General features: G+C 62.4%; 130 protein-coding genes and 1 pseudogene (2 of these 131 only partly in view). 67 read left to right on the forward strand and 64 right to left on the reverse strand.

The window, feature by feature from the left end; all coding sequences use genetic code 11:
- A protein-coding gene (locus NWV16_RS11450) for an NAD(P)H-dependent oxidoreductase (protein ID WP_260523096.1) crosses the window boundary here: on the reverse strand, positions 1-102 show its 5' end (the start). Its footprint begins 675 nt before the window's first position; 102 of the gene's 777 nt are visible here — the first part of the coding sequence; its start codon is at positions 100-102; its stop codon lies beyond the left edge, outside the window.
- An 84-nt stretch (positions 103-186) separates the two neighbouring features.
- Between NWV16_RS11450 and NWV16_RS11455 the strand changes: the two genes are divergently transcribed.
- Complete coding sequence (locus NWV16_RS11455; RefSeq protein ID WP_260523097.1) at positions 187-1,080, forward strand: LysR family transcriptional regulator; 894 nt, start codon at positions 187-189, stop codon at positions 1,078-1,080.
- Positions 1,081-1,328: 248 nt separating this feature from the next.
- Positions 1,329-2,114 (forward strand): DeoR/GlpR family DNA-binding transcription regulator, encoded by a 786-nt coding sequence (locus NWV16_RS11460; RefSeq protein WP_260523098.1) that lies wholly within the window; start codon positions 1,329-1,331, stop codon positions 2,112-2,114.
- A gap of 162 nt (positions 2,115-2,276) precedes the next feature.
- Here the strand turns inward: NWV16_RS11460 and NWV16_RS11465 are convergent, their stop codons facing one another.
- The 7 genes from NWV16_RS11465 to NWV16_RS11495 all read right to left on the reverse strand — a co-directional run bounded on the left by NWV16_RS11465 (position 2,277) and on the right by NWV16_RS11495 (position 8,557).
- A complete protein-coding gene (locus NWV16_RS11465; RefSeq protein WP_260523099.1) occupies positions 2,277-3,560 on the reverse strand; it encodes an NAD(P)/FAD-dependent oxidoreductase in 1,284 nt (427 codons plus the stop codon).
- Positions 3,561-3,646: 86 nt separating this feature from the next.
- The gene (locus NWV16_RS11470) at positions 3,647-5,011 is read right to left on the reverse strand and encodes a glutamine synthetase family protein (RefSeq protein WP_260523100.1); all 1,365 of its coding nucleotides are present in this window, start codon (positions 5,009-5,011) and stop codon (positions 3,647-3,649) included.
- Between the two features lie 500 nt (positions 5,012-5,511).
- On the reverse strand, positions 5,512-5,973 hold the full coding sequence (moaE, locus tag NWV16_RS11475) for a molybdopterin synthase catalytic subunit MoaE (RefSeq protein WP_260523101.1): 462 nt from the start codon (positions 5,971-5,973) through the stop codon (positions 5,512-5,514).
- Positions 5,974-5,976: 3 nt separating this feature from the next.
- Entirely contained in the window at positions 5,977-6,228 is a 252-nt protein-coding gene (locus tag NWV16_RS11480) for a MoaD/ThiS family protein (RefSeq protein WP_260523102.1), read from the reverse strand.
- A complete protein-coding gene (gene moaC, locus NWV16_RS11485; RefSeq protein ID WP_260523103.1) occupies positions 6,225-6,710 on the reverse strand; it encodes a cyclic pyranopterin monophosphate synthase MoaC in 486 nt (161 codons plus the stop codon). Before moaC ends, NWV16_RS11480 begins: the two co-directional genes overlap by 4 nt.
- A complete protein-coding gene (gene fdhD, locus NWV16_RS11490; protein ID WP_260523104.1) occupies positions 6,707-7,549 on the reverse strand; it encodes a formate dehydrogenase accessory sulfurtransferase FdhD in 843 nt (280 codons plus the stop codon). The genes moaC and fdhD overlap by 4 nt, the downstream gene beginning before the upstream one ends.
- A gap of 108 nt (positions 7,550-7,657) precedes the next feature.
- Positions 7,658-8,557, reverse strand: coding sequence for a LysR family transcriptional regulator (locus NWV16_RS11495; RefSeq protein WP_260523105.1), 900 nt, complete (start codon positions 8,555-8,557; stop codon positions 7,658-7,660).
- 298 nt (positions 8,558-8,855) lie between these two features.
- On the opposite strand from NWV16_RS11495, the gene moaB reads away from it, so the two are divergent.
- Positions 8,856-9,395 (forward strand): molybdenum cofactor biosynthesis protein B, encoded by a 540-nt coding sequence (gene moaB, locus NWV16_RS11500; RefSeq protein ID WP_065260324.1) that lies wholly within the window; start codon positions 8,856-8,858, stop codon positions 9,393-9,395.
- Positions 9,392-10,597 carry a gephyrin-like molybdotransferase Glp gene (gene glp / locus NWV16_RS11505; protein WP_260523106.1) on the forward strand — a complete coding sequence of 402 codons (1,206 nt, stop codon included), beginning with the start codon at positions 9,392-9,394 and terminating at the stop codon, positions 10,595-10,597. The genes moaB and glp overlap by 4 nt, the downstream gene beginning before the upstream one ends.
- 6 nt (positions 10,598-10,603) lie before the next feature.
- Here the strand turns inward: glp and NWV16_RS11510 are convergent, their stop codons facing one another.
- From NWV16_RS11510 to NWV16_RS11525, 4 genes are all read right to left on the reverse strand, one after another.
- Positions 10,604-11,401, reverse strand: coding sequence for a MipA/OmpV family protein (locus NWV16_RS11510; RefSeq protein ID WP_260523107.1), 798 nt, complete (start codon positions 11,399-11,401; stop codon positions 10,604-10,606).
- Between the two features lie 100 nt (positions 11,402-11,501).
- A complete protein-coding gene (locus tag NWV16_RS11515; RefSeq protein ID WP_260523108.1) occupies positions 11,502-11,990 on the reverse strand; it encodes a GFA family protein in 489 nt (162 codons plus the stop codon).
- Between the two features lie 76 nt (positions 11,991-12,066).
- Positions 12,067-12,684, reverse strand: a complete 618-nt coding sequence (locus tag NWV16_RS11520) for a DNA-3-methyladenine glycosylase family protein (protein WP_260523109.1) — start codon at positions 12,682-12,684, stop codon at positions 12,067-12,069.
- Positions 12,685-12,700: 16 nt separating this feature from the next.
- The gene (locus NWV16_RS11525) at positions 12,701-13,783 is read right to left on the reverse strand and encodes a bifunctional transcriptional activator/DNA repair enzyme AdaA (protein ID WP_260523110.1); all 1,083 of its coding nucleotides are present in this window, start codon (positions 13,781-13,783) and stop codon (positions 12,701-12,703) included.
- Positions 13,784-13,892: 109 nt separating this feature from the next.
- On the opposite strand from NWV16_RS11525, the gene NWV16_RS11530 reads away from it, so the two are divergent.
- Positions 13,893-14,306: a VOC family protein gene (locus NWV16_RS11530; protein WP_260523111.1), complete on the forward strand. Its 414-nt coding sequence runs from the start codon at positions 13,893-13,895 to the stop codon at positions 14,304-14,306.
- Here NWV16_RS11530 and NWV16_RS11535 read toward each other — a convergent pair.
- A complete protein-coding gene (locus NWV16_RS11535) occupies positions 14,303-14,923 on the reverse strand; it encodes a LysE family translocator (protein ID WP_260523112.1) in 621 nt (206 codons plus the stop codon). The genes NWV16_RS11530 and NWV16_RS11535 overlap by 4 nt on opposite strands.
- Positions 14,924-15,182: 259 nt before the next feature.
- On the opposite strand from NWV16_RS11535, the gene NWV16_RS11540 reads away from it, so the two are divergent.
- Positions 15,183-15,788 (forward strand): biliverdin-producing heme oxygenase, encoded by a 606-nt coding sequence (locus tag NWV16_RS11540; protein WP_260523113.1) that lies wholly within the window; start codon positions 15,183-15,185, stop codon positions 15,786-15,788.
- Complete coding sequence (locus NWV16_RS11545; RefSeq protein ID WP_260523114.1) at positions 15,785-18,022, forward strand: ATP-binding protein; 2,238 nt, start codon at positions 15,785-15,787, stop codon at positions 18,020-18,022. Before NWV16_RS11540 ends, NWV16_RS11545 begins: the two co-directional genes overlap by 4 nt.
- On the opposite strand, the gene NWV16_RS11550 is transcribed toward NWV16_RS11545, so the two are convergent.
- The gene (locus NWV16_RS11550) at positions 18,000-18,785 is read right to left on the reverse strand and encodes a type 1 glutamine amidotransferase domain-containing protein (protein ID WP_260523115.1); all 786 of its coding nucleotides are present in this window, start codon (positions 18,783-18,785) and stop codon (positions 18,000-18,002) included. The genes NWV16_RS11545 and NWV16_RS11550 overlap by 23 nt on opposite strands.
- A gap of 141 nt (positions 18,786-18,926) precedes the next feature.
- Between NWV16_RS11550 and NWV16_RS11555 the strand changes: the two genes are divergently transcribed.
- A complete protein-coding gene (locus NWV16_RS11555) occupies positions 18,927-19,514 on the forward strand; it encodes a LysE family translocator (protein WP_260523116.1) in 588 nt (195 codons plus the stop codon).
- 358 nt (positions 19,515-19,872) lie between these two features.
- Positions 19,873-20,244, forward strand: a complete 372-nt coding sequence (locus tag NWV16_RS11560; RefSeq protein ID WP_260523117.1) for a DUF6124 family protein — start codon at positions 19,873-19,875, stop codon at positions 20,242-20,244.
- A gap of 234 nt (positions 20,245-20,478) precedes the next feature.
- On the opposite strand, the gene NWV16_RS11565 is transcribed toward NWV16_RS11560, so the two are convergent.
- The 4 genes from NWV16_RS11565 to NWV16_RS11580 form a co-directional block, all read right to left on the reverse strand.
- Complete coding sequence (locus NWV16_RS11565) at positions 20,479-21,312, reverse strand: AraC family transcriptional regulator (protein ID WP_260523118.1); 834 nt, start codon at positions 21,310-21,312, stop codon at positions 20,479-20,481.
- 35 nt (positions 21,313-21,347) lie between these two features.
- Positions 21,348-21,851: a VOC family protein gene (locus NWV16_RS11570; protein ID WP_260523119.1), complete on the reverse strand. Its 504-nt coding sequence runs from the start codon at positions 21,849-21,851 to the stop codon at positions 21,348-21,350.
- 80 nt (positions 21,852-21,931) lie between these two features.
- Positions 21,932-22,627 (reverse strand): class I SAM-dependent methyltransferase, encoded by a 696-nt coding sequence (locus tag NWV16_RS11575; RefSeq protein WP_260523120.1) that lies wholly within the window; start codon positions 22,625-22,627, stop codon positions 21,932-21,934.
- A gap of 37 nt (positions 22,628-22,664) precedes the next feature.
- Entirely contained in the window at positions 22,665-23,813 is a 1,149-nt protein-coding gene (locus NWV16_RS11580; protein ID WP_260523121.1) for a GGDEF domain-containing protein, read from the reverse strand.
- Positions 23,814-23,922: 109 nt separating this feature from the next.
- On the opposite strand from NWV16_RS11580, the gene NWV16_RS11585 reads away from it, so the two are divergent.
- Positions 23,923-24,315 (forward strand): GFA family protein, encoded by a 393-nt coding sequence (locus NWV16_RS11585; RefSeq protein ID WP_260523122.1) that lies wholly within the window; start codon positions 23,923-23,925, stop codon positions 24,313-24,315.
- 36 nt (positions 24,316-24,351) lie between these two features.
- On the opposite strand, the gene NWV16_RS11590 is transcribed toward NWV16_RS11585, so the two are convergent.
- Positions 24,352-25,182, reverse strand: a complete 831-nt coding sequence (locus tag NWV16_RS11590; protein WP_065260303.1) for an alpha/beta fold hydrolase — start codon at positions 25,180-25,182, stop codon at positions 24,352-24,354.
- 225 nt (positions 25,183-25,407) lie between these two features.
- On the opposite strand from NWV16_RS11590, the gene NWV16_RS11595 reads away from it, so the two are divergent.
- The 5 genes from NWV16_RS11595 (at position 25,408) to NWV16_RS11615 (ending at position 30,679) form a co-directional block, all read left to right on the forward strand.
- Complete coding sequence (locus tag NWV16_RS11595; protein ID WP_260523123.1) at positions 25,408-26,307, forward strand: acetoacetate decarboxylase family protein; 900 nt, start codon at positions 25,408-25,410, stop codon at positions 26,305-26,307.
- 129 nt (positions 26,308-26,436) lie between these two features.
- The gene (locus NWV16_RS11600) at positions 26,437-26,892 is read left to right on the forward strand and encodes a (2Fe-2S)-binding protein (protein ID WP_085708608.1); all 456 of its coding nucleotides are present in this window, start codon (positions 26,437-26,439) and stop codon (positions 26,890-26,892) included.
- A 17-nt stretch (positions 26,893-26,909) separates the two neighbouring features.
- Positions 26,910-29,072, forward strand: coding sequence for a xanthine dehydrogenase family protein molybdopterin-binding subunit (locus tag NWV16_RS11605; RefSeq protein WP_260523124.1), 2,163 nt, complete (start codon positions 26,910-26,912; stop codon positions 29,070-29,072).
- A gap of 1 nt (position 29,073) precedes the next feature.
- On the forward strand, positions 29,074-29,652 hold the full coding sequence (locus NWV16_RS11610) for a hypothetical protein (RefSeq protein WP_260523125.1): 579 nt from the start codon (positions 29,074-29,076) through the stop codon (positions 29,650-29,652).
- Between the two features lie 61 nt (positions 29,653-29,713).
- Positions 29,714-30,679: a sensor domain-containing diguanylate cyclase gene (locus NWV16_RS11615; RefSeq protein WP_260523126.1), complete on the forward strand. Its 966-nt coding sequence runs from the start codon at positions 29,714-29,716 to the stop codon at positions 30,677-30,679.
- Between the two features lie 99 nt (positions 30,680-30,778).
- Here the strand turns inward: NWV16_RS11615 and NWV16_RS11620 are convergent, their stop codons facing one another.
- Positions 30,779-31,204, reverse strand: a complete 426-nt coding sequence (locus NWV16_RS11620) for a VOC family protein (RefSeq protein ID WP_260523127.1) — start codon at positions 31,202-31,204, stop codon at positions 30,779-30,781.
- A gap of 112 nt (positions 31,205-31,316) precedes the next feature.
- On the opposite strand from NWV16_RS11620, the gene NWV16_RS11625 reads away from it, so the two are divergent.
- Positions 31,317-32,180: a LysR family transcriptional regulator gene (locus tag NWV16_RS11625; protein ID WP_260523128.1), complete on the forward strand. Its 864-nt coding sequence runs from the start codon at positions 31,317-31,319 to the stop codon at positions 32,178-32,180.
- Positions 32,181-32,225: 45 nt separating this feature from the next.
- Here the strand turns inward: NWV16_RS11625 and fabI are convergent, their stop codons facing one another.
- The 8 genes from fabI to gloB all read right to left on the reverse strand — a co-directional run bounded on the left by fabI (position 32,226) and on the right by gloB (position 42,921).
- On the reverse strand, positions 32,226-33,020 hold the full coding sequence (gene fabI, locus NWV16_RS11630; RefSeq protein WP_065260297.1) for an enoyl-ACP reductase FabI: 795 nt from the start codon (positions 33,018-33,020) through the stop codon (positions 32,226-32,228).
- A gap of 19 nt (positions 33,021-33,039) precedes the next feature.
- The gene (locus NWV16_RS11635; RefSeq protein WP_260523129.1) at positions 33,040-34,650 is read right to left on the reverse strand and encodes an ABC transporter ATP-binding protein; all 1,611 of its coding nucleotides are present in this window, start codon (positions 34,648-34,650) and stop codon (positions 33,040-33,042) included.
- Position 34,651: 1 nt separating this feature from the next.
- Positions 34,652-35,671: an ABC transporter permease gene (locus NWV16_RS11640; RefSeq protein ID WP_260523130.1), complete on the reverse strand. Its 1,020-nt coding sequence runs from the start codon at positions 35,669-35,671 to the stop codon at positions 34,652-34,654.
- A gap of 1 nt (position 35,672) precedes the next feature.
- The gene (locus tag NWV16_RS11645) at positions 35,673-36,746 is read right to left on the reverse strand and encodes a microcin C ABC transporter permease YejB (RefSeq protein WP_260523131.1); all 1,074 of its coding nucleotides are present in this window, start codon (positions 36,744-36,746) and stop codon (positions 35,673-35,675) included.
- Positions 36,747-36,750: 4 nt separating this feature from the next.
- The gene (locus tag NWV16_RS11650) at positions 36,751-38,592 is read right to left on the reverse strand and encodes an extracellular solute-binding protein (protein ID WP_260523132.1); all 1,842 of its coding nucleotides are present in this window, start codon (positions 38,590-38,592) and stop codon (positions 36,751-36,753) included.
- Entirely contained in the window at positions 38,589-40,421 is a 1,833-nt protein-coding gene (locus NWV16_RS11655) for an extracellular solute-binding protein (RefSeq protein ID WP_260523133.1), read from the reverse strand. Before NWV16_RS11655 ends, NWV16_RS11650 begins: the two co-directional genes overlap by 4 nt.
- A 166-nt stretch (positions 40,422-40,587) precedes the next feature.
- Positions 40,588-42,054: a transglycosylase SLT domain-containing protein gene (locus NWV16_RS11660; RefSeq protein ID WP_260523134.1), complete on the reverse strand. Its 1,467-nt coding sequence runs from the start codon at positions 42,052-42,054 to the stop codon at positions 40,588-40,590.
- A gap of 99 nt (positions 42,055-42,153) precedes the next feature.
- A complete protein-coding gene (gloB, locus tag NWV16_RS11665) occupies positions 42,154-42,921 on the reverse strand; it encodes a hydroxyacylglutathione hydrolase (RefSeq protein WP_260523135.1) in 768 nt (255 codons plus the stop codon).
- 65 nt (positions 42,922-42,986) lie between these two features.
- Between gloB and NWV16_RS11670 the strand changes: the two genes are divergently transcribed.
- On the forward strand, positions 42,987-43,745 hold the full coding sequence (locus NWV16_RS11670) for a methyltransferase domain-containing protein (RefSeq protein WP_085708596.1): 759 nt from the start codon (positions 42,987-42,989) through the stop codon (positions 43,743-43,745).
- Positions 43,746-43,836: 91 nt separating this feature from the next.
- A complete protein-coding gene (gene rnhA, locus NWV16_RS11675; RefSeq protein ID WP_065261110.1) occupies positions 43,837-44,298 on the forward strand; it encodes a ribonuclease HI in 462 nt (153 codons plus the stop codon).
- On the opposite strand, the gene NWV16_RS11680 is transcribed toward rnhA, so the two are convergent.
- Entirely contained in the window at positions 44,299-44,604 is a 306-nt protein-coding gene (locus NWV16_RS11680) for a DUF2388 domain-containing protein (protein WP_260523136.1), read from the reverse strand.
- Positions 44,605-44,791: 187 nt separating this feature from the next.
- On the opposite strand from NWV16_RS11680, the gene dnaQ reads away from it, so the two are divergent.
- The 3 genes from dnaQ to NWV16_RS11695 all read left to right on the forward strand — a co-directional run bounded on the left by dnaQ (position 44,792) and on the right by NWV16_RS11695 (position 48,584).
- Positions 44,792-45,544 (forward strand): DNA polymerase III subunit epsilon, encoded by a 753-nt coding sequence (gene dnaQ, locus NWV16_RS11685; RefSeq protein WP_065261112.1) that lies wholly within the window; start codon positions 44,792-44,794, stop codon positions 45,542-45,544.
- A 155-nt stretch (positions 45,545-45,699) separates the two neighbouring features.
- Positions 45,700-47,955, forward strand: coding sequence for an Orn/Lys/Arg decarboxylase N-terminal domain-containing protein (locus tag NWV16_RS11690; protein ID WP_260523137.1), 2,256 nt, complete (start codon positions 45,700-45,702; stop codon positions 47,953-47,955).
- A 14-nt stretch (positions 47,956-47,969) separates the two neighbouring features.
- A complete protein-coding gene (locus NWV16_RS11695) occupies positions 47,970-48,584 on the forward strand; it encodes a GNAT family N-acetyltransferase (RefSeq protein ID WP_260523138.1) in 615 nt (204 codons plus the stop codon).
- Here the strand turns inward: NWV16_RS11695 and NWV16_RS11700 are convergent.
- Both NWV16_RS11700 and NWV16_RS11705 read right to left on the reverse strand, forming a co-directional pair.
- Positions 48,550-49,443 carry a LysR substrate-binding domain-containing protein gene (locus NWV16_RS11700; protein WP_260523139.1) on the reverse strand — a complete coding sequence of 298 codons (894 nt, stop codon included), beginning with the start codon at positions 49,441-49,443 and terminating at the stop codon, positions 48,550-48,552. The genes NWV16_RS11695 and NWV16_RS11700 overlap by 35 nt on opposite strands.
- An 85-nt stretch (positions 49,444-49,528) precedes the next feature.
- Positions 49,529-49,765, reverse strand: coding sequence for a hypothetical protein (locus NWV16_RS11705; RefSeq protein WP_065261116.1), 237 nt, complete (start codon positions 49,763-49,765; stop codon positions 49,529-49,531).
- Positions 49,766-49,950: 185 nt separating this feature from the next.
- Here NWV16_RS11705 and NWV16_RS11710 point away from each other — a divergent pair, with 185 nt between their 5' ends.
- Positions 49,951-50,508, forward strand: a complete 558-nt coding sequence (locus NWV16_RS11710) for an NADPH-dependent FMN reductase (RefSeq protein WP_260523140.1) — start codon at positions 49,951-49,953, stop codon at positions 50,506-50,508.
- Positions 50,509-50,608: 100 nt separating this feature from the next.
- Complete coding sequence (locus tag NWV16_RS11715; protein ID WP_260523141.1) at positions 50,609-51,892, forward strand: arsenic transporter; 1,284 nt, start codon at positions 50,609-50,611, stop codon at positions 51,890-51,892.
- 126 nt (positions 51,893-52,018) lie between these two features.
- Here the strand turns inward: NWV16_RS11715 and NWV16_RS11720 are convergent, their stop codons facing one another.
- Positions 52,019-52,969, reverse strand: coding sequence for a DUF1853 family protein (locus NWV16_RS11720; RefSeq protein ID WP_260523142.1), 951 nt, complete (start codon positions 52,967-52,969; stop codon positions 52,019-52,021).
- A gap of 114 nt (positions 52,970-53,083) precedes the next feature.
- On the opposite strand from NWV16_RS11720, the gene NWV16_RS11725 reads away from it, so the two are divergent.
- From NWV16_RS11725 to pepN, 6 genes are read left to right on the forward strand one after another with little or no spacing between them, the layout of a single operon-like run.
- A complete protein-coding gene (locus NWV16_RS11725; protein WP_065261120.1) occupies positions 53,084-53,974 on the forward strand; it encodes an NAD(+) kinase in 891 nt (296 codons plus the stop codon).
- Entirely contained in the window at positions 53,974-54,945 is a 972-nt protein-coding gene (locus NWV16_RS11730) for a metallophosphoesterase (protein WP_260523143.1), read from the forward strand. Before NWV16_RS11725 ends, NWV16_RS11730 begins: the two co-directional genes overlap by 1 nt.
- Positions 54,942-55,811, forward strand: coding sequence for a rhomboid family intramembrane serine protease (locus tag NWV16_RS11735; protein ID WP_065261122.1), 870 nt, complete (start codon positions 54,942-54,944; stop codon positions 55,809-55,811). Before NWV16_RS11730 ends, NWV16_RS11735 begins: the two co-directional genes overlap by 4 nt.
- 29 nt (positions 55,812-55,840) lie before the next feature.
- A complete protein-coding gene (locus tag NWV16_RS11740; RefSeq protein ID WP_085698878.1) occupies positions 55,841-56,101 on the forward strand; it encodes a YeaC family protein in 261 nt (86 codons plus the stop codon).
- Complete coding sequence (locus tag NWV16_RS11745) at positions 56,098-56,928, forward strand: DUF2797 domain-containing protein (protein ID WP_260523144.1); 831 nt, start codon at positions 56,098-56,100, stop codon at positions 56,926-56,928. The genes NWV16_RS11740 and NWV16_RS11745 overlap by 4 nt, the downstream gene beginning before the upstream one ends.
- A gap of 10 nt (positions 56,929-56,938) precedes the next feature.
- Positions 56,939-59,596 (forward strand): aminopeptidase N, encoded by a 2,658-nt coding sequence (gene pepN / locus NWV16_RS11750; RefSeq protein WP_260523145.1) that lies wholly within the window; start codon positions 56,939-56,941, stop codon positions 59,594-59,596.
- A gap of 129 nt (positions 59,597-59,725) precedes the next feature.
- On the opposite strand, the gene katG is transcribed toward pepN, so the two are convergent.
- Positions 59,726-61,996 (reverse strand): catalase/peroxidase HPI, encoded by a 2,271-nt coding sequence (gene katG, locus NWV16_RS11755; protein WP_260523146.1) that lies wholly within the window; start codon positions 61,994-61,996, stop codon positions 59,726-59,728.
- A 361-nt stretch (positions 61,997-62,357) separates the two neighbouring features.
- On the opposite strand from katG, the gene NWV16_RS11760 reads away from it, so the two are divergent.
- A complete protein-coding gene (locus NWV16_RS11760; RefSeq protein ID WP_260523147.1) occupies positions 62,358-64,388 on the forward strand; it encodes a TonB-dependent receptor in 2,031 nt (676 codons plus the stop codon).
- A 49-nt stretch (positions 64,389-64,437) separates the two neighbouring features.
- Here NWV16_RS11760 and NWV16_RS11765 read toward each other — a convergent pair whose 3' ends face one another.
- The 5 genes from NWV16_RS11765 to NWV16_RS11785 form a co-directional block, all read right to left on the reverse strand.
- Positions 64,438-66,648 (reverse strand): LTA synthase family protein, encoded by a 2,211-nt coding sequence (locus NWV16_RS11765; protein WP_260523148.1) that lies wholly within the window; start codon positions 66,646-66,648, stop codon positions 64,438-64,440.
- 322 nt (positions 66,649-66,970) lie between these two features.
- Entirely contained in the window at positions 66,971-67,450 is a 480-nt protein-coding gene (locus NWV16_RS11770; protein ID WP_260523149.1) for a copper chaperone PCu(A)C, read from the reverse strand.
- Positions 67,450-68,055: an SCO family protein gene (locus NWV16_RS11775; protein WP_065261130.1), complete on the reverse strand. Its 606-nt coding sequence runs from the start codon at positions 68,053-68,055 to the stop codon at positions 67,450-67,452. The genes NWV16_RS11770 and NWV16_RS11775 overlap by 1 nt, the downstream gene beginning before the upstream one ends.
- Before the next feature lie 155 nt (positions 68,056-68,210).
- Complete coding sequence (gene adeC, locus NWV16_RS11780) at positions 68,211-69,623, reverse strand: AdeC/AdeK/OprM family multidrug efflux complex outer membrane factor (protein ID WP_260523150.1); 1,413 nt, start codon at positions 69,621-69,623, stop codon at positions 68,211-68,213.
- Between the two features lie 59 nt (positions 69,624-69,682).
- The gene (locus tag NWV16_RS11785; protein ID WP_260523151.1) at positions 69,683-70,477 is read right to left on the reverse strand and encodes a helix-turn-helix transcriptional regulator; all 795 of its coding nucleotides are present in this window, start codon (positions 70,475-70,477) and stop codon (positions 69,683-69,685) included.
- Between the two features lie 490 nt (positions 70,478-70,967).
- On the opposite strand from NWV16_RS11785, the gene NWV16_RS11790 reads away from it, so the two are divergent.
- The 5 genes from NWV16_RS11790 to NWV16_RS11810 all read left to right on the forward strand — a co-directional run bounded on the left by NWV16_RS11790 (position 70,968) and on the right by NWV16_RS11810 (position 111,652).
- Positions 70,968-77,378 (forward strand): non-ribosomal peptide synthetase, encoded by a 6,411-nt coding sequence (locus tag NWV16_RS11790; RefSeq protein ID WP_260523152.1) that lies wholly within the window; start codon positions 70,968-70,970, stop codon positions 77,376-77,378.
- A 185-nt stretch (positions 77,379-77,563) separates the two neighbouring features.
- On the forward strand, positions 77,564-93,832 hold the full coding sequence (locus NWV16_RS11795) for a non-ribosomal peptide synthetase (protein WP_260523153.1): 16,269 nt from the start codon (positions 77,564-77,566) through the stop codon (positions 93,830-93,832).
- Positions 93,829-108,477, forward strand: coding sequence for a non-ribosomal peptide synthetase (locus tag NWV16_RS11800; protein ID WP_260523154.1), 14,649 nt, complete (start codon positions 93,829-93,831; stop codon positions 108,475-108,477). Before NWV16_RS11795 ends, NWV16_RS11800 begins: the two co-directional genes overlap by 4 nt.
- A gap of 65 nt (positions 108,478-108,542) precedes the next feature.
- Positions 108,543-109,691 carry a macrolide transporter subunit MacA gene (gene macA, locus NWV16_RS11805; RefSeq protein WP_260523155.1) on the forward strand — a complete coding sequence of 383 codons (1,149 nt, stop codon included), beginning with the start codon at positions 108,543-108,545 and terminating at the stop codon, positions 109,689-109,691.
- Positions 109,692-109,693: 2 nt separating this feature from the next.
- A complete protein-coding gene (locus NWV16_RS11810) occupies positions 109,694-111,652 on the forward strand; it encodes a MacB family efflux pump subunit (protein WP_260523156.1) in 1,959 nt (652 codons plus the stop codon).
- Between the two features lie 57 nt (positions 111,653-111,709).
- Here the strand turns inward: NWV16_RS11810 and NWV16_RS11815 are convergent, their stop codons facing one another.
- From NWV16_RS11815 to NWV16_RS11845, 7 genes are all read right to left on the reverse strand, one after another.
- Positions 111,710-112,483, reverse strand: coding sequence for a helix-turn-helix transcriptional regulator (locus NWV16_RS11815; protein ID WP_260523157.1), 774 nt, complete (start codon positions 112,481-112,483; stop codon positions 111,710-111,712).
- Positions 112,484-113,396: 913 nt separating this feature from the next.
- On the reverse strand, positions 113,397-114,629 hold the full coding sequence (glcF, locus tag NWV16_RS11820) for a glycolate oxidase subunit GlcF (protein WP_260523158.1): 1,233 nt from the start codon (positions 114,627-114,629) through the stop codon (positions 113,397-113,399).
- 3 nt (positions 114,630-114,632) lie between these two features.
- Positions 114,633-115,697: a glycolate oxidase subunit GlcE gene (gene glcE / locus NWV16_RS11825; RefSeq protein ID WP_260523159.1), complete on the reverse strand. Its 1,065-nt coding sequence runs from the start codon at positions 115,695-115,697 to the stop codon at positions 114,633-114,635.
- Positions 115,697-117,196, reverse strand: coding sequence for a glycolate oxidase subunit GlcD (gene glcD / locus NWV16_RS11830; RefSeq protein ID WP_260523160.1), 1,500 nt, complete (start codon positions 117,194-117,196; stop codon positions 115,697-115,699). The genes glcE and glcD overlap by 1 nt, the downstream gene beginning before the upstream one ends.
- 37 nt (positions 117,197-117,233) lie before the next feature.
- Positions 117,234-118,073, reverse strand: coding sequence for a glutathione-dependent disulfide-bond oxidoreductase (yghU, locus tag NWV16_RS11835; protein WP_260523161.1), 840 nt, complete (start codon positions 118,071-118,073; stop codon positions 117,234-117,236).
- 128 nt (positions 118,074-118,201) lie between these two features.
- Positions 118,202-119,701: a glycine betaine/L-proline transporter ProP gene (gene proP / locus NWV16_RS11840; RefSeq protein WP_260523162.1), complete on the reverse strand. Its 1,500-nt coding sequence runs from the start codon at positions 119,699-119,701 to the stop codon at positions 118,202-118,204.
- Between the two features lie 141 nt (positions 119,702-119,842).
- Positions 119,843-120,682, reverse strand: coding sequence for an AraC family transcriptional regulator (locus NWV16_RS11845; protein WP_260523163.1), 840 nt, complete (start codon positions 120,680-120,682; stop codon positions 119,843-119,845).
- Between the two features lie 96 nt (positions 120,683-120,778).
- Between NWV16_RS11845 and NWV16_RS11850 the strand changes: the two genes are divergently transcribed.
- The 3 genes from NWV16_RS11850 (at position 120,779) to NWV16_RS11860 (ending at position 125,112) form a co-directional block, all read left to right on the forward strand.
- Positions 120,779-121,741, forward strand: a complete 963-nt coding sequence (locus tag NWV16_RS11850) for a threonine dehydratase (protein ID WP_260523164.1) — start codon at positions 120,779-120,781, stop codon at positions 121,739-121,741.
- 95 nt (positions 121,742-121,836) lie between these two features.
- Positions 121,837-123,381 (forward strand): class I SAM-dependent methyltransferase, encoded by a 1,545-nt coding sequence (locus NWV16_RS11855; protein WP_260523165.1) that lies wholly within the window; start codon positions 121,837-121,839, stop codon positions 123,379-123,381.
- Between the two features lie 195 nt (positions 123,382-123,576).
- Positions 123,577-125,112, forward strand: coding sequence for a diguanylate cyclase (locus tag NWV16_RS11860; RefSeq protein ID WP_260523166.1), 1,536 nt, complete (start codon positions 123,577-123,579; stop codon positions 125,110-125,112).
- A 62-nt stretch (positions 125,113-125,174) separates the two neighbouring features.
- Here the strand turns inward: NWV16_RS11860 and NWV16_RS11865 are convergent, their stop codons facing one another.
- The gene (locus NWV16_RS11865) at positions 125,175-125,852 is read right to left on the reverse strand and encodes a type 1 glutamine amidotransferase domain-containing protein (RefSeq protein WP_260523167.1); all 678 of its coding nucleotides are present in this window, start codon (positions 125,850-125,852) and stop codon (positions 125,175-125,177) included.
- 210 nt (positions 125,853-126,062) lie between these two features.
- Between NWV16_RS11865 and NWV16_RS11870 the strand changes: the two genes are divergently transcribed.
- Positions 126,063-126,647 carry a TetR/AcrR family transcriptional regulator gene (locus NWV16_RS11870; protein WP_260523168.1) on the forward strand — a complete coding sequence of 195 codons (585 nt, stop codon included), beginning with the start codon at positions 126,063-126,065 and terminating at the stop codon, positions 126,645-126,647.
- A gap of 4 nt (positions 126,648-126,651) precedes the next feature.
- On the opposite strand, the gene NWV16_RS11875 is transcribed toward NWV16_RS11870, so the two are convergent.
- Positions 126,652-127,908, reverse strand: coding sequence for a PucR family transcriptional regulator (locus NWV16_RS11875; RefSeq protein WP_260523169.1), 1,257 nt, complete (start codon positions 127,906-127,908; stop codon positions 126,652-126,654).
- 200 nt (positions 127,909-128,108) lie between these two features.
- Here NWV16_RS11875 and NWV16_RS11880 point away from each other — a divergent pair, with 200 nt between their 5' ends.
- From NWV16_RS11880 to NWV16_RS11890, 3 genes are read left to right on the forward strand one after another with little or no spacing between them, the layout of a single operon-like run.
- Positions 128,109-128,426: a YtcA family lipoprotein gene (locus tag NWV16_RS11880; protein ID WP_260523170.1), complete on the forward strand. Its 318-nt coding sequence runs from the start codon at positions 128,109-128,111 to the stop codon at positions 128,424-128,426.
- 9 nt (positions 128,427-128,435) lie between these two features.
- Entirely contained in the window at positions 128,436-129,488 is a 1,053-nt protein-coding gene (gene mdtN, locus NWV16_RS11885; RefSeq protein WP_260523171.1) for a multidrug transporter subunit MdtN, read from the forward strand.
- Entirely contained in the window at positions 129,485-131,494 is a 2,010-nt protein-coding gene (locus NWV16_RS11890; RefSeq protein ID WP_260523172.1) for an FUSC family protein, read from the forward strand. The genes mdtN and NWV16_RS11890 overlap by 4 nt, the downstream gene beginning before the upstream one ends.
- Here NWV16_RS11890 and NWV16_RS11895 read toward each other — a convergent pair.
- Positions 131,491-132,429, reverse strand: a complete 939-nt coding sequence (locus NWV16_RS11895) for an AraC family transcriptional regulator (protein ID WP_260523173.1) — start codon at positions 132,427-132,429, stop codon at positions 131,491-131,493. The genes NWV16_RS11890 and NWV16_RS11895 overlap by 4 nt on opposite strands.
- Before the next feature lie 21 nt (positions 132,430-132,450).
- Positions 132,451-133,284, reverse strand: a complete 834-nt coding sequence (locus NWV16_RS11900; RefSeq protein ID WP_260523174.1) for an oxidoreductase — start codon at positions 133,282-133,284, stop codon at positions 132,451-132,453.
- A 189-nt stretch (positions 133,285-133,473) separates the two neighbouring features.
- On the opposite strand from NWV16_RS11900, the gene tspO reads away from it, so the two are divergent.
- The 5 genes from tspO to NWV16_RS11925 all read left to right on the forward strand — a co-directional run bounded on the left by tspO (position 133,474) and on the right by NWV16_RS11925 (position 136,875).
- Positions 133,474-133,917, forward strand: coding sequence for a tryptophan-rich sensory protein TspO (gene tspO, locus NWV16_RS11905; protein WP_260523175.1), 444 nt, complete (start codon positions 133,474-133,476; stop codon positions 133,915-133,917).
- Between the two features lie 10 nt (positions 133,918-133,927).
- Positions 133,928-134,896, forward strand: coding sequence for an alpha/beta hydrolase (locus NWV16_RS11910; RefSeq protein ID WP_260523176.1), 969 nt, complete (start codon positions 133,928-133,930; stop codon positions 134,894-134,896).
- A gap of 241 nt (positions 134,897-135,137) precedes the next feature.
- Positions 135,138-135,515 carry a Ypar14, super integron cassette gene (locus NWV16_RS11915; protein ID WP_260523177.1) on the forward strand — a complete coding sequence of 126 codons (378 nt, stop codon included), beginning with the start codon at positions 135,138-135,140 and terminating at the stop codon, positions 135,513-135,515.
- Positions 135,516-135,615: 100 nt separating this feature from the next.
- Positions 135,616-136,029, forward strand: coding sequence for a hypothetical protein (locus tag NWV16_RS11920; protein ID WP_260523178.1), 414 nt, complete (start codon positions 135,616-135,618; stop codon positions 136,027-136,029).
- Positions 136,030-136,512: 483 nt separating this feature from the next.
- Positions 136,513-136,875, forward strand: coding sequence for a DUF6124 family protein (locus NWV16_RS11925; protein ID WP_260523179.1), 363 nt, complete (start codon positions 136,513-136,515; stop codon positions 136,873-136,875).
- Positions 136,876-137,014: 139 nt separating this feature from the next.
- Here the strand turns inward: NWV16_RS11925 and NWV16_RS11930 are convergent, their stop codons facing one another.
- A complete protein-coding gene (locus NWV16_RS11930) occupies positions 137,015-137,971 on the reverse strand; it encodes a GlxA family transcriptional regulator (RefSeq protein WP_260523509.1) in 957 nt (318 codons plus the stop codon).
- A 106-nt stretch (positions 137,972-138,077) separates the two neighbouring features.
- Here NWV16_RS11930 and NWV16_RS11935 point away from each other — a divergent pair, with 106 nt between their 5' ends.
- Entirely contained in the window at positions 138,078-138,872 is a 795-nt protein-coding gene (locus NWV16_RS11935; protein ID WP_260523180.1) for an SDR family NAD(P)-dependent oxidoreductase, read from the forward strand.
- Between the two features lie 188 nt (positions 138,873-139,060).
- Positions 139,061-141,943, forward strand: coding sequence for a helix-turn-helix transcriptional regulator (locus NWV16_RS11940; RefSeq protein ID WP_260523181.1), 2,883 nt, complete (start codon positions 139,061-139,063; stop codon positions 141,941-141,943).
- Here NWV16_RS11940 and NWV16_RS11945 read toward each other — a convergent pair.
- The 3 genes from NWV16_RS11945 to NWV16_RS11955 all read right to left on the reverse strand — a co-directional run bounded on the left by NWV16_RS11945 (position 141,930) and on the right by NWV16_RS11955 (position 144,594).
- Complete coding sequence (locus NWV16_RS11945; protein ID WP_260523182.1) at positions 141,930-142,544, reverse strand: response regulator transcription factor; 615 nt, start codon at positions 142,542-142,544, stop codon at positions 141,930-141,932. The genes NWV16_RS11940 and NWV16_RS11945 overlap by 14 nt on opposite strands.
- A gap of 77 nt (positions 142,545-142,621) precedes the next feature.
- Complete coding sequence (locus NWV16_RS11950) at positions 142,622-142,993, reverse strand: response regulator (protein WP_065260078.1); 372 nt, start codon at positions 142,991-142,993, stop codon at positions 142,622-142,624.
- A complete protein-coding gene (locus NWV16_RS11955) occupies positions 142,993-144,594 on the reverse strand; it encodes a PAS domain-containing sensor histidine kinase (RefSeq protein ID WP_260523183.1) in 1,602 nt (533 codons plus the stop codon). The genes NWV16_RS11950 and NWV16_RS11955 overlap by 1 nt, the downstream gene beginning before the upstream one ends.
- A gap of 337 nt (positions 144,595-144,931) precedes the next feature.
- Between NWV16_RS11955 and NWV16_RS11960 the strand changes: the two genes are divergently transcribed.
- Positions 144,932-145,897, forward strand: a complete 966-nt coding sequence (locus tag NWV16_RS11960) for a quinone oxidoreductase (RefSeq protein WP_260523184.1) — start codon at positions 144,932-144,934, stop codon at positions 145,895-145,897.
- Here NWV16_RS11960 and NWV16_RS11965 read toward each other — a convergent pair.
- The gene (locus tag NWV16_RS11965; RefSeq protein ID WP_260523185.1) at positions 145,884-147,113 is read right to left on the reverse strand and encodes an MFS transporter; all 1,230 of its coding nucleotides are present in this window, start codon (positions 147,111-147,113) and stop codon (positions 145,884-145,886) included. The genes NWV16_RS11960 and NWV16_RS11965 overlap by 14 nt on opposite strands.
- A 203-nt stretch (positions 147,114-147,316) precedes the next feature.
- On the opposite strand from NWV16_RS11965, the gene NWV16_RS11970 reads away from it, so the two are divergent.
- The 4 genes from NWV16_RS11970 to NWV16_RS11985 all read left to right on the forward strand — a co-directional run bounded on the left by NWV16_RS11970 (position 147,317) and on the right by NWV16_RS11985 (position 151,126).
- Positions 147,317-148,663 (forward strand): epoxide hydrolase family protein, encoded by a 1,347-nt coding sequence (locus NWV16_RS11970; protein WP_260523186.1) that lies wholly within the window; start codon positions 147,317-147,319, stop codon positions 148,661-148,663.
- Between the two features lie 85 nt (positions 148,664-148,748).
- Complete coding sequence (locus tag NWV16_RS11975) at positions 148,749-149,792, forward strand: alpha/beta fold hydrolase (protein WP_260523187.1); 1,044 nt, start codon at positions 148,749-148,751, stop codon at positions 149,790-149,792.
- Between the two features lie 24 nt (positions 149,793-149,816).
- Positions 149,817-150,326, forward strand: a complete 510-nt coding sequence (locus NWV16_RS11980) for a cytochrome P460 family protein (protein ID WP_260523188.1) — start codon at positions 149,817-149,819, stop codon at positions 150,324-150,326.
- A gap of 23 nt (positions 150,327-150,349) precedes the next feature.
- Entirely contained in the window at positions 150,350-151,126 is a 777-nt protein-coding gene (locus NWV16_RS11985; protein WP_065260071.1) for an alpha/beta fold hydrolase, read from the forward strand.
- A gap of 42 nt (positions 151,127-151,168) precedes the next feature.
- Here the strand turns inward: NWV16_RS11985 and NWV16_RS11990 are convergent, their stop codons facing one another.
- A complete protein-coding gene (locus NWV16_RS11990) occupies positions 151,169-152,383 on the reverse strand; it encodes a CynX/NimT family MFS transporter (protein WP_260523189.1) in 1,215 nt (404 codons plus the stop codon).
- Positions 152,384-152,516: 133 nt separating this feature from the next.
- Between NWV16_RS11990 and NWV16_RS11995 the strand changes: the two genes are divergently transcribed.
- The 3 genes from NWV16_RS11995 to NWV16_RS12005 all read left to right on the forward strand — a co-directional run bounded on the left by NWV16_RS11995 (position 152,517) and on the right by NWV16_RS12005 (position 155,700).
- The gene (locus NWV16_RS11995; RefSeq protein ID WP_260523190.1) at positions 152,517-153,332 is read left to right on the forward strand and encodes a helix-turn-helix transcriptional regulator; all 816 of its coding nucleotides are present in this window, start codon (positions 152,517-152,519) and stop codon (positions 153,330-153,332) included.
- Between the two features lie 133 nt (positions 153,333-153,465).
- Positions 153,466-154,215, forward strand: a complete 750-nt coding sequence (locus NWV16_RS12000; protein WP_260523191.1) for a creatininase family protein — start codon at positions 153,466-153,468, stop codon at positions 154,213-154,215.
- 66 nt (positions 154,216-154,281) lie between these two features.
- Complete coding sequence (locus NWV16_RS12005) at positions 154,282-155,700, forward strand: aldehyde dehydrogenase family protein (RefSeq protein ID WP_260523192.1); 1,419 nt, start codon at positions 154,282-154,284, stop codon at positions 155,698-155,700.
- 57 nt (positions 155,701-155,757) lie between these two features.
- Here the strand turns inward: NWV16_RS12005 and NWV16_RS12010 are convergent, their stop codons facing one another.
- The 3 genes from NWV16_RS12010 to NWV16_RS12020 all read right to left on the reverse strand — a co-directional run bounded on the left by NWV16_RS12010 (position 155,758) and on the right by NWV16_RS12020 (position 158,172).
- Entirely contained in the window at positions 155,758-157,191 is a 1,434-nt protein-coding gene (locus NWV16_RS12010) for a catalase (RefSeq protein ID WP_260523193.1), read from the reverse strand.
- A 117-nt stretch (positions 157,192-157,308) separates the two neighbouring features.
- Positions 157,309-157,725: an organic hydroperoxide resistance protein gene (locus tag NWV16_RS12015; RefSeq protein WP_065260065.1), complete on the reverse strand. Its 417-nt coding sequence runs from the start codon at positions 157,723-157,725 to the stop codon at positions 157,309-157,311.
- A 21-nt stretch (positions 157,726-157,746) separates the two neighbouring features.
- Positions 157,747-158,172, reverse strand: a complete 426-nt coding sequence (locus tag NWV16_RS12020) for a hypothetical protein (protein ID WP_260523194.1) — start codon at positions 158,170-158,172, stop codon at positions 157,747-157,749.
- A gap of 298 nt (positions 158,173-158,470) precedes the next feature.
- Between NWV16_RS12020 and NWV16_RS12025 the strand changes: the two genes are divergently transcribed.
- From NWV16_RS12025 to NWV16_RS12055, 7 genes are all read left to right on the forward strand, one after another.
- On the forward strand, positions 158,471-158,881 hold the full coding sequence (locus NWV16_RS12025; RefSeq protein ID WP_260523195.1) for a hypothetical protein: 411 nt from the start codon (positions 158,471-158,473) through the stop codon (positions 158,879-158,881).
- Between the two features lie 104 nt (positions 158,882-158,985).
- On the forward strand, positions 158,986-167,994 hold the full coding sequence (locus NWV16_RS12030; protein ID WP_260523196.1) for a non-ribosomal peptide synthetase: 9,009 nt from the start codon (positions 158,986-158,988) through the stop codon (positions 167,992-167,994).
- Positions 167,991-172,103 (forward strand): amino acid adenylation domain-containing protein, encoded by a 4,113-nt coding sequence (locus NWV16_RS12035; protein WP_260523197.1) that lies wholly within the window; start codon positions 167,991-167,993, stop codon positions 172,101-172,103. Before NWV16_RS12030 ends, NWV16_RS12035 begins: the two co-directional genes overlap by 4 nt.
- Positions 172,100-181,204 carry a non-ribosomal peptide synthetase gene (locus NWV16_RS12040; RefSeq protein WP_260523198.1) on the forward strand — a complete coding sequence of 3,035 codons (9,105 nt, stop codon included), beginning with the start codon at positions 172,100-172,102 and terminating at the stop codon, positions 181,202-181,204. The genes NWV16_RS12035 and NWV16_RS12040 overlap by 4 nt, the downstream gene beginning before the upstream one ends.
- Positions 181,192-181,875, forward strand: coding sequence for a hypothetical protein (locus NWV16_RS12045; protein ID WP_260523199.1), 684 nt, complete (start codon positions 181,192-181,194; stop codon positions 181,873-181,875). The genes NWV16_RS12040 and NWV16_RS12045 overlap by 13 nt, the downstream gene beginning before the upstream one ends.
- A complete protein-coding gene (locus NWV16_RS12050; RefSeq protein WP_260523200.1) occupies positions 181,872-182,087 on the forward strand; it encodes an MbtH family NRPS accessory protein in 216 nt (71 codons plus the stop codon). Before NWV16_RS12045 ends, NWV16_RS12050 begins: the two co-directional genes overlap by 4 nt.
- A gap of 16 nt (positions 182,088-182,103) precedes the next feature.
- On the forward strand, positions 182,104-182,973 hold the full coding sequence (locus tag NWV16_RS12055; RefSeq protein WP_260523201.1) for a TauD/TfdA dioxygenase family protein: 870 nt from the start codon (positions 182,104-182,106) through the stop codon (positions 182,971-182,973).
- 34 nt (positions 182,974-183,007) lie between these two features.
- Here the strand turns inward: NWV16_RS12055 and NWV16_RS12060 are convergent, their stop codons facing one another.
- The 6 genes and pseudogenes from NWV16_RS12060 to NWV16_RS12085 all read right to left on the reverse strand — a co-directional run bounded on the left by NWV16_RS12060 (position 183,008) and on the right by NWV16_RS12085 (position 189,035).
- Complete coding sequence (locus NWV16_RS12060) at positions 183,008-183,697, reverse strand: hypothetical protein (protein ID WP_260523202.1); 690 nt, start codon at positions 183,695-183,697, stop codon at positions 183,008-183,010.
- Positions 183,666-184,700, reverse strand: coding sequence for a GSCFA domain-containing protein (locus tag NWV16_RS12065; protein WP_260523203.1), 1,035 nt, complete (start codon positions 184,698-184,700; stop codon positions 183,666-183,668). The genes NWV16_RS12060 and NWV16_RS12065 overlap by 32 nt, the downstream gene beginning before the upstream one ends.
- A gap of 38 nt (positions 184,701-184,738) precedes the next feature.
- The gene (locus NWV16_RS12070; protein WP_260523204.1) at positions 184,739-185,254 is read right to left on the reverse strand and encodes a GNAT family N-acetyltransferase; all 516 of its coding nucleotides are present in this window, start codon (positions 185,252-185,254) and stop codon (positions 184,739-184,741) included.
- Between the two features lie 159 nt (positions 185,255-185,413).
- A pseudogene (locus NWV16_RS12075) lies at positions 185,414-185,874 on the reverse strand (alcohol dehydrogenase catalytic domain-containing protein); the annotation flags it as partial.
- A gap of 202 nt (positions 185,875-186,076) precedes the next feature.
- On the reverse strand, positions 186,077-186,931 hold the full coding sequence (locus NWV16_RS12080) for a GyrI-like domain-containing protein (RefSeq protein ID WP_260523510.1): 855 nt from the start codon (positions 186,929-186,931) through the stop codon (positions 186,077-186,079).
- Between the two features lie 136 nt (positions 186,932-187,067).
- Complete coding sequence (locus NWV16_RS12085; protein WP_260523205.1) at positions 187,068-189,035, reverse strand: alkyl/aryl-sulfatase; 1,968 nt, start codon at positions 189,033-189,035, stop codon at positions 187,068-187,070.
- Positions 189,036-189,121: 86 nt separating this feature from the next.
- Here NWV16_RS12085 and NWV16_RS12090 point away from each other — a divergent pair, with 86 nt between their 5' ends.
- The 3 genes from NWV16_RS12090 to NWV16_RS12100 form a co-directional block, all read left to right on the forward strand.
- On the forward strand, positions 189,122-190,051 hold the full coding sequence (locus tag NWV16_RS12090; RefSeq protein ID WP_260523206.1) for a LysR family transcriptional regulator: 930 nt from the start codon (positions 189,122-189,124) through the stop codon (positions 190,049-190,051).
- A gap of 104 nt (positions 190,052-190,155) precedes the next feature.
- On the forward strand, positions 190,156-192,354 hold the full coding sequence (locus tag NWV16_RS12095) for an OsmC domain/YcaO domain-containing protein (RefSeq protein ID WP_260523207.1): 2,199 nt from the start codon (positions 190,156-190,158) through the stop codon (positions 192,352-192,354).
- Positions 192,355-192,393: 39 nt separating this feature from the next.
- Positions 192,394-192,408, forward strand: the 5' portion of a protein-coding gene (locus NWV16_RS12100; RefSeq protein WP_409519358.1) for a hypothetical protein. 183 nt of this gene lie beyond the right edge of the window; only the first 15 of its 198 coding nucleotides appear in the window; the start codon lies at positions 192,394-192,396; its stop codon lies beyond the right edge, outside the window.

Here is a 192,408-nt window from a genome sequence, read left to right on the forward strand (position 1 = left end):
CACGCTGTGGCCGGCGGCTTCCAGACGCTGGACGGTGAAGTCTTTCAACGCGCCGTTTAGCGATTGCGGTTCGGGGTGGGCGTAGACCAGTAGCACATTCATGGTGAAACTCCGTTGCTGAGTGACAGCAGGATCGGTATCCGGCAGGTATATTGGAAATGAATGTCTGATATATCTGGTATAGCCATGAATAATTTACGTCGCCTGGATATCAACCTGCTGCTGACCCTCGACGTGCTGCTGTCGGAGCACAACGTCACCCGCGCCGCGCAGCGGCTGAACCTGTCGCAGCCGTCGGTCAGTGTGCATCTGGCCAAGTTACGCGACATCTTTGGCGATCCGCTGCTGCTGCCCGGCCCACGGGGCATGCGCCCGACAGCACGGGCCGATGAATTGCGCGAGCCGTTGCGCGAGGCACTGGAAGCGCTGGAGCGGGCGGTGGCGCCGGCCAGTGCGTTCGACCCGGCACAGGCAACGAATACCTGGAAAGTTGCGGCATCGGACTACGGCGAATCGACCGTAATCCTGTCGGCGCTGGTCGGATTACGCACCCAGGCGCCGGGCTCGCGCCTGGCGGTGCTCGACCTGTCGCCGCAACATCTGGTGAAGCAGGCGGAGCAGGGCGTGATCGATCTGGCTCTGCACACCAGCGAAGATGCGCCATTGGAGCTGCATCGACGGGCGTTGTTTACCGAGCGCTACGTGCTGGCGGGGCGCGCAGGGCATCCGAAACTGCAATGCAAGCCGACGCGCGAGCAATTTTGCGAGCTTGAGCATGTGCTGGTGTCGCCGGAGGGCGGAGGTTTTTTCGGGGTGACGGACAAGGCGTTGGCGGAGGCGGGGCTGAGCAGGAAAGTTGTGCTGTCGGTGCCGCACTTTCTGTTGCTGATGTCAGTGCTGGCGAGTACCGATCTGGTGGCGATGCTGCCGTCGCGGCTGGTGCGCGACCGTTTAGCGTTGCAGGTGGTTGAACCGCCGCTGGCGGTGCCGGGTTACGAGATGGCGATGCTCTGGGCCGAGCGCTCGCATCGTGATCCGGCTCACAAGTGGTTTCGCGAGCATCTGGCGGCGTCCGTGTGAATCATGCATGCCCCAGGGCAATCGCGAACGACACGACGATCATGCAAGCAAACGCAAAATTGAGATTCATGAGCTGTTCATCCTGAGCCTTGTTGAAGTGGTGCCATTGTGAACAGGCTGAAAGCAAAGAAAAAATTCGGCTTCATGATTTCAAAGATCGAAACAATTGATACCGGCCGGTTTGTGTTTGGCAAAGGCTTTGGTTAGGCTCGCCAAACCTGCAACTACAAGCACAAACAGGCAAAACCATGCACGATCATTCCGCATCCGAGCTGCCCTCCCTGCGTCGGCAGAAAATCCTGCTGATCCTCGAACGAGACGGCAAGGTCATGGCCTCCGAGTTGAGCCAGCATTTTTCGGTGTCCGAAGACACCATTCGCCGGGATCTGGCGGAACTGGACAATGCCGGTCTGGTGCAACGAGTGCACGGCGGGGCGCTGCCGCGGCCGAAGGACACCGGCAAGGATTACTTCACGCGGGTCAGTGAGACCGACGAGGTGAAAACCAGCCTTGCGCAGCTCGCGGCCGCAAGGGTGAAGGACGGGCAGATCGTGCTGTTCGATTCCGGCACCACCACGTTGCAGATCGCCCGTTCGTTGCCTTCCGATATTTCGATCACCGCCGTGACCACGTCACCGATGACAGCGATCACCCTGGCCGAATACAAGGGGATCAAGGTGATTCTGGCGGGCGGGCAACTGAATCTGGCGACGATGTCGGTCAGTGGCCACGAAACCGTGCGACTGCTGCAAAGCATCAAGGCTGACATATTGTTTACCGGGGTGTGCGCGATTCATCCGGAGGTGGGGCTGAGTTCGCTGTATTTCGATGAAGTGCCGGTGAAACAGGCGTTGTTCGACAGTGCGGCGCAGGTGATTGCCGTGACCACGGCGGACAAGCTGGGGGCGGTGGAGCCGTTTGTGGTGGCGCCGTGCAGCCGGGTGCAGACGTTGATCACCGAGCGGCATCTGGCGTCGGGCAATGCAGAGGATTATCGGCGGTTGGGGATTGAGGTGGAGCAGTTGCCCGACTGAAATTTGTGGTGATGCTGATGCCCCTGTCGCTGGCAAGCCAGCTCCCACAGGTTCGGGAATGTACATGGATATTGCGTACACCACGGACTTTGTGGGAGCTGGCTTGCCAGCGATGAGGCCAGTCGACTCAATGCATAAGCCGGTATGCAGTCAAAAGATCAATCAGCGCAATTTTTCCAGCATCTGGTAGTACCACATCCCCGCCGCCAGCATCGGATTCCCCAGCAGATCCCCCATCGGCACTCGAATGTGCGAGCACGCGGCAAACGTGTCGAACTGCTGCATCTGACCGGTGATCGCCCGGCTCATGATTTCGCCCATGATGTGGGTCGTGGCGATGCCGTGGCCGGAGTAGCCCTGGCAATACCAGACGTTGTCCGAGAGCTTGCCCAGTTGCGGGATGCGGTTGATAACGATGCCCATCGCGCAGCTCCACTGATAGTCGATCTTCACCCCTTTGAGCGCCGGGAAGGTCTGTTCGATGCACGGTCGCAGTTCGCCGGCGATGTCCCGTGAGTCCTTGCCGCTGTAGTTGGCGCCGCCGCCGAACAGCAGGCGACCGTCGGCGGTGAGGCGGTAGTAGTCGAGGACGAAGCGGCAGTCGTAAACGGCCAGGTCTTCGGGGTTGATCTGCCGGGCCAGCGCCCCCAGCGGCTCGGTGGTGACAATGCCGCCCATGGCCGGGAAGATCTTGCCCTTGAGCTGGCCCGGTTCGAGTCTGTGATAGACATCGCCGGCGAGCAGCACCTGATTGGCGTCGATCCGGCCATGGGCCGTGCGAACGCCCGGGCTATCGCCGTGGATGATCTCCAACACTTCGCTGTTTTCGAAGATCAGCGCGCCAAGGCTTTCCGCCGCCCGCGCTTCACCGATGCACAGGTTGAGCGGGTGCAGGTGCATGTTGCGGGTGTTCTTGATTGCGCCGTGATAGAGGTCGCTTTGCAGCAGGTCACGCACCTGGCTGCGGTCGAGCAGACTGACCTCATCACCCATGCCGCGACGCACGGCTTCGTCGTAATCACTGCGCAAGCCGTCCATGTGGCTCGGCTTGTACGCCGCATGCAAATGACCGTGCTTGAGGTCGCAATCGATGCCGTATTTCTCGACCCGTTGCTGGATGATTTCGTGGCCTCGCCAGCGCAGGTGCCAGATGAAATCGTCGACCTCATCGCCCAAGGTGTTGCGCATCTGCTTGCGCATCGCGCCGTCGCCGGACAGGCTGCCGGTGACTTGACCGCCATTGCGCCCGGTGGCGCCCCAGCCGATTTTGTGGCTTTCGACGATGGCGACTTTCAAGCCTTTTTCCGCCAGTTCGACGGCGGTGGCGACCCCGGTGAAGCCGCCGCCGATGATTACCACATCGACCTTGTGCCGGCCTTGCAGGGTCGGGTAGTCGGTGTCGCGGTTGAGGGTGGCGGTGTAATAGGAATTGCTGCGTTCAGTCATGTCAGTGTCCACAAAAAATTCGGGAGGCAGAGTGCAATCCTTGTGGGAGCTGGCAAGCCAGCTCCCACAGGTTCAGTGTCTGATCATCAGGCTTCGGTCAGATACCAGCGCCAGTCCTGCTCACCCACTTCGGCCATGAACTGCCGGTATTCCGCACGCTTCACCGCCAGATACACCCCGAGAAATTCCTGTCCCAGCGCCTCCCGTGCCCACGCCGAGTTTTCCAGCGCCGTGAGCGAGGTCAGCCAGTCGGTCGGCAGCAACTCCTTCGCCTGCGCATAACCGTTGCCTTGCACCGGTTCGCCCGGGTCGATGTCTTCTTTTATCCCGCGATGAATGCCCGCCAGGATCGCCGCTGCCGCCAGATACGGGTTGGCATCGGCGCCACAGATGCGGTGCTCGATGTGCCGGGTGTTGGCCGGGCCGCCGGGTACGCGCAGGCTGACGGTGCGGTTGTCGACGCCCCAGGTCGGTGCCAGCGGCGCGTAGCTGTTGGCCTGGAAGCGACGGTAGGAGTTGGCGTTGGGGCAGAACAGCAGCAGCGAATCGAGCAACGACGCGAGCATCCCGCCAATCGCCGTGCGCAACAGCGGCGTGCCCGCCGGGTCTTCGGAGGCAAACAGATTGCGCCCCTGTGCATCGGCGAGGCTGACGTGCATGTGCATGCCGGTGCCTGCCAGATCATCGAAGGGCTTGGCCATGAACGTCGCCTGCATCCCGTGCTTGTGCGCTACGGCTTTGACCAGCCGTTTGTAGCGCACGGCCTGATCCATCGCCTCCAGCGCATCGCCGTGTTCGAGGGTGATTTCCACCTGGCCCGGCGCGTATTCCGAGATCGCGGTACGGGCCGGAATGCCGTGCAGTTTGCAGGCGCTGTAGAGGTCGGCGAGGAAAGGCTCGATCTGCTCCAGCTCACGCAAACCGTAGACCTGGGTATGCCTCGGTCGACCACCGTCGGCATCCAGCGCCGGTTGCGGGCGGCCATTGTGATCGCGTTTGGCGTCGAGCAGATAGAACTCCAGCTCACAGGCCATTACCGGGTGAAAACCCTCGGCCTTGAGGGCGTCGATGACTTTGATCAGCAGGTGACGCGGGTCGGCGATGCTCGCCGGCAGGCCTTGTTCCGGGTGCATGCTGACCTGCACCGCAGCGGTGGGAATCTGCCGCCACGGCAGGCGCACCAGACTGCCCTCCAGCGGGTAGGCGCGGCAGTCGATGTCGCCGACATCCCACACCAGACCGGAGTTCTCCACGTCTTCGCCGTGCACGGTCAGACCGAGGATGGTGCTCGGCAGCGGGCGGCCGCTTTCGTACACGGCGAGCAGTTCTTCGCGGTGCAACAGCTTGCCGCGTGGCACGCCGTTGGCGTCGAGGATGAACAGCTCGATCATGTCGATGTCGGGGTTCTGTTCGAGAAAGCGACGGGCGTCTTCAATGGCTGCGAATTTCATGATCAATCACTCACGATGGCGCCGCACAGGCGCGCAGATTCGGGCCGGACGCAGCTCAGCAAAAGGCGCGGGCGTCCTGGCAGGGATATCGAAAAAGAATTCAGGCGTGTGGCGAGGGAGCTTGCTCCCGCTGGACTGCGCAGCAGTCATTTCTGTTCCGGGGACACTGCGTGTCCCGGCGGGAGCAAGCTCCCTCGCCGCAGGATCAGCGGATATCCGGCGGGCGTGCGGAGTGACGCAGCTTGGAGCGGCTCAGGGCCATGGGGAGATTGACGATGCGATTCATGCACGGCCCCTGTGAAGGAGGGCGCACAGTGCAGAGACGTTCAACGATTCTGATTGTTGTAGTGACGTGCTCATGACGCGTGTTTCCGTTGGCGGAAAACGTCGGCGGCGGGTGTGTCCCGCCATGCCGGTGTGGCTGGATAGTAAGGGGGAAGTCCGGGAGAAGTAAACGCCTGATTCCGATGTCAGGCTTTGCTGCAGCCGACAGTGCCGTGTCAGGCGTGCGCCAGGCTCCAGCGAAACGCCGCATTCCGATCACTCTCTCGAGCCTCGACCCAATGCGAGCCCTCTGGCGTTGTCTCTCGCTTCCAGAACGGCGCACGGGTCTTCAGTACATCCATGATGAAGGCACAGGCTTCGAACGCTGCATGCCGGTGTTTGCTGCTGACACCGACGAACACGATCGGCTCGGCCACCGACAGCGCACCGACCCGATGCACGATCTCCACCGCCAGCAGCGGCCAGCGCTCACGAGCCTGTTCGGCGATCTGCTCCAGGGCCTTCTCGGTCATGCCCGGATAGTGCTCCAGAAACAGCTCGGTCACCGACTGCCCGACGTTCAGATCCCGCACATAACCAATGAAATTCACCACCGCGCCCACCCGCGGGTTGCGCGCATGCAGATCGGCAATCAGCTGACCGGCATCGAAACTTTTTCGCTGGACTCGAACGCCCATGACTCAACCCCCCGTGACCGGTGGGAAAAAAGCGATCTCGTCGAAATCCTCGATGGCCTGATCCGGCTGACACAACTCCTGATTCACCGCACACATCAGGTTGCCGGCCCCCAACACTTCGCGCCACAGATCGCCCCGGGCCATGAGCATTTGCCGCACGTCCTCGACACAGGTGAGGGTGGCGGTTGCGGGAATCTTTTCCCCGCCCAGATTGAGCCGGTCACGGTAGCTGGCGAAGTAATTGATCAGAATCATTGCGGGTTCTCCCATTGAAAGTGGCCGGAGCGGCCGCCCTGTTTGCTCAGCAGACGGATGTCGCCGATGACCATCGCCCGGTCCACCGCTTTGCACATGTCATAGATCGTCAGCGCGGCGACGCTGGCGGCGGTCAGGGCTTCGAGTTCGACCCCGGTCTGGCCGGTGAGTCGGCAGGTGCTGGTGATCTGCACGCGGTCCGGTTCGCAGGCCTTGAGTTCGACGTGGATCGAACTGAGCAGCAGCGAATGACACAACGGAATCAGTTCGTGAGTGCGCTTGGCCGCCTGAATCCCGGCGATCCGCGCCACGGCAAACACGTCGCCCTTGGGGTGACCGTTGGACTGGATCATTTGCAGCGTTTGCGGACGCATTTGTACCCAGGCCTGTGCGGTGGCTTCGCGGCGGGTAGCGGCTTTGTCGCCGACATCGACCATGTTGGCGCGGCCCTGATCGTCGAGGTGGGTGAGGGTGTCGCTCATGGGGTGGGCTCCTGGATCGGGCTGTAGATTCGCGGGGCGTTGCGGTGCGGAACATGGATCAGGTTCAAGCGGTGCCTGAGGGCCCAGCGCACCGTCAGTGCAGTCGGGGCGGACAGACTGACGAGCGTGCCGAGGCGGGCACGTACGGCTTTGTGAATCAGTTCGAGGCTGCAGCGGCTGGTGACCACGACGAAGCCCTGACGCGCATCGAGGCGTCCGAATTGCAGGGCGCCGATCAGCTTGTCGAGGGCGTTGTGGCGGCCGATGTCTTCGCGGCACAGCAGCGCTTCGCCGTCGGCGTCGAAATACAACGCCGCGTGCAGGGCGCCGCTGCTGCGGGCCAGTTGCTGGGCCTGTTCGATGCGTAGGCGAATGCCGTCGAAGTGCGCGGCGGGCGGCAACGGTGCCGGCGTCAGGATTTGCAGTGGCGGCAGCGCCTGCTCAAGGGCTTCCACACCGCAAAGGCCACATCCGCTGGTGCCCGCCATCTGCCGGCGATGATCCTTCAGGGCCCAGAACGCCCGGCTGGAAATCTGCACCTCGGCCTGACAGGCCTGATCGAAATGGGTCAGCCGGATGTCATGGATATCGTCAAGACTGCCGACGATGGCATTGCTCAGGCTGAAGCCGCGAATGAAATCTTCGATGTTGCCCGGCGAAACCATCATCACGGCCTGGTTCAGGCCGTTGTAGCTGATGGCCAGCGCGATCTCCGCTGCCAGCGCCGCGTGGGACACCGGCGCGTCGTCGAGGTATTCGCGGTAGGCCACCTGCGAAGGTTGTGGCGCGGGGGCGTTGGCATCGCCCGTTTCGATGGTTGGTTGAACCTGGCACAGCATCTTGAAAGTCCCCGAAGCGCTGAAGTGGGTTCAGGCTACGGGGCGGGGAAAAGTGCGTCCAATCGCTTGTTCCGATGCCGTGATTGGATTGGTCGATCACTGAAGGCGTTAAACGGCAGGCGCCTCGATCCCGAACATCTTGCGCGCCTCGGCAAAACACTTCTCGGCAATCGCCGAGCGTGGTTCGGTCTTGCGCATCACCAGCCCCAGCGGCGCGAGCACGCTGGCGTCCGGCAGATTGATGAAGGCCAGGTGCTCGATCGGTTCTTCAAGGCCGCTGTCCAGCGGCATGATCGAGCAGCAGAAACCCTGGTGAATCGCCTGCAGCAACTGATAGGTCGAATCGCTTTCCATGATCGGCTGCGGGTTGAGTCCGCGACTGCGGAAACTCAGGTCGATGGATTTTCGGTAATGCATGCCGGTGGTGATCATCCCCAGCGGCAGTTCGGCGGCCTCTTCCCAGCTCATTTCCGGGCCCTCGAAATGGAAATGACGGGTGTCGTAGAGCAGGCCGACGCGGGTTTCGCCAATCTCGAAAAACTCGAAATAGTTCGGGTTGACGTGGTCCAGGTAACACACGCCAAGGTCCAGCTGATTGTTGCCCAGCCCTTCGATGATCTCGTCCGAGCTGAGCGACGACAGGCTGTATTTCAGCTCGGGAAATATCCCCGACAAACCCTGAATGTAATTCACCGCATTGAAGTTGCTCAGCGGCACCAGCCCCAGACGCAGGCTGCCGACCAGTTGCCCACGGCAGGCGGCAGCCTCGGCGAACAGTCCGTCGTGAGCGGCCAGCAGGGTGCGAGCCCAGGCCAGAACCCGTTCCCCGGCCTGGGTGAAACCTTCGAAACGCTGACCGCGATTGACCAGCACCAGATCCAGCTCGTCTTCCAGATTGCGCAGGCGCATCGACAGGGTCGGCTGGGTGATGTGGCAGCGCGCGGCGGCCTGGCCGAAGTGGCGGGTTTCGTCCAGCGCGATCAGGAACTTGAGTTGTTTGATGTCCACGATGGCACCTGCTCGAATGGGAAATTTGATTGAGTATTGACGCAGATGCGTACGGCGCACGAAAAGCGCAGGCGGCGACGATCCCACTGATCGGCGTTTTCGTCCAATCGGAAGCGTTGAAGAGATTATCGAGGGATTCAATCATGGCCGGTTTCATTGGCTGGATCTGTGTTTTCGGTCCACTGAAAAAACGCCGATAGAGCGGGTCGATAAAGCGGTTGGCGAGAGTGATTAGACAGTCTCGACAAGTGGCACTTAGGCTCTGGCCCAATTGAATTGGCGAAGGCCGGAGAGTGCCATGAGTGTTAAAGCGGATGCCCTGTTTGTTCCCTTGAATATTGCCGTGCTGACGGTCAGCGATACCCGTGATTACGCCAGCGATACCTCCGGCCAGTTGCTGGTCAGCCGTCTGCTCGAAGCGGGTCACACCTTGAGTGAACGCAACCTGCTCAAGGACGACTTGTACAAGATCCGCGCCCAGGTCGCGCACTGGATCGCCGACGACAACATTCAGGTCGTGCTGATCACCGGCGGTACCGGTTTCACCGGACGCGACAGCACCCCGGAAGCGGTGGCCTGCCTGCTGGACAAGCAGATCGACGGTTTTGGTGAACTGTTCCGCGCCATCTCGATTCTCGACATCGGCACCTCCACCGTTCAAAGCCGCGCACTGGCGGGGCTGTCCAACGGCACGCTGGTGTGCTGCCTGCCGGGCTCCACCGGCGCATGCCGCACCGCATGGGAAGGCATCCTCGCCGAGCAACTGGATAACCGTCACCGCCCGTGCAACTTCGTCCCGCACCTCAAACCGGTGCAAGCCTGCGGGCCACGCGGATGAGCAAGCCGGGGTTGATGCCGGTCGAGGACGCACTCGACCAGTTGCTGGCGATGGCCAACGAACAACGCCTGCCGGACAGTGAATCGGTGCCGCTCAATGAGGCGCGCGGTCGAGTGCTGGCCAGCGATCTGGTCGCCACCCTCGATCTGCCGCCATGGCCGAACAGCGCCATGGACGGTTACGCCTTGAACCTGGCCGATCTGCATCGCCAGCCGTTGAGGGTGTCGCAGCGGGTCTACGCCGGGCTGGCGCCGGACGCCTTGCTGCCCGGCACCTGCGCGCGGATCTTCACCGGCGCGCCGTTGCCACTGGGGGCCAACTGCGTGGAAATGCAGGAAAACACCGAAGTGCAGGAGGACGGCCGCGTGCGTTTTCTGCAACCGCTGAAAGTGGGCCAGAACATCCGCGCCCAGGGGCAGGAGAACCGCGTCGGCGACACACTGCTGCGAGCCGGCAAACGCCTCGGTCCGTTCGAACTGGCAGTGGCCGCCGGGCAGGGCATGACTCACCTGCCGGTGGTGCGTCGTCCGCGTGTGGCATTGCTGTCGACCGGTGACGAACTGGTGGAACCGGGCCAGCCGCTGCGTCCCGGCAGCATCTACAACAGTAACCGCACCTTGCTCGATCATTGGCTGCGCGAACTGGGTTGCGAGGTGATCGACGCCGGAATTCTTCCGGATCGCCCGGCGCAAACCCGGCTCAAGCTCGAGCAGTTGCAGGTAGCCGCCGACCTGATTCTGACCACCGGCGGCGTCTCTGCCGGTGACGCCGATTGCCTCGGCCAGGTGCTGCGTGACAACGGCAAACCGCTGCTGTGGAAGCTCGCGATCAAGCCCGGCAAACCGCTGACAGTCGGCCATTTCGGCACGGTGCCGGTGATCGGCCTGCCAGGTAACCCGACCTCGGCGCTGGTGACCTTCGGCCTGCTGGCGCGCCCGTACCTGCTGCGTATTCAAGGCGTGGAAGAGGTGCTGCCGCTGAGCTTCACCGTCAACGCCGGGTTCGACTGGCCGAAACTCGGCAGCCGACGCGAATACTTGCGGGTGCGTCTGGAAGGTGGGCAGGCAGCGCTGTATGCGAACCAGAGTTCCGGCGTGCTGCTTGGCGCGACCTGGGCCGACGGGCTGGTGGAAATCCCGGAGAACGGCACGTTGCGAATGGGTGATCCGCTGCGTTTCATTCCGTTCAGCGAGCTGTTTTAAGCGTGTTCAAAAAGTGTAGATCACTTGCCCGGCAAGAGACGTCTGCATCCTGCGCTCGACAATCGGGCTGTCGGCCGCTTCGTGGTTCAGGTACTGCACCGCCAGCACTGTCGAGACGCTCCATTGTTTGTCCAGCGGCAATGACCACGTCAGGTCTGCGCCACGGCTGATCAACCCGGCCCGGGCCTTGTAGGCCTGGAACTGGCTGCGGGAGGCCTGGGCATCGCTGACGCCGTACCAGGTTCGCATGAAGTTGCTGTCGCCGAACTGGCTGTTGAGGCCGCCGGTCACCTTGCCGAACCGTCCTTCGTAGAGCGGCGCGCTGATGCTGAGCTTGAGGCGGTTCCAGGATGAGCCGGTGTCGTGGTCATCGTCGTCCTTTTCCAGCGCATGTTCGAAACTGGCGCCGAGAATGAGCGGGCCCAAGTGATACGTCCCGTCGAGCCCGATCACCGGGCGCGACTTGATCGAGCCCATGCCGTTGAGTTCGTCCGAGCCCTTGTAGCCGGTCTTGCGATCCTTGCGCACGTCGCTGGCGCCGATGTACACGCTGAGGCCGAAATCCTCTTCATCGAAACTCCAGCCCAGACCTCGGCTGCTGTCGAGGAACACGCCGTAGGGGCTGACGATTTCAACACCTGCCAATGGCGCTACCGACCGCTCGTCACTGCCGCTGTAGCGCGGTGCACTGGCGGCCCCGACACGTAATGTGGTGTGCCAGTCCTCGGCACGCAGAGTGACACCCGGCAGCAGCAGGCAAAGGGAGGTCAGGGACAGCGAGAATGTACGTAGCGAAACCGGCATGGGGCACCCGATGAGGAATATGGATGCGCCATGCTAGGCGTAGGGGCAGCGGCAATCTTTGGCAGCTTTGTCGGGAAACTGTCAAAGACTGTGAAGGTGGCTACCGGGTCAATTTCAGCCGTTCGTGCCATTGCGCGATGGACTCTTCGGGGTAAACCTCGAATTGTTGATCCTTCGCGCTCGCCTGCACTTCGACCCACGGCGCTTTCGAGCCGAGCATCAGGTGGGTGTGTTCCGGTGGCACCGGCAACGGTGTGTCGATGGCCGAGGCGAACGGGTGGATCAACTCCGGCCATTGCGGGCTGAATAGCCACAGACCGCTGCCGCACAACGAGCAGAAGTGCCGCTCGGCGCTGCTGCGGTGGGCGCGTTTGTCGCCATCGCCTTTCATTTTCGCGTGGTAGATCGTGATGTGTTTGCGCCCGCGCACCTTGAGGCTGGCCGCATCGCCGCCGAGGTTGATCGCGTAGCCGCCACCGCCCTGGGTCTTGCGGCAGATCGAGCAGTAGCAACGCTGATAAGGGTAGGGGTGGGCGCTGTCGAGGGTGAATGAAACCGCGCCGCAGTGGCAGGAGCCTTCAAGGTGCATGGTGGCCTCCGATGGGGCTTTGTCGATGCGGTTCAGCCTAGAAGAGATGTGTCTTCTGTGCCGCCGCCATCGCGGTCTACGGCTTGGCCACCCGCCACAAATACCAGGCCGCCACGGTGCGAAACGGACTCCACTCCAACCCGATCTCAATCATCTGCTTGCGCGTCGGCTGCACCTCCAACCCCTTCAACCGCCGATATCCTTCGCGCACGCCAAAGTCATCAGCCGGCAGAATATCCGGGCGCTCCAGGCTGTAGATCAACAGCATCTCCACTGTCCAGCGCCCGACGCCGCGCAGGCTGACCAGACGCTCGATCAGCGCTTCATCCTCCATCGCCTGCGCAGTTGAGTAATCCGGCACCACTCCGTCGAGAGTGGCCCGGGCAATCCCCTGAATCGTCGCAATCTTGCTCGCTGAAAAGCCGCAACTGCGCAAGCGGTCGAAATCCGTCGCCAGAATCTGTTCGGGGCGCGGAAACGCTTGTTGGGGAAACAACCCCACCAGTCGCCCGACAATCGCATCGCCTGCTTTGGCGTGCAGTTGCTGATAGGCAATCGCCCGTACCAGCGATTCATAAGGATCCCGCGCCGGATGCGGTTGATGCAGACATGGGCCGACCGCCGCGATGTGGCGCTGCCAGTCGGCGTCGAGGCTGGCCAGAAACTCGCTGGCCGGTTGATATGGATCAGGCATGTTTATGGTCGGTTTGTCAGAAAGCCAGCGGTTGCGTGAGCTGCACGGCGGCATTTTCCAGCCTGAGCAAAAACGCCTTGCGCGGTTGCCCGCCACCATAGCCGGTCAGCGAACCGTCTGCACCGATCACCCGGTGGCATGGCACCACGATCGCCAGCCGATTTTGCCCGTTGGCCAGCCCCACGGCGCGACTGGCGCCGGGTTTGCCCAGCCGTGTGGCGATGCTGCCATAGGTGCTGGTGTGGCCGTAGGGGATCTGCTGCAGTTCGGCCCAGACCTGGCGGGCAAACTCGCTGCCGGGCAGGTGCAACGGCACGCTGAATTCGCTCAGCTGGCCGGCGAAGTACAGCGCCAGTTCGTGTTCAATTTGCTGCAAATGCGCGTTGTGTCCCGGTGCAACGACATAGTGGTAACGCTGTTGCAGCTCTTCGACTTCCCGGGTCAGCGCCGGGCGATCGAGAAACTCCAGCAACACCAGGCCGCGTCGCTCGGCCATGGCAATCATCGGTCCCAACGGCGTGGTCAGGCGGGTGAACAGCAGCGGTTCGCTGGTCGCTGCGCGTCCGGGCGTGATGTGGAATGACTTCTGGAATGCATCGCGAAAACCGCTGAGAGATTCATACCCGGAATCGAATGCCGCATGGTCGATGGACGTGCCTTGCTTGATCCCGCCCAACGCCACGCCAAGCCGGCGGGTGCGTAGCCACGCATGGAAGGTCATGCCGAAATGCTGTTTGAACCAGCGCCGCAGCTTCAGGGGTTCGATACCCTCGGCGAGCAATTGCGCATCGCTCCAGCGCACCTCCGGATCGGCGTCCACGGCCTTGAGCAGCCGCTGCACCCAGTCCGGGGCAATGGCGGCAGCGTCCAGCGGCTTGCAGCGCAGGCAGGCGCGGTAACCGGCGGACAGGCAGTCGTCGGCGTGGGCGAAGAACTCGACGTTTTCCGGTTTCGGCTTGCGCGCCGTGCAAGTCGGGCGGCAGAAGATCCCGGTGGTTTTCACCGCCGTGAAGAACACGCCTTCATAGGCAGTGTCGCTGGCGAGCATGGCGCGAACCATTTCGGCGTGAGGGGGCAGGACAGCAGTCTGTATGTTCATGGGCCGAGGATAAAACCAGTTATTCGATGGCTCCACCGAAAAATCGACAGTGAATTTTCCGGTTGCTGCACTACAGTGACCGGGTCGTTACAACTCGGGAGTTACCTGTATGCCACCGTTCACGATTCACCACATCGATCACATCGTGCTGCGCGTTGCCGACCTGCAACGCAGCATCGATTTCTACGACCGGGTCTTTGGCGCCGAAGTGGTCAAGCACAACGAAAAACTCGGCCTGGTGCACCTGCGGGCCGGCACGTCGATGATCGACCTGGTCGATCTTGAAGGGGAAATCGGCCGCAAGGGCGGCGCCGCTGCCGGCAGCGAGCGGCGCAATGTCGATCACTTCTGCCTGCGCATCGAGCCGTTCGATGAAGCGGCGCTGGTCAGCCATTTGCAATCCTGCGGCCTGAGCGTGGAAAAGGCCGAGACCCGTTTCGGCGCCGAGGGCAACGGCCTGTCGCTGTACTGCTTCGACCCCGACGGCAATCAGGTCGAACTCAAAGGCCCGTCCGAGGCCTAGGCCCTTTTGGCCATCAGCAACACCGAAGCTGCCGCTGACAGCAGCCCCGCGCAGCAGCGATTGAAAATCCGCTTGCCGCGCGGCTCGGCGAACCAGCGGCGCATGTGCAGGCCCATCCAGGCGTAGGCGCTGATGGCGATCCATTCCAGCAGCAGGAACAGCACCCCCAGCAACATGAATTGCGGGGTGATGGCGTGGTTCGGGTCGACGAACTGCGGCAGGAAGGCAGTGAAGATGAGGATTGCCTTGGGATTTCCTGCGGCCACCAAAAACTCCTGACGTGCCAAGGCCAGAAGTCCACTGGTCGGCGCGGTAACGGTGTCTTCTGCAGCAGGGTTGGCCCGCCACAGCTGCCACGCCAGATACAGCAGGTACCCCGCGCCGACAATCTTGATCCCGTAAAACAGCCATTCGGATGTCTGCAGTACCACCGCCAGCCCTGCCGCCGCGAGGGCGATCATCCCGGCGAACGCCAGCAACCGTCCGGTTCCCGCCAGGCAGGCGCGCCGATAGCCATAACGGGAGGCGTTGCTGACCGACAGCAGATTGTTCGGGCCGGGCGCCATGTTCAAGGCGAAACAGGCGGGCAGAAACAGCGAGAGGGTGGCGAGATCCATGGCGCGGGCTCCGGTGACGGGAGCGTCATTTTTATCATGGGATCATGCGAGCCGAACCGTACAGTCGAGTTGCAGAGTCACAGTACAGCGTTTGCGGGAAGAAATGACTTCGAACTTTCTCCCGTTGCGTCAACTCTCAACTTCTTGCAGGGAGGCGGAATCGGCTGAAAACCGAATCAATCGGTCAGAAAGCGTCATAGCCGTGTAAGCTTGTTTCCATTCCCCCATGGCCCCGACGGCCCACTGCACGAGCGACTACATGCAAGCAAAGGCCCGCGAGGTTCATGTACCACCGGTGTTGCAGGATCTGCGCGCCGGCACGGCCGAACTGCACATTGCACTGGAAAAGCGCCTTCCTTTCTTCTCCGACGCCCTTGATCTGCGCGCTTTCGAGCGATTGATGCGCGCCTATTACGGCTTTTATCAACCTCTCGAAGCCGCGTTGCGGGACAGCGGTGCGCTCCCGGCCGATTTCGATCTGGATACGCGCCTCAAGGCACCGACCCTGCAACGGGATCTGCAAGCGCTGGGCGCCAACGGTACGGACTTGTCCGACTGCCGGCAGTTACCCGTCATCGACTCCACCGCCGCAGCGCTGGGCGTTTTATATGTGCTGGAGGGCGCGACCCTCGGCGGTCAGATCCTGCGCCGGGAAATCGCCGCACGACTGGGCCTTGGCGCAGACAACGGCGCAGCGTTCCTGGACATCTACGGTGCTGCCACCGGCCGACGCTGGCGCGACTTCATCGAATACCTGGGCTGCCGCCCGATGGACACCGACGAGCGTGAAGCCGTCGTGGCGGCCGCCCACACCACATTCAGCTGTTTCGAGCGCTGGCTCGAGAGCCAGGAGGTTCTGGTATGACACCGCAAGACAAAGAAGCCTTTGAAGAGTTGCTGGCCAACTGTGCCGACGAGCCGATCCGTTTTCCCGGCGCGATCCAGCCGCACGGTCTGCTGTTGACCCTGAGCGAGCCGGAGCTTTCGATCATCCAGATCAGCGCCAACGTCGAGACGTTGCTCGCGCGCCCGGCTCAGGAACTGATCGGCCAGCCACTGCAAAGCCTGATCGGCGATGCCCATGCCGAACAGGTTCGCGAAGCCTTGCAGCAGCCGATCCTCTCCGACGCGCCGCCGCTGCATTTTCGCCTCAACGGCACGGCGTTCGAAGGTTTGCTGCATCGCCATCAGGATGTGTTGATCCTGGAGCTGGAAATCCACGTCGAAAACTTCCAGCCGCGTAACGTCGCCGGCACCGAAACCCACCTGGGGCGGATGCTCGCGCGCCTGCAAAAGGCCCAGAGCCTGCAAGCGCTGTACGACATCAGCGTCAAGGAAATCCAGGCCATGACCGGTTACGACCGGGTGCTGATCTATCGTTTCGAAGAAGAGGGCCATGGCCAGGTCATCGCCGAAGCGTCCGACCCGTCGATGGAAGTGTTCAACGGCTTGTTCTTCCCGGCATCCGATATCCCTGAGCAGGCCCGGGAGCTGTACCGCACCAACTGGTTGCGGATCATTCCGAACGCCGACTACCAGCCAGTGCCGCTGGTGCCCAAGCTGCGCCCGGACACCCAGACCCCGCTGGACCTGAGTTTCGCCACCTTGCGCAGCGTCTCGCCGATCCACTGCCAGTACATGAAGAACATGGGCGTGTTGTCGTCGATGAGCATTTCCCTGCTCAAGGGCGACAAGCTTTGGGGCCTGATCAGTTGCGGCAACCGCCAGCCGCTGCACGTGCCGCACGAATTGCGCACGGCGTGCCAGACCATCGGCCAGGTGCTGTCGTTGCAGATCAGCGCGATGGAAGCACTGGAAGTCAGCCGCCAGCGTGAGGAAAAGGTCGAAGCGCTGGCACTGCTCAATCGGGCGATGATCGACTCGCCGCAAAACGTCTTCGACGGCCTGGCCAACCAGCCACAGGTGCTGATGGCGCTGACCAATGCCGGCGGTATCGCGATCATCGAGGACAAGCAATTGCACCGTTACGGCAATTGCCCGGAGCCGGAGGAGATTCGTGCCCTGCACAAGTGGTTGCAGGAGCGTGGCGAGCCGGTGTTCGCCAGTCATCACCTGGCCAGCGTCTACCCGCCGGCCGCGCAGTATCAGCAGGTCGCCAGCGGCGTGCTCGCCATGAGCCTGCCCAAACCGGTGGACAACGGCGTGCTGTGGTTCCGCCCCGAAGTCAAAGAGAACATCAACTGGAGTGGCGATCCGCGCAAGCCGCTGGATCTGGAGAACTCCGACGCCGGCCTGCGCCTGCGGCCGCGTACTTCGTTCGAGATCTGGAAAGTCGAGATGGCCGGGATTTCCACCAAGTGGAGCCACGGCGACCTGTTTGCCGCCAACGACCTGCGCCGCTCGGCACTGGAAAACGACCTGGCACGCCAGGTGCGCCGCGAGCAGGAAGCGGTGCGCGCCCGCGATGAGCTGGTGGCGGTGGTTTCCCATGACCTGCGCAACCCGATGACCGTCATTTCGATGCTGTGCGGCATGATGCAGAAGGCTTTCAGCTCCGACGGACCGCATACCTCGCGGCGCATTTCCACGGCCATCGACACCATGCAGCAAGCCGCCGGGCGCATGAACACGTTGCTGGAAGACTTGCTCGACACCTCGAAAATCGACGCCGGGCGCTACACCATCGCGCCACAGAAACTCGATGTCGCGCAGATGTTCGAAGAGGCGCAATCACTGCTGGCGCCGCTGGCGCTGGACAAGGACATCAGCATCTCGTTCGAGGCCGATCCGGATCTGAGCATCCATGCCGACCCCGAGCGGCTGTTTCAGGTGCTGTCGAATCTGGTCGGCAACGCGATCAAGTTCACGCCACGCCTGGGCACGGTCGATGTGGTGGCCAGGTCGGTGGGTGATGACATCGTCTTCACCGTGCGTGACAGCGGTGAAGGCATTCCCAAGGATCACCTGCCGCATGTGTTCGACCGCTACTGGACGGTAAAGGAAGGCAACCCGAACGGCACCGGGCTGGGCCTGTACATCACGCAGGGCATCGTTGAGGCCCACGGCGGGCGGATCGTTGCCGAGAGTGAGCCGGGGCAGGGCAGCGAGTTCCGCTTTACCGTGCCGCGTCTGGACTGAGCAGCGGATCGCGCCGGGTGGCTTGCAACATGGCCACCCATTCGGCGGCGAAGCGATGGCAGTCGCCGGGCCAGCGTGCGGTGAGCAGTTGACCGTCGCGCACCGCAAATCCGGCTTGAGGTTTCTGCGCGCAATCGCGTTTGGCGATCAGCGGCCCGCGTACAAAGTCGGCCTTGCTGGCCAGTGCGGTTTTCACTTCTGCCTCGACCGTCTGTTTGTAGGTGCGGTAGTAGCGTCCCAGCCACGCAGCGGTCATCAGCCACGCCGGCAGTTCCATGGTTGCCGCGAGCAACGTCGTGACTTTGCGCCCGAACAACACCGAACGCCCGGTGTCCGGATCGAGGGTGCGGGCCAGCAACAGCACGCCGTGACACACCGCTGCCACGGGTTTTCCGGCCTTGAAAAATTGCAGGGCGATCTGCCGGGCCTGCGTGGACTCCAACAGTGTGCGCATCCCCTTGGCATGACCGCCGGGGATCAGTAAACCGTCAAACGGCGTCGTGTCGACATCGGCATACGCCAGCGGCTGCCTGAACGCCTCGGACTCGATCATCTGCGTGTAACTGTGAAGGTCGGCTTTGCGCGTCATCAGCATCGAACTCAGCAAGCCGAAGCCGATATCCACCAATCGTGGATCAGCGTGGGCGGGCAAGCCCTGCGGCGTGGCAAAGCGCACTTCGATGCCCGCATTACGCATCGCCTGCCAGGGCACGCTGCTTTCGGTGGGATCGTAATCGGCGGCTGGCAACAGCATCAGAATCATGGAGGCGACGTCCTGGTCGAGAGTGGTCACTGAGGTAGAGCGTAGTGGGTCTGCGCGTGCGGGGGGTAATTTCCTTCAATACTGCCCGGTGTGCGCTGGCTACTGTGCTCGCCTTGTTCCTCGATTTGAAGCAGGTGTGCGATGAGTCTGATTGTGTCGATGGCGGCGTTTGCCCTGGCTGCGTCCATTACCCCGGGGCCGGTGAATATCGTGGCGTTGAGTTCGGGGGCGCAATTCGGCTTTCGCGCCAGTCAGCGGCACGTGGCCGGGGCGACGCTGGGGTTCGTGTTGTTGCTGGTGCTGATGGGACTGGGGCTTCACGAAGTATTGAAACAGTGGCCGTCGCTGACCCGCGTGGTGCAACTGGCCGGGGTGGCGTTTCTGCTGTTCATGGCCTGGAAACTGGCCACCGATGATGGGCAGTTGAATACGGGAGAATCGGGCAGGGCGCCGTCGATGCTCTATGGTGCGGTCATGCAATGGCTCAACCCCAAGGCGTGGCTGGCTTGCGTGGCGGGGATGGGCGCGTTTGTCGCCGATGGCGAGGCGCGGCTGGTGTGGCAGTTTGCGGCGGTGTATCTGGTGATCTGCTATCTGTCGGTGGGGTGCTGGGTGTATGCCGGGACGTTTTTGCGTGGCTATCTCGGGAATCCGGCGGGAATGCGCTTGTTCAATCGGGTGATGGCGTTGCTGTTGGCAGTGAGTGCGGGGTATTTGCTGTTGCCGTAAGCGCGGCGGGCCTTGGGTTTAAAGGTGTTTAAGGATGCTTCCGGCAAGCCACAACACCTTGCGCCATTGCCTACGCATCCGCCAGAATCCGCCGGCTTGTGGGCCTTGGGGCCGGGTTTTATCGTGTGCCGGTCGCTGACGAATCAGCGACCGGGTTTCGCAGCCCGGATCAATCAAGGCGCCCAGAGCGTCGTTTCCGTTCAGCTTTTTTTGGCTGATCGCGTAATGGCGGTTGTGCGCGGGATACCTTCGGGTATGCCGGGTTCCTTGATTCCCGGTCTGCGAACCCGCGTACAGCTGCCACCTCCATTCGTTTCGCAGCGAACCGTGGCAGCTCCATAAATCAGGGAGCTTCACAATGATCAAACCAACGCCAAACCCGCCTGAAACCGATACCACCTCGCCCTACGAAACCCTCGACTCGAAGAAATTCCACGAAGCCGCCGAGCGCGCCCTCGATCACTACCTCAATCCGTTCCAACCCAGAAAACCGCTGCTCAAACCCGGCACCCGCTACCTCATCGCCCCCGGCATCGCGAACGAAGAACTGCTGGCCGACGCCTGCGAGACCCTGACCTCAGCCAAAACCATGGCCAGCGATTTCGCCGGGATGATCGATGCGCCGCAGCGGCATGTGCTGTTGGGCATCGGGCAGCTGATCATGCTGGCGGAACTGGCGGTGAATCGGGTGCTGGATAATCTGGAACTGAAGGCTGATTCAAACCTGTAGCCAGGTGAGCGATTGTGGCGAGGGAGCTTGCTCCCGCCGGTTTGCGAAGCAGCTCCCGAAAAGTATTGCGAGCGCTTCGCACTCGAGCGGGAGCAAGCTCCCTCGCCACAGATTTCGCCAGACAAAAATCGGAAAACAAACGAAGGGGACGCATTTATTTACCTGCGGCAAAGTCATGACCAATGACTTCACCCGCTACCCCCACGGCTCGCAGCAACGCGGGCCGTTTTGTTGTTATCCCCGATACTGCCCCGGCGTCGCCGCCAGATGCTGCTTGAACGCCCGCTGGAAATGCGCCTGGTCAGCAAACCCCGCCTCCAGTGCCACATCCGCAATCAACCGCCCGCGACGCAGACACTCCCGGGCAAACTGAATACGCTGGTTGACCAAAAACGCATGAGGCGTCATGCCGAAGTGCTGTTTGAAGGCGCGGATCAGATAGGACGGCGACAGTTCGGCAGCGGCGCAGATGTCGTCGAGGCTGAGCAGTTCCGTGCAGTGCTGGCGAATGAAATCGGCGGCGCGTTCGAGTTTGAAGTTGGGTTCGCGAAGCGGTTGCTCGATGGGGTTCAGGCGCCGTTGCAGGTCGCTGAAGAATTCTACGCAGGCGCTCTGTTTGCGCAGCAGGTCTTGCTGATCGTCGACCAATACCGCGTACAACGCATTCAAATCGCGAAACAGGCGGGCGTCATTCAAATGGGTATCGGAAAACCGCCGGAACTCAAGCGCCGCACTGAACCCCAATTGATGCTGCAGATCCGTCAGCCACGGCGTTTCCACGTACAGCATCAGATACGACCACGGCTGATCGTCGATGGGGTTGCACGCGTGGACATCCCCCGGATTCATCAACACCACCGTGCCGGCCGCCACTTCGAATGAGGATTGCTCATGCACATAGGTGCTTCGGCCGGCGGTGATTGCGCCGATGGAGAAGTGCGCGTGGGAGTGCCGTGAATAGCAGACTTCGCGGCCATCGGCGATGGCCCGCGCTTCGATGAAGGGCAGGGCGTCGTCGCGCCAGAAGCGTGGGGCTTGTTCGGTTTTTTTGGCGGCAGCGTGTTTCATCGTTATGGTTCTCGGCAGGCCTGTGCCTGAGTGTATTAGCTCTGGCCGGCGAAGGCTCGCTCGAGTTCGGCGATGTCGAGTTTTTTCATCCCGAGCATGGCCTGCATGGCGCGTTGGGTTTTGGCGGTGTCAGGGTCGGTCATCATGTGCATGAACGCCACCGGGACGATCTGCCAGGACACGCCGAACTTGTCCTTGAGCCAGCCGCATTGCTGCGCTTGCACCGGCCCGCCGGCACTGAGGTTGCCCCAGAAATGGTCGACTTCTTCCTGGTTCTGGCAATTGACCTGAAACGAAATCGCCTCATTGAACTTGAACAGCGGCCCGCCATTGAGCCCGGTGAATGTATGGCCGTCGAGTTCAAAACTGACGGTCATCACCGAGCCTTCGGGGCGTCCGTGAAACTCCTGGCCGGCCTTGCCGTAGTGAGTGACGGCGGTGATTTTCGAGTGGTCGAAGATCGAGCAGTAAAACTTCGCCGCCGCTTCGGCCTGATCGTCGAACCACAGGCACGGTGTGATTTTCTGGAAACGTTGCATGGCAGTCATCCTCGGCAGGTTGGACACGCTGGATTGACAGTCTAGTCCGCTTGGCCGCCATGGGATGGCGGTTCCCGTGTTCAGCTCAGGCCCGGGGCCGACGATGCGTCTCTTCGCTCGGCCACCAGCAACAAGGATTGCGGCGCAGGGCTTTGCGGATGCTGCGGCTCGCGCAGGCTGCTCAACTGAAAGCCGGCCATGTCCAGCGCATTGAGCCAACTGGACAGGGTGCGGAAATACCATGGCATCGGCTGCCACTGGCCCTTGAAGCCGTCGAAGGTTTCCTCCCGCCAGCCATCCTGATAATCACCGGCGGCCACCGACCACGGATGCAGCGTCTGGATCACCAGCGCACCGCCAGGCACGAGCAGGGCGTTCATGGCGGCAAGCAGCGGGATGATGTCCTGATGCAGCAGGGAAAAATTGGCGCAGATCAGGTCGTAATCGCGGCCGATGTCGACTTTCGCTTCTGCCAGCTCTTCATAGCTGGCGACGTACACAGGAGACGATCCCGCCGCTTGTGCCGCCTCGACCAGCGTGGCATCACCGTCCACGCCGACGGTGTCGATCCCTCGCTCGACAAGTGCCCGCAACAGCCAGCCTTCGCCGCATCCCAGATCGAGTACGCGCTCCGGCTGGCGCCCCGTCACTGCCAACAGAATCGCCTGATCGGTGACTTGTTGGCGGCTTTCGATGGCGCCGCTGCGGATGGCTTGCGTCCAGGCCTGAGCGTTGTGGCTCCAGCTCTGGAGGAGGGTGGATTCAGGCGAGGACATGGCGAACTCCGAGGATGCGGATACAGGCAAGGATAGGTCAGGTGCCCTCCGCCAGACGAATCCGGTTGCGTCCGCCGCGCTTGGATTCGTAGAGCGCGCTGTCGCCCTGTTCGATCAATGCCGCGAGGCTGGCCGGCGGTTGGTCGAAGACTTTGGCGCCAATGCTCAGGGTGACGGCCTGCGGTGTGCTGTAGGTCTCTGAGGTCAGTGCCTGAAACTGTTCGCGCAGCCCACTGCCCAGCAGCATGATCTGTTCGTGAGCGGCATCGCCCAGCAACATGACGAATTCGTCACCGCCCAGCCTTGCCGCCAGCGCGCCCTGGGGCAGCTGTGAACGGATCATTTCGCTGAGCGAGATCAGCAGGCGGTCGCCGGCGGTGTGGCCATACAGATCGTTGATCAGTTTGAAGTTGTCGATGTCGATCAGCAGCAGGGCGCCGGGGCGATCGCTGGACACTTGATCGAACAGGCGCGGGGCGCGGACTTCGAGGGCGCGGCGGTTGTACAGCGCGGTCAGCGGGTCCCGGGCGGCCAGTTCGGCGATCTGTTTTTCCCGGCGGTAGCGCTCGGTGCCGGTCATCGACAGTGCAATCAGCATGATCGCCATGGCGCCTTCGACCAGGGAAATCTGAATGATCGTGCCGCGAAACGCCGTCAGATCAATCAGCGTACCCGGTACCACCGCCGTGATTGCCTTGGCGAAATAGAACACTCCGTGAAGCAACAGCACATAGCGCAGTTGCACGGCGCCGATGCTCAGCGAACGGCCGTGAGGGCGCAGCAACAGGCTGGCCCGCAGCATCAACGCGGCCACCAGCAGCGAGTTGGCCATCAGCATGATCTTCGACCACGACGGGTCATCCGGTAACAGCAGCAACGCCAGCCAGAGCAGGAAGATCAAGTACCAGGCTCGCGTTAACGAGCGCTGGGTAAACCGCGCAACACCCAGCAGGAACAACCAGTGAGCGACCACCAGCAGGCCGTTGGCGAACCAGATGCCGAGCAGCGGAAAACCGTTGGCGCGCAAGAGGGCCAGGCTCGAGCCGACGGTGATGGTGGCGAAACCGGCGCTCCAGAACAGCAACGAGGTTTCGCGGATGCTGCGCCATTCGACCGCCAGGTACAGGGCGGCTGCCGCTGCCAGGGCGACGGAAAGGGTGAGCATCGTAAGGGGGTCGAGCGCCATGAAGGGAAGGGTCTGTCTGAGTAGTGTTAATGGGCCACGATTGTAAGCGTTCCCCCGGAGGGCTGCTATTTTCACTCACCGGATATTCCATTTTCAGACGAGGTGTCCCATGGACCGATTGACCGGTGGTTGTCTGTGCGGCGAGGTGCGTATCGAGGCGTCAGGACGACCCTGGCGGGTTGGTGTCTGTCACTGTCTTGATTGCCGCAAACACCATGGTGCGCTGTTTGCGTCGGCGGCGATTTTTCCGGCGGACGCGGTGACCATTACGGGCGAAACCCGAGACTATGCCGGACGGTTTTTCTGCCCGCGCTGTGGATCGTCGGTGTTCGGCCGCAGTGGTGATGAAATCGAGATCAGTCTGGGCGCGCTGGATGCGCCCGATCAATTGAAGCCGACTTATGAACTCTGGACCGTGCGTCGCGAGTCGTGGCTGCCAGCCTTTCCCGTGGCCAGACATTACGTGCGTGATCGTGAAGGTTGCGGACGAACCGAAGAATAGCCGGGGCCAGAGAGCGGCTGACCCCGGCCAACGGGATCAGCCGCGAATGAAGGCCAGCAGATCCGCGTTGATGGTGGGCGCCTCGGTGGTCGGCATGCCGTGAGGGAAGCCCGGATAAATCTTCAGCGTGCTGTTTTTCAGCAATTTGGCCGACAGCACGCCGGCGTTTTCGTACGGCACGATCTGGTCGTCATCGCCGTGCATCACCAGCACCGGAATCGAAATGCCTTTCAGGTCTTCGGTGAAGTCGGTCTGCGAGAAGGCGACAATCCCGTCGTAATGCGCCTTGGCGCCGCCCATCATGCCCTGACGCCACCAATTGAGCACGACCGGCTCCGAAGGCTTCGCTCCCGGCCGGTTGTAGCCATAGAACGGTCCGGCCGGCACATCGTGATAGAACTGCGCGCGATTGGCCGCCAATTGGGCTTGAAGATCGTCGAACACCGACTTCGGCAGACCACCCGGATTGCTTTCGGTCTTCACCATCAGTGGCGGTACGGCGCTGATGATTGCGGCTTTGGAGACCCGATCCTCGCCATGCCGGGCGATGTAATGGATGACTTCACCGCCACCAGTGGAGTGGCCGACGTGCACGGCTTTCTGCGTCCCCAGATGATTGACCACCGCCGCCACGTCGTCGGCGTAGTGATCCATGTCGTGGCCGTCCCAGACCTGGCTCGAGCGACCGTGACCGCGTCGGTCGTGGGCCACCACCCGGAAGCCCTGAGCGAGGAAGAACAGCATCTGCGCATCCCAGTCGTCCGCGCTCAGCGGCCAGCCGTGGTGGAAGTGAATCACCGGGGCGTCTTTCGGGCCCCAGTCCTTGTAGAAGATTTCGACGCCGTCTTTCGTTGTGACATAGCCCATGTTTGCTACTCCTGAAAATGCGGAACGAAAACGTGAAGGGGTGAAGACAAGCGCTATGAACTCTAGGATTGAATTGAACTTGAAGGTCAAGCAAGTTCCGAACGGTCATCGCTGGCGTGAATGGTGCGCCATAGCCGCAGTGCGCTTGACCTTAAAGTTCGGTTGAACCTTAGAGTCTTGTTCACCGGCCCTCCGCCGGAGCATTCAGCGAGAAGGTCAGCGGACATGAACAAGCGCTTTAGAGAGGTGGAATTCGGATCGCACAAGGTCGAGGTGCTGGAGGGCGGTTATTACGACCGTTTCCGTATGAACCCCAACCTCGACGAAGTGGCCCGGGACAAGGCTGCCGGCAACATTGATTTCTTTCGGCGCATTCCCAAGCAGCAGGTGGTGTCCAGAGTCGGGCCGACCTGGGCGCCAAACTTCTATTACCGTTCCGGCAGCGTGCAGTTGTTGTTCCTCGCACCGCTGGACCGCTTGCGCGCTACGTTGCCGGCACCGCTTGAACCGCTGCGGGCGTTTCCCGGCTACGGGCTGGTGGCGCTGACGTTTTTTTCCTACTCGGTTTGCGACAACGATCCGTACGACGAGGTCTCCGTGGCGATTGTCGTGCGTCGCCCCGGTGCCCGAGGCTCCCACGCGCTGGAACTGATGGACGCCATGCGCCGGCGCAACTTCACCGCCCATGTGCTGGCGCTGCCGGTGAACACGGACATTGCCCGGGTGCGCGGCGTGCACGGCTATCAACTGCCCAAGTGGCGCGCCGATATCAACGTGAACATCGGCAACAGCATCAGCGCCCGCATTGACGGGCCCAAAGGCCTGCCGGATCTGATCCTGAAAGCGCCGCTGCCGACCCTGAAAAACGTCACACCGCAATCACGCATGAGCACCGCGACCATGATTCATCACGTCGATGGTCTGTGGCATCAGAGCGTGGTGCAGAGCAACACATTGTCCTTTGCCCAGCGTCTGTTTCCGCGCGATGTGCAGCTGGATCGCAACGGTGGCCCGCTGAGCCAGTTGCTCGATGGCCTCGGGGCTTCGCGGATCCTGCGCCTGGACGTGATCAAGGACGCCCAGATCGTGCTTCATCTGCCGGTACCGCTGACGACGCAGCCATGACCGGTGGTCGCAGCGGCTGGTCGTTGGATGAAAATGCGCTTAGCTGAAAGGGATAAGCCGAGGCGGGCACAGCATTGACGGCTGTAGCCGCGCCCCCTTCAGAACACCGTGAGTCTGAGGAAATCCCCGATGCTGACCTTGAACATCAATGGCAAGGATCAGGAGCTCGATGTCCCCGCGGACATGCCGTTGCTCTGGGTTCTGCGCGATGTCGCGCACCTGACCGGCACCAAGTTCGGTTGCGGCATGGCCCAGTGCGGGGCCTGCACCGTGCATGTCGATGGCGCGCCGCTGCGCTCCTGCATTACGCCGGCAACCGCCGTCGCCCATGGCCAGAAAATTCTCACCATCGAAGGTCTGTCGACCGATGGTTCGCACCCGGTGCAACAGGCCTGGGCGGAGCTGGACGTGGTGCAGTGCGGCTACTGCCAGTCCGGGCAGATCATGTCCGCCGCCGCGTTGCTGGCGAAGATCCCCAAACCCACCGACAGCGACATCGATCAGGCGCTCTCCGGCAATATCTGCCGCTGCGGCACGTATCCAAGAATCCGCGCCGCGGTCAAACGTGCTGCCGACATCGGCTGAGCGAGGGGAGGTGAGCGATGAACAGTCCTGTATCCCGTCGCGGATTTCTCAAGGGCAGCGCCGTGTTGGGCGGTGGTCTTGTCGTGGCCTTCATGGTGCCCGGCGCCAACCGGTTTGCCACGGCGGCGGAAAATGAAGGCAAGGTATTTGCGCCGAACGCGTTTCTGCGCATTGCGGCGGACAACAGCGTCACCGTGCTGCTCGGGCATTCGGAAATGGGCCAGGGCATCTGGACCGGCCTGACCATGCTGATCGCCGAAGAGCTGGATGCCGACTGGTCGAAGATCCGTGTCGAGCATTCGCCGGCCTCGGCTGCCGACTACGGCATGCCGGCGTTTGGCGGAATGCAGATCACCGGCGGTTCGACCTCGACCTGGATGGAGTTCGACCGCTACCGACTTGCGGGCGCTACGGCGAGGCACATGTTGATCGAGGCGGCGGCCAAGCGTTTCAACGTGGCACCTTCGACGATTCGCACCGAATCCGGCGTGGTGATTGCCGGTGACAAGCGCGCCACCTACGGCGAACTGGCGGACGCCGCCGGGCAACTGCCGGTGCCGGATCCGAAGTCGATCACTTTCAAACAGGCCAAGGACTGGAAAGTCATCGGCAAACCCACCAGACGTCTCGACACCCCGGAGAAAATCACCGGTCGTGCCAGGTTCGGCATGGACGTGCAGTTCGACGGCTTGATGACGGCCATGGTCGCTCGGGCGCCGGTGTTCGGGGCCAGCGTCAAATCCTTCGAAGGTGCGCAGGCGCTGGCCATTCCCGGCGTGCGCAAAGTGGTGCAGGTGCCGACCGGGGTGGCGGTGATTGCCGATCATTACTGGGCGGCGAAGCTCGGTCGTGATGCATTGAAAGTCGATTGGGATCTGGGGCCGCACGCGGATCTGAGTAGCGAAAAGCTGCTGGCGAGTTTCCGCAAACTCGCCGCCACACCGGGCATTCCCGCCAGTCAGGCTGGCGACGCCAAGGGCAGTTTTGGCAAGGCTGCGAAGAAAATCGATGTCGAGTACAGCGTGCCGTATCTGGCTCATGCGCCGATGGAACCGCTCAATTGCACGGTGAAAATCACCGCCGACAAATGCGAGATCTGGACCGGTACTCAATTCCAAACGCTCGATCAAATGGTTGCCGGCAAGATCACCGGGCTGAAACCGGAGCAGGTGGAAATCCACACTGAATTCCTCGGCGGCGGCTTCGGGCGCAGGGCCAACCCGACGTCGGACTTTGTCGCCGAAGCGGTGCAAGTGGCGAAGGCTGCCGCGATGCCGGTGAAAACCGTGTGGTCGCGGGAGGACGACATTCGCGGCGGCTACTACCGCTCGATGTTCCTGCATCAGGCGCGAATCGGCCTCGGCGCCGACGGCATGCCGCTGGCGTGGCAGCACGTGCTGGTCGGGCAGTCGATCATGGCCGGCACCATGCTGGAACAAACCATGGTCAAGAACGGCGTCGACCAGACCTCGGTCGAGGGTGTGGCCGACAGTCCGTACATTCAGGGACTGGCGGATCATCAAGTCGATCTGCATTCGCCGGCCACCGGGATCAACGTGCTGTGGTTGCGTTCGGTGGGCCATAGCCACAGCGCGTTTGTCATGGAGTCGCTGATCGATGAGATGGCCACGGCGGCCGGCAAGGATCCGGTGGAGTACCGTCGAGCGCTGCTCAAGGACCATGCCCGGCACCTCGGCGTGTTGAATCTGGCGGTGGAGAAGGCCGACTGGAAAGCGCCGTTGCCGGATGGGCATGCGCTAGGCGTGGCGGTACACGAATCTTTTGGCAGTTACGTGGCGCAAGTGGCCGAGGTGTCCCAGGACAATCTGAAGATCCGAGTGCACCGGGTGGTGTGCGCGGTGGATTGCGGGATCGCGGTCAATCCGCAGAGCATCGCGGCGCAGATGGAGTCGTGCATCACTTTCGGTCTGGGCATGGCGCTGCACAGCAAGCTGACGCTCAAGGATGGCCAGGTCGTGCAATCCAACTATCACGACTATCAAGTGTTGCGGCTGAACGAGATGCCGGTGGTCGAGGTGCATATCGTGCCGAGCACCGACAAGCCCGGCGGCATCGGCGAGGCCGGTGTGCCTCCCACGGCGCCGGCGGTGGCCAACGCAGTGTTCGCCCTGACCGGGCAGCGTCTGCGGGAACTGCCGCTGCAACTGTCGGGGGTGTGAGATGAAACGTCATTTGCTGTTGGGCACCGTGATCCTGGTCGGTCTGGGCGGTTACGCCTCGGATCTGTTCGCTGACGATCAGGAAGCCTTGAAAGCCTTCGGCACAGTGCAAAAGGTCTTCCAGAGCCCGCGTTGCCAGAACTGCCATATCCCCGGGGATTCACCGTTGCAGTTCGACGCCGGCACGCCTCACGGGATGAACGTGGTACGCGGCATGGACGGCAAGGGCGCCGCCGGTTTGCCTTGCGCCACCTGCCACGCGCAAAGCAATCCACCGGCCAGCTACGGCCCCCATGCACCGCCCGGTGCGCCGCACTGGAGCCTGCCGCCGGCCTCGCACAAGATGGCCTGGATCGGCCTGCCGCCGGATCGCTTGTGCGCGATGATCAAGGACCGCAGCAGTAACGGAGACCGGGATTTCGCCGCGCTGATCAAGCACGTCAGCGAGGACAAACTGGTGCTCTGGGGCTGGAACCCCGGTGCAGGGCGACAACCGGTGCCGGTGCCCCACGATATCTTCGTGACCCAGTTCAAGCTTTGGGCGGATGCGGGCGGCCCATGCCCGGTCGCGGGGGGATGAGGGTTTGAGTCGCCAGGGAATCGAGCTACGCTGAAGGTCTCTGACAACAAGGGAAACTGTGATGCTGGTCCCAGGCAAACCCGTTAATGAAGCAGCACGTATACAGGCGTTGCACGGATTGAATCTTCTGGACACCGCCCCTGAAGAGCGTTTCGATCGCCTGACCCGTCTGGCCAGGCGCCTGTTCAATGTACCGATCGCGCTGGTCACGCTGGTGGACAAGGAGCGGCAATGGTTCAAGTCCTGCGTGGGCCTGGACACCACCGAAACGCCGCGCTCGGTTTCATTCTGCGGTCATGCGATTCTCAAGGATGAACTCCTGCTGGTGCCTGACGCCCGAGAGGACGAGCGTTTTCATGACAACCCGCTGGTGACGGGGGAGCCGAAGATCCGTTTCTATGCCGGTTACCCGCTGACCGTGCCCGACGGCAACAAGATGGGCACCTTGTGCCTGATCGACACCAAACCCCGCGATCTTGACGATGAAGAACGCGCCTTGTTGCGCGATCTGGCCGGCATGGCCGAGCAGGAACTGATGGCCGTGCAGATGGCGAGCATGGACGAACTGACACTGCTGTCCAACCGTCGTGGCTTCAAGATGCTGGCCCAGCATGCGCTGGACGCCTGTGCACGCATGGAAAAACCGGCGACGCTGCTGTTTTTCGATCTGAATGATTTCAAGCAGATCAACGATCTTTATGGGCATGCCGAGGGCGACAGTGCACTCAAGACGTTCGCCGATGTACTGCGCATTGCCTTTCGCGAGAGCGATGTGGTGGGGCGGCTGGGTGGCGATGAGTTCGTGGCCTTGCTGACCGGCTCAAGTCACGTGGAAACCACCCGAATCATGGTGCGACTCAAGGAAATTCTCGAAGAGCGCAATGCCACGTTGCACCGGGGTTACGCGATCCGCTTCAGTGTCGGACAGATCGAATACGACCCGCGACGGCATGCAACGGTGGACAAACTGCTGGTGGATGCAGATGCGGCGATGTATGAGCACAAACAGGCGCTGAAGCGTTGTTAGTGCCGACCTCATCGCTGGCAAGCCAGCTCCCACAGGGCATGCATTTCAAACTGTGGGAGCTGGCTTGCCAGCGATGGCGCCCGGATGAACGCCGCAAAGTCACTTGGCAAACAACTGCCCGATATCCTTGAACGCTTTGAACTCCAGCGCATTGCCGCACGGGTCGAACAAAAACATCGTCGCCTGTTCGCCCACCAGGCCCTGAAAGCGAATCCCCGGCTCGATCACAAACCGCGTGCCCAGCGATTTCAGGCGCTCGGCCAAGGCGTGCCATTCCTCCATCCCCAGCACCACACCGAAATGCGGCACCGGCACGTCATGCCCGTCCACGGCATTGGTGTGGGCCGCTTCCTGCGAGGCGTTCTTCGGCGCCAGGTGAATCACCAGTTGATGACCAAAGAAATTGAAGTCGACCCAGTGATCGCTGGAACGACCCTCTTCGAGGCCGAACACTTCACGGTAAAAATGCCGGGCGGCGGCGAGGTTGTATACGGGAATGGCCAGATGGAAAGGGCTGAGTGACATGGGGCGGTCTCTACCAACGGTTGGGAAGAACTGAGTCTAGCGCTGTGCTTTTCGATTGAAAGACGATAATTTTTGCGCCGAGCTCAAATTATTTCGATCAATCGAGGTGCCCATGCTGCGTGAACTCAAAACTTTTCTGGCGGTGGCGCAGCACGGCACCTTTGCCGCGGCGGGCCTGCATGTCGGCCTGACGCAATCGGCGGTCAGCGCGCAGATCCGCAATCTGGAACAGACCCTGGGCACAAGACTGTTCGATCGCACCGGGCGGCAGGCGATCCTCAATCCGGCAGGGCAGCGCGCGGTGCCGATGGCGCAGGAAATGCTCGCCACTTTCAGCCGCATGGCGATCAGTGAAGACGCCAGCGAGTTTCGCGGCGAGCTGAGAATCGGCGCCGTGGCCACCGCACAGACCGGACTGTTGCCTCAGGCCTTGCTTCGCTTGCGGCAACAGGCGCCGGGCGTGGAGCCGAAACTCGTGCCGGGTGTGTCGCTGAATCTGTTGAGCCAGGTGGATGCCGGGGAAGTCGATCTGGCGATCATGATCAAGCCACCGTTCGAATTGCCCAAGGAGCTGTCGGCGCAGGTGATACGGCGCGAGCCGTTCGTGCTGATCGTGCCGCCCGACGTCGAAGGTGACGATCCGCTGCAATTGCTGGCCGAGCATCCTCACGTGCGCTACGACCGCAATTCGTTTGGCGGACGGCTGGTGACGCGGTTTCTGCGTGAGCAGCGGCTAGACGTCCACGTAGCGCTGGAGCTGGATGAGCTGGAAGCGATCGTGAAGATGGTCGAATTCGGGCTTGGCGTTTCATTGCTGCCCAGGGCCGGGCTGTGGCTGGAGCATCCGTTGAAGGTAAGGGTGATCGAACTGGGTGAGCTGACGTTCTATCGCGAAATGGTGCTGTTGCAGCGCTACAGCCAGCGCAGTCAGCCGATTCAGCGGTTGTTCGCTCATTGCCTGGAATTGCAGGCATGAAAAAGCCCGCCGGTTCTGGCGGGCTTTTTATCGGCAGTCCGAAGATTACTCTTCGATGTTGCCCATGGCGGTGGTGTTGAAGCCGCCGTCCACGTAGGTGATTTCACCGCTGATGCCGGACGCCAGGTCCGAGCACAGGAAGGCGCCGACGTTGCCGACTTCTTCGATGGTGACGTTGCGACGCAGCGGGGTCTGCGCTTCGTTGGCGGCCAGCATCTTGCGGAAGCTCTTGATGCCGGAAGCGGCCAGGGTGCGGATCGGGCCGGCCGATACGCAGTTGACGCGGGTGCCTTCCGGGCCCAGGGAACCGGCCAGGTAACGTACGCCGGCTTCCAGCGAAGCCTTGGCCATGCCCATGACGTTGTAGTTCGGCATGGTGCGTTCGGCGCCCAGGTAGGACAGGGTCAGCAGGCTGCCATTGCGGCCCTTCATCATTTCGCGACCGGCCTTGGCCAGGGCGACGAAGCTGTAGGCGCTGATGTCGTGGGAGATGCGGTAGCCTTCACGGGTGGTGACTTCGGTGAAGTCGCCGTCCAGCTGGTCGCCCGGTGCGAAGCCGACGGAGTGCACGATGCAGTCCAGGCCGTCCCACTTCTTGCTCAGTTCTTCGAAGACCTTGGCGATTTCCGCATCGCTGGCCACGTCGCACGGGAAGCACAGTTCCGCACTGGAACCCCAGCCTGCTGCGAACTCTTCGACACGACCTTTCAGTTTTTCGTTCTGATAAGTGAAGGCAAGCTCAGCGCCCTCGCGATGCATGGCGGCAGCGATGCCGGATGCGATGGACAGCTTGCTGGCGACACCGACGATCAGTACGCGCTTACCGGCGAGAAAACCCATGTGTTGCTCCTCTTTCAGGTTATTGCGCAGTGGCTGGTGCCAGAAAAGCGGCTTCCAGCAACTGCTGTGTATACGGATGTTGGGGGGCGGCAAAAATACTTTGCGCGTCTCCCTGTTCGACCACTTGGCCATGCTTGACCACCATCAATTGGTGGCTCAGCGCTTTCACAACAGCCAGATCATGACTGATGAACAAATACGTCAGGTTGTACTTGGCTTGCAGTGAACGCAACAGCTCCACCACTTGCCGCTGCACCGTCCGGTCGAGGGCCGAAGTCGGCTCGTCCAGAAGGATCAGCGCCGGCTTGAGCACCAGGGCCCGGGCAATGGCGATACGCTGCCGTTGCCCACCGGAAAATTCGTGGGGGTAGCGGTGCCGGGTTTCCGGATCCAGACCTACCTCCTTCAATGCCGCAATGATTGCCGCTTCCTGTTCGGCGGCGGTGCCCATCCTGTGGATCCGCAAACCTTCGCCAACGATGTCGCTCACGCACATCCGCGGACTCAGGCTGCCGAACGGGTCCTGAAACACCACCTGCATCTCCCGACGCAACGGACGAACCTCGTTCTGCGTCAGGCAGTCTAGCTGCTTGCCTTCAAAACGGATCGCGCCCTGGCTGCCGATCAACCGCAAAATGGCCAGACCGAGGGTGGACTTGCCCGAACCGCTTTCTCCCACGATGCCCAGAGTCTGACCCTGAGGCAGGCTGAAGTTGATGCCGTCCACGGCCTTGACGTGATCCACCGTGCGCTTGAACAGGCCTTTCTTGATCGGGAACCAGACTTTCAAATCCTCGACCTGCAACAGCGGCGCGCCGATTTCATTGCTCGCCGGGCCTCCGCTGGGCTCCGCCGCCAGCAGCTCCCGGGTGTACGGATGCTGCGGAGAACGGAACAGTTCTGCGCACGATGCCTGTTCGACGATGCAACCGCGCTGCATGACACATACGCGATGCGCAATTCTTCGCACCAGGTTCAAATCGTGGCTGATCAGTAGCAGCGCCATGCCCAATCGGGCCTGCAATTGCTTGAGCAGGTCGAGGATTTTCAGCTGAACGGTCACGTCCAGCGCGGTGGTCGGTTCGTCGGCGATCAGCAGTTCCGGCTCGTTGGCCAGCGCCATGGCAATCATCACCCGTTGGCGCTGGCCGCCGGACAACTCGTGAGGCAGGGCCTTGAGCCGTTTGTGCGGCTCGGGGATGCCGACCATTTCCAGCAGCTCCAGTGTGCGCCTGGTCGCGACCTTGCCGGTCAGGCCTTTGTGGATGCCGAGCACTTCATTGATCTGTTTTTCGATGGAGTGCAGCGGGTTGAGCGAGGTCATCGGCTCCTGGAAGATCATCGCGATCCGGTTGCCTCGGATGTGACGAATGGTCTTTTCGCTCAGCTCCAGCAGGTTCTGCCCGGAGTAGGAGATGCTGCCGGCAGGGTGGCGAGCCAGCGGGTAGGGCAGCAGGCGCAGGATCGAGTGCGCCGTCACCGATTTGCCCGAGCCGGATTCGCCCACCAGCGCCAGGGTCTCGCCACGCTTGATGTCAAAACTCACACCCTCGACCACCCGGTGCGTGCGATCACCCGTACCGAACTCGACGGCGAGATCGCGGACTTCGATCAGATTGTCCTGATTCATTTCACTTCCTCGGGTCGAAGGCATCGCGAGCGGACTCGCCGATAAACACCAGCAGGCTCAGCATCAGCGCCAGCACTGCAAACGCGCTCATGCCCAGCCACGGCGCCTGCAGGTTGGATTTGCCCTGGGCCACCAGTTCACCCAGCGACGGACTGCCGGCCGGGAGGCCGAAACCGAGGAAATCCAGGGCGGTGAGGGTGCCGATGGCGCCGGTCAGGATGAATGGCATGAAGGTCATGGTCGAGACCATGGCGTTGGGCAGAATGTGACGGAACATGATCGCGCCGTTCTGCATCCCCAGCGCCCGGGCCGCCCGCACGTATTCGAGGTTACGCCCGCGCAGGAACTCGGCGCGCACCACGTCCACCAGGCTCATCCACGAGAACAGCAGCATGATCCCCAGCAGCCACCAGAAATTCGGCTGGACGAAACTGGCTAGGATGATCAGCAGGTACAGCACCGGCAAACCCGACCAGATCTCCAGAAAGCGCTGGCCGGCCAGGTCGACCCAGCCGCCATAGAAGCCTTGCAAGGCACCGGCGATCACGCCGATGATCGAGCTGAGTACGGTCAACGTCAGGGCGAACAGCACGGAGATACGGAAGCCGTAGATCACCCGCGCCAGCACATCGCGGCCCTGATCGTCGGTACCCAGCAGGTTGACCGACGAGGGCGGGGCGGGGGCCGGGACTTTCAAATCGTAGTTGATGCTCTGGTAACTGAATGGAATCGGCGCCCACAGCACCCACGCGTCCTTGGCCTTGAGCAGTTCCTGGATGTACGGGCTCTTGTAATTGGCTTCCAGCGGGAATTCGCCGCCGAAGGTGGTCTCCGGGTAGCGCTTGATCGCCGGGAAGTACCAGTTGTTGTCGTAGTGCACCACCAGCGGCTTGTCGTTGGCGATCAGCTCGGCGCCGAGGCTCAGGCCGAACAGCATCAGGAACAGCCACAGCGACCACCAGCCACGCTTGTTGGCCTTGAACAGCTCGAAGCGCCGGCGGTTGAGAGGGGACAGGTTCATCTCAATGCTCCCGGCTGGCGAAGTCGATGCGCGGATCGACGAGGGTATAGGTGAGGTCGCCGATCAGTTTCACCACCAGACCCAGCAGGGTGAAGATGAACAGGGTGCCGAACACCACCGGGTAATCGCGGTTGATCGCCGCTTCGAAACTCATCAGGCCGAGACCGTCGAGGGAGAAGATCACTTCCACCAGCAGGGAGCCGGTGAAGAAAATGCCGATGAATGCCGACGGGAAACCGGCGATCACCAGCAGCATCGCGTTGCGGAACACGTGGCCATAGAGCACGCGATTGCGCGTCAGCCCCTTGGCCTTGGCGGTGACCACGTACTGTTTGTTGATTTCGTCGAGGAAGCTGTTCTTGGTCAGCAGCGTCATGGTGGCGAAGTTGCCGATCACCAGCGCCGTCACCGGCAGCGCCAGGTGCCAGAAGTAATCGAGGACCTTGCCGCCCAGGCTCAGCTCATCGAAGTTGTTGGAGGTCAGGCCGCGCAGCGGGAACCAGTCCAGATAACTGCCGCCGGCGAACACCACGATCAACAGGATGGCGAACAGGAACGCCGGGATCGCGTAGCCGACGATGATCGCCGAACTGGTCCAGACGTCGAAATGGCTGCCGTGCCGCGTGGCCTTGGCGATCCCCAGCGGGATCGACACCAGGTACATGATCAGCGTGCTCCACAGCCCCAGCGAGATCGACACCGGCATCTTTTCCTTGATCAGGTCGATGACCTTGGCGTCGCGGAAAAAGCTGTCGCCGAAATCCAGCCGCGCGTAGTTCTTGACCATGATCCACAGCCGTTCCGGCGCCGACTTGTCGAAGCCGTACATGTGCTCGATTTCCTTGATCAGCGCCGGGTCCAGACCTTGCGCGCCGCGATAGGCGGAGCCGGCCACCGACACTTCGGCACCGCCGCCGGCAATGCGGCTGGTGGCGCCTTCGAAGCCTTCGAGCTTGGCGATCATCTGTTCCACCGGCCCGCCGGGGGCGGCCTGGATGATCACGAAGTTGATCAGCAGAATGCCGAACAGGGTCGGGATGATCAGCAACAGTCGCCGAAAAATATACGCCAGCATCTGATTACTCCGTGCCCACAGGGTCGGCTTGCAGTTGGGTTTGCACTTCTACCGCCGGCTTCGTGTCGGGTTTGATCCACCAGGTATTAATGCCGATGTCGTACTTGGGGGAGACTTTCGGATGGCCGATGTGGTTCCAGTACGCCACGCGCCAGCTCTTGATGTGCCAGTTCGGTATCACGTAGTAACCCCATTGCAGCACGCGATCCAGCGCCCGGGCGTGGGCCACCAGGCTTTTGCGTGAGTCGGCGTTGATCAGACTCTCCACCAGGTGATCGACGATCGGGTCTTTCAGGCCCATGGAGTTGCGGCTGCTGGGCTTGTCGGCGGCAGCGCTCATCCAGAACTCCCGTTGTTCGTTACCCGGTGAATTGGACTGCGGGAAGCTGCCGACGATCATGTCGAAATCCCGCGAACGCACACGGTTGACGTATTGCGAGACGTCGACGCGGCGGATCACCAGGTCGATGCCAAGGTCTGCGAGGTTGCGCTTGAACGGCAGCAACACCCGCTCGAATTCGGTCTGGGCCAGCAGGAACTCGATGACCACCGGTTTGCCGCGGGTGTCGACCATTTTGTCGTCGACGATCTTCCAGCCGGCCTCTTGCAGCAGCTGATAAGCCTCGCGTTGCTGCAGGCGGATCATGCCGCTGCCATCGGTTTTCGGGTTTTCGAAGGCTTCGCTGAACACCTGCGCCGGGAGCTGACGGCGGAACGGGTCGAGGATCGCCAGTTGATCGGCGTCCGGCAGGCCGGTGGCGGCCATTTCCGAGTTTTCGAAATAACTTCGGGTGCGCACATAGGCGCTGTTGAACAATTGCTTGTTGGTCCATTCGAAGTCGAGCAACAGGCCCAGTGCCTGACGCACCCGGACGTCCTGAAACAGCGGACGGCGCAGGTTGAAGACGAAGCCCTGCATGCCGGTCGGGTTGCCGTTGGGGATCAGTTCCTTGACCAGACGGCCCTCGGTGACGGCCGGGATGTTGTAGGCGTTGGCCCAGTTCTTTGCGGTCATTTCCAGCCAGTAGTCGAACTGCCCGGCCTTCAGCGCTTCCAGGGCGACGGTGTTGTCGCGGAAGTAGTCGGTGGTCATCACGTCGAAATTGTAGAACCCGCGATTGACCGGCAGGTCCTTGCCCCAGTAATCCTTGACCCGCTCGTAACGCACCGATCGCCCGGCCTTCACTTCGGCGACCCTGTACGGGCCGCTGCCCAGCGGGATTTCCAGATTGCCCTTGTTGAAATCGCGGCTGGCCCACCAGTGCTTCGGCAGCACCGGCAACTGGCCGAGAATCAGCGGCAGTTCGCGATTGTTGTTGTGCTTGAACTTGAACAGCACCGTCAGCGGATCTTCGGCGACGGCTTCCTCGACATCGCTGTAGTAGCCGCGAAACATCGGTGAGCCTTCTTTCGTCAGGGTCTCGAAGCTGAACACCACGTCTTCGGCGCGTACCGGGTGGCCGTCATGGAAGCGTGCCTCCGGGCGCAGGTAGAAACGCACCCAGCTGTTGTCCGGAGCCTTTTCGATCCTGCCGGCGATCAGGCCGTATTCGGTGAACGGCTCATCGAGGCTGTGCCGGGTCAGGGTGTCGTAGATCTGCCCGACGTCATCGGCCGGCACGCCTTTGCTGATGAACGGGTTCAGGCTGTCGAAACCGCCGAAGCCGGCCTGACGGAAGATCCCGCCCTTGGGGGCATCGGGGTCGACGTAATCGAAATGCTTGAAGTCCGCCGGGTATTTCGGCGGCTCGTTGTACAGCGTCACGGCGTGCTGCGGGGCGGCGCAGGCCAGCCCGGCGAACAACAGGCCGCAAGCCTGCACGAGCAGGGTACGGATGGCGTTCATTGATCTTTCTCCGAAGATTTCAGCCACCACGCGCTCAGGCCCAGGGTATAGGGCGGCGTAGTGACGAAAGCGAACCGGTTGCGGTACGCCAGACGGTGATAATTGAGGTACCAGTTGGGAATGCTGTAGTGCTGCCAGAGCAGTACGCGGTCCAGGGCCTTGCCCGCAGCGACCTGTTCATCGCGGGTGCGGGCGGCGAGCAACTGCTCGAGCAGGTGGTCGACCACCGGGTTGGCGATACCCGCGTAATTCTTGCTGCCCTTGATCCCGACCTGACTGGAGTGGAAGTACTGCCACTGCTCCAGTCCCGGGCTGAGGGTCTGGTTGAGGGTCATCAGGATCATGTCGAAATCGAACTGATCCAGGCGTTGCTTGTACTGGGCGCGATCCACCGTGCGCAAGCGCGCGTCGATGCCGATGCTGTTGAGGTTCTCGATGTACGGCTGGAGGATGCGCTCCAGGTTCGGGTTGACCAGCAGCAGTTCGAAACTCAGCGGCTGGCCCGCAGCGTTCTGCAGGCGCTGACCATTGAGCTTCCAGCCGGCCTCGGCCAGCAGGGCCAGGGCCTTGCGCATGGTTTCCCGGGGAATGCCGCGCCCGTCGGTCTTTGGCAACGTGAACGGCTCGGTGAACAGCCGCGCCGGCAGTTGATCCTTGTAGGGTTTGAGCATCAGCCATTCGTGGCCGACGGGCAGGCCGCCGGCGCTGAATTCGCTGTTCGGGTAGTAGCTGGTGGTGCGCTGGTAGGCATCGCTGAACAGCGCGCGGTTGGTCCACTCGAAGTCGAACATCAGGCCCAGGGCTTCACGGGTCTTGACGTCCGCGAAGGTGGCTCGCCGGGTGTTCATGAACAGGCCCTGGCTCTGGGTCGGGATCTGATGCGGGATCTGCGCCTTGATCACATCGCCACGGCGTACCGCAGGAAAGTTATAACCGTTGGCCCAGTTCTTCGCCTGATGCTCGATATAGATGTCGAACTCGCCGGCCTTGAACGCTTCGAAGGCCACGTCGCTGTCGCGGTAGAACTCGACTTCCATGCGATCGAAGTTGTACTTGCCGCGATTGACCGGCAAGTCCTTGCCCCAGTAATCCTTGACCCGCTCGAAAATCAGCTGGCGCCCCGGCGTCACCGAGGTGATGCGGTACGGCCCGCTGCCGAGCGGCGGTTCGAAGGTGGTCGCCTTGAAGTCGCGCCCCTTCCAGTAATGCTGGGGCAGCACCGGCAACTCGCCCAGGCGCAGGATCAGCAACGGATTGCCTGAACGCTTCATGATGAACCGGATGCGCTGCGGGTTGAGGATGTCGACCCGAGACACTTCCTGCAGCGCCGTGCGGTACAGCGGATGACCTTCCTTGAGCAGCGTCCGATAGGAGAACGCCACGTCATAGGCGGTGATCGGCGTGCCATCGTGGAAGCGTGCTTCCGGACGCAGGTTGAACACCACCCAGCTGCGATCTTCGCTGTATTCCACCGATTGCGCGATCAGGCCATAGCTCGACGCCGGCTCATCGCCGGACGGCGAGTACTGGCCGGTGCCGACCATCAGCGGTTCGTTCAGCTCGTTGATGCCGTACTGCAGGAAATTCGGGGTGGTGACCGGGCTGGTGCCCTTGAAGGTGTAGGGGTTGAGCGTATCGAAGGTGCCAAACGCCATCACCCGCAATGTGCCGCCCTTGGGCGCTTGCGGGTTGACCCAGTCAAAGTGGGTAAATCTGGCCGGGTACTTGAGCGTGCCGAACTGCGCATAACCGTGGCTTTCGGTGATCGTCGCGCTGACGGGGGAGCTCAAGGCCAGGCTGATCAGGAGCAGGAGGAGGGGACGCTTCAAGTCAGATCCGATCCAGGCGGCTTGGGCTTTGTGGGCCGTACAGTAACAGCTTGTATGGACAGGAAAAAGACAGGGGCCTGATGTGCGGTCAATTGTGGAAGTCGCCTGCCTCGACAGCAAAAAATGACAGACGAAAAAAAGCCCCTGAAATTCAGGGGCTCTTTTGTCAGTGCGGCTGGTAGACAGTGAGCATCTGCCCAGGCTTGAGCGCTTTGCCGGCGCCCGGGTTCCAGCGCTTGAGATGCTGCATCTCGACGTTGAAGCGCTTGGCCACCACGTACAGCGTATCGCCGCGCTGGACCTTGTACTGGGTCTGCTGCTTGCTGTCGTCCTTGCCTTTGGCCTTGGTGTTGGCCGCGATCACGGTGTTGATGCGACCGCCGGTCTTGCGCACCGGGGTGCGTTTGGTGGTGTCCTGCATGACCAGGGTCTGACCGACCTTGAGGTGCTTGCCGTTCAGCTTGTTCCAGCGTTGCAGGTCCTTGACCTCGACCTTGTTGGCCTTGGCGATGGAACCGAGGTTGTCGCCACGCTTGACCCGGTAGGCACGTTTGAGCTGGGCGACTTCCGTCGGATCTGCGCCTTCGAACACCGGCTTCAGCGAGCGGGGACTGATCAGCTCTTCAGGACGCATGGTCTGCAGGCTGGCAGTCAGCAGTTGCGCCTTCGAGGTCGGCACCAACAGATGCTGCGGGCCGTCGATGGTGGTGCGCTGCTTGAACGCCGGATTGAGCTGGAACAGCTCGTCTTCGTCGATGTTGGCCACCGCCGCGACCTTGGACAGGTCCATGCGCTGGTTGATTTCGACGACCTGGAAGTAAGGTTCGTTGGCGATCGGGTTGAGGTTGACCCCGTAGGCCTCAGGCGCCAGCACCACTTGCGAGAGAGCCAGCAGTTTCGGCACATAGGCCTGGGTTTCCGCCGGCAGCGGCAGGTTCCAGTAGTCGGTCGGCAAGCCCAGTCGTTCGTTGCGTTCGATGGCGCGGCTGACCGTGCCTTCGCCGGCGTTGTAAGCGGCCAGGGCCAGCAGCCAGTCGCCGTTGAACATGTCGTGCAGGCGGGTCAGGTAGTCCATCGCCGCGGTGGTCGAGGCGGTAATGTCGCGACGGCCATCGTAGAACCGGGTCTGACGCAGATTGAAAGATCGCCCGGTAGACGGGATGAACTGCCACAGACCCACCGCATCGGCGCGGGAATAGGCCATCGGGTTGTAGGCGCTCTCGATGACCGGCAGCAGCGCCAGTTCCAGCGGCATGTTGCGTTCTTCAAGGCGCTCGACGATGTAATGAATGTAGAGACTGCCGCGTTCGCCGGCGTTTTCGAGAAAGGATGGATTGCTGGCGAACCACAGGCGCTGTTGCTCGATGCGCGGGTTCACGCCCAGACCTTCCTGCAGCTGGAAACCGTTGCGCATGCGGGCCCAGATGTCCTGGGGCACCTGCGGGCTGGGCTTTTCGGACAACCAGATGGGTTTCTGCTTGGCTCGCGCAGCCATGTTCGGCGTATGGGTCGCTTCAGTCTGCGGAGCATGGCTTGAACAGCCCGCCAGCGTGGCGGACACAGCCACCGCGATGGCTTGCGCCAGGCGGGTCAATGCGTCTGAATTGACGGACTTACGTATGGATGACGACATTGGCTGGAAGTAAGTTCCGGGCAAAAATGTCGGGCGATTCTAGAAAGCGCACCCCCTGCGGTCAACCGTTCAAGGTTTTTGTACCAGGTAGTGAACGGCTTAGAACTTATCTTTCCAGGCTCGCAGCGCCGCAAAAACCTCACTCGGCGCCCGGTTTTGAGCGCCGTTCCGTTCGTCCACTTTTTGTGTAACTAATGTTTCACCGGTACGCAGGAACGGGTTTGTGAGCTTTTCCAGGGCAATGGTCGAGGGCAGGGTCATGACGCCGTTCTGCCGCTGATGACTGACTTTTTCCAGACGGGCGGCAATGTCCGGGTTGCCCGGCTCCACGGCGGCGGCAAATTTCAGGTTGCTCAGGGTGTACTCGTGAGTGCAGTAGACCAGCGTGTCTTCCGGCAGGGCTGCCAGGCGACCGAGCGAGCGGTGCATTTGTTCCGGCGTGCCTTCGAACAAGCGGCCACAGCCGGCGGCGAACAGGGTGTCGCCGCAGAACAGCAGCCCGTGATGGTAATAGGCAATGTGCCCCAGGGTATGGCCGGGAACGGCGTAGACATCGAAATCCCAGCCGAGCACGCGGACCTTGTCGTTGTCCTTGAGCGCGACGTCCCGCCCCGGAATGCTTTCACTGGCCGGCCCGTAGACCGTCGCTCCCGTGGCTTTCTTGAGCGCCTCGACGCCGCCGACATGGTCGTGATGATGATGGGTGATCAGGATGTCGCCCAGCACCCCGCCCGGATGCGCGGTAAGCCACGCCTGCACGGGTGTGGCATCCCCCGGATCGACCACGGCGCAGCGCTGGGTGGCATGATCCTGTAACAACCAGATGTAGTTGTCGGTGAAGGCGGGCAGGGCACTGATCTGTATCATCTTCGGATTCGCCAAGCGGGTAACATTGGCGCATCTTAGAGGTTCCTGGCGTGTTGGAGAATGCAATGATCGATAAAGCGTTCGCTCAGGCCGATCCTGACTGGCTTGCACTGATCGGGGCGGCCCGGGAATGGTTGTCCGGCCCCCTCGGGCAATTTCTGCTGGATGAAGAGCGGCGCATGCTCGAAGACGAGCTCGGCCGTTTTTTCGGTGGCTATCTGGTGCATTACGGTCCTTCCGCCGAAACACCGCCGTCGGCACCGCAAGTGCAGCGCAACGTTCGCCTCGGTGCACCGTTGCCGGGGGTGGAGATTGTCTGCGAAGAGCAGGCCTGGCCCTTGAGCGAACACGCCGCCGACGTCGTGGTGTTGCAGCATGGTCTGGACTTCTGCCTGTCGCCCCACGGCCTGCTGCGTGAAGCAGCCAGCAGCGTGCGCCCCGGCGGGCATCTGTTGATTGTCGGGATCAACCCCTGGAGCACCTGGGGCTTGCGTCATGTCTTCGCTCATGATGCCTTGCATCAGGCCCGTTGCATCTCGCCATCAAGGGTCGCCGACTGGCTCAACCTGCTGGGCTTCGCGCTGGAGAAACGCCGCTTCGGGTGCTATCGTCCGCCGCTCGCGTCACCCAAGTGGCAGGCCCGTCTGGCCGGCTGGGAACGCAAGGCCGGCGACTGGCAACTGGCGGGCGGCGGTTTCTACCTGCTGGTCGCGCGCAAGATCGTGGTCGGCCTGCGCCCTGTACGCCAGGAGCGTCGCGAGCCGATGGGCAAGCTGATTCCACTGCCGATGGCCAAGGTCAATCGTCGCCGTATCGAACCGTAAACCTTCTTTTTATAGCGGCCGGGTCCGTCCCGGCCCCGGTCGTCGTCGATCCTTGATCGGCGAGACCACGCATTTTTCTGGATGGATTGGCATGAGCGAAAGCCTCGATAGCGTAGAACTGTTCACCGACGGCGCCTGCAAGGGCAACCCCGGCCCAGGTGGCTGGGGCGCCTTGCTGGTGTGCAAGGGCGTCGAAAAGGAACTGTGGGGCGGCGAAGCCAATACCACCAACAACCGCATGGAACTGCTCGGCGCGATCCGCGGCCTGGAAGCCCTCAAGCGTCCATGCGAAGTGCTGCTGGTGACCGACTCGCAATATGTGATGAAAGGCATCAACGAATGGATGGCCAACTGGAAGAAGCGCGGCTGGAAAACCGCCGCCAAGGAGCCGGTCAAGAACGCCGACCTGTGGAAGGAGCTGGACGAGCAGGTCAATCGCCACAAGGTCACCTGGAAGTGGGTCCGCGGCCACATCGGCCACCACGGCAACGAGCGGGCCGACCAGCTGGCCAATCGCGGGGTGGATGAAGTGCGCGGTTTGAAGCAGGGCTGATTACAGCATCAGTATGGCCTCCGCCAGCTGCAGGTCAGTGGCGGAAAGCTCCGGAAACAGGCTGCGAATCCGCTGGAGTGCCGCTTCCATCTGTGCGCCACGAATGTCCCCGTCGCTGCCAACGAAGGCCGCCGCATCGTCCCTGGCGGCCAGCACGATCTTGTCATCCTTGAACGAACCGCTGGTGCCTTTGCTGGCGCTGAGTGTCAGGCTCAGGGTGATGTCGGTGCTGACGACGAAACTGGTGGCGTATGCTTGAGTCATCAGCAGGCAGCCGCCGAGCAATAGAAACCGTGCAGTCTTCATGAGGTGTCCGAGTCCGTGATAAACAGGCCGCGCACGCTAACAAGCCGGTCTGCCCCAGACTTTATGAAGATTGCTAATGATTGTTAAAAACTGCATGAGCGCCGATCACCCGGCGGGACGCGACGCGCGCCGCCGGCGTGTTAACATCGCCGCTTTTGCACGATTGACCGTTGAGAGCTGAACACTGATGGCCACCAGATCCGTTGTACTCGATACCGAAACCACCGGCATGCCGGTGACCGATGGTCACCGGATCATTGAAATCGGTTGCGTCGAGCTGATCGGTCGACGCCTGACGGGCCGGCACTTTCACGTCTACCTGCAACCGGATCGCGAAAGTGACGAGGGCGCGATCGGCGTCCACGGCATCACCAACGAATTCCTTGTCGGCAAACCACGTTTCGCCGAAGTGGCCGACGAGTTCTTCGAATTCATCAACGGCGCGCAACTGATCATCCATAACGCGGCGTTCGACGTTGGCTTCATCAACAACGAATTCGCCCTGATGGGGCAGCACGATCGTGCCGACATCACGCAGCACTGCACGATCCTCGACACCCTGATGATGGCCCGGGAACGTCACCCGGGTCAGCGCAACAGCCTCGATGCCTTGTGCAAACGCTATGGCGTCGACAACTCCGGCCGTGAGCTGCACGGCGCATTGCTCGACTCGGAGATTCTCGCCGACGTCTACCTGACCATGACCGGCGGCCAGACCAGCCTCTCGCTGGCGGGCAATGCCACTGACGGTGCGGGCGAGGGCGCGGACAACTCGGCCACCGAAATCCGTCGTCTGCCGGCGGATCGCAAGCCGGGGCGGATCATTCGCGCCACCGAAGCCGAACTGGCGGAGCATCAGGTGCGGCTGGAAATCATCGCCAAGTCCGCTGGCGCACCGGCCTTGTGGACGCAATTGCTGGAAGCCGAATCCCAGGCTTGAAGATCACAGGATCGTCCGGCGGTGTTGAGCGCCTTCGGACGATCCTTTTGTTTTTGGCAGTACTGACAACTGGCCACTCTCGCCACATCCGCTTCGACCTTCTACCCTGAGGACATTGGCAGACCACTCTCCGCCGCCTCAGGACGCCGTGCCCCATGTACAAAGATCTGAAATTTCCGGTGTTGATCGTTCATCGCGACATCAAGGCTGACACGGTTGCCGGCGAGCGCATTCGTGGTATCGCCCATGAACTGGAGCAGGAAGGTTTCAGCGTCGTTTCGGCCACGGACTACGCCGAGGGCAGGCTGGTCGCATCGACCCATCATGGTCTGGCGTGCATGTTGATCGCCGCCGAAGACGCGAGCGCCCATTCCCATCTGCTGCAGAACATGGCCGAACTGATCGGTCTGGCCCGTGTACGGGCGCCGGATCTGCCGATCTTTGCGCTGGGTGAGCAGGTCACGCTGGAGAACGCCCCGGCCGATGCCATGGCCGAGCTCAATCAGTTGCGCGGCATTCTCTATCTGTTCGAAGACACCGTGCCGTTTCTCGCCCGGCAGGTGGCGCGGGCAGCGCGCAAGTATCTGGACGGGTTGCTGCCGCCGTTCTTCAGGGCGCTGGTGCAGCACACGGCCGATTCCAACTACTCCTGGCACACCCCGGGCCATGGTGGTGGGGTGGCGTATCACAAGAGCCCGGTGGGGCAGGCGTTTCACCAGTTTTTCGGGGAGAACACCCTGCGCTCGGACTTGTCGGTGTCGGTGCCGGAGCTGGGTTCGCTGCTCGATCACACCGGGCCACTGGCCGAGGCCGAAGCGAGAGCCGCGCGCAATTTCGGCGCCGATCACACCTTTTTCGTGATCAATGGCACCTCGACCGCCAACAAGATCGTCTGGCACTCCATGGTCGGGCGCGATGATCTGGTGCTGGTGGATCGCAACTGTCACAAGTCGGTGCTGCACGCGATCATCATGACCGGCGCGATCCCGCTGTACCTGTGCCCGGAACGCAACGAACTGGGGATCATCGGGCCTATTCCGCTGAGCGAATTCAGTCGCGAATCGATTCAGGCCAAGATCGATGCGAGTCCGTTGACCCAGGGCCGCGAGCCGAAAGTCAAACTCGCGGTGGTCACCAACTCCACTTACGACGGCCTGTGTTACAACGCCGAACTGATCAAGCAGAACCTGGGCAACAGCGTCGAGGTGCTGCATTTCGATGAAGCCTGGTACGCCTACGCGGCGTTTCACGAATTCTTTGCCGGGCGCTATGGCATGGCCACCTCGCGCAGCGCCGACAGTCCGCTGGTGTTCACCACCCATTCCACCCATAAATTGCTGGCGGCGTTCAGTCAGGCCTCGATGATTCATGTGCAGGACGGCGGAGCCCGGCAACTGGACCGAGACCGGTTCAACGAAGCATTCATGATGCACATCTCGACGTCGCCGCAGTACAGCATCATTGCGTCACTGGATGTGGCCTCGGCCATGATGGAAGGCCCGGCCGGGCGTTCGCTGTTGCAGGAAACCTTCGATGAGGCCCTGAGCTTTCGCCGGGCGCTGGCCAACCTTCGTGGACACATCGACGCCAGTGACTGGTGGTTCTCGATCTGGCAGCCGCCCGGGGTCGAGGGCATCGACCGGGTGCAGACCGACAACTGGCTGCTGAAGCCGGAGGCGGACTGGCATGGTTTTGGCGAGGTCAGCGACGACTACGTGCTGCTCGATCCGATCAAGGTCACGTTGGTGATGCCTGGCCTGACCGCTGGCGGCGCATTGAGCGACAGGGGTATTCCGGCAGCGGTGGTCAGTCGTTTTCTGTGGGAACGCGGGCTGGTGGTGGAGAAAACCGGGCTGTACTCGTTCCTGGTGCTGTTCTCCATGGGCATCACCAAGGGTAAGTGGAGCACGCTGTTGACCGAGCTTCTGGAGTTCAAGCGCAGCTACGACGCCAATGTCAGGCTCGACACCTGCCTGAAGTGTGTCGCCCAGGAGGATCCGGCGCGCTATCGCGGCATGGGCCTGCGCGATCTGTGCGACCAGCTCCACGCCTGTTATCGCAGCAATGCCACCGCCAGGCACCTCAAACGCATGTACACCGTGCTGCCGGAGATCGCCATGAAGCCGGCCCATGCCTACGATCAACTGGTGCGCGGTGAAGTCGAGGCGGTACCGATCGATGAGCTGGAAGGACGGGTGGCAGCGGTGATGCTGGTGCCTTACCCGCCTGGAATCCCGCTCATCATGCCCGGCGAGCGTTTTACCGAAGCCACCCGGTCGATCATCGATTACCTGAAATTTGCCCGCACGTTCGATGCGAGCTTTCCGGGGTTCGTGGTCGATGTGCACGGACTGCAACACGAAGACGAGGGCAATGGACGGCACTACACCGTCGATTGCGTCAAGGAATGAGGGCCTTTACCAACATGCAACCGGTCATGAATCCAAAATCCCCGGGGCTGTCAGTGCGTGTCGCCGATGACGGCTTTGCCGCCTATATCTGGGGCAGCGACTTCAGTTTCGAGGTCGCCGCCTATGGTGCGGCCGAAATCGGCAAGCCCGTCGCGCAGTGGCGCGTGACGCCGATCGTGCCGTATCGCAAGTGCTACGGCATCGACCCTGAAGAATTCAGCAGTTTCCGCGATGCGATCGACAGTGCGATTTTCATGGCTTATCTGGAAGACCAGCCGGTGGGGCATCTGGTCATCAGTACCAACTGGAACGGCTTTGCCCATATCGATGAACTGGCGGTGCATGCGTCGGCACGTCGGCATGGCGTGGCGAAAGCCTTGCTGGACGTGGCGCAGTTCTGGAGCCGCAAGAAAAAGCTGCCGGGGATCATGCTCGAAACCCAGAACAACAACCTCGGTGCCTGTCGCTTGTATGAGCGTTGTGGTTACGTGATCGGCGGCATCGACCATCTGCGTTATCGCGGCATCGACCCGAACACCGCCGAAGTGGCGTTGTTCTGGTATCGACTGTTCGACAATCCGCTGGAACACCCGATCAGCTCGCCAGCATCGCCGTGGCTTGTTCCGTGACGATGCCGAGCAGGGTCTGAATGGATGATGGCGGTGTCGCGTGCTTGAAGGTCAGCGCATGAAGGCTGACCGGCACCGCCGGTGACAACGGGCAGGTATCGAGTCCGCTGGTTCGCGCGCCCAGCGCAGTGAACGGATCGACGATGGCCAGGCCTTCACCGGCCTCGACCATGCTGCGCATCATCTGGTGGGTCTGCACCCGGGTGTGGATGCTCGGCGCCGGGCGCAGCGCCTGGAGTTTATGCTCCAGCGCCGGGCTCAACGGGTCCTGGCCTTCGAGGCCGACCATCGCCTGACCCGCCAGATCCTGCAGCGAAATGTACTTCTGCTTCGGTTGCAGCCAGCCGTGGGGCGCCAGCAATTGCAGCTTGCCCTGGGCCAGGACCTGGCAATGGATATCAGGGTGTTCCGGGTCGTGCAGGCTCAGTCCCAGATCGCTCTCGCGCAGCAACAGACTGCGAACGATGTGGCGGGTAGGTTCGCTGAGCAGGGTGCAAGGGACGTCCGGCAGACGTCGACGCAATGCCGCGAGACTTTGCGGCAACAGCTGTTGGGCCAGCGGCGGGGTGCCGATGATGCGCAGTGGCGGGGCCAGGTATTGCTTCAGGCTGCTGGCCAGTCGTTGCACCGGCTCCAGCGCGTCATAGATGCGGGCGATCTCGACTTGCAGCGCACGGGCTTCGGCGGTGGCCTGAAGGCGTCCGCGCACGCTGGCGAACAGCATGAACCCGAGCTGGCTTTCGGCTTCGCGCAACCGCGCTTCGACATCGCCCGTCGGCAATTGCAGCCATTCGGCGGCGGTGCCCACGTGCCCGGTCTGCAAAAGCGCCTGAATCACCTCGATATGACGTAAACGCATGCGTGAAGTCCATGTCCGGCCGTTGGGGTCAGTGGCTGAATCCTACCCCAACTCGGCGCGGATGACTTCTGCTCATAGCGATCGGTTATGAAGCGATCGACGGCTCAGGCTCGCGGATCAGCGTGATCCCCGATTGCACCAGCAGAAACTCGTTGTCGTCGACTTTATTGACCCGATCGCCAATCGCCAGTTTGTAGGTGGTAACAGGCTCCATGCCGGTAAATCCGTCTGCCGACGGGTTGGACTCCTGGAACTCATGCACGGAATAAACGCGGCCTTCCGCATCTCTTGCATGGAACTGACCGACGAGTACTGCTGCCATCTGCTTAGAACCTCTGGAGATAAAACGCTGGATTTGCGGCTTGGTAGACCGCCATCAAGCTCGGTAAGTTTTCCTACAGGAAAAAAATAATCCAGACGCGGGAAATATCTTTCGGCGTCTGGTTGAATCATCGTCGGATCATCTATAACTACAGGCTCCTCCCACGGACAGTCGAGAGTCTTCCCATGAGCAATGTCTATAACGTCGCGGTAGTGGTTGGCAGCCTGCGTAAAGCTTCGATCAATCGCAAGGTCGCGCTGGCGCTGGCGGAGCTGGCACCGGCCAACCTCAAGCTGAACATTGTGGAAATTGGCGATCTGCCCCTTTATAACGAAGACATCGACGGCGATGCACCGCCGGCAGCCTACAGCACTTTTCGCCAGCAAGTGGCGTCATCCGACGCGGTGCTGTTTGTCACTCCGGAGTACAACCGTTCGGTGCCGGCGCCGCTGAAAAACGCCATTGACGTCGGCTCTCGGCCTTATGGCAAGAGTGTCTGGGGCGGCAAGCCGGGTGCGGTGATCAGTGTCTCGCCGGGTGCCATCGGCGGTTTCGGCGCCAACCAGCATTTGCGCCAGTCCTTCGTTTTTCTCAACGTGCCCTGCATGCAGCAGCCGGAAGCCTACCTGGGCGGCGCCGGTACGGCGTTCGATGAGTCAGGCAAACTGAACGAGTCGGTCAAACCGTTCCTGCAAAACTTCATCAATGCCTATGGCGAGTGGGTTGTGCAACACAAGAAGTGAAGCGGCAACATTTCTGACACGATAACGAACCTGTGGGGGGATGGCTCTCACAGGTTTTTTTGTGGTCTGATTCTTTCCCTTTTATTGAAGGCTGTCGCGAATGCTTGCTGCGTCACTGATTTTCCTGCTGACCATTACCCTGGTGATCTGGCAACCCAAAGGCCTCGGGGTCGGTTGGAGTGCAACCTTCGGAGCGATTCTGGCGCTGATTTTCGGCGTGGTGCACCTGAGCGACATTCCGCTGGTGTGGCAGATCATCTGGAACGCCACTGGCACTTTCGTGGCGCTGATCATCATCAGTCTGTTGCTCGATGAGGCGGGCTTCTTTGCCTGGGCCGCGTTGCACGTGGCGCGATGGGGGCGGGGCAGCGGGCGCAAGCTGTTTGCCTTCATGGTGTTGCTCGGTGCGCTGGTGTCGGCGTTATTCGCCAACGACGGCGCGGCGCTGATCCTCACGCCCATCGTGATTTCCATGTTGCTGGCCCTGCGTTTTTCCCCGGCGGCGACTCTGGCGTTCGTCATGGGCGCGGGGTTCATCGCTGATACCGCGAGCCTGCCGCTGGTGGTGTCGAACCTGGTCAACATCGTCTCGGCCGATTTTTTCCACATCGGTTTCAACCGCTATGCGGCGGTGATGATTCCGGTCAACTTTGTCAGCGTCGCGGCCACGCTGGCGGTGTTGTTGTGGTTCTTTCGCCGTGACATTCCCGGGACTTACGACCCTGAACAGCTCGAACATCCAGAAACGGCCATTCACGACAAGGCCACGTTCTACGCCGGCTGGGCGGTGTTGCTGATTCTGCTGGTCGGTTGTTTTGCCCTGGAGCCGCTGGGCATTCCGATCAGCGCCATTTCGGCCGTGTGCGCGGCGTTGCTGCTGGGTATCGCCGCCCGCGGGCACAGGATTTCCACGCGCAAGGTCATGAAAGAGGCACCGTGGCAGATCGTGATTTTCTCCCTGGGCATGTATCTGGTGGTCTACGGTCTGCGTAATGCCGGGCTTACAGATCACTTGGCCGGTTGGCTGGATGCCTTCGCCGAGTACGGCGTGTGGGGCGCAGCCATGGGGACCGGCGTGCTGACGGCGTTGCTGTCGTCGATCATGAACAATCTGCCGACGGTGCTGATCGGCTTGCTCTCGATCGATGCGAGTCAGGCGACCGGTGTGGTGAAGGAAGCGATGATCTACGCCAACGTGATCGGCAGCGACCTGGGGCCCAAGATCACCCCGATCGGCAGTCTCGCGACCTTGCTCTGGCTGCATGTGCTGGAGCGCAAGGACATCCGGATTGGCTGGGGTTACTACTTCAAGGTCGGGATTGTACTGACGGTGCCAGTTCTTTTGGTTACGTTGGCGGCACTCGCCGTGCGGTTATCCTTTTAGAGCAAGTTGGCTTCAATCGCTGCGATGCGGCGGGCCGACAAGCCAGCTCCCACAGGTTATGCGGTGAACACTGGACCTGTGGGAGCGAGCTTGCTCGCGAAGGGGCCGGATCAGGCGGCACAGAAATCAGGATTGGCCGGGCACGTTCGGCCAAAGGTCTGACACCAGAAACAGCCGCTCGGCCTCTTCCCATTCGCCCCGGGCATTTTCGGTGAGGCGCACCATCAACTGTGCCGGGGCCAGCGGTTCCAGTGCAGCGAGCCAGGCCCGCAACTGCTCGTGGCTCCAGGCCTGATCTGCCGGGTAGTGCGCCGGTGCCAGCCACGCATGGCGGGGCAGGGGTTGCCAGCGACCGCCCGGGCGCTGGGCAACAAACGCCGGCCAATCCTTTTGATGCAGCCAGCTGCCGCGCAGATGCTGCGGATGCGCGCCGCTCGGGGGGGCCGATTGCCCGGGCCACGGATACAGCAGATAACCGCCCAGCCACAATTGCGCACTGAATGATTCGATATCCAGCGCCGCCAGGGCCTCACGGCTTTCCGGGCGGGCGGAAATCGGCAGCTGGTGTTGGCTCAGATGGGCCAGTTTGCGGTCCAGTCGATCATGGCAGCCGGGGCCAAGCCATCGCGCCGGGTCATGCCCGTTGCCGTCCTGCGGACCGAGGTAGAGTTTGATCGCCAGTTCCAGATGATGCACCCCGTCGCGGTCACGCAGCAGCATGTCGAGTTCGCCGAGGGTGTGACCTTCGCGGCGGATCGGCAGGTTGGCGGCGATCAGTTCGATCCCGGGCGCCTGCTCCACGGCGAATTGCCAGAGCCGTTCGTAATACAGGCCCAGGCGCCGGGTGCGGGCCTGGGACAGCCATTGCAGCAGACCGTAGCTGTCCCGGTCGAGACGATGCAGCCAGTGCGCCAGTCGCTCAGGGTCGTGCACCCAGTCGCTGCCCGCCAGCGGATGACGTTGCGGCCACGGCGTGGCAGCGAGCATCGGCGGGGCGAGGATGACCCACGCCAGATCGCGCACTTCAGGGTGGCGCAACTGGTGGGGCAACTGGAGTAAATCGGGAAACAGGATCATCTTGCGAGCATAGCCTTAAACGCAGGCGCACTCTTGGGCTGAAAGGGTTTTGTCTATCCGGCGCTTTCGCCCATAATCGTCGTTTTCGCCGCCGCAGCCCCTCGCAGGAGTCCCATGGAGCAATTTCGTAATATCGGCATCATCGGTCGCCTGGGCAGTTCCCAGGTGCTGGATACCGTCCGCCGACTGAAACGCTTTCTGCTCGACCGTCACCTGCATGTGATCCTCGAAGACACCATCGCCGAAGTCCTGCCCGGTCATGGCCTGCAAACCTCCTCGCGCAAGATGCTCGGCGAAGTCTGCGACATGGTCATCGTCGTCGGCGGTGACGGCAGCCTGCTCGGCGCGGCCCGGGCACTGGCCAGACACAATATCCCGGTACTCGGGATCAACCGTGGCAGTCTCGGCTTTCTCACCGACATTCGTCCCGACGAGCTGGAAATCAAGGTCGCCGAAGTGCTGGACGGCCACTATCTGGTGGAAAACCGTTTCCTGCTGCAGGCCGAAGTCCGTCGTCACGCCGAGGCTATCGGCCAGGGCGATGCGCTGAACGACGTGGTGCTGCACCCCGGCAAATCGACGCGGATGATCGAGTTCGAGCTGTACATCGACGGCCAGTTCGTCTGCAGCCAGAAGGCCGACGGCCTGATCGTCGCCACGCCGACCGGTTCCACCGCGTACGCGCTGTCCGCCGGCGGCCCGATCATGCATCCCAAGCTCGACGCTATTGTGATTGTGCCGATGTACCCCCATACCTTGTCGGGCAGACCGATCGTGGTCGATGGCAACAGTGAGCTGAAAATCGTCGTGTCCAAAGATATGCAGATCTACCCGCAGGTCTCCTGCGACGGGCAAAACCACTTCACCTGCGCGCCGGGCGACACCATCACCGTCAGCAAGAAAGCGCAGAAGCTGCGGCTGATCCATCCGCTCGACCACAACTATTACGAAGTCTGCCGCACCAAGCTCGGCTGGGGCAGCCGGTTGGGTGGTGGAGGCGACTGATGCTCGATCCTGCGCGCAGTTATGACCTGATCGGTGACGTGCACGGATGCGCCCTGACCCTGGAACACCTGCTGGACCGTCTCGGTTTCCACAAGCAGGGCGGGGTCTGGCGGCATCCATCGCGCATGGCCGTGTTCGTCGGCGACATCATCGACCGTGGCCCACGGATTCGCGAGGCGCTGCACATCGTCCACGACATGGTCGAGGCCGGTCAGGCCTTGTGCATCATGGGCAACCACGAATTCAACGCGCTGGGCTGGAGCACACCGGCACCGCCCGGCAGCGGCAAGCAGTTCGTGCGCGAGCACACGCCGCGCCATGCCCGGCTGCTGCATGAAACCCTGACCCAATTCGAACAGCATCCCGGTGACTGGCACGACTTCCAGCGCTGGTTCTATGAACTGCCGCTGTTCGTCGATGCCGGTCGCTTCCGGGTGGTGCATGCCTGTTGGGATGCCGGCCTGATCGAGCCGTTGCGCGCATTGTTTCCTGATGGCTGCGTCGACGAGCACTTTCTCCAGGCATCGGCGGTGCCGGGCAGTTTCGCCTGTACCGTGTTCGATCGCCTGCTGCGCGGCACCGACATGCGCCTGCCGGATGGTTTGACCATGACCAGTGGCGACGGTCTGGTGCGTTCGTTCTTCCGCACCAAATTCTGGGAAGACGATCCGCAGACCTACGGCGACATCGTGTTCCAGCCCGATGCACTGCCGGAACCGGTGGCGCAGAAGCCGCTGACCTCCAGTGAAAAAAATTCTCTGCTGCGCTACGGCGTCGATGAGCCGTTACTGTTCGTCGGCCACTACTGGCGCAGCGGCAAACCGGCACCGATCCGCCCGAACCTCGCATGTCTGGATTACAGTGCGGTGCTCTACGGCAAACTGGTGGCCTATCGTCTGGATCAGGAGACGCGCCTGGATCCGCATAAATTTGTCTGGGTCGATGTCGAGCGGCCGGAGGTGCTGCGATGAGCGCGGTAGCGGTATTGCGTCTGCCACTGGCGGTGGACCTGAGCGGGTTCGTCAAACTGCTGCAACGCATGCAGGTGCCGCATCGCGTGAGCGAAGAGTCGGGCGAGCAGGTGCTGTGGGTGCCGTCGGAAATCAGCGAAGACGTGCGCTCGCTGTATGAGCGCTTTCCGGCAGGTGACCCGGATCAGCAACTGGATATTCCGGCAGCGCCGACCTTCAAGCGGCCGAGCTTCGCCGAGCAACTGAAACACGCCAGGGCGACCGGCTTCATCCTGTTGCTGAGCCTGCTGGTCGGCGGTCTGACGTACCTGGGCGACAACCTCGACACGATGCGCTGGCTGACCTTTCTCGATTTCCGGGTGATCGGCGACTACATCCATTTCACGTCACTGGCCGACAGCCTGGCGGCAGGGCAGTGGTGGCGCCTGTTCACGCCGATGCTGATCCATTTCGGCATCCTGCACCTGGCCATGAACGGCATGTGGTACTGGGAGCTGGGACGGCGCATCGAGTCGCGCCAGGGCAGCATCAACCTGATCGGTCTGACGCTGCTGTTCAGCCTCGTGTCCAACTATGCGCAATTTGTCTGGAGCGGCCCGAGCCTGTTCGGCGGTCTGTCCGGTGTGCTTTACGGGTTGCTCGGCCACTGCTGGATCTTCCAGCTGCTGGCGCCGAACCCGGCCTATCGCCTGCCGCGAGGCGTGCTGGTGATGATGCTGGTGTGGTTGCTGGTGTGCATGTCCGGGCTGATCTCGGCCATCGGCTTCGGCCAGATCGCCAATGCCGCCCACGTCGGCGGGTTACTCATCGGATGCTTCACCGGTTTGTTGGGTGGTTTGTACAACCGCCGTAAACTGGCCGCCTGAATTTTTGAATAAAGAGCACGGAGACCCTGATGTCCTCTTTTAACGACCTGATCAAGAACATCACCCCGGATATCTACCAGAGCCTGAAACTGGCCGTGGAAATCGGCAAATGGTCCGACGGTGGCAAACTCACCGCCGAACAGCGCGAGCTGTCGCTGCAGGCGATGATCGCCTGGGAAATACAGAACCTGCCCGAAGAAGAGCGCACCGGTTACATGGGCCCGCAGGAGTGTGCGTCGAAGTCGATCGAGGTGCCGAACATCCTGTTCAAGTCGGACGCCATCCATTGATCGAGATTGGCCGCGGTGCAATCAGCAAAATGTCGGCGCGCCTGGACGGGCTGAACGTGCAATACGCGTTTCGTCTGGATGACGTCGAGGTGCCGGTCAACCCGTTGATCGGCACGACGGTGCGTCTGGAGTATCTGGGGGCGATTCACTGTACCCATTGTGGGCGCAAGACCAAGACCAGTTTCAGTCAGGGTTACTGCTACCCATGCATGACCAAACTGGCCCAGTGCGACGTGTGCATCATGAGCCCGGAACGCTGCCACTTTGAGGCGGGCACCTGCCGGGAGCCGGAGTGGGGCGAGAAGTTCTGCATGACCGACCACGTCGTCTATCTCGCCAATTCGTCGGGGATCAAGGTCGGCATAACCCGCGCGACCCAACTGCCGACCCGCTGGCTCGATCAGGGCGCCAGCCAGGCGCTGCCGATCATGCGCGTTTCCACGCGCCAGCAATCGGGCTTCGTCGAAGACCTGTTCCGCAGTCAGGTGGCGGACAAGACCAACTGGCGCGCCTTGCTCAAGGGCGACGCAGCGGCGGTGGATCTGGCACAGGTGCGCGATCAACTGTTCGACAGCTGCGCCGAAGGCCTGCGAGGTTTGCAGGAACGTTTCGGTTTGCAGGCGATTCAGCCGGTCACCGGTGTCGAGCCGCTGGAAATCCGTTACCCGGTCGAGCAGTACCCGGCCAAGATCGTCAGCTTCAACCTGGACAAGAACCCGATTGCCGAAGGCACGCTGCTGGGGATCAAGGGCCAGTACCTGATCTTCGACACCGGCGTGATCAACATTCGCAAGTACACGGCCTATCAGCTCGCCGTGCATCAATAAGGACTTCAGCATGCGCACCGAACAACCGAAGATGATTTACCTGAAGGACTATCAGGCGCCCGAGTACCTGATCGATGAAACGCACCTGACCTTCGAGTTGTTCGAGGACCACAGCCTGGTCCACGCGCAACTGGTGATGCGCCGCAACCCGGCCCGTGGCCCGGGCCTGCCGCCGCTGGTGCTCGATGGCCAGCAACTGGAATTGCTGTCGGTGAGCCTGGCGGATCAGGCACTGAGCGCTGCCGACTACCAGTTGACCGAGAATCACCTGACGCTGCAGCCGAAGAGTGAAACCTTCACGGTCGACACCAGCGTCCGCATCCACCCGGAAACCAACACCGCGCTGGAAGGCCTGTACAAGTCCGGCAAGATGTTCTGCACCCAGTGCGAGGCCGAAGGTTTCCGCAAGATCACCTATTACCTCGACCGCCCGGACGTGATGAGCAAGTTCACCACCACGGTGGTCGCCGAGCAGCACAGCTATCCGGTGCTGCTGTCCAACGGCAACCCGATCGCCAGCGGCCCCGGCGAAGACGGCCGGCACTGGGCGACCTGGGAAGACCCGTTCATGAAACCGGCGTACCTGTTCGCACTGGTGGCCGGTGACTTGTGGTGCGTCGAAGACTCCTTCACCACCATGACCAACCGCAACGTGGCGCTGCGCATTTATGTCGAGCCGGAAAACATCGACAAGTGCCAGCACGCGATGAACAGCCTGAAGAAGTCGATGCGCTGGGACGAGGAGGTCTACGGTCGCGAGTACGATCTGGACATCTTCATGATCGTCGCCGTGAATGATTTCAATATGGGCGCCATGGAGAACAAGGGCCTCAACATCTTCAACTCCAGCGCCGTGCTGGCCCGGGCCGAAACCGCCACCGACGCCGCGCACCAGCGGGTCGAGGCGATCGTTGCCCACGAGTATTTCCACAACTGGTCGGGCAACCGCGTGACCTGCCGTGACTGGTTCCAGCTGTCGCTGAAGGAAGGCTTCACCGTATTCCGCGACGCTGGCTTCTCCTCCGACATGAACTCGGCCACGGTCAAGCGCATTCAGGACGTGGCGTACCTGCGTACCCACCAGTTCGCCGAAGATGCAGGCCCCATGGCCCACGCCGTGCGCCCGGACAGCTTCATCGAGATTTCCAACTTCTACACCCTGACCGTGTACGAAAAGGGTTCGGAAGTGGTCGGCATGATCCACACCCTGCTGGGCGCCGAAGGCTTCCGCAAGGGCAGCGATCTGTACTTTGAACGCCACGACGGCCAGGCCGTGACCTGCGACGATTTCGTCAAGGCCATGGAAGATGCCAACGGTGTCGACCTGACTCAGTTCAAGCGCTGGTACAGCCAGGCCGGTACTCCGCGTCTGGCAGTCAGCGAGTCTTACGATGCCGCCGCGAAAACCTACAGCCTGACCTTCCGCCAGAGCTGCCCGGAAACGCCGGACAAGGTTGAAAAGCTGCCGTTCGTGATTCCGGTGGCACTGGGCCTGCTGGATAGCAAGGGCAACGAAATCGCCCTGCGTCTGGCCGGTGAAGCCTCGGCTCAGGGGACCTCGCGGGTGATCTCGGTCACCGAAGCCGAGCAGACCTTCACCTTCGTCGACATCGCCGAACAGCCGCTGCCGTCCTTGCTGCGTGGCTTCTCGGCGCCGGTCAAACTGAGCTTCCCGTACAACCGCGATCAACTGATGTTCCTGATGCAGCACGACAGCGACGGTTTCAATCGCTGGGACGCCGGTCAGCAACTGTCGGTGCAGGTGCTGCAGGAACTGATCGGCCAGCATCAGAAGGGCGAAAGCCTGGTGCTCGATCCGCGTCTGATTTCAGCCCTGCGCACGGTGCTGGCCGATCAGACCCTGGATCAGGCGATGGTGGCGGAGATGCTTTCGCTGCCAAGCGAAGCCTACCTGACCGAAATCAGCGAAACCGCCGACGTCGAAGCGATCCACACCGCCCGTGAATTTGCCCGTCAGCAACTGGCGGACAACCTGTTCGAAGCCTTGTGGCTGCGTTATCAGGCCAACCGCGATCTGTCGAAAAACACCCCGTATGTGGCCGAAGCCGAGCATTTCGCCCGTCGCGCGCTGCAGAACATTGCGTTGTCGTACCTGATGCTCAGCGGCAAGCCTGAAGTGCTGGCGGCAACGCTGGAGCAGTTCGAGACCTGTGACAACATGACCGAACGCCTCACCGCGCTGGCGGTGCTGGTCAACTCGTCGTTCGAGGACGAGAAGGCCAAGGCCCTGGCCAGTTTCGCCGAGCACTTCAAGGACAATCCGCTGGTCATGGACCAGTGGTTCAGCGTGCAGGCCGGCAGCACCTTGCCGGGCGGTCTGGACCGTGTGAAAGCCCTGATGCAGCACCCGGCGTTCAACATCAAGAACCCGAACAAGGTGCGTGCACTGGTCGGTGCGTTCGCCGGGCAGAACCTGATCAACTTCCACGCGGCAGACGGTTCCGGTTATCGCTTCCTCGCCGATCTGGTGATCGAGCTGAACGGCTTCAACCCGCAGATCGCCTCGCGTCAACTGGCGCCGCTGACTCGCTGGCGCAAGTACGACAGCGCTCGTCAGGGGTTGATGAAGGCGGAACTGGAGCGGATTCTTGCTTCGGGTCAGCTGTCCAGTGATGTGTATGAAGTGGTCAGCAAAAGCCTGGCGTAAGCTGAATTCAAAACAATCCCTGTGGGAGCGGGCTTGCCAGCGATAGCGATAGATCAGTCAACATTTATGTTGGATCTGATGCCGCCATCGCGGGCAAGCCCGCTCCCACAGTTTTTTGCGTCTCTTCAGTTACTTCAGATCGAACCGGTCCAGATCCATCACCTTCGCCCACGCGGCAACGAAGTCGTTGACGAACTGCTCCTTCGCATCGGAACTGGCATACACCTCGGCCAGCGCCCGCAGTATCGCGTTGGAACCGAACACCAGATCGACCCGCGTCCCCGTCCATTTCACATTGCCGGTCTTGCGATCACGACCTTCGAACTCATCCGCCGCCTTGGACGTCGGTTTCCATTCCACGCCCATGTCCAGCAGGTTGCGGAAGAAGTCGTTGGTCAGGGTGCCGGGCTTGTCGGTGAACACGCCGTGCTTCGTTTTGCCGACATTGGTGTCCAGCACCCGCAGGCCGCCGATCAGCACGGTCATTTCCGGTGCCGAAAGGGTCAGCAATTGCGCCTTGTCGATCAGCAATGCCTCGGCGGGCACACGATAGGTGCTGGCGGCGTAGTTGCGGAAACCATCGGTGTGCGGTTCAAGGAAACCGAACGATTCGACGTCGGTCTGCTCCTGACTCGCATCCGTCCGTCCCGGATTGAACGGCACGGTCACCGTGTGTCCGGCGTTTTTCGCCGCCTGTTCGACCCCGGCGTTACCGGCCAGTACGATCAGATCCGCCAGCGAGACGGATTTGCCCGAAGGGCCGCCATTGAACTCGTTCTGAATGCCTTCGAGGACTTTCAGCACCTTGTCCAGTTGCTCGGGCTGGTTGGCCTGCCAGAACCGCTGGGGTGCCAGACGCAGACGTCCGCCGTTGGCGCCGCCGCGTTTGTCCGAACCCCGGAACGTCGAGGCAGCGGCCCAGGCAGTGGAGACCAGTTCCGAAACGGACAGCCCCGACGCCAGCACTCGGCCTTTGAGTGCCCTGATATCGCTGTCGTCGATCAGCGGATGGCTGGCCTCGGGAATCGGGTCTTGCCACAGCAGTTCCTCTTGCGGCATTTCCGGGCCGAGATAGCGTGACAGCGGGCCCATGTCCCGATGAATCAACTTGTACCAGGCCCGGGCAAAGGCGTCGGCCAGTTGATCGGGATTGGCCAGAAAACGCCGCGAAATTTTCTCGTAGGCCGGGTCGAAACGCAGGGCCAGGTCGGAGGTGAGCATCCTCGGGTCGATGCGCTTGTTCGGGTCGTGGGCATGGGGAATGGTGCCGGCCCCGGCGCCGTTTTTCGGTTTCCACTGATGGGCGCCCGCCGGGCTCTTGGTCAGCTCCCACTCGAAGCCGAACAGGTTTTCCAGGTAGTTGTTGCTCCATTGGGTTGGCGTAGTGGTCCAGGTCACTTCCAGACCGCTGGTGATGGTGTCGGCCCCTTTGCCGCTGCCGAAGCTGTTTTTCCAGCCCAGGCCCTGAAGTTCAAGGCCGGCGGCTTCCGGTTCCGGGCCCACGTTATCGGCCGGACCGGCGCCGTGGGTCTTGCCGAAAGCGTGACCGCCGGCAATCAGCGCCACGGTTTCCTCGTCGTTCATGGCCATGCGGCCAAAGGTTTCACGGATGTCCCGTGCCGAGGCTACCGGGTCGGGATTGCCCTCGGGGCCTTCGGGGTTCACGTAGATCAGGCCCATCTGCACGGCGGCCAGCGGGTTTTCCAGATTGCGCTCGCCCTGATTGGTGCGACTCTGTTCATGGCCGTGCTCGGCCGGTTCGGCCACCAGCGTGCCATCGCCCGGTTCCTGCATGGCTTCGGGGTGCTTTCCGTAACGGGTGTCACCGCCCAGCCAAGTGGTTTCCGAACCCCAGTACACGTCTTCGTCCGGCTCCCAGACATCGGGACGTCCGCCGGAGAATCCGAAGGTCTTGAAGCCCATGGATTCCAGCGCGACGTTGCCGGTGAGGACGATCAGGTCGGCCCAGGAAATGTTGCGGCCGTATTTCTGCTTGATCGGCCACAGCAGGCGCCGGGCCTTGTCGAGACTGACGTTGTCCGGCCAGCTGTTGAGCGGGGCAAAGCGTTGCTGGCCGGAGCCCGCGCCACCCCGGCCATCAGCGGTGCGATAGGTGCCGGCGCTGTGCCAGGCCATGCGGATGAAAAGCGGGCCGTAGTGGCCGAAGTCGGCGGGCCACCAGTCCTGGGAGTCGGTCATCAGTGCCGTCAGGTCGCGCTTCAGGGCCTGGAAGTCCAGGCTCTTGAAGGCCTTGGCGTAGTCGAAGTCCTGGCCCAGCGGATTGGAGGCGGGCGAGTGCTGGCTCAGGATTTTCAGGTTCAGTTGATTCGGCCACCAATCGCGGTTCGTCGTGCCACCGCCGGCGGCGTGATTGAACGGGCATTTCGATTCATTTGCCATGTTCGGGTCCTTATCAGGTCTGCTGCGGCCGGCTCGTGCCGACTTCGGATTAGTAAGGCTAGACCCGACTCGGAAGGTCGGCTAATAGGCCGACTATTGGTGGCTGATAGGCATAGTCTTTTAGCGCTTTTCTGCATTGTTTTTTTCGGGGAATGCACAGACAGCTCGTTGCCGAACGGCGGGGTTGAGTGTTGAGAATCCCGTTCTTGAGCGGTTGCTGTAAGCATCGAGGCAAGAATCATGATGGCCATTGTAAATGTTATTGTATAACATAAAAATGATTTCATCTGATCGATGTCACTGACCTGTCTGTGTGGCGGTGGCCGCGATCCCTACCTTTCTGCCTTACGGAACTCTCGAAATGTCTCCCCGTTTTCCCTCCTTCCAGCCGAGCCTTCTGGCTTCTGCGCTGCTGATCGCATCCCCGGCGTTCGCCGGCGAACCCCTTGAACTGCAACCCCAGGTCATCACGGCCAACCCGTTGGGCAGTCAGACCCTCGCGTCACCCTCGACCGTGTTGAGCGGCGATGATCTGACGCTGCAGCAGAAAGGCAGCTTGGGCGAAACCCTGAACAAACAGCCAGGCGTGTCGTCGTCCTACTTCGGGCCGGGTGCGAGTCGCCCGATCATTCGCGGACAGGATGGTGATCGCATCCGTATTCTGCGCAACGGCGTCGGCGCACTGGACGCTTCTTCGCTGTCCTACGACCACGCTGTGCCACTGGACCCGATCAACGTCGAACGCATCGAGATCGTTCGCGGCCCGGCGGCGTTGCTGTACGGCGGCAGCGCCATCGGCGGGGTGGTCAACACCTTCGACAACCGCATCCCGACCGAGGCCATCGACGGCATTCACGGAGCCGGTGAACTGCGTTACGGCGGCGCCGACACCACCCGCAGCAGCGCGGGGAAACTCGAGGCCGGCAATGGCCAGTTCGCCTTGCACCTGGACGCCAGCGCTCGTGAGTTCAATGATCTGAAAATCCCCGGTTACGCAAAAAGCAGCCGGGAACGTGCGGGGGATGACGGCGACTCCCGCAAGCATCGCCTGGCCAACAGCGACGGTCGTCAGGACGGCGGAGCAGTCGGCGGTTCCTACACCTGGGATGACGGTTATGCGGGGCTGTCGTACAGCAATTACGACTCCAATTACGGCTCGCCGGCCGAAGACGACGTGCGGATTCGCATGCAGCAGGAGCACTACGCGTTCGCCTCGGAAATCCGCAACCTCGACGGTCCGTTCAGCTCGGTCAAGTTCGACGCCGGTTACACCGATTACCAACACCGCGAAATCGAGGATGGCGAGGTCGGCACCACGTTCAAGAACAAGGGTTACGAAGCGCGAGTCGAAGCCCGGCACCATCCGTTGGGACCGTTCAACGGGGTGATCGGCGCGCAGGTCAGCCGTAATGAGTTTTCGGCACTGGGCGAAGAAGCCTTTGTGCCGCACACCGATACCCATGCCGGTGCACTGTTCGTGCTGGAAGAACTGCAAGCCACGGATCGCCTGTTGTTCACCCTCGGCGGTCGTCTGGAACACACCACGGTCGACCCGGACGCCAAAGGCAACGAGCGCTTCGCCAATGCCGACCGCTCCAGCAGCTTCACCGCCGGCAGCCTGTCGTCTGGCGCGGTGTACACGCTGACACCGGTCTGGTCGGTTGCCGCCACGCTGGGCTACACCGAGCGGGCGCCGACGTTCTATGAGCTGTACGCCAACGGTGCCCACGTCGCGACCGGCACGTATGAAGTCGGGGATGCGGGTCTGTCAAAAGAGAAGGCCGTCTCCAGCGATCTGGCCCTGCGTTTTGACAATGGCACGCACAAGGGCAGCGTGGGCGTGTTCTACAGCCACTTCTCCAATTACATCGGTCTGCTCGGCACCGGGCGCACGCTCAATGACGAAGGTGAAGAGGACGCCGCCGGCATTCCCGAATATGCCTACTCGGGTGTCCGCGCACGCTTCAGCGGTATCGAAGCCCAGGATCGCTGGAAACTCGGCGAAACGGCCTACGGCAAGTTTGCGCTGGAACTGTCGGGCGACTACACCCGGGCCAAGAACCTCGACAACGGTCAGGACCTGCCGCGCATCGCGCCGTTGCGCTTGAACACCGGGTTGCTGTGGGAACTGGATCGCTGGCAGGCACGAATCGATGTGGAACACGCCAGTTCCCAGCATCGGGTACCGGACAACGAAAGCAGCACGGATGGCTACACCACGCTGGGTGCGAATGTGGGGTATCACTTTGACGTGGGCCAGAGCAAATGGCTGGCCTTCGTCAATGCCGAGAACCTGACCAACCAGACCGTGCGCTACGCCAGCTCGATCCTGCGCGACATTGCGCCGGCAGAAGGGCGGAGCATTCAGGTGGGATTGCGCACTACCTTCTGATCATTCCCCGCGCCAGCGTCCCGCGAACCGCGTGACGCTGGCGTCGGCATCAGCTCGACTGGGCGGTGTCGTCTTCCGGGATTTCCTCCCGCAGATCCTGTTGCCCCGGCAGCTCGGTGATCACGCTGAAATCCGTGACTTCCACCGAACCCAGCCCGTACCCCAGCAAGTGGAACGAGAAGGCCTTGCGCGGTTGCGGATTGTCGAAGCTGAAGTCCATTTCCAGCGGCTGATCCGCCGTGGCGACCATTTCCGATGGCAGGCCCAGTTGCACATCCTGTTCGAACTCCTTGGCCTTGAGCTGGATGTACGCCGCCTGTTGCGGGTCCATCGAGCGTACGGTCAGGCGCACGCGAGTGTGTGAGCCCTTGGGCATTTCCAGGTATTGCGCGCCGATCAGGTTGTCGGCCCAGTCATCCTTGATTTGCGCTTGCAGCGGGATGACGTTGTCGCTGCCGAACTGGTAGCGCTGGTTCAGCGGAGTGCGCAGCAGCGACAGGTCCAGCGCATCGGCGCGGGCCGCAATCTGCCGCGCATTCTGGCCGCTGGCATTGCCCTTGAATGTGGCGCTCTCGGCAATGAAGCCTTCACTGGCGTAGGCGCGGCAGCGGCGTGGCATGTCGCATTCGGTCAGGATGCCGTGGCCGTCGTGGTAGCGCAATTTGCCGTTGGTGAACGACATGATTTCGCGACCGGTATCGTAGTCGCGAAACAGCGAACGCCCGCTGAGTGCCGCCGGCACCGGCAGATCGAAGTAGTCGAGGATCGATGCACTCAGATCGACATGCCCGTAGGTCCCGACGTTCAGGTGCGGCAATTGTGCCTGCTCGGGTGCGAGGGTCAGGTTGAAACCCCAGGATGACGCCAGCCGTACCCCATCGATGCCATGGGATTCGTCCGAGGTGATCACCACCAGCGTGTCTTTCAGTACTCCCTGACGCTCCAGGCCGCTGAGGAACTGATCCAGGGCATCGTCCAGATAACCGACGGCCGCCTGTTTCGGCGTGTCGTAACGTTGCAGGTAGTCTTCCGGCGCGGAGTAGGGTTGATGGGTGCCGACGGTCAGCAGGGTCAGCATCCACGGTTTTTTCTGTTTCTTCAGTTGGCCGACGTAACCCAGCGCGCCTTCGAAGAAGGCCTTGTCGTCCTTGCCCCACGGGAATTCCAGGTAATTGGCATTCGTGAACCATTCCAGGCCGTGGGTCGCATCGAAGCCGATGTGCGGCATGATCTTGTCTTTGGCCATGAAGCGCAGCCCGGCGCCCTGCAGGTAATGCGTGGTGAAGCCGTTCTGACGCAACTGGGCCGGCAAGCAGGCCTGATTGCGTTCGTTCTGGGTCAGCATTTCCACGCCTTTGGGCGTGCCGTTGTTCAACTTGTCGTAATCGCCACAGAGCATCGCATACAGGCCGCGAATGGTCTGGTGCGTGTGCAGGACGTAATCCGGTGTGTTCATGCCGCGTTCGGCCCAGCGGCTGAGCTTGGGCATCAGGTCTTCCTGATAATGGCTGCCGATGGCCTCGCGATTGGCGCGGATGTAGGCGCCGGGAATGCCTTCGACAGCCACGATCAGCACGTTGCGCGCCTGACCTTTTGTGGCCAGCAGCGAACGGCCGTTCAGGTCCAGATCCGTGAGTCCGGCCATCGATGGTGCGGGCGCTTCACGACCCCCTTCCAGCCATTCCTCGGTTTGCATCTGCAGATCGGCCAACTGCGCGGCGAGCAGTTGGTGAGGCAGGTTGTACAGACGCCATGGGTCGGCGTCGCTCGGCGAAAGATTCTGTGCGCCCCAATGGGTGGCGAACAGCAACACCGGTGCCGACCATACGGCGCGGGGCAGGGCCGGGGCAGGTGTTCTGCGGTTTGCCCACTGCGTCGCCAGCCACAGCAAAAGCGCCAGCAGCAATGCGCCGGCCACCGCCGGATGGGCGAAACCGCCGCCAGTGGAGTTCTCGACGAATTGCGGGTCGATCAGATAATGCAGGTCCTGAGGATTGGGCAGGCGTCCGACTGCACTGACGAGTTCTGCCGTCGCCACCGTCAGCAACCCCCAGAACACCAGCACCGGCAGGCCCAGCCACCACGGCCGGCGATGCAACAGAACCACCAGCAGGCTGCCGATGGCCAGGTCCGACAGATAGCCGAACAGACTCGACCAGCCGAGTGCCGCCCGCAGGCACACCGGTACGATCAGTACCAGAAAAGCCAGAGAGAGAAGACGGGCGTCGGCGTGCCGAAGCCGTTGAAAAAAAGCGCTCACAAAAAAGACCTTCCAGCCATCAAACCGTCATAAAAGTGTGCGCGATGATAACAAGGGAGGGCTGTCTGATCGCCCTTTTAAACGTGAGTCTGATCCGTTGTCGAAAGCCTGTACGACCTGTATGGATCGCGGAAGGCCTTGGCCGGCAATCCTGTCAGCGGCAGGGGCCGCATTTTTCCGGCGTACAGCAGGACGAAATTAATTGTTTCAGGCTGTTTATCCGGGGCCGGGGTGGCCAGTTTTTGCGAAGGTACATACACAAACGGGGCGGCATGATCGTCGATCACGCCGCCCCGTTTGTTCTTTCAATAAGTCCTTCGGATCAATGCATCTTGCTGTGATCGTGGCCTTCCATGTTGGTCAGCGAGCGTACCGGCGCCTGGACTTCGATGGCTTGTTTCTCGCCCTTGGCGTTTTCCACGGTCAGGGTCAGCGGCACGGTTTCGCCTTCCTTCAGTTGACCGTTCAGGCCCATCAGCATCACGTGGTAGCCGTTCGGATCGAACTTCACAGCCTTGCCCGCCGGCAGGTCGACCGAATTGACCGGGCCCATGCTCATCACATCGTTCTTCATGGTCATTTCGTGAATCTGCACGTCCTTGGCCACCGGCGAAGCAACGCTGAGCAGCTTGCTGTCGCTGTCGGCGGTGACGGTCATGAACGCGCCGCTGGCCGACTGGCTTGGCACGGTCGCACGGACCCAGGCGTCGTCGACCCGGGTCTGCGCCGAAACCTGGAAAGCCAGGCCCAACAAGGACAGGCCCAGTGCGGCACGTTTGATGTTGTTCAGGAAAGGGTTCATCAGCAGACCTCCATGACGGTTTGCAAATCTTCCGTACACTCTTGTGCAGAAAGCGATTGGGACAGACCCACGCGCAGGTTGCCGCGGGTGTCGTAGACATAACTGGTGGACGTGTGCGACAGGGTGTAAGTGTCGCCGGCAGGGACTTTTTCGTAGAAGACGTCGAATTCCTTGGCGGTGGCTTTGGTTTCCTCGAGGGTGCCGTACAGGGCGACGAAGCTCGGGTCGAAGGTCTTGACGTAGGCGTCGAGGATTTCGGGTGTGTCGCGTTCCGGGTCGAGGGTGATGAACACCACTTGCAGGATGTCGCCATCCTTGCCCAGCAGCTTCTTGATTTTTGCCGCGCGGGCCAGGGTCGTCGGGCAGACGGCCGGGCACTGGGTGAAACCGAAGAAAATCATCGGCATCAGGCCGCGAAAGCTCGACAGCGTCACGGTGTTGCCTTCGGTGTCCTTGAGCTTGAAGGTGCGTCCGAGGATCTTGTCGCTCAGATCCTTGCCGTACTTGTACGACAGTTGGCCGCGGGTGTCGCAGCCGGCGAGCAGGCCCAGACCGAGCACGCCCATTCCCGCAAGCACCTTGCGGCGAGTCAACAAAGCCGTCATCTAATACCGCCCTTTGCAGCCCGCCGGTCGCAGGACGGGCGGGGGGTTAACCGTAAAAGCGGCGCATGATACCAAAATGAACCGGCAGGTCGGTTTTTGATCACCGACGGATGTCAGATCGGGCGACAAAAGGTGTAAGAAAACATGACCTGCGGTTATCGCGGCGACGACTCGGCCGGGCTCCAGCTACCGCCCAGCGCGGTGTACAGGTTCACCTGCGCCACCAGTTGCGCCAACCGGTCGGAGATCAGACCCTGCTGGGAACTGAACAGCGAACGCTGGGCATCGAGAAACGTCAGACTGCTGTCGACCCCGGTCCGGTAGCGGTGCTGCGCCATGTCGTAATAGTCCTGAGTGGCCTGCACCAGATCGCGCTGGGCCTGGAGCTGCTGCTGATAAGTCTCCCGCGCGGCCAGGCCGTCGGACACTTCCTGGAAAGCGGTCTGAATGGTCTTCTCGTATTCGGCGACGGTGATGTCTTTCTGCAACTTCGCGTAATCCAGGCTGGCGCGCAGGCTGCCGGCATTGAAGATTGGCAGGGTGATCTGCGGCTGGAAGGTCCAGGCACCGGAGCCGCCCTTGAACAGCCCCGACAGGTCCCGACTCGATGTGCCGGCATTGGCGGTCAGGCTGACACTCGGGAAAAACGCCGCCCGGGCCGCGCCGATATTGGCGTTGGCGGCTTTGAGCTTGTATTCGGCCTGGAGAATGTCCGGCCGGCGTTGCAGCAGATCCGACGGCAACCCGGCCGGCACCTGCGCCACCAGGTCACTGTCCAGCGGACGAGCCGGCAGGGATTCGGGTACCGGCGCACCCACCAGCAGGGTCAGGCTGTTCAGGTCCTGGGCCACTTGCCGCTGATAGCGGGCGAGGCTGGCACGGGTGCTGTCGACGCTGGTCTGCGCCTGGATCTGATCCAGCGCCGAAGACTTGCCCGCTTCGCGGTTGCGCGTAGTGAGGCGCAGGCTTTGCTCGTCGGCGGCCAGGGTTTCCTGCGCCAGTGCCAGCAATTCCTGGTCGGCGCGCCAGGTCAAGTAGGCGTTGGCGACGTTGGCCACCAGACTCAGTTGCGCACTGCGTCGGGCTTCTTCGGTGGCCAGCCAGCTCATCAGGGCCTGTTCACTGAGGCTGCGGACCCGGCCGAAAAAATCCAGTTCGTAGGCACTGATGCCGAGGTTCACGGAATAGGTGGAGGTGATCGCGGCTTTGGTCCGGGTCACGCTCGCCGGTATTCGCTGGCGCAGCTCGCTGGCATTGGCCGACACCGCCGGCAGCAAATCTGCGCGCTGAATCCGGTATTGCGCCTGGAAGGCTTCGACGTTCAGCGCCGCCACGCGCAGGTCGCGGTTGTTGACCAGCGCGCTTTCGATCAACTGTTGCAGCGCCGGGTCATTGAACAGTCCCCGCCAGTCTTCGACCGCCACGGTGGGCGTGCCGGACGTTGCGTAGGCGGGACCTTGCGGATACTGCGCCGCACTGGGTGAAGCGGGGCGCCGGTAATCGGGAATCAGCGAGCAACCGCCCATCAGCAACGCCATGGACAGCAGAGAAATCGACAATCTGGACATCAAACGCTCTCGTTCATTTATAGGCGCATGGGCGCCGGACACCCGGCATCGAAGCCGGATCAGGCACCGGCCATCCATTTCGCCAGGCCATGGCGACCACTGACACCGAGTTTGGCGGCGGCACGCTTGAGGTAGGTCTCGATCGAGCTGTTCTTGACCCGCAAGCGTTCGGCCATTTGCGGCACGGTGCCACCGGTCAGCAGGCCCAGGCAGACTTCTTTCTCGCGCACCGACAAGGTGATGTCGCCCAGCGCCAGACGTTCGTCGAACACCTGCTGCAACGGTGCCTGTTCTTCATCGGTCTGGGGCAGGCGAGGTTGCCGGGCGAGGATCTGTCGGCAAATCTGCGCGTGCCGTTCGATCAGGGGCAGCAGGGTGTCGGACAGGCTTTTGAGGAACGACAGCTCCGGCAACGAAAACACCCGATGCGTATGAGGGCGACAGAACGAAATGACGCAGCGGCGGTTGGAGGTGCGTGACACCAGATTGCACTGATGGACGCTGCGGTGCGGGTTTCGATCCTGCAGTGAAGCCTTGAGTTGAATCAGCAGCGAATCGTTCATCTCGATCATCTGTTGCAGCAGCGGATGATCGTCCTGGCACGATGGGGAGGCCGGGGGAGGGAACGTATCCGGCAAACCTGCGCTACCCAACGCCTTGATCTCGACCACGCTGGCCTCGCGTTCGTCCAGCGTCCACTCGCTGAGCTCGACACGGTTGACCGGCACCAGCGTGTCGACCAGTTGAAACATGTTCGTGGCGAATCGCTCGTGTCCCGTGCTGGCGATCAGTTCTCCCAGTTGCCAATAGAAGTGCGGATTTTCCGAATTGCGAAGACTGCCGGTCAGATTCATGTCTTTGTCATCCTTGATTTAGAGCCCTTGCCGATCGTCAGCCGTACATACACCCATGAAGCCGCCACGCAGTCATTTCTCCCTGAAATCGATCTGGAGCGGGATTTAAGCCTATGCATTTGTCCTACGTCTGTAGGGGAAAACCGGGACACAAAATGCCACTATTTCCGAATTAATGGCGCCACATTTCTGTCAGTCCTGGGCTGTCACGCTTGTAAGCAATGGCTGCGCGGTCCGATGGAACCCCGACAGATCAGACAGGTGGCCGCCAGAGCTGCCAGTACGGGCGTCGGAATCAGCCTGAATGAATGGCGATTGTCCTACAGGATTTTCCGCCATATGCCTGCGAACTTATGCGGGTATGAACCATGCGGTCTGACCTGTCAGGCCCGAAGGCCGGCAAAGAGGGAGAGGTTGTCCGGGTTTCACGTGTCATGCCGGTTTCGGGGCCGATGCTTGAATACGCGCCAAATCACATGAGACGGATCTTATGAACCAATTTGCTGCCGACGCGGCGGACGGTCTGTCCGCGACTTCCGAGACTTTTCCGCTGACCGCTGCCCAGCGTGACATCTGGCTGGACCAGGTGCGTCAGGGGGATTCGCCGGTGTACAACATCGGGGGTTATGTCGAGATGACGGGCGCGCTGGACCCGGCGCTGATGCAAGCGGCCCTCGAAGGCCTCGTGGCCCGGCATGACGCCATGCGCACCAGTCTGCTGCCGGGGGCCGGCGAGCAGGGTCTGCCATTGCAGCGTTTTGTGCCTTCGATGCCGGTGCCGATGCCGTTCCATGATTTCAGCGCCCATCCCCAGCCTCAGGCGGCTGCGCGTCGGTTGACTCAGGAACGCATCGAACAGCCGTTCAAGCTGGATGGCGGGCCGTTGTTCCGTTTCTGTCTCATCCGTCTCGATGAACGCTGTCATTGGTTTTCGCTCCAGGCCCATCACCTGATCGTCGATGGCTGGGGCTTCGGAGAAATGCTCAAGTCCCTCGGCGACATCTACAACGCCCTGGCGCTGGGGCAGGTGCCGCCGGATTCGGCGCCGTCCTATGTCGACTTCATTCATGACGACGCACGGTATTACCAGTCCGACCGCTATGCGCGTGATCGAGCGTACTGGCTGGACAAATACCGGCATCTTCCCGAACCGCTGTTGTTGCCGCGCTATCAGGAGCGCTTCGCCGGCGCGACGGCACCCACGCGGATGTTTTCGCAGCGCTTTCCGGCACGGCTCCATGAGCGCATGAAACAAGTGGCCCTTGAGTACGGGGCTTCGGCGCTGCACTTTCTGCTGGCGGCGATGCACGTGTATTTCAGCCGAACCGGCCAGCGTGATGAGTGGGTGGTGGGCTTGCCGTTGCTCAATCGTTCCGGCGCTCGCTTCAAGTCCACCCTCGGGCTGTTCACCCAGGTCAGCGCCGTGCGCATGGGGTTCGGTCGCGAGCTGGCGTTCAGTGCGCTGGTGAAAGCCGTTCGCGATGAGCTGAAACAGGATTTTCGCCATCAGCGTTTTCCCCTCAGTGAAATGAACCGTGCACTCGGTCTGCTGCGCGAGGACCGCTCGCAGTTGTTCGAGGTGACCGTGTCCTACGAGCGCGACGCCCATGAGTACCGTTATGGAGAGGCCCGGGGGCGGGTGGTCAAAGTGTCGAACCACGAAGAGGGCACGCCGCTGTCCGTTCACCTGCTGAGCAGTCGCGGCGACGACGAGGACAGTCTGTATCTGGTGTACAACGAGGCCTATTTCGATGCTGACGAGATCGAGGCACTGTCTGCCCGGCTGTTGTGGGTGCTGGAGCAGGGACTTGAAAACAGCGCATTGGCGACAGGCGATTTCAGCCTGAGCCTGCCGGCTGAAACCGCGTTGCTGCAGCAGTGGAACGACACGCGTGCGGTCTACCCGGAAGGCCAGACCCTCCACCAGCGCATCGAGGCGCAAACGGCAGCGCAGCCCGGGGTTATCGCCGCAGCGTTTCAGGGGCAGCGGCTGACTTACGCCGAACTGAACCGGCAGGCCAACGCCCTGGCCCATCACTTGATCGGACTCGGCGTACAACCCGACGACCGAGTGGCGCTGGTCGCCCGCCGAGGACTGGACACGCTGGTCGCGCTGCTGGCGATCCTCAAGTCCGGCGCCGGTTACGTGCCGGTCGATCCGGCGCATCCTGCGGAACGTTTGACCTATTTATTGAGCGACAGCGCGCCGGTCGTGGTCCTGACCCAGCACCATCTGCGTGACCGGTTGCCGCTGCTGAACGTACCGGTGATCGATATCGACACGCGTGCCTGGCCGATCAACGATCTCAACCCCGACGTCCCGGGCCTGACTGCCGAGCATCTGGTCTATGTGATCTACACCTCCGGCTCCACCGGCCAGCCCAAAGGCGTGATGGTCGAACATCGGACCCTGTCGAATCTGGTGGATTGGCATTGCTCAGCCTTCGAGCTATGCGCCGGTCGCCACACCTCGAGCCTCGCCGGTTTCGGTTTCGACGCCATGGCCTGGGAAGTCTGGCCGGCATTGTGTGCCGGCGCGACCCTGCACCTGGCACCTTCTCGCGACGGCGGCGAAGACATTGACGCGCTGCTCGAATGGTGGCGTGCGCAACCGCTGGATGTGAGCTTTCTGCCGACCCCGATTGCCGAATACGCCTTCACTCGCCACCTCGAACACCCGACTTTGCGCACGCTGCTGATCGGTGGTGATCGCCTGCGTCAGTTCAATCGCGAGCAGACGTTCGAGGTGATCAACAACTACGGCCCTACCGAGGCCACGGTGGTCGCCACCTCGGGCCGGATCGAACCGGGCCGGACGCTGCACATCGGTCAACCGGTGAGCAATACCACGATTTACCTGCTGGATGACCGACAGCGACCGGTGCCGATCGGTGTGCCCGGTGAGTTGTACGTCGGTGGCGCCGGCGTGGCGCGGGGTTATTTCAACCGTCCGCAACTGACCGCCGAACGCTTTCTCGACGATCCCTTCAGCACCCGGCCCAATGCCCGGATGTACCGCACCGGCGACCTCGCGCGCTGGCGCCCGGACGGCAACATCGAGTATCTGGGCCGCAACGACGATCAGGTGAAAATTCGCGGCGTGCGCATCGAGCCCGGCGAAATCGAAGCGGCGTTGAGCAGCCATGAATCGGTGCGCGATGCGGTGGTGCTGGTGCGCGACGGGCAGTTGCTGGCCTGGTTCACCGAACGCCAACCGCTGGACATCACGCAGCTGCATGCCCATCTGCAAACCCGTCTGCCGAGTGCAATGCTGCCATCGGCCTACGTGCGGTTGACCGCGTTGCCCCTGACCGCCAACGGCAAACTGGATCGCCAGGCGCTGCCGGCGCCGGGGCCGGAAGCCTTGATCCGCCGCGAATACGAAGCCCCGCAAGGCGACGTCGAAATCCTCCTGGCGCAAATCTGGGCCGAGGTGCTGCAAGTCGAACGGGTAGGGCGTCACGATCACTTCTTCGAACTGGGCGGGCATTCGCTGCTGGCGGTCAACCTGATCGAGCGTATGCGCCAGCTCGGCATGAGCAGCGACGTGCGCGTGCTGTTCGGCCAGCCGACCCTGGCTGCGCTCGCTGCGTCGGTGGGCACTGGCCGTGAAGTTGAAGTGCCGGCCAACCGCATTCCGGCAGACTGCACGCACGTCACCCCGGACCTGTTGCCGTTGGTGGAGCTGGATCAGGCGACCCTCGACCGGATCATCGCCACCGTGCCGGGCGGGGCGGCCAACGTGCAGGACATTTATCCGCTGGCACCGCTGCAGGAAGGCATCCTCTATCACCACATCACCGCCGCGCAGGGCGACCCGTACCTGCTGCAATCGCAACTGGCGTTCGACAGCGTCGAGCGGCTCGAGGCTTATGCGAGTGCGCTGCGTCAGGTCATGGCGCGCCACGATATCCTGCGCACCGCGGTGGTCTGGGAAGGCTTGAACACACCGGTGCAGGTGGTCTGGCGCCAGGCTGAATTGCCGGTGCAGGAAATCACGCTCGACCCGGCCGAGGGCGACGTCCTCGCGCAGTTGCACGAGCGCTTCGACGCCCGGCGATATCGCCTCGACGTCAGTCAGGCACCGCTGATCCGGCTGATGTATGCCCGCGATCCGGCCCATGGGCGGATCGTGGCCATTCTGTTGTTCCATCACCTGGCGCTGGATCACATCGCCCTGGAAGTCCTGCGCCATGAAATGCGCGCCAACCTGCTGGGGCACGGCGAGCCATTGCCGCCGGCGGTGCCGTATCGCAATTACGTGGCCCAGACCCGACTGGGTGTCAGCGAGCAGGAACATGAAGCGTTCTTCCGCGAGATGCTCGCCGATATCGACGAGCCGACCCTGCCGTTCGGTTTACAGGACGTGCAGGGCGACGGTCGCGGCATCGACGAAGCCGTGCGGACGCTTGCGCCTCAACTGGACCGCCGCCTGCGCCTGCAAGCGCGGCAGGCAGGTGTCAGTGTGGCCAGTCTGATTCATCTGGCCTGGGCGCAGGTGCTGGCAGCCACTTCGGGGCGCGAACATGTGGTGTTCGGCAGCGTTTTCATGGGCCGCATGCAGGGCGGCGAGGGCGCTGACCGGGCACTCGGGGTGTTCATCAACACCTTGCCGTTGCGCGTGGACATGGACTGCGCCGTGCGCGAAGCGGTGCTGCTCACCCACGCCCGCCTGACCGACCTGCTCGGGCATGAGCATGCATCACTGGCGCTGGCCCAGCGTTGCAGCGGGGTCGCATCACCGGCGCCGCTGTTCAGTGCGCTGCTCAACTATCGGCACACTGATCTGCAAGCGCAGGAGTCGGACTCCGATCACGCCTGGCAAGGTATCCAGACGCTGAATAACGAAGAACGCACCAACTACCCGTTGACCCTGAGCGTCGATGACCTGGGCAGCGCCTTGCAGATCACCACGCGAACCCTGATCAGCATCGGCGCCCGGCGTATTGGCGACTACGTGCAAACCGCATTGCAGGCGCTGGTGGATGCGCTGGAGCAGACACCGCAACACCCGCTGAATCGCTTGCCGATCGTGCCGCAGGCGGAGCTTGAACAAGTGCTGGTCGAGTTCAATGCCACTGAAGTCGATTGTCCGCTCGATCAGCCGCTTCAGGCGCTGTTCGAGTTGCAGGTGCAACGCCGACCCGACGCCATCGCGCTGCAGGCCGGTGAGCAGCAACTGACGTATCGCCAACTGAATGAGCAGGCCAATCGCCTGGCGCATCATCTGCGCGAACAGGGTGTGCAGCCCGACGCTCGGGTGGCGATCTGCGTCGAGCGCAGCCTGGATCTGATAGTTGGCCTGCTCGGAATTCTCAAGGCAGGCGGTGCCTATGTACCGCTGGATCCCGACTATCCGCTGGAACGCCTGCACTACATGTTGCAGGACAGCGCCCCGGTGGCGGTGCTGGTGCACGGGACCACCCGCAATCTGCTGGGTGATGCGGACGTGCCGGTCATCGATCTCGACCGATGCACCTGGCAGCACGCCTCCACCGACAACCCGCATGTACCCGGTTTGAGCGCGTCGAACCTGGCCTACATGATCTACACCTCGGGCTCCACCGGCACGCCGAAGGGCGTGATGATCGAGCATCGAAGCGCCTGCAACATGGTGCACTGGGGCTCGCAGATCAGCCCGCCGACCGGGCACGGCGCACTGTTGCAGAAGGCGCCGTTCAGCTTCGACAGTTCGGTGTGGGAAATTTTCTGGCCGCTGTGTTCCGGCCTGCGACTGGTGCTGGCGCGCCCGGACGGCAACCGTGATTCAGCGTATGTGACCCAGGTGATTCGCGAACGGCAGATCACCGTGGTCAAGTTCGTGCCGGCACTGCTGCAACAGTTCATCGAGCAGGACGATGTCAGCCAGTGCACCAGCCTGACCGACGTGCTCAACGGTGGCGGTGAGCTGACTGCCGCTCTGGCCTGGCGCGTGCGCGAGCGCTTGCCGTGGGTGCGTCTGCACAACGTTTACGGGCCGACCGAAACCACGGTCGACAGCACCGGCTGGACACTGGAGCCGGATCAACCGGTGCCGGAGGCCGTGGTGCCAATTGGCAAGGCCCTGAGCAATACCCGGCTCTATGTACTCGACGCCCGCGATCAACCCGTGCCATTCGGCGTCAGTGGTCACCTGCACATCGGTGGGGTCGGGGTTGCCCGGGGTTATCTTGGACTGCCGGACATGCAGGCCGAGCGCTTCATCGACAGCCCGTTCGTGGCCGGTGACCGCCTGTACCGCACGGGCGATCTGGTGCGCTACCGGGCGGACGGCAACCTTGAATTCCTCGGGCGCAACGACTTCCAGATCAAGCTGCGCGGCCTGCGTCTGGAACCGGGGGAAATCGAGGCGCGGCTGATCGAGCATCCGGCGGTGCGTGAAGCCGTGGTGCTGGTCCGTGACGAACGACTGGTGGCCTATTTCACCGTGCGCGAAGGCTGCGACGCGCCCGCCATCGAAGCCCTGCGTGCCCATGTCCTGGAGCGCTTGCCGGAGTACATGGCGCCGGGCGCCTACGTGAAACTCGACGCATTGCCCCTGACCCCCAACGACAAGGTCGACCGCAAGGCCTTGCCGGCACCGGGGGCGGAAGCGGTGCTGACTCGCCGCTACGAGGCGCCCGAGGGCGACGTCGAAATCCGGCTGGCGCAGATCTGGGCCGAGGTGCTGCAACTGGAGCAGGTGGGGCGCAACGACCACTTCTTCGAACTCGGCGGGCATTCGTTGCTGGCGGTCAGTCTGGTGGCGCGCATGCGTCAGGCCGGGCTGCATGTCGATGCGCGCACACTGTTCAGTCAGCCGACCCTGGCCGCACTGGCGGCCCGGACATCGGCGCAGGCCAGACAGGTGGAAGTCCCGCAAACCACCATTCCGACGCTCAACCGCAAACGCCGGCTCTGACGCGACAACGACGTCGATTCGCGGTTCCCGCGGATCGACGTCATGACTGGCCAGTCACAGTCCTTGTCCCCGCTTCCCATGTCAGACACCCAAGCCCCGATGTTTTAGCTTTTCCGGGCTGCGCGTGGCCGCACGGACTCGCCGCTGCGCGCTCCTTTTTCCCGAATTTACAGCAGGTTACCCCCATGCAATTTCGCGAGCTGATGGCTGTTATTTCCACCCATGCGATCCGCCTTCAACAGGACGATGAAGACCTGGTCATTCTGGGCGACGACGAAGCGCTGGACGATGCGTTGTGGGACAGCCTCGCCAAGCACAAGGCGCAGTTGCTGGAGCTGGTGGCGAGCCACGGCGGCGACTGGTCGAGCCCGGCGCTGCGCATCACCCCGGACATGCTGCCGCTGGTGCAACTGGATCAGCCGGCCATCGACCGTATCGTCGCCACGGTGCCGGGCGGCGTGGCGAATGTGCAGGACATCTATCCGCTGGCGCCGTTGCAGGAAGGCATGCTGTATCTGCACCTCGCGGCCGGCGAAGGCGATCTGTATGTGCAACAGGCGCAGTTCACGTTCGACAGTCACGAGCGCCTCGACGCGTTTGCCCAGGCCTTGCAATGGGTGATCGACCGTCACGACATTCTGCGCACCTCGTTTGTCTGGGAGCGCCTGGACGAGCCGGTGCAAGTGGTCTGGCGTCAGGCAGCGCTGGTCTGCGATGAGGTGGCAGTCGATACGTCAACGGATGTGTTCAGTCAGTTGCAGGCGCGCTACGACGCCCGCCATTTGCGCCTCGATCTGCAACAGGCGCCGTTGCTGCGGCTGGTGTATGCGAGGGATCCGGCGCAGGGCCGGATTGTCGCGTTGCTGCTGTTCCATCACATGATCATCGACCACGTTGCACTGGACGTGGTGCGCCGGGAAATCCAGGCGTGGCTGCAAGGGCAGAGCGAACACGTCGCGCCGGCGGTGCCGTTTCGCAACCACCTGGCGCGGGCACGCATGGCGCTCGATGAGCAGGCCCACGAAACGTTCTTTCGCGAGATGCTCGGCGATATCGACGAGCCGACATTGCCTTGGGGCCTGCAGGATATTCAGGGCGGCGGGCACGATTTCGAAGACGCACAGCTCAGACTCACTGACGAAGTGAACCTGCGACTGCGCACGCAGGCGCGGCAACTCGGCGTGAGCGTGGCGAGCCTGATGCACCTGGCGCTGGCGCGGGTATTGGGCCAGTTGTCCGGGCGCACCTCGGTGGTGTTCGGCACCGTGCTGCTGGGGCGCATGGAGGCGGGCGACGGCGGCGAGCAGGCGCTGGGCATGTTCATCAATACCTTGCCATTGCGGGTCGATGTCGGCGCGCAAAGCGTCCACGACGGCGTGCTCGCCACGCATCGTCGATTGAGCGCCTTGCTCGCCCATGAACAGGCTTCGCTGGCATTGGCCCAGCGCTGCAGCGCGTTGAATGCGCAGACACCGTTGTTCAGCACCATGCTCAACTATCGCCACAGCGCTGTCGGTGACGTTGCCGAGGTGATCGAACTGGCCCCCGGCGTTCAGGTCCTGAGTGGCAAGGAGCCGACCAACTACCCGCTGACCCTGAGCGTCGATGACCTGGGCAGTGGTTTCCGACTGTCCGCCATCGCCCCGGTCGGTATCGGTGCCGAACGGGTCTGCGCCTATGTGCAGACTGCACTGGACGCCTTGCTCGATGCCCTGGAGCAATCGCCCCAGACGCCGATCAACCAGTTACCGATTTTGCCGCAGCAGGAGCGGCAGCAATTGCTGGTGGGCTTCAATGACAGTCGCGTCGAGCTCGATCTGCAACAGACCGTTCATGGCCTGTTCGAGGCTCAGGTCCTGCGTTCGCCGCAGGCCAGTGCATTGCAGGCCGGTGCGCAATCGCTGACATATGTTGAACTCAATGCCCGGGCCAATCGCCTGGCACACCGGTTGTGTGAGCTGGGTGTCGGGCCGGATACGCCGGTGGCGATCTGCGTCGAACGCGGGCCTGAGCTGGTGATCGGCCTGCTGGGCATCCTCAAGGCCGGCGGCGCGTATGTGCCGCTGGACCCGGCGTACCCGGCGGAACGCCTGAGCTACATGCTCGACGACAGCGCGCCGATGGCGCTGCTGGTGCACGGCGCGACCCGGGCGTTGTTCGAAACGGGCGGCGTGCCGCTGCTCGATTTCGATCAGGATCACTGGCAGGACTACCCCGATCAGAATCCTCAGGTGCCGGGCTTGAATGCCTCGAATCTGGCCTACGTGATCTACACCTCCGGTTCCACCGGCACGCCGAAAGGGGTAATGGTCGAGCACCGAGGCCTGGGCAATCTGCTTCATTGGAGCTCGCAGTTGTGCCCGCCCGTGGCAGACGGCGCCCTGTTGCAGAAAACCCCTTACAGTTTCGACGCCTCGGTCTGGGAGCTGTTCTGGCCGCTGACATCGGGTCTGCGTCTGGTACTGGCGCGCCCCGACGCACATTTCGAACCGGCGTACCTGACGCAAGTGGTGCGCGAACAGCGCATCAGCGTGATCCAGTTCGTCCCGGCTCTGTTGCAACAGTTCCTCGACGTGGCAGACGTCAGCCAGTGCACCAGCCTCACGGACGTGTTCTGTGGTGGCGGTGAACTGACGCCAGCGTTGGCCCGTCAAGTCCGCGAGCGTCTGCCGCAGGTGCGTTTGCATAACGTCTACGGCCCGACCGAAACCACGGTGGACAGCACGGTGTGGACGCTGGAGCCGGCGCTGCCGGTGCCAGACGCACAGTTGCCCATCGGCCGGCCCGTAAGCAACACCCGTTTGTACATTCTCGATGAGCAGTTGCAGCCGCTGCCGTTGGGCGTGGCCGGCGAGCTGTACATCGGCGGGGTGCAAGTGGCGCGGGGGTACTTGAACCTTGCATCGCTCACCGCCGAGCGTTTCCTCGACGATCCGTTCAGCGACCAGCCCCATGCGCGGCTGTACCGCACCGGTGATCTGTGCCGCTATCGGGCCGACGGTAACCTCGAATACCTCGGTCGCAACGACGATCAGGTGAAGCTTCGCGGCTTGCGTATCGAACTCGGGGAAATCCGGGCGCGGCTGATTCAACTCGACACCGTGCTCGCCGCCGAAGTGCTGGTGCGCGAAGACGTGGCCGGCGATCCACGGCTGGTGGCGTACTACACCGGCGAAGCGCTGGACGTCAGTGAACTGCGCAGCCATCTGCTGGAGCAGTTGCCGGATTACATGGTGCCGACGGCATTCGTCCATCTCGACGCGATGCCCCTGAGCCCCAACGGCAAGCTTGATCGCAAGGCCTTGCCGGCTCCGGATCAAAGTGGCCCATTGCTTGGCGGGTACGAGGCACCGGTCGGCGATGTGGAATGCCGCATCGCCGAGATCTGGCAGGCCCTGCTGAACGTCGAGCAGGTCGGGCGCCATGACAATTTCTTCGAACTGGGCGGCCACTCCTTGCTGGCGGTGAAACTGGTCGAGCGCATGCGTCAGCAGGCGTTGAGCTGCGACGTACGGGTGCTGTTCGGCCGACCGACCGTGGCGGGTCTGGCGGCAACCCTTGGCGTGAAACCGGCCTTGCAGGTGCCGGCCAATCGGATTACCCCCGATTGCCAGCGCATCACACCCGACATGCTGCCCCTGGCCACTCTGGATCAGGCCGGCATCGACCGGATCGTGGAAAGCGTCCCCGGCGGCGTCGCCAACGTGCAGGACATCTACGCCCTGGCGCCGTTGCAGGCGGGAATTCTGTATCACCATATGGCGGCGACTGCCGGCGACCCTTACGTTTTGCAGGCGCAGTTCGTGTTTGACGGGATCAAGTCGATCAAGGCATTTGTCCGCGCCGTCAACGTGGTGATCGCACGTCACGACATCCTGCGCTCCAGCGTGGTCCGGGAAGGCCTCGAAGAGCCGGTGCAAGTGGTCTGGCGGGCGGCGCCACTGGCGCTTGAGCGAGTGGATGCCGACCCGCAGGACGGCGACGTGCTGCAACAGATGCAGGCACGTTTCGACCCGCGTCACTACCGTCTGAATCTGGGCCGCGCGCCGATGATGCGCTTCGCCTACACCGAGGACCCACAGCACAAGCGCTGGGTCGGCATCCTGCTGATGCATCACCTGATGCTCGATCACACCGCACTGGAAGTGCTGGTGAGCGAGATGAACAGCGTGCTGCACGGTCACGCGGCCGAGCTGGCGACGCCGGTGCAGTATCGCAATTATGTCGCACAGGCCAGGCTCGGCGCGGATGCTGAAGCACACGAAGGTTTCTTCCGCGACATGCTCGGCGACATCGACGAGCCGACCCTGGCGTTCGGCGTACAGGACGTGCATGGCGACGGCAGTGCAGTGATCGACAGCCAACTTACGCTGGACACCGCGCTGGCCATGCGTCTGCGCGAGCAGGCGCGGCGGCTCGGCATCAGCGTGGCGAGTCTGGCGCACCAGGCCTGGGCCCAGGTTCTGGCGCAGATTTGCGGTCGGGACGAGGTGGTGTTCGGCACGGTGCTGCTGGGCCGGATGCAGGGTGGCGAGGGTGTCGACCGGGCCCTGGGCCTGTTCATCAATACCTTGCCGCTGCGCGTCAACGTCACCGCCACGGCGGTGCGCGATAGCGTGCTCGCCACCCATGAACGGCTGGCGCAATTGCTCGTGCATGAACAGGCGTCACTGGCGTTGGCTCAGCGTTGCAGCGGGGTTTCCGGTTCGCTGCCGCTGTTCGGCACGTTGCTCAACTATCGCCACAGCGCACCGCAGGCGGCGGGCCTGACCCTCGATGGCATTGAATTGCTCAGCTCCCGCGAGCGCAGCAACTATCCGCTGGTGGTCAGCGTCGATGACCTTGGCGAAGGCTTGCGTCTGAGTGTGCAGGCAGTGCCGGGTATCGAGGGTGCGCGGATCTGCGAGTACCTCAACATTGCCTTCGACAGTCTGGTGCAGGCGCTGGAGCAGACGCCGCAATTGGGCGTCGATCAACTGTCGATCCTGCCGCCGGATGAGCGGCGGGAATTGTTGGTCGGGTTCAACGCCACTCAACGGGATTATCCGGCGGGTTCGACGGTTCACGGTCTGTTCGAACAGCAAGTGCAACTGCATCCGCAAGCCGTTGCAGCGGTGCATGGCCGCGCGGCGTTGACCTATGAAGAGCTGAATCAACGGGCCAACCGCCTGGCCCATCACCTGATCGCGCAGGGCGTGCAGCCGGGCGACCACGTGGCGATCCTGCTGCCGCGCTCGCTGGATCTGCTGGTGGCGCAACTGGCCATCGGCAAATGCGCGGCGGCCTATGTGCCGCTGGACATCAACGCCCCGACCGAACGGCAGGCGTTCATGGTCGAGGATTGCAGGGCGACAGCGCTGCTGACCTTGAGCACCGAGACGGTCGACTACAGCGTGCGCCGGATCGATCTGGATGCGCTGAAACTCGACGCGCAACCGACGCACAACCCGGGCTTGCCGCAGTCTTCGGAATCGTTGGCGTACATCATGTACACCTCCGGCTCCACCGGCACGCCGAAAGGGGTGATGGTGCCGCACCGGGCCATCGGCCGGCTGGTGATCAACAACGGTTATGCCGATTTCAACCCGCAGGACCGTGTGGCGTTCGCTTCCAACCCGGCGTTCGACGCCAGCACCATGGACGTCTGGGGGCCGCTGCTCAACGGCGGGCGCGTGGTGGTCATCGATCACGACACCTTGCTTGATCCAGACCTGTTCGGTCAGGCGCTGGCCAGCTCCGGCGTCACGATCCTGTTCGTCACCACCGCACTGTTCAACCAGTACGTGCAGCTGATTCCCGAGGCCCTCAAGGGCCTGCGCATGGTGCTCTGCGGCGGTGAACGCGCCGACCCGGCGGCCTTCCGCCGTCTGCTGGCCGAAGCGCCGGACCTGCGCATCGTCCACTGCTACGGCCCGACCGAAACCACCACCTACGCCACAACCTTTGAAGTGCGCGAAGTGGCGGAAGACGCCGACAGCGTGCCGATTGGCGGGCCGATCTCCAACACCCAGGTCTATGTACTCGACGCCCGTCAGCAACCGGTGCCGATGGGCGTGACCGGCGAGCTGTACATCGGTGGGCAAGGTGTGGCGCTGGGTTATCTCAATCGCCCGGACCTGACTGCGGAGAAGTTCCTGCAAGATCCGTTCAGCGATCAACCGGGCGCGCTGTTGTACCGCACCGGCGACCTCGCACGCTGGCTCGCCCCGGGACAACTGGAATGCCTCGGTCGCAACGACGATCAGGTGAAGATTCGTGGTTTCCGTATCGAACTGGGGGAAATCGAAAACCGCCTGCTGAGTTGCGAAGGGGTCAGGGAAGCCATCGTGCTGGCCCGTCGCGACGGCGAGGAGGCGCTGCGTCTGGTGGCGTATTTCACCGCTGAAGAGGGCGTGGACAGCACCCGCCTGCGCAGCCAGTTGCAGGCGCGCCTGCCGGATTACATGGTGCCGTCGGCCTGGGTGCAGCTCGACGCCTTGCCGCTGAACAACAACGGCAAGGTGGACCGCAAAGCCTTGCCGATGCCGGATCCGGGCGCCTGGCTCAGCCAGGCCTACGAAGCCCCGCAAGGCCCGGTGGAAACTGCACTGGCGCAGATCTGGGCCGACGTCCTGAAGCTGGAAAAAGTCGGTCGCCACGACAACTTCTTCGAACTGGGTGGTCATTCATTGCTGGCCGTGAGCCTGATCGAACGCCTGCGCCGGATCGGCCTGAGCACCGATGTGCGCGTACTGTTCAGCCAGCCAACCCTGGCCGCGCTGGCAGCGGCGGTGGGCAGCGGCCGCGAAATCGAAGTGCCGGCCAACCGCATTCCCCCTGGCTGCACCCGCATCACCCCGGACCTGCTGAGCCTGACCGAACTGGATCAGGCCGGCATCGACCGGATCGTCGCCACCGTGCCGGGCGGCGCCGCCAACGTGCAGGATATTTACCCGCTGGCGCCGCTGCAGGAAGGCATCCTTTATCACCACTTGAGCGCGGAGCAGGGCGACCCGTACTTGCTGCAGTCGCGTCTGGCCTTCGACAGTATCGAGCGTCTGCGCACCTTCACCGACACCTTGCGGCAGGTCATCGCTCGCCACGACATCCTGCGTACCAGTGTTGTCCACGAAGGCCTGGCGACGCCTCATCAAGTGGTGTGGCGCCACGCCGAACTGGTGGTACAGCATGTCGCGCCGGATTCAGCAAACGGCGACATCCTTGAACAATTGCACGAGCGCTTCGATGCCCGTCATTACCGCCTCGACATCAGCCAGGCGCCGCTGCTGCGCATGGTGTATGCCGAAGATCCGGAGCAGCAGCGGGTGGTGGCGATCCTGCTGTCCCATCACCTGATCCTCGATCACACCGCGCTGGAAGTGATCGTCGAGGAAATGCGCGGTGTCATGTTCGGTGAGATCGACAGCCTTTCGGCGCCGATCCCCTATCGCAACTACGTGGCCCAGGCGCGCCTTGGGCTCGGCGAGCAGGAACACGAAGCGTTCTTCCGCGAGATGCTCGGCGACGTCGACGAGCCGACGCTGCCGCTGGGACTGCGGGATGTGCAGGGTGACGGTCACGGGATCGAGGAAGCCTTGCTACCGGTGGCAGCCGGACTCAACGGACGTCTGCGCGAGCAGGCACGGCAACTGGGCGTGAGTGCCGCCAGCCTTATGCACCTGGCCTGGGCGCAAGTGCTGGGCGTGTTGTCGAACCGGCGCGACGTGGTTTTCGGCACGGTGATGATGGGACGGATGCAGGGCGGCGATGGCGCCGACCGGGCGCTGGGGGTCTTCATCAACACCTTGCCGCTGCGCATTGATATCGGTGTTGGTGCGCGGGACGGCGTCAAGGCAACCCACGCACGGCTGACCGCATTGCTGGGGCATGAACACGCCTCGCTGGCGCTGGCCCAGCGTTGCAGTGGTGTCGCGGCGTCGTCGCCGTTGTTCAGTGCCTTGTTCAACTACCGTCACAGCGCCCCCACGCAACAGTCGCAGAGCGGACAGAGTGTCTGGGAGGGCGTGCAGAAGCTCGGTGGTGAAGAGCGCACCAACTATCCGCTGACCCTGAGCGTGGACGATCTGGGCCAAGGGTTTGCGTTGTCGGTCCTGGCGGTCAGCCAGATCGGTGCGCAACGGATCTGCAACTACATGCACACCGCGCTGGAGCAACTGGTGCAGGCGCTGGAGCAGACGCCGCAAAAACCGTTGAACCGCTTGCCGATCCTTTCGACCGCCGAACTGCAGCATCTGGTCGAAGACTTCAATCCACCGGTCACGGCCTATCCCCGTGGCGCGACGATTCACGCACTGATCGAGGTTCAGGCCGAGCGCGATCCACATGCCCTCGCGATGATTCAAGGCGAGCAACAGCTGACCTACGGACAACTCAATCAGCGCGCCAACCAACTGGCCCATCACCTGATCGGTCTTGGTGTGCAACCCGATGACCGCGTTGCACTCTGTGTGCGTCGCGGCCCGCAGATGCTGGTCGGGCTGCTGGCGATTCTCAAGGCCGGTGCCGGTTATGTGCCGGTGGATCCCGCGCATCCAGCGGAGCGCATGGCCTACCTGTTGCAGGACAGCGATCCGGTGGCGGTGCTGGTCCAGGCTTCGACCCGGGATCTGCCGGGCATGATGCCGGTGATCGATCTGGACAGCACCGCCTGGCAACACCTGCCCGACAGCAACCCGAAACTGCCGTACCTGACCCCGGCAAACCTCGCGTACGTGATCTACACCTCGGGCTCCACCGGCCAGCCGAAAGGCGTGATGGTCGAGCACGCGACCCTGGAAAACCTCGTGCACTGGCATGCCGAAGCTTTTGACCTGCACGCCGGCAGCCACACCGCCAGCGTGGCCGGTTTCGGTTTCGATGCGATGGCCTGGGAAGTCTGGCCGGCACTGTGCGTCGGCGCGACCCTGCACCTGCCGCCGGAATCGGTGAGCAACGAGCATCTGGACGAACTGCTGGACTGGTGGCGGGCGCAGCCGTTGCAGGTGAGCTTTCTGCCGACTCCGGTGGCCGAATATGCGTTCAGCCGCAAGCTGCAACACCCGACCCTGCGCACCTTGCTGATCGGTGGCGACAAACTGCGCCAGTTCAATCGGGAACAGACTTTCGCGGTGATCAACAACTACGGCCCGACTGAAGCCACGGTGGTCGCCACCTCCGGCCCCGTCGAAGTCGGTCAGCCGCTGCACATCGGCCGGCCGATAGCCAACGCCCGAATCTATCTGCTCGACGATCAGCAACGTCCGGTGCCGGTCGGGGTGACGGGCGAGTTGTATGTCGCCGGCGCCGGTGTGGCGCGGGGTTATCTGAATCGTCCGGAAATGACCGCCGAACGCTTCCTGGCCGACCCGTTCAGCGACCAGCCGCAGGCGCGGATGTACCGCACCGGCGACCTCGCACGCTGGCTGGCGGACGGCAACATCGAGTATCTGGGCCGCAACGACGATCAGGTCAAACTGCGTGGCGTGCGGGTCGAGCTGGGGGAAATCGAAGCGGCCCTGAGCATCCATCCGGCGGTGCAGGACGCGGTAGCGCTGGTGCGCGACGGGCAGTTGCTGGTGTGGTTCACCGAACGTACACCGACCAACATCGAAAGCCTGCGCAATCATCTGCAAGGGCTTCTGCCGCAAGCCCTGATCCCGGCGGCGTATGTGCGACTCGACAATTTGCCGCTGACCACCAACGGCAAACTCGACCGCAAGGCCTTGCCGGAGCCGGATCAGCACGCCTGGCTCAGTCGTGAGTACGAAGCCCCGCAAGGCCCGGTGGAAACCGCGCTGGCGCAGATCTGGGCCGATGTGTTGAAACTGGAGCAGGTCGGTCGCCACGACAACTTCTTCGAACTGGGCGGTCATTCATTGCTGGCGGTCAGCCTGATCGAGCGTTTGCGGCAAATCGGCCTGAACACCGACGTGCGTGTGCTGTTCAGCCAGCCGACCCTGGCAGCCCTGGCCGCGGCGGTGGGCAGCGGGCGCGAAATCGAAGTGCCGGCCAATCGCATTCCTGCCGATTGCACGCGTATCACTCCAGATTTGTTGAGCCTGACCGAGCTGGATCAGCCAAGCATTGACCGTATCGTTGCCACGGTGCCCGGCGGCGCCGCCAACGTGCAGGACATTTATCCGCTGGCGCCTTTGCAGGAAGGCATTCTTTACCACCACTTGAGCGCGGAGCAGGGCGATCCGTACCTGCTGCAATCGCGACTGGTCTTCGACAGCGTCGAGCGGGTCGACAGCTTCGCGGCGGCGTTGCGTCAGGTTATTGCACGTCACGACATCCTGCGCACGGCCGTGGTCTGGCAGACACTGGCCGAGCCGATGCAAGTGGTGTGGCGTCACGTTGAGCTGCCGGTGCAGGAGGTCGTGCTGGATGCGGCGGATGGCGACGTCCTTGAGCAATTGCATGGGCGTTTCGATGCCCGTCACTTGCGTCTCGACATCAGTCAGGCACCGCTGCTGCGTCTGGTGTACGCCCGGGATCCGGCTCACGACCGGGTGGTGGCGATGTTGCTGTTCCACCATGTGGTGCTCGATCACACCGCGCTGGACGTGGTGCAGCACGAAATGCTCGCCTGCCTGCAAGGGCGCGAAGCCTCGCTGGGCGCAGCGGTGCCTTACCGTAACTACGTGGCGCAGGCGCGGCTGGGTGTCAGCGAACGGGAGCACGAAACGTTCTTCCGCGACATGCTCGGCGACATCGACGAGCCGACCCTGCCGTTCGGCTTGCAGGATGTGCAAGGTGACGGTCGTGATATCGAAGAAACCCGACAGGTCCTGACGGCTGCCACCGGCCAGCGCCTGCGCAGCCTGGCCCGACAACTGGGCATCAGCGTGGCCAGCCTGTTCCACCTTGCGTGGGCGCAGGTGCTGGCGGCGACGTCCGGGCAGGAGCGGGTGGTGTTCGGCACGGTGCTGATGGGCCGGATGCAGGGCGGCGACGGGGCCGACCGGGCGCTGGGGATGTTCATCAACACCTTGCCGCTGCGGGTCGACCTCGGTGAAACCCCGGTGCGCGAAGGGGCACGGGCGACGCATGCGCAGCTCAGTGCGCTGCTTGGTCATGAACACGCCGCCCTGGCGCTGGCTCAGCGTTGCAGCGGTGTGGCCGCACCGGCGCCGCTGTTCAGCTCGATGCTCAACTACCGGCACAGCGCCGACGAGGCGCAGCAGCAAAACATCCGTCTGGCCTGGCAAGGCATCGAGACCCTGAGCAGCGAGGAACGCACCAACTATCCGCTGAGCCTGGGCGTCGATGATCTGGGGGATGGCTTCGTCCTCACCGCCATGACCCCGGCGAGTATTGGTTCGCAGCGGATCTGTGACTACATGCAGACCGCGCTGGCGACTCTGGCGCAGGCTCTGGAGCAGGCACCGGATCAGCCGCTGAACCGCTTGCCGATCCTTGACGGTGCAGAGCGTCAGCGGGTGCTTTACGACCTTAATGTCACCGAAACCGCAGACGATCTGCAGCAAACCGTTCACGGGCTGTTTGAGAGGCAGGTACAACGCACGCCACAAGCCATCGCATTGCAGGCTGGTGAGCAGCAGCTGACCTACGCCGAACTCAACGCACAGGCCAACCGCCTGGCCCATCACCTGCGCGAACTGGGCGTGGGGCCGGATTCGCGGGTGGCGATCTGTGTCGAGCGCGGGCCGGCGCTGATGGTCGGTCTGCTCGGCATCCTCAAGGCGGGTGGTGCCTATGTGCCGCTGGATCCTGCGTACCCGGCGGAACGTCTGGATTATATGCTCAAGGACAGTACCCCGGTGGCGGTGCTGGTTCACGGTGCGACTCGCGCATTGCTTGACGAAAGCACTGCGCTGGTGATCGACCTGGATCAGGATCACTGGCGATTCAATCCGGATGCCAATCCGCAGGTCCCGGGCCTGAGCGCTTCGAACCTGGCCTACGTGATCTACACCTCCGGCTCTACCGGCGCGCCGAAAGGCGTGATGGTCGAGCATCGCGGCGTGGGCAATCTGCTGCACTGGAGTTCGCAACTGTGTCCGGCCGTGACGGACGGTGCGCTGTTGCAGAAAACCCCGTTCAGTTTCGATGCCTCGGTCTGGGAGCTGTTCTGGCCGTTGAGCGCGGGGCTGCGTCTGGTGCTGGCGCGGCCCGACGGACACCGCGAGCCGAAGTATCTGGCGCAGCTGATTCGCGAGCAGCGGATCAGCGTGATCCAGTTCGTGCCGGTGCTGTTGCAACAGTTCCTCGAACTGGACGAGGTCAGTCAGTGCACCAGCCTCACCGACGTGTTCTGCGGCGGTGGCGATCTGACACCGGCGCTGGCGCGTCGTGTGCGTGAGCGTTTGCCGCAGGTTCGTTTGCACAACGTCTACGGCCCGACTGAGGCGACGGTCGACAGCACGGTGTGGACGCTTGAACCGTCGATGCCAGTGCCGGACAGCGCCTTGCCGATCGGACGGCCGATCAACAACACCCGTCTGTATGTACTCGATGCTGCCGGGCGCCCGGTGCCGATGGGCGTCATCGGTCAGTTGTTCATTGGCGGTGCCGGTGTCGCGCGGGGCTATCTGGGCCTGCCGCAGTTGATGGCGGAACGGTTCATCAACAGTCCTTTCGTCGCCGGCGATCGGCTGTACGCCACGGGCGACCGGGTGCGCTACCGCGCCGACGGTCAGCTCGAATTCATCGGTCGCAATGACTTCCAGGTCAAGTTGCGCGGCCTGCGTCTGGAGCCGGGTGAAATCGAAGCGCAGCTGCTCAGCCATCCAGCCTTGCGCGAGGCTGTGGTGCTGGTGCGTGAAGAACATCTGGTGGCGTACTTCACCTGGCGCGCCGAGGCAGGGCAACCGGGGATCGAGGCGTTGCGCGAACACCTGCTCGCACGTCTGCCGGACTACATGGTGCCGTCGGCCTTCGTCGCGCTCGACAGCCTGCCACTGAGCCCCAACGGCAAGGTGGATCGCAAGGCATTGCCGGCTCCTGGTGCCGAGTCGGTGCTGGTGCGCGAGTACGAGGCTCCGCTCGGCGAGACCGAAATCGCCCTGGCCCGACTGTGGGGTGAGGTGCTGAACGTCGAACGGGTCGGGCGTCACGATCACTTCTTCGAACTGGGCGGGCATTCACTGCTGGCGGTGAGCCTGATCGAGCGCATGCGCCAGATCGGCCTGAGCACTGACGTGCGTGTGCTGTTCAGTCAGCCGACCCTGGCCGCGCTTGCCGCCGCCATGGGCAGCGGGCGCGAAATCGAAGTGCCGGCCAATCGCATCGCGGCCGATTGCACTCGCATCACTCCGGATATGCTGACGCTGGTCACGCTGGATCAAGCCGCCATCGACCGTGTGGTGTCCAACGTGCCGGGCGGTGCGGCCAACGTGCAGGACATCTATCCGCTGGCGCCGTTGCAGGAAGGCATTCTTTATCACCACTTGAGCGCGGGCGAAGGCGATCCCTACCTGCTGCAATCGCGTATCGCGTTCGACAGTCTTGAACGTGTGCAGCGTTTCAGTGCCGCGCTGCAACGGGTCATCGACCGCCATGACGTGCTGCGCACGGGCGTGGTGTGGGAAGGCTTGAGCGTGCCGGTGCAGGTCGTGTGGCGCCGGGCCGAACTGGTGGTGCAGGAGGTCATGCTCGACCCTGCGGCGGGCGACACTCTTGAGCAGCTGCACGCCCGCTTCGATGCCCGGCATTACCGCCTCGACATCGCCCGGGCGCCGTTGCTGCGTCTGGTGTATGCCCGGGATCCGGCCCGTGGGCGGGTGGTGGCGATGCTGCTGTTCCATCACATTGTGCTCGATCACACCGCACTGGAAGTGGTGCGTCACGAAATGCAGGCGTACTTGCGCGGTTCCGGCGAGCCGTTGCCGGCGGCGGTGCCGTATCGCAATTACGTGGCGCAGGCGCGTCTGGGTGTTTCGGAGTTGGAACATGAAGCGTTTTTCCGCGACATGCTCGGCGACATCGACGAGCCGACCCTGCCGTTCAGCCTGCGTGATGTGCGCGGCGACGGACGCGGCATCGAGGAAGTACAGCAGGCGCTCGACAACAGCCTGAACCTGCGCCTGCGCAGTCAGGCGCGGCAGTCGGGCATCAGCGTGGCCAGCCTGTTCCACCTGGCGTGGGCCCAAGTGTTGGCGGCGACCTCCGGGCAGGACAATGTGGTGTTCGGCACCGTATTGATGGGCCGGATGCAAGGCGGTCAGGGCGCCGACCGTGCGCTGGGCATGTTCATCAACACCTTGCCGTTGCGGGTCGATCTGGGCGAGACCCCGGTGCGCGAAGCGGTCAAGGCGACTCACCAGCGTCTCACCGCCTTGCTGGGGCATGAACATGCTTCGCTGGCGCTGGCCCAGCGTTGCAGCGGGATTGCAGCGCCTTCGCCGTTGTTCAGCGCGATGCTCAACTATCGACACAGCCACGGATCAGAGCATGCGGACAGCGTGGTCCAGGCCTGGCAAGGCATCGAGACCCTGAGCAGCGAAGAGCGCACCAACTACCCGCTGAGCCTGAACGTCGATGACCTGGGCAACGGTTTCTCGATGATTGCCATGGTGCCGGCGGACATTGGCGCGCAACGGATTTGCGGCTATATGCAGACGGCGTTGATGGCGTTGGTGGACGCGCTGGAGCAGGCTCCGACCCAGGCGATGAACCGGCTGCGGGTTCTTGAAGGGGCAGAGCGGCAGCGACTGTTGTTCGACTTCAACGCCACTGACGTTGATTACAACCTTCAGCAGAGCATCCACGGTCTGTTCGAGGCGCAGGTCTTGCGCACGCCGCAGGCGGTGGCGGTGCTTTCCGGTGAGCAGCGACTGAGTTATGCCGAGCTGAATGCTCGGGCCAACCGCCTGGCCCATCACTTGCGCGGGTTGGGCGTTGGTCCTGATGCACGAGTGGCGATCTGCGTCGAGCGCGGGCTGGAGATGGTGGTCGGCCTGCTGGCGATTCTGAAGGCCGGCGGCGGTTACGTGCCGCTGGATCCGGCGTATCCGCTGGAGCGTCTGGCCTACATGCTGGAGGACAGCGCACCGTCGGCACTGCTGGTGCAGGGCTCGACTCGCAAGCTGCTGGGTGAGGTGGCGGTACCGGTGGTCGATCTGGATCACGACACCTGGCAATCGCTGTCGACCGAAAACCCGTCGGTCGACGGACTGACCCCGCAGCACACGGCCTACGTGATCTACACCTCCGGTTCCACCGGGCAGCCGAAAGGCGTGATCAACGAGCATTCCGGGGTGGTCAACCGCTTGCTGTGGATGCAGGACGCTTATCGCCTGACGGCTGAAGATACGGTGCTGCAAAAGACACCGTTCAGCTTCGACGTGTCGGTGTGGGAGTTCTTCTGGCCGCTGATGACCGGTGCGCGACTGGTCATGGCCCGTCCGGGCGGGCACAAGGATCCGCTGTACCTGAGTGACGTGATCGAGCGCGAACGCATCACCACGCTGCATTTTGTGCCGTCGATGCTCGACGTGTTCCTCGCCCATGGCGACACGAGCCGTTGCAACGGTTTGCGCCAGGTGATGTGCAGTGGTGAAGCGTTGCCGGGCAGTCTGGTGCGGCGCTTCAAGCAGCAATTGCCGGGCACCGGATTGCATAACCTGTACGGTCCGACCGAAGCGGCGGTGGACGTTACCGCCTGGGATTGTGCGGGGCCGCTTGAACAGACGCCGGACAACACGCCGATCGGCAAACCGATCGCCAACACCCGGATGTACATCCTCGATGCTCAGCAACAACCGGTGCCGCAAGGTGTGGTCGGCGAGCTGTACATCGGTGGCGTGCAAGTGGCGCGGGGTTACCTGAACCGTCCGGAACTGAACGCCGAACGCTTCCTGAAGGATCCGTTCCAGCCGAACGGCCGCCTGTACCGCACCGGCGACGTCGCCCGTTATCTGGCCGACGGCAACATCGAATACCTGGGCCGTAACGACGATCAGGTGAAGATCCGTGGTCTGCGCATCGAACTGGGTGAAATCCAGTCCCGCCTGACCGATATCGACGGTGTGCAGGAAGCGGCGGTACTGGCCCGCGAAGACGTGCCGGGGGACAAACGCCTGGTCGCTTATTACACCGGCACCCGGCTGGACATCGACGTGCTGCGCAGTCACCTGCTGGAACACCTGCCGGATTACATGGTGCCGGCGGTGTTCGTGCACCTCGATGCGCTGCCGCTGAGTCCCAACGGCAAGCTCGACCGCAAGGCGTTGCCGGTGCCGGATCAGGCCTCGGTGATCACCCGTGAATACGAAGCGCCGGTCGGCGAGGTGGAAATTCTGCTGGCCGGGCTGTGGGCCGAACTGCTCAACGTGGAGCGGGTAGGGCGCCACGACAACTTTTTTGAACTGGGCGGGCACTCATTGCTGGCGGTCAGTCTGATCAGCCGTTTACGTCAGGAAGGCATGGAAGCCGAAGTCAGGGCGTTGTTCGAACAACCGACCCTGGCCGGTTACGCCGCAATTACCGAAAGAATGGAGATCGTCCTGTGAACGTGATCGAACTGTTGGCATCACTTAAAGCGAAAGACATCCAGTTGGCGGTCACCGACGACCAGTTGCGCGTACAGGGCAACAAACAGGCGCTGAGCGATCCGACGGTGCTGGCGCTGTTGCGCGAGCACAAACCGGCGCTGATCGAGTTGATCAAGACCGGGCAATATTCAGCGACCAAAAGCGGTCAGGTCGACGTGCCGGCCAATGGCATTGCACCCGGTACCACGCATATCACCCCGGGGATGCTGACCCTGGCCGAACTCGATCAGGCAACCATCGAACGTCTGGTCGCCGACGTGCCGGGCGGGGCCGCCAACGTGCAGGACATCTACCCGCTGGCGCCGTTGCAGGAAGGCATTCTTTACCACCATGTCAGCGCCATCCAGGGCGATCCCTATGTGATGCAGGCGCATTTCGCCTTTGCCGATCGCGGGCGCTTGAACGCGTTCGTCGAGGCGTTGCAGGCGGTCATCGATCGCCACGACATTCTCCGTACGGCGGTGGAGTGGGAAGGGTTGGATACGCCGCAGCAAGTGGTCTGGCGTCACGCCGAACTGCCGGTGGAAGAGATCGACGCCGAAGGTGATGCGCTGGCGTACCTGCACAAGCGTTTCGATGCCCGGGCATTTCGCATGGACGTGAGCCGTGCACCCATGATGCGTCTGGCCCATGCGTGGGATGACGCCGGGCAACGGGTGGTGGCAACGCTGCTGTTTCACCATATGGCGCTGGATCACTCGGCGCTCGATGTGGTGCGCCATGAGATGCGTGCGTTCCTCACGGGGCAGGGCAATCTGCTGGGGCGGCCTGTCGCGTTTCGTGATTACGTGGCGCAGGCACGGCTGGGTGTCAGCGAAACCGAGCACGAGGCGTTCTTCCGCGACATGCTCGGTGACATCGACGAGCCGACCTTGCCGTTCGGCCTGCAGGATGTGCAGGGCGACGGACACGGCATCACCGAACTGAGCGTGCCGGTCGAACCGGCCTTGGGCCAACGCCTGCGGGGGCAGGCGCGGCAGCTCGGGGTCAGCGCGGCCAGTCTGTTCCACCTGGCCTGGGCGCAGGTGCTGGCCACGCTTGCCGGCAAGCAACGGGTGGTGTTCGGCACGGTGCTGATGGGGCGTCTACAAGGCGCCGAAGCCACCGACCGGGCGCTGGGCATTTTCATCAACACCTTGCCGGTGCGGGTGGACGTCGATGCTCAGAGCGTGCGCAGCGCCGTGCAGGCAACCCACGCACGCCTGACAACCTTGATGCGTCATGAACACGCGCCGCTGGCGCTGGCACAGCGCTGCAGCAGCGTGGCCGCACCGACGCCGCTGTTCAGCGCCTTGCTCAACTACCGTCACAGCCATGGCGCCGCATCGGCCAGCGCACAAACCCTGTCGGCATGGGAAGGCATTACCACCCTGCATTCGGAAGAGCGCACTAACTATCCGCTGACTCTGAGTATCGATGATCTGGGCGACGCCTTCAGCCTGACCCTGCTTGCCACCACTGAAGTCGACCCGCAACGGGTGTGCGACTACATGCTCGGTGCCCTGAACGGTCTGGTGTCCGCGCTGGAGCAGGCACCGGATTCACCGGTCAGCCAAGTTTCGATCCTCCCGGACACTGAGCGCGAGCAGATCCTGCGCGGCTTCAACGCCACCCGGGCCGACTATCCGCAAGGGTTGACGATTCATCAGCGTTTCGAAGCGCAAGTCATCGAACGGCCGGAGGCGGTGGCGGCGGTGTTCCTTGGTGAACAAGTGACCTACGCCGAGCTGAACCTGCACGCCAATGCCCTCGCCCATCACCTGATCAGCCTGGGCGTTCGCCCCGATGATCGCGTCGCCATCGTTGCGCGCCGAGGGCTCGATACGCTGGCCGGGCTGCTGGCGATTCTCAAGGCCGGGGCCGGTTATGTGCCGGTCGATCCGGCGCATCCGTCCGAGCGCCTGAGCTACCTGCTCAGCGACAGCGCCCCGGCAGTAGTGCTGACCCAGAGCGATCTGCGTGATCGGTTGCCGACTCTGGACGTCCCGGTGATCGACCTCGACCGCCGCACCTGGCCACTGAGCCTGGCCCATGATCCGCAGGTGCCGGGCCTGACCGCCGAGCATCTGGCCTACGTGATCTACACCTCGGGCTCGACCGGTCTGCCCAAGGGCGTGATGGTCGAACACCGCACACTGTCCAACCTTGTTGATTGGCACTGCGGCGCGTTCGATCTGTGCGCGGGTCGTCACACGTCAAGCCTTGCCGGGTTCGGCTTCGACGCCATGGCCTGGGAAGTCTGGCCCGCCCTGTGTGCCGGCGCGACGCTGCACCTGGCCCCGGCCCGCGACGGCAACGAAGACATCGACGCCTTGCTCGACTGGTGGCGCGCGCAACCGTTGGACGTGAGCTTCCTGCCGACCCCGGTGGCCGAATATGCCTTCAGTCAAAACCTCGAACACCCGACCTTGCGCACGCTGCTGATCGGCGGCGATCGCCTGCGGCAGTTCAGCCGTCACCGGCATTACGATGTCATCAACAACTACGGCCCGACCGAAACCACAGTGGTGGCGACCTCGGGCAAGGTCGACGCCGAGCAGACGCTGCATATCGGTCGCCCGGTAAGCAATGCCACGGTGTATCTGCTGGATGAGCAGCGACGCCCGGTGCCCATCGGCGTGGCGGGGGAGCTGTATGTCGGTGGCGCCGGGGTTGCCCGGGGCTATCTGAATCGTCCGGAGCTGACGGCCGAGCGCTTTCTCGACGATCCGTTCAACGGTGGACGCATGTATCGCACCGGTGACCTGGCGCGCTGGCAGGACGACGGCACCCTGGAGTACCTGGGGCGCAATGACGATCAGGTGAAGATTCGCGGCGTGCGCATCGAGCTGGGCGAGATTGAAACCCGTCTCAACCGGCTCCCCGGCATTCAGGAAGCGGTATTGCTGGCTCGCGAAGACGAACCCGGTCAGCCGCGTCTGGTGGCGTATTACACCGAACAGGCTCAGGTCGAGCCGCAACCGGTGGCCGAGCTGCGTGCCTGCCTGCTGGCGCAATTGCCCGAGTACATGGTGCCAGCGGCCTTTGTCCGGCTGGACGTGTTGCCGCTGACCGCCAACGGCAAGGTCGACCGCAAGGCGTTGCCGGCGCCGGATCGCGCGGCCTTGTTCACTCGCGAGTACGAGGCACCCCACGGCGAGCTGGAAATTGCGCTGGCACGGATCTGGGGTGAAGTGCTGCAGGTCGAACGGGTCGGGCGCCGGGATCACTTCTTCGAACTGGGTGGCCACTCGCTGCTGGCGATGCGCATGGTGTCCCAGGTTCGCCAGCGGCTGGGTGTCGAACTGGCCCTGAGCGAGTTGTTTGCCAATGCCGAGCTGGCAGCGGTCGCCGAGGTGCTGGCCCAGGCCGGGCGCAGCGCGCAGCCGGCCATGCTGCCGGTACCACGCGACGGCGCGCTGCCGCTGTCGTTCGCCCAGCAGCGGCTGTGGTTTCTGGCCCGCATGGAAGGGGTCAGTACCGCCTACAACATCCCGCTGGGCCTGCGCTTGCGCGGTCATCTCGATGAGGCGGCGCTGCAACGGGCAATGGCCCGGATCGTCGAGCGCCACGAAACCCTGCGCAGCCGCTTTATCCCGCACAACGATGACGTGCAGGTGATGATTGCGGCCGCCGACAGCGGCGTGCTGCTGCGGGTCGAGGATCTGCGTCAGCATCCAAATGCCGACGAAATCCTGCAGGCGCTGGTCGATGAACAGGCCTCGACACCGTTCGACTTGCAGAACGATCCGTTGATTCGCGGGCGACTGGTGCGGCTGGCCGACGATCACCATGTGTTGCTGTTGACCCTGCACCACATCATCTCCGATGGCTGGTCGATGGGCGTGCTGACCCGTGAACTGATGGCGCTGTATCAAGCATTCAGTCAGGGGGAGGCCGATCCGCTGCCGCCACTGGCACTGCAATACGCCGACTACGCGATCTGGCAACGCCGCTGGTTGAGCGGCGAAGTACTGCAGCGGCAGAGCGATTACTGGCAGCAGACCCTGGCCGGGGCTCCGACCTTGCTGGTGCTGCCGACCGACCGTGCGCGTCCGGCGCAGCAGGATTACACCGGCAGCAGTGTCGATTTCCGGCTGGACGAGCCCCTGAGCGAAGGACTCAAGGCGCTGAGCCAGCGTCATGGCGTGACGCTCTACATGACGATGATGAGCGCCTGGGCGCTGTTGCTCAGTCGTTTGTCCGGCCAATCCGACGTGGTGGTGGGTTCGCCGATTGCCAACCGTGGCCGGGCGGAAATCGAAGGATTGATCGGGCTGTTCGTCAACACCCTGGCCTTGCGTATCGACACCTCCGGCGAGCTCAGCGTCGAGGCGCTGCTGGCCCGGGTCAAGACGCTGACGCTGCAGGCTCAGGCCCATCAGGACCTGCCGTTCGAGCAGGTGGTGGAAGTCACCCGGCCGGCGCGCAGTCTGTCCCACAGTCCGCTGTTCCAGACCACCCTGAGCTGGGAGAACAGCGTCGGACCGGCGCTGGAACTGGGTGAGCTGGCACTGGAAAGCGTGGCCGGTCCGACCCGCTTCGCCAAGTTCGACCTGTCGCTGACCCTGGGCGAAACCCGCGATGGCATTCGCGGCGTGCTGGAATACGCCACGGCGCTGTTCGATGAGTCGACGATCCAGCGATATGTCGGCTACTTCGAGCAATTGCTGCACGCGATGGTCGCCAACGATCAGGCGCAGCTGGAACAGCTCGAGATGGTGCAGGGCCACGAGCGTGAACAGTTACTGGTGACATTCAACGACACGCATGCGGAGTTTGTCTCGGGGCTGACCATTGCACAGCGATTCGAAACACAAGTGATCGAGCGGCCCGAGGCGGTCGCGGCGGTCTGTCAGGGGCAGGCGGTGACCTTTGCCGAGCTGAACCGGCAGGCCAACATGCTGGCCCACCACTTGATCGGGCTGGGTGTCCGTCCTGATGATCGCGTGGCCATCGTCGCCCGGCGTGGTCTGGATACGCTGGTCGGGCTGGTGGCCATTCTCAAGGCCGGCGCCGGTTATGTGCCGGTGGATCCGGCGCACCCGGCACAGCGGCTGAACTATCTGTTGAGCGACAGCGCCCCGGTGGCGGTGCTGTGCCTGAGTGATCTGCGTGAACGACTGCCGGCGCTGAAAGTGCCGGTGATCGACCTCGATTTGCAGGCCTGGCCGGACACCGAAACCGGCAATCCGCAGGTGCCGGGCATGACCAGCGAACACCTGGCCTACGTCATCTACACCTCGGGTTCCACCGGTCTGCCCAAGGGCGTGATGGTCGAACACCACACGTTGAGCAACCTCGTCGACTGGCACTGCAAAACGTTCGACCTGTGCGCCGGTCGCCACACGTCGAGCCTTGCCGGATTCGGTTTCGATGCCATGGCGTGGGAAGTCTGGCCGGCCCTGTGTGCCGGTGCGACCCTGCACCTGGCCCCGTCCCGCGATGGCAGCGAGGACGTCGACGCGCTGCTCGAATGGTGGTGCGCGCAGCCGCTGGACGTGAGTTTCCTGCCCACGCCAGTGGCCGAGTACGCCTTCAGCCAGAACCTCGAACACCCCACCCTGCGCACCTTGCTGATCGGCGGTGACCGTCTGCGTCAGTTCAATCGCAAGCAAACGTTCGACGTGGTCAACAACTACGGCCCGACCGAGGCCACGGTGGTTGCCACTTCGGGCATTGTGGAAGCGGGGCAGGCGCTGCACATCGGCAAACCGATCGCCAACGGCACGGTGTATCTGCTCGATGAGCAGCAGCGGCCCGTGCCTGTCGGCGTGGCCGGGGAACTTTATGTGGGGTGCGCCGGTGTGGCCCGGGGTTATCTGAATCGTCCGGACCTGACTGAAGAGCGCTTCCTGCGCGACCCGTTCAACAGTGGGCGCATGTATCGCACCGGTGACCTGGCGCGCTGGCGGGCTGACGGCTCCATCGAGTATCTGGGGCGCAATGACGATCAGGTGAAAATCCGTGGCGTGCGTGTCGAACTGGGTGAAATCGAAACCCGCCTCAACCAGTTGCTCGGCATCCAGGAAGCGGTGCTGGTGGCCCGCGAAGACGAGCCCGGCCAGGTGCGGCTGGTGGCTTACTTCACCGAACAGCCACAGGTCGAGCCGCTGGCCGTGGCCGAACTGCGGGCGCACCTGCTGACCCAACTGCCGGAGTACATGGTGCCGGCGGCCTTCGTCAGACTCGACGTACTGCCGCTGACCGCCAACGGCAAGGTCGACCGCAAGGCCTTGCCGGTGCCGGATCGCAGCGCGTTGTTCACCCGCGACTATCAGGCACCGCAAGGTGAACTCGAAACCACCCTGGCGCAGATCTGGGCCGAAGTGCTGCAGGTCGGACAGGTCGGGCGTCAGGATCATTTCTTTGAACTGGGCGGTCACTCGTTGCTGGCGATGCGCATGCTGTCCCAGGTTCGCCAGCGGCTGGGGGTGGAACTGACCCTTGCCGAGCTGTTCGCCAATGCCGAACTGGCAGCGGTCGCCGAAGTGCTGGCCCGGGCCGGACGCTGTACGCAACCGGCGATCATGCCGGTGCCGCGTGAGGGCGCGCTGCCGTTGTCGTTCGCCCAGCAACGACTGTGGTTCATGGCGCAACTGGAAGGGGCGAACACGGCCTACAACATTCCCCTCGGCCTGCGCCTGCGCGGGCGCCTCGATGAGGCCGCCCTGCAACGGGCATTGGCGCGGATCGTCGAGCGTCACGAAACCCTGCGCAGCCGTTTCGCACAGTACAACGAAGAAGCTCAGGTGCTGATCGCGCCACTCGACAGCGCCGTGCTGCTGCGGGTCGAAGACTTGCGCCGGCACCCGCAGGCCGACGACGCCTTGCTCGCACTGATTCAGGGTGAAGCCTCGGGGCCGTTCGATTTGCAGGACGATCCGTTGATTCGCGGGCGTCTGGTGCGGCTGGCCGATGATCATCATGTGTTGCTGCTGACCCTGCACCACATCGTCTCCGACGGCTGGTCGATGGGCGTGCTGACTCGCGAACTGATGGCGCTGTACCAGGCGTTCAGCCACGGCGAGGCCGATCCGCTGCCGCCGTTGGCATTGCAATACACCGATTACGCCGTGTGGCAGCGCCGCTGGTTGAGTGGCGAAGTCTTGCAACGCCAGAGCGACTACTGGCGGCAGACCCTGGCCGGGGCGCCGGCCTTGCTGATGCTGCCGACCGATCGGCCACGTCCGGCCTTGCAGGATTACGCCGGCAGCAGTGTCGATGTACGGCTGGACGAACGCTTGAGCGCAGGTCTCAAGGCGCTGTGCCAACGCCACGGTGTGACGCCGTACATGGCGGTAATGAGTGCCTGGGCGATGTTGCTCGGTCGCTTGTCCGGGCAGACGGACGTGGTGATCGGCTCACCGGTCGCCAATCGCAACCGGGCGGAGATCGAAGGGCTGATCGGGTTGTTCGTCAACACGCTGGCCGTGCGCATTGACACCTCTGGCGCGCTCAGCGTCGAGACGTTGCTGGCCCGGGTAAAGGCTCGCACCCTTGAGGCGCAGGCCCATCAGGATCTGCCGTTCGAACAGGTGGTGGAAATCACCCGGCCGGTGCGCAGCCTGTCCCACAGTCCGTTGTTCCAGACATTGCTGAGCTGGGACAGCGGCAGCGGTGCGACCCTGGCTCTCGGTGATCTGACACTTGAGGGCGTGGCCGAGCCGAGCCACTTTGCCAAGTTCGATCTGTCGCTGACCCTTGGCGAAGCCGAGGGCGTGATCCGGGGTTCGCTGGAATACGCCACGGCGCTGTTCGATGAATCGACGATCCAGCGTTATACCGGCTACTTGCAGCAATTGTTGCAAGCCATGGTCAGCAACGATCAGGCATTGCTGGAGCAGGTAGATTTGCTGGCGGAGGATGAGCGTCGGCATTTGCTGGATGATTTCAATGCCACTGACGTTGATTACAACCTTCAGCAGAGCATCCACGGTCTGTTCGAGGCGCAGGTCTTGCGCTCGCCGCAGGCGGTGGCGGTTCAGGTCGAAGGGCAGCGCTTGAGCTATGCCGAGCTTAACCAACAGGCCAACCGCCTGGCCCATCATTTGCGCGGCTTGGGCGTTGGCCCGGATGCGCGAGTGGCGATCTGCGTCGAGCGCGGGTTGGAAATGGTGGTCGGCCTGTTGGCGATTCTGAAGGCCGGTGGCGGTTATGTGCCGCTGGACCCGGCGTATCCGCCGGAGCGTCTGGCCTACATGCTGGAAGACAGCGCACCGTCGGCACTGCTGGTGCAGGGCTCGACTCGCAAGCTGCTGGGTGAGGTGGCGGTACCGGTGGTCGATCTGGATCACGACACCTGGCAATCGCTGTCGACCGAAAATCCGTCGGTCGACGGACTGACCCCGCAGCACACGGCCTACGTGATCTACACCTCCGGTTCCACCGGGCAGCCGAAAGGCGTGATCAACGAGCACAGCGGGGTGGTCAACCGCTTGCTGTGGATGCAGGACACCTATCGCCTGAACTCCGAAGACTCGGTGCTGCAGAAAACCCCGTTCAGCTTCGACGTGTCGGTGTGGGAGTTCTTCTGGCCGCTGATGACCGGTGCGCGACTGGTCATGGCCCGTCCGGGCGGGCACAAGGATCCGCTGTACCTGAGTGACGTGATCGAGCGCGAACGCATCACCACGCTGCACTTCGTGCCGTCGATGCTCGACGTGTTCCTCGCCCATGGCGACACGAGCCGTTGCAACGGTTTGCGCCAGGTTATGTGCAGTGGTGAAGCGTTGCCGGGCAGTCTGGTGCGGCGCTTCAAGCAGCAATTGCCGGGCGCTGGATTGCACAACCTGTACGGCCCGACCGAAGCGGCGGTGGACGTCACCGCCTGGGATTGTGTCGGGTCCATCGACACCACACCGGACAACACGCCGATCGGCAAACCGATCGCCAACACCCGGATGTACATCCTCGATGCTCAGCAACAACCGGTGCCGCAAGGTGTGGTCGGCGAGCTGTACATCGGTGGCGTGCAAGTCGCTCGCGGTTACCTGAACCGTCCGGAACTGAACGCCGAACGCTTCCTGAAGGATCCATTCCAGCCGAACGGCCGCCTGTACCGCACCGGCGACGTCGCCCGTTACCTGGCCGACGGCAACATCGAATACCTGGGCCGCAACGACGATCAGGTGAAGATCCGAGGTCTGCGCATCGAACTGGGTGAAATCCAGTCCCGCCTGACCGATATCGACGGTGTGCAGGAAGCGGCGGTGCTGGCCCGCGAAGACGTGCCGGGGGACAAACGCCTGGTCGCTTATTACACCGGCACCCGGCTGGACATCGACGTGCTGCGCAGTCACCTGCTGGAACACCTGCCGGATTACATGGTGCCGGCGGTGTTCGTGCACCTCGATGCGCTGCCGCTGAGTCCCAACGGCAAGCTCGACCGCAAGGCGTTGCCGGTGCCGGATCAGGCCTCGGTGATCACCCGTGAATACGAAGCGCCGGTCGGCGAGGTGGAAATTCTGCTGGCCGGGCTGTGGGCCGAACTGCTCAACGTGGAGCGGGTAGGGCGCCACGACAACTTTTTTGAACTGGGCGGGCACTCATTGCTGGCGGTCAGTCTGGTGGCGCGGATGCGGCACGTCGGGCTGACGGCCGATGTCCGTGTGCTGTTCAATCAACCGACGCTTGCCGCGCTGGCGGCTGCGGTCGGTGATGAGACGGAAGCCGAGATCCCGGCCAACCGGATTGCGCCGGACTGCAAACACATCACCCCGGACATGTTGCCGCTGGTTGCACTGGATCAGCCCGCCATCGACCGAATCGTCGCCAGCATTCCCGGCGGCGCAGCGAACGTACAGGACATCTACCCGCTGGCGCCATTGCAGGCGGGCATTCTGTTCCATCACTTGTCGGCACCTCAGGGCGATCCGTATGTGTTGCAGGCGCAGTTCGCGTTTGCCGATGAATCCCGTCTGCGGGTGTTTGCCGAAGCCTTGCAGGCCGTGATCGAGCGCCATGACATTCTGCGCACGTCGCTGTTCTGGGACGGACTGGCAGAACCGGTGCAAGTGGTCTGGCGCCAGGCTTCGCTGGTGTGTGAAACGGTGGAGCTGGATGACAGTGAAACGGATGCACTGAGCCAACTGCGCAGCCGGTTCGATGCACAGCAATACCGCATGGCCGTCGCGCAGGCGCCATTGATGCGGGTCGTGCATGGTTGGGATGCGGTCAATCGGCGCGTGGTGGCGCTGCTGCTGTTCCATCACCTGGTGATGGATCACATTGCCTTGGACGTGCTGCGTCTCGAAATGCAGTCGGTCTTGCTCGGGCAGATACGACAACTGGCCGAACCGGTGCCGTATCGCACTTATGTCGCCCGCACACGATCGGGGTTGAGCGAGCAGGAACATGAAACGTTCTTCCGCGAGATGCTCGGCGATATCGACGAGCCGACCCTGCCGTATGGTCAGGGCACGGTCGCGGACAGCGGCAACGGGCATGCGCAACGGTTGCTGGACACCGCGTTGAGCCAGCGGGTCAGGGCCAGGGCCAGGCGTTTGGGCATCAGCGCCGCGAGCTTGATGCACCTGGCCTGGGCCAGCGTGCTGGGGCAGTTGTCGGGGCGTGAAAACGTGGTGTTCGGCACGGTGATGCTGGGCCGACTGCACGGTGGTGAAGGTGCCGAGCGGGCGCTGGGCGTGTTCATCAACACGCTGCCGCTGCGCATCGATCTGAGCGGACACTCAGTGAAGGAAGCCGTACTGGCGACCCATCAGCGCTTGAACCGTTTGTTGCACCACGAACACGCGCCGCTGGCACTGGTGCAGCGTTGCAGCGCCATGGCGCCGGGCTCGCCGCTGTTCAATGCGTTGTTCAATTATCGCCACAGCGGTGGTGGAGGTACGCCGTCCGACGAGGTCGTGGCGGCATGGCAGGGCATGCAGTTGCTCGATGCCGAAGAACGCAGCAATTACCGCCTGAGCCTGAGCGTCGATGATCTGGGCGAAGACTTCAGCCTGACCGCGTTGACCACGGCCGGGATCGATGCCGGGCGGATCTGCGACTACATGGCGCTTGTGGTCGAGAGCCTGTTGCAGGCGCTGGAGCAGACGCCGCAATTGGGCGTCGATCAACTGTCGATCCTGCCGCCGGATGAGCGGCGGGAATTGTTGGTCGGGTTCAACGCCACTCAACGGGATTATCCGGCGGGTTCGACGGTTCACGGTCTGTTCGAACAGCAAGTGCAACTGCATCCGCAAGCCGTTGCAGCGGTGCATGGCCGCGCGGCGTTGACCTATGAAGAGCTGAATCAACGGGCCAACCGCCTGGCCCATCACCTGATCGCGCAGGGCGTGCAGCCGGGCGACCACGTGGCGATCCTGCTGCCGCGCTCGCTGGATCTGCTGGTGGCGCAACTGGCCATCGGCAAATGCGCGGCGGCCTATGTGCCGCTGGACATCAACGCCCCGACCGAACGGCAGGCGTTCATGGTCGAGGATTGCAGGGCGACAGCGCTGCTGACCTTGAGCACCGAGACGGTCGACTACAGCGTGCGCCGGATCGATCTGGATGCGCTGAAACTCGACGCGCAACCGACGCACAACCCGGGCTTGCCGCAGTCTTCGGAATCGTTGGCGTACATCATGTACACCTCCGGCTCCACCGGCACGCCGAAAGGGGTGATGGTGCCGCACCGGGCCATCGGCCGGCTGGTGATCAACAACGGTTATGCCGATTTCAACCCGCAGGACCGTGTGGCGTTCGCTTCCAACCCGGCGTTCGACGCCAGCACCATGGACGTCTGGGGGCCGCTGCTCAACGGCGGGCGCGTGGTGGTCATCGATCACGACACCTTGCTTGATCCAGACCTGTTCGGTCAGGCGCTGGCCAGCTCCGGCGTCACGATCCTGTTCGTCACCACCGCACTGTTCAACCAGTACGTGCAGCTGATTCCCGAGGCCCTCAAGGGCCTGCGCATGGTGCTCTGCGGCGGTGAACGCGCCGACCCGGCGGCCTTCCGCCGTCTGCTGGCCGAAGCGCCGGACCTGCGCATCGTCCACTGCTACGGCCCGACCGAAACCACCACCTACGCCACAACCTTTGAAGTGCGCGAAGTGGCGGAAGACGCCGACAGCGTGCCGATTGGCGGGCCGATCTCCAACACCCAGGTCTATGTACTCGACGCCCGTCAGCAACCGGTGCCGATGGGCGTGACCGGCGAGCTGTACATCGGTGGGCAAGGTGTGGCGCTGGGTTATCTCAATCGCCCGGACCTGACTGCGGAGAAGTTCCTGCAAGATCCGTTCAGCGATCAACCGGGCGCGCTGTTGTACCGCACCGGCGACCTCGCACGCTGGCTCGCCCCGGGACAACTGGAATGCCTCGGTCGCAACGACGATCAGGTGAAGATTCGTGGTTTCCGTATCGAACTGGGGGAAATCGAAAACCGCCTGCTGAGTTGCGAAGGGGTCAGGGAAGCCATCGTGCTGGCCCGTCGCGACGGCGAGGAGGCGCTGCGTCTGGTGGCGTATTTCACCGCTGAAGAGGGCGTGGACAGCACCCGCCTGCGCAGCCAGTTGCAGGCGCGCCTGCCGGATTACATGGTGCCGTCGGCCTGGGTGCAGCTCGACGCCTTGCCGCTGAACAACAACGGCAAGGTGGACCGCAAGGCGTTGCCGATCCCTGCGCAGGACGCGCTGCTCAGCCGCGCCTATGCAGCCCCGGCCAATTCGCTGGAGGAGACCCTCGCTCAGTTGTGGGCCGAAGTGTTGCAGGTCGAGCAGGTGGGGCGTCACGACAACTTCTTCGAACTGGGCGGGCACTCGTTGCTGGCGATTCGTCTGGTCAACCTGATGCAACAGAACGGGCTGGAGGTCACCCTGGCCGAGTTGTTCCAGCATGCCAGCATCGAGTCGCTCGGTACCTTGCTCAGCCAGTGTACCGGGGCTGAGCCACAGAATGACGGGCTGGTCGTGGTGCGGGCCGGTGGTGCCGACATACCGCTGTTCCTGGTGCATGAGTTCAGCGGGCTGGACGCCTACTTCCCGGCACTCGGGCTGCATATCGAAGGCGATTTCCCGATCTATGGCCTGCCGGGTATTCCGTTCGGCGAAGCGCCGCTGCGCACCATGGAATGCCTGGCGGCGCGCATGGTGGGAATCATCCGTTCGGTGCAGCCGCAAGGGCCCTATCGCCTGGCCGGCTGGTCGTTCGGTGGGGTGCTGGCGTATGAAGTGGCGATGCAGTTGCTGGGCATGGATGAGGACGTGGCGTTTGTCGGTCTGATCGACAGTTTCGTGCCGCGCCTGACCGATCAGGGCAAGGCGCGCTGGGGCGACGAGCATTCGCACAAGCGCCAGCTGTTGCAGCATTGCACGTTGTACTGGGCTGCTCGCGGCGAAGCGGGACAGGCTGCGCTGGCGCATCTGGCGCTGTTGCAGGCCGAACTCGAGCAAATCGACTTCCAGCCGTTGTTGCGGCGTTGCCGGGAAGAACAACTGCTGCACCCGGACATGGCTGCCGCTGCACCGGAGGATCTGTGGCATTACCTCGATCGTGAAGTGGCCCACGGGCATGCACTGGCTCATTACCGGATCAATCCGCTCGGACTGCCGGTGCATCTGTTCAGGGCGCAGGAACATCCGACGGAGCTGTCGCGGCGTCATCCGACCCTCGGTTGGTCGGACGAGGTACCGGCCACGCTGCTGCGCTGCTTCGATGTGCCAGGCGATCACCAGAGCATGATGCAGTCGCCCCATGTGCAAGTGCTCGGACAGGCGATCAGTCAGGCATTGCACACGTCGGCAGTCATCGAACCCCGCGCGTACCAGCCGCTGTTGACGATCCAGACCGGCCACACCGGGCATGCCCCGATTTTCTGTGTGCCGGGCGCCGGAGACAGTGTCACCGGTTTCATCCATCTGACCGAGGCGTTGGGGCCGGAGTGGCCGATTTACGGACTGCAACCCCGAGGCCTGGACGGTGTGACGGTGCCCCACAGCCGGGTCGAAAGTGCTGCCGATTTCTACCTGCGGGCGCTGGAGCAGTTGTATCCCCATGGGCCGGTGCATCTGATCGGGCATTCGTTCGGTGGCTGGGTGGCGTACGCCATGGCGGCGCAGTTGCAAGCGGCGGGGCGCGAAGTGGCGTCCCTGACGCTGATCGACAGCGAATCGCCGGGCGGCAACAGCGTTGTGGGCAAGCCGTACACCACAACGGCGGCGTTGTTGCGGCTGGTCGAGTCGTTGCAACTGTCCAGTGGCAAGTCATTGGGGATCGATGCACTGACCTTCGCTGAAGCCGATGACGCTACGCAAATGCGCCTGCTGCATGAGGGGATGGTTCATGCGGGCGTGCTGTCCGATCGCTCCTCTGCCGATGCGATGCGGGGCCCGGTGCGAACCTTCGCCACGGCGCTGCGCACGGTTTATCGGCCGGCTCTGGCCTACACCGGACCGGTGCGCCTGGCGCTCGTGGACGACCCGACACTGGACGCCCTCGGCAATCAGCGTGAACAGGCGGCCATGCTCGAGGGCTGGCAGCGTGAAGCCAGGGATCTGACGGTGTGGTACGGCCCCGGCAACCACTTCACGATCCTCAAGGCGCCCAACGTCTTCAGTCTTGCGGCGTGGTGGCATGACGGGCTGACCGTGGCGGCCGGGCAAGTAGTGTCCTGATCGATTTTTTAACCTGGAGCCCGGCCACTGGCCGGGCTCAACCCTGAACGGAATTGTGGTCATTTATGGAACAGTCGAAGTTGCGCAAAGTCGGTCTGGGGATCGCGTTGACACTGGTGGCCGGGTTGGTGTTCTACACGGTGCAGGCGCCGGCCGAAGCGCCGCAATACCTGACCGCCACGGTCGAACGAGGCGACATTGAAAACGCGGTGCTGGCCACCGGTCTGCTGGAAGGCATCAAGCAGGTGGACGTCGGTGCCCAGGTCTCGGGACAGTTGAAGTCGCTCAAGGTCAAGGTCGGCGACAAGGTCAAGAAGGGCCAGTGGCTGGCGGAAATCGACCCGCTGGTGTTGCAGAACACGCTGCGTCAGGCGCAGGTCGACGAAGAAAACCTGCAAGCCCAGCGTCGGGCGACCCAGGCTCAGTTGAAGCAGACCAAGGCCATCTACGAGCGCTATCAGAACCTGCAGGAGGACGCCTCGATCTCGCGGCAGGATTTCGAAACCGCGCAATCGAACTACGAAGTGCAGCAGGCCAATCTGTTGTCGCTGGATGCGCAGATCAAGAGTGCGCATATCCAGATCGACACCGCCAAGGTCAACCTGGCTTACACGCGGATCGTCGCGCCCATCGACGGCGACGTGGTGGGCATCGTCACCCAGGAAGGCCAGACCGTGATTGCCAACCAGTTGGCGCCGGTCCTGCTGAAACTGGCGGATCTGGACACCATGACCGTCAAGGCTCAGGTGTCGGAGGCTGACGTCATTCATATCGCACCGGGGCAGGAGGTGTACTTCACCATTCTCGGCGAGGACAAGCGTTACTACGGCAAGCTGCGCGGTACCGAGCCCGCACCGCAGAACTTCCTGGAAACCCAGCCCGCCGGTACGCCGAAGCAAAACACGGCGGTGTTCTACAACGCGCTGTTCGAGGTGCCCAACCCGGATCATCGCCTGCGTATTTCCATGACGGCGCAGGTGCGCGTGGTGCTCGACACCGCCAAATCGGTGCTGACGATTCCGGTGGCGGCGCTGGGCCCGCGCAACAATGACGGCAGCTTCCCGGTGCGGGTGCTGGACGCCAAGGGCCAGGCGCAGACGCGCAACGTTCATACCGGGATCAACAACAACGTCAAGGTGCAGGTCAACGAAGGGCTGGCCGAAGGTGACCGGGTGGTGATCGGTGATCCGGTGGCGAAAGTGGCGGGGGCATGAGCATGACCGAACCCCTGTTGCAACTGAGCGGCATCAGCCGCAGTTTCACCGCGGGCGACCGTGAGTTTCTGGCGCTGAAGCATATCGATCTGACGATCAATGCCGGGGAAATGGTGGCGATCATCGGTGCGTCGGGCTCCGGTAAATCCACGCTGATGAACATCCTCGGCTGCCTCGACTACGCCACCGCCGGCAGCTACAGGATCAACGGTCGGGAAACCCGGGACCTGGACAATCAGGCGCTGGCCGAGCTGCGTCGCGATTATTTCGGTTTCATCTTCCAGCGCTATCACTTGTTGCCGCATCTGAGTGCGATGCACAACGTCGAAATGCCGGCGATCTACGCCGGCACGCCGGAACCGCAGCGTCATGCCCGAGCCCGTGAACTGTTGGCGCGCCTCGGGCTCAAAGGGCACCTGACGCATCGTCCCAGTCAACTGTCCGGCGGTCAGCAACAGCGGGTGAGTATCGCCCGGGCCTTGATGAACGGCGGTGAAGTGATCCTCGCCGACGAACCGACCGGCGCGCTCGATACCACCAGCGGCAAGGAGGTGATGCGCATTCTGCTGGAGCTGCACGCCGCAGGGCACACGGTGATTCTGGTGACTCACGACCCCAAGGTCGCCGCCAACGCCGAGCGCATCATTGAGGTCAGCGACGGCGAAATCCTCAGCGACCGCCGCAACGAGCGCGACACCACGGCATTGAGCAGCGAGGATGCCGTGCCACCCAAGTCCACGACAGTGCGGCGTCTGGTGGCCAGCCTCGGGTTGTTCAAGGAAGCGTTCAACATGGCCTGGGTCGCGCTGATCTCCCACCGGATGCGCACCTTGTTGACCATGCTCGGGATCGTCATCGGCATCACCTCGGTGGTGTCGATCTCGGCCATCGGCGAAGGGGCCAAGCGTTATGTACTCAAGGACATTCAGGCCATCGGCAGCAACACCATCGATATCTATTCCGGCACCAGTTTCGGTGACAGTCGTTCGGCGGCCATCGAAACCCTGGTGCCCGCCGACGTGACCGCACTCAATCAACTCTACTACGTCGACAGCGCCACGCCGGTGGTCGGGCGTAACCTGTTGCTGCGCTATCGCAACATCGACCTGGATGCGCAGGTCAACGGTGTCAGCGATCTGTATTTCCAGGTTCGCGGGATCAAGATGGAGTCGGGCATTGCGTTCAGCGAAAGCGACGCCCGGCGTCAGGCGCAGGTGGCGGTGATCGATCACAACACCCGAAACCGATTGTTCGGCGAAGGCGTCGATCCGCTGGGGCAGGTGATCCTGATCGGCAACTTGCCGTGCACGGTGATCGGTGTGGCGGCGGAGAACAAAAACATCTTCTCGTCGAGCAAGTCGCTCAACGTCTGGGTGCCCTATGAAACCGCAGCGGGCCGGTTGCTGGGCCAGCGCTATCTGGACAGCATCAGCGTGCGGATCAAGGACGGCCAGCCGAGCAAAGTGGTGGAGGAACACGTCAACAAACTGATGCTGCAGCGCCACGGCACCAAGGACTTCTTCACCAACAACCTCGACAGCGTGATGCAGACCGTGCAGAAAACCAGCCGCTCACTGGCATTGCTGCTGTCGCTGATTGCGGTGATTTCGCTGGTGGTGGGCGGTATTGGCGTGATGAACATCATGCTGGTGTCGGTCACCGAACGGACCCGTGAGATCGGTATTCGCATGGCGGTCGGTGCGCGGCAATCGGATATCCGTCAGCAATTTCTGGTGGAAGCGGTGATGGTCTGTCTGCTGGGTGGCGCCATCGGTATCTCGCTGTCCTACGCCATCGGTCATCTGTTTTCATTGTTCATCAAAGAGTGGGAAATGGTGTTCTCGCTGACTTCGGTGCTCACCGCCGTAATCTGCTCGACCCTGATCGGCATCGTGTTCGGCTTCGTACCGGCGCGCAATGCGTCGCGCCTCGACCCCATCGAGGCGTTGGCCCGGGATTGACGACGGCGTGAAAAGACCGCCCTCCTTTGCAGGAGGGCGGTCCTTTTCACGACGATATCAGGCTGCGTTCGACGGACCGCAGGCCGCCGGGCAATCCTTTGGCGAATACATCCAGCGCATCAGCGAATGACGCCCGCTGATACCGAGTTTGATGGCGGCACGCTTGAGATAGCTTTCAACGGTATTGACCTTCAATTGCAACTGTTCGGCCAGTTCCGGCGCGGTGCGTCCGGCGAGCAGGCCGACACACACTTCCATTTCGCGGTTCGACAGGCTCAGTCCCAGTTGCTCCACGCGCTCGCAAAAGCGCAGGCGCAGGGTTTCCAGGCCTTGCAGGGCCGATTCCGATTGTTCCTGGGTCTGTCCTTGTGCATCAACGCTGGCCGGTTGCAGGGCATTGATGTGTTTTTCCACCATCGGCAACAGCACCGGGGAAATATCCTGCAACAGGCTGCGCTCCTGAGCGGAAAAACGTTTTGACGGGCCGCAGCGATAGACCGAGATCACATAGCGGTAACCGTCGTTGCGCCGGGTCAGATGCAATTGGGAGGCATCGGTGACGGTCGAGGGTTCCGGGACGGGCAAGTCATTGGCGCTGGGCAGGGTGCTCAGTTCGGAATAGACCGTTTCGGTCAGCAGGGCGGCTTCCTTGACGCATTCGGGCTCGCTGCGTGGCTGCGTACGCCCGAGCGGCTCCACGCGCATCTGCCGGATGTGTGTGGCGTCCACCGCAAGTTGAGTCAGGATCAGGTCATGCAGCATCCGTGGGAAATGCCGGCTGCCAGTGCTGGCGATGACTTTGCCGATGTGAGGAAACAGCTGTGAGTTCATGTCGTTCATCCATGAGTTGCAGTGTGGTACTCGTGTTCCTGAACCACCGGAGAACAGCTCCATGCCCGGCGACAGCGCAACAGGAAATTGGATCCTATCTTAGTACAACGATTCAGCGACGATTTAATGAAGGGGCTATTAGCTAATAACCGACGGTGAAGGAGACATGGGGATGACGGATGTCAGCGAAATCTCTTACGGCTGAACAGGATCAAATTTGTGAAAGTCATACAAATGACAGTATTTGAGGACAAAAAAGCCCGTTTCAGCCGAAGCTGAAACGGGCTTTTTCCCGCATCGACAACCGTTACTTCAGGTTGTCAAAATGGTCTCGCAGGAACTCGTAAAAGCGAAACGCCTGAAACGATCTCCATACGAGGCTCAGCGCACGCAGCAAAAGCTTCATACGTTTTGGCCTCCAGGTCGGGGGCCAGACCTCCAGCGCACTTACCGGACCATGTGTGCCTTCGGACATAAACGTCAGTTCTGTCCATGAGGTGGCCGGTTGTGATCCCTCTGAGCCATCATTCCGGCACGGGTGCAAAACCGTGTCGAAGGGCATGAAACCGTTATGGTTCCAGCCAAACCTTATGGACATACTGGCGAATGAGCGCTGGCATATTCACCTGTCTTATGGCGGGATTTTGAGGATCATGGATAAAGGTTTTATATGTTTTGTAATTCGTTATTTCTGTCAGCGTGTTTTGGGGTGGTTAACGTCCGTCAGCATCTTCCTTGACTTCGTGTAGCACGCAAAATAACGTTGCAACGAAGACCAAAGATTAATAGTATTCCGGCACGTCAGTTCTGTCCGTGAGACAAAACAGGCCCCAGCCGCAAACTGAGGCCTACCGAAAAACCGCCCCGCAAAGGCGGTTTTTTTTCGCCCATCGATTGACCACCGCCAGCAATCCTACGCCTCGCTCACCAATGGCAACGCGGCATCCACCAGCTCGATCCAGTGCCTGACCGGCGTGCGCCCGGCGCCGTCAAGGTGGGCCTGGCAACCGATATTTGCGGTGACGATGACTTCCGGATGGCCGCTTTCCAGAGCATTCAGCTTCTGGTCGCGCAGTTGCCGGGCCAGTTCCGGTTGAGTGATCGAATAGGTCCCCGCCGAGCCGCAGCACAAATGGGCGTCCGGCACGCTCGTGAGGCTGAAGCCCAGCCGGCTCAGCACAGACTCCACCGCGCCACCGAGTTTCTGCGCATGTTGCAAGGTGCAAGGGCAGTGAAAGGCAAGGCGTTGATCGGCATGAATGCCAAGGGACTCGAGCGGCTCCTCGCGCAATACTTCGACCAGATCTTTCGCCAGCGCACTCACGGTTTTCGCCTTCTCGGCGTAGGTCGGATCAGTGCAAAGCAAGTGTCCGTAATCCTTGATGAACGCACCGCAACCGCTGGCGGTCTGTACGATCGCCTCGGCGCCTTGTTCGATGGCCGGCCACCAGGCGTCGATGTTCTTGCGGGCCCGCTCAAGTCCTTTGGCCTGGGCATCGAGGTGATAGTCCACGGCGCCGCAGCAACCGGCATTTCGCGCTGGAGCCATGCTGATTCCCAGTCGATCCAGCACCCGTGCCGCCGCCATATTGGTGTTGGGCGACAGACCCGGTTGCACGCAACCTTCGAGCATCAGCACTTGACGGGCATGTCGGGTTTCCGGGCGGCGCTCGGTTGCAGAGGTGTCGCGTGGCAGTTTGGCTTGCAGAGTCTCGGGCAACAGCACGCGGAAGATCCGGCCAGCACCGAGCAACCCCTTGAACCGAGAGGCATCGGGCGTGACTGCGCGCAAACCTTCGCGCAACAAGCGTTGGCCCATGGGCCGCGGCACCGCCGCATCTACCACAGCCCGGCCGATATCCAGCAGGTTGTGATAGTCCACACCGGACGGGCAGGTGGTTTCGCAATTGCGGCAGGACAGGCAGCGATCCAGGTGCAGTTGGGTCTTGCGGCTGACTTCGTTGCCTTCGAGCACCTGCTTGATCAGGTAAATGCGGCCTCGAGGGCCGTCGAGTTCATCGCCGAGCAACTGATAGGTCGGGCAGGTCGCGTTACAGAAACCGCAGTGAACGCAGGTGCGCAGGATGCGCTCGGCTTCTTCGGCACGGGGCAGTTGTCGGGCCTTTTCGCTGAGAGTGGTCTGCATGGTTCAAAGCTCCGCGTACAGGCGACCGGGGTTGAAGATGCCCTGAGGATCGAGCTGTTGCTTGAGGCGGCGGTGATAATGCAAGAGGGTGGGCGACAGTGGATGGAAGGGCGCATCGATCAAACCATGGCTGTAGCAGGTCGCATGCCCGCCAGCCTTCGAAACCGCCTGGCGGATCAACACCGCTTCCTCCCCTGACTTGAGCCACTGCTGGGCGCCGCCCCAGTCAAGCAACCGGGTGCCGTTCACGTCCAGTGGCGGTGCGTTGTTCGGCACCGAAAGGCGCCACAGCGGCATGTCTTCATCGAAGAAGGCCAGGCGCTGTTCATTCAAGTCCGCCCAATAGGAACCGTCGAGTATTTCACCACCGAGACGGTCCCGGGCAGCGGCCACCGAACCATCGCCTCCTTCCAGCCGCAAATGCAGCCGCTGGCCGTCGTGGCAGGCGGCGCTGATCGGCAACGGTTGTTGGCCCCATTCCACCAGGCGCTGCAAGGCTCGCTGGCTGTCCATCTCCAGGCTGATGCTCAGGCACTGACGCGGCCTGGGCAGGACTTTGAGCGAAACTTCGGTGATGACCCCGAGCGTGCCGTAGCTGCCGGCCATCAGCCGGGAAAGGTCATAACCGGCGACGTTCTTCATGACCTCACCGCCGAACCGCAGGTGCTTGCCATGACCGGTGATGATGCGGGTGCCGAGCACGAAATCCCGCACCGCCCCTGACCATGGCCGTCGCGGGCCCGACAGACCGCTGGCGACCATCCCGCCCACCGTTGCGTCGTCGGCGAAGACCGGAGGCTCGCACGGCAGCATTTGTTGTGAAGCGTCCAGCACCGCCAGCAGTTCGGCCAGCGGTGTGCCGCAACGTGCGGTGATCACCAATTCGGTCGGGTCGTAGTGGACGATGCCGCGATGGGTGCGGGTGTCGAGGATTTCTCCGGCAACGATTCGCCCCAGAAAGGCCTTGCTGTTGGCGCCCTGAATCCGTAACGGCATTGCAGCGTGCAACGCCTGATTGACCTGCTCAAGCAGCGCGGCGCTGTCATCGACGTCCTTGCCATGATTCATCAGAAACGCTCCAGCTCGGGGAAGGGCAGCTGTCCTGCGTGGATATGCATGGCGCCGAATTCGGCGCAGCGGTGCAGGGTCGGGATGTTCTTGCCCGGGTTGAGCAGACCGCCGGGGTCGAACGCGGCTTTGACGGCATGGAACAGGGTCAGCTCATCGCTGTTGAACTGTGCGCACATCTGGTTGATTTTCTCCCGACCCACGCCGTGTTCGCCGGTGATGCTGCCGCCGACCTTTACACACAGTTCAAGAATTTTACCTCCCAGGGTTTCGGCGCGCTCCAGCTCTCCGGGCCGGTTGGCATCGAACAGAATCAACGGATGCATGTTGCCGTCACCCGCGTGGAACACGTTGGCCACCCGCAGGCCATGTTCGGCGGACAACTGCGCAATGGCTTGCAGGACGCCGGGCAGTTCGCGGCGCGGGATGGTGCCATCCATGCAGTAGTAATCCGGTGACAGACGACCCACGGCAGGAAAGGCATTCTTGCGCCCGGCCCAGAAGCGCACGCGCTCGGCCTCGTCCCTGGCCTGACGCACTTCGCTGGCGCCGGCGTTCTCCAGCACCTGGCGTACGCGGATGCAGTCATCGTGGACGTCGGCTTCAACGCCATCGAGTTCACACAGCAAGATGGCCTCGGCGTCCACCGGGTAGCCGGCGTGGATGAAATCCTCGGCGGCGCGGATCGCCAGGTTGTCCATCATTTCCAGGCCGCCGGGGATGATGCCGGCGGCGATGATGTCAGCCACGGCACGGCCGGCGTTTTCCACGGAGTCGAAGGCGGCCAGCAGGACTTTCGCGGTCTGCGGCCTGGGCAGCAGCTTGACCGTGATTTCGGTGATCACACCCAGCAGGCCTTCGGAGCCGGTGAACAGCGCCAGCAGATCGAAACCGGGAGAATCGAGTGCGTCGGAGCCGAGCGTGAGGTGTTCGCCGTCTACGGTGAGAATGTCGACCTTGAGCAGGTTGTGCACGGTCAGGCCGTATTTCAGGCAATGCACGCCACCGGCGTTTTCCGCGACGTTGCCACCGATGGAACAGGCAATCTGCGAGGACGGGTCCGGCGCGTAATACAGACCAAACGGTGCGGCAGCCTGGGAGATCGCCAGATTGCGTACTCCCGGCTGAACCCGTGCGGTGCGAGCGGCCGGGTCGATGTGCAGGATGTTGTTGAAGCGCGCCATCACCAGCAGCACGCCTTTTTCCAGCGGCAGCGCCCCACCGGACAAACCGGTGCCGGCACCCCGGGCCACCACCGGCACGTTCATCTCATGACAGATTCGCAAGATGCCCTGCACTTCATCCAGATGCCGTGGCAGAACCACCAGCAGCGGTGTGGTGCGATAGGCGGACAACCCGTCGCATTCGTACGGGGCGAGATCCTCGCGCTGGTGCAGGATTTCCAGTGCCGGCCACCGGGTTTGCAACGCCTGCAACAGCGCGGTTTTATCGACGTCCGGCAGGGCGCCGTCGACCTGTTCGTCGTAAAGAATGTTCATGCGGGCGCCCCTTGTTTTTATTATCGGCTGCAAGCGATTACTTCAGATCAGCCGCCTCATGTCTTTCGGGTACCTGGCTCGCTTCGTCGCCCCAGGTGCGGTTGACACGCTGCCCACGGATGACCGCCGGCCGTCTGGCGATGTCCTCAGCCCAGCGCTGCACATGGGTGTATTCGTGAGCCGACAGGAACTCGGCCGCGCCGTACACGTTGTTGCGCACCAGTTGCCCGTACCACGGCCAGACCGCGATGTCGGCGATGGTGTAGTGGTCGCCGGCAAGATAAGGGCTTTCGGCAAGACGCCGGTCGAGCACATCCAACTGACGCTTGGCTTCCATGGTGAAGCGGTTGATCGGGTATTCAAACTTTTCCGGCGCGTAGGCATAAAAATGCCCGAAACCGCCGCCCAGGTAGGGCGCCGAGCCCATTTGCCAGAACAGCCAGTTCAGGGTTTCGGTGCGGCCGGCGAGGTCGGTGGGCAGGAAGGCGCCGAACTTTTCGGCCAGGTAAAGCAGGATCGAGCCGGATTCGAATACGCGGATTGCTGGCTCCACGCTGCGGTCCAGCAGTGCCGGGATCTTTGAGTTCGGGTTGACCCCGACAAAGCCGCTGGAGAACTGATCGCCCTCGCCGATGCGGATCAGCCAGGCGTCGTATTCGGCACCGGCATGACCCAGAGCCAGCAACTCTTCCAGCAGGATGGTGACTTTCACCCCGTTGGGTGTGGCCAGCGAGTACAGCTGCAACGGATGCTTGCCGACGGGCAGTTGCTTGTCATGGGTCGGCCCGGCAATCGGGCGATTGATGTTGGCGAAGTGGCCGCCGGACGGAGCGCTGTGTTTCCAGACCTTGGGTGGTACGTAAGGCGCCTTGCTCATGAACGAACCTCATCGTCAGCTGCTGAAATGTGGTGAGCCGGCAGAAAAAACCACCGGCTCCTGACGAACAGAACACCACAGAACGGCATTTGAATGCCACCCTGTTGTCCCATCAACTCCTTATATGGTTATTCGATTCGCGGGTGCTGTTGCGCCAGATGATCGCGTTTGGCTTGCAGCTCGGCGATCTCGGCGTCGATGTCTTCGATTTTCTGTTCGATGTTGTCGTGGTGCTCCTGCAACAGCTCCCGCGCTTCAGCAATATCGGAAGCTGCCGGCGCGGCCCCGCGTAGCGGTTTGTTGGCGGTTTCTCTCATGGTCACACCGGTAATCAACCCGACGACGGCGGTCACCATCAGGTAATAGGCCGGCATGTACAGGTTCTGGGTGCTTTCCACCAGCCACGCTGCGACGGTCGGTGTCACCCCGGCGATCAGCACCGAGACGTTGAACGCACTGGCCAGCGCGCTGTAGCGGATATGGGTCGGAAACATCGCCGGCAGCGTAGAGGCCATGACACCGATGAAGAAGTTGAGCACCACGGCCAGTATCAACAAGCCTGAGAAGATCAGGCCGATCTTGCCGCTGTTGATCAGCATGAAGGCGGGAATCGCCAGAATGAACAGAGCGATGCTGCCGAAGATGATGAAGGGACGGCGGCCGATCTTGTCGCTGATAAAACCGATGGCAGGTTGTACGAACAGCATGCCGACCATGATTGCGATGATGATCAACACCCCGCGGTTCTCGCTGTAATGCAGGTTGTGCGACAGATAGCTCGGCATGTAGGTCAGCAGCATGTAATAAGTGACGTTGGTCGCCGCCACCACGCCGATGCAGGTCATCAGGCTGCGCCAGTGTTTGGTCGCGACTTCCTTGAACGACACTTTCGGGCCGCCGGCCAGGCCTTCGCGGTCACCTTGCTCAAGCTTGTCGACATGTTGCTGGAAGGCCGGTGTCTCTTCGAGCGCATGACGCAGGTAGAGACCGATCATGCCCAGCGGCAGGGCGAGGAAGAACGGCAGGCGCCAGCCCCAGTCCTGGAATTTCTCTTCGCCGATGATTGCGGTAATCAGCACCACCACGCCGGCACCCAGGACGAAACCGGCGATGGAACCGAAGTCCAGCCAGCTGCCGAGAAAGCCGCGTTTGCGATCCGGCGCATATTCGGCGACGAAAATCGAAGCACCGGTGTACTCGCCCCCGACAGAAAAGCCCTGGGCCATTTTCGCCAGCAACAGAAGGATCGGCGCCCAGATGCCGATCGAGGCATAGGAGGGGATCAGCCCAATGGCGAACGTACTGAGTGACATGATGACGATGGTTGCCGCGAGGACTTTCTGGCGTCCGTACTTGTCCCCCAGCGCACCGAAGAACAGCCCGCCCAGCGGCCGGATCAGGAACGGTACCGAGAACGTTGCCAGTGCCGCGATCATTTGCACGCCGGGATCGGCCCCGGGGAAAAATACCTTGCCCAGCACGTAGGCCACGAAGCCGTAGACGCCGAAATCGAACCACTCCATCGCGTTGCCCAGCGCCGCAGCGGTGATGGCCTTGCGCATCTTGGCGTCGTCGACAATGGTGATGTCTTTCAACCCGATCGGGCTGACGCTTTCCTTTGATTCCATGGGATTCACTCTGCATCGGATCTGTTTTTGTGCAAACCGGCAAGCCCCGAGAGGCTGGGCCAGAGCGGTTCGCCGTGGCCAATGCCATCTCCTTGATGGCACGGCTTCTTCCAGATCAGATACAAGCGGACACGAAAAAATTCACCACTCACCCGGTTTTTTGCCGATGACGCCATCGTGGCGCGATCCTGCGCGCAATTGCGCCGGACTCACGCCCAGTCGTTGGGTGAACGCACGGGTCATGTGTGCCTGAGAATTGAAACCGCAAGCGAGGGCGATCTCCGAAAGGCCGGCGCGGGCGTCGTGCATCAGCGCCCGGGCGCGGGCCAGGCGTCGGTCGATCAGATAACTATGGGGGCTTTTGCCGGTGGTCTGTTTGAAGGCGCGGTTGAAATAGCCTTCGGACAAATCCAGCAATTTCGCCATGGCCTGGACACCCAGCGGACCGTCGAGGCCGGCGTTGATGAATTCGTCGAGCAGGCGCATGCGACGGTCGGTGAGGGCGCCTTGAGGCGATGGAAGGCATCGACCCTGGGCTCGCTCTGCCAGTTCGAGGGCCCAGGTTTCCCATTCATCGTCCACCGAAGCCCTCAGCATCGCGCTGCGCATGCGCGATGCAAGGCGAATGGCCGGCGGATCGATGTGGTTGTTGAAGGCCCGATCACCCACCAGCGCCACGCCGTCCGTGCGAATCACCCGCAGGTATTCACCGCCCGTGGGGGACTCGGACATCACGTCACAGCCAGCCGGGACGAACGCCAGACCATTGGGCAGCGCGTCGAAGGGGCGGATCCGGTCACTGCCGATGGCGTGCACGCCGCGCTGGCTGTCGAAGGCGAAGCCAATCGCCGATTGAGTCGCGACATAACGGGTTGCGTAGGCGGCACCGGTCAACAATTCGATCGTCCACGGGCCGGCCTCGATACGACGGACCGGTTCGGGGACGACGGGTGACGGCGGGCGATGGCTCATGACCGCCATGGTAGTGAAGAACCGAGGCAAAAGTCAGGTCAGTTTTTTGAAAGCCGACGTGATGTGCCTGTGCCTAGACTGGGGGCCACGCACAAGGAGATTCCCATGCATTCACTCACTCGGCAAGACATCGAACAGGCTGCCCGTCAGGTTTACCAGGTGATGCCGGCCACCGCTCAATATCGCTGGCCGTTGCTGGCCGAGCGACTGGGTTGCACGGTATGGGTCAAGCACGAAAATCACACGCCGACCGGCGCTTTCAAAGTGCGCGGTGGCATCACCTTCATGCACTGGCTTCGGCGTGAACACCCGAACGTCAAAGGCATTGTCTCCGCCACGCGCGGCAATCACGGGCAAAGCCTGGCGCTGGCAGCGCGAGAAGCAGGGCTGAAAGCATTGATTGTGGTGCCGCAGGGCAACTCGCTGGAAAAAAACAACGCCATGCGCGGCTTCGGTGGCGAGGTGGTCGAGTTCGGGCGGGATTTCGATGAGGCTCGCGAGGAAGCGGCGCGGTTGGCGCAGGCGCACGGGCTCTTTCTGGTGCCACCGTTTCACACCGAACTGGTCAAGGGCGTGGCGACCTATGCGCTGGAGCTGTTCAGTGCGGCACCCGATCTGCACACCGTTTACGTGCCCATCGGTTGCGGCTCCGGCATTTGTGGCGTGATCGCCGCTCGGGATGCGCTGGGTCTGGAGACCCAGGTGGTGGGCGTGGTGTCCACAGAAGCGGCCGCTGCCAAGCTGTCCTTCGAGGCGAAAACCCTGTGCGAGACCGCCTCCGCCAATACCTTTGCCGACGGCCTGGCCGTACGCAAGCCGATTGCCGAGGCGTTCGATGTCTACGGAGCTGGCGCTGCACGTATCGTCTCCGTCAGCGAGGAGGAAATCGCCGAAGCCGTGCGCGTGTATTACACCGACACCCACAACCTCGCCGAAGGCGCCGGCGCTGCGGCACTGGCGGCGTTGATGCAGGAGCGGGACAAGATGCAGGGTCGACGAGTGGGGGTGATTCTGTCCGGCGGGAACATTGACCGATCGGTGTATGCGCAGGTGATTGGCCGAGGATGAGCCCATCGCAACAGGGTCAGGGCTTTTTGCGCTTGTGAATCGCCCTGAGTACCCCTATAAGTGCCGTTCCCACTACCAAAATAAAGGGTGCGCGCATGAGCAATGCCTGGAACGAAGGTTATTTCACGGACGAAGGCTACACCTACGGGTACAGCCGGGAAATCAATCCGGTTTTCCAGCGTTATTGTTTGTTGCTTCGCGGTTTTGCCACGCTTGAGGGCAGCGACGGTTATCACTGCGAACTGGGCTTTGGCCAGGGCGTGTCGATCAATATCCATGCCGCCGGTAATCCGGGGACTTACGTCGGTACCGATTTCCATCCGGGCCAGGCCGCCCATGCGATCGGACTGGCGAATGACTGGGGCAGCGATGCGCGCCTGTATGACGACAGTTTCGAGCAACTGCTGGCCCGCCATGACCTGCCGCAGTTCGACAGCATCAGCCTGCACGGTATCTGGACCTGGGTCAGCCGGGACAATCACAAGCTGATCGTCGAATTCGTCCGCCGCCACCTCAAGCCGGGCGGTCATGTGTACATCAGCTACAACTGCTTCCCGGGCTGGTCGCCCATGGCCCCGTTGCGCCAGTTGTTCAGCCTGCATGACCGCTTCGCCGCGCAAGCGTCTGCACGGCCGGACCAGCGTATCGACGCTGCGCTGCAATTCTCCGAGGCGCTGCTGGCGGCCAATCCCAACTATGCCGACTCGGTGCCGGGGCTGGACGCCAAGTTGCAAAGCATCAAAGGCCAGAACCGTCAGTACGTGGCTCACGAATACTTCAACCGCGACTGGAACTGCATGTACTTCACCGATGTGGTCCAGGCCATGGCCCCGGCCAAGCTCGACTACGCCACCACGGCTGTCCCGCTGGATTCGGTGGACCCGCTCAACCTGAGCGCCGAAGGCATGGACTTTCTGGAAGGCATCGAGCATCCGGTCATGCGCGAGCAGGCGCGTGATTACTTCGTCAATCAGAACTTCCGTCGCGATCTCTACGTCCGTGGCGCCACCCGGCTGTCCGCCTCCGAGCACCGTGAACGGATGCTCGGCACCCGCTTCGTTCTGATGCAACTGGCGGACAGTGTTGCGGGCAGCGTCACCGGACCGGCGGGTTCGGCGACCTTGCAGGCGGAAATTTACGGTCCGGTGCTGGAGGCGCTGGCGGACGACGCCTATGTGCCGAAAACCCTGCGCCACTTGCTGGAAGCTACGCAGTCGTTGAGTTATGGCGATGTGGAACAGGCGCTTAATGTGTTGATCGGGATGGGCGCCGTGGCACCGTGCCAGAGTGAAGCGGCCGAGGCGCAGGTGCAGGCGCGCTGCAGCACCCTCAATCTGCAACTGTGCAGACGCTCGCTGTTCGACCACAGGATTCAGGTACTGGCCAGCCCGGTCACCGGCGGTGGCGTGACGGTCAGCCGCTTCCAGCAGTTGTTCCTGATTTCGATCAAGCAAGGCAAAACCCGTCCGGCCGACTGGGCACTGCTGGCCTGGGGCATCATCGGCGGTCAGGGTGAAGGCTTGCTCAAGGACGGCAAGGCACTGACCACCGCCGAAGAAAACCTTGCCGAACTGACCGAGCAAGCCGAGGCATTCGCCGAGCGTTCGCTGGTCGTTCTCAAGGCACTGAAAGTCGTTTAGCGGCAATACGTCTTTCGGGATTGGGGTTTTTATCGAACCGGGCGATCAGCGAACAGTTCATCGAGGCGCCGACACGCCGTTGCTGCGCCGTCGATGGACTGCTTGTATCCTGCGCGGCCCCGAACAGACGGTCGCCGATATTGCCCCGGTCCGACAACGGCCATGAGGGAAACGGACTTTCCAAAAGGTACTGATGTGAAGCGTGATACCCACCTCGTGATGCTGTTGCTGTTGATGATCGGCTGCTCCCTGGCGTCGCTGACCATCTGGAAGGTGCTGAGCTCTCGGGAACAGGCGCTGGACGAAGTGAACGTCCACGGGCTGAACCTGACCCAGGCGCTCGCGACTTATTCCGAAGGCATCGTCCGGCAGAGCTCGCTGCTGTTGCTCGGCCTCGTCGAGCGTCTGGAAACCGAGGGCAGCGGCCCCGCGCAGATCGAACGCTTGAGTGCCCTGGTCAAACGTCAACAGCCGCTGATGCCGCAGCTCAGTGGCGTTGCCGTCTACGATAAACGCGGCCGCTGGCTGATGTCCTCCAACCGACCGATTCCGGCGGGGGCCAACAGCAGTGACCGGGCCTACTTCATCCATCACCGTGACGATCCCTCCCGCGAGCCCTTCATCGGCCCGCCCATCCGTAGCCGCTCGAATCAGGAGTGGGTGATAACCGTGAGTCGCCGCTTCAATGACGCGCATGGAGATTTTGCCGGTGTGGTGGCGGTCACCCTGGGCGTCGAGAACTTCCTGCGACTGTTCGGCAAGCTCGACGTCGGGCAGGAGGGGGCCATCGGTCTGTCCTATACCGACGGTACGCTGCTGGTGCGTTATCCCTTCCGTGAACAGGACATGGGGCGCAATTTCTCCAAGTCACCCATCTATGCGAAGTACCTGGTGGACCAGTCGGTGGGCACCGCATCTTTCACATCCAGCCTTGACGGGGTGGAGCGGCTCTACGCGTTTCGCAAGAGTGAAAAGCTGCCGCTGATTACCACGGTCGCGCTCGGCAAGCGCGAAGCTTTGGCGGCGTGGCGACTGGAGGCGCTTTTGTCGCTGGTGGTGGTTGCCTCGTTGCTGGCGCTCACGGGCGTGATCGGCTGGTTTCTCATTGTCGATATACGTCGGCGGACCCAGGTGGAAGGGGAGTTGCGGCTCACCCAACAGCAGTTGCTCGGTTCCAATCGGCAGCTGGAATTGCTGGCGAGGAAAGATGCGCTGACCGGCCTCGCCAATCGCCGCTGTTTCGATGAAACCCTGGCCATGGAAGCGCGCCGGGCACAAAGGGACGGGGCGACACTGGCCCTGCTGATGATCGATATCGACTACTTCAAGCTGTTCAACGATTCCCAGGGGCATGTGGCCGGCGACGCCTGCCTGCAACGGGTGGGGAAGGTGCTTGAGGCCTGTGTGCGGCGACCGTCGGACCTGGTGGCGCGCTATGGCGGGGAAGAGATCGCGATCATCATGCCCGACACCGATGGCGAGGGAGCGACGGTCGTGGCGCAACTGATTCTGGAGCGACTGTCGCAAGCCTCCATTGCTCATCCGGCGAGCCCGTTCGGCAAGGTGACGGTCAGTATCGGCGTTACCGCGGCGACCGGTCCGCAGCTTGCAGAGGTGCAGGCGCTGATCGAGGCGGCCGATCAGGCGCTGTACCAGGCGAAGTCCACAGGGCGGAACCGGATGGCAAGGGGTGCTCCCGGCGAAAGTGCCCATTCAGCACAACCCGTGTGAGCCTGCTGAACGGGCCGATAGTGCGCGACGCGCGGCCTCCGGATGGATGACCGCTGAAAACGTCAGCCGAGCAACGTCAACAGCTTTTCGGCAACAGCGGCGGAACTGGCGGGGTTCTGGCCGGTGACCAGTTTCCCGTCGGTCACGACGTGCACCTGCCAGTCGGCGGCTTTGGAATACCGTGCGCCGAGGCGCTGGAACTCGTCCTCGACCAGAAACGGCACCACATCCGTCAGGCCGACCGCCGCCTCTTCGGAGTTGGTGAACCCCGTCACTTCACGTTCCCGGACCAGCGGCTTGCCGTCGGCACCGAGCACATGCCGCAGCACACCTGGCGCATGGCAGACGAAACCATGGGGTTTGTCGCTGCGGGCGAAGGCTTCGATCAGGGCGATGGAGTGCTTGTCCTCGGCCAGGTCCCAGAGCGGGCCATGACCGCCCGGATAGAACACGGCATCGAAATCTTCGGCACGGACATCGGCCAGGCGTCCGGTATTTGCCAGCGCTTGTTGCGCCGCCGGATCCTTGCGGAAGCGGTCGGTCTCGGCGCTCTGGGCGTCAGGTTCGTCGCTTTTCGGATCCAGCGGTGGCTGGCCGCCGGCGGGCGAAACCAGCGTGATATCGGCGCCGGCATCCTTGAAGGCGTAATAGGGCGCGGCGAACTCTTCGAGCCAGAAGCCGGTTTTCTTGCCGGTGTTGCCGAGTTGATCGTGGGAGGTCAGAACCATCAAGATTTTCATAGAGCACCTTGGGTGGGTCGGCAGTCGTGGCTGTGCGAGGGATTCACACAGGACCGACACCGGGGAAAAGGTTATCGGGGCGCAGCTTAGTTTCCAATTAGACCAGTCGTCTAGTTGTTTTTTATCCGCATGTTTTTCATGGACCGGTGTGGCAAACTCCCGTTCCTTCGCATTAAACGACTGGTCTATTGCCTGGTAATCCGCGCCCCGATGAAACCGACCTACGACGACACCCGCCAACACCTGCTCGACACCGGCCACCGGATGATGGCCGAGAAAGGCTTCACCAGTGTCGGTCTGAACGAGATCCTGCAGACCGCCGGCGTGCCCAAGGGCTCGTTCTATCACTACTTCAAATCCAAGGAGCTGTACGGCCAGGCGCTGCTCGAGGACTACTTTGTCGGTTACCTCGCCGAGATGGAGCGGCGCCTGACGCTGCCCGGCCTGAATGCCCGCGAGCGTCTGATGGATTACTGGCAGGGCTGGCTGGATCGCTGCACGCTGGAAGGGCACGGCGACGAGTGCCTGGTGGTGAAGCTCAGTGCCGAGGTGGCCGATCTGTCCGAAGCCATGCGCCTGACCTTGCGTGATGGCGCCGAGCGCGTGGTGGCGCGCATCACCGCTTGCATCGAGCAGGGCCAGAGCGAAAACAGCCTGCCCGACGGCGATGCCCGGCAACTGGCGGAGACCTTGTATCAGCTGTGGCTGGGGGCCAGTCTGTTGAACAAGTTGCAACGGACCGGGCAACCGCTGAGCACGTCGATGGCGACCACCCGGCGACTTTTGGGCGCTTGAGCGTCTAGCGCTCCTGGCTCTTGCTGATCGAGTGCCGGCGCAGTTTCAGGGCCGTATCCAGCCGGCTGATCCAGTTGATGTCGTTGAGATCCGCTCCCAGGAGGGTTTCGATCCGGGCGGTGCGGTAATTGAGGGTGTTCGGGTGGATGCCGAGGGTCTTGGCGGTCTGGGCGCGGTGACGGCCGCTTGAGAAAAACGCTTCCAGTGTCAGCAGCAGGTCGGGTTCATGACTGAGCTGTTCGATCAGCGACATCAGGTATCGGAGGGTGTTGTCGTGGCTGCGCACGCTGTCTTCGATCAGCACGCTGGAGTAGCGTCGGACCCGTGCGTCGGCCCCGTCGACAGGAAACAGATCGATGGCCTTGATCGCTTCTTGCGCCGTGCCGATCCAGCCGGCGATCCCCTGATTCAGCAGACCAATGCCGATGCCACGCAACGACGGCAGCAACGCCGGCAGTGACGCGGCGCTGTCGCTCATGCGCTGGTCGCATTGCGTGAGGGTTTCGCCTTTGATGCCCGGCAGCCAGATCACCAGTTTGTCCCGATACCAGACACGAATGAGTTCCTTGACCGGGATCTTCAGGTGTCGGGCAACCTGCAGGGTCAGGCGGTCGAATTCGTCTTCGCGCTGCAACGGCTGGACAGGACGCAACGGCAGTTCCAGTGCGAGGGCCACCCGGGGCGTGCTGGCATCCAGGCCGAGTGCCGACAGGGTGTCTTCGAATCCTTCGGTATCGTGCGGGGAGTGCAGCAGCAAGTGATAAAGCCGCTGGTGCAGGTGTTCCCGCCAGCGAACTTTCTGAATCTGTTCTTCCAGATAGGCCTGGACCACCTCTTCGGCAAGATCGTCGAAGAAGTCGAACATGTAGCCGGAAATCTGCGACAGCAACTCTTTGCTTAATGCATCGTCGTCTCTGGCGAGCTCCAGATAGCCGCTCCAGATCCCGCGAACACCCAGACTGAAACCGCGCATCAACGATTGCAGAGGCACGCCCTGATGGACGCGCCGGCAACCGATTTCCCGCAGCGCACGGCGAGTGTCCGGTGACAACCCCTCGCCGGTCAGCAGCGTTTCGCACCACAGGCGCGCGGTGTAGCTGAGGGAGCTTTCCAGATCCTTGCGGGCTTCGGGTGTGAGGTCCTTGTAGCCTGCCATCCCGATGAGCTGGCTGTTGATCTTTGCCGTGAGCAGGGAAGGGGTGTCCGCAAACTCGCGGGTGATCGTCGCAAGGCGAGCGCTGAGGGTGGGAATGGGCGTCATGGCGTTCACCTTTTTGCGCCTGGAAGGGTCGGTTTGACTCGTTGGCGAGTGTCTGTGCGCGCTCTATGTTCTTACGTTCAACAGGCCGGTTCAACAACGCTTTCAGCCCGGTTTTCCGGTTGTTTCCTGTCACAACGAAGTTGTGTTTTTTTCCAATATCGGGACCGTGGACGGATCGGTAAGGTGCGCAGGTCAATTCCTTGCCCAGAGGTTCCGGTTTGCGTCAGTCGTCATTTGCGAAGGTCGGCATGCCTTCATTCGATCCCGTCAGGCTGGCACTGATCCTCGTCGTTCTACTGCTCAGCGGATGCTCCACATCCCCCTCGCTTGTACTGTTCGGTGCGGCATTTCCCGACTGGTTGTTCTGCATGGTCGGCGGCGTTGTGGCGATCACGGCGATCCACGTGACCCTGGGCAAATACTCGCTACGCGAACGCATTGCGCCTCTGGCTCTGAGCTACCCGGCGCTGACCGGACTCCTGGCGATGCTGTTGTGGCTCGTCGTCTTCCACGGATGAGTGCCCGCCATGAATAAAACCGACGCAAAACCGCGTGCAAGCCGTTTACCGGCGCTGCTGATCGTTCTGGCAGCGCTCCTGCTGCTGGGTTATGTGCTCTGGCAAACCGAAACCCGGCCGAGTACCGATGACGCGTATGTGTACGCCGATACCATCGATGTCGTTCCGGAGGTCAACGGCCGGATCGTCGAAATGCCGGTGCGCGACAACCAGTGGGTCAAGCAGGGCGATCTGTTGATCCGCATCGATGCCCGCCCGTATCAGGACGCGCTGGATCAGGCCCGGGCGCGGCTGGTGACCCTCAACCATCAGATCGGTTTGACTCAACGCAGCGTGAACGCCCAGCAATACGAGGCCGCATCGGCGGTGGCGTCGGTCGAACGGGCGAGGGCGCAGGCCACGCAGTCCAACGAGACCCTTCAGCGATTGGAGAAGTTGCTCGCCAAAGGCTATGTGTCCGTGGAGGCCGTGGATCAGGCGCGCACGGCGCAACGCTCGACAGCCGCCGAACTCAACGCCTCCCGATTGCAGGCCCAACGAGCCTCGGCTGCCGTCAGCGGCGTGGATGCGCTGGTGGCGCAGCGGGCCGAGGTCGAGGCGCAGATATCCCTGGCCGAGCTGAACCTGGAATTCACCGAAGTGCGCGCGCCTTTCGACGGACGAATCGCGTCTTTGCGCACCACCGTCGGCCAGTTTGCCTCGGCCTACAAACCAATTTTTACACTGATCGATACGCGCCATTGGTACGTGGTGGCGAACTTTCGCGAGACCGATCTGAAAGGCATCAAGGCGGGCACGTCCGCGACGCTTTACCTGCTGGGCGACACCGGCAAGCGCTTTCAGGGGCGGGTCGACTCGCTCAGTTTCGGCGTGCTGCCGGATGACGGCGGAACCGTGATCGAAGGCCTGCCACGTGTGCAGCGCACCATCAACTGGGTCAGGGTTTCGCAGCGGTTTCCGGTGAAGATCTCGGTGCGCGATCCCGACCCGGAGCTGTTCCGCATCGGCGCCTCCGCCGTCGCCGTGTTGCGCCCTGACGAAGCGGCCAAGAACGGCCAATGAAATATTCGGCGCAAGACTTGAACCGGGGCGGTCTGGAGCGCCTGTACCGGTTTCTGGTCGATGAACTTCAGCCGTACCCTGGTCGTATGAACCTGTTGCTGCGCACGCTGCTGGGCAGTGCGCTGGTGATCATCATCTCGATGACCCTGCAGGTGCCGTTGCTGGCGCTTTCGTTGATCGTGGTCTTCTACGTGACGCAGACCAACGTGGTGCTGACCCGTATGGTCGGGATGCTGTTTCTGGTCGGCGCGACACTGGCCATCGGCTTGACCATCCTGCTGCTGAAATTCACCTACGGCTATCCGCTGCTGCGCATTCTCGGTGCTTGCGCGCTGTTTTTCTGCAGTGCGTATTTGATCCGGGTGACCCGGATCGGCGTGGTATTTTTCGTGGTGGGCATTGTGGTGATCTATGCCCAGACCTTCGTCGACCTGACCGATCAGGCCGAGGCGGTTTTGCGTCTGGTGCTCTGGGTGTGGGTGGCGGTCAGTTACGCCATCGGCCTGACGCTGCTGGTCAACACGCTGTTGTTGCCGGCGGAGCCTGTCCGGCAACTGGAAAATCATCTGCGCTCGCAGTTACTCACGGTTGCCCGATGTCTGAGCGGTGAGCAGAGCGGGGCGGCGTTGGGTGCCGCCGCGATTCAGCGCAGCGTGTTGGCGTCGCAACAACTGTTGCGGTTCGCCTGTATGCGCGACGTTGATTTTCGCAGTCAGCAGACTGCGCATCTGGCACGCATCAGCAGTATTTCCCGGCTGTTGACGCTGGCCGCTCAACTGCCAGCGCCAACAGCCAATGCCTTGGCGAACGAATTGTTGCGCCAGGCCGTGCTTGATCTGGAGGCTGCTCTGGAAACGGGCCAAGCGCCTGAAGGATTGTCTGCGCTTGATCAAATCGATACGACCGGTCTGCCCGGCGTATACGAGCAAATGCGCCTGGAATTGTTGTCTTTTCTCAATGTGCAGGCGGCTGAAAGCCCCTCGGAAACCAAGCCGAAGAGCGCCCCGATGTGGGTGCCGGATGCCTTCGAAAACCCTGTGTACACGCAGTTTGCCGTCAAGACGTTGTTGGCCGCGTCGTTGTGTTACCTGTTCTACATGGGCACGGACTGGCAAGGCATCCACACCATCATGCTGACTTGCCTGATCGTCGCTCAACCCAGCCTCGGCGCGACCGGGATGCGCGCGACGTTGCGTGTCGGCGGTGCGCTGGTGGGCAGCGCTTTGGCATTGGCGATGGTGATCCTGGTGGTGCCGCACATCGACGGAATCGTCGGCCTGTTGTTCATGTCGTTGCCGGTGATTGCGCTCGGCTCCTGGATCGCCGCCGGCTCCGAGCGAATCAGCTACGCCGGTGTGCAGATCGTGTTCACCTTTGCGTTGGCGTTGCTGGAACAATTCGAGCCCAGCACCAACCTGACGGAGATTCGTGATCGCATTATCGGTGTGCTCTTGGGTGTCGGGATTTCCCTGTTGATTCACGCCTTTTTGTGGCCCGAGGCAGAAGGTGAAACGCTGCGTCAACGATTGGCAACGTTGGTAAACCAGCTCGCGAACTCACTGAACACGAGACGAAAAGCCGACGACTCGCCCCGTGACTTGCGCGTATGGAACGAGTTGGCCGACTGCCAGGCGATGGTGGCCCGAGTGGCGCTGGAGCCCGGTTGGCAGGTCGCCGAGAGTCATCAGGAAGTGTTGGTCTTGCGCATGCAGGAATTGCTGGTGCGACTCAGAACCATCGCCATGGCAATCGATGCGCTGCAAGTGGAACTGGCTCACGGTCAGTCCCAAGGCGAGGCCTGGCTGGCATCCCTTGAACTCTGCAACGAAACGGCGACCGTGCTGGATGACTACGCGCAGCAACTGAAGGGACAGCAGGGCTTTGCGGTCGCGAGCGGGGCCCTGGAACGCTTGCGGGAATACGCCAGCGCAAGGCTGGAGGACGATGAACTGAAAGCGCGTTTTCTTCAGTTGCTGGCAAGCGTGGAAAACCTGCCTGCCCGTTAATGCGACGAAACATACTCCGAGGGCGAAGTCGGCGCAGGCAAGGCATACGTCGCCTTCATCCATTCAATCTCCGCCTGCGGCGTTCTGCCAAAGAAGCGTTTGAACTCACGACTGAATTGCGAGGCGCTTTCATAACCCACGTTGAACGCCGCTGCCGAAGCGGTCATGGCATTGCGCAGCATCAACAGCCGCGCCTGATGCAGACGTGTCGACTTCAGGTATTGCATGGGTGAGGTGTCCGTCACGCCGCGAAAGTGCAGGTGAAAATTCGGCACGCTCATGCTGGCTTCGTGGGCGAGTTGCTCGACGTCGAGGCGCTCCTGATAGCAACTGTGGATCTTGCGGATCGCCCGGGTCACCTTGCCGAAGTGCCCCTGTCGGTTGAGCGCGGCACGCATCGATCCGCCTTGTTCGCCGGTCAGAATGCGGTAGTAGATTTCCCGCAGCAGCGATGGCCCCAGTATCTGCGCGTCACCCGGGATGCTCATGGCTTCAAGAAAGCGCAATGTCGAAGCGCGGAGCTTGTCGTCCATCGGTGAGGCGTACATGCCCTTGGGTTGCGCATCGCTCGGGCCGTGCAGGTCATCCACTTGCTGCATCAACTCGCTGGCCAGGTGGAAGTCGAGGTGCATGTAGATCGCGAGCATCGGCTCGGCCTCGGTGGCATCGGTCTCCATGGTGAACGGGATGGGCACGGACACCACCAGATAATGCTGGGCGTCGTAAACATAAACGTCTTCGCCCAGATACCCGCGTTTGCGTCCCTGACAAAGGATCACGATGCCCGGGTCGTACAGCACCGGTGTGCGGTTGAGTGGCTGGTTGGAGCGCAGGAAGCGGACACTTTCAAGCGCACTCAGGTTGTAGCCCTCGACCGGTGTGAGGGTTTCCATGAGTTGCACCATGCGCGAGGTGCCTGGGTCGGCCTGCTTCATTGCGTTCTCTCTATTGGCCACTCAATGGTCGGTGGAGCGGGTCAACGCTTCCCACTGATCGATCTCGCTGGCTGCCTGTTGGAGCTTTTCACGCACCAGGCGCAGCGCGTCACTGCCCAGGAGCAGGTGTGCCGGTGGTGTCGGGCTGGCGATGATCTGCAACATCGCCCGGGCGGCTTTTTGCGGGTCGCCGAGTTGCTTGCCGCTCTTTTCTTCACGGGCCTTGCGCACCGGATCGAAACTGGCGTCGTAGTCGGCAATGCTGCGCGGCGTGCGCTGCATCGAACGACCGGCCCAGTCGGTGCGAAATGAACCCGGCGCGACGGCGGTCACGAAGATGTTGAACGGCGCCAGCTCCTTGCTCAGCGTATCGGAGATGCCTTCGAGCGCAAACTTGCTGCCGCAGTAGTAGGCGATCCCCGGCATTGTGATCGTGCCGCCCATCGACGTGATATTGATGATGTGGCCCGTACGCCGCTTGCGAAAGAAGGGCAGAAATGCCTTGATCATGGCGACCGCGCCGAACACGTTCACGTCGAACTGACGGCGCATCTCTTGCAGCGGCGACTCTTCGAAGATGCCTTCGTGGCCGTAACCGGCGTTATTGATCAGCACATCGACCGGGCCATGAGTCGCTTCAACTTCGGCAATGACGCCATCGATCCGGTCGAAATCCGTGACATCCAGCATCACCCCGTAAGCGTTATCCACGGAGAGCGCTTGAAAGGCGTGCAAGTCGGCTTCCTTGCGCACGGTCCCGATGACACGGTGGCCGGCCGCGAGTGCTTCTTTGGCCAGCGCATGGCCGAAGCCGCTGCTGACGCCAGTGATGAAAAGGGTCTTGGTGGTGGACATGACGGGCTCCGGTGAATGGGGTTTCAGCTCATGGTAGCCATCGAAGAAACGCCCACCTATGTCGGTTTGTCTTTGAGCATTGCCTATTTCTATCAACGAGGCGAGATAACGGCCGATGAACTTTTTGCATGGCTTCAGGCATCCAAGCAGAACCAGACTCAACGGGCTGATATCAGCCAAGGACAGACGATGACCTTTCTAATTTTCCTGTTGGCCTGCGGTGCGGCGGCGAGCACCGGGATGATTTTCCAGCCGGGCCCGTGGTACCAATCGCTGGCCAAACCACGCTTCACACCGCCCAACTGGGTGTTTCCCGTTGCCTGGACCACGATCTACCTCTTGCTCGCGTGGGTCGGCTATCGCCTGACCCTGACACCCGGCAGCGAAACGGTCCTCGCCTTGTGGGCAGCGCAAATAGCATTGAACACCTTGTGGACACCGGTATTCTTCGGCGCCCATCGCCTCTTCGCCGGCATGCTGATCATCACGCTGCTGTGGCTGGTGGTCGCCGCGATGGTGGTGTTGGCCTTGCGCCTGGATGTGATCACCGGTTTGATCCTGTTCCCTTACCTGGCATGGCTGTGTGTCGCGGCGGCGTTGAATTTCTCCATTCTGCGTAACAATCGCGGATAAAAAGGACGAAATGAAGACATCAATGGACTGGCCCGCCGATGAAAACGAGCTGGCGCAATTACGCGCCTTCAACAAGAAGCTCGCCCGGCTGCCGCGCTTTCGCATCCGCAATCGCATCACGCCACGGGTGATTCAAATGCTGCTTCGCCTCAGCCAATTGGGCGGCGCGAGAAAGTTGCGCAAACACGGGCTCGAGGCCGAACGCAAAGTGGTGGGCGTCGACGGCAATTCCGTCTCAGTGCGGATCATCCGACCCAAGACAAAAGCCAAAGGCGTGGTGCTGGATTTTCATGGCGGCGGCTGGGTCATCGGCAATGCGCAGATGAACGATCACCTCAACATCGGCATGGTGAAAGCCTGCGACGTAGCCGTGGTCTCGGTCGATTATCGGCTTGTAGTCTCGACCCCGATCGAAGGCGTCATGCAGGACTGCCTCACGGCAGCCCGCTGGCTGCTGAGCGATGACTGTCACGAATTTGCGAACCTGCCCGTCATCGTCGTGGGCGAATCCGCCGGCGGCCACCTCGCCGCCGCAACCCTGCTGCAACTCAAACAATGGCCGGACATGCTCAAACGGGTGAGCGGGGCGCTGCTGTACTACGGCGTCTACGACCTGACCGGAACCCCCAGCGTACGCAACGCCGGGCCCGATACCTTGCTGCTGGATGGGCCGGGGATGGTTGAAGCGCTGCAAATGCTCACGCCGGGATTGAGCGATGAAGAACGCCGGCAGCCGCCGTTGTCTCCGTTGTACGGCGACTTCACCGGGTTTCCGCCGGCGTTGATGTTTGCTGCGGAGCTGGATCCACTCAGGGATGACACGCTTGAGTTGGCTGAGCGTTGGGGGAGGGTGGCGGACGTGGAGGTGCATTTGTTGCCGGAAACGGCGCATGGGGTGATTCATTTTCCGCTGGGGTTGGCGGGGAGGGTGGTTGGGTATGGTCGGGCTTGGGTTATGGGGCGGGTTGGTGAAGGGTGAGTGTTTTAGGTAGGGGCGATTTAGGCGGCCACGAATGTCCGCTTTCGGCCAGAAGCGGACGTTCGTAAATGTCCGTTTTCGACCCAGAGAGGACATCGCTTTGCGAAGCTGAGGAGTAGTATCACCCGAGCGTAAATGTCATGTGTTGCGGCGACTTCGCCTGGGGATGATCAGCAAGGAAGGAATGATTCACAAACGGTCATAGCTAAGATACATGGCCATATCTGGCAAAGGAGACGGTATGCCACAGCTCACATGGGATCCTTTTGATCTGGTCGCCGTACTCGGCGTCGGTCCTTCTCACGATGAATTTGATACGTCGCATCGGTATTTGATTGAACAAGGCTCCCTCAGGCTGGAACTGACAATCTGGCAATATGATTCTGATGTAGAAATTCAGATGTGGGAGACGTCATTACCCAAACCCATCATCAGGTACAAGTTGCTCGGATGCCCTGGTATCCGCGTTGTTGACGATAAGCGCGGCACATTTGTGGAGTTCGCTGCATCGAATACTTTCACCGGACGATATGACGGATATTCGGTAATTCCGTACGGCCTAAGGCTTTGGGTCGATCCGCAATTTTTTCTAGAGCCGTTTAGCTATGGGGCTGCTTAGGGGCAAGTCTGGGAAATCACGAATGCTCGCTAATGGCTGTGGATTCAACCGGTCGATGCCGTACGATACGCGCCTGCCGTTAGATCATTAGGGATTACCCATGCAATTTCATGGTTTCGAATTCGGGCATATTGAGGTTGAAATTCAAAATCGTGCGTATGACCTTCATAACTTCTACCACGCCAGCACCATTAATTACGACATCGTGGATAGGTCGGCTGTACTCATCTTTACTCGACGGACTGAAGCCTGGGTGCCGACCGAAGAAGCACACAAGATTACTATCAGCTTCCATGAGGTCGATTATTTTTCATCAAGTGGGCGGGATGATTACCCAATCGATGGCGACGATAGTGTTATTCATTCGATCGGAGCCGTGGAGTCCAACGCAGAGACACAGGCTTTTTACCTGACAGATCACATCCAGCCAGATCATCATCTTGTCATGTGCTTCGAGTCTGGTCTTACATTACGAATACAGGCCGCTGAAGCACGATGCAAAATCGATTGTTAAACGGCAAAAAAATTTTTGGTGTTCGACGTCTGCTTTGGGTCGAAAGCGGACATTTACGAACGTCCGCTTCTGGCCGAAAGCGGCCGCTCAAAAAACAAAGAGTGAGACCACTCTTGATCCACCCGTTTAACCCTCCAAAAATCCCCGTTTAAAAGACACCATCCGTTACGCCCTCAAGGCTACATCACCTTGCGTCATTGCCTACGGCTGCGCCAGAATCCGCCGGCTTGTGCGTCTGGGATGCGGGTTTTATCGTTTTCGGGTCACTGAAAAACAGTGATCGGGTTTGGTAGCCCGAGTTAACTAGTCGCATAGCGCATCGTTCGCAGATCTCTTCGGGTCTCTGCTTAATGGTGGCCATGCGCAGGGCACCTTCGGGTGCGCCGGGTTCCTAGTTACCGGTCTACCAACCCGCGTATTGGCCGCCACCCTTCGTTTGGTAGCGAGGGTGAAGGCTCCTTATCAATAATTAGGAGTTTCACCATGATCAAACCAACACCCAACCCACCCGAAACCGATCCAGTCTCCCCCTACCAATTCCCCGATTCCCGAACCCTCAACGAAGCCGCCGAACGCGCCCTCGATCATTACCTCACTCCGCAACAACGCATCATGGGCAGTCACACCACACACGACCCCATGTTCCTGGCCAACCCCGCCTACAGCAGCGAATCCCTCCTGGCCAATGCCTGTGAATCCCTCGATTCCGCCAGCGAAATGCTCAGCAACTTCGCCGCGATCCTGGAACCCGGCCACCGCAAAACGGCGTTGGGCATTGCGCAAGTGGTGATGGTCGCGGGGCTGGCGGTGAATCAGGCGCTGGATCATGTCGAGGTGAAGACGTGATCGGTTGATGGCTGTCGCTCAATAGCCGGAAAGAAAATGGCCGAGGTTGTCAGGTGTCACTGACGACCTCGGCCATTTTTCTTTTTTCTTGCACCGCTCAACGCTCCAACAAAGGGAACGCCTCGTCAGTCCGCGATATCTACACTTTCCCCACCACTTGCCGCGCATCCCGCCGCACCGCCTGCGGAGGCACGCCGAAGCCTCGAATGAACGCTTCACGCATATGCCGCCGATCGCGAAAGCCGGATTCGCTGGCGACCACATCAAGAGAGTGTCGGCTCTGTTCGATCATCAATCGAGCGGCCTCCAGGCGCAGGCCTTCGATGGCTTTGGCGGGGGATTGGCCGGTTTCTGCGCTGAATATGCGGGTGAACTGGCGAGGGCTCAGGTGCGCCACGCCGGCCAGTTCTTCGACGCTGAGCGGTCGACTCAAATGCTGCCGTGCATAGTTCAGCGCGTTTTGGATGCGGTCGGACTTGGGTGCGAGGTCGAGCATTTCCGAATGCTGCGACTGGCCGCCGGAGCGGTGCTGGTGCATCACCAGTTTGTGCGCCACCGAACGGGCGACATCGGCGCCCAGATCTTTCTCCACCATGCCGACGGCGAGGTCGAGGCCGGCAGTCATGCCCGCCGACGTCCAGAAGGGGCCGTCGACGATATAGATGCGGTCGACGTCGACGCTGATTTCAGGATGGCGCTTCTGCAAGGCCTGCGCGTAGGCCCAGTGGGTTGTGGCGCGGCGTCCGGTCAGCAGGCCGGCTTCGGCGAGGATGAAGCCGCCGGTGCAGATGCCGACCGTGCGCCGCGCCTGGTTGCCGGCCAGGCGCACGAAATCGAGCACAGCAGAGGCCGTTTCGGTTTTTACCGGATCGTTGACCCCGACCACGATCCAGGTGTCGGCCAGTCCGGGCGCTTCAAGCGGGCGGGTTTCCATGGCCAGCCCCAGCGAGGAACGCACCGTGCCGCCGTCCGGCGAGAAGTTTTCGATGCTGTAGAAGGGGGCTTCGGCGATCTGATTGGCGAATTCGAATACGGCTTGAGTTGCCAGGGAGAGCACCTGAAAACCGTCAGTGAGCAAGTAGCCGATGCGATGCATGGTGATTTCTCGAATGTCCTGAATCACTACCTTATACGTCATTTGAGATATGGCCAAGCCGTCGCATTCTGTTCTCCAGTACTTCCCACCACCCTGGAGACTCGACATGACTCAATCCCGCCTCGGCACCGCCCTGATCACCGGCGCTTCGTCCGGTATCGGTGCCATTTACGCTGAACGCCTGGCCCGCCGTGGACATGACCTGATTCTGGTCGCACGAAACCGCGACCGCCTGAATGTCCTGGCCAAACGCTTGAGTGAAGAAACCGGCCGTCACGTTGAAGTCCTGGCGGCCGATCTCTCCGACCGGGCCGATCTGGCACGCGTCGAAGCGCGGCTCAAAACGGACAGCAACATTTCTGTGCTGGTGAACAATGCCGGGGTTGGCGCGACTCAGCCCTTGCTGGAGTCGGACGTCGACAAGCTCGACGACTTGCTGACGCTCAACGTGAACGTGCTGATGCGCCTGACGTATGCGGCGGTCCCGGCTTTCGTTGCCCGTGGCGGCGGCACGTTGATCAACATCGCCTCGATCGTGGCCATCGCCCCGGAGGTGTTGAACGGTGTTTACGGCGGCTCCAAGGCGTTCGTCCTGGCGTTCAGCCAATCCTTGCGGCATGAATTGGCGGACAAAAATGTCCGGGTCCAGGTGGTGCTGCCGGGCGCGACGGCCACCGAATTCTGGAGCGTGGCCGGCACGCCGCTGGAGCATCTGCCGGAGGCCATTGTGATGCGGGCGGACGACATGGTCGACGCGGCACTGTCCGGCCTCGACCAGGGTGAGTTCGTCACCATTCCGGCACTTCCCGAGCTCGCCGACTGGAGTGCCTACGAGGCGGCGCGCCAGAAGCTCATGCCTGACCTGTCGCGCAGTGCGCCGGCTGCACGCTATCGCGACTGACGTTCGACGCAGGCATCGATTGGCGAACGAAGGGGGCTACAAACATAGGGGCAAAATTACGGGGTGAAGTTCTCACTCCGCACGCGTCAGGCTTGAACGATCGTGCAGAACTCCTATGATGCAAAAGGCTTGCGCCTGCGCCTTGCAAACGGCGACGCCCCCAACGTTTCCCGGAGAGATCGCCCCTCGTGGAGCCCATTCCAGACGCCTTGCATGAGTCCCTCACGATCCGGTTCGTTTTTGGTCCGTTCTGCGTCGTTCCTGGTAAACGGCTGCTGACCCGCAACGGTGTTCCGGTGGAGATCGGCGGTCGGGCGCTGGATCTGCTGATCGCCTTGCTGGAGCAGCCGGGGCGCGTGTTGTCCAAGTACGATCTGATCGAAAAGGTCTGGCCCGACAGCGTGGTCGCCGAAGGCAGTCTGCGCTTTCACATGACGGGCCTGCGGCGGATTCTCGGGGATGGCGAAGAGCAGGCACGTTACATCACGACCCAGGTGGGAGTGGGCTACGCCTTTGTGGCGCCGCTGGAAAGGCAATTGTCCGAGGATCAGCCGGCATCCACCCCGACCAACCGTGACCGAAACGTATGCCACCTGCCACCACGGGCGAAGCTGATCGGTCGCGAAACCGATCTGCAACTGGTCGTCGATCACCTGCAGCAACCCAGGTTGTTCACCCTCGTCGGCCCCGGTGGTGTCGGCAAGACCAGCCTGGCTATCGAAGTGGCGCATCGCATCGCGGCCCAGGGTTACGAACGCGTGTGCTTCGTCGACCTGGCTCAGATTGAAGACAGCACGCTGGTGACGTCGGCATTGGCCAGATCGCTGGGCATTGCGGTGCAGGCTGAAGACCCGCTGTTTGTGCTGCTCGCGCATCTGCGTGAACAGCGGCTGATGCTGGTGATCGACAATTGCGAACACCTGATCGACGCCGTTTCGACCCTCCTGGAACAAATCAGCGACAGCGCGCCGGATGTGAGCATTCTGGCGACCAGTCGCGAGCCATTGCGCGTGCGCGGTGAATACGTTCACTGGCTCAATCCGCTGGAATTTCCTCGCGAGTCCCGGCACCTTTCCACTCAGGAACTGCTGGCATTCGCTGCGATCAGGCTGTTTGTCGAGCGCGCTTCGTCGAGCAATGCGGCGTTGCTGCTGGAGGCGGAGGGCGGGCAGATGATCGCGGACATCTGCCAACGCCTGGAGGGCATGGCGCTGCCGATCGAACTGGCGGCGATGCGAGTCGCCAGCCACGGCCTGAAGGCCACGCATGCCTTGCTCGGCGAACGCTTTTCACTGGGCTGGTCGGGGCGCCGGACGGCGGTGCCGCGGCATCAGACGCTGCGCGCCATGCTCGACTGGAGTTACGACCTGTTGTCGCCGCCGGAGCGTCTGGCGCTGGAGCGGTTGTCGGTGTTTGTCGGGCCGTTCTCTCAAGAGGCGGCGTCCCAGGTGGTGGCCGAGTCTCAGTCCGATGGCCCGGCGGTGGCCGCAATCCTCGATGATCTGGTGTGCAAGGGGCTGGTCACGGTCGATCACAGTGATTCGACGGACTCCTATCGGCTGCTGGAGATGACACGCGCCTATGCCCGGGAAAAACTGACGGCCCGGGGCGATGCCGAAGTCAACTCGCTGGCCTTCCGGCATGCGGCGTATTACATGGATCTGCTGGGTCACCCCGGTACCTCGCCCGATGAGTTTTTCCGCTACTTCGGGCGCCTTGCCACTCAGTTGGGCAACGTACGCAGCGCGCTGGAGTGGAGCTTCGGCCCCCATGGCGACCCGGGCCTGGCATTGCCCCTGGCGGCGGCGAGCGCCCCGTTGTTTTTGCATTTTTCGCTGTTGGTCGAGTGCCGGACCTGGTGTTCCCGGGCCGCGGAACTGCTCGAGCTGGGGTACTACGGCACATCGACCGAAATGGAATTGCAGGCGGCCCTCGGGCTGGTGCTGATGTTCACTCAGGGCAACAGCGAAGCGGCCGAAAAGGCCTTGCTCCGGGCGCTGGACATCGCCGTTGCGCTGGCGGATCACGGGTCACAGCTGAGGCTGCTGGGGCGCTTGCAGATTTTCTACGAGCGCATTGGCGATTTCCGCTCTTCGCTGGCATGGGCAGAGCAGGCCGCCGTGGTCGGCAATGTGCTGAATCAGCCGGCAGCCATTGCGATTGCTTCATCGCTGACCGGCATCTCCCATCATCTGTTGGGCAATCAGCGTCTGGCCCGACAGGAGCTGGAGCGCTCGCTGCGCAACAGCTTGCCGTCCCACCCCGGCAACACGATCTACTACGGCTTCGATCATCGCAATCGTACCGGGCTGGCACTGGCCCGTTCGCTGTGGTTGCAGGGTTTTCCCGATCAGGCCCGGCACTGGGCCGAACTGATCGAAGCCGAAGCGTCGGCGCTGCAGCATCCGGTCACCTACTGCATCGCGATGGTCTGGATTCTGTGCATCTATATCTGGACCGGCGATCTGGAGAAGGCACTCGCCAGTCTGGAGCGATTCAGTGCGGTTGCCGAAACCAATGCGCTGGGCCCGTACATGGCTGCCGCCCATGGCTTGTCAGCGGCGATTGCGATCCGCGCCGAACAGCCTGGTGATGCGGTGCCGCTGCTGGAGGAGAGCCTGGCGCGGTTGCGTGGCATGCGCTACGAACTGCTCACGACATCCTTTGAAATCGCATTGGCCGAGGGCCTGATGCTGGGCGGGCAACACGATAAGGCGCTGGCGCTGGTCGAAGGCACCATCGATCACTGTCGTCAGAGCGGCGACGCTTTCGCATTGCCGGAACTGCTGCGGATCAAGGCCGGTATTCTCAAGTTGATCGACGGCGAGAATGTTCAGGCCATCACGACCCTGCTTGAGGCGTCCATCGCGCTGAGCCGCGATCAGGGAGCCTGGGCATGGGAGTTGAGGACTTCGATGGATCTGGCCAGGCTCTGGCTGGAACAGGGAGGGGCGGAGCAGGCCAGGGCGTTGCTCGGCGTTTGTCGCGAGCGGGTTTCGGAGGGCTTCGACACCCTTGATCTGCGCCGGCTGGAATCCCTCTGGCAAAGCCTTTGCGTCACACGCGAGTGATCAGCGCCGCCATTTTCACCAGATCCGCCAGCGAACGGGCTTTCATCTTGCGCATGACCTTGCCCCGGTGGGCCTTCACTGTGATTTCGCTGATATCGAGGTCAGCGGCGATCAGCTTGTTCAGACGACCGCTGACCACCGCGGCCATGATTTCCTGTTCGCGGGGCGTCAGGGTTTTGTAGGCCTCAAGCACGGATAGCACGGCTTTTTCTTCCTCCAGCGCCGCGCGGCTGCCTTCGAGCGCCTCGCTCATGGCCGTGAGAAGCACGTCATCGTTGAACGGTTTGGTCAGAAACTCCACTGCGCCGGCTTTCAACGCTCGCACCGTGCGCGGAATGTCGCCGTACCCGGTGATGAAAATGATCGGCATGTTGTAGCGCTCGTCTGCCAGGGACGTCTGCAAATCCAGACCATTCAGGTCCGGCAGGTTGATATCCAGCACCAGACAACTGGGAACCCGCGCCCGAGGCTCGGCGAGAAAAGCCTGCGCGGACTCGAAGAGTCGTGGCTGCCAGCCGGCGCAGCGGATCAGCAGTTCCAGCGACTCGCGCACGGAGACGTCGTCATCCACAACGAAAACCACAGGCGTGACGTCACTCATCGGAGAAGCTCCGTGGCCGGGGGACACTGTGCGATTGCTGTTCAACATGACGATTCCTTTTCTTTGCCGCTTCGCGCTCAGTCGAGGGGCAGGGCGGCGCTCAGGGCCTTGAGCAGTTGCGCTTCACTGAAAGGCTTGAACAGGCACTCCACCGCGCCAGTGTTCATCAGCTTCGCCTGTTGGCTGGCGTCGGCGTGAGCGGTGATGAAAATCACCGGGATGCGATAGCCGCGACGCAGCAGTTCCCGATGCAGATCCTGCCCGGACATGCCCGGCATGGCCACATCGAGAATCAGGCAATCGGTCAGGCCGAGATAAGGCGACGCCAGAAACGCCTGGGCCGAGGCGAACGCCTGGACAGCGAACCCGAACTCCCTGATCAGGTCAGGCAGCGATTCGCGAACCGACTCGTCATCATCGACAACCGATACGAGCAAGTACTTACCCATCAGTGATTCTCCATGACGCGACCGGAGACATCGCGGTTGTCGGTTGGCGCAGACTCGTCCGCACACGGAATTGAAAAGGTGAACGTCGTACCCGGTCCGTCGTGGACCGTGGCCCGGAGCTGCCCGTCGTGGTGTTCGATGATGGAGCGACTGATCGACAGACCGACCCCCATGCCCGAGCTTTTGGTGGTGTAGAAGGCATTGAAAATACGTTCCATGTCCTGTGGATCGACGCCGGTGCCGCTGTCCTTCACCGCCAGATAAACGCTCTGGTGTTCCTGGCCGGTGCTGACGAAAAGTTCTCTGGAGCGACCGGTGATCGTCGTCATGGCCTCTACGGCGTTCATGATCAGGTTGAGGATCACCTGTTGAAGCTGCACCCGGTCGCCCTTGACCGGTGGCAGGGCCTCGGCGAATCGGGTATGCAGCACCACGTCGTTGCGTTGCAGCTCGCCCAGCAGCATGGCGATGACTTCTCGCGCTGCGTCATTGAGGTCGACGTTTTCAGTGGTGATGCTTTTTTTCGAGAACAACGCCCGCAAGCGGTTGATCACGTCAGCGGCCCGATTGCCGTCGCGAATGGTGCGGCGTGCGGTTTCCAGGGCACCGTCGACATTCGGAGGGTCGGCGCCAAGCATCCGCAGGCAGGTACTGGCATTGGTGATGATGCCGGCCAGCGGCTGATTGACCTCATGGGCAATCGATGCGGTGACTGCGCCCAGGCTGGCGACTCTGGCCAGATGCGTCAGTTCGGAACGGGCCTTGGCCAGAAAGGCTTCCGCCTGTTTGCGGTCTTCGATGTCGGTGTTTTCGCCATACCAGCACACGATCCGGCCCGCCTCGTCGCGCTGGGGTACGGCGCGGATCAGAAACCAGCGGTAAATGCCGTCGAAGCGTTTCAGGCGAGCCTCGTACTCACCGGCATCGCCCGAATGCAGAAGCGCTTGCCAATAAGCACCGAGCCCCGGGGCGTCGTCGGGGTGGATCGAGGCCGTCCAGCCGTTTCCGCACGCCTCTTCGAGCGACATGCCGGTGTAGTCGCACCAGCGTCGGTTGACGAAACCCACGCTGCCTTCGGGCGAAGCGCTCCAGACGAACCCGGGAACGGCATCGATGATGCCGCGCAGGCGCTCCTCCGAGCGGCTGACGTCTGCGAGGGCCTTGGCGATCAAGACCTTGTCCCGTCGGCGCTCATCGATATCGACCTGCAACACGCACCAGCGAGTGATGGTGCCCTCGCTGTTCCTGACCGGCAGGCCGCGCACATGAAACCAGCGATAGACCCCGTCGGCGCGACGAATGCGATGCTCGACGTCATAGGGCGTGCCGGTGCCGACCGAATGCATCCACGCCGCAGTGACCGATGGCAGATCGTCCGGGTGCACGGTGTCGCTGGCCTGCCAGTTTTTCAGTTCATCGAACGGGATGCCGATGTAGTCGAGGATTTGCCGGTTGACCTGCTCCAGTTCACCGGACGGCGTCATGAAGGCGACCATGGCCGGAATGCTGTCGATGATCGAATCGACCTCGGACATTGGCAGCTTCCTGTCATTGACGTGACCCGGCCCGTCTTCGATGACGCGCTCGTGCTCATTCGCCATATCGATTCTCATTGTGCAGTCACCGTTGAACAAAGATGCGCCTTCTGATGGCACCCGCCCATCATACTTTGGTGTCGCTTGTCGCGAATATCGGCCGCCATCGCACATTGCGGAGGGCATCACGATGCTGCTTTTGTAAGGCACTGTATCTACGACCCCTCCAGCCATACAAGCATGCAAAGCGCCCGCTTCGCGAAACCGCGTGGATACATTCGCCGCGCAGTCTTGGCCCTGGTTTCAACGTCCTCCGACGATTGAATGAAGGCAACGTGACGTCCGCGCTCCTGCCGCCGCCAAGGTAGCAGGACAGGTCGTCCCTGTGACAAGGCAGAATCTTATGAAAGCAGTGGTCATCCAGGCCTTTGGCGGGCCCGAAGTCTTGACGGTGCAAGACATTCAACTGGCAGAACCGGGCCCCGGACAAGTCCTGGTCAAGGTCATGGCGGCGGGTATCAATTTCATGGACACCGGTGTCCGGCGCGGGCTCGGCGCTGCCTGGGAACTGCCGCTGACACCGGGGGCGGAAGGCGCCGGTATCGTCCTGGCCACCGGCCCGCAGGTGACGGAGTTCAGTGTCGGTGACCGCGTGGCCTGGCATTACGTGCCGGGCAGCTACGCCGAACAGGTCATCGCGCCGGTCAGCCAGTTGGTGCCGTTGCCGGATGAGATCGACTTCGTCACCGCCGCCAGCCTGATGATGCAAGGCCTGACCGCCGCCAATCTGGTGGACAAGGTGCATGCGATCCAGCCAAGTGACTTGGCCTTCGTGCACGCGGCGGCCGGTGGTGTGGGGCTGATGCTGACCCAGTTGATCAAGCTGCATGGCGGCAAGGTCATTGGCCGGGTATCTCACGCCGACAAGGTGGAGGCCGTGCTCGCGGCAGGTGCCGATTACGCAGTGATCGGGCGGGCGCACAACATTGCCGGACAGGTCATGCGCCTGACGGAGGGAAAACGCGTGAATGTGGTGTACGACGGCACTGGCGCGGAAGGTTTTGCCGACTCGCTGGAGATGCTGGATGACTTCGGCACCCTGGCTTTGTACGGACCGTTCATGGATCCGATACCGCCGATCGATATCTTCAGCGTGCCGCGCAGCATCAAGCTGACGTATCCCTCGGTCATGCACTACGTTCGCGATCGCAAGGTGCTGCTGGAAAAAGCCCGGCAACTGTTCGCGTGGGTCAGTGCCGGCAAGCTGAAGACCTTCATCGGCAATCGTTATTCGCTGGACGAAGCACAACAGGCCCATATTGATATCGAGTCGCGCAACACGACGGGCAAGTTGATCATCGTCCCTTAGTGCCACGCCAGATCAGCAGGGCCGCCAAGACCTGGCTCACGGAAAAAAACGTGAACAGGTGTTGTGCGGTCCATTCGGCATCCAGCAGAAAACCGGCGACCACCGGCGAAATGATCGCCCCCAGACGCCCCATCGCCAGTACCAGGCCGACACCGGTCGTGCGAACCGACGTGCAGAACGCCTGAGGGGCCAGGACATACAAGGCAGCCACCGCACCATTGAGCATCAGGCCAAGGGTGACGGCCACGAGTGCCGCCAGGCCGGGTATGTGCGAGGCCGGCACGATCAATGGCAGCAGGACAGCATTGAGCAGCAGGAAACCCGTTAACAGACGTTGGCAGCCGAAACGATTGGCCGCGAGGCCCAGAAGCAGGGCACCGAGCATGCCCCCGAACGCCAACAGCACCCCGATCCGGGCGCCTTGTCGGTCGGTAAAGCCGTTATGGACCAGCAGGCTCGGGGTCCAGCTCATCACGAAGTAAAAGCAGAACATCAACAGAAAGAGTGCCAGCGCCAGCGACGTGGTCTGTTGCCACTGACCGGGCGCAAACGGTCGGCGGGCGTTGTCGGGCGACGCTGGAGCGCCAGGCACGCGGTGTTCGAGTGCCAGAAACGACGGCGACTCTCGTAGCCAATGGACGCCGGCCAACGCCGCCGCCAGCGTGATGCAACCACCGGCAAGAAAGACATACCGCCAGCCCACCCAATCATTCAGTACATGCGCCAGTACCCCGCCCAGGCTGGCGCCCATGGCGAAGGCGAGGGATTGCAGTGCGATGGCCAGATTGCGCCGGTGCGCGCTGGCGTGTTCGAACGTCAGCACGTTCGCCCCCACCAGCACCGCCCCCGTGCCGATGCCGGTCAGCAAGCGCAGGAACATCAGCACGTGATGGTCCGGACTCCAGAACGACAGCAACATGCTCAGGCCGCCGAGCAGCAGACCGGCGAGCAACAACGGCCTGCGACCGAAGCGGTCGGCCCTGGGCGCGGCCAGCAGCGAACCGAGCGCCATCCCGACCAGGCTGGCGCTCAACAACAGGCCCAGTTGCGCGCCGCTCAACGCCCACTCCGCAGAAACGCGGCTGGCGGTGAAGGCCATGGCCATCACATCCAGTCCGTCGATCACGTTGAACAGCATGCACAGCCCGATCACCCACCACTGCGAAGTGGTCGATGGCGTACTGCTCAGGCGTTCGAGCGCTGTGTCCCCACGCATCCGCAATCCTTGTTCCGCTCTGTCAATTAAATGGGCCGTGTCCCCGCCGCATTCTGCCCGTTAACCGCTGCTGATTTCGAGCGCGATTTTGCGCGTCATACCAAGGTATCGACCGACACCAACGTGTAATCGCGGCGAGGGTGTCAGGGTGGTCTGATCCGAATGGCGATGCCTTTCGAATAATGACTACAAGGAGATCCATCATGGTTGCGGTTATGTGCGGTTCCACATGGCGCCATTGCCTGGCGTCAGCCATCAGAAGAGGGGCCCTGGGCCTTGCCGTGCTCGCAGGCAGCAGCGCGACCTGGGCCAGCAGCACGACCACCGATCCGTCGCAAGCGATTCGTCCGTACCACGTCCATGTGGATGAAGCGAAATTGACTGACCTGCGCAAACGCATTGCCGACACCCGCTGGCCCGACAAGGAAACGGTCAACGACGTGTCCCAGGGTGTGCAGCTGGCGCAGGTCGAGGCCCTGGTGAAGTATTGGGGCAGCGGTTATGACTGGCGCAAGGCCGAGGCGAAACTCAATGCCTTGCCGGAGTTTGTGACCACGATCGATGGTGTCGACATTCAGTTCATCCACGTGCGTTCACGCAACCCCAATGCGATGCCGCTGATCCTCACCCATGGCTGGCCGGGTTCGCAATTCGAGTTCCTCAAGACCATCGGCCCGCTGACTGACCCCGTGGCATATGGCGGCAAGGTGGAGGACTCGTTCGATGTGGTGATCCCGTCGATTCCCGGTCACGGTTTTTCCGGCAAGCCGACCGAACTCGGCTGGGGTCCGGATCGGGTCGCAAAGGCCTGGGATGTGCTGATGAAACGTCTGGGTTATACCCATTACGTGTCTCAGGGCGGCGACCACGGTTCGGTGATCTCTGATGCATTGGGTCGTCTGGCGCCGCCCGGCCTGCTGGGCATTCACTTGAACATGCCGGCCACCGTGCCACCGGAACTGGTCAAGCCGATCAATGGTGGAGACCCAGCTCCGGCCGGGCTGAGCGGCCCGGAACTGACGGCGTTCAACTCGCTCAGCCAGTTCTTCGGGCGCAACGCGGCCTATGGCGCCATGATGGTGACCCGACCACAGACCATCGGTTATCTGCTGGCCGATTCGCCTGCCGGCACGGCGGCGTGGATGTATGAAAAGTTCGCCGCGTGGACCGACAGTGACGGTCAGCCCGAGAAAGTCCTGAGCCGCGATGAAATGCTCGATGACATCAGCCTTTACTGGCTGACCGACAGCGGCGCCTCGTCCTCCCGTTTCTATTGGGAGAACAACAACAATAACTTCAGTGCCGCCGCGCAGAAGACCGCCGACATCAAGGTGCCTGTCGCGATCACCGTGTTCCCTCACGAAATCTACCGCGCGCCGAAAGTCTGGTCGCAACGCGCCTATCCGTCGCTGGCCTACTTCAGCGAGGTCAGCAAGGGCGGTCACTTCGCGGCCTGGGAGCAACCGCAATTGTTCAGCGAAGAACTGCGCGAAGCCTTCCGGCCACTGCGTGCCGCCGCGCAGAAAACCACGGCTCAGGCAGCCCGCTGACCTTTTGATCCGCAAGCCTTTCAACCCCAAGCCCTTCAACCAAAGCCCGGAACCGCCGCCCGGCGGTTCACGGTGGAGACTCGGCATGACTGACTCTGACGCTGTAATCCAATCCCGGCGCGTGCTCGCCGGTTCGATGCTGGCGATTGCCCTGGCTGTCGTCGCGACATACGCCGGCGCCACTGAAGTGCCTGCAGGCAAGATCGACGCCATTACCGCTGGCAGCAACGTTTCATTCGGCGCGCTGAAACACGTCAAGGCCGGACTGCTGGACGTGTCGTACGCCGAAGTCGGCCCCGCCGACGGCCCGGTGGTGATCCTGCTGCACGGCTGGCCCTACGACATTCACAGCTACACCGACGTGGCCCCGGCACTGGCGCAGAAGGGCTATCGGGTACTGATTCCCTATGCGCGCGGTTATGGCGATACGCGCTTTTTGTCAGCCAAAACCGTGCGCAACGGACAACCCTCGGCGCTGGCCAAGGATCTGATCGACTTCATGGATGCCCTGAAGATCAAGCAAGCCGTGCTCGGCGGTTACGACTGGGGTGCACGCACCGCCGATATCGTCGCCGCGCTCTGGCCGGAACGGGTCAAAGCGCTGGTGGCGGTGAGCGGTTACCTGATCGGCAGCCAGGACGCCGGCAAGGCGCCGTTGCCTCCCGCCGCCGAGTTGCAGTGGTGGTATCAGTTCTACTTTGCGACCGAGCGCGGTCGTCTGGGTTACGAGAAAAACACCCATGACTTCGCGAAACTGATCTGGCAATTGGCGTCGCCGAAATGGAACTTCGACGATGCGACCTACGACCGCAGCGCCGCCGCGTTGCAGAATCCCGATCATGTCGCCGTGTCGATCTTCAACTACCGCTGGCGTCTGCGGCTGATCAAAGGGGAAGCGCAATACGATCCGCTGGAGAAAAAACTGGCGGCGTTCCCTTCGATCAACGTGCCGACCATCACCCTGGAAGGTGATGCCAATGGTGCGCCGCACCCACCGGCCGAGGCGTATGCCAAACGCTTTACCGGCAAATACGAATACCGGCTGATCAGCGGTGGCATCGGCCACAACCTGCCGCAAGAAGCGCCGCAGGCCTTCGCTCAGGCAGTGATCGATGCCGATCATCTCTGATAGCCGGCCTGAGGGAATCCGACGATGAAACTCAACCATTGGGCCGTGTTGCCAGCGGCCATTGCGCTCGCGGCACTGGCAGCCACGGGCGTCGCTCTGGGCGAAGCCGATGACGGTGATGCTTCGCCGATCTACGGCGTGAAGCTGCCGAAAAACTATCGTCAGTGGGCGCTGATTGCCCCGGCCCAGGAAGCCGCGCCGCTGGATGAATTGCGCGCGGTGCTGGGCAATGACCGGGCGATCAAGGCTTACCAGAGCAAGACGCTGCCGTTCCCCGACGGCACGGTGCTGGTCAAGCTGGCGTGGAAACACGTGCAGTCCCCGGAGTTCGAACCCGCCTCGATTCCGGGGGCGGCCACCACCGTTCAGGTGATGGTCAAGGACTCGCGACGATACGCCTCGACCGGCGGCTGGGGATTTGGCCGCTTCATCAATGGCAAGCCTGCCGATGAAGCCCAGCACCAGACCTGTTTCGCCTGCCATCAGGCGCGGGTGCAGAACCACGATTTTGTCTTCACCCGATACGCCCCCTGATCCATCACACAAGGAGTTGTCACATGAAAAGAACATTGACTGCACTGACCCTCGCGGCCGGCCTGTGCCTGGGCGTGAGTGCCTTCGCCCAATCCGCCAAACCGACCGTGGTACTGGTGCATGGCGCCTTCGCCGATGCGTCGAGCTGGAACGGCGTGGCGAAAATTCTCGAGAAGGATGGCTACACGGTGATCGCCGCCGCCAACCCGTTGCGCGGCGTCAAGAGCGATGGCGCAGCGGTATCGGCGTTGCTGAGCAGCATCCAGTCGCCGGTGGTGCTGGTCGGTCACTCCTATGGCGGCAACGTCATCAGTGAGGCGGCCAACGATCATGCCAATGTCAAGGCGCTGGTGTATGTCAGTGCCTTTGCCCCCGAGGCCGGTGAAACTGTTGCCGGGCTCGCCGGCAAGTTTCCCGGCAGTACCCTCGGGCCAACGCTGGCGCCACCCGTTGCGCTGGCCGATGGCGGCAAGGACTTGTACATCCAGCAGAGCAAGTTCCACGATCAGTTCGCGGCTGACGTCCCTGCTGCTCAAGCGGCACTGATGGCGGCCACCCAGCGGCCCGTCACGGAAGCGGCGCTCAACGAGCAGGCCGGGGCGCCTGCCTGGAAGCACATTGCGTCCTGGTACATCTACGGCGACAAGGACAGGAACATACCGCCCCAGGCGATGGCGTTCATGGCCAAACGTGCGGATGCCAAGGCGGTCGAGGTGGTGAAGGGCGGCTCTCACGTGGTGATGGTGTCGAACCCGGCACCGGTGGCCCGGCTGATCGAGAAAGCGGCGACGGCCCTCTGAACTTCGGCGGTGCACCCGGGTGCACCGCCGTTTTTTATCGGTTCAGGCAGCGGATATCTGCGGCGACTTCATCGGGGCCAGTCTGAGCAGGGGCGTGATGCCGAGCATCAACAGCAGTACCGCGAACATCGATGCGTACGCCGGGCCGAAGTGTCCGGTGTATTCGCGCAAGGCACCGAACAGCAGCGGCCCGAGCGCGGCGATCAGGTAACCGATGAACAGCATGAACACCGTCCATAACCCCGCCTGTTCGCTGGTGCTGGCGTGATCCAGCGGCAAGGTCATGGCCACGGTGAAACCCATGCCCAGACCGATGGCTGCGAGCACCACGTAGAGCATCGGCCAGTACGCCGGCAGGAACGCCATGCCGCCAACTCCCATCAGTGCCAGCAACGCCGACAATCCCAACAGGCCGCGCCGGTCGTGGGCCTTGCCTCGAATCAGCCCCGCACCCACGCTGGCAACGGCGAATACCGCGGTAAAAATGCCCAGCAGAACGCCCGGGGAAACACTCGACGTGGCCGCTTCCACCGACGCAGGCGCCATCCAGGCGAAGAGGGCGTAGACCACGAATTGACCGGCACCGAAATTCAACGCGATCAGCCACGCCTGCAGATTGACCCATGGCAGACGTTTGCTCGGGTTCGACGGCGATTTCACCGCTGGCGCCGGTGTCGCAAAACGCCGTGCCATCCACACCCAGCTGGCGATGGCGGTGAGGCACAGCACGCTCCAGCTGCCGGCGCTGACCCGCCAGTCCTGCGCCAGCTCGGCAATCGGCGCGCTGAACACTGCCGCGAGGGTCGCGCCCAGGCTCAGTCCGCCGGCATAGATGCCCATGAACAGCGCCGGTCGTTGCGCAAAGTGAGTCTTGATCCATGCACCGGTCATGGCGCCAGCGACCGCGATGCCGATGCTGGCAAGGAACGTGCTGCCGAGCAGAAAAAAAGCATTCGGCGAGATTGCCCGCAGCAACGTGGACGCGCCCAACAATGTCAGGGCGACCACCACACTGCGATCGATCCCGAAGCGCCTGGCCAGGCTCGGCACCACCAGCGCGAACACGCCCATGCAGACGTCGGGGATGGAAGTCAGCAACGCAGCCTGGGTGTAGCTCAATTGGAAGTGTTGCTGGATCAGCGTCAGGATCGGTCCCACCGAGATGATCGGCGGACGCAACGCGATGGACAGAATCAGCAGGCCGATCACCGCCGTGACGCTTTGTGGGGGAGCGGAGAGATTACGCGTGTTTGCCATGGAAAAAGCCTCATTGCTCAAGAATGAGCGCAAGGCTAACAATGGGCTCGCAATGGCAAATGCCAGAATTTGTCGCCAAAGTGACAATCACTGAATGAGGCGATCAAGGTCCGTTTTCAGGAGAGTCCACTTGATGAAACGAGAGGTGCGCAAGCTCATCGCCAGAGCTGAGTCCGCGCCGCGCAGCGAACGTTATCCCGACTACCGGGATGTGCCACGGGTGATGACCGTGCTGGTGCGCGATCAGGCCACTGGCGAGTACAACGAACCGCATGTGCATCGTCATGGGCAGTTGCTGTACGCCTCAAGCGGCGTGATGCGGGTGGCCACTGAACGCGGATTGTGGATCCTGCCGCCGAAGCGGGCGTTATGGATTCCGCCAGGGGTGACCCACGATCAGTTGATGCTGAGCGCGGTCAAGATGCGCTCGATCTACATCGAGCCGCAGGCCTGCGCCGGGCTGGGCCCTGACTGCAAAGTGCTGGAAATCCCCGGACTGTTGCGCGAGTTGATTCTGGCCCTGGCCGAGCAGCCGATCGAATACCCGCAGGAGGGGCGCAACGCGCACATCGTGGCGTTGATACTCAGCGAACTGCAGGGGGCGCGGACCTTGCCGATCGAAGTGCCGTGGCCGCTCGACAGGCGACTGGTCACGGTGTGCGAGGCAATTCTGCAGGACCCCGGACAAGACCATTCGATCGGCTATTGGGCAGACCGGGTCGGCGCCAGTCCGCGCACGCTGATTCGCCTGTTCGTCAATGAAACCGGCCTGAATTTCCGTCATTGGTTGCAGCAGGTGCGGCTGGCGACTGCCATCGACCGTCTCGACAAAGGACAGTCCGTCAGCGTGATTGCCCGGGACCTGGGTTACGCCAGCCAGAGCGCCTTCAGTGCGATGTTCAGACGAGTGATGGGCGAATCGCCCCGTGCGTTTCTCGTGCGCGATTAGCGCCGTCCGGCGTTTCCGATACCTTTGTATTCTGTCGTCGAAGGGAGTCGGGTGTTATCAATGCTTCTGCAATGCAGGTAATTGAAAACCCGCCCGTCGTTCCGCAAGGAACCTTCGAAGAGAGAGAAGCCTGATGCTTTTATACCTGTCGACCTGGTCCGAAATCGCGCAATTCCTCGAACGCAGCCGCACTATCGTCATCCCGATCGGTTCCAACGAACAGCACGGGCCCACCGGCCTGCTGGGCACCGACTGGATGTGCCCGGAAATCATCGCCCATGAAGCGCAGAAGAACGCCGACATCCTGATCGCCCCGACCTTCAACATCGGCATGGCGCAGCATCACCTGGGTTTTCCCGGCACCATTTCGCTCAGGCCTTCGACCTTCATCGCTGCCATCGCCGACTGGACCCGTTCGCTGGTCGCCCATGGCTTTGAAAAGATCCTTTTCCTCAATGGCCACGGCGGCAACATCGCGTCAATCGAAGCCGCGTTTTCGGAGCTGTACGCTGAAGCGAGTTTCGCCCGCCGCAAAGCCGGGTTCGCTTTGAAACTGTGCAACTGGTGGGACCTGGAAGGGGTGAACGAGCTCGCCCGAGACCAGTTCCCGACCGGCCACGGCATTCATGCCACGCCTTCGGAAATCGCCGTGACCCAATGGGCGTACCCCGATTCCATCAAGTCGGCGGACTACTCGCCACAAATCGCCAATTGGGGGCCGATCCGTGAAGCGGCGGACTTCCGTGCCCGTCACCCGGACGGCCGCATGGGCTCGGACCCGGCCCAGGCTTCACCGGAAAAGGGCCGGCAACTGGTGGAAATGGCCGCTCGCGGCCTGGTGCAGGAGGTGCAGGCCTTCAGCCGTGAATCATTGCCCGACTGAGCCGTCGCCCTGACCAACGCCCGGATTTTCCGGGCGTTGCTGTTTCAACCCTTTGGGAGTATCGACATGTGGACTATCAAGCACAGCTACATCGATGGCGCATTCGTGCCCGTTCAGGGCCGCGAAACGATCGAATGCATCAACCCGGCGACGGAAGCAGTCATCGGCACCGTCACCCTGGCCAACCGCGACGATGCCAGACAAGCCATCGCCGCTGCCCGGCGTGCACAGATCACGATGGGCGGCACCTCGAAAGCCGAGCGTATCGACATGCTCAAGCGCCTTCAGGCGGCGGTGCTGGAGAGCACCGACGAAATACGCGACACCGCCATCGAGGAATACGGCGCACCGTTGGCTCGTGCGCAATGGGTCAGCCAGTACGCGTCGCAGTCCTTCGCCAACGCAGCGCAGGTGCTGGAGCGCTACGAGCTGGTCCGGTCTGTGGGCCATGCAAGGGTGATCATGGAGCCGGTCGGGGTGTCGGCGTTGTTCGCCCCCTGGAACAGCACCGCCGGTACGGTATGCAGCAAACTGGCGGCGGCGATTGCCGGCGGTTGTGCCACGGTCATCAAGCCGAGTGAGCTGAGCCCGTTGCAGACCCGGGTGCTCGCGCTCGCCCTGCAACGTGCGCAACTGCCCGACGGGGTGATCAACATTGTCTTGGGCCGCGGGAGCGATGTGGGCGACGAAATCAGCACCAGCCCGCACATCGCGAAGATCTCGTTTACCGGCTCCACCGCCACCGGAAAACTCATCGCCCGCGCCGGCATCGAGACGATGAAACGGGTGAGCCTGTCGCTCACCGGCAAGTCGGCGTCCATCCTGCTGGACGACGCGGATCTCGAAACGGCCATCCCCATGGCGCTGAATGGCGCTTTCATGAACAACGGTCAGGCCTGTGTCGCCGGTACGCGGCTGTTGGTCCCGCGCACGAACTTGCCGCAGGTGATCGAGCGGGTGAAAACCCTGGTCGACGCCATAGTGGTCGGTAATCCTCGTGATCCGGCGACCGCCATCGGCCCGATGGTCAACCAGGCGCAGTTTGATCGCGTGCAGGGTTTTATCCGGCGCGGGCTGGAGCAGGGCGCCCGGTTGGTCGTCGGCGGGGAGGGCCGGCCTGCCGGGCTGAGCCAGGGCTATTTCGTGAAACCCACGGTGTTTGCCGACGTCAGCAACGACATGGACATCGCCCGGGAAGAGATTTTCGGCCCGGTGCTGTCGATCATTGCCTATGACGATGAAGAGGACGCGGTCCGCATTGCCAATGCCAGCGTCTACGGTTTGCAGGCCTATGTGTTCACCCGCGAGGTGGAACGTGGCCGACGCATCGCTACGCGTCTGGAGGCCGGTTCGGTGTTGATCAACCGGATTGCACCGGAGCTGCTTGCGCCGTTTGGCGGGGTCAAGCAGTCGGGGATTGGCAGGGAGTTCGGGGTGTCGGGGCTGGAAGCGTTTCTTGAAGCGAAAAGCATCGTAGAGGACTGACAACGACAGCAGGGCCGGCAGGATCAATCCTGCTGGACCTGCTTGCATCATTGCGGATCAGCCCAGTGCTTCGATGGCCTGCGCAACGCCTGCACCATACGCCGGATCGGCGCGGGTGCAGTTATCGATGTGGCGTTGTCGGGTCTGGGCGCTGGCGCCATGGATCGAGCGTGCCGTGTTCTCGAACAAGGCCTGTTGCTGGGCGGGCGACATGGCGCGGAACAGTGCACCGGGTTGCGAGAAGTAATCGTCGTCCTCGCGGTGATTCCAGTGTCCGGCGCTGCCTTTGAGGGCCAGCGGTGGCTCACTGAAATCCGGTTGCTCGGCCCACTGGCCATGGCTGTTGGGCTCGTAGCCGATTGTGCTGCCCGCATTCGAATCGGTGCGCATCTGACCGTCCCGGTGATAGCTGTTGACCGGGCAGCGCGGCGCATTCACCGGGATCTGATGATGATTGACGCCCACGCGATAGCGCTGTGCATCGCCGTAGGAGAACAGTCGCGCCTGGAGCATTTTGTCCGGTGAGAAGCTGATGCCGGGCACCACGTTGGCCGGGTTGAAGGCCGCCTGTTCGACGTCGGCGAAGTAGTTGTCGGGATTGCGGTTGAGTTCGAGCACACCGACTTCGATCAGCGGGTAGTCCTTGTGAGGCCAGACCTTGGTCAGGTCGAAGGGGTTGAACGGGCAGGTGTCGGCGTCCACCTCGGGCATGATCTGCACAAAAAGCTTCCATCGCGGGAAGCGGCCTTCCTCGATGGCGGTGTACAGGTCGCGCTGGGCACTTTCGCGATCATCGCCGATCAATGTCGCGGCTTGTTGGTCGGTCAGGTTCTCGATGCCTTGCTCGGTTTTCCAGGTGAACTTCACCCAGAAACGCTCGTTCGCCGGGCTGATGAAACTGAACGTATGGCTGCCGAAACCATGCATGTGCCGGTAAGTGCGCGGCAATCCGCGATCACTCATGACAATCGTCACTTGATGCAGCGCCTCGGGCAGTAGCGTCCAGAAATCCCAATTGTTGCGGGCGCTGCGCAGGTTGGTTCGAGGGTCGCGTTTGACCGCGTGGTTGAGGTCGGGGAATTTCAACGGGTCACGAAGAAAGAACACGGGTGTGTTGTTGCCCACCAGATCCCAGTTGCCTTGCTCGGTATAGAACTTGATGGCGAATCCGCGAATGTCACGTTCGGCATCGGCGGCGCCACGCTCGCCGGCCACGGTGGAAAAACGCACGAAGATATCGGTGGTTTTACCCACGCCGGAGAACAGCGCTGCCTTGGTATATCGACTGATATCGCGGGTGACGGTAAAGGTGCCGAATGCCCCTGAACCCTTGGCGTGCATGCGTCGTTCGGGAATGACCTCACGATCGAAATGCGCCAGTTTTTCCAGCAGCCATACGTCTTGCAACAGCACCGGGCCTCGGGGGCCGGCGGTCTGCGAGTTGTTGTTATCCACCACTGGCGCGCCGGCGGCGGTCGTCAGCTTGTTCATGCGCTACTCCTGGCTTTTGTTGGTTTGCCGCCATCACATCAAAAGCCTCGGGGTGCCCTCTATTGCACCTTGGTGTCGCTGCAGGAAAGGGGGGAATGGCCGGACATTGCAGTGTGATCAGGCGAGGGTGATGCTGACATTGACGTTGTTGCGCGTGGCTTTGGAATAAGGGCAATTCTGGTGCGCCGCTTCGATCAGCTGCTGTGCCAGTTCCGGCTCGATTTCCGGCAACGATACAGCCAGACGTGCCTGCAGGAAGAACCCGTGCTCTGCGTGTACGAGGTCGACATGAGCCTCAACCCCGGCGTTTGCCGGGAAGCCGATCCTGCGGGCGTTGCAGGCGTGGCGCAGGGAACCGAGAAAACAGGCTGACCAGCACACCGCGAACAACTGCTCGGGATTGGTTCCGGTTCCGGGTGCGCCCGGAGGAGAGAGCCTGAGATCCAGTCGACCGTCGTGACTGCGTGCGGTCCCTTCACGGCCTCCTGTGGTGCAGGTGTGAGCGGTGTAGAGCGTTTTCTCGATGTTGATCATGGGCATTCCCTGGTGAAGATTTCACTGCGTCGAACGATCTTTGCAGGCTGCGCGCGCAGTGCCGGTGCGTTCCGTTGGCGACACGCACGCCAGCGGTGGGGAAGCGGCTGTCGTGGCCATGTCCCGCTTGCCCAGCTTGATGAGCAGCGTGGATCTTGCAATCTCGATCAGCCAGGCCCGAAACGGAAAGTCGGGGTCGTGCCGGGCCTGTTCCAGATAAAGCATCTTGAAGGCTTGCTGAACGAGGTTGCCGGTGTCCTCGCGGCTGATCCGCCCGGCCTGGACCTGGCCCTCGTAAAAGGCGATGAGCAACGGCGTCACGGTCGCGAACAGCTGTTGTGATTCAACCCTGTCATGCCGGACGGCGCCGGTGACCAGGGCATACAGTTCGTCGTTGCCGAGCCGGTCGGCCTCGCACAGGCACTGTTGGCGATAACCTTCAGCCATGATCGGATCCCTCGCAAAACCATCATTCGACCGAGCGAAGCGAGCGAAAAGATTCGCAGGGAGCCTCGCGCTCGGCGGTGAGATTCAAGCCTGCCTTCACCGCTCCATGACTGCCAGTTATGCGTTGTTAGCGCTTGTTAGCAACTGGCTGTGGCAGCACGTTGCAGGGTGATTTTTTTGCTGGCTGGCCAAGACGCTGCGCGGGTTTTCGATGGCCTTTGCCTGGAGAAACGGCGGGGAGGTGTTCGGGCATTTTTGACATCCCTGTCTCTTTGCCATCGTCACGATGACGTAGGAAATGTCTGATATTTATTTCGCAGAATTCCTACATTTTGTTTGCCTCACCGGCAAAAAACGTGGTTATTATCCGCCGGCGCTCCGGGTCACAAACCCGGCGCCAGAAGATTGCCGTGCGTCTACAGGCCCGGCAGTCGCAGCCGATCGGGACCACCCTGGCGCTGTCACCCACCGCGCAGGTTGTTCCTCGTCGTTGACCCTCAAATGGAAGTCGAGGTTTCAATTGAGCACGCGGTTTGCAATTGACGATGCAATGGACAAGGCGATCGATCTCGCCATCGGTCCTGGCAATTCTCCAGCTGTTCACGCTGATCGCGCCGCGGTGTTCTTCGCCAGCCTTTCTCCCCCCGGTTTCCTGTGTGTGCCTGCGTGCGACGCGAGTCTGCATGCGCGTGCCGCGCCATCTTCCTGAATTCGAATGACCGAACCGGCACTTGATGCCGGGGCCTGACTGGCGGGGTGCGTACTGCCCCTGCCTGATCACAACAACAAAGCAGTCATGGACGGTAGCCTCCGATGTTCGACAACACTTCCTTGCGTGGGACGAATCCTGCGCAGCCCGACGTTTCATCCTCGATTCCGTTCGATACCGATCTGTGTGTGCACGGTCTGTTCGAAGCGCAGGTGCTGCGTACCCCCGAGGCGATTGCCGTACGTTGGCAGGATGAGGCGCTCAGCTACCGCGAGCTCAACCGCCGGGCCAATCGCCTGGCTCATTACCTGCGCCGTTTCGGGGTCGGACCGGACGTGCGGGTCGGACTCTGTCTGGAGCGTTCGCCGCAAATGCTGGTGAGTGTGCTCGCGGTGCTCAAGGCCGGCGGCGCCTACGTGCCGCTGGACCCGGCGTATCCGCAGGCGCGGCTGGCACACATGCTGGCCGACAGCGCACCGCCGGTGGTGCTGACCGACGGTCAGGCGCGACAAGTCCTGATGGCTGCGCTCGAACAGGCGACGCTTGCGCCGACAGTGCTCGATCCGTGCGATTCGATACATTGGGCTTCGCTGTCACCGGACAATCCCGATCCTTACGCGACAGGCCTGACATCCCGGCACCTGGCCTACGTGATCTACACCTCGGGCTCCACCGGCAAGCCGAAAGGCGTGATGGTCGAGCATCGCGGGCTGATCGCCGTGAGCGCCGCCTGGGCGCAGCTCTATGCCTTGGGCGAGCCGGTCAATCACTTGCAAATGGCCGGGTTTTCCTTCGATGTGTTCAGCGCCGACCTGATCCGGGCGCTGGGGTTCGGCGGCACGCTGGTGCTGTGCCCACGAGACACCTTGATGGACCCGCCGGCCCTGTATCGTTTGATGCGAGACGCGCAGATCGGCTTTGCCGACTTCGTGCCGGCGCTGCTCAATCCCTTGCTGGCGTGGGTCGAAGAGAGCGGTCATGACCTGTCGTTCCTTAGCACCGTGGTCTGCGGCTCGGACATCTGGACCGCCCACAGCGCCCGGCAACTGCGCAGGTTGTGCGGCGACAAGGTGCAAATCGTCCAGGCCTATGGCGTGACCGAGGCAAGCATCGACAGCACCTGTTTCGAGTTCACCGAAAACAGCCGCACCGACGGCGTCCTGCCGATTGGCCGGGCGCTGCCCAACACCCGGATCTACCTGCTCGACGAACAGGGCGAGCCTGTTACCGAGGGGGCTGCGGGTGAGCTGTACATCGGTGGTGTCGGCGTGGCGCGGGGTTATCTGAACCTGCCGCAGCTCACTGCCGAGCGCTTTATCGACAACCCGTTCGTAGCGGGCGAACGCCTTTACCGCAGCGGTGATCTGGCGCGCTATCGGGTCGACGGCCTACTGGAGTTTCTGGGACGCAACGATTCCCAGGCCAAGTTGCGTGGTCTGCGTCTGGAGCTGGGAGAAATCGAAACCCGGCTGGCGGACATTGCAGGTGTGCGCGAAAGCGTGGTGCTGCTGCGTCAGGACGGCCCCGGTGAACCGCGACTGGTCGGCTACTACTGCGAAAAACCAGGCTCGACGCTGAGCCCGGGTGCCCTGCGTGAACAGCTGCAAAACAGTCTGCCGGATTACATGGTGCCGACTGCATTCGTGCGACTGGAGGCGTTGCCGCTGACGGCCAACGGCAAGGTTGATCGACCGAGTCTGCCGGCGCCTGACGTCGACGCCTTCGACCAGCAGGATTACCAGCCTGCGCAAGGCTCGCTGGAAACCGCGCTCGCCGCGATCTGGGCCGACGTGCTCGGTGTCGAGCGCGTGGGGCGTGAGGATCAGTTCTTTGCGCTGGGCGGTCATTCGCTGTTGGTGATGCGCGTGCTGGCGCAGGTTCGGCATGCGCTGGGGCTCGAAGTCGCGCCTTCGACGCTGTTTGCCGCCCCCGTTCTGAAGCAGTTCGCCGAACGGCTGCAAGCCAGTCAGGCTGCGGCTCGCCCGGCGATCAGGGCCCTTGAACGAACGGGCGCGCAAACGTTGTCGTCTGCCCAGCAGCGCCTGTGGTTCATCGCACAAATGGAGGGTGGCAACGCGGCGTATCACATGCCGCTGAACCTGCGCTTGCGCGGTGCTCTGAACGTGGCGGCGCTCGAACGCAGCTTCAATCAACTGGTGGCACGCCATGGGGCGCTGCGCACCACGTTCATCACCGTTGAAGGGGAAGGGCGGCAACAGATTTCACCGCCTGCGCACAGCCTTCGACTGACCGTAACCGATCTGCAAGGGCCTGATGCTCAAGAGCGTCTTGCCCGGTTGATCGACGAGGAGGGTGCCCGGCCTTTCGACCTGAGCCGCGGTCCGCTGATGCGCGTAAGTCTGGCGCGACTGGCGGCGGACGATCATGTGCTGATGCTGACTCAGCACCACATCATCTCCGATGGCTGGTCGATGGGCGTGCTCACCCGCGAATTGGGGCAACTGTACGAAGCCGCGCTACAGGATCGCGACGATCCGCTGCCGCCATTGCCCGTGCAGTATGTGGATTACGCCGTGTGGCAGAAGCAATGGCTGACCGGCGACGTGCTGGAACAGCAAAACCGCTATTGGCGTGAAACCCTCACGGGCGCCCCGGTGTTGCTGGAGTTGCCGACCGATCACAAGCGTCCGCCCGTGCAGGATTACCTCGGCGGATTTGTGCCGCTGGTCTTCGACCCAACCCTGACCGCAGGCCTGAAAGCCTTGAGCATGCGGCATGGCACTACGCTGTTCATGACCTTGCTGGCCGGTTTCTCGCTGCTGTTGTCGCGCCTGTCAGGGCAGGACGATGTGGTGATCGGCGTGCCGTCGGCCAACCGTCCGCAACAGGAGCTGGAAGGGCTGATCGGTTTCTTCGTCAACACCCTGGCCCTGCGCATGACCCGGTCCGGCACACCCTCGGTGGCGCAATGGCTGCAACAGGCGCGGCAGGTTGCACTGGGCGCTCAGGAACATCAGGAACTGCCGTTCGAGCAAGTGGTGGAGTTGCTCAACCCGCCCCGCAGCCTGGCCCACAGTCCGTTGTTTCAGGTGCTGTTTGCGTGGGAGCAGGATCAGGATTCCGATCTGTTGTTGAGCGGGCTTGACGTCACCCCGGTAGCGAGCAGTCATCACGTGGCCAAGTTCGATCTGCAACTGGCGTTGCATGAGCGTGACGGGCAGATCGTCGGTGGTCTGGAATACGCCTCGGGCCTGTTCGAGCGCGAAACCGTCGAGCAGTTTGGCGAGTACCTGCGTCGGGTGCTGACGCAGATGGTCGAGGACAGCGAGCAGTCGCTGGCCGGGATCAAACTGCTCAGCGCCGAGCAACACCAGCAGATCGTACATGACTGGAATCGCACCTCACGCGATACATCTTCACTGCCCGATTGCATGGCGCGATTCGAGACCCTTGCCCGGCAAACGCCCGATGCCGTGGCGCTGCTCGCCGACCGTGAGCAACTGAGCTACGGCGAACTGAATCGCGCTGCCAACCGACTCGCGCATTACCTGATCGAACAGGGCGTCGGCCCCGAACATCGCGTCGGCCTGTGCCTGGAGCGTTCGCCGCAGATGGTCATCGGCCTGTTGGCGATTCTCAAGGCCGGCGCGGCGTACGTGCCGTTCGACCCGGCCTATCCGGGCGAGCGCCTGGCGTTCATGTTCAGCGATGCCGCGCCGACCTTGCTGCTGACGCAATCGAGCCTGATGGCCGGGCTGCCATTCAACGAGGCGAAGATCTGCTGCCTGGACACTGATGCAGCGCAATGGGCCCAACACTCGGCGGATGATCCGCACGTTGCGGTGAGCCGGGAACACCTCGGCTACGTGCTCTACACCTCGGGCTCCACCGGACGCCCCAAAGGCGTGGCCCACAACCGTCGCGCGCTGGATAACCTGATCACCTGGCAGCTCGATCAAGCCATAACACCGAAGCGCGTCCTGCAGTTCGCCTCGCTGAACTTCGACGTCTCTTTTCAGGAAATCTGCAGCACCCTTTGCCAGGGCGGCAGCCTGTTGCTGATGACCGAGGACAGCCGCAAGGACCTCGCCGCGCTGCGTCCGACCCTGGTGGCCGAAGGCGTGCAGCGGGCGTTCCTGCCATTTGCCGTGTTGCAGCAACTCGCCGGCCTGACCGAAGCCGATGCGCCTGTGCCGGCCGGTGGCTGCGAAATCATCACCGCCGGCGAAGCCCTGCAGATCAATGACGAGCTGCGCGGGTTTGTCCGTGGGCTCGGCGGCGCGCAGTTACATAACCAGTACGGGCCGACCGAAACCCATGTGGTCAGCCAGTACAGCCTGGACTGCGGCGATGCCGAGGCCTGGCCGGACAGGCCGCCCATTGGCCGGCCCATCGCCAATGCGCGGATATATGTGCTGGACGAGCATCTGAATCCGGTGCCGGTCGGCGTGGCGGGCGAGTTGTACATCGCGGGTGCGTGCCTGGCCCGAGGTTACCTGAACCGCCCGGACCTGACCGCCGAACGCTTCTTGCCGGACCCGTTCAGCGACGAACCGGGTGCGCGGATGTACCGCAGCGGCGACCTTGCGAAACTCCAGGCTGATGGCAACGTGCAATACCTGGGACGCATCGATCATCAGGTGAAATTGCGCGGCTTCCGCGTCGAGCTCGGCGAGATCGACAGCCTGTTGCAGCAACAGCCCGGCGTTCAGGAAGCCGCCGTGTTGATGCGTGAGGACGTGGCCGGGGACAAGCGTCTGGTGGCCTATGTGGTCGGCACCGCGACCAGCGAATTTTTGCGTGCCGAACTGCAACGCCAGTTACCCGAACACATGATCCCGAGTGCCTGGGTCCGGCTTTCGCAATTGCCGCTGACCCGCAACGGCAAGCTCGACCGACAGGCGCTGCCGGCGCCGGAGCGCAGCGCCGGGGCGACTTACGAGGCGCCGCGCAACGACATCGAACGGCAAATGGCCGATATCTGGGCCGAAGTGCTCAAGTGCGAGCGGGTCGGCATCCACGACAACTTCTTCGATCTCGGCGGCCATTCGTTGCTGGCGACGCGGATGATCTACGCGATCAACCAGCGCATGGGCGCGCAACTGTCGTTGAGCAGCCTGTTCCAGACGCCTGTGTTGATGGATCTGGCGGCGCAGGTCTCGCGTGATGATCAGAGCATCGAACCGGGGTTCATCCAGATCGAGCCGGATCGCACTCATCGACATCAACCGTTCCCCCTGACCGATATTCAGCAGGCCTACTGGTTCGGTCGCGAAGCCACGGTCAGCCTCGGCGGCGTCAGTGCCCACGGCTATGAAGAACTGCGTATTCCCGACTTCGACGCCGAGCGTTTCGAGCTGGCGTTGAATCGCATGATCCAGCGCCACGACATGCTGCGTGTGATCTTCCTCAGCGACGGCACGCAACAGGTGCTGGCACAGGTGCCGACCTATCGCATGCCCCGCAACGACCTGCGCGGCCTGCCCGGCGAAGAGGCGCAACGCCTGCTTCAAGCGATCCGTGAACGCCAGTCCCATCAGGTGCTGGACGCCAGTCGCTGGCCGCTGTTCGAGTTCAGCCTGTCGCTGCTCGATGACGGCATCACGCATCTGCACATCAGCCTCGATGCGTTGATCGTCGATGCGGCGAGTACGCAGATTCTGGCGCGCGAACTGATGGCGTTCTATGTCGACCCGACCCTGGTACTGGTGGAACCGGGCCTGACTTTCCGCGACTACGTACTGGCCGAACAGCAACTGCGCAACGGCCGCCGTTACGAGCAGGCGCTGGGCTACTGGCGCGAGCGGGTGACCACTCTGGCCCCGGCGCCGGACCTGCCGCTGGTGCGCCAGCCCGAGAGCATTGCCAACCCGCACTTCACCCGTCGCGACCGCGACATGTCGGCGGCGCAGTGGGCGCAGCTCAAGGCCGTGGCCAAGCAGTTTGCGGTGACGCCGTCAGTGATGCTGTTGACCGCGTTCAGCGAAGTGCTGGCGCTGTGGAGCCGCACGCCGCGATTCACCCTGAGCCTGCCGCTGTTCAACCGCATGCCGCTGCACCCGGATGTCGACGAAATCATCGGCGACTTCACCTCGCTGGTGCTGCTGGAAATCGGCATCGACGGCACGCGGAGCTTCACTGACAAGGCCCGTGCCGTGCAGGCGCAACTGTGGCGCGACATCGACCATTCGGTGGTCAGCGGTGTGCGGGTGCTGCGTGAATTGTCCCAGGCCCGGGGCGTGCAGCAGACAGCGATGCCGATCGTGTTCAACAGCACGCTGTCGGAAGCCGCGCCGGAACTGGCCGAGTTCAACCTGGCCGACGCATTGAACGCCCGACACATGCACAGCATCACCCAGACGCCGCAGGTGTGGCTCGACCACACCTTGCTGGAGCTGGACGGACGGTTGTTGTTCAACTGGGACAGCATCGACGAACTGTTCCCGCAAGGCCTGATCGAGCAGATGTTCGCCGCCTATAACACGCTGCTCGACAGCCTCTGCGAGCCGGCGGCCTGGAGCGCGAATACACCTCGACTGCTGCCGCGAGCGCAATTGCCGGCACCGGTCGACAATCAACAAACGCTGCCATTGATGCACGAACTGTTCGAACGCCAGGCTCTGGCCACGCCGGACGCACTGGCGGTGATCGGAGCGCGACAGCTGACCTACGCCCAGTTGCGCAATGAGGCCCGACAACTCGGCGCCCGCCTGCAAGCGCAGGGCGTGGTGCCGAACCGGTTGGTCGCGGTGGTGATGGAGCGCGGCTGGGAGCAAGTGGTCGCGACCCTGGCGATTCTGTATGCCGGCGGCGCTTACCTGCCGATTGAACCGACTCAGCCAGCCGAACGGCTGCAACATATTCTGGATCGCGCCGAGGCGAGTCTGGCCCTGACCCAACCGGCATGGCTCGACAGGATCGAATGGCCGACGCAGGTCACGGCCATGGCGGTGACCGATGAAGTCCTGAACGAAGTCCTGCCACTGCAACCGGTGCAGGTCAACGAAAGCGATCTCGCCTACGTGATCTACACCTCCGGCTCCACCGGCCAGCCGAAAGGCGTGGTGATCGATCATCGCGGTGCGGTCAACACGCTGCTCGACATCAACCGGCGTTTTGCCGTCGGCCCGAATGACCGGGTGTTGGCGATTTCCTCGCTGAGTTTCGACCTGTCGGTCTATGACTTCTTCGGCACGCTGGCGGTGGGCGCGGCAGTGGTCATCCTCGACCCGCAACTGACTCTCGATCCGGCGCACTGGCTTGAATTGATCAAGCGTCATCAGGTCAGCCTGTGGAATTCGGTGCCGGCGCTGCTGGGCATGCTGGTCGAGTACGTGGAGGGCGAGGGCGGTGCATTGCCCGCCAGCCTGCGAGTGGCGATGTTGTCGGGCGACTGGATTCCCCTGACCTTGCCCGAGCGGGCCTGGGTGTTGCAGCCGGGCTTGCAACTGATCAGCCTGGGCGGCGCCACCGAGGCGTCGATCTGGTCGATCTGTTATCCGGTGACGCACGTCGATCCGGCCTGGCGCAGCATTCCCTACGGCAAGGCTCTCGATCATCAGCGCTTCTACGTGCTGGACGAAGCATTACAGGTTCGTCCGACCTGGGTCGCGGGTCAGCTGTACATCGGCGGCATCGGTCTGGCCAAGGGTTACTGGCGTGACGAGAAACTCAGCGCCGGCAGTTTCTTCGATCACCCGCTGACGGGTGAGCGGCTGTATCGCACCGGTGACCTTGGTCGCTTGCTGCCTGACGGCAACATCGAATTCCTCGGTCGCGAAGACAATCAGGTCAAGGTCCAGGGCTATCGCATCGAGCTGGGCGAAATCGAAGCCGCGCTCAATCGCCATCCCGGCGTGCAGAGTGCGGTGGTGCGGATTCTGGGCAGCACGCTGGGCGAGAAGCGTCTGGCAGGTTATGTGCTCAAGGCCGACCCGGCGTTGCAGGCCGGTGACTTCATCGACTACCTGACAGACAAGCTGCCGGCCTACATGATTCCGTCGTCGTTCACCTTCGTCGAAGCCTGGCCGTTGTCCTCGAACGGCAAGGTCGACAAGAAGCGCCTGCCGGAACCGGCACAAGCGCAAGAACAAGGGCCTGCATTGCAAGTCGAGGGCCTGCAGGAACAGCAACTGGTGGACATCGTGAAGGGTGTGCTCAAGTGCGAATCCATTGCCGCCAATGCCAACCTGCTGAACCTCGGCGCGACCTCGATCGATATCGTCAGGATCAGCAACGCCTTGTCCGGCGCCTTGCAGTTCCGCCCGCACGTGGCGCAACTGCTGGCCCAGCCGACGTTGCTGCATCTGCTTGGCATGTATCGCCAGCACCGGGCGCGGCAGGATCTGCTCGGCAATGTTCAGCAGATCTGCGAGACCCCGCAGGACATCATCGAAGATCCACAACAGCGGGCGCAGTTCAAGGCTGAGCAACGTGGTCGCCGGGCCTTCGCTCAAGCCTTGCCGGAGGTGGCACTGGACTTGCCGCAGGACCCGGCTTTCGCAAGGCGTCTGAGCGATTACCGCTCGGTGCGGCAATACGATCCGCAACCGATCGCCACCCAGGCTTTTGCGCATCTGCTGGCCGCACTGGCGCAGGGGCAACTCGACGGGGAGGTGAAATACCAGTTCCCGTCGGCGGGCGGGTTGTACCCGATTCAAGCCTACCTCTACGTGAAGCCGGATCGCGTGCTCGGCGTGCCCGGTGGCGCCTATTACTACGACCCTCGCCAGCACCGTTTGCTGGCCCTCCAGAGCGGATGGCTCGACCCGGACACCTACGACTATTTCGTCAATCGTCCGGTGTACGAGAACGCCGCGTTCTCGCTGTTCTTCATCGCCGACATGGCAGCGATCCGCCCGCTGTATGGCGAGCGTAGCCGCGACTTCTGCCACATCGAAAGCGGCGCCATGGCGCAGTTGCTGAGCATGACCGCCGTCGAACACGGCCTCGGCCTGTGCGGTATCGGCTCGGTCGAGGAACAGCCACTGAAAACGCTGTTCGACCTCGGGCCGAGTCATGCATTGATCTACTCGATGATCGGCGGACGGCGCACGGCCGATGAGCAGTACCGCGCAACGGTCGAGGCCTTTGCCATCGAGCCTGCGACTGCAAGCCTGGACGACGAAGACATGGAGGAGTTCGAAGTATGAATGCCGATCAATTGCTGGCGTTGTTCGCTCGCCATGGTGTGGTGCTCGAGGTGGATGGCGACAAGTTGCGCTGCAAGGCGCCTCGCGGGTTTCTCACCGAAGAGCTGACCCAGGCGCTCAAGCGTCACAAGCAGGCACTGATTGCCTTGCTCGGTGGCGGGGATGACATGGCGATTCCTCGTCGTGCCGGCGAGCACGCGGACTGGCCATTGTCGTTTTCGCAACGGCAACTGTGGTTTCTCGATCAACTGGAGCCCGGCAACCCGTTCTACAACGTGCCCACGGCGGTGACGCTGAAGGGGCGGCTGGACGTGGCGCTGCTGGAGCGGGCGCTGAATGCACTGGTTGCCCGCCACGAAATCTTGCGCACGACGTTTTGCAGCGTCGAGGGGGAGCCGCGTCAGGTGGTGCATCCGTCGATGCCGCTGTCGTTGTCGGTGACGGATCTGCGCCCGTTGCCCGTCAACGAGCGTGAGCAGCAAGTGCGAGTCGCCGTCGAGCAGGACGCCCGGGCGCCGTTCGATCTGGCCATCGGGCCATTGCTGCGGGCGTCTTTGTTGCGTGTGGCGGACGACGAATACCTGTGGCTGTACAGCGTGCATCACATCATTGCCGACGGCTGGTCGATGGGTGTGATCCTGCAGGAAGTCGCCATGCTCTATGGCGACTTCCTGCGCGGTGAGACCCCGAGCCTGGCGCCGTTGCCGGTGCAATACGCCGATTACGCCTGCTGGCAGCAGCAACGCGTGGGTGGCGCAGCGCTGGATGCTCAGCTCGAATACTGGCGACGCACCCTGGACGACGCGCCGCTGTTGTCGACCCTGCCCGCCGACCGGCCGCGACCGCGGGTGCAGCGTTACGTCGGCGCCACGTTTAGTGCTTGCGTTGATGGCGGCACCCTGCGCCAGCTGACGGCGCTGGCCCGGCAGACCCAGGGCACGCTGTTCAATGTGTTGCTGGGCGCTTTGGCGGTGCTGCTGTGGCGTCATAACGGGCAGCAGGATCTGTGCATCGGCACGCCGTTCGCCAACCGCAACCGTCCGGAAGTCGAGCCGCTGATCGGCCATTTCGTCAACACGCTGGTGCTGCGCCAGCACTTGAATCCGCAGCAGACCTTTGCCGAGCTGCTGCGCGACTTACGCGGCCAGATGCTCGATGTCCACGCTCATCAGGACGTGCCGTTCGACCGTGTGGTCGAGGCCGTCAACCCGCAGCGCGATCCCGGCCATTCGCCGCTGTTCCAGGTGATGCTGGTGTTGCAGAACACCCCCGGCAGCGGCGTGCAGATGCCCGGTCTGGCGCTGGCGCCGTACAGCACCAGCAGCGCCACGGCCAAGTTCGACCTGGCGTTCGAGTGGTTCGAGCGGGAAGGCCGGCTCGACCTGTTGGTGGAATACAACACCGACCTCTATGACGTCGCGACCATCGAACGCCTGAGCGGGCACTACCGTCATCTGCTGGAACAGATCGCCGCCGACGCCAAGCAGCCGATCAATGCCTTGCCCTTGATGAACGAGGCCGAACGTCAGCGGGTGCTGGTCGACTTCAACCGCACCGAGCCGCTGATGCAACCGGCGCCATGCGTGCATCAACTGGTCGAAACGCAGGTCGCGAGCAATCCTCAGGCTTGCGCAGTGGTATTCGAGGGCCAATCTCTGAGCTACGCCGAACTCAATGCCCGGGCCAATCGTCTGGCCCGGCATTTGCGCACTCTGGGTGTCGGCCCGGATGTGCCCGTGGCGGTGTGCATCGAGCGTTCGCTGGAGCTGCCGGTGGCGCTGCTGGCGGTGCTCAAGGCCGGCGGCGCCTATGTGCCGCTGGACCCGGACTATCCACTCGGGCGCCTGAGCCACATGCTCGGCGACAGCACACCAGCGGTGCTGCTGACCCTCGGCTCGGCGTACGGAATATTGCGTCAGGCCATACAAGGTTCGACCTGGGAAGCGCCGATTCTCGATCTGGAAAAAGATGCCGCGAGCTGGGCATCGCTGCCTGCGGACAACCTCGATCCGCGCAGTGTCGGCGTCACTCCCGACCATCTCGCCTACGTGATCTACACCTCCGGCACCACCGGTCTGCCGAAGGGGGCGATGGTCGCTCACCGGGGCCTGAGCAATCTGCTGCTGTGGTGCTTGCAGGTCTGCGGTGAAGCAGGGGCGATGCTGCACAAAATCCCGTTCGGTTTCGATGCCTCGGCCTGGGAGACATTCTGGCCACTGGCAACCGGTGGACGGCTGGTGATTGCGCGGCCCGGCGGCCATTACGAACCGGCCTATCTGGCGCGTGAAGTGCGTGAGCAAAAGGTCACGGCGCTGGTGTTCGTGCCGGCCATGCTGCAGCTGTTTCTGGAGGTCGACGAGGTCAGCCAGTGCACGACGCTGACCGATGTGTTCAGCGGTGGCGGTGAACTGCCGCCCGCCCTGGCCCGACGTTTTCAGGAACGTCTGCCCCATGCACGGCTGCACAACGTTTACGGCCCGACCGAAACCACGGTGATCAACAGCGTCTGGACGCTGGAGCCCGGCGCCGAAGTCCCGGCCCGGCAACTGCCGATTGGTCGGCCGATTGCCAACAACCGTTTTTATGTCCTCGACGAGCGCGATGAGCCGGTGCCGGTGGGCGTTACCGGGCAGTTGCACATCGGTGGTGTCGGTGTTGCCCGGGGTTACCTGGGGCTGGCGCAGCTCAGTGCCGAGCGCTTTATCGACAATCCGTTCGTGGCAGGTGATCGCCTCTATCGCAGCGGAGATCTGGCGCGCTATCGCCCGGACGGCCAACTGGAGTTCCTCGGGCGCAACGACTTCCAGGTCAAGTTGCGCGGTGTGCGTCTGGAACTGGGCGAGATCGAAGCCCGGCTCGAGGCATTTCCCGGCATTCGCAGTGCCGTGGTGCTGATGGTTGGCGAAGCGGCGCAGGATCAGCGACTGGTGGCCTGTTGTGTGGTCGCCGAAACCATGGATGAGATGGCGGTACAGGCTCATCTGGCGCAGACGTTGCCGCGCGCGGTTGTCCCCGGCAATTACCTGTGGCTCGATGCCTTGCCGCTGACCGCCAATGGCAAGGTCGATCGTGCCGCGCTGGTGGCGCTGGCGGATGAAGACAGGGTCAACCGTCAGGTCAACCTCAGCAGCCCGCGCGACCACATCGAACTGACGCTGTACCAGATCTGGAAACGCCTGCTGCTGGTGCCGCAGATCGGCATTCGCGACAACTTCTTCAATGTCGGCGGCACCTCCATCGCCGCTATCAAGATGGCCCACGAAATCAGCCAGGTGTTTGCGGTGCAAATGCCGGTGCGCGTGGTGCTCAGCTACCCGACCATCGAGGCGCTGGGCGGCTGGTTGCGGGTCGGGGCGAACCCGGCCGTGGCGCAGGGCAACCTGATCGAGTTCCGTCGTGGTGCGGGACAGCGCAATGTGGTGTGCATTCACCCGGCAGGCGGCACGGCGTTCTGTTACCTGTCGCTGGCCAAGGTTCTGCCCGATGAGGCCGGCGTTTACGGGGTGCAATCACCGGGACTGAATCCGGGGGAGAGCACCGAACCGACGGTTGAAGCGATGGCCGAAGCCTATCTGAGACTGATCGAACCGCTGGCGGCGCAACCGCTGATTCTCACCGGCCTGTCGTTCGGAGGATTGGTGGCGTATGGAATGGCGCGACGATTGACGGCCGCCGGACATCGACAGGTGACCGTGGTGCTGCTCGACACCCAGGGCAGCGACGATCCGGGTTTCCGCGAGCAGATCGGCACCGTGGACATGGCCGAGTTCCGCGACAAGCTGGTGCGTTTCAACGGCATGTACCCCGGCATCGAAGACGCCCAGGTCGAGCGTTATTTCCACATCTACAACCACAACCGTCTGGCCATGGCCGCCTATGAGTGCGCGCCACGCGCCGGTCGTGTGGTGTTGATTCAGGCTCGGGAAGACTTCAGCCGCCATCAGTTGCATGAGCTGCGCGGTTTCTGGCGGCGTCGAGCCGGCAGCGGCTATCTGGCGAAACTGGTCAGCGGCGGGCACTGGGACATGCTCGAAAGTGCGGAAATCCATCGGGTCTCGCAGATCATTCGGTATGAGCTGCAACGCTTCGACGCGCAGGAGGCGAAATGATGAATGCAGCCAAAGAGATGCCATTGCTCGCGCGTTTTGCTGAACAAGTGCAACGTAATCCGCACGCCCCGGCCACTATCGACGGGGTACTGACCCTGACTTACGCGGAACTGGCCAGCGCCAGCGAGCGCATTGCCCGAGGCTTGCGCACACGCGGCGTCGAGCCCGGCCAGTCACTGGCGTTGTGCATGCCGCGCTGCTGGCAATGGCTGGCGGCAATCCTGGGTGCGTTGAAGGCGGGCGCGGTGGTCGTGCCGCTGGACCGCGCCAGTCCGCGCAAACGCCGGGAGCTGATGCTGGCGGATGCGGCGTGTGTGGGATTGATGACCCTGGAGGAAGAACCTCAATGGTCGCCTGCAATGTGGCAATCCGGCGTCGAGGCCTTGCTCGACCAGCCGGACTGTCCGCCGCAAGCATTGGCGGACGAGTTCGCCGAGGTGATGTTCCTGTTCTACACCTCGGGCACCACTGGCATTCCCAAGGCGGTGGAAGTTGGCGAGCGTGGCCTGCTGCGCCTGGCACACACCACGGGTTATATCGAGATTCGCCCGACAGACCGGTTCGCCTGCCTGTCCAACCCGGCGTTCGACGCGTGCAGTTTCGAGCTGTGGGCACCGCTGCTCAACGGTGGCTGCTGCGTGATGATCGCCGACGAAGACGTGCTGGATGCCCGCCGACTGGCCGAGGTGCTGGAGCGCACGCAAGTCGACAACCTGTTCATGACGGTGTCGTTGTTCAACACCCTGATTGCTGAATGGCCGTCGTGCTTTTCCAGCGTGCGTCAGGTATTGATCGGCGGCGAGCAGATCAGCGCCGCCGCTGTCCGTGCCTGGTACCGGGCGAATCCCGAAAGCCGATGCCGGATCCACAACGTCTATGGCCCTACCGAATGCACCACGTTTGCCTTGTGCTGGCCGATCGAGCGCGACTTTGCCGGCAACCTGGCGCCCATCGGCCGACCGCTGCCGGACACGGGGGTGTGGGTGCTGGATGAGCAGCAGCGACCGGTGCCAGTGGGGGAGGTGGGCGAGTTGTATCTGAGTGGCAGCGGCGTCGCCCGTGGCTACCGCAACCGGCCCGAAGAAACGGCCCGCCAGTTCGTCCGGTTGCCCGGCCTCGACCATGGCGCGCAAGTGCATTACCGCACCGGCGATCTGGTGCGGCGCAATGCCGAAGGTCTGATCGAGTACCTGGGCCGGATCGACCGTCAGGTGAAGATTCGTGGTTTTCGCATCGAGCCGGGGGAGGTGGAGCAACGGATCCTGGAGCATCCGGGCGTAGCGCAGGTCTACGTCTGCACCCGGCGTCAGGCGGCGGAAGATCATCAGTTGCTGGCATTCATCGTGCCGCGCGGGGAGCTGGACTATCACACCTTCGAAATTCATTTGCGGGCACAACTGGCGCCGTACATGCGGCCCCATCAGTTGTTCCTGCTGGAGCGTCTGCCGCTGACGGCCAATGGCAAGATCGATCGTGACGCCTTGTTGGCTCAGCCATTGAGACCATGGCACCCGGTGGTAACCACCCTGGAAAACGATCATGCTTCGCCAGCGCTGGCCTGGCTGCTGAATCAGGTCCGCTCGCTGCTCGGTCAACCGAACCTGAGCGCACAGGACGACTGGCTGGGCAGTGGCGGCGATTCGCTCAAGGCCATGCGCCTGCGGTCGGCGATTCGCAACCGTTGGCAGTGCGAGATGGCCCTCGACACACTGCTCAACGCGTCTTTCTCATCATTGGCCGAACGACTGGTCGCCGAGACGCATCGCGATTCGATCTATCCACCTGCACCCTCGATCAGTGGCGCCCGCCGCTTGCCCGCCACCGCTGAACAGCGGCGCTTGTGGCTGTTGCAGCAACGTTCGCCGACCTCGACCGCTTACAGCGTGCCTCTGATTCTGCATCTGGCGGTCGGCGTCGACGTCGCGGCACTGGGCGAGGCCGTGGACCGCCTGGTGAAGCGCCATCCGGGCTTGCGCACGGCGTTCGCATCGGGTGCCGATGGTCTTGATCAGGTGATTGCCGAGCAGGGGCCGGTCTGTCGCACCTTTGCGCTCGGGCACTTTACCCAAGCCAACTGGAAGGCCTTTGCGGAGCTGGTCTTTGCTGCGCCGTTCGACCTGACCACACCGAACCTGTTTCAGGCCTGGCTGTTGCCGTTCGCCGATGGCAGTTGTCGGTTGTTGCTGAACCTGCATCACATCATCGTCGATGGCTGGTCGGTCAACGTGTTGTTCGACGATTTGATGCGGCTCTACGCGGACGTGGTGCAAGGTCGCGACAGCCCGGAGCCGTCGACACGCCTGACGACGCTGGAGTTCGCTCAGTGGCAGCGGCAGTGGAGTGTAGAACCGCATTACCGCGACCAGCGTCGTGCCCTGGCCGAGTTGCACCGTCAACGGGAAGAGCCGTCCCCCGCGTTGATGCCGATGCGCGCACTCAGCCCGGACGCAAGATTGCACCGCGAACCCCTTGGGGCGGTGCGCAGTGCGGCCCTTGAACGGTTCTGCACGCAACAGCGACTGACCCGTTTCGAGGTGCTGTTCAGTGTCTTCGCCTGGAGCCTGTACGCCCTGACCGGAGGCGAGCGGCTGCGGATCGCCAGCCCGGTGGCCAATCGGCCGCTGGCGGAGTTCGAGGACAGCGTCGGCATGTTTGCCAACACCGTGCTGATTCCCACCGCCTTAGACCACGCACTGCCCCTGGGCGAACAGTTGCAGCGCCAGACCGGTGTCGTGCGCGAGGTGCTGGCACTGCAGGACGTGGCACTGGCGGATCTGGTCGAAGACCTGCGGCTGTCTTCCAGCGCCGCGCTGTTCGATTTCATGTTTGTGCTGGAAAACACCGATTACGCTGCCCTGGCCGATTCGAACCTGCACGCCACGCTGGAATTCAACGAGCATCTGCACGCCAAGTGCCCGCTCACGTTGTTGATGGTGGGCAGCGGTTCGCAGCTGGAATGCTGGTGGGAATATCAGTGCAGCCATTTCGATGCCGAGCAGATGAACACGGTGAATGCGTTGTTCCGTCGGGGGCTGGATCTGTTGCTGGAAAGTCCCACGGCGACTCTCGACAGTCTGGTGGGGCCTTATCGACGCGGCCTGCCGGCAGCCAGTGAAGGGCCGATAGCCGAGCTGCCGTTCAACACCCTCGCAGACTGGTTCGAGCACCAGGTGCATTGCACACCGGACGCCACTGCGCTGGTTCAAGGTCAACGCCATCTCACTTATCTTGAGTTGAATGCGCTGGCCGATTCCCTGGCCGCCGCATTGATCGAGCGTCATCCGTTGCCGGCCGCAAGCGCGCCGCTGCACGTGGTGCTGTTTCTCGATGCCTCGGTGGAACACATCGTCGCCTTGCTGGCGCTGGCCAAACTCAACCTGACCGCCGTGCCGCTGGATCCCGCTTACCCGGCGGCGATCCAGCGTCAGGTGCTGGAGCAGGCGCAGCCGCATTGCCTGTTGTTCAACGAGGCGACCGCCGCAGTGCTGGAGGGGCTGAACGCGGGACGGTTCCCCGTGCACCGGGTCGATCTGCACGCCGATGCCGGACCGTTCGAGCGCCCGCGTCATGCCGGCGAACGACCGCTGTACACGCTGTTTACCTCCGGCTCGACCGGCACGCCCAAGGGGGTGCAAGTGTCGGAGCGTACCCTGTGCAATCTGTTGCAATGGCAGCGCAACGAAGGGCAGTTGCCGGCGAAGTCGGTGACCCTGCAGTTCTCCATGCTGTCGTTCGATGTGTCGTTTCAGGAGATTTTCAGCACCCTGTGCGGGGGCGGTTGCTATCACCTGATCACGCCGCGTTGGCGTCAGGATGCCGAGGCGTTGCTGGATTACATGGTCGAGGCGCGGATCGAACGGTTGTTCCTGCCTTGCGTGGCGTTGCAGCATCTGGCGCAAACCGCCGTGGCCCGTGGCATTTACCCGTCGGCATTGCGCGAAGTGATCACCGCCGGGGAGCAGTTGCTGTGTACCGACGCGCTTCGCCACTGGTTCGGTGCAATGCCGCACGCTTCGCTGTTCAATCACTACGGCCCGACCGAGACCCATGTGATCAGCGCCTTGCGCTTGCCTGCGGTGCCCCGTGACTGGCCGTTGCGTGCCCCGATCGGCCACGCTGTCGGCAATGCCCGGATGGTGTTGGTCGATGAGTTTGATCGCCCGGTGCCCAATGGCTGTCGTGGTTATCTGCTGGTGGCGGGACCGATGGTTGCCCGTTGTTATCTGGCCGATCCTGCGCTGAATGCCTCGCGGTTTGTCGAGCTGCAAGAGGGGGGCTTGCATTACCGCACCGGCGATCTGGCGTGGGCCGATGCCCGAGGCTGTCTGCACTATCTGGGCCGCGATGACCAGCAGATCAAACTCAGCGGTCATCGTCTGGAACTGGGGCAGATCGAAGCGGCGCTGATGCAGGTGCCGCAAGTGGTCAATGCGGTGGTGGCGGTTCAGGCCGAACCTGCGCGCCTGATCGCGTGGCTGCAGCTCGACGGCGAACCTGCGACAGCGCAACAACTCGATCGTCAGGTTGCGCAGAGTCTGCCGGCCCATGTGCGGATCGATGAATACCGAAGGCTCGACGTCTGGCCGCGCACCCCAAGCGGCAAGATTGACCGCAAGGCCTTGCCGGCGCTGGGAGAGGCACTGGAGCGGCGCAGCACGCCACAGTTGCCTGTGCAATTGACGGCACTGGAAGGGCAATTGAGCGAGTTGTTCCGCGAGGTGATCGGTCGTGACATCGAGCCGGAACAGACCTTCTTCGAGGCCGGCGCCACCAGCCTCGGCCTGATGCGTTTGCATGGCCGTTACGCCGACGAGCTGCCGCACAAGGTGACGATGGCCGATCTGTTCGAACACGTCACGGTACGGCGGCTGGCGGCGCATCTGTCGACGGCTTCGGGGGCAGCGGTGGAGCGTGTCCGGCAAACCGATGCAGGTCACCAGCCGATGGCAATCATCGGCATGTCGGTCAATGTAGCCGGGGCGCAAAACCTTTCCGAGTTCTGGGCGATGGTGCAGGGCAACGGGCTGGGCATCGAACGTTTCGCCGCCGAAGAAGGTCTGGTCGGCGCCCGCAGCCAACTGGCCGGAATGCTTGACTTCGATCCCGAATATTTCGGCATCAGCCGTCAGGAAGCGCGGCTGATGGATCCGCAACAGCGGCATCTGTTGATGGGCTGTGTGCAGGCCCTGCAACATGCGGCGATTGTCCCGTCGGCGGACGGACCGCGCATCGGTCTGATCGCCAGTTGCGGCGAAACCACGTACTTCCAGCAGATGTTGCGCGAGACCCGCGAAGGCGATTTGCCGGACGGTTTCCAGATGGCGCTGCATCACGACAAGGATTTTCTGGCAACCAAGGCCGCGTATCACCTGGACCTCAACGGTCCGGCCCTGAGCGTGCAGGCGGCCTGCGGCAGTTCGCTGATCGCCGTACACATGGCCAGTTCGATGCTGCGCCAGGGCGACAGTGACGTGATGCTGGCCGCCGGGGTGTTGATCGATCCGACCCTGAGCGATGGCTATCGTCATCGCTCGCAGCACATCTTTTCCGCCGACGGTTTGTGCCGTCCGTTCAGCGACGATGCCAGCGGTACCATCGGCGCCAGCGGTTATGGCGTGGTGGTGCTCAAGCCATTGGCCAGGGCGCGGGCGGAGGGTGACCGGATCTACGCGGTGCTCGAAGGCTCGGCGCTGAACAACGATGGCCGGGCCAAGATGAGCTACACCGCACCGTCGGTAGCCGGACAGAGTGCGGTCATCAGCGAGGCCTTGAGCCGCGCCGGGTTGACCGGTGCAGACATCGGCTACATCGAAGCCCACGGCACCGGCACGCTGCTCGGGGACCCGATCGAAGTCGCGGCGTTGACCAAGGCCTTTGGCGACGCACCGTCCGACCATTGCGCGCTGGCCTCGGTGAAAAGCCAGATCGGCCATCTGGGAGCGGCGGCGGGGGTGGTCGGACTGATTCGCGCCAGCCTTGCGGTGTTCCATGGCGTGCTGCCGCCAAACCTCGGGTTTGCACGGATCAACCCGCAGATCGATCTGGAGCATTCGCCGTTCTACGTACCGACCACGTCGCGGCCCTGGCCGAAAGGGCGGCGGCGTCTGGCGGGTGTCAGCAGTTTCGGAATTGGTGGCACCAATGCCCATGTGATTGTCGGTGCTGCACCCAAGGTGCAGGACGTGACCGAGCAAACGCTGCCTCTGCTGATGATCTCGGCCCATAGCCGAGCGCAACTGCTACGCGATATCGCGGTGATCAGAACGTATCTGCAAGCGCATCCGCAACAGCAGACCGCATTGTTACGACACTTGCAGTCAGGTCGCCGGCAACTGCGCTGGCGCTTCGCAATGGTCTGCCAACCGGGTGACGAAATTCCCTTGCAGCCGACAACGATCAAGGAAATCACTGCGCCGGGTGGACAACTGATCGTCCGTGATCACTCAGCGCAGGCATTGCTGCAGGCCTGGTACGAGGGCGCCCATATCCAGTGGCCGCAGCGCTCGGCGCCGCCGCCCTGGGATTTGTCGCCATCGTCTTTTGATCTCCAGACCTACCGGTTTCAATCCGCTGACGAAATCGTTGTCCCCGTTTCGGCAGGCATCGAGCGGCTGCCGCTGGCGCAGTGGTTCCACCAGCGGCAGTGGGTGCGCGTCCGGCGCCTGAGCGTGAAGGCATCGGATGCCAAGCGAGAAACGCTGATTCTTTGCAGCCATGAAGCCCCCGGCGCGGCATTGCTGGAGCCCCTGCGAGGGGTTTATCGACGTGTGATTCAAGTGCGTCCGGGCAATGGTTTCAAGCACCTCGGCGCAGATCGTTTCGAACTGGATCCGTTGGACACCGAAGCCTTGGGCCGTTTGCTCAGCGAGGTCACAGCGTCTGAAACCGACGAGCTGGACTGGCTCCACACCCTGCCGCTGGCGGTATCCGGCGCGGTCAACGAGCCGTCACTGGATCTGGCGCAGTGGGCCTGTCTGGACACGGTCAGTGCGCTGATGCAGGCGTGGGGGCAAACCGCACGGACGACCCGGCTGCGGTTGTGGTTGATGTCGTGGCAGGCCTGCCCGGTGGACGGCGAGGTCCGACGCCCAGAGCTGGCAGCGCTGGCCGGGATTACCGAAGTGGTGCCCCAGGAATACCCGGTGCGTTGTCACTGGCTGGACTGGCCGTCGCCGCACCTTGGTGAGCAGGCCGGGGTTTTGGCCAATTTGCTCGGAAACCCGGCGACGCTGCCTCGGCGGATGGCGGTGCGCGACGGTTTCTTGTGGCAGCCACGCTTGATCGCTCATCCATTGCCGAGTGCGACGACCTCCAGCCTGTTGCCGGAGGACGGCACGTTTCTGGTGCTGGGTGGTACTGGCGGGATCGGTCGAACCCTTTGCGAACATCTGTTGCAGGCCCCTGCGCGGCGCGTGGTGCTGCTCTCCCGCCAAGGTGAATTGCCTGCAAATCTGGCGGCATACATCTCGCGAATCGACTGCCTTCAGGCGGATATCGCCGATCTGTCGCGCTGGCCGCAGGTACTCGATCAACTGGCCCGACGTTACGGCCAACTGACCGGGGTGATTCATGCGGCAGGTGTCGGCGCGGGCAGTCTGATTCGCCATCGCGACCCCCGGCAGATGGCCGAAGCGATGGCCGCCAAGACCCGCGGCATGCTCGCGGTCGAAAGCTTGATCGAGCAGCTCGCGCCGGGCTTCGTTGTGTATTGCTCGTCGATGTCGGCGCTGTTCGGCGGTGCGGGGCATCTGGATTATTCGGCGGCCAGCGGTGTGCTCGACGGCTTTGCACATTACCGTCCGGACACGGCCAATGCTTGCCTGCGCCTGGGCATCAACTGGGACATCTGGCGCGACATCGGCATGGCCACGACCAGCAACGGCGGGGACGCTGCGCATCAGGAGCATCTGAAGGTCGGCATGTCCGCCGAAGAGGGGGGCCGGGTGTTCGATCTGGCGATGACGGCGCAGTTGCCGCAATTGCTGGTGTCCACCACCGGTATCGACCAGTCGCGGCGCTTTTATCCGGTTCGCCATGGCGCCGTGGCCCCGCCGGTCGAAGTACCGGGAGGCGAGGATCTTTCCGTGCGCCTGCGTGAATGCCTGTGCAAATGGCTCGGGGTGGCTGAGCTTGAGGACGACGATTCACTGTATGAGCTGGGTGCGGATTCGCTGACGCTGCTGGACCTGATCGACGAGCTGCAAGCGGCCACCGGCGAGGTGTTCCAGTTGTCGCAGTTCAGTCACAAGGTCAGCCTGAGTGAAGTGCTGGGGCTGGTGGCCGCCTGCACGGTGGAGGCTTTGGCGACCACGCAGCCGGACTGGAACGGTGCAGTCCGGGTGGATCAGTGGCACACCGGTGCCGGCCGCGAGTGGTTGTACCTGATCCACCCGGTGGGTGGCGATGTTCAGGCTTACCGGGAACTGGTTTCGGCGCTGCCGGCGGGTCTTGGCGTGTGTGTGATCGCCGATCCTGCGTTGCGTATGCCGGAGCTTGCGGACATCAGCATCGCCGAGCGGGCGCGCCTGTATCTGGAGGCCATCAAGGCGCACCTTCCGGACGGCTGCGCCTGGCGTCTGGCGGGTTGGTCGTTCGGAGCCTGGGTGGCGCAGGCGCTGTGTCATCAGGCCCAGGCAGACGGTTTCAGGCAACCGTTGTTGTACCTGATCGATCCACCTGCGCCGGATGCCGGAGCGGAACTGGCCGATATCGATGAGCAGACCATCGAGCAGGTGTTCCAGCGTGAGTTCGCCCAGCGCTGGCCCGATGGCGAAGGGCAGGCGATGTCCGAAGAACGTCAGGCTTATCTGCAGCGGCTGACGGTGTGCTGCCGCAACAATATGCGCAGCATGGTCGACTTCGTGCCGCCGGCATTGACGATCACAACCGTGCGGATGTTCATCGCCGGACATGCCAATCCCTATGGTCTGGGCAATGCCTGGCACATGGATGACCTGCAACGCCGCTGGCAGGCATTGTTGCCGCAATTGCAGAGCTGGCAGCGGCTGGATACCGATCACTACGGCATCGTGGCGGGCCGCTGGGCGCGGATGCTGGCCGAGATGATCGGTGCCGATGAGGCGTCGATATGGATGAAGTGACTTCGATGCCTCGCTGGTTGCCGATCGTGATGCAGGTGCTGTGCGAAGACCGGCCCGAAGCCCAACGCGAGCGGATGTGCGGCTTCGACGAAACGCCTTCGCTCCGGCAGGTTCATCGTTGGCAGACCGAAGTGGTCTTGCCGATGGTGTGTGAGTCCTTGCCGGAGCATCGGCCAGCGTTGCTCGCTTTGCAAAGCCTGCATCAACGGGCGGCGCTCGGCTTGTCCGGGCGCCAGGGTGAATGGCGGGCCGCGCTCAAACCGGTGTGGCTGGCGCTGTATCGACGGGCCTATGCCTACGACGCGGCTTACGCCCAGGCCCACGCCAGTGCGATGACGTACGGCCTCGCACCGGCCAATACGGCCATGATCGCCGAGCACTTTGGCGATGCCGAGGCGTTCGCGACGTACTACGCGCAATTGAATACCGAGGCCAGTGCTACGGCGTTCGCTCAGGCCCATGCCGCAGCGAATGCCGAGGTTTCGGCCCGGGCCTTCGCGGCTGACGATGCTGCCGCCTACGCGCAGGTTTGCGCCGCGTCGGTGCGGGTCTGTGTGTGGGCCTGTGCGCAGGCCGACGATCAGCGGCGCAGGCTGTTCAACCATCTCGCAGAAGGCCTGGTCCGGCACCTAGCCCCGCTGCAATCGCGCTCGACAGGAGAAACGACATGAATGATGCACAGCAGCAATTCGATGTGGTGATCAACGCTCAGGGGCAGTATTCCCTGTGGCCGACGGACAAACCGATGGCCAGCGGCTGGAGCGCGGCGGGCATGCGTGGCGAGCGTCAGGTCTGCCTGGACTACATCAATCGACACTGGGTCGACATGCGCCCGCGCTCTTTGCGCGAAAGCCTGTCGCCGTCCACTGTGTCGTTCCAATAAAAAAGGGTGAGGGAACATGGATCAGTTGGCACTCAAGGCAATCGAGCGCATCGCCGCCGAAAAGCGCGCGCCGTACCAGCGCATCACAGTCGACCGGATCACGCCGATCATCGGTGCCGAAATCGGTGGCGTTGACCTTTCGCAACCGCTGGATGACGAACAGCTCGCGGAGATCCGCCGGGCCTTTCTGGAAAACCATGTGCTGGTGTTCCGCGATCAGCATCTGACGGTGGAGGAACACAAGGCGTTTGGCCGGTTGTTCGGCGAGCTGCGGGCTTTACCGGTGGAGGATATCGACGGCGACGATCCGGAGCTGGTGGTGATCCGCGCCAATGCGCAATCGCGCTACGTCGCCGGAGAAACCTGGCACACCGACGGTACGGCGGACCTGGCGCCGTCCATGGGTTCGATGCTGTACGTCAAGGAAACCCCGGCCATCGGTACGGGCGGCGATACGCTGTTCGCCAACATGCACCTGGCGATCGAAATGCTCTCGCCGGCGATGCAGCAGTTCCTCGGCGAACTGACTGCGATTCACGACGGTGCGATTCCGTGGAAAGGCTATGAGGCGCCGGCCAATCTGCCCAGGACTGAACACCCGGTGGTGGTGCGTCACCCGGAAACCGGGCGCAAATCCTTGTTCGTCAACTCCGGGTTCACGTCGCACATCGTGCAGTTGTCCGGTGGCGAAAGTCAGGTGCTGCTGAACATGCTGTTCGACCTGGTGGCACGGGAGCCGGTACTCAGTTGCCGCGTTCGCTGGGCGCCGAACACGCTGGTGTTCTGGGATAACCGCTGCACCCAGCACCATGCGGTGTGGGATTACTTCCCGCACTCGCGCTATGGCGAGCGGGTGACGATTCTCGGGACGCAGCCCAAGGCCTGAAAACATCAGAGGGAGCAATTTGCTCCCTCTTTTTCTAGACGCCGCGACGGATCAGTTGCTCGACAATCAACTCACCGAACGCGAGATTGCCGTGCAGCGGGTCATCCTCTTCGCAGAACGCTTCACGCTGAAAACCCTGCTCATCGTTCGCCGCCTCGCGCACATCGATCAGCTCGACGCCAAGCCCTTGCAGGCGTTCGATCAACAGCGATTGTGCAGCCATGAATACACGCGGGTCGGACAGTTCGGGCACCCGTTGCGGCGGCAGCACGGCGAAGACCTTGAGCTTCAGCGCCAGGGCCTGTTCATGGAAGGCCAGGGCGGGGCGGGACAAGGTGTCGATGACAGTCTCGAACAACGGCCCGGCGAGAAACCCTTCATCGAACTCACCTTGCGCATTCTGGTAACAGGTCCAGTTCGCTGCGGTGGCCAGATAATGCAGGCTCAGGCCGATGGTGCTCACCAGCGGCACGCCGACCTTCGCCAGTTGCGGCGCTTGGAGCGTGTCGAGGGCCTGGCGATACAGCCGATCCATCTCGGCATCGCGAAAGACCACGTCATGCCGGGTCAGGCTGAAGAAATCGATCGCAAAATCCCGACCGGTTCCCAAAGGTCCGCCACCGAAAGACAGTTCACGGGCCCGCGCTGCCTTGCCGATTACACCGGCATGGGAGTCACCCAGCAGCAGAAACCTAGGCGTAGTAATCGAGTACGGCGTCTTCACAGACAAGATCCTCGCTGGACACACTAGTGGAGGTGCTTGGCGCCTGCACCGACTGGACGGCTTGAAGTCCGGCAAAAAATTGCTGCATCACGAATGCCACGCCGTCTGGCGTGACTTCCCGCTGGTTGGGTTGGTAAAACGCGCCTTTGAACGGGGTGCCGGTGATGATTTCGTAGGACGGGAAATAGTCGACGTCGGGCAGGTCTTCACACAATTGCCCGGCAACGGCGCGCAGCACCGATTTGGAATAGGTCGTGGCGCTCAGTACATGCTCCCCGGTGGCGGTTGCCGTCAGGGGCACCGGCGAAACGGTGAGCAGCAGGCGCAGTTGCGGGTTGATCGAGCGCATCAATTCCACAGCCCGGAGCATGTCGCCATAGGTGTCCATGAAACCGAAATTGCAGAATCGGTGGCGCAGCGGATCGAAAGTGCCACGCACGGTGCCGGGACACACGGGATATACCAGACCGGTCTGCCGATGTTGCCAGGCTTCGGTCAGACCCAGGGTGAAGACGAAAACCCTGGCCCGGCGCAGCCCTTCGCGGATGGCGTCGAGGGTGATTTCCCGCGATTCGGACAGGGCCTGTTCGCTGGCGAATCCGTCGGGCTCCACGGCGGGGCGGAACGGGTCGAAAAAACGCCCGTCATGAGCCCAGGTTTCATCGGGCGGTGCGCTGACGCCCAGTGCCCATTCAAGCCATTGGCAGAGCATGGCCGGGGTGTACAGATTGCCGGTGCGGAAGGAAAACACCCCATAGTTGCGGGCCTTCCAGTCAGCCTCGGGCAATGCGTCCGGGGCGGGCTCCGCGTCCAGCCAGTTCATGCCGCGCTCCACCAGTGCGCGACCGATGTGCTGGGCGAAACAGGAACCGGCGGTGACGATGGCGTCCTTGTTGCCGATCTCGAACTGGGGCGTCCACAGCTCACCGATGTCCGGCGCGGACCTGTCGGCCACGGCGGTACGCCAGAAGGCGCGGGGGGGAAGACATTGATAGGGGTTCATGACGAAAGGCCTCCCTGGCGAGTCGTTGAGCGCAAGGCTCAGCGTATTTGATAGTGATAGATCAGATCGTCGTACCACCGATCACCGATCCGGTAGGCCTGCGGCTCACGGCGTGCGAACACAAAGCCGCATTTCTCCAATACCTTGCAGGAGGCGATATTGCCGTCGGTCACGGTCGATTCCAGCGAGTTCAGCCCGATGGCGGCGGCGTAGTCGATGATCGCCTTGCGCGACTCGGTGCCGAACCCCTTGCCCTGATGTTCAGGCAACAGCAGGCATCCGACTTCGGCATGACCTGGCGACATAATGCGAAAACCGGTCACGCCCAGTTCGTGACCGCTGGCTCGCTCGGTGACCACCAGGCACAGCCAGTGCTCCGACTGCGGATTCCAGGCCGGGAGCCGATGCTCAAACCCCTTGCGCACCTGTTCCTCGGCAATTTCGCCGAATACGTATTGCATGGTTTGTGGTTCGCAGTGCAGTCGAAGGAACAACGGCCAGTCGGATTCGGCCATCGTGCGCAGGTCAAGCCGTTCCGTGGATAGCTCGAGCATCCACCGCTCCTTGCAAGGATGGAAAGGGAGAGGGTTTTTTACTGGGTGTGGAAGGAAAGATCAATGAGCGGATGGGCAGAGAGTGGATGTTGCAGCCGTTGTCGGCGGTGTGGAGAAAAGCGTTCGCGTGAGCAACGCTTTTCTCCGGATGTGCCGGTCAGCCCGCCAGTGTCGCGCCAGTTGCGCTTCGGGGTGGCGGATACGCAGCACGTAACGTTCATGCACCACGATGTTTTGCGAGTAGCCGCCGAGGGTCCAGCCGGGGGCGTCCGGGGTCGGGAAGTTATAGGTGCCGATCATGCCGTCGCAGTAGTTTTCCAGACCGGTTTCGCAGTCCTCGCAGTGTTTGCAGCTGTCGACGATGCAACCGACACCCACCAGGTCGCCGACCTTGTAAGCGGAAACATGACCGCCGAATCACGCCCGACGATTTCGTGTCCCGGTACGCAAGGGAATTGCGTGCCGGCCCACTCCGATCGCACCTGGTGCAAGTCGGAGTGGCAGATGCCGCAGAAGGCGATATCGATCTGGACGTCATGGGCTGCCGGGGCGCGGCGATGGATCTGCAGGGGCTCAAGGGGTTTGTCGCCCGCGTGGGCACCGTAGGCTTGTACAAGCATGGGAACGTCCTCGATGGATCTTTCGGAGGGGCATCTTCCCGCCCTGCGCTTGCGGTCTGATAGTGTATTTCTGTGGATTACTTGCCTGATCCTGTTCGGCCAAGGCGGGTTCATGGGATACCTTTTTTCCGAGCAGCGTTACCTGCGTGCAGGAAAGAAGGTATCCAGTGAAACTTAGCTGAGCCTGAGGGGCACTCGATGGTTAGCGCAGCGGCACGTAAATATCCGTTTGCCACTGCTCCTGCGGGATCTCGGGGCTGATGCTCAAGTACTCGAAAAACAGCGGGTGATCGCGCAGTTCTTCGCCGCTGGCGGGCAGCCAGTTGCGGTAGACCGGGTAGATGCTTTCGCCGATGTGATCGGTGGGGCCTACATGACGCACCACGGCGCAACGCCCCGCAGGAATACCGAGTTCACCCACGTTGAACTCATTCGGTGCCACGGCTTCGCGGATTTCGCCACAGATCGCAAAATGAAAGTCTTCCGGCGGCGTCGTATCGGGGTTGCCGTAAGGGATGCCAAATGTGCGACTTGAGGCCACCGGTGACTGCCCGCTCTGCTGGCGCCACTGGATGAAGCGTTGCACGCTTTGATTGACGAGGCCCGGAGGCCCACGGTGATCGAGTGCCGCGACCCGGACTCCGGGGAAATCGACGATTCGTACCTGCATGGCGATGCTCCTTGAAAAGTGAGGAATGGCGAAGACCGTGTGCCAGACGCTCCAGTCCGGAGCCTTGCGAAATGCCCCCGGCGAGGTGCCGAAGTCGCGCTTGAATGCCCTGGAAAACGCTTCAGGGCTTTCAAAGCCGGCATCGAACGCCGCGTCCATCACCGAATGGTCGGGCAGGGTGGTCAGACGGTGCGCGGCCCGGCGCAGGCGCATCAATTGCACATAGCGCGAGACGGGCACGCCGACGTATCCCGTGAACTGCCGGTGAAAGTGGAACTCGGAGAAGTTCGCCACCCGGCTCAGCGCTTTCACCGACAGGTCGCCCTCAAGATTGGCGTCGATGTAGGCGAGTACGACGGCGAAGCGCTTCGCGTAGGCAGATTGCATGGGTGTGTCGGGCACGCAGTGAAGCTCCTGGAGTAACGGTCGGCCCTAGAATCGTCGAAAGCGGCGTACCGATACCTAGCCGGACTTGCTCAGGGTTGACCTCTTCAGGCATTACAGCCGAACGCCCCTTCACGAATCAATCGCGCGCCTGAGCGACGATTGCAAAGTTGCCCGGTGCTTTCTCCAGCAATCCAAGGAATCGCACCAGATCCACCGTGCTGCCATCGACGTTCAGGTCTTTGGAGGTGAGGGCATCCTTGAACCCCGCCGTACCGCCCAGCAATTGCACGAAAAGATCTTTGGTGACGCTCAGCGTGGCGTTGGCATTGGTGGCCGGCGCACCCCGGCGAAAGTGCAGGACGGCGTTCTCGATCCACAGCACGAACGATTCCTGCGTGTCGGTCAGTTGCAGATTGAAGGTCCAGTTCTTGCCATCCGCCGCCGGCCCGTCGAGGCTGGCGGCCATGGCTTCGAGGAAGCGTTCGGTGGGTGTCTGCTTCATCAGCTCGATCAGGTCCGAGCGGCGCACGCCTTTGTCCGGCGGGCCGTTGCGTAGCTCCTGGGCGGCGGTCAGGTAGCTGTTGCGCCAGGTGGCTGACTCCGATTGATAGCCCAGCTGTTCGTAGGACCTGGCCAGCAGTTCCTTGGCGGCCTTGTCGTCGGCCTGGTCGAGGACGGCTTGATCCAGCAGCTCGGCGACCCAGCGGTATTCACCTTTGTCATAGGCCACGCGTGCGGCCTCGAGCACTTTGGCGTTGCCGCCCATCAACTCGACGTAGCGTCTGGCGGACTCCCTGGGGGGCAGCGGATTCAGATGCGCCGGGTTGCCATCGTAGGCGCCGAGGTACATCTGGTAGATCGCCTTGACGTTGTGTCGCACGTCGCCGTAATAGCCGCGGGTGCCGAAGTACGAGGCCAGTGAATCGGGTAACTGGATCTTCTCGGCGATCTCGCCGGGCGTGTAGCCGGCGTTCATCAGGCGCACGGTCTGGTCGTGCATGTATTTGTAGACGTCGCGGTGCTTGGTGATGAATTCGCGGATGCGCTCGTTGCCCCAGACAGGCCAGTTGTGCTGGCCGAAATAGACTTCGGTGTCGCCCAGTTCATCGAGGGCGATCTGCGCGTAGTCGGACCAGCGCAATGCATCACGAACCTTGGCGCCACGGATCGGCAACAGATTGTGCATGGTCTGCGCCAGCAGTTCTGCGCCGCCATAAGCCTTGCGCTCAGGGATCGTGAAGGTCAGTTCGGCCGGGGCTTCGGCGCCCGGTATGTTGTGGAACACGAAGGTCACGCCGTCGAGCACCAGTTCCTGCGCCGGCTGATCGATGATCTGCGTCGGCGCCAGAATGCCGATGCTGCCGTAGGCGACGTTTTTGCCCAGCCCGGTATCCACCATGCCGGTGGCGCCCGGCCTCAGATTCTTGCCGAACTGATACATCGAACGGCGCGACATGGCAGGTCCCGCCAGCACATTTTCGCTGGTGGCTTCCTCCATGAACCCGGCAGGGGCCACCACGGGAATCTTGCGCTCGGCGACTTCCGCGACCGAGGTAATGCCCAGTACGCCGCCGAAGTGGTCGGCATGGTCGTGGGTGAAGATGATGGCAGTCACGGGGTTGTCGCCCAGTTGCGCGCGGGCAAAGGCCAGGGCAGCGGCGGCGGTTTCTTTCGAGGTCAGCGGGTCGACGACGATCCATCCGCTCTTTCCCTCGATCAGTGTCATGTTGGCGATATCGAAACCGCGCAACTGATAAATGCCATCAGTGACCTTGAACAGCCCGATCTGCGCGTTGAGCATCGCGTGGCGCCACAGGCTGGGGTTGACCGTGGCGGGGGCCTTGCCTTCGACGAATCTGAACGCATCGAAATCGATCAGTACAGAGCCGTCGGAACCGAGGACCTGGCCGGTCGGTCGGGCGATCAGACCGCGCCGGGCGTCTTCCATGTCACGACTGTCGTTGAGGTTCAGGCCTTTGATCGAGGCTTCTATCACCGCCGCAGTCGCAGGCGTCGCTTGGCTATTGGCAACGCTGGACGGTTTGTCACAACCGGCGAGGGAAACCAGTGTCAGAGCGATCAGTGTGTGAAAGGTCGGTCTCATTCTTGTTGTTCTCCGAGGATCGATTGATCAGAGAGTAGGGAGGTGGGTGCGATGTATCCAATGCATTGTTTACATCCGGATAATGCGTGGCTAGCATCGGCCAGATGGATCTCAAACGACTGACGCACCTGCTGGCCCTCGCCGATGAACGCCATTTCGGTCGCGCCGCCGAACGCGTGCATCTCAGCCAGCCGGCCCTGAGCCGCAGCATCCAGGCACTGGAAAGCGAAACCGGTCAGCGTCTGTTCGACCGTGACAGCGGTGACGTACGCCCGACGCCGGCAGGGGAGTTTCTGATCGAGCGGGCGCGACGGCTGTTGTTCGATGCCCGTTCTCTGGAACGGGACCTGGCGCTGTACGGCGATGGCCGGCTCGGCAACCTTGCATTCGGCGTCGGGCCGTTTCCGGCGGCGATGTTGATGCATCAGGTCGTGCCGCGATTGCGCCGGGAATATCCGGAAGTCACCCTGCGGGTAGAGGTCAATAACTGGCAGATTCTTGAGGCCCGATTGCGGGACGAGGCAATCGAGTTTTTCGTCGCGGACATTCGTAACTTTTCCGCCGAGTCCGATCTGCGGATTCAGTCGCTGGGCCAGGCTTCGGCGGGTTTTTTCGTCAGGCCGGAACATCCATTGGCCGGACGCCAGGTGACGATGAGAGATCTGGAAGTCTACGGCATCGCCACGACGCGCCTGCCGACCGTGGTGAAGGACGAAACGGCACGTACCCTCGGTATCTCCACTCGCCAGGCATTGCCTCTGGCGCTGGAGTGTGACGACGTGGCTTTGCTCAGGACGGTGGCCTGTTCGACGGATACGATCCTCGGCGTGATACACGGCGCCGTGGCTGAAGACCTGCGCATTGGCAAACTGATCGAACTGCAGGTCGTGGACCGGCCTGGATTGCATTCCGAAATCGGTGTCGTCAGCCTGCCCAACCGAAGCCGGTCGCCGACGGCTCGCTGCGTGATCGACGCCATCGTCGCCGAAATGGCACAGCGCAACGACTCGACCTGAGCGGCGCTCCGGTCGGCGGCCAAAACGCCAAAGCACAAGACTTCCCGCTCAAAAACCGGATAATGGCGGCCATTCTGTTCAGCTCGCTATTCTGGTAGTCCCCCATGGAAATCAAGGTCAACTTTCTCGACAACCTTCGACTTGAAGCCAAGTTCGACGACTTCACGGTGGTGGCCGACCAACCGATCCGCTACAAGGGCGATGGTTCGGCGCCGGGTCCGTTCGACTACTTCCTGGCTTCGTCGGCGCTGTGTGCGGCGTACTTCGTGAAGCTGTATTGCGAAACCCGCAACATCCCGACCGATAACATCCGCCTGTCGCAGAACAACATCGTTGACCCGGAGAACCGCTACAACCAGATCTTCAAGATTCAGGTCGAGCTGCCGGCAGACATCTCCGACAAGGACCGCCAGGGCATCCTGCGTTCCATCGACCGTTGCACGGTAAAGAAAGTCGTCCAGGCCGGTCCCGAGTTCGTGATCGAAGAAGTGGAAAACCTCGACGCCGACGCACAGGCACTGTTGATGCCGGGCGCCAGTTCGAGCACGAGCACCTGCATTCCGGGCAAGGATCTGCCACTGGAGCAGACCATCGCCAACATGTCGGGCATCCTCGCCGACCTCGGCATGAAGATTGAAATCGCGTCGTGGCGCAACATCGTGCCGAACGTCTGGTCGCTGCACATTCGCGATGCGCACTCGCCGATGTGCTTCACCAACGGTAAGGGCTCGACCAAGGAAAGCGCATTGGCTTCGGCGCTGGGCGAGTTCATCGAGCGCCTTAACTGCAACTTCTTCTACAACGATCAGTTCTGGGGGCTGGATCTGGCCGATGCGCCGTTCGTGCACTACCCGGACGAGCGCTGGTTCAAACCGGGCCGCAACGATGAGCTGCCAACCGAAATCCTCGACCCGTACTGCCTGAAGATCTACAACCGCGACGGCGAGTTGCGCGGCTCGCATCTGATCGACACCAACTCGGGCAATGAGGAACGCGGCATCGTTTCGCTGCCGTTCGTACGTCAGTCGGACGGTGAAGTGGTGTACTTCCCGTCGAACCTCATCGAGAACCTGTACCTGAGCAACGGCATGAGCGCCGGCAATACCCTGGCCGAAGCCCAGGTGCAGTGCCTGTCGGAAATCTTCGAACGTGCGGTGAAACGCGAAATCATCGAAGGCGAATTCGCGTTGCCGGACGTGCCGCAGGAAGTATTGGCCAAGTACCCGGCGATCATGGCCGGCATTCAAGGCCTGGAAGCCCAGGGCTTCCCGGTGCTGGTGAAGGATGCGTCGTTGGGCGGCGAATTCCCGGTCATGTGCGTCACGCTGATGAACCCGCGCACCGGCGGTGTGTTCGCCTCGTTCGGCGCACACCCGAGCTTCGAAGTGGCGCTGGAGCGCAGCCTGACCGAGCTGCTGCAGGGCCGCAGCTTCGAAGGCCTGAACGATCTGCCGCAGCCGACCTTCGAAGGTCACGCGGTCACCGAACCGAACAACTTCGTCGAGCACTTCATCGACTCCAGCGGCGTGGTGTCGTGGCGCTTCTTCAGCGCTCAGGCGGAATACGAATTTGTGGAGTGGGACTTCACCGCTCAGGGAGAAAACTCCAATGCCGAGGAGGCCGAAACCCTGTTCGGCATCCTCAAGGGCATGGGCAAGGAAGTGTACATGGCGGTGTACGAGCACATCGGCGCCACCGCTTGCCGCATCCTGGTGCCGGACTACTCGGAAATCTACCCCGTGGACGACCTGATCTGGGACAACACCAACAAGGCGCTGTTCTTCCGCGAAGACATCCTCAACCTGCATCGCTTGAATGAAGAAGAACTCCAGTCTCTGGTCGAGCGTCTGGTGGAAAGCGAACTGGACGACTACACCGATATCACCACGCTGATCGGCATCGAGTTCGACGACAACACCGTGTGGGGTCAACTGACGATTCTGGAACTGAAACTGCTGATCTGGCTCGCCCTGGGACAGATCGAGGAGGCTAAAGAGGCGGTGGAGATGTTCCTGCAGTACAACGACAACACCGTCGAGCGGGGGCTGTTCTATCAGGCCGTCAACGGGGTGCTGGAGATGCAACTGGACGAAGATCTGGAACTGGCCGACTACGAAGCCAACTTCCGCCGCATGTTCGGCAACGAACGGATGGATGCGGCGATCGGCTCGGTGGACGGCAGCGTACGCTTCTACGGTTTGACGCCGACCAGCATGAAGCTCGAAGGCCTTGATCGCCACCTGCGACTGATCGACAGCTACAAGAAACTGCACGCGGCCCGGGCCGGCGTGAAGACTTCGTAGCGCTGAAAGCGGCAATAAAAAGCACCTTCGGGTGCTTTTTTGTTTTTACGATGG

Source organism: Pseudomonas sp. BW7P1, assembly GCF_024981055.1.
GTDB lineage: Bacteria > Pseudomonadota > Gammaproteobacteria > Pseudomonadales > Pseudomonadaceae > Aquipseudomonas > Aquipseudomonas bananamidigenes.

Coding starts and splice junctions, on each gene's coding strand:
- NWV16_RS11930 (WP_260523509.1), bottom strand. CDS start 137,971: ATGCATCGCATCGGCTACTTGCTCACTGACGGTTTTCAGGTGCTCTCC.
- moaC (WP_260523103.1), bottom strand. CDS start 6,710: ATGAGCGACACCCTCACCCACCTCGACGATCAGGGCCGCGCCAACATG.
- NWV16_RS12015 (WP_065260065.1), bottom strand. CDS start 157,725: ATGATCAACATCGAGAAAACGCTCTACACCGCTCACACCTGCACCACA.
- NWV16_RS11590 (WP_065260303.1), bottom strand. CDS start 25,182: ATGGGCTATGTCACAACGAAAGACGGCGTCGAAATCTTCTACAAGGAC.
- NWV16_RS11965 (WP_260523185.1), bottom strand. CDS start 147,113: ATGCGTGGGGACACAGCGCTCGAACGCCTGAGCAGTACGCCATCGACC.
- NWV16_RS11680 (WP_260523136.1), bottom strand. CDS start 44,604: ATGAAGACTGCACGGTTTCTATTGCTCGGCGGCTGCCTGCTGATGACT.
- NWV16_RS12000 (WP_260523191.1), top strand. CDS start 153,466: ATGCTTTTATACCTGTCGACCTGGTCCGAAATCGCGCAATTCCTCGAA.
- NWV16_RS11715 (WP_260523141.1), top strand. CDS start 50,609: ATGCTTGCTGCGTCACTGATTTTCCTGCTGACCATTACCCTGGTGATC.
- NWV16_RS11865 (WP_260523167.1), bottom strand. CDS start 125,852: ATGAAAATCTTGATGGTTCTGACCTCCCACGATCAACTCGGCAACACC.
- NWV16_RS11470 (WP_260523100.1), bottom strand. CDS start 5,011: ATGAAATTCGCAGCCATTGAAGACGCCCGTCGCTTTCTCGAACAGAAC.
- NWV16_RS11605 (WP_260523124.1), top strand. CDS start 26,910: ATGAACAGTCCTGTATCCCGTCGCGGATTTCTCAAGGGCAGCGCCGTG.
- NWV16_RS12065 (WP_260523203.1), bottom strand. CDS start 184,700: ATGAACCCCTATCAATGTCTTCCCCCCCGCGCCTTCTGGCGTACCGCC.
- NWV16_RS11795 (WP_260523153.1), top strand. CDS start 77,564: ATGCAATTTCGCGAGCTGATGGCTGTTATTTCCACCCATGCGATCCGC.
- NWV16_RS11995 (WP_260523190.1), top strand. CDS start 152,517: ATGAAACGAGAGGTGCGCAAGCTCATCGCCAGAGCTGAGTCCGCGCCG.
- glp (WP_260523106.1), top strand. CDS start 9,392: ATGAGCAAGCCGGGGTTGATGCCGGTCGAGGACGCACTCGACCAGTTG.
- NWV16_RS11560 (WP_260523117.1), top strand. CDS start 19,873: ATGATCAAACCAACGCCAAACCCGCCTGAAACCGATACCACCTCGCCC.
- NWV16_RS11535 (WP_260523112.1), bottom strand. CDS start 14,923: ATGGATCTCGCCACCCTCTCGCTGTTTCTGCCCGCCTGTTTCGCCTTG.
- NWV16_RS11725 (WP_065261120.1), top strand. CDS start 53,084: ATGGAGCAATTTCGTAATATCGGCATCATCGGTCGCCTGGGCAGTTCC.
- NWV16_RS11775 (WP_065261130.1), bottom strand. CDS start 68,055: ATGACGGCTTTGTTGACTCGCCGCAAGGTGCTTGCGGGAATGGGCGTG.
- NWV16_RS12030 (WP_260523196.1), top strand. CDS start 158,986: ATGTTCGACAACACTTCCTTGCGTGGGACGAATCCTGCGCAGCCCGAC.
- NWV16_RS11710 (WP_260523140.1), top strand. CDS start 49,951: ATGAGCAATGTCTATAACGTCGCGGTAGTGGTTGGCAGCCTGCGTAAA.
- NWV16_RS11515 (WP_260523108.1), bottom strand. CDS start 11,990: ATGCACCTTGAAGGCTCCTGCCACTGCGGCGCGGTTTCATTCACCCTC.
- NWV16_RS11510 (WP_260523107.1), bottom strand. CDS start 11,401: ATGCCGGTTTCGCTACGTACATTCTCGCTGTCCCTGACCTCCCTTTGC.
- NWV16_RS11575 (WP_260523120.1), bottom strand. CDS start 22,627: ATGTCCTCGCCTGAATCCACCCTCCTCCAGAGCTGGAGCCACAACGCT.
- NWV16_RS11545 (WP_260523114.1), top strand. CDS start 15,785: ATGACACCGCAAGACAAAGAAGCCTTTGAAGAGTTGCTGGCCAACTGT.
- NWV16_RS11525 (WP_260523110.1), bottom strand. CDS start 13,783: ATGAACATACAGACTGCTGTCCTGCCCCCTCACGCCGAAATGGTTCGC.
- NWV16_RS11975 (WP_260523187.1), top strand. CDS start 148,749: ATGACTGACTCTGACGCTGTAATCCAATCCCGGCGCGTGCTCGCCGGT.
- tspO (WP_260523175.1), top strand. CDS start 133,474: ATGACCTTTCTAATTTTCCTGTTGGCCTGCGGTGCGGCGGCGAGCACC.
- NWV16_RS12045 (WP_260523199.1), top strand. CDS start 181,192: ATGGATGAAGTGACTTCGATGCCTCGCTGGTTGCCGATCGTGATGCAG.
- moaB (WP_065260324.1), top strand. CDS start 8,856: ATGAGTGTTAAAGCGGATGCCCTGTTTGTTCCCTTGAATATTGCCGTG.
- NWV16_RS11990 (WP_260523189.1), bottom strand. CDS start 152,383: ATGGCAAACACGCGTAATCTCTCCGCTCCCCCACAAAGCGTCACGGCG.
- NWV16_RS11740 (WP_085698878.1), top strand. CDS start 55,841: ATGTCCTCTTTTAACGACCTGATCAAGAACATCACCCCGGATATCTAC.
- proP (WP_260523162.1), bottom strand. CDS start 119,701: ATGGAATCAAAGGAAAGCGTCAGCCCGATCGGGTTGAAAGACATCACC.
- NWV16_RS12010 (WP_260523193.1), bottom strand. CDS start 157,191: ATGAACAAGCTGACGACCGCCGCCGGCGCGCCAGTGGTGGATAACAAC.
- NWV16_RS11760 (WP_260523147.1), top strand. CDS start 62,358: ATGTCTCCCCGTTTTCCCTCCTTCCAGCCGAGCCTTCTGGCTTCTGCG.
- macA (WP_260523155.1), top strand. CDS start 108,543: ATGGAACAGTCGAAGTTGCGCAAAGTCGGTCTGGGGATCGCGTTGACA.
- moaE (WP_260523101.1), bottom strand. CDS start 5,973: ATGGGCGTTCGAGTCCAGCGAAAAAGTTTCGATGCCGGTCAGCTGATT.
- NWV16_RS11845 (WP_260523163.1), bottom strand. CDS start 120,682: ATGGCGGTCATGAGCCATCGCCCGCCGTCACCCGTCGTCCCCGAACCG.
- NWV16_RS11770 (WP_260523149.1), bottom strand. CDS start 67,450: ATGAACCCTTTCCTGAACAACATCAAACGTGCCGCACTGGGCCTGTCC.
- NWV16_RS11785 (WP_260523151.1), bottom strand. CDS start 70,477: ATGAATCTGACCGGCAGTCTTCGCAATTCGGAAAATCCGCACTTCTAT.
- NWV16_RS11720 (WP_260523142.1), bottom strand. CDS start 52,969: ATGATCCTGTTTCCCGATTTACTCCAGTTGCCCCACCAGTTGCGCCAC.
- NWV16_RS11900 (WP_260523174.1), bottom strand. CDS start 133,284: ATGTCCACCACCAAGACCCTTTTCATCACTGGCGTCAGCAGCGGCTTC.
- NWV16_RS11455 (WP_260523097.1), top strand. CDS start 187: ATGAATAATTTACGTCGCCTGGATATCAACCTGCTGCTGACCCTCGAC.
- NWV16_RS11855 (WP_260523165.1), top strand. CDS start 121,837: ATGAGCAATGCCTGGAACGAAGGTTATTTCACGGACGAAGGCTACACC.
- katG (WP_260523146.1), bottom strand. CDS start 61,996: ATGGCAAATGAATCGAAATGCCCGTTCAATCACGCCGCCGGCGGTGGC.
- NWV16_RS11460 (WP_260523098.1), top strand. CDS start 1,329: ATGCACGATCATTCCGCATCCGAGCTGCCCTCCCTGCGTCGGCAGAAA.
- NWV16_RS11970 (WP_260523186.1), top strand. CDS start 147,317: ATGGTTGCGGTTATGTGCGGTTCCACATGGCGCCATTGCCTGGCGTCA.
- NWV16_RS12055 (WP_260523201.1), top strand. CDS start 182,104: ATGGATCAGTTGGCACTCAAGGCAATCGAGCGCATCGCCGCCGAAAAG.
- NWV16_RS11955 (WP_260523183.1), bottom strand. CDS start 144,594: ATGGCGAATGAGCACGAGCGCGTCATCGAAGACGGGCCGGGTCACGTC.
- fdhD (WP_260523104.1), bottom strand. CDS start 7,549: ATGCTGTGCCAGGTTCAACCAACCATCGAAACGGGCGATGCCAACGCC.
- NWV16_RS12020 (WP_260523194.1), bottom strand. CDS start 158,172: ATGGCTGAAGGTTATCGCCAACAGTGCCTGTGCGAGGCCGACCGGCTC.
- rnhA (WP_065261110.1), top strand. CDS start 43,837: ATGAGCGAAAGCCTCGATAGCGTAGAACTGTTCACCGACGGCGCCTGC.
- NWV16_RS11950 (WP_065260078.1), bottom strand. CDS start 142,993: ATGGGTAAGTACTTGCTCGTATCGGTTGTCGATGATGACGAGTCGGTT.
- NWV16_RS11870 (WP_260523168.1), top strand. CDS start 126,063: ATGAAACCGACCTACGACGACACCCGCCAACACCTGCTCGACACCGGC.
- NWV16_RS12025 (WP_260523195.1), top strand. CDS start 158,471: ATGTCTGATATTTATTTCGCAGAATTCCTACATTTTGTTTGCCTCACC.
- NWV16_RS11555 (WP_260523116.1), top strand. CDS start 18,927: ATGAGTCTGATTGTGTCGATGGCGGCGTTTGCCCTGGCTGCGTCCATT.
- NWV16_RS11985 (WP_065260071.1), top strand. CDS start 150,350: ATGAAAAGAACATTGACTGCACTGACCCTCGCGGCCGGCCTGTGCCTG.
- NWV16_RS11640 (WP_260523130.1), bottom strand. CDS start 35,671: ATGAACCTGTCCCCTCTCAACCGCCGGCGCTTCGAGCTGTTCAAGGCC.
- NWV16_RS12035 (WP_260523197.1), top strand. CDS start 167,991: ATGAATGCCGATCAATTGCTGGCGTTGTTCGCTCGCCATGGTGTGGTG.
- NWV16_RS12085 (WP_260523205.1), bottom strand. CDS start 189,035: ATGAGACCGACCTTTCACACACTGATCGCTCTGACACTGGTTTCCCTC.
- NWV16_RS11660 (WP_260523134.1), bottom strand. CDS start 42,054: ATGTCGTCATCCATACGTAAGTCCGTCAATTCAGACGCATTGACCCGC.
- NWV16_RS11600 (WP_085708608.1), top strand. CDS start 26,437: ATGCTGACCTTGAACATCAATGGCAAGGATCAGGAGCTCGATGTCCCC.
- NWV16_RS11615 (WP_260523126.1), top strand. CDS start 29,714: ATGCTGGTCCCAGGCAAACCCGTTAATGAAGCAGCACGTATACAGGCG.
- NWV16_RS11915 (WP_260523177.1), top strand. CDS start 135,138: ATGCCACAGCTCACATGGGATCCTTTTGATCTGGTCGCCGTACTCGGC.
- NWV16_RS11810 (WP_260523156.1), top strand. CDS start 109,694: ATGACCGAACCCCTGTTGCAACTGAGCGGCATCAGCCGCAGTTTCACC.
- NWV16_RS11980 (WP_260523188.1), top strand. CDS start 149,817: ATGAAACTCAACCATTGGGCCGTGTTGCCAGCGGCCATTGCGCTCGCG.
- NWV16_RS12005 (WP_260523192.1), top strand. CDS start 154,282: ATGTGGACTATCAAGCACAGCTACATCGATGGCGCATTCGTGCCCGTT.
- NWV16_RS12040 (WP_260523198.1), top strand. CDS start 172,100: ATGATGAATGCAGCCAAAGAGATGCCATTGCTCGCGCGTTTTGCTGAA.
- dnaQ (WP_065261112.1), top strand. CDS start 44,792: ATGGCCACCAGATCCGTTGTACTCGATACCGAAACCACCGGCATGCCG.
- NWV16_RS11585 (WP_260523122.1), top strand. CDS start 23,923: ATGGACCGATTGACCGGTGGTTGTCTGTGCGGCGAGGTGCGTATCGAG.
- NWV16_RS11960 (WP_260523184.1), top strand. CDS start 144,932: ATGAAAGCAGTGGTCATCCAGGCCTTTGGCGGGCCCGAAGTCTTGACG.
- NWV16_RS11635 (WP_260523129.1), bottom strand. CDS start 34,650: ATGAATCAGGACAATCTGATCGAAGTCCGCGATCTCGCCGTCGAGTTC.
- pepN (WP_260523145.1), top strand. CDS start 56,939: ATGCGCACCGAACAACCGAAGATGATTTACCTGAAGGACTATCAGGCG.
- NWV16_RS11620 (WP_260523127.1), bottom strand. CDS start 31,204: ATGTCACTCAGCCCTTTCCATCTGGCCATTCCCGTATACAACCTCGCC.
- NWV16_RS12050 (WP_260523200.1), top strand. CDS start 181,872: ATGAATGATGCACAGCAGCAATTCGATGTGGTGATCAACGCTCAGGGG.
- yghU (WP_260523161.1), bottom strand. CDS start 118,073: ATGAGCAAGGCGCCTTACGTACCACCCAAGGTCTGGAAACACAGCGCT.
- NWV16_RS11540 (WP_260523113.1), top strand. CDS start 15,183: ATGCAAGCAAAGGCCCGCGAGGTTCATGTACCACCGGTGTTGCAGGAT.
- NWV16_RS11790 (WP_260523152.1), top strand. CDS start 70,968: ATGAACCAATTTGCTGCCGACGCGGCGGACGGTCTGTCCGCGACTTCC.
- NWV16_RS11565 (WP_260523118.1), bottom strand. CDS start 21,312: ATGAAACACGCTGCCGCCAAAAAAACCGAACAAGCCCCACGCTTCTGG.
- NWV16_RS11730 (WP_260523143.1), top strand. CDS start 53,974: ATGCTCGATCCTGCGCGCAGTTATGACCTGATCGGTGACGTGCACGGA.
- NWV16_RS11580 (WP_260523121.1), bottom strand. CDS start 23,813: ATGGCGCTCGACCCCCTTACGATGCTCACCCTTTCCGTCGCCCTGGCA.
- NWV16_RS11895 (WP_260523173.1), bottom strand. CDS start 132,429: ATGAAGCAGGCCGACCCAGGCACCTCGCGCATGGTGCAACTCATGGAA.
- NWV16_RS11890 (WP_260523172.1), top strand. CDS start 129,485: ATGAAATATTCGGCGCAAGACTTGAACCGGGGCGGTCTGGAGCGCCTG.
- NWV16_RS12095 (WP_260523207.1), top strand. CDS start 190,156: ATGGAAATCAAGGTCAACTTTCTCGACAACCTTCGACTTGAAGCCAAG.
- NWV16_RS11935 (WP_260523180.1), top strand. CDS start 138,078: ATGACTCAATCCCGCCTCGGCACCGCCCTGATCACCGGCGCTTCGTCC.
- glcE (WP_260523159.1), bottom strand. CDS start 115,697: ATGAATCATGGCAAGGACGTCGATGACAGCGCCGCGCTGCTTGAGCAG.
- NWV16_RS11700 (WP_260523139.1), bottom strand. CDS start 49,443: ATGCGTTTACGTCATATCGAGGTGATTCAGGCGCTTTTGCAGACCGGG.
- adeC (WP_260523150.1), bottom strand. CDS start 69,623: ATGTCCAGATTGTCGATTTCTCTGCTGTCCATGGCGTTGCTGATGGGC.
- NWV16_RS11520 (WP_260523109.1), bottom strand. CDS start 12,684: ATGCCTGATCCATATCAACCGGCCAGCGAGTTTCTGGCCAGCCTCGAC.
- NWV16_RS11530 (WP_260523111.1), top strand. CDS start 13,893: ATGCCACCGTTCACGATTCACCACATCGATCACATCGTGCTGCGCGTT.
- NWV16_RS11465 (WP_260523099.1), bottom strand. CDS start 3,560: ATGACTGAACGCAGCAATTCCTATTACACCGCCACCCTCAACCGCGAC.
- NWV16_RS12070 (WP_260523204.1), bottom strand. CDS start 185,254: ATGCTCGAGCTATCCACGGAACGGCTTGACCTGCGCACGATGGCCGAA.
- NWV16_RS11670 (WP_085708596.1), top strand. CDS start 42,987: ATGATCGATAAAGCGTTCGCTCAGGCCGATCCTGACTGGCTTGCACTG.
- NWV16_RS11595 (WP_260523123.1), top strand. CDS start 25,408: ATGAACAAGCGCTTTAGAGAGGTGGAATTCGGATCGCACAAGGTCGAG.
- NWV16_RS11695 (WP_260523138.1), top strand. CDS start 47,970: ATGCAACCGGTCATGAATCCAAAATCCCCGGGGCTGTCAGTGCGTGTC.
- NWV16_RS11910 (WP_260523176.1), top strand. CDS start 133,928: ATGAAGACATCAATGGACTGGCCCGCCGATGAAAACGAGCTGGCGCAA.
- NWV16_RS11735 (WP_065261122.1), top strand. CDS start 54,942: ATGAGCGCGGTAGCGGTATTGCGTCTGCCACTGGCGGTGGACCTGAGC.
- NWV16_RS11570 (WP_260523119.1), bottom strand. CDS start 21,851: ATGCAACGTTTCCAGAAAATCACACCGTGCCTGTGGTTCGACGATCAG.
- NWV16_RS11645 (WP_260523131.1), bottom strand. CDS start 36,746: ATGCTGGCGTATATTTTTCGGCGACTGTTGCTGATCATCCCGACCCTG.
- NWV16_RS11850 (WP_260523164.1), top strand. CDS start 120,779: ATGCATTCACTCACTCGGCAAGACATCGAACAGGCTGCCCGTCAGGTT.
- NWV16_RS12080 (WP_260523510.1), bottom strand. CDS start 186,931: ATGCAATCTGCCTACGCGAAGCGCTTCGCCGTCGTACTCGCCTACATC.
- NWV16_RS11945 (WP_260523182.1), bottom strand. CDS start 142,544: ATGAGTGACGTCACGCCTGTGGTTTTCGTTGTGGATGACGACGTCTCC.
- NWV16_RS11480 (WP_260523102.1), bottom strand. CDS start 6,228: ATGATTCTGATCAATTACTTCGCCAGCTACCGTGACCGGCTCAATCTG.
- NWV16_RS11610 (WP_260523125.1), top strand. CDS start 29,074: ATGAAACGTCATTTGCTGTTGGGCACCGTGATCCTGGTCGGTCTGGGC.
- NWV16_RS11920 (WP_260523178.1), top strand. CDS start 135,616: ATGCAATTTCATGGTTTCGAATTCGGGCATATTGAGGTTGAAATTCAA.
- glcD (WP_260523160.1), bottom strand. CDS start 117,196: ATGAACATTCTTTACGACGAACAGGTCGACGGCGCCCTGCCGGACGTC.
- glcF (WP_260523158.1), bottom strand. CDS start 114,629: ATGCAGACCACTCTCAGCGAAAAGGCCCGACAACTGCCCCGTGCCGAA.
- NWV16_RS11625 (WP_260523128.1), top strand. CDS start 31,317: ATGCTGCGTGAACTCAAAACTTTTCTGGCGGTGGCGCAGCACGGCACC.
- NWV16_RS11875 (WP_260523169.1), bottom strand. CDS start 127,908: ATGACGCCCATTCCCACCCTCAGCGCTCGCCTTGCGACGATCACCCGC.
- NWV16_RS11650 (WP_260523132.1), bottom strand. CDS start 38,592: ATGAACGCCATCCGTACCCTGCTCGTGCAGGCTTGCGGCCTGTTGTTC.
- NWV16_RS11690 (WP_260523137.1), top strand. CDS start 45,700: ATGTACAAAGATCTGAAATTTCCGGTGTTGATCGTTCATCGCGACATC.
- mdtN (WP_260523171.1), top strand. CDS start 128,436: ATGAATAAAACCGACGCAAAACCGCGTGCAAGCCGTTTACCGGCGCTG.
- NWV16_RS11815 (WP_260523157.1), bottom strand. CDS start 112,483: ATGAACTCACAGCTGTTTCCTCACATCGGCAAAGTCATCGCCAGCACT.
- NWV16_RS11925 (WP_260523179.1), top strand. CDS start 136,513: ATGATCAAACCAACACCCAACCCACCCGAAACCGATCCAGTCTCCCCC.
- gloB (WP_260523135.1), bottom strand. CDS start 42,921: ATGATACAGATCAGTGCCCTGCCCGCCTTCACCGACAACTACATCTGG.
- NWV16_RS11705 (WP_065261116.1), bottom strand. CDS start 49,765: ATGGCAGCAGTACTCGTCGGTCAGTTCCATGCAAGAGATGCGGAAGGC.
- fabI (WP_065260297.1), bottom strand. CDS start 33,020: ATGGGTTTTCTCGCCGGTAAGCGCGTACTGATCGTCGGTGTCGCCAGC.
- NWV16_RS11550 (WP_260523115.1), bottom strand. CDS start 18,785: ATGATTCTGATGCTGTTGCCAGCCGCCGATTACGATCCCACCGAAAGC.